This is a genomic window from Pseudoalteromonas sp. Ld19, from assembly GCF_045064135.1.
Lineage (GTDB): Bacteria > Pseudomonadota > Gammaproteobacteria > Enterobacterales > Alteromonadaceae > Pseudoalteromonas > Pseudoalteromonas aliena.
The window spans coordinates 340,624-571,309 of the sequence record NZ_JBISHA010000017.1; the positions used below are offsets into that span (position 1 = coordinate 340,624).

Annotated in this window: 194 protein-coding genes, 1 tRNA gene, 3 pseudogenes and 1 riboswitch (2 of these 199 running past the window's edge); of the genes and pseudogenes, 129 read left to right on the forward strand and 69 right to left on the reverse strand. The window is 38.5% G+C overall.

Features of this window, described 5'->3' with window-relative positions:
• Both rnr and rlmB read left to right on the forward strand, forming a co-directional pair.
• A protein-coding gene (gene rnr, locus ACJJVZ_RS06750; RefSeq protein WP_405599205.1) for a ribonuclease R crosses the window boundary here: on the forward strand, positions 1 to 793 show its end. Its footprint begins 1,700 nt before the window's first position; the window shows 793 of its 2,493 coding nt (coding positions 1,701–2,493); its start codon lies beyond the left edge, outside the window; it ends in the stop codon at positions 791 to 793.
• Positions 790 to 1,533, forward strand: coding sequence for a 23S rRNA (guanosine(2251)-2'-O)-methyltransferase RlmB (gene rlmB, locus ACJJVZ_RS06755; RefSeq protein WP_007378377.1), 744 nt, complete (start codon positions 790 to 792; stop codon positions 1,531 to 1,533). The genes rnr and rlmB overlap by 4 nt, the downstream gene beginning before the upstream one ends.
• Before the next feature lie 550 nt (positions 1,534 to 2,083).
• Here rlmB and ACJJVZ_RS06760 read toward each other — a convergent pair.
• Both ACJJVZ_RS06760 and ACJJVZ_RS06765 read right to left on the reverse strand, forming a co-directional pair.
• Positions 2,084 to 4,240, reverse strand: coding sequence for a TonB-dependent receptor family protein (locus ACJJVZ_RS06760; protein WP_405599208.1), 2,157 nt, complete (start codon positions 4,238 to 4,240; stop codon positions 2,084 to 2,086).
• Between the two features lie 296 nt (positions 4,241 to 4,536).
• A complete protein-coding gene (locus ACJJVZ_RS06765) occupies positions 4,537 to 5,382 on the reverse strand; it encodes a LysR family transcriptional regulator (RefSeq protein WP_077535947.1) in 846 nt (281 codons plus the stop codon).
• Positions 5,383 to 5,509: 127 nt separating this feature from the next.
• Here ACJJVZ_RS06765 and ACJJVZ_RS06770 point away from each other — a divergent pair, with 127 nt between their 5' ends.
• From ACJJVZ_RS06770 to ACJJVZ_RS06830, 13 genes are all read left to right on the forward strand, one after another.
• The gene (locus ACJJVZ_RS06770) at positions 5,510 to 6,109 is read left to right on the forward strand and encodes a hypothetical protein (protein WP_405599211.1); all 600 of its coding nucleotides are present in this window, start codon (positions 5,510 to 5,512) and stop codon (positions 6,107 to 6,109) included.
• Positions 6,110 to 6,206: 97 nt separating this feature from the next.
• Positions 6,207 to 7,289, forward strand: a complete 1,083-nt coding sequence (gene gcvT, locus ACJJVZ_RS06775) for a glycine cleavage system aminomethyltransferase GcvT (RefSeq protein WP_405599213.1) — start codon at positions 6,207 to 6,209, stop codon at positions 7,287 to 7,289.
• 73 nt (positions 7,290 to 7,362) lie between these two features.
• Complete coding sequence (gene gcvH, locus ACJJVZ_RS06780) at positions 7,363 to 7,752, forward strand: glycine cleavage system protein GcvH (protein WP_138586351.1); 390 nt, start codon at positions 7,363 to 7,365, stop codon at positions 7,750 to 7,752.
• A gap of 172 nt (positions 7,753 to 7,924) precedes the next feature.
• The gene (gcvP, locus tag ACJJVZ_RS06785) at positions 7,925 to 10,816 is read left to right on the forward strand and encodes an aminomethyl-transferring glycine dehydrogenase (RefSeq protein WP_405599215.1); all 2,892 of its coding nucleotides are present in this window, start codon (positions 7,925 to 7,927) and stop codon (positions 10,814 to 10,816) included.
• A gap of 1,683 nt (positions 10,817 to 12,499) precedes the next feature.
• Positions 12,500 to 13,771 carry an AAA family ATPase gene (locus tag ACJJVZ_RS06790; protein ID WP_405599217.1) on the forward strand — a complete coding sequence of 424 codons (1,272 nt, stop codon included), beginning with the start codon at positions 12,500 to 12,502 and terminating at the stop codon, positions 13,769 to 13,771.
• A complete protein-coding gene (locus tag ACJJVZ_RS06795; RefSeq protein ID WP_405599219.1) occupies positions 13,758 to 14,597 on the forward strand; it encodes a DUF4435 domain-containing protein in 840 nt (279 codons plus the stop codon). Before ACJJVZ_RS06790 ends, ACJJVZ_RS06795 begins: the two co-directional genes overlap by 14 nt.
• A 139-nt stretch (positions 14,598 to 14,736) precedes the next feature.
• Positions 14,737 to 15,156 (forward strand): transposase, encoded by a 420-nt coding sequence (locus tag ACJJVZ_RS06800; RefSeq protein ID WP_405599221.1) that lies wholly within the window; start codon positions 14,737 to 14,739, stop codon positions 15,154 to 15,156.
• 66 nt (positions 15,157 to 15,222) lie between these two features.
• Complete coding sequence (locus ACJJVZ_RS06805) at positions 15,223 to 15,711, forward strand: hypothetical protein (protein ID WP_405599223.1); 489 nt, start codon at positions 15,223 to 15,225, stop codon at positions 15,709 to 15,711.
• Between the two features lie 692 nt (positions 15,712 to 16,403).
• Positions 16,404 to 17,378, forward strand: coding sequence for a transposase (locus ACJJVZ_RS06810; protein ID WP_405599225.1), 975 nt, complete (start codon positions 16,404 to 16,406; stop codon positions 17,376 to 17,378).
• 148 nt (positions 17,379 to 17,526) lie between these two features.
• Positions 17,527 to 17,877 carry a hypothetical protein gene (locus tag ACJJVZ_RS06815; protein WP_405599227.1) on the forward strand — a complete coding sequence of 117 codons (351 nt, stop codon included), beginning with the start codon at positions 17,527 to 17,529 and terminating at the stop codon, positions 17,875 to 17,877.
• A 206-nt stretch (positions 17,878 to 18,083) separates the two neighbouring features.
• A complete protein-coding gene (locus tag ACJJVZ_RS06820; RefSeq protein ID WP_405599230.1) occupies positions 18,084 to 18,392 on the forward strand; it encodes a hypothetical protein in 309 nt (102 codons plus the stop codon).
• Between the two features lie 218 nt (positions 18,393 to 18,610).
• Positions 18,611 to 19,012 (forward strand): type VI secretion system amidase effector protein Tae4, encoded by a 402-nt coding sequence (locus tag ACJJVZ_RS06825; RefSeq protein ID WP_405599232.1) that lies wholly within the window; start codon positions 18,611 to 18,613, stop codon positions 19,010 to 19,012.
• Complete coding sequence (locus tag ACJJVZ_RS06830; protein ID WP_405599235.1) at positions 19,009 to 19,365, forward strand: hypothetical protein; 357 nt, start codon at positions 19,009 to 19,011, stop codon at positions 19,363 to 19,365. The genes ACJJVZ_RS06825 and ACJJVZ_RS06830 overlap by 4 nt, the downstream gene beginning before the upstream one ends.
• 405 nt (positions 19,366 to 19,770) lie before the next feature.
• Here ACJJVZ_RS06830 and ACJJVZ_RS06835 read toward each other — a convergent pair whose 3' ends face one another.
• From ACJJVZ_RS06835 to ACJJVZ_RS06845, 3 genes are all read right to left on the reverse strand, one after another.
• Positions 19,771 to 20,925, reverse strand: a complete 1,155-nt coding sequence (locus ACJJVZ_RS06835; RefSeq protein WP_405599236.1) for a KTSC domain-containing protein — start codon at positions 20,923 to 20,925, stop codon at positions 19,771 to 19,773.
• Complete coding sequence (locus tag ACJJVZ_RS06840; RefSeq protein WP_405599239.1) at positions 20,922 to 21,779, reverse strand: chitodextrinase; 858 nt, start codon at positions 21,777 to 21,779, stop codon at positions 20,922 to 20,924. The genes ACJJVZ_RS06835 and ACJJVZ_RS06840 overlap by 4 nt, the downstream gene beginning before the upstream one ends.
• Before the next feature lie 494 nt (positions 21,780 to 22,273).
• Complete coding sequence (locus tag ACJJVZ_RS06845; protein WP_077535933.1) at positions 22,274 to 22,582, reverse strand: hypothetical protein; 309 nt, start codon at positions 22,580 to 22,582, stop codon at positions 22,274 to 22,276.
• Between the two features lie 551 nt (positions 22,583 to 23,133).
• On the opposite strand from ACJJVZ_RS06845, the gene ACJJVZ_RS06850 reads away from it, so the two are divergent.
• Positions 23,134 to 23,541: a GFA family protein gene (locus tag ACJJVZ_RS06850; RefSeq protein WP_182702906.1), complete on the forward strand. Its 408-nt coding sequence runs from the start codon at positions 23,134 to 23,136 to the stop codon at positions 23,539 to 23,541.
• Between the two features lie 134 nt (positions 23,542 to 23,675).
• On the forward strand, positions 23,676 to 23,897 hold the full coding sequence (locus ACJJVZ_RS06855) for a hypothetical protein (protein WP_193156332.1): 222 nt from the start codon (positions 23,676 to 23,678) through the stop codon (positions 23,895 to 23,897).
• Here ACJJVZ_RS06855 and ACJJVZ_RS06860 read toward each other — a convergent pair.
• The gene (locus ACJJVZ_RS06860; RefSeq protein ID WP_405599243.1) at positions 23,877 to 24,299 is read right to left on the reverse strand and encodes an MFS transporter; all 423 of its coding nucleotides are present in this window, start codon (positions 24,297 to 24,299) and stop codon (positions 23,877 to 23,879) included. The genes ACJJVZ_RS06855 and ACJJVZ_RS06860 overlap by 21 nt on opposite strands.
• Here ACJJVZ_RS06860 and ACJJVZ_RS06865 point away from each other — a divergent pair.
• A pseudogene (locus ACJJVZ_RS06865) lies at positions 24,296 to 24,445 on the forward strand (AraC family transcriptional regulator); the annotation flags it as partial. The gene ACJJVZ_RS06860 and the pseudogene ACJJVZ_RS06865 overlap by 4 nt on opposite strands.
• Positions 24,446 to 24,449: 4 nt before the next feature.
• Here the strand turns inward: ACJJVZ_RS06865 and ACJJVZ_RS06870 are convergent.
• The 3 genes from ACJJVZ_RS06870 to ACJJVZ_RS06880 all read right to left on the reverse strand — a co-directional run bounded on the left by ACJJVZ_RS06870 (position 24,450) and on the right by ACJJVZ_RS06880 (position 27,975).
• A complete protein-coding gene (locus ACJJVZ_RS06870) occupies positions 24,450 to 26,510 on the reverse strand; it encodes a TonB-dependent receptor (RefSeq protein WP_405599246.1) in 2,061 nt (686 codons plus the stop codon).
• A gap of 74 nt (positions 26,511 to 26,584) precedes the next feature.
• Positions 26,585 to 27,241 carry a YoaK family protein gene (locus ACJJVZ_RS06875; RefSeq protein WP_077535926.1) on the reverse strand — a complete coding sequence of 219 codons (657 nt, stop codon included), beginning with the start codon at positions 27,239 to 27,241 and terminating at the stop codon, positions 26,585 to 26,587.
• Between the two features lie 35 nt (positions 27,242 to 27,276).
• Positions 27,277 to 27,975: a substrate-binding periplasmic protein gene (locus ACJJVZ_RS06880; RefSeq protein WP_405599249.1), complete on the reverse strand. Its 699-nt coding sequence runs from the start codon at positions 27,973 to 27,975 to the stop codon at positions 27,277 to 27,279.
• Positions 27,976 to 28,100: 125 nt separating this feature from the next.
• Here ACJJVZ_RS06880 and ACJJVZ_RS06885 point away from each other — a divergent pair, with 125 nt between their 5' ends.
• Positions 28,101 to 28,349: a TIGR03643 family protein gene (locus ACJJVZ_RS06885; RefSeq protein ID WP_039485113.1), complete on the forward strand. Its 249-nt coding sequence runs from the start codon at positions 28,101 to 28,103 to the stop codon at positions 28,347 to 28,349.
• A 113-nt stretch (positions 28,350 to 28,462) separates the two neighbouring features.
• On the forward strand, positions 28,463 to 29,545 hold the full coding sequence (locus tag ACJJVZ_RS06890; RefSeq protein WP_405599252.1) for an endonuclease/exonuclease/phosphatase family protein: 1,083 nt from the start codon (positions 28,463 to 28,465) through the stop codon (positions 29,543 to 29,545).
• 132 nt (positions 29,546 to 29,677) lie between these two features.
• On the opposite strand, the gene ACJJVZ_RS06895 is transcribed toward ACJJVZ_RS06890, so the two are convergent.
• The gene (locus tag ACJJVZ_RS06895; RefSeq protein WP_405599254.1) at positions 29,678 to 29,845 is read right to left on the reverse strand and encodes a hypothetical protein; all 168 of its coding nucleotides are present in this window, start codon (positions 29,843 to 29,845) and stop codon (positions 29,678 to 29,680) included.
• A gap of 79 nt (positions 29,846 to 29,924) precedes the next feature.
• Between ACJJVZ_RS06895 and ACJJVZ_RS06900 the strand changes: the two genes are divergently transcribed.
• Both ACJJVZ_RS06900 and ACJJVZ_RS06905 read left to right on the forward strand, forming a co-directional pair.
• On the forward strand, positions 29,925 to 30,998 hold the full coding sequence (locus ACJJVZ_RS06900; RefSeq protein WP_405599255.1) for a hypothetical protein: 1,074 nt from the start codon (positions 29,925 to 29,927) through the stop codon (positions 30,996 to 30,998).
• A 5-nt stretch (positions 30,999 to 31,003) separates the two neighbouring features.
• Complete coding sequence (locus ACJJVZ_RS06905) at positions 31,004 to 31,339, forward strand: hypothetical protein (RefSeq protein WP_405599258.1); 336 nt, start codon at positions 31,004 to 31,006, stop codon at positions 31,337 to 31,339.
• A gap of 118 nt (positions 31,340 to 31,457) precedes the next feature.
• Here the strand turns inward: ACJJVZ_RS06905 and ACJJVZ_RS06910 are convergent, their stop codons facing one another.
• Entirely contained in the window at positions 31,458 to 32,834 is a 1,377-nt protein-coding gene (locus tag ACJJVZ_RS06910) for an NAD-dependent succinate-semialdehyde dehydrogenase (protein ID WP_405599260.1), read from the reverse strand.
• 200 nt (positions 32,835 to 33,034) lie between these two features.
• On the opposite strand from ACJJVZ_RS06910, the gene ACJJVZ_RS06915 reads away from it, so the two are divergent.
• Genes ACJJVZ_RS06915 through ACJJVZ_RS06925 form a run of 3 tightly spaced genes read left to right on the forward strand, consistent with a single transcriptional unit; the run spans position 33,035 to position 35,185 of the window.
• On the forward strand, positions 33,035 to 34,075 hold the full coding sequence (locus ACJJVZ_RS06915; RefSeq protein ID WP_405599263.1) for an NAD(P)H-dependent flavin oxidoreductase: 1,041 nt from the start codon (positions 33,035 to 33,037) through the stop codon (positions 34,073 to 34,075).
• Positions 34,076 to 34,642, forward strand: coding sequence for a Crp/Fnr family transcriptional regulator (locus tag ACJJVZ_RS06920; protein ID WP_405599265.1), 567 nt, complete (start codon positions 34,076 to 34,078; stop codon positions 34,640 to 34,642). It begins immediately after the preceding gene.
• 48 nt (positions 34,643 to 34,690) lie between these two features.
• Positions 34,691 to 35,185 (forward strand): YgjV family protein, encoded by a 495-nt coding sequence (locus ACJJVZ_RS06925; protein WP_405599268.1) that lies wholly within the window; start codon positions 34,691 to 34,693, stop codon positions 35,183 to 35,185.
• A gap of 303 nt (positions 35,186 to 35,488) precedes the next feature.
• Here the strand turns inward: ACJJVZ_RS06925 and ACJJVZ_RS06930 are convergent, their stop codons facing one another.
• Entirely contained in the window at positions 35,489 to 36,004 is a 516-nt protein-coding gene (locus tag ACJJVZ_RS06930) for an NUDIX hydrolase (RefSeq protein ID WP_405599270.1), read from the reverse strand.
• A 434-nt stretch (positions 36,005 to 36,438) separates the two neighbouring features.
• Between ACJJVZ_RS06930 and ACJJVZ_RS06935 the strand changes: the two genes are divergently transcribed.
• From ACJJVZ_RS06935 to ACJJVZ_RS06960, 6 genes are read left to right on the forward strand one after another with little or no spacing between them, the layout of a single operon-like run.
• The gene (locus tag ACJJVZ_RS06935) at positions 36,439 to 37,779 is read left to right on the forward strand and encodes a sigma-54 dependent transcriptional regulator (protein WP_077535918.1); all 1,341 of its coding nucleotides are present in this window, start codon (positions 36,439 to 36,441) and stop codon (positions 37,777 to 37,779) included.
• Between the two features lie 34 nt (positions 37,780 to 37,813).
• Positions 37,814 to 38,032 (forward strand): histidine kinase, encoded by a 219-nt coding sequence (locus ACJJVZ_RS06940; protein WP_138585652.1) that lies wholly within the window; start codon positions 37,814 to 37,816, stop codon positions 38,030 to 38,032.
• Positions 38,033 to 38,060: 28 nt separating this feature from the next.
• The gene (locus ACJJVZ_RS06945; RefSeq protein ID WP_405599274.1) at positions 38,061 to 39,545 is read left to right on the forward strand and encodes an ATP-binding protein; all 1,485 of its coding nucleotides are present in this window, start codon (positions 38,061 to 38,063) and stop codon (positions 39,543 to 39,545) included.
• Entirely contained in the window at positions 39,546 to 40,007 is a 462-nt protein-coding gene (locus tag ACJJVZ_RS06950; RefSeq protein ID WP_405599276.1) for a response regulator, read from the forward strand.
• A 10-nt stretch (positions 40,008 to 40,017) separates the two neighbouring features.
• Positions 40,018 to 41,988, forward strand: a complete 1,971-nt coding sequence (locus ACJJVZ_RS06955) for a response regulator (protein ID WP_405599279.1) — start codon at positions 40,018 to 40,020, stop codon at positions 41,986 to 41,988.
• A gap of 13 nt (positions 41,989 to 42,001) precedes the next feature.
• Positions 42,002 to 42,616, forward strand: a complete 615-nt coding sequence (locus ACJJVZ_RS06960; RefSeq protein ID WP_405599282.1) for a fumarylacetoacetate hydrolase family protein — start codon at positions 42,002 to 42,004, stop codon at positions 42,614 to 42,616.
• A 255-nt stretch (positions 42,617 to 42,871) separates the two neighbouring features.
• Here the strand turns inward: ACJJVZ_RS06960 and ACJJVZ_RS06965 are convergent, their stop codons facing one another.
• Both ACJJVZ_RS06965 and ACJJVZ_RS06970 read right to left on the reverse strand, forming a co-directional pair.
• The gene (locus ACJJVZ_RS06965; protein ID WP_193156343.1) at positions 42,872 to 43,924 is read right to left on the reverse strand and encodes an aldo/keto reductase; all 1,053 of its coding nucleotides are present in this window, start codon (positions 43,922 to 43,924) and stop codon (positions 42,872 to 42,874) included.
• 9 nt (positions 43,925 to 43,933) lie between these two features.
• Positions 43,934 to 44,368, reverse strand: a complete 435-nt coding sequence (locus tag ACJJVZ_RS06970; protein WP_193156344.1) for a thioesterase family protein — start codon at positions 44,366 to 44,368, stop codon at positions 43,934 to 43,936.
• A 395-nt stretch (positions 44,369 to 44,763) separates the two neighbouring features.
• On the opposite strand from ACJJVZ_RS06970, the gene dinB reads away from it, so the two are divergent.
• On the forward strand, positions 44,764 to 45,816 hold the full coding sequence (gene dinB / locus ACJJVZ_RS06975; protein ID WP_138585646.1) for a DNA polymerase IV: 1,053 nt from the start codon (positions 44,764 to 44,766) through the stop codon (positions 45,814 to 45,816).
• A 130-nt stretch (positions 45,817 to 45,946) separates the two neighbouring features.
• Entirely contained in the window at positions 45,947 to 47,482 is a 1,536-nt protein-coding gene (locus ACJJVZ_RS06980) for a M17 family metallopeptidase (protein ID WP_405599286.1), read from the forward strand.
• Between the two features lie 330 nt (positions 47,483 to 47,812).
• On the opposite strand, the gene ACJJVZ_RS06985 is transcribed toward ACJJVZ_RS06980, so the two are convergent.
• Positions 47,813 to 50,038 carry a DPP IV N-terminal domain-containing protein gene (locus tag ACJJVZ_RS06985; protein WP_405599288.1) on the reverse strand — a complete coding sequence of 742 codons (2,226 nt, stop codon included), beginning with the start codon at positions 50,036 to 50,038 and terminating at the stop codon, positions 47,813 to 47,815.
• 112 nt (positions 50,039 to 50,150) lie between these two features.
• Between ACJJVZ_RS06985 and ACJJVZ_RS06990 the strand changes: the two genes are divergently transcribed.
• From ACJJVZ_RS06990 to ACJJVZ_RS07000, 3 genes are all read left to right on the forward strand, one after another.
• Positions 50,151 to 50,549, forward strand: a complete 399-nt coding sequence (locus ACJJVZ_RS06990; protein ID WP_182702857.1) for an HIT domain-containing protein — start codon at positions 50,151 to 50,153, stop codon at positions 50,547 to 50,549.
• Between the two features lie 30 nt (positions 50,550 to 50,579).
• Positions 50,580 to 50,765 carry a hypothetical protein gene (locus ACJJVZ_RS06995; protein WP_138585643.1) on the forward strand — a complete coding sequence of 62 codons (186 nt, stop codon included), beginning with the start codon at positions 50,580 to 50,582 and terminating at the stop codon, positions 50,763 to 50,765.
• 176 nt (positions 50,766 to 50,941) lie between these two features.
• Positions 50,942 to 51,379 carry a hypothetical protein gene (locus ACJJVZ_RS07000; protein WP_405599557.1) on the forward strand — a complete coding sequence of 146 codons (438 nt, stop codon included), beginning with the start codon at positions 50,942 to 50,944 and terminating at the stop codon, positions 51,377 to 51,379.
• Between the two features lie 216 nt (positions 51,380 to 51,595).
• Here the strand turns inward: ACJJVZ_RS07000 and ACJJVZ_RS07005 are convergent, their stop codons facing one another.
• Positions 51,596 to 53,302: a dipeptidyl-peptidase 3 family protein gene (locus ACJJVZ_RS07005; RefSeq protein ID WP_273048723.1), complete on the reverse strand. Its 1,707-nt coding sequence runs from the start codon at positions 53,300 to 53,302 to the stop codon at positions 51,596 to 51,598.
• Positions 53,303 to 53,597: 295 nt separating this feature from the next.
• Between ACJJVZ_RS07005 and ACJJVZ_RS07010 the strand changes: the two genes are divergently transcribed.
• Complete coding sequence (locus ACJJVZ_RS07010) at positions 53,598 to 54,437, forward strand: HDOD domain-containing protein (RefSeq protein WP_193156352.1); 840 nt, start codon at positions 53,598 to 53,600, stop codon at positions 54,435 to 54,437.
• Positions 54,438 to 54,886: 449 nt separating this feature from the next.
• Here the strand turns inward: ACJJVZ_RS07010 and rdgC are convergent, their stop codons facing one another.
• Together rdgC and ACJJVZ_RS07020 are read right to left on the reverse strand one after the other, a co-directional pair.
• Positions 54,887 to 55,804 carry a recombination-associated protein RdgC gene (rdgC, locus tag ACJJVZ_RS07015; RefSeq protein ID WP_182702854.1) on the reverse strand — a complete coding sequence of 306 codons (918 nt, stop codon included), beginning with the start codon at positions 55,802 to 55,804 and terminating at the stop codon, positions 54,887 to 54,889.
• 84 nt (positions 55,805 to 55,888) lie between these two features.
• Positions 55,889 to 57,655, reverse strand: coding sequence for a sensor histidine kinase (locus ACJJVZ_RS07020; protein ID WP_193156353.1), 1,767 nt, complete (start codon positions 57,653 to 57,655; stop codon positions 55,889 to 55,891).
• 353 nt (positions 57,656 to 58,008) lie between these two features.
• Between ACJJVZ_RS07020 and ACJJVZ_RS07025 the strand changes: the two genes are divergently transcribed.
• The 14 genes from ACJJVZ_RS07025 to ACJJVZ_RS07090 all read left to right on the forward strand — a co-directional run bounded on the left by ACJJVZ_RS07025 (position 58,009) and on the right by ACJJVZ_RS07090 (position 74,117).
• Positions 58,009 to 58,374 carry a response regulator gene (locus ACJJVZ_RS07025; RefSeq protein WP_182702852.1) on the forward strand — a complete coding sequence of 122 codons (366 nt, stop codon included), beginning with the start codon at positions 58,009 to 58,011 and terminating at the stop codon, positions 58,372 to 58,374.
• Between the two features lie 228 nt (positions 58,375 to 58,602).
• Positions 58,603 to 61,020 carry a bifunctional aspartate kinase/homoserine dehydrogenase I gene (thrA, locus tag ACJJVZ_RS07030; RefSeq protein WP_405599293.1) on the forward strand — a complete coding sequence of 806 codons (2,418 nt, stop codon included), beginning with the start codon at positions 58,603 to 58,605 and terminating at the stop codon, positions 61,018 to 61,020.
• Between the two features lie 9 nt (positions 61,021 to 61,029).
• Positions 61,030 to 61,965: a homoserine kinase gene (gene thrB / locus ACJJVZ_RS07035; protein WP_405599296.1), complete on the forward strand. Its 936-nt coding sequence runs from the start codon at positions 61,030 to 61,032 to the stop codon at positions 61,963 to 61,965.
• Positions 61,966 to 61,976: 11 nt separating this feature from the next.
• On the forward strand, positions 61,977 to 63,269 hold the full coding sequence (thrC, locus tag ACJJVZ_RS07040) for a threonine synthase (RefSeq protein WP_405599298.1): 1,293 nt from the start codon (positions 61,977 to 61,979) through the stop codon (positions 63,267 to 63,269).
• 260 nt (positions 63,270 to 63,529) lie between these two features.
• Positions 63,530 to 64,786: a serine hydroxymethyltransferase gene (glyA, locus tag ACJJVZ_RS07045; protein ID WP_197239981.1), complete on the forward strand. Its 1,257-nt coding sequence runs from the start codon at positions 63,530 to 63,532 to the stop codon at positions 64,784 to 64,786.
• Positions 64,787 to 64,892: 106 nt separating this feature from the next.
• Positions 64,893 to 65,342, forward strand: a complete 450-nt coding sequence (gene nrdR / locus ACJJVZ_RS07050) for a transcriptional regulator NrdR (protein ID WP_077535896.1) — start codon at positions 64,893 to 64,895, stop codon at positions 65,340 to 65,342.
• Between the two features lie 166 nt (positions 65,343 to 65,508).
• Positions 65,509 to 66,633 carry a bifunctional diaminohydroxyphosphoribosylaminopyrimidine deaminase/5-amino-6-(5-phosphoribosylamino)uracil reductase RibD gene (gene ribD, locus ACJJVZ_RS07055; RefSeq protein ID WP_405599301.1) on the forward strand — a complete coding sequence of 375 codons (1,125 nt, stop codon included), beginning with the start codon at positions 65,509 to 65,511 and terminating at the stop codon, positions 66,631 to 66,633.
• A gap of 27 nt (positions 66,634 to 66,660) precedes the next feature.
• Complete coding sequence (locus ACJJVZ_RS07060; RefSeq protein WP_405599303.1) at positions 66,661 to 67,314, forward strand: riboflavin synthase; 654 nt, start codon at positions 66,661 to 66,663, stop codon at positions 67,312 to 67,314.
• Between the two features lie 29 nt (positions 67,315 to 67,343).
• The gene (gene ribBA / locus ACJJVZ_RS07065) at positions 67,344 to 68,456 is read left to right on the forward strand and encodes a bifunctional 3,4-dihydroxy-2-butanone-4-phosphate synthase/GTP cyclohydrolase II (RefSeq protein WP_182702847.1); all 1,113 of its coding nucleotides are present in this window, start codon (positions 67,344 to 67,346) and stop codon (positions 68,454 to 68,456) included.
• A 101-nt stretch (positions 68,457 to 68,557) separates the two neighbouring features.
• Positions 68,558 to 69,022, forward strand: a complete 465-nt coding sequence (gene ribE / locus ACJJVZ_RS07070) for a 6,7-dimethyl-8-ribityllumazine synthase (protein WP_007587130.1) — start codon at positions 68,558 to 68,560, stop codon at positions 69,020 to 69,022.
• Positions 69,023 to 69,037: 15 nt separating this feature from the next.
• Positions 69,038 to 69,448: a transcription antitermination factor NusB gene (gene nusB, locus ACJJVZ_RS07075; protein ID WP_002961751.1), complete on the forward strand. Its 411-nt coding sequence runs from the start codon at positions 69,038 to 69,040 to the stop codon at positions 69,446 to 69,448.
• An 88-nt stretch (positions 69,449 to 69,536) separates the two neighbouring features.
• Positions 69,537 to 70,511 (forward strand): thiamine-phosphate kinase, encoded by a 975-nt coding sequence (thiL, locus tag ACJJVZ_RS07080; protein WP_405599306.1) that lies wholly within the window; start codon positions 69,537 to 69,539, stop codon positions 70,509 to 70,511.
• Positions 70,508 to 70,993, forward strand: coding sequence for a phosphatidylglycerophosphatase A (locus ACJJVZ_RS07085; RefSeq protein ID WP_077535891.1), 486 nt, complete (start codon positions 70,508 to 70,510; stop codon positions 70,991 to 70,993). The genes thiL and ACJJVZ_RS07085 overlap by 4 nt, the downstream gene beginning before the upstream one ends.
• A 37-nt stretch (positions 70,994 to 71,030) precedes the next feature.
• Positions 71,031 to 74,117 (forward strand): diguanylate cyclase domain-containing protein, encoded by a 3,087-nt coding sequence (locus tag ACJJVZ_RS07090; protein ID WP_405599308.1) that lies wholly within the window; start codon positions 71,031 to 71,033, stop codon positions 74,115 to 74,117.
• Positions 74,118 to 74,474: 357 nt separating this feature from the next.
• Here the strand turns inward: ACJJVZ_RS07090 and dxs are convergent, their stop codons facing one another.
• From dxs to ACJJVZ_RS07105, 3 genes are all read right to left on the reverse strand, one after another.
• Entirely contained in the window at positions 74,475 to 76,337 is a 1,863-nt protein-coding gene (gene dxs / locus ACJJVZ_RS07095; protein WP_405599310.1) for a 1-deoxy-D-xylulose-5-phosphate synthase, read from the reverse strand.
• 111 nt (positions 76,338 to 76,448) lie between these two features.
• The gene (gene ispA / locus ACJJVZ_RS07100; protein ID WP_405599312.1) at positions 76,449 to 77,336 is read right to left on the reverse strand and encodes a (2E,6E)-farnesyl diphosphate synthase; all 888 of its coding nucleotides are present in this window, start codon (positions 77,334 to 77,336) and stop codon (positions 76,449 to 76,451) included.
• A gap of 2 nt (positions 77,337 to 77,338) precedes the next feature.
• A complete protein-coding gene (locus ACJJVZ_RS07105) occupies positions 77,339 to 77,581 on the reverse strand; it encodes an exodeoxyribonuclease VII small subunit (protein WP_077535887.1) in 243 nt (80 codons plus the stop codon).
• A gap of 310 nt (positions 77,582 to 77,891) precedes the next feature.
• On the opposite strand from ACJJVZ_RS07105, the gene pomA reads away from it, so the two are divergent.
• From pomA to ACJJVZ_RS07150, 9 genes and pseudogenes are all read left to right on the forward strand, one after another.
• The gene (gene pomA, locus ACJJVZ_RS07110) at positions 77,892 to 78,659 is read left to right on the forward strand and encodes a flagellar motor protein PomA (protein WP_077538829.1); all 768 of its coding nucleotides are present in this window, start codon (positions 77,892 to 77,894) and stop codon (positions 78,657 to 78,659) included.
• Between the two features lie 2 nt (positions 78,660 to 78,661).
• The gene (locus tag ACJJVZ_RS07115) at positions 78,662 to 79,582 is read left to right on the forward strand and encodes a flagellar motor protein MotB (RefSeq protein WP_077535886.1); all 921 of its coding nucleotides are present in this window, start codon (positions 78,662 to 78,664) and stop codon (positions 79,580 to 79,582) included.
• Between the two features lie 160 nt (positions 79,583 to 79,742).
• Positions 79,743 to 80,234, forward strand: a complete 492-nt coding sequence (locus tag ACJJVZ_RS07120) for a hypothetical protein (RefSeq protein WP_405599317.1) — start codon at positions 79,743 to 79,745, stop codon at positions 80,232 to 80,234.
• Positions 80,235 to 80,295: 61 nt separating this feature from the next.
• A pseudogene (locus ACJJVZ_RS07125) lies at positions 80,296 to 80,613 on the forward strand (toprim domain-containing protein); the annotation flags it as partial.
• Positions 80,614 to 80,688: 75 nt separating this feature from the next.
• The gene (locus ACJJVZ_RS07130; RefSeq protein ID WP_405599320.1) at positions 80,689 to 82,014 is read left to right on the forward strand and encodes a tyrosine-type recombinase/integrase; all 1,326 of its coding nucleotides are present in this window, start codon (positions 80,689 to 80,691) and stop codon (positions 82,012 to 82,014) included.
• Between the two features lie 4 nt (positions 82,015 to 82,018).
• Positions 82,019 to 83,815, forward strand: a complete 1,797-nt coding sequence (locus ACJJVZ_RS07135; RefSeq protein ID WP_405599323.1) for a site-specific integrase — start codon at positions 82,019 to 82,021, stop codon at positions 83,813 to 83,815.
• A 2-nt stretch (positions 83,816 to 83,817) separates the two neighbouring features.
• The gene (locus tag ACJJVZ_RS07140; protein WP_405599326.1) at positions 83,818 to 85,719 is read left to right on the forward strand and encodes a site-specific integrase; all 1,902 of its coding nucleotides are present in this window, start codon (positions 83,818 to 83,820) and stop codon (positions 85,717 to 85,719) included.
• A gap of 8 nt (positions 85,720 to 85,727) precedes the next feature.
• Positions 85,728 to 86,192: a hypothetical protein gene (locus ACJJVZ_RS07145; RefSeq protein ID WP_405599328.1), complete on the forward strand. Its 465-nt coding sequence runs from the start codon at positions 85,728 to 85,730 to the stop codon at positions 86,190 to 86,192.
• On the forward strand, positions 86,189 to 88,117 hold the full coding sequence (locus ACJJVZ_RS07150) for a DNA topoisomerase III (protein WP_405599331.1): 1,929 nt from the start codon (positions 86,189 to 86,191) through the stop codon (positions 88,115 to 88,117). The genes ACJJVZ_RS07145 and ACJJVZ_RS07150 overlap by 4 nt, the downstream gene beginning before the upstream one ends.
• A gap of 64 nt (positions 88,118 to 88,181) precedes the next feature.
• Here ACJJVZ_RS07150 and ACJJVZ_RS07155 read toward each other — a convergent pair whose 3' ends face one another.
• Positions 88,182 to 89,372: a response regulator gene (locus ACJJVZ_RS07155; RefSeq protein ID WP_405599333.1), complete on the reverse strand. Its 1,191-nt coding sequence runs from the start codon at positions 89,370 to 89,372 to the stop codon at positions 88,182 to 88,184.
• Positions 89,369 to 89,827, reverse strand: coding sequence for a hypothetical protein (locus ACJJVZ_RS07160; RefSeq protein WP_405599335.1), 459 nt, complete (start codon positions 89,825 to 89,827; stop codon positions 89,369 to 89,371). Before ACJJVZ_RS07160 ends, ACJJVZ_RS07155 begins: the two co-directional genes overlap by 4 nt.
• Positions 89,828 to 90,075: 248 nt before the next feature.
• Here ACJJVZ_RS07160 and ACJJVZ_RS07165 point away from each other — a divergent pair.
• Positions 90,076 to 91,190, forward strand: a protein-coding gene (locus tag ACJJVZ_RS07165) for an IS3 family transposase (protein ID WP_405597496.1) whose coding sequence is annotated in 2 segments (ribosomal slippage) — positions 90,076 to 90,328 and positions 90,328 to 91,190 — 1,116 coding nt in all. Because the reading frame shifts where the segments join, the coding sequence is not laid out codon by codon here.
• Positions 91,191 to 91,201: 11 nt separating this feature from the next.
• Here the strand turns inward: ACJJVZ_RS07165 and ACJJVZ_RS07170 are convergent.
• Both ACJJVZ_RS07170 and ACJJVZ_RS07175 read right to left on the reverse strand, forming a co-directional pair.
• Entirely contained in the window at positions 91,202 to 94,381 is a 3,180-nt protein-coding gene (locus tag ACJJVZ_RS07170; RefSeq protein ID WP_405599338.1) for a hypothetical protein, read from the reverse strand.
• A 24-nt stretch (positions 94,382 to 94,405) separates the two neighbouring features.
• A complete protein-coding gene (locus ACJJVZ_RS07175; RefSeq protein WP_405599560.1) occupies positions 94,406 to 94,654 on the reverse strand; it encodes a helix-turn-helix domain-containing protein in 249 nt (82 codons plus the stop codon).
• Positions 94,655 to 94,806: 152 nt separating this feature from the next.
• On the opposite strand from ACJJVZ_RS07175, the gene ACJJVZ_RS07180 reads away from it, so the two are divergent.
• The 5 genes and pseudogenes from ACJJVZ_RS07180 to ACJJVZ_RS07200 form a co-directional block, all read left to right on the forward strand.
• Entirely contained in the window at positions 94,807 to 95,337 is a 531-nt protein-coding gene (locus ACJJVZ_RS07180) for a hypothetical protein (RefSeq protein ID WP_405599341.1), read from the forward strand.
• A gap of 494 nt (positions 95,338 to 95,831) precedes the next feature.
• Positions 95,832 to 97,049 carry a hypothetical protein gene (locus ACJJVZ_RS07185; protein WP_405599343.1) on the forward strand — a complete coding sequence of 406 codons (1,218 nt, stop codon included), beginning with the start codon at positions 95,832 to 95,834 and terminating at the stop codon, positions 97,047 to 97,049.
• Between the two features lie 35 nt (positions 97,050 to 97,084).
• Positions 97,085 to 97,834 (forward strand): hypothetical protein, encoded by a 750-nt coding sequence (locus ACJJVZ_RS07190; RefSeq protein WP_405599346.1) that lies wholly within the window; start codon positions 97,085 to 97,087, stop codon positions 97,832 to 97,834.
• A 260-nt stretch (positions 97,835 to 98,094) separates the two neighbouring features.
• Positions 98,095 to 98,397: a hypothetical protein gene (locus tag ACJJVZ_RS07195; RefSeq protein WP_405599348.1), complete on the forward strand. Its 303-nt coding sequence runs from the start codon at positions 98,095 to 98,097 to the stop codon at positions 98,395 to 98,397.
• A 216-nt stretch (positions 98,398 to 98,613) separates the two neighbouring features.
• Positions 98,614 to 100,242: pseudogene (locus ACJJVZ_RS07200) on the forward strand (DNA topoisomerase 3); the annotation flags it as partial.
• A 57-nt stretch (positions 100,243 to 100,299) separates the two neighbouring features.
• On the opposite strand, the gene ACJJVZ_RS07205 reads toward ACJJVZ_RS07200, so the two are convergent.
• On the reverse strand, positions 100,300 to 101,610 hold the full coding sequence (locus tag ACJJVZ_RS07205) for a M20 family metallopeptidase (RefSeq protein ID WP_193156365.1): 1,311 nt from the start codon (positions 101,608 to 101,610) through the stop codon (positions 100,300 to 100,302).
• A gap of 111 nt (positions 101,611 to 101,721) precedes the next feature.
• On the opposite strand from ACJJVZ_RS07205, the gene ACJJVZ_RS07210 reads away from it, so the two are divergent.
• The gene (locus tag ACJJVZ_RS07210) at positions 101,722 to 102,579 is read left to right on the forward strand and encodes a tetratricopeptide repeat protein (RefSeq protein ID WP_405599350.1); all 858 of its coding nucleotides are present in this window, start codon (positions 101,722 to 101,724) and stop codon (positions 102,577 to 102,579) included.
• Between the two features lie 892 nt (positions 102,580 to 103,471).
• Here ACJJVZ_RS07210 and ACJJVZ_RS07215 read toward each other — a convergent pair.
• Positions 103,472 to 104,428 (reverse strand): methylenetetrahydrofolate reductase, encoded by a 957-nt coding sequence (locus ACJJVZ_RS07215; protein ID WP_405599377.1) that lies wholly within the window; start codon positions 104,426 to 104,428, stop codon positions 103,472 to 103,474.
• Positions 104,429 to 104,678: 250 nt separating this feature from the next.
• On the opposite strand from ACJJVZ_RS07215, the gene ACJJVZ_RS07220 reads away from it, so the two are divergent.
• Positions 104,679 to 107,561: a M16 family metallopeptidase gene (locus ACJJVZ_RS07220; RefSeq protein ID WP_405599379.1), complete on the forward strand. Its 2,883-nt coding sequence runs from the start codon at positions 104,679 to 104,681 to the stop codon at positions 107,559 to 107,561.
• A 178-nt stretch (positions 107,562 to 107,739) separates the two neighbouring features.
• Here ACJJVZ_RS07220 and ACJJVZ_RS07225 read toward each other — a convergent pair whose 3' ends face one another.
• Both ACJJVZ_RS07225 and ACJJVZ_RS07230 read right to left on the reverse strand, forming a co-directional pair.
• Positions 107,740 to 108,060, reverse strand: a complete 321-nt coding sequence (locus ACJJVZ_RS07225) for a helix-turn-helix transcriptional regulator (RefSeq protein ID WP_405599380.1) — start codon at positions 108,058 to 108,060, stop codon at positions 107,740 to 107,742.
• A 1-nt stretch (position 108,061) separates the two neighbouring features.
• The gene (locus tag ACJJVZ_RS07230; protein WP_405599563.1) at positions 108,062 to 108,466 is read right to left on the reverse strand and encodes a hypothetical protein; all 405 of its coding nucleotides are present in this window, start codon (positions 108,464 to 108,466) and stop codon (positions 108,062 to 108,064) included.
• A gap of 344 nt (positions 108,467 to 108,810) precedes the next feature.
• Here ACJJVZ_RS07230 and cysE point away from each other — a divergent pair, with 344 nt between their 5' ends.
• Positions 108,811 to 109,629, forward strand: a complete 819-nt coding sequence (cysE, locus tag ACJJVZ_RS07235) for a serine O-acetyltransferase (RefSeq protein ID WP_182197371.1) — start codon at positions 108,811 to 108,813, stop codon at positions 109,627 to 109,629.
• Positions 109,630 to 109,858: 229 nt separating this feature from the next.
• Here the strand turns inward: cysE and xseA are convergent, their stop codons facing one another.
• Complete coding sequence (gene xseA / locus ACJJVZ_RS07240; protein ID WP_405599382.1) at positions 109,859 to 111,190, reverse strand: exodeoxyribonuclease VII large subunit; 1,332 nt, start codon at positions 111,188 to 111,190, stop codon at positions 109,859 to 109,861.
• Positions 111,191 to 111,337: 147 nt separating this feature from the next.
• Between xseA and guaB the strand changes: the two genes are divergently transcribed.
• The 5 genes from guaB (at position 111,338) to rimI (ending at position 115,757) form a co-directional block, all read left to right on the forward strand.
• Positions 111,338 to 112,807, forward strand: a complete 1,470-nt coding sequence (gene guaB / locus ACJJVZ_RS07245; RefSeq protein ID WP_007377818.1) for an IMP dehydrogenase — start codon at positions 111,338 to 111,340, stop codon at positions 112,805 to 112,807.
• 270 nt (positions 112,808 to 113,077) lie between these two features.
• Positions 113,078 to 114,655 (forward strand): glutamine-hydrolyzing GMP synthase, encoded by a 1,578-nt coding sequence (guaA, locus tag ACJJVZ_RS07250; RefSeq protein WP_138585700.1) that lies wholly within the window; start codon positions 113,078 to 113,080, stop codon positions 114,653 to 114,655.
• A gap of 155 nt (positions 114,656 to 114,810) precedes the next feature.
• A tRNA-Trp gene (locus ACJJVZ_RS07255) sits at positions 114,811 to 114,887 on the forward strand.
• Positions 114,888 to 114,952: 65 nt separating this feature from the next.
• The gene (locus ACJJVZ_RS07260) at positions 114,953 to 115,303 is read left to right on the forward strand and encodes a hypothetical protein (protein WP_273047222.1); all 351 of its coding nucleotides are present in this window, start codon (positions 114,953 to 114,955) and stop codon (positions 115,301 to 115,303) included.
• Complete coding sequence (rimI, locus tag ACJJVZ_RS07265) at positions 115,290 to 115,757, forward strand: ribosomal protein S18-alanine N-acetyltransferase (protein WP_182701571.1); 468 nt, start codon at positions 115,290 to 115,292, stop codon at positions 115,755 to 115,757. Before ACJJVZ_RS07260 ends, rimI begins: the two co-directional genes overlap by 14 nt.
• Positions 115,758 to 115,770: 13 nt before the next feature.
• Here the strand turns inward: rimI and ACJJVZ_RS07270 are convergent, their stop codons facing one another.
• Complete coding sequence (locus tag ACJJVZ_RS07270; protein ID WP_273047223.1) at positions 115,771 to 118,443, reverse strand: ATP-binding protein; 2,673 nt, start codon at positions 118,441 to 118,443, stop codon at positions 115,771 to 115,773.
• 556 nt (positions 118,444 to 118,999) lie between these two features.
• Here ACJJVZ_RS07270 and prfC point away from each other — a divergent pair.
• From prfC to ACJJVZ_RS07290, 4 genes are all read left to right on the forward strand, one after another.
• Positions 119,000 to 120,589, forward strand: coding sequence for a peptide chain release factor 3 (prfC, locus tag ACJJVZ_RS07275; protein WP_138585098.1), 1,590 nt, complete (start codon positions 119,000 to 119,002; stop codon positions 120,587 to 120,589).
• A 57-nt stretch (positions 120,590 to 120,646) separates the two neighbouring features.
• On the forward strand, positions 120,647 to 122,389 hold the full coding sequence (argS, locus tag ACJJVZ_RS07280) for an arginine--tRNA ligase (protein WP_405599390.1): 1,743 nt from the start codon (positions 120,647 to 120,649) through the stop codon (positions 122,387 to 122,389).
• A gap of 334 nt (positions 122,390 to 122,723) precedes the next feature.
• The gene (gene pdxH, locus ACJJVZ_RS07285; RefSeq protein ID WP_096793607.1) at positions 122,724 to 123,362 is read left to right on the forward strand and encodes a pyridoxamine 5'-phosphate oxidase; all 639 of its coding nucleotides are present in this window, start codon (positions 122,724 to 122,726) and stop codon (positions 123,360 to 123,362) included.
• A gap of 21 nt (positions 123,363 to 123,383) precedes the next feature.
• The gene (locus tag ACJJVZ_RS07290) at positions 123,384 to 124,151 is read left to right on the forward strand and encodes a TatD family hydrolase (protein ID WP_405599394.1); all 768 of its coding nucleotides are present in this window, start codon (positions 123,384 to 123,386) and stop codon (positions 124,149 to 124,151) included.
• On the opposite strand, the gene ACJJVZ_RS07295 is transcribed toward ACJJVZ_RS07290, so the two are convergent.
• Entirely contained in the window at positions 124,118 to 124,738 is a 621-nt protein-coding gene (locus tag ACJJVZ_RS07295; RefSeq protein WP_405599396.1) for an AhpA/YtjB family protein, read from the reverse strand. The genes ACJJVZ_RS07290 and ACJJVZ_RS07295 overlap by 34 nt on opposite strands.
• Before the next feature lie 150 nt (positions 124,739 to 124,888).
• On the opposite strand from ACJJVZ_RS07295, the gene serB reads away from it, so the two are divergent.
• Complete coding sequence (gene serB / locus ACJJVZ_RS07300; RefSeq protein ID WP_405599399.1) at positions 124,889 to 125,917, forward strand: phosphoserine phosphatase SerB; 1,029 nt, start codon at positions 124,889 to 124,891, stop codon at positions 125,915 to 125,917.
• 133 nt (positions 125,918 to 126,050) lie between these two features.
• On the opposite strand, the gene ACJJVZ_RS07305 is transcribed toward serB, so the two are convergent.
• Entirely contained in the window at positions 126,051 to 128,513 is a 2,463-nt protein-coding gene (locus ACJJVZ_RS07305; protein ID WP_405599402.1) for a PilZ domain-containing protein, read from the reverse strand.
• A 360-nt stretch (positions 128,514 to 128,873) separates the two neighbouring features.
• Between ACJJVZ_RS07305 and radA the strand changes: the two genes are divergently transcribed.
• Both radA and ACJJVZ_RS07315 read left to right on the forward strand, forming a co-directional pair.
• Complete coding sequence (radA, locus tag ACJJVZ_RS07310) at positions 128,874 to 130,259, forward strand: DNA repair protein RadA (protein WP_138585093.1); 1,386 nt, start codon at positions 128,874 to 128,876, stop codon at positions 130,257 to 130,259.
• 75 nt (positions 130,260 to 130,334) lie between these two features.
• The gene (locus ACJJVZ_RS07315) at positions 130,335 to 131,267 is read left to right on the forward strand and encodes a hypothetical protein (RefSeq protein ID WP_405599405.1); all 933 of its coding nucleotides are present in this window, start codon (positions 130,335 to 130,337) and stop codon (positions 131,265 to 131,267) included.
• Between the two features lie 98 nt (positions 131,268 to 131,365).
• On the opposite strand, the gene argE is transcribed toward ACJJVZ_RS07315, so the two are convergent.
• Positions 131,366 to 132,526, reverse strand: coding sequence for an acetylornithine deacetylase (argE, locus tag ACJJVZ_RS07320; RefSeq protein ID WP_193155869.1), 1,161 nt, complete (start codon positions 132,524 to 132,526; stop codon positions 131,366 to 131,368).
• Between the two features lie 221 nt (positions 132,527 to 132,747).
• On the opposite strand from argE, the gene argC reads away from it, so the two are divergent.
• From argC to ACJJVZ_RS07355, 7 genes are all read left to right on the forward strand, one after another.
• The gene (gene argC, locus ACJJVZ_RS07325; RefSeq protein ID WP_405599407.1) at positions 132,748 to 133,758 is read left to right on the forward strand and encodes an N-acetyl-gamma-glutamyl-phosphate reductase; all 1,011 of its coding nucleotides are present in this window, start codon (positions 132,748 to 132,750) and stop codon (positions 133,756 to 133,758) included.
• Positions 133,759 to 134,526: an acetylglutamate kinase gene (argB, locus tag ACJJVZ_RS07330; protein ID WP_405599409.1), complete on the forward strand. Its 768-nt coding sequence runs from the start codon at positions 133,759 to 133,761 to the stop codon at positions 134,524 to 134,526.
• Between the two features lie 7 nt (positions 134,527 to 134,533).
• The gene (locus ACJJVZ_RS07335) at positions 134,534 to 135,466 is read left to right on the forward strand and encodes an ornithine carbamoyltransferase (protein WP_138585088.1); all 933 of its coding nucleotides are present in this window, start codon (positions 134,534 to 134,536) and stop codon (positions 135,464 to 135,466) included.
• On the forward strand, positions 135,463 to 136,665 hold the full coding sequence (locus ACJJVZ_RS07340) for an argininosuccinate synthase (RefSeq protein WP_405599412.1): 1,203 nt from the start codon (positions 135,463 to 135,465) through the stop codon (positions 136,663 to 136,665). The genes ACJJVZ_RS07335 and ACJJVZ_RS07340 overlap by 4 nt, the downstream gene beginning before the upstream one ends.
• Before the next feature lie 47 nt (positions 136,666 to 136,712).
• Complete coding sequence (gene argH, locus ACJJVZ_RS07345) at positions 136,713 to 138,578, forward strand: argininosuccinate lyase (RefSeq protein WP_405599415.1); 1,866 nt, start codon at positions 136,713 to 136,715, stop codon at positions 138,576 to 138,578.
• Between the two features lie 325 nt (positions 138,579 to 138,903).
• The gene (locus tag ACJJVZ_RS07350; RefSeq protein ID WP_405599417.1) at positions 138,904 to 139,098 is read left to right on the forward strand and encodes a hypothetical protein; all 195 of its coding nucleotides are present in this window, start codon (positions 138,904 to 138,906) and stop codon (positions 139,096 to 139,098) included.
• Positions 139,099 to 139,114: 16 nt separating this feature from the next.
• The gene (locus ACJJVZ_RS07355) at positions 139,115 to 139,648 is read left to right on the forward strand and encodes a hypothetical protein (RefSeq protein WP_405599419.1); all 534 of its coding nucleotides are present in this window, start codon (positions 139,115 to 139,117) and stop codon (positions 139,646 to 139,648) included.
• Positions 139,649 to 139,816: 168 nt separating this feature from the next.
• Here the strand turns inward: ACJJVZ_RS07355 and coaD are convergent, their stop codons facing one another.
• Complete coding sequence (gene coaD, locus ACJJVZ_RS07360) at positions 139,817 to 140,305, reverse strand: pantetheine-phosphate adenylyltransferase (RefSeq protein WP_138586620.1); 489 nt, start codon at positions 140,303 to 140,305, stop codon at positions 139,817 to 139,819.
• Between the two features lie 184 nt (positions 140,306 to 140,489).
• Here coaD and ACJJVZ_RS07365 point away from each other — a divergent pair, with 184 nt between their 5' ends.
• Together ACJJVZ_RS07365 and thiI are read left to right on the forward strand one after the other, a co-directional pair.
• Positions 140,490 to 141,143 carry a TetR/AcrR family transcriptional regulator gene (locus ACJJVZ_RS07365; RefSeq protein WP_077535755.1) on the forward strand — a complete coding sequence of 218 codons (654 nt, stop codon included), beginning with the start codon at positions 140,490 to 140,492 and terminating at the stop codon, positions 141,141 to 141,143.
• Between the two features lie 97 nt (positions 141,144 to 141,240).
• The gene (gene thiI, locus ACJJVZ_RS07370; RefSeq protein ID WP_405599423.1) at positions 141,241 to 142,698 is read left to right on the forward strand and encodes a tRNA uracil 4-sulfurtransferase ThiI; all 1,458 of its coding nucleotides are present in this window, start codon (positions 141,241 to 141,243) and stop codon (positions 142,696 to 142,698) included.
• Between the two features lie 26 nt (positions 142,699 to 142,724).
• Here the strand turns inward: thiI and ACJJVZ_RS07375 are convergent, their stop codons facing one another.
• The gene (locus tag ACJJVZ_RS07375) at positions 142,725 to 143,627 is read right to left on the reverse strand and encodes a ketopantoate reductase family protein (protein ID WP_193155861.1); all 903 of its coding nucleotides are present in this window, start codon (positions 143,625 to 143,627) and stop codon (positions 142,725 to 142,727) included.
• Entirely contained in the window at positions 143,620 to 143,973 is a 354-nt protein-coding gene (locus tag ACJJVZ_RS07380) for a VanZ family protein (protein WP_405599425.1), read from the reverse strand. The genes ACJJVZ_RS07375 and ACJJVZ_RS07380 overlap by 8 nt, the downstream gene beginning before the upstream one ends.
• A 313-nt stretch (positions 143,974 to 144,286) precedes the next feature.
• On the opposite strand from ACJJVZ_RS07380, the gene ACJJVZ_RS07385 reads away from it, so the two are divergent.
• The gene (locus ACJJVZ_RS07385) at positions 144,287 to 144,769 is read left to right on the forward strand and encodes a YajQ family cyclic di-GMP-binding protein (protein ID WP_024611901.1); all 483 of its coding nucleotides are present in this window, start codon (positions 144,287 to 144,289) and stop codon (positions 144,767 to 144,769) included.
• A 163-nt stretch (positions 144,770 to 144,932) separates the two neighbouring features.
• Positions 144,933 to 145,117, forward strand: a riboswitch (cobalamin riboswitch).
• A 36-nt stretch (positions 145,118 to 145,153) separates the two neighbouring features.
• Positions 145,154 to 146,983, forward strand: coding sequence for a TonB-dependent receptor domain-containing protein (locus ACJJVZ_RS07390; protein WP_405599427.1), 1,830 nt, complete (start codon positions 145,154 to 145,156; stop codon positions 146,981 to 146,983).
• Between the two features lie 67 nt (positions 146,984 to 147,050).
• On the opposite strand, the gene msrA is transcribed toward ACJJVZ_RS07390, so the two are convergent.
• The 3 genes from msrA to ACJJVZ_RS07405 all read right to left on the reverse strand — a co-directional run bounded on the left by msrA (position 147,051) and on the right by ACJJVZ_RS07405 (position 151,827).
• Positions 147,051 to 147,587, reverse strand: a complete 537-nt coding sequence (gene msrA / locus ACJJVZ_RS07395) for a peptide-methionine (S)-S-oxide reductase MsrA (protein ID WP_405599429.1) — start codon at positions 147,585 to 147,587, stop codon at positions 147,051 to 147,053.
• Between the two features lie 85 nt (positions 147,588 to 147,672).
• Complete coding sequence (locus ACJJVZ_RS07400) at positions 147,673 to 150,771, reverse strand: efflux RND transporter permease subunit (protein WP_193155857.1); 3,099 nt, start codon at positions 150,769 to 150,771, stop codon at positions 147,673 to 147,675.
• 3 nt (positions 150,772 to 150,774) lie between these two features.
• Positions 150,775 to 151,827, reverse strand: a complete 1,053-nt coding sequence (locus tag ACJJVZ_RS07405) for an efflux RND transporter periplasmic adaptor subunit (RefSeq protein WP_405599431.1) — start codon at positions 151,825 to 151,827, stop codon at positions 150,775 to 150,777.
• Positions 151,828 to 152,074: 247 nt separating this feature from the next.
• Here ACJJVZ_RS07405 and ACJJVZ_RS07410 point away from each other — a divergent pair, with 247 nt between their 5' ends.
• The 6 genes from ACJJVZ_RS07410 to ACJJVZ_RS07435 all read left to right on the forward strand — a co-directional run bounded on the left by ACJJVZ_RS07410 (position 152,075) and on the right by ACJJVZ_RS07435 (position 157,498).
• Positions 152,075 to 152,773 (forward strand): DUF2982 domain-containing protein, encoded by a 699-nt coding sequence (locus tag ACJJVZ_RS07410; protein WP_405599433.1) that lies wholly within the window; start codon positions 152,075 to 152,077, stop codon positions 152,771 to 152,773.
• A gap of 21 nt (positions 152,774 to 152,794) precedes the next feature.
• Positions 152,795 to 153,127 (forward strand): hypothetical protein, encoded by a 333-nt coding sequence (locus tag ACJJVZ_RS07415; RefSeq protein ID WP_405599436.1) that lies wholly within the window; start codon positions 152,795 to 152,797, stop codon positions 153,125 to 153,127.
• A 66-nt stretch (positions 153,128 to 153,193) separates the two neighbouring features.
• Positions 153,194 to 154,855, forward strand: coding sequence for a PKD domain-containing protein (locus ACJJVZ_RS07420; protein WP_405599438.1), 1,662 nt, complete (start codon positions 153,194 to 153,196; stop codon positions 154,853 to 154,855).
• 9 nt (positions 154,856 to 154,864) lie between these two features.
• On the forward strand, positions 154,865 to 155,383 hold the full coding sequence (locus tag ACJJVZ_RS07425) for a DUF1566 domain-containing protein (RefSeq protein ID WP_405599441.1): 519 nt from the start codon (positions 154,865 to 154,867) through the stop codon (positions 155,381 to 155,383).
• A gap of 140 nt (positions 155,384 to 155,523) precedes the next feature.
• Positions 155,524 to 156,444 carry an ExeA family protein gene (locus ACJJVZ_RS07430; RefSeq protein WP_138586015.1) on the forward strand — a complete coding sequence of 307 codons (921 nt, stop codon included), beginning with the start codon at positions 155,524 to 155,526 and terminating at the stop codon, positions 156,442 to 156,444.
• A gap of 10 nt (positions 156,445 to 156,454) precedes the next feature.
• A complete protein-coding gene (locus ACJJVZ_RS07435; protein WP_405599443.1) occupies positions 156,455 to 157,498 on the forward strand; it encodes a general secretion pathway protein GspB in 1,044 nt (347 codons plus the stop codon).
• Positions 157,499 to 157,760: 262 nt separating this feature from the next.
• Here ACJJVZ_RS07435 and ACJJVZ_RS07440 read toward each other — a convergent pair whose 3' ends face one another.
• A complete protein-coding gene (locus ACJJVZ_RS07440; protein WP_405599445.1) occupies positions 157,761 to 158,954 on the reverse strand; it encodes an HD-GYP domain-containing protein in 1,194 nt (397 codons plus the stop codon).
• Positions 158,955 to 159,332: 378 nt separating this feature from the next.
• Positions 159,333 to 163,136 carry a bifunctional proline dehydrogenase/L-glutamate gamma-semialdehyde dehydrogenase PutA gene (gene putA / locus ACJJVZ_RS07445; RefSeq protein WP_077535741.1) on the reverse strand — a complete coding sequence of 1,268 codons (3,804 nt, stop codon included), beginning with the start codon at positions 163,134 to 163,136 and terminating at the stop codon, positions 159,333 to 159,335.
• Between the two features lie 169 nt (positions 163,137 to 163,305).
• On the opposite strand from putA, the gene ACJJVZ_RS07450 reads away from it, so the two are divergent.
• Entirely contained in the window at positions 163,306 to 163,788 is a 483-nt protein-coding gene (locus ACJJVZ_RS07450; protein ID WP_193155849.1) for a winged helix-turn-helix transcriptional regulator, read from the forward strand.
• Positions 163,789 to 163,845: 57 nt separating this feature from the next.
• Here the strand turns inward: ACJJVZ_RS07450 and ACJJVZ_RS07455 are convergent, their stop codons facing one another.
• Positions 163,846 to 164,451: a TIGR04211 family SH3 domain-containing protein gene (locus tag ACJJVZ_RS07455; RefSeq protein WP_193155848.1), complete on the reverse strand. Its 606-nt coding sequence runs from the start codon at positions 164,449 to 164,451 to the stop codon at positions 163,846 to 163,848.
• Positions 164,452 to 164,664: 213 nt separating this feature from the next.
• Between ACJJVZ_RS07455 and ACJJVZ_RS07460 the strand changes: the two genes are divergently transcribed.
• Both ACJJVZ_RS07460 and ACJJVZ_RS07465 read left to right on the forward strand, forming a co-directional pair.
• Complete coding sequence (locus tag ACJJVZ_RS07460) at positions 164,665 to 166,188, forward strand: CYTH and CHAD domain-containing protein (RefSeq protein WP_182701595.1); 1,524 nt, start codon at positions 164,665 to 164,667, stop codon at positions 166,186 to 166,188.
• Entirely contained in the window at positions 166,185 to 166,868 is a 684-nt protein-coding gene (locus tag ACJJVZ_RS07465) for an START domain-containing protein (RefSeq protein WP_193155922.1), read from the forward strand. The genes ACJJVZ_RS07460 and ACJJVZ_RS07465 overlap by 4 nt, the downstream gene beginning before the upstream one ends.
• Positions 166,869 to 167,017: 149 nt before the next feature.
• Here ACJJVZ_RS07465 and ACJJVZ_RS07470 read toward each other — a convergent pair whose 3' ends face one another.
• On the reverse strand, positions 167,018 to 168,535 hold the full coding sequence (locus ACJJVZ_RS07470) for a S10 family peptidase (protein WP_405599449.1): 1,518 nt from the start codon (positions 168,533 to 168,535) through the stop codon (positions 167,018 to 167,020).
• A gap of 634 nt (positions 168,536 to 169,169) precedes the next feature.
• Here ACJJVZ_RS07470 and ACJJVZ_RS07475 point away from each other — a divergent pair.
• The 5 genes from ACJJVZ_RS07475 to ACJJVZ_RS07495 all read left to right on the forward strand — a co-directional run bounded on the left by ACJJVZ_RS07475 (position 169,170) and on the right by ACJJVZ_RS07495 (position 178,128).
• Positions 169,170 to 170,393 (forward strand): response regulator, encoded by a 1,224-nt coding sequence (locus ACJJVZ_RS07475; RefSeq protein ID WP_182703404.1) that lies wholly within the window; start codon positions 169,170 to 169,172, stop codon positions 170,391 to 170,393.
• 205 nt (positions 170,394 to 170,598) lie between these two features.
• Complete coding sequence (locus ACJJVZ_RS07480; protein WP_004587162.1) at positions 170,599 to 170,937, forward strand: P-II family nitrogen regulator; 339 nt, start codon at positions 170,599 to 170,601, stop codon at positions 170,935 to 170,937.
• Positions 170,938 to 170,946: 9 nt separating this feature from the next.
• Positions 170,947 to 172,176 carry an ammonium transporter gene (locus tag ACJJVZ_RS07485; protein ID WP_182703405.1) on the forward strand — a complete coding sequence of 410 codons (1,230 nt, stop codon included), beginning with the start codon at positions 170,947 to 170,949 and terminating at the stop codon, positions 172,174 to 172,176.
• A 310-nt stretch (positions 172,177 to 172,486) separates the two neighbouring features.
• Positions 172,487 to 174,838 carry a penicillin-binding protein 1B gene (gene mrcB / locus ACJJVZ_RS07490; RefSeq protein WP_405599453.1) on the forward strand — a complete coding sequence of 784 codons (2,352 nt, stop codon included), beginning with the start codon at positions 172,487 to 172,489 and terminating at the stop codon, positions 174,836 to 174,838.
• A gap of 269 nt (positions 174,839 to 175,107) precedes the next feature.
• The gene (locus ACJJVZ_RS07495) at positions 175,108 to 178,128 is read left to right on the forward strand and encodes a TonB-dependent receptor plug domain-containing protein (RefSeq protein ID WP_405599454.1); all 3,021 of its coding nucleotides are present in this window, start codon (positions 175,108 to 175,110) and stop codon (positions 178,126 to 178,128) included.
• Between the two features lie 1,326 nt (positions 178,129 to 179,454).
• On the opposite strand, the gene ACJJVZ_RS07500 is transcribed toward ACJJVZ_RS07495, so the two are convergent.
• The 6 genes from ACJJVZ_RS07500 to ACJJVZ_RS07525 form a co-directional block, all read right to left on the reverse strand.
• Positions 179,455 to 181,296: a methyl-accepting chemotaxis protein gene (locus ACJJVZ_RS07500; protein WP_405599456.1), complete on the reverse strand. Its 1,842-nt coding sequence runs from the start codon at positions 181,294 to 181,296 to the stop codon at positions 179,455 to 179,457.
• 174 nt (positions 181,297 to 181,470) lie between these two features.
• Complete coding sequence (gene hemL / locus ACJJVZ_RS07505; protein ID WP_405599458.1) at positions 181,471 to 182,751, reverse strand: glutamate-1-semialdehyde 2,1-aminomutase; 1,281 nt, start codon at positions 182,749 to 182,751, stop codon at positions 181,471 to 181,473.
• A 33-nt stretch (positions 182,752 to 182,784) separates the two neighbouring features.
• Positions 182,785 to 183,801: an aspartate carbamoyltransferase gene (locus ACJJVZ_RS07510; RefSeq protein WP_405599460.1), complete on the reverse strand. Its 1,017-nt coding sequence runs from the start codon at positions 183,799 to 183,801 to the stop codon at positions 182,785 to 182,787.
• Between the two features lie 116 nt (positions 183,802 to 183,917).
• On the reverse strand, positions 183,918 to 184,352 hold the full coding sequence (locus tag ACJJVZ_RS07515) for a CopD family protein (RefSeq protein ID WP_405599462.1): 435 nt from the start codon (positions 184,350 to 184,352) through the stop codon (positions 183,918 to 183,920).
• A 15-nt stretch (positions 184,353 to 184,367) separates the two neighbouring features.
• Entirely contained in the window at positions 184,368 to 186,050 is a 1,683-nt protein-coding gene (locus ACJJVZ_RS07520) for a chloride channel protein (RefSeq protein WP_405599464.1), read from the reverse strand.
• A gap of 182 nt (positions 186,051 to 186,232) precedes the next feature.
• Positions 186,233 to 188,113, reverse strand: a complete 1,881-nt coding sequence (locus ACJJVZ_RS07525) for a methyl-accepting chemotaxis protein (RefSeq protein WP_405599466.1) — start codon at positions 188,111 to 188,113, stop codon at positions 186,233 to 186,235.
• A 96-nt stretch (positions 188,114 to 188,209) separates the two neighbouring features.
• On the opposite strand from ACJJVZ_RS07525, the gene ACJJVZ_RS07530 reads away from it, so the two are divergent.
• The 3 genes from ACJJVZ_RS07530 to erpA all read left to right on the forward strand — a co-directional run bounded on the left by ACJJVZ_RS07530 (position 188,210) and on the right by erpA (position 190,936).
• Positions 188,210 to 189,397 carry a porin gene (locus ACJJVZ_RS07530; RefSeq protein ID WP_405599468.1) on the forward strand — a complete coding sequence of 396 codons (1,188 nt, stop codon included), beginning with the start codon at positions 188,210 to 188,212 and terminating at the stop codon, positions 189,395 to 189,397.
• Between the two features lie 10 nt (positions 189,398 to 189,407).
• A complete protein-coding gene (locus ACJJVZ_RS07535) occupies positions 189,408 to 190,184 on the forward strand; it encodes a substrate-binding periplasmic protein (protein WP_405599470.1) in 777 nt (258 codons plus the stop codon).
• 413 nt (positions 190,185 to 190,597) lie between these two features.
• Positions 190,598 to 190,936 carry an iron-sulfur cluster insertion protein ErpA gene (erpA, locus tag ACJJVZ_RS07540; RefSeq protein WP_077535723.1) on the forward strand — a complete coding sequence of 113 codons (339 nt, stop codon included), beginning with the start codon at positions 190,598 to 190,600 and terminating at the stop codon, positions 190,934 to 190,936.
• A 49-nt stretch (positions 190,937 to 190,985) separates the two neighbouring features.
• On the opposite strand, the gene ACJJVZ_RS07545 is transcribed toward erpA, so the two are convergent.
• Positions 190,986 to 191,174 (reverse strand): hypothetical protein, encoded by a 189-nt coding sequence (locus ACJJVZ_RS07545; protein WP_077535722.1) that lies wholly within the window; start codon positions 191,172 to 191,174, stop codon positions 190,986 to 190,988.
• Positions 191,175 to 191,624: 450 nt separating this feature from the next.
• On the opposite strand from ACJJVZ_RS07545, the gene ACJJVZ_RS07550 reads away from it, so the two are divergent.
• Positions 191,625 to 191,864, forward strand: coding sequence for a helix-turn-helix domain-containing protein (locus ACJJVZ_RS07550; protein WP_405599473.1), 240 nt, complete (start codon positions 191,625 to 191,627; stop codon positions 191,862 to 191,864).
• Between the two features lie 79 nt (positions 191,865 to 191,943).
• Here the strand turns inward: ACJJVZ_RS07550 and ACJJVZ_RS07555 are convergent, their stop codons facing one another.
• Genes ACJJVZ_RS07555 through ACJJVZ_RS07570 form a run of 4 tightly spaced genes read right to left on the reverse strand, consistent with a single transcriptional unit; the run spans position 191,944 to position 195,692 of the window.
• Positions 191,944 to 193,323, reverse strand: coding sequence for an AmpG family muropeptide MFS transporter (locus ACJJVZ_RS07555; protein ID WP_405599475.1), 1,380 nt, complete (start codon positions 193,321 to 193,323; stop codon positions 191,944 to 191,946).
• 50 nt (positions 193,324 to 193,373) lie between these two features.
• Complete coding sequence (locus ACJJVZ_RS07560; protein WP_273046620.1) at positions 193,374 to 193,994, reverse strand: peptidylprolyl isomerase; 621 nt, start codon at positions 193,992 to 193,994, stop codon at positions 193,374 to 193,376.
• A gap of 2 nt (positions 193,995 to 193,996) precedes the next feature.
• Positions 193,997 to 194,551, reverse strand: coding sequence for a YajG family lipoprotein (locus ACJJVZ_RS07565; RefSeq protein ID WP_405599477.1), 555 nt, complete (start codon positions 194,549 to 194,551; stop codon positions 193,997 to 193,999).
• 7 nt (positions 194,552 to 194,558) lie between these two features.
• A complete protein-coding gene (locus ACJJVZ_RS07570; protein WP_405599479.1) occupies positions 194,559 to 195,692 on the reverse strand; it encodes a methyltransferase in 1,134 nt (377 codons plus the stop codon).
• Positions 195,693 to 195,733: 41 nt separating this feature from the next.
• On the opposite strand from ACJJVZ_RS07570, the gene ACJJVZ_RS07575 reads away from it, so the two are divergent.
• From ACJJVZ_RS07575 to nqrM, 11 genes are all read left to right on the forward strand, one after another.
• A complete protein-coding gene (locus ACJJVZ_RS07575; RefSeq protein WP_405599481.1) occupies positions 195,734 to 196,342 on the forward strand; it encodes an alpha-ketoglutarate-dependent dioxygenase AlkB family protein in 609 nt (202 codons plus the stop codon).
• 63 nt (positions 196,343 to 196,405) lie between these two features.
• On the forward strand, positions 196,406 to 196,717 hold the full coding sequence (locus ACJJVZ_RS07580; protein WP_138584574.1) for a BolA family transcriptional regulator: 312 nt from the start codon (positions 196,406 to 196,408) through the stop codon (positions 196,715 to 196,717).
• A gap of 110 nt (positions 196,718 to 196,827) precedes the next feature.
• Positions 196,828 to 198,021 carry an enoyl-ACP reductase FabV gene (gene fabV, locus ACJJVZ_RS07585; RefSeq protein WP_405599483.1) on the forward strand — a complete coding sequence of 398 codons (1,194 nt, stop codon included), beginning with the start codon at positions 196,828 to 196,830 and terminating at the stop codon, positions 198,019 to 198,021.
• A 373-nt stretch (positions 198,022 to 198,394) separates the two neighbouring features.
• On the forward strand, positions 198,395 to 199,738 hold the full coding sequence (locus ACJJVZ_RS07590; protein WP_138584576.1) for a Na(+)-translocating NADH-quinone reductase subunit A: 1,344 nt from the start codon (positions 198,395 to 198,397) through the stop codon (positions 199,736 to 199,738).
• A gap of 4 nt (positions 199,739 to 199,742) precedes the next feature.
• Positions 199,743 to 200,945: an NADH:ubiquinone reductase (Na(+)-transporting) subunit B gene (locus ACJJVZ_RS07595; RefSeq protein ID WP_007376131.1), complete on the forward strand. Its 1,203-nt coding sequence runs from the start codon at positions 199,743 to 199,745 to the stop codon at positions 200,943 to 200,945.
• Complete coding sequence (locus ACJJVZ_RS07600) at positions 200,938 to 201,690, forward strand: Na(+)-translocating NADH-quinone reductase subunit C (protein WP_405599487.1); 753 nt, start codon at positions 200,938 to 200,940, stop codon at positions 201,688 to 201,690. Before ACJJVZ_RS07595 ends, ACJJVZ_RS07600 begins: the two co-directional genes overlap by 8 nt.
• Positions 201,690 to 202,322 carry an NADH:ubiquinone reductase (Na(+)-transporting) subunit D gene (locus ACJJVZ_RS07605; RefSeq protein ID WP_077535711.1) on the forward strand — a complete coding sequence of 211 codons (633 nt, stop codon included), beginning with the start codon at positions 201,690 to 201,692 and terminating at the stop codon, positions 202,320 to 202,322. The genes ACJJVZ_RS07600 and ACJJVZ_RS07605 overlap by 1 nt, the downstream gene beginning before the upstream one ends.
• Before the next feature lie 10 nt (positions 202,323 to 202,332).
• The gene (nqrE, locus tag ACJJVZ_RS07610) at positions 202,333 to 202,941 is read left to right on the forward strand and encodes an NADH:ubiquinone reductase (Na(+)-transporting) subunit E (RefSeq protein ID WP_007376134.1); all 609 of its coding nucleotides are present in this window, start codon (positions 202,333 to 202,335) and stop codon (positions 202,939 to 202,941) included.
• A gap of 18 nt (positions 202,942 to 202,959) precedes the next feature.
• Entirely contained in the window at positions 202,960 to 204,189 is a 1,230-nt protein-coding gene (gene nqrF, locus ACJJVZ_RS07615) for an NADH:ubiquinone reductase (Na(+)-transporting) subunit F (RefSeq protein WP_096793557.1), read from the forward strand.
• 108 nt (positions 204,190 to 204,297) lie between these two features.
• Positions 204,298 to 205,329, forward strand: a complete 1,032-nt coding sequence (locus tag ACJJVZ_RS07620; protein ID WP_405599491.1) for an FAD:protein FMN transferase — start codon at positions 204,298 to 204,300, stop codon at positions 205,327 to 205,329.
• Positions 205,330 to 205,431: 102 nt separating this feature from the next.
• Complete coding sequence (gene nqrM / locus ACJJVZ_RS07625) at positions 205,432 to 205,644, forward strand: (Na+)-NQR maturation NqrM (RefSeq protein ID WP_007376137.1); 213 nt, start codon at positions 205,432 to 205,434, stop codon at positions 205,642 to 205,644.
• 788 nt (positions 205,645 to 206,432) lie between these two features.
• On the opposite strand, the gene ACJJVZ_RS07630 is transcribed toward nqrM, so the two are convergent.
• From ACJJVZ_RS07630 to ACJJVZ_RS07645, 4 genes are all read right to left on the reverse strand, one after another.
• Positions 206,433 to 207,098 (reverse strand): hypothetical protein, encoded by a 666-nt coding sequence (locus ACJJVZ_RS07630; protein ID WP_193155828.1) that lies wholly within the window; start codon positions 207,096 to 207,098, stop codon positions 206,433 to 206,435.
• Between the two features lie 131 nt (positions 207,099 to 207,229).
• A complete protein-coding gene (locus tag ACJJVZ_RS07635; RefSeq protein ID WP_405599495.1) occupies positions 207,230 to 209,209 on the reverse strand; it encodes a phytase in 1,980 nt (659 codons plus the stop codon).
• A gap of 11 nt (positions 209,210 to 209,220) precedes the next feature.
• Positions 209,221 to 210,195, reverse strand: a complete 975-nt coding sequence (locus tag ACJJVZ_RS07640) for a purple acid phosphatase family protein (RefSeq protein WP_405599498.1) — start codon at positions 210,193 to 210,195, stop codon at positions 209,221 to 209,223.
• A 56-nt stretch (positions 210,196 to 210,251) separates the two neighbouring features.
• Entirely contained in the window at positions 210,252 to 212,555 is a 2,304-nt protein-coding gene (locus tag ACJJVZ_RS07645; RefSeq protein ID WP_405599501.1) for a TonB-dependent receptor plug domain-containing protein, read from the reverse strand.
• Between the two features lie 299 nt (positions 212,556 to 212,854).
• On the opposite strand from ACJJVZ_RS07645, the gene ACJJVZ_RS07650 reads away from it, so the two are divergent.
• Positions 212,855 to 213,775 (forward strand): GGDEF domain-containing protein, encoded by a 921-nt coding sequence (locus tag ACJJVZ_RS07650; RefSeq protein ID WP_405599504.1) that lies wholly within the window; start codon positions 212,855 to 212,857, stop codon positions 213,773 to 213,775.
• The gene (locus tag ACJJVZ_RS07655) at positions 213,759 to 214,760 is read left to right on the forward strand and encodes an AraC family transcriptional regulator ligand-binding domain-containing protein (RefSeq protein ID WP_193155823.1); all 1,002 of its coding nucleotides are present in this window, start codon (positions 213,759 to 213,761) and stop codon (positions 214,758 to 214,760) included. Before ACJJVZ_RS07650 ends, ACJJVZ_RS07655 begins: the two co-directional genes overlap by 17 nt.
• 1 nt (position 214,761) lies before the next feature.
• Here the strand turns inward: ACJJVZ_RS07655 and ACJJVZ_RS07660 are convergent, their stop codons facing one another.
• From ACJJVZ_RS07660 to ettA, 4 genes are all read right to left on the reverse strand, one after another.
• On the reverse strand, positions 214,762 to 215,265 hold the full coding sequence (locus tag ACJJVZ_RS07660; RefSeq protein WP_405599507.1) for a TlpA family protein disulfide reductase: 504 nt from the start codon (positions 215,263 to 215,265) through the stop codon (positions 214,762 to 214,764).
• A gap of 62 nt (positions 215,266 to 215,327) precedes the next feature.
• On the reverse strand, positions 215,328 to 216,236 hold the full coding sequence (locus tag ACJJVZ_RS07665; RefSeq protein ID WP_138584255.1) for a histone deacetylase: 909 nt from the start codon (positions 216,234 to 216,236) through the stop codon (positions 215,328 to 215,330).
• 53 nt (positions 216,237 to 216,289) lie between these two features.
• Positions 216,290 to 216,658, reverse strand: coding sequence for a PilZ domain-containing protein (locus tag ACJJVZ_RS07670; RefSeq protein ID WP_405599510.1), 369 nt, complete (start codon positions 216,656 to 216,658; stop codon positions 216,290 to 216,292).
• Positions 216,659 to 216,813: 155 nt separating this feature from the next.
• Entirely contained in the window at positions 216,814 to 218,487 is a 1,674-nt protein-coding gene (gene ettA / locus ACJJVZ_RS07675) for an energy-dependent translational throttle protein EttA (protein WP_077535696.1), read from the reverse strand.
• Positions 218,488 to 218,708: 221 nt separating this feature from the next.
• Here ettA and metA point away from each other — a divergent pair, with 221 nt between their 5' ends.
• From metA to metH, 3 genes are read left to right on the forward strand one after another with little or no spacing between them, the layout of a single operon-like run.
• Positions 218,709 to 219,656 (forward strand): homoserine O-succinyltransferase, encoded by a 948-nt coding sequence (gene metA, locus ACJJVZ_RS07680; RefSeq protein ID WP_138584253.1) that lies wholly within the window; start codon positions 218,709 to 218,711, stop codon positions 219,654 to 219,656.
• The gene (locus ACJJVZ_RS07685) at positions 219,646 to 220,719 is read left to right on the forward strand and encodes a homocysteine S-methyltransferase family protein (protein WP_405599514.1); all 1,074 of its coding nucleotides are present in this window, start codon (positions 219,646 to 219,648) and stop codon (positions 220,717 to 220,719) included. Before metA ends, ACJJVZ_RS07685 begins: the two co-directional genes overlap by 11 nt.
• 9 nt (positions 220,720 to 220,728) lie before the next feature.
• The gene (gene metH, locus ACJJVZ_RS07690) at positions 220,729 to 223,359 is read left to right on the forward strand and encodes a methionine synthase (protein ID WP_405599517.1); all 2,631 of its coding nucleotides are present in this window, start codon (positions 220,729 to 220,731) and stop codon (positions 223,357 to 223,359) included.
• A 91-nt stretch (positions 223,360 to 223,450) separates the two neighbouring features.
• Here metH and ACJJVZ_RS07695 read toward each other — a convergent pair whose 3' ends face one another.
• The 3 genes from ACJJVZ_RS07695 to ACJJVZ_RS07705 form a co-directional block, all read right to left on the reverse strand.
• On the reverse strand, positions 223,451 to 223,999 hold the full coding sequence (locus ACJJVZ_RS07695; protein WP_405599519.1) for a hypothetical protein: 549 nt from the start codon (positions 223,997 to 223,999) through the stop codon (positions 223,451 to 223,453).
• A 193-nt stretch (positions 224,000 to 224,192) separates the two neighbouring features.
• Complete coding sequence (locus ACJJVZ_RS07700) at positions 224,193 to 224,741, reverse strand: hypothetical protein (protein WP_405599522.1); 549 nt, start codon at positions 224,739 to 224,741, stop codon at positions 224,193 to 224,195.
• Between the two features lie 10 nt (positions 224,742 to 224,751).
• The gene (locus tag ACJJVZ_RS07705; protein ID WP_405599524.1) at positions 224,752 to 225,126 is read right to left on the reverse strand and encodes a hypothetical protein; all 375 of its coding nucleotides are present in this window, start codon (positions 225,124 to 225,126) and stop codon (positions 224,752 to 224,754) included.
• Positions 225,127 to 225,542: 416 nt separating this feature from the next.
• On the opposite strand from ACJJVZ_RS07705, the gene ACJJVZ_RS07710 reads away from it, so the two are divergent.
• The 3 genes from ACJJVZ_RS07710 to ACJJVZ_RS07720 all read left to right on the forward strand — a co-directional run bounded on the left by ACJJVZ_RS07710 (position 225,543) and on the right by ACJJVZ_RS07720 (position 229,641).
• Entirely contained in the window at positions 225,543 to 227,702 is a 2,160-nt protein-coding gene (locus ACJJVZ_RS07710; protein ID WP_405599526.1) for a DKNYY domain-containing protein, read from the forward strand.
• A gap of 1,068 nt (positions 227,703 to 228,770) precedes the next feature.
• Entirely contained in the window at positions 228,771 to 229,214 is a 444-nt protein-coding gene (locus ACJJVZ_RS07715; RefSeq protein WP_405599528.1) for a hypothetical protein, read from the forward strand.
• Positions 229,215 to 229,404: 190 nt separating this feature from the next.
• Positions 229,405 to 229,641 carry a DUF6795 domain-containing protein gene (locus ACJJVZ_RS07720; protein WP_405599568.1) on the forward strand — a complete coding sequence of 79 codons (237 nt, stop codon included), beginning with the start codon at positions 229,405 to 229,407 and terminating at the stop codon, positions 229,639 to 229,641.
• A gap of 231 nt (positions 229,642 to 229,872) precedes the next feature.
• Here the strand turns inward: ACJJVZ_RS07720 and flgN are convergent, their stop codons facing one another.
• The 3 genes from flgN to flgA form a co-directional block, all read right to left on the reverse strand.
• Positions 229,873 to 230,301: a flagellar export chaperone FlgN gene (gene flgN, locus ACJJVZ_RS07725; RefSeq protein ID WP_405599530.1), complete on the reverse strand. Its 429-nt coding sequence runs from the start codon at positions 230,299 to 230,301 to the stop codon at positions 229,873 to 229,875.
• The gene (gene flgM, locus ACJJVZ_RS07730) at positions 230,301 to 230,588 is read right to left on the reverse strand and encodes a flagellar biosynthesis anti-sigma factor FlgM (RefSeq protein WP_138584244.1); all 288 of its coding nucleotides are present in this window, start codon (positions 230,586 to 230,588) and stop codon (positions 230,301 to 230,303) included. The genes flgN and flgM overlap by 1 nt, the downstream gene beginning before the upstream one ends.
• A gap of 95 nt (positions 230,589 to 230,683) precedes the next feature.
• On the reverse strand, positions 230,684 to 230,686 hold the final stretch of the coding sequence (flgA, locus tag ACJJVZ_RS07735) for a flagellar basal body P-ring formation chaperone FlgA (RefSeq protein WP_405599533.1). Its footprint extends 762 nt past the window's final position; only the last 3 of its 765 coding nucleotides appear in the window; its start codon lies beyond the right edge, outside the window — the gene reads right to left on this strand; it ends in the stop codon at positions 230,684 to 230,686.

Genomic DNA, 230,686 nt, shown 5'->3' on the forward strand with positions numbered 1-230,686 from the left:
TACATCGCCAATACGTCGTTACCCAGATTTAGTAGTACATCGTGCTATTAAAGCAGTAATAAAAGCACAAGGTCAGCAAACGTCTGGCGAATACGCGTATACCGATGATGAAGTTGATCAACTCGGTGAGCAGTGTTCTACAACAGAGCGCCGCGCCGACGATGCAACTCGTGAAGTAGCTGATTGGCTTAAATGTGAGTTTATGCAAGATCACGTAGGTGACGAGTTTAACGGTGTTATTTCATCGGTCACTAACTTTGGTTTGTTTATTCGTTTAGATGATTTACAAATTGACGGATTGATCCATGTTACTAATTTAGGTGACGAATTTTTTGCACACGATGCTGCAAAACATTGCTTGATTGGTGAGCACACCAATACTGTATATCGTCTTGGCGACAAAGTCACTGTACAGGTTGCGTCGGTTAGCTTAGACGATCGCCGTATAAACTTAACGCTTAAAGGCGATGTAGCACAAGACAGATACTCTCGTCGTCGTGCACCAAAAGGCGCAGGAAAATCTGAGCATGCACCAGCAAGTGTTCGCTCGCAATTAAAAGCAGGCAAAGTTCCGGGTAAAAAATCGCACAGCGATGACAAACCAAAAGGCAAAAAAAAGCCAGCTAACAAAGATAAAGGCAAGCCTGCAAATAAGTCTGCAACTAAACCCGCAGATAAAAAAGCAACAGACACTGCCGTAAAGAAAAAACCGAAGAAGAAGGCCGTTAAAAAGCCTAAAAGACCAGGCAAAAATGCCCGTAAACGTACTAGCCCAGGAGCAGACAATACGTGAGTAATGAATTAATTTTTGGCTTTCATTCTGTTGAAGCAATTTTAGAAAGCGAACCAGAGCGCTTTGTAGAAATTTACGCCCTTAAAGGCCGTGATGACAAACGCTCAACTCCGATTATTGATGAAGCACGTAAATTTGGTATTTCAGTACAATTTATGCAGCGTAAAGCCCTTGATAGCAAATCAAAGGGTGAGCAGCATCAAGGTATTATTGCCAACGTAAAAGCAGCGCCGACGTTTAACGAAAAAGATCTTGATGCGATCATCGCTCGTGAAGACACACCGTTTTTACTTGTGCTTGATGGCATTACCGATCCGCATAACTTAGGCGCATGCCTACGTAGTGCAGACGCGGCGGGTGTTCACGCTATAATTGTACCTAAAGATCGCTCTGCTAAGCTTAACGGCACAGCACGTAAAGTAGCTTGTGGTGCAGCCGAAACAGTGCCGCTTATTCAAGTGACTAACCTTGCGCGTACGCTTCGCGAAATTAAAGATGCAGGCGTATGGGTTGTAGGCACTGCTGGTGAAACGGATAACCACGTATTTGATGCAAGCTTAACAGGCCCAATGGCGATTGTTATGGGCGCAGAAGGCGAGGGCATGCGCCGCTTAACGCGTGAGCATTGCGATATGCTCGTTAAAATCCCAATGGCGGGTACTGTTTCAAGCTTAAACGTATCGGTAGCCACGGGTATTTGTTTGTTTGAAGTATTACGCCAACGTAACGCAAATAACTAATACCTAATAACTAATAACTAATAACTAATAAATAATACCTAATTTAAATTAAGTATTAAAAAAGCCGAGATTGAAATTCAATCTCGGCTTTTTTGTATCTGTAATTTACGCTTTAACTTTACACCAATTGATGCTCATTATAGCGATAGTAAAATAGCTCTATAGCAAGGTAAAAATAACGAAATATAGCTGTTCTTATATCAGTTATTTTTAACACAGCTAGTGAACCGTTTCTCCTATACAAAGCGCAGGTAAACGGTTTAATAACAAGGCAATAATTTAGATGTGTAGTGCTTTTACATAAAAAATTATTAACGCTGTTAGTGAACCATTTCTCCTATACAAAGCGCAGGTAAACGGTTTAATAACAAGGCAATAATTTAGATGTGTAGTGTTCTTGCATAAAAAATTATTAACGCTGTTAGTGAACCATCTATCCTATACAAAGCGCAGGTAAACGGTTTAATAACAAGGCAATAATTTAGATGTGTAGTGTTCTTACATAAAAAATTATTAACGCCGTTAGTGAACCGTTTAACCAGCTTTCAAGTTAGAATGAGTAAGTGTAGCCCATCTGTACAGTACGTGGCTTACCTGGCTGAATGCCACCGTTTGAACGGTTAGCAATGTATGTTTTATCAAACAGGTTATCAACGCTTAGGTATACTTTTTGATTTTCATCAATTAAGTATTTAGCGGCTAAATCCCACACAACGCGGCTATCAATTGCGTTTAAGCCTGACTGCGTTAAGTTCGCGTGCGCATCAGATACGTAACGTACTTGGCTGTTTACTACAAAAGCAGAAAACTCAGCACCTAACGATAACGCCACTTGGTTTTCTGGTACGTAAGGCATTGCATCGCCTTTTTCTACCGCGCCCCAAATCTCTGAATCAAAATCGTTTTTAAATTCAGAATCAGTGTAAGTGTACGTTAATTTAACTGGGAACATAGCTGCATCAGTCGCAAACGTACGGCCAGCGCTAAATTCAAAGCCTGATACTTCTACTTTACCGTAGTTGTATTGGTCGCCAATGTTGTCGTCGCTACAACCTACAGATGCAGTACAGTTACCGTGCATGTTGTCGTAATCAGAGTAAAATGCAATAACTTCACCGCTGAAGCTATTCATATTGAAGCGAGAGCCAAACTCGATGTTTACACTTTCTTCTTCTTCTTGAACTGCATTACCCGGTGCTGCAGGTGCATAGCCTTTTTGAATGCCCGCAAGTAGTGTCACGTTTTCGTTAAGTGTGTAAGTAGCACCTAACGACGGAACTAAAATTTCAGTGTCGTTAGACACATCTTTAGTTAAACCGTTGCTGCGAGTAGGATCTGATTTAGACCACTCTTCACGTGTAATAGTAATATCTTCATAACGAAGACCTGCACTGATCACTAACGCATCAATTGTCCACTCGTCTTGAATAAACAAGGTACTTGCTTTTGCGCTATCTACACGGTTGCTATCAGAGCCTGGAACACCTTGCGATGTTAGCGTCATGCTTAAATCTTGATTTAGTGTGTATTTGTCTTGCCATTGAAAACGATCCATTTCGTCTTCGTGGTAACGTACGCCAACCGTAATGTAGTGATCGCCAGCAGGGATATGTAATTCAGACTGAATCCCTTTAGCTTGGTAATCGCGGTTGTTAGCTTTAATAGCAATATCTTCGATACCTTCGCTTGTTGGGTTTGCTTCAAATTCGCTGTATTGCGCAAGGTAGCTTTCACTTACTTTGCTGGCTTTATACCAGTTACGATGAAAATCGTTTAAGTAAGCTGTAGCTAAAAGCTCATAGCCAGCACCAAAACGATACGCGTAGTTAAGCTGGTATGCATTGTGGCGAGTGTTCATTTCATCGTTTTGCGATGCAGCATAACGACGATAAGGACTTTCTTGATAGTCTTCGTCTGTTAAGCCCATGTATGTTTCGTCTGATGTTTCGCCAGAGTACTTAATTTTTAGCTCTAAATTATGCGCATCGTTTTGACCAAACGTATGGCCAAACTTTAATAGTAAATCTGTTTTTTCAAAGCCGGTGTTGTCATTGCCTACTGGCAGCTCTTTAAAGCCGTCTGCGCCGTAAGTAAATACTTCAATTAAACCTGCTGTGTTGTTTTTTTCTTTACCAAAGTAAGCGTGACCTTTGTAGTAGCCGTCGCTACCAAGGGCTGCATCTACCATACCTTTTGAGCTATTTGGTTCAGTAGGTAGGCTGCGTGAAAGTAAGTTTAAAACACCGCCCGTAGTACGAGGGCCATACTTAACAGAAGCCGCACCTTTTAATACTTCGATAGATTCCATACGACCCATAGTAGGGAAGTAGTAAGCAGAAGGGGCAGAGTAAGGCGCTGGTGCAACTAGTACACCGTCTTCCATTACAGAAATTTTATCGTTACGGCCAGTACCTGTACCGCGCATACCAATGTTAGGGCGAAGACCGTAGCCGTCTTCTTCTTGCACGTAAACGCCCGGAACAGAGGCTAAAACGCGAGAAATATCGGTGAATTCAAATTTTTGCAGTTCTTCGTCAGAAATAAACGTAGCCGAACCTGGAATATCGTTAATTGCTTGTTGTGAACCAATAACGGTAATTTGTTCAAAGCGTTGTTCTTTATCGCTGGTGTCTTTTGCTATTGCAGTAGCACTAAAAGACAAAGCAACCGCAGCTGCTAGGGTAGATACTAAAAATTTAGGGTTCATTATGTTCCTAATCATGTCAATTATCGAAATTGGCGTAATTTGAACACGTTAACGAATACGAATCAATGTTATTAAGTATTTAATGATTCAGTTTTTTAGAACTAAAAACATCTTCTTATGCAACTTAGTTAACTAAATTATATTAATTTACCAAAACTCTGGTTAAGGTATTTACTAACATAGTTAGCCTATTGCAAGTGAATTTAACGCAGTTAGCGCTGAAATAGCTGCTTGAGATAGATTTATTATCTAGAGTTCAGGTTAGTTATAACGGCTCAACTAATTGAGTACTTACTTTAACCTAAACGTAGGGCTATAAATTCAGCGAGTTTATCAACTGCATTTTCCGACTCTCCGGCACTTTTAACTAAACTTATGCCAATATCGCCAAGGGCAGGTAAGTGTTTAGTTTGCACCTGATAGTTAAGCTCGCTGGGTACGGTACTTTTAGCAAGAACGGTAATGCCAAGTCCTTCTTTGAGCGCTGCAATAAGACCGGTTAAATCGGCATTGCTATAAACAATACGGTATTTTATGCCGGCACTTTTTAATGCATCAATTGCGCGGCGACGATAAATGCATCCCTCTGGCGCCGTGACTAAAGTAACTACGTCATTTTGAGCCAGCGATAAGTCGCCCACCCATACGAGTTTGTCTTGCATAAAAATCGGGAATTTTTCAGAGCTGAGCCGCTCATTAAGGGCGAGGACTAGATCAAATTGATCTTGGCGAGAAGCTGAAAGTAAATGCTTACTCAAACGCGATTTAACTTCTAAAGACACCTCAGGGTAGAGCGCCACAAAATCGCCAATAATGGAAGGCAAAATACGCGCAGCAAATTCGCTAGGAATACCCAAACGCACTCTACCGGCAATATTTTCGGAGGTAAATTGCTGCAAAATAGCATCGTTGTATTGCATCATTTGCTTTGCCATCGGCAGTAATAGCTCGCCGTACTGGTTAAGTACCTGGCGCTGGCCTTGTTTTTTAAATAACTTATATCCAAGCACATCTTCCAAGCGCTTTATTTGCAAGCTTACTGCCGGTTGCGACAAACCCAATAAATCGCCAGCTTTAGCAAAGCCGCTTACCTCAACGACCATAACAAAGGTGCGTAAACTGTCGGTTGATATATTTTTCATATTTAAAATTACAATTTATGACGCCATATATATAAGTATTATTTATCAATTGATAAATAATTACAATTTGTTGTTATACATCTTGCGCAATATACTTTTATACATTGAAAATACATAGGTGTTTGTTATGACTTTTAACCCAATTATGTTTGCCCGCCACAGCAATGCTAACAGCGCGGTTGTCAACGCTTTGCAAGCAAATAACAACACTGTTGTAATGGATTTTAGCGGTAGTGAAGCATCGGTATTTTTAAGTACCATTTTAGGCCACGATTTAACTAAATTAACGGCCAGTGGCTTAGGATTGAAAGGGACGCTCGACGAAGACCTAAATTCTGATTATAGCTACGCTGTATATTATTTTAGCGAAACCGCTTTTAGATTTGTATTACCACACAGCGCAAGCCTTCAATTACAATCACTTATAAATGAACAACAGCTTCGTTTTGATATTGATTATGTTACTCGTACCGACCTAACTACTTTTACCCTAAGCGGCGAAAACGCATTTGATACCCTAGTTGATGCTTTTAAGTTAACGCCTGGTTTACGCCTTTCTGACGCGCAACTTTGTTACGGCGCGCAAAGTGGTGAGGTATTTATTACTGCTATTGATAAAAGCGATGAACAACACTTTGTGCTTATAGCAAAAACGCCAGAGCTACAAAAATGGCAAAGCTATATGCAAGCGCATGGTTTTGCACTTATGCAAAATCAAGCCGCATAACGAATATAAACAACAGGTAAGTATAACAATGCTTACCTGTTTTTAGATCTATTTAAGCCACGCCCATTAAGGGTTAATTTAAACGTGAAGGAATGTTATGACGTCTAAAACTGTACTACATGCTAAGCACCTAGAAGCGGGCGCAAAAATGGTTGATTTTCATGGCTGGGAAATGCCAATCAACTACGGCTCACAAATAGAAGAACATAATGCCGTTCGTACTGATGCAGGTATGTTTGACGTATCACACATGACGATTGTTGATATTGAAGGCGAGCAAGCTCAAGCATTTTTACGTAAGTTAGTAGCAAACGACGTAGCTAAATTAACAGTGCCTGGTAAAGCACTTTACACCGGCATGCTTAATGAGCAAGGCGGCGTAATTGATGATTTAATTATTTACTTTTTTAGCGAAACGTTTTATCGCCTAGTTGTTAACTCAGCGACACGTGAAAAAGACCTCGCACATTTAGCTAACGTATCGAGCGATTTTACCGTTACAGTTACTGAGCGCCCAGAGTTTGCAATGATTGCAGTGCAAGGCCCTAACGTAAAAGCAAAAACAGCCACACTTTTAAATACTGAGCAACAAGCCGCTGTTGAAGGCATGAAGCCGTTTTTTGGTGTGCAAGTAGGTGATTTATTTATTGCCACAACGGGTTATACTGGCGAAGACGGTTACGAAATAGTAGTACCGAACGACCAAGCGGCCGATTTATGGCAACAACTGCTAGATGCAGGTGTAGCGCCTGCTGGTTTAGGTGCACGCGACACGCTACGTTTAGAAGCAGGTATGAACCTTTACGGCCTAGATATGGACGAAAGCGTATCTCCACTTGCAGCTAACATGGCATGGACCATTGCATGGGAACCAGAAGATCGCGACTTTATTGGTCGTGACGTACTTGTTAAGCAACGCGCAGAAAAAAGCACTGATAAGCTAGTTGGCTTAGTGTTTGAAGAAAAAGGCGTGCTGCGTAGCGGTTCAAAAGTAATTGTTGATGGTGGTGAAGGGGTTATTACCTCAGGTACTTTCTCACCAACACTTGGTTTTAGTGTAGCCCTTGCACGTGTACCACGTTCAACAGGCGACACAGCTCAAGTAGAAATGCGTAAAAAATTAGTAAACGTTAAAGTAGTAAAGCCTAGCTTTGTACGTAACGGTAAATCAATAATTTAAATAATTTGGTTATATCAATCAGTGTAATTACAGTGATTGGTATCCTCCCAATATAAACCAAAGGACAAATAAAATGAGCAACATTCCTAGCGAGTTAAAATACGCACCTTCACACGAGTGGGTTCGCAGTGAAGGCGACGGTACTTTTACTGTTGGTATTTCTGAGCATGCACAAGAGCTTCTTGGCGACATGGTATTTGTTGAATTACCAGAAGTGGGTGATGAAGTAGATGCTGGCGAAGACTGTGCAGTAGCAGAGTCGGTTAAAGCAGCATCAGACATTTATGCCCCGATCAGCGGTGAAATTGTTGCAATTAACGACGAGCTTGAAGATTCACCTGAAACAGTAAACAGTGATGCTTACGGCGACGGTTGGTTATTCCGTATTAAAGCAGCTGATGAGTCTGAGCTAGAAAACTTGCTTGACGCTGAAGGTTACTCGCACACTATCGACGAAGAATAATCGTTAATTATTGTTTGCATTAAAAGCCCCACTATTTAAAACATTGGGGCTTTTATGATTAAAGTGCTTATTTTTCCATACATGGTAAGCAGCTAAATCATAAATATTTTTATTATTACTAGTTACCCATTAGTAATAATTACACTTTTTTGGATCATAGGAATCTGGACACATGTCAAACGCCAAATCTCTTGAAGAACTAGAGCAAAAGCAAGATTTTATTCGCCGTCACATTGGGCCAAGCCCAGAGCAAGTAAGCGACATGCTGAGCGCGCTTGAAGTATCGAGTGTACAAGAGCTGATCGATCAAACTGTACCTGCTAGCATTCGCCTAGAGCAACCGCTAACAGTTGGACAAAGCCGTACTGAAGTTGAAACACTAAGCTACTTAAAATCAGTAGCAAGCAAAAATAAAGTTTTCAAATCATACATTGGTCAAGGCTACCACCCAACACATGTACCACACGTAATTTTACGTAACGTACTTGAAAATCCGGGTTGGTATACTGCGTACACACCGTATCAGCCAGAGATTGCACAAGGGCGTTTAGAATCATTATTAAACTTCCAGACTATGACCCTAGATTTAACCGGTCTTGATTTAGCAAGTGCATCACTACTTGACGAATCAACAGCCGCTGCAGAGGCTATGGGCCTTGCAAAACGCGTATCAAAAGCGAAAAAAGCCAATGCATTTTTTATTGCTGACGACGTACACACACAAACAATCGACGTAGTAACAACGCGTGCCGAGCAGTTTGGTTTTGAAATAATTGTCGGTAAAGCAGCAGACGCGGTTAACCACGACATTTTTGGTGCCTTATTCCAATACCCATCTACATCTGGCGAAGTGGTAGACATAACTGACCTAATTGCTGGCGTACAAAGCAAAAAGGCCATTGCCTGTGTTGCTGCCGACATAATGAGTTTATTACTATTAAAAGCACCGGGTAAATTAGGTGCCGACGTAGTATTAGGTTCGGCTCAGCGTTTTGGTGTACCTATGGGTTACGGCGGTCCTCATGCTGCATTTTTTGCAACACGTGACGCATACAAACGTTCATTACCAGGTCGTATTATTGGTGTATCTAAAGACCGTTTAGGTAACGACGCACTACGTATGGCAATGCAAACGCGCGAACAACACATTCGCCGCGACAAAGCCAACTCAAACATTTGTACAGCGCAGGTACTCCTTGCCAACATGGCAGCGTTTTACGCGGTGTACCACGGCCCACAAGGCTTAAAAACTATCGCGCAGCGTATACATCGCTTTGCTGATATTTTAGCTGCTGGCCTAAAAGCTAAAGGCATCGCACTTAAACACAGTACGTGGTTTGATACGCTAACAATTGCAGATGACAACAAAGACGACGTAATAGCACGTGCCATTGCAAAAGGCGTAAACTTTGCTACAAACCACGAAGGCGAGTACTCAATTTCGGTATCAGAGACAACAACACGTGCCGATATCGCTGAGTTATTTGATATTATTTTAGGCGAAGGCCATGGCCTAAGTGTTGACGCTATTGCAGCAGACGTTGAAGCAAATGGCAGCGAGTCAATTCCTGTAAGTTTAGTACGTGACGACGAAGTACTAACGCATCCAAACTTTAACAGCTACCACAGCGAAACAGACATGCTTCGCTACATTAAGCGACTAGAAAGCAAAGATTTATCGCTTAATCACTCAATGATCTCGTTAGGCTCATGTACCATGAAACTAAACGCGACTGCAGAGATGATCCCAATTACGTGGCCTGAGTTTGCAAACCTTCACCCATTCTGCCCGCTGGATCAAGCAGAAGGTTACCAAATAATGATTGGTGAGCTACACGACTGGCTAGTAAACATTACCGGTTACGATGCAGTATCACTTCAGCCAAACTCTGGCGCACAAGGTGAATACGCAGGCTTAATCGCGATTCGTAAATACCACGAGTCACGAGGGGATGCACACCGTAATGTATGTTTAATCCCAAGCTCTGCGCACGGTACTAACCCTGCATCAGCGCAAATGGCGAGCATGAAAATTGTGGTAGTTAACTGCGACAAAAACGGTAACGTAGACATGGTTGACCTTAAAGCGAAAGCTGAAGAAGTGTCTGAAAACTTATCGTGTATCATGATCACTTACCCGTCTACGCACGGCGTATACGAAGAAACAATTCGCGAAATTTGTGACATTATTCACCAGCACGGCGGCCAAGTTTACATGGACGGCGCAAACATGAACGCACAAGTGGGTGTAACAAGCCCAGGCTTTATTGGCTCAGACGTATCGCACTTAAACTTGCATAAAACGTTTTGTATTCCACACGGTGGCGGTGGTCCAGGTGTTGGCCCAATTGGTGTTAAATCGCACCTAGCGCCATTTATGCCAAACCACAGCGTAATTAACGTACCTGGTACTAACATCGGTAACGGTGCGGTATCGGCAGCGCCTTACGGCTCAGCCGCTATTTTACCTATTTCATGGGCTTACATTACCATGATGGGGTCAGAGGGCTTAAAACAAGCCACTGAAATGGCTATCGTTAATGCTAACTACTTAACGCATGAGCTAAGCAAGCACTTCCCAATTTTATACCGTGGTCGTAACAACCGTGTTGCTCACGAATGTATTGTTGACCTACGCCCGCTTAAAGAGCAATCAGGCATTACTGAAATGGACGTCGCTAAGCGCTTGCAAGATTATGGCTTCCATTCACCCACTATGTCGTTCCCAGTAGCTGGTACATTAATGATTGAGCCAACTGAGTCTGAATCAAAAGGTGAGATTGACCGCTTTATCGAAGCAATGGTGTCAATTAAAGGCGAAATTGAAAAAGTAATCTCTGGCGAATGGTCAATTGAAAACAACCCGCTCGTGTTTGCACCGCATACACAAGGCGACGTATTAGGTAACGAATGGGACCGCGCATACGACCGTTTTTACGCTGCATTCCCAGTGCCTGCAGTCGCTAAAAACAAGTTCTGGCCAACCGTTACACGTATAGATGACGTATACGGCGACCGTAACTTAGTATGTTCATGCCCAGCTGTAGAGACTTACCGCGACTAATTTTTGAATTTTAATAGGTAGTAAGTTCCACTATAGTTTGGGAATTTGTCAAAATTAAAAAAGCCGTTGCAGCAATGCAACGGTTTTTTTGTGCGTGTTTAAACATTGTAGACGCACAGCTTGCTGGCGTGTTGGGCGCAGCCCAAAAGGTGTTTAAGTATTGTTGGCGTTTAGCTTGCTGACGCGCGGGCGGCAGCCCGAATAAGTATTTGAATAGGTGCTTGAGGTTACCATCACCGATAATGTGAATGCGTTTCGCACTTTTTAAAGATTAGAAACCTTATTCAAGGTTTTGTCACGCTGGCGACCGCAGCCAAAGAGGGGCTGCCGCTGGTCCCTCTCTGGACACTCTCAGCGCACCCGAGCATCACGCTATTTCCTTCAAATAATTATTTGATGTGAACGTAAACGGCGAAGATAGGCCATCCATGGCCTAGTTTCGCCTTATCGCGCATCCATGCGCGACATTACTCATCAATTGCTTATTTTCAGGGCGTGATGACGGGGGAGGGTGTTAAACGTGAGGTTAGTGTTTGGTCTTGGCAAGAAGCAAGACTGACCCTCTGTATTTCCTCTAGGTTGAGTGAAACGAAACCCAACAAATCACAAATATACTTACTCGCTCAAAAGCCAAGAGTATGTGTTATTTATTGTAGGCGTTTAGCTTGCTGGCGCGCGGGCGGCAGCCCGAATAAGTATTTGAATAGGTGCTTAAGATTACTATTACAGATAACGCGAATACGCTTCGCATTTTTTAAGATTAGAAACCTTATTCAAGGTTTTGTCGCGCTGGCGACGGCAGCCAAAGAGGGGCTGCCGCTGGTCCCTCTCTGGGCACTCTCAGCGCACCCGAGCATCACGCTATTCCCTTCAAACCACAATCGATGTGAACGTAAACGCCATGAAAGCACATCCATGTGCAAGCATGGCTTTCATTTCATCCATGAAATGAATTACTCATCAATTGCTTATTTCAGGGCGTGATGACGGGGGAAGGGTGTTAAACGTGAGATTGGTGTTTGCTTTTGGAAAGAAACAAGATCTGACCCTCGCATTTTCGTATGGGCGTAGGTTGAGAAGAGTGAAACGAAACCCAACGAATCACAAATATACTTACTCGCTCAAAAGCCAAGAGTATGTGCTATTTATTGTAGGCGTTTAGCTTGCTGACGCGCGGGCGGCAGCCCGAATAAGTATTTGAATAGGTGTATGAGATTATCATCACCGATAACGCGAATACGTTTCGCACTTTTTAAAGATTAGAAACCTTATTCAGGTTTTGTCGCGCTGGCGACGGCAGCCAAATAGGGGCTGCCGCTGGTCCCTCTTTGGACACTCTCAGCGCACCCGAGCATCACGCTATTTCCTTCAAACCACAATTGATGTGAACGTAAACGCCATGAAAGCACATCCATGTGCAAGCATGGCTTTCATTTCATTGCCTACATGGATGTAGGTACTTAGGATTTGTCGGGAACAAAATCCTGCCATGAAATGCATTACTCATCAATTGTTTATTTTCAGGGCGTGATGACGGGGAGGGTGTTAAACGTGAGATTGGTGTTTGGTTTTGGAAAACTTAAGAATTGACACTGAACGCTTTCACTGTATTTTTAAACATTTACTTTATATGTCGTTTTCTATTAGATATTATAGATACTTAAATTAAAAGGGATATTTTTTGTGTATACAGTTGAAGAAATTACTATTGACGGCTTCTGGCATCGTTTAAATGCCAAATGTAAATTCAATGAAGACGTTAATATTATCATAGGGAAAAATGGAACAGGTAAAACTACCTTTATGAATATTGTCCACTCTGCACTTTCTGTAGATCTTGATGGTATTCTTGAGAGTGATTTTAACTCAGTCGTTATTAAATTATGCAATGGGGCAAAGAAGAAAACTATAAAACTGAATAAATTAGAAAGTGATCGACCGCCTTTTCAGATTATTGAATATCAAATATCTAACAAAAAGCATTTATTAAGAGCTGTAGCTCCTGATGATCGAATCCCATCTTCATACAGAAGAAGAGCAATGGAAGAGGCTAGAGATCTAAAGCGCGAACTAAATGCTATGATTAACTTATCATCATTATCAGTTTATAGGTTGAGAAATACAGAAGATCTTGAGATAAAAGATCGTACAGGTAAAAAAATAATATCACCTGTCGATCATCGCTTAGAGCAGTTGAAAAGTGCTTTAACTCAATACCAATTAGAGTTATCTCAAGAAATTAACACTATTTCAACTAAGCTTCAAGATGACGTATTGGCCTCTATTTTATATTCTGATAGTCGGGAAAGCGATATAATTATACCTAGAGATTTTAATAAAGTAGAAGAAAAAAGGTCTCTCTTCTTAGCTTATAAACGATTACGAAAACTCGATGGAAATATCAGGGGTAAAATTACTAAACATATTGATGCCATCGATGAGGCAGTAAAAAAATTAAATAATAACGAAGAGCTTACAGAGAAGGATTTTGGCGCGTTTCAATCATATGTTCGAACGCAAGAAATAATTGAAATGTCATTGAAATCTGAAAGTGAAATAGATATTACATATCAACCAATAACTAACTTCTTGAATATGATAGGAGAGTTTATTGAAGATAAAGGTTTTGTTTTTTCATCTGGCAACTTAATGGCTTTTAGTCGTATTATCGATGATTTTTCAGATATCCCCATGGAAAAATTATCTTCTGGAGAAAAACAATTACTTATATTATTAATTGAGACTTTACTTCAAAAAAATAAAAAATGTGTTTATTTGACTGACGAGCCAGAACTCTCACTCCATGTTCAATGGCAAAGAAATATCCTTCCCGCTATTAAAAAATTAAATCCTAATGCGCAAATAATTGCAGCAACACATTCGCCAGAGGTTGCTTCAAAATATAAGACTGCACTTATTGATATGAAAATGGTGTTGTCTGATGCCAAATCTTAATTATTCTAATGGGGCATTAAATGTATATAGCGCATTTTTTGGCGCTGAAAAAATGTTATATGTAGAAGGTGATGATGATCTGGCTTTTTGGGATATAGTACTAAGTAGTTTCAATATACAAAATATACAATTACAAGAGGTTGGTGGGGACGAAGAGCTAGCAAAATATATTCTAAAAATTAAAAATAACGAAATAGATGCCATTGCGGCTAAAGATTGTGACTTCTCGATATTAGAGGATGATTATGAAGAACTTGATAATGTACTGGTAACATACGGTCATTCGATCGAAAATACACTTATTTGCCCTAATGTTATGGCTAAAGTTATAAAATCTTATGGAAGAGTAGTCTTAACCGACGAAGAAAAAAAAGAGTGTGAAAATTGGTTAAATACTTTTTATCACTCATTTAATTCTTTAATAAAATATGATGCAGTCAATGAGCTGAGGAAAACAGGTTTGAATGTTTTATACAGTAATTGTTCAACATTTATGAAAACCAGACTTTCTCCATTACCATGTGATGAAAAGATTACAACCAAAATTAACTTACTTGGAGAGCAAGCTAATTTCGAAGCTGATTTGGTTGAAGTGATAACTAAAATAGACAACGTCGACAAGGGGATATTTGACTTCCTACGAGGGCACTTTTTATTTTCAGCAGCGCTGAGATATATAAATTATGTGCTAAAAAGTAAGGGCTCCCAGAAAACAGCAAGCAATGATGCCTTATTTAGTGGCTCTATATTAGCTTTAGAGGGATTGTTAAAAGAGGGACACCCTCACTATCATCATTATGAAAACCAAATAAAGCGAATATTATAAAACTAGCTTTTGAGTCTTTATTTATATACGTTTTTTATGAACCTAAGTGGTCGCCCATTAGGGAACCAAAGGGGTCAAATCTTGACTTCATACATCAATGGTCTAGATTTATAGTTTATTGCTCATTGAGTTTATTATTATGTCTAGACCGCTGCGAATAGAGTATGAAAATGCGTTTTATCATGTGATGAATCGCGGCAGAGGGCGTGAAAACACTTTTTTGAGTGATGACGATTTTAAGCACTTTTTATACTGCATTGAACAAGCAAACCTTCGTTTTAATATTGAAGTGCATTCGTATTGTTTAATGACCAATCATTACCACCTACTTATAAAAACCCCTGATGCAAATTTAGGCAGAGCCATGAAGCATATTAATGGCCTTTATACGCAATATTTTAATAGAACACATAATACAGATGGTGCACTGTTTAGAGGTCGCTACAAGGCGGTGCTGGTGGATGCTGATAATTACTTACTACATGTTAGTCGTTATATACATCGTAACCCAATAGAAACAAGTACACCGTTAGTAGATGAGCTAATTGACTATAAATGATCTAGCTATTCAGCTTTTATCAAAAAAACAGCAACGCCAAAATGGTTGGTTCGAGACTTTATATTTTTGCTTCAAGGAAAAAATCGTAAATATGCTGCGTACAAACAGTTTGTTGAATATGAAAACAATAAAGAAATAAGTGCTTTTTATGGCGCTAAAAAGTTATTTTCGGTGTTGGGCGGCGATGAATTTATTCAGAATATTAAGGAGTATATCGCAAAATCAGACAACGAAAAAAGCGTTGTTGTTCAGAGGCGTTCAACTGATGATGTTATTGCGTATTTAGCTAAATATTTTTGTATAGATGCACATGATATTTTAACGGTTAAAAAAGGGCGCAAAGAGAAAAACTTGCCTCGTATGTTTGCCATAAAATTATGCCAAGATTTAACAAGGCAAAATTTGAAAGCGTTGGCCGTTGCTTTTAATGTTCAACATTATTCTGCCATATCTCAAACGGTATGCAGGCTAAATAAGTTAATAATTGAAGATGATAAGGTCAACTTACAGTTCGAAAAACTTCGAGATAGTTTGATGTATGAAGTCAAGATTTGACCCCAAGCCTAGCGGACCCAAGCCTAGCGCAAGCCTAGCCTGGACCCCAAACCTAGCCTGACCCCAAGCCTAGCCTTGCAAACCTTCACAGACCACAAGCCCTTTGACCCCAAACTCACTCAACTTCCTTGGATGAAATATAGAAATATGAAACGATAAACTCCGCTAGAATAGCCAGTGATAGAATAAGTAGCAGCAAAAGATCTGGCACTGTAAAAAGAGCAACTACAGGCAAAGCTATACCTAGCCCTAGCGCTGTACCGCAGTGGATTGTATATAAGATAAATAGTTTACTTATTCCGTTTTCAGAGGCGATGTTTGTAGGCTTAGTGAATTTAATTTTCCCATAATAAATTAATATAACTAAGCCTAATATAATAAGCCCTATCATTTTGGCTCGCTAATACTTATAAGATATAGCTCATTTAAATTTTTCTCTTCACAAACTAAGGTCATTGTACGGACTCCACTTGTTAACACGGTAATTAAGGCCGGAAATATCACAAATTTCAGTGTTGTTGTTTCAACTTGGCCGGCTAACTCGGCTATTAATTCATTGTTTGAGATTGAATACTGCTTTTCCGCTTGCTTTCATTCAACTTTATAAACCTCTAGGATTCGTCAGGGTCAAATCTTGACTTCATACATCAGTGGTCTAGATTTATAGTTTATTGCTCATTGAGTTTATTATTATGTCTAGACCGCTGCGAATAGAGTATGAAAATGCGTTTTATCATGTAATGAATCGCGGAAGAGGGCGTGAAAATACCTTTTTGAGTGATGACGATTTTAAGCATTTTTTATACTGCATTGAGCAAGCAAGCCTTCGTTTTAATATTGAAGTGCATTCGTATTGTTTAATGACCAACCATTACCACCTACTAATAAAAACCCCTGATGCAAATTTAGGCAGAGCCATGAAACATATTAATGGTCTCTATACGCAATATTTTAATAGAACACACAATACAGATGGTGCACTGTTTAGAGGTCGCTATAAAGCGGTGCTGGTGGATGCTGATAATTACTTACTACATGTTAGCCGTTATATACATCGTAACCCAATAGAAACAAGTACACCGTTAGTAGATGAACTTATTGGCTATAAATGGTCTAGCTATTCAGTTTTTATTAAAAAAGCGGCGACGCCGAAATGGTTAGTTCGAGACTTTATATTTTCGCTTCAAGGAAAAAAGCGCAAATATGCTGCGTACAAACAGTTTGTTGAATTTAAAAACAACAAAGAGATAAGTGCTTTTTATGGCGCTAAAAAGTTATTTTCGGTGTTGGGCGGCGATGAATTTATTCAGAATGTTAAGGAGTATATTGCAAAATCAGACAACGAAAAAAGCGTTGTTGTTCAGAGGCGTTCAACTGATGATGTTATTGCGTACTTAGCTAAACATTTTTTTATAGATGCACATGATATAGTAACGGTTAAAAAAGGGCGAAAAGAGAAAAACTTACCTCGTATGTTTGCCATAAAGTTATGCCAAGATTTAACAGGGCAAAATTTGAAAGCGTTAGCCGTTGTTTTTAATGTTCAACATTATTCAGCCATATCTCAAACGGTATGCAGGTTGAATAAATTAATAATTGCAGATGATAAGGTCAAATTACAATTCGAAAAACTTCGAGATAGTTTGATGTATGCAGTCAAAGTTTAACTCATTTGGTTTTTTGGTCAGCCCTCTGGAGAAACAAGTTTACTATGGTGCTGTATTGTAGTTGGAGGAGGTACGGGTAGTTAGATAGAAAATATTTCTCAGGAAAAGGAGATAAATTGGGAGGGGTTTTATATGAGAAGATTGAAAAGTGATTATTGATAGCGAACTTTTTGGCTTACTTTTATTTGGGATTGGCTTAGGTGTCATTTTTATCATTATTTTACCTTTAGCCTTTTATTTAAAAGGGAAAAAGCTCAGAATTGTTGAAGATATTTTAGAGTCAGGAAACCGCTATTATTCCCTAAATATTTTTATGGCGCTCCACGGTTTACTTCATTATGGCAGTGTATTTTTATTTGATTGGTATGCAAAACGTTATAATTTATTAAGTGATAGAAATAAGGTGCCAGCTCAAGCCTCGATACTATTTAAAGTGTATTTTGTAATTTTTATGCTTTGCGTACTTTTAATGTTTTTATCTACATTATTTTTTGAATAATGACTTTAGGCGATAGAAAAACCAAAGGGGTCACCCATTAGAAAGTTCCGGTCAAGCAGGCAGCTGTGTTTCCTTGATCTTTTTATTCAAAAACCAAGTGTTCTTATTATTTAAACTCACTTTTATTAAGTGCTTAGTACTGATTAATAAGTACAATAGTTAAAATTTATTTATTTTAATTTTATATTTACAAGGAAGTTGTTTATATGAGTGATGTAACGCCATTTTTATATATTGCTGTTATGGCTTTTTATTTTTTACACAAAAACGAAGAAGGTAAAATACTAGTACCAATCATTGCTTTTGCAGCAATACCGTTATTTAGTAACGATTACTGGCTGTGGTTTAAAGTGAGTATAGGGCTGAGCATCTATGTTTTAATGGTAGAAAAAGCTAAAGCCGGATATACAGGAGGTGGAGCCGTTTCAGCATTTGCTGCATTTTTTATAGCGGCTTATTTAGTTAGTGCCCTCATGCATACTGTTATGTTTATGGTAGCTGATATTAGTTTTTGATTATTTAAAACCAGATTACTTACCCATTAGATTTACAGTAGCTCAATTCTAAAATTATGTATTGTAGCTTGCTTTTTAAGCTCGCAAAATATAATTTAGGTACAACATAGACTAAATTAAAAGGAATTAACTATGATAAATCTACCTGCATGGAATACTCTACAGAAAAACTACCCAGCACTGCCTGCGCCAGCTATTTTTAAAAAATTGGTGGTAAGGTGGAATTAAACCATGATATTGGTGTTTTTAATAACGCATGCGCAACACGTATCTCTCTCGCTTTAAATAGCGCAGACTCCACCCATAAGATCCCTTACTACAAAGCTATCGCTCCCAATGGAAAATTTGAAGGGCAGATTTCTTCAGGAAAAAATAAAAACTGGTATATTTTTCGAGTAAAAGTACTGATTAAGTATTTAACAGAGAGGTATGGTAATCCAGATATGTATAAACCAGCAATACATGAAAAAGAGCTTAATGGTCGTAAGGGTATTATTATTTATGAAGTAAATGGCTGGTCTGACGCTACTGGGCATGTAGATTTATGGGATGGAAATAAATGTGTTTATAAAGGCTACGGTAGCCAGTCAAATAACGTTTTATTTTGGGAAGCATCGTGATGTCGAAGTTTAAGGTAATAGGAGTTTTTTTATTATTAACCTTGAGCCTTTCATGCACATCTATGCCAGAGAAAGGTAAAGATCCACTGATGGATTTTGCTAGTGCAAATTGCTTTTTTTGGTATTTCAAAGATAACAACATTTCTACTAGTGATATTAGTAAAATAACAGGTGGAATCGTTGAGATGAGTAGCTATTCGGCTGATAAGTTTCAGCAGGTCGCGTTGCTGGTTAAAAATTATTCACCTCAATTGAAAACAAAACATGAAGTTGAGATACAATTGGCAAAATGCTTTTTGTTAAAAGATGATGCAAGCTTCATAAAAGAGCTTAAAACCATAGGTGAATCTTAATTAACTTCATAAATTTTCCTTTTTTAATATGGAGATCAGGTCTTAATTTTTAGAATGATCTTCATGTAGAACTAAAGGGATCCCTCAGGACCTGATCCTATTGGTTTCTACAAATACTCCTGAGATAAAAATCTATAGGTTATTTCCTCCGAAATTCAACTCTGTAAAACACAGCGGCTTGCTTAACCGGAGCTTTCTAATGGGTGACCCTGCTTGTTATTGCTTGATCATTTTTGAAGCTCAGCAGTTAAAGTAACCACTTTAGGCGCTAAAATTGCTTGCGCGTGTAATTTTCGGTTTGGCTAACTGTTTTTACTCGCCAATTTTGAACTTTCAAACTCTGCATTTATTTTGTTGGGATAAGTCCGCGACCTATATTAAATTTTGATGCATTTATCATTTAAGTTATTTTTCATCTATCGCAACTGGCTCAAGCGTTGTCATTTTTAAATAAACCCTATTTTCAATATCCAACTTATCAACAGGGTATTGGCCCCGAATATTTTCATTATAAAACTTACCCATTGAGGTTGAGTAATACAGCTCATCCCATAATAAGATAGGTATATTATAATAACGGTAAACGCTTCCTGATTTGAATTTTAGGTCAAGGATTTTATTGATCGTTGAATAGCCAATGTGTGAAAAAGCACTTGAATTTACTGGGTGTTGTTCAAACAAAGGAAATGGGGTTTGGTTTAACAAAGAAAGCTTGATCCCAGCGCTTATTGCATTTGCAACTGCATTATTTCTTAGGTACGCATCAATTAGCCCATGACCAGTTGAATCAAATAAAGACTCAGCAGAATAGTTTGAAGGTAAACTACCAAATAAAACCCTTACAGCTTGCATGACCCAGTCTTCGTCAAGTGTAAGGTGTGAAATAATCTCTTTATATTCCTCCCCCAAACTTCCTCCCATTGAACTTGTTGGTGTTGCTACTGCGGCTAGGCTAACCATTGGATAATCGGAAGCAAGATACCCGTCGCTATATTGATAAGTAGATATGGCTTCCTCAAAAAGAGCATTGGTGTAAAAGTTACCTTGTGAGTGACCAATAAGAATAATACGGTTGCAAGAGTGCATTTGAAATTGAAGTCTTTGAAATGCATTTTTATAGTCTGTCTCGTCAAGAATAGAGTAATTTACTTCAGTAAATACATCCTGTAAAACTGATTCAATTTGAGCGATATCTATATCTGATAGTGAGCTAACTGTGCCTCCAATTATTGCCGTTATTATACGGTACTCTGGTGAGAATACGGGTAAGTCACTATATTTTTGCTGTGCGACTTCATATATTTGCATAAGTATAGCTTCACTTTTATTATAACTTCCCGCAGGAAGTGCTCCTTTTTTAAATTCTAGTAGATGAAAATCTTGAAAGTAACTTAATTCATTTAAATTAGCTTTGTATTGCTTGATATTAGTCCGCACCCCATTTACATAGAAAATGCGTACATTATCAATATTTTTAGAGCAGTACCGATCTAGTGCATGATAATTACCATAAGTAAAAATTGGAAATATAAGAAAGAATAAAATATATGTAGCTTTCATTTTATGTCCTCCTTAAGTATTTTGCAGTCTCTATCAGCGCCGTAATGAAAATCGTCATCCCAAGCAATATAGTCACTAATTTTATTTTGACTTTTACGGTTAGCGTACGCTCTATCTATCGTATTAAAGTATAAAACTTCGGGTTCTCTAAAGTGTGGGTGTGAATTTTGTAAATATCGAACACAGTAACTTATGTTAATCATATCTAAAATAATCTGTTTACCAATTTCCGCATCTAAATTTGGTATACGACCTTGTTCAATATCAATAACTAATTGTAACGTTGAGGCTGTGCCTAAACTAAAAGTGATGAGCTGCGGTGAATCAAACTTTTCATATACAAGCCGTTCATAATCATCACGAATACCATTATCATTTTGGTCAATACCGTCTAGCGTTTTATAGTCATCTGGGTGCGCAGGAGGTAAATCTGGTGTTAGGTAAAATAAGTCTTGAATGCGTTGCCAGCTGCTATGGGGTTTGGGTTTATTATTCTTATTCCAATAACGGGCAAAATAATAATCGGTATTGTGTTTTACCAAATTGCCACCTCGGTATACCTTGTTTGCTTGCCACTTTTTTATCACTGTATCTTGTACCCAAATCCAACCATCCCAATGGGGTTGATTTTCTATTGGTTCAATCCCTTTAACCCAAAAGGCAGCAATAAATAGGCTGTTGTTGTGAGTGACTACATCACCAGCTACGTATATTGAACCGGCCTCCCATGGCTGATGATTTGGCTCAATGTCTGCTAAATTAGTATTTGCGGATTGCTGAGGTAGTTGAAAAATATTGGCAGCGTAAGTTTGTGAGTGAAACAATATGCCAACGATAATTATGAGCTTAATCATATCAAATTCCTTTTAATTGGAGTTCCATTACTTTTTAAATCAAGCCCAGTTTTTAGGTAATTGCAAGGTGAAGGACTGAATTTTTCAAAACTATTACAGAGTGATTAGGGCGTGATGGTGGAAGGGGGTTAAACGTGGCATTAGTAATTGGCAAAAAATAAGATTTGCACTCTGAATTTGATCACATTACTGCAAATATTTACCAAAGGGTTTTACGTTATTTATCAAAAAGATGAACAGATTATTATTAGTGATTTAGGGATGGAGTTGGAAGGCTACTCCGTATTTTATTGATGATTGCTGAGCAAAAAAATAAGCAGCTGCTCCAAGGAGAGTATCAAAAGCTCAGTAACCGATTGCCGTTAGGTAAGCTCGCACTTATTTTTACTCGTATTACTGATCCAAATACTGATTTATCAACAATTGAGGCAAACTCCCGCAGCACAATAATGAATTTTAGTTAAAAGAATACGATGCTATCGTTAATGCCTGATTTATTCATCAGGCCCTTTGAGCGTAAAAACTAAATGTTTGCGCATGTCTTTTAAAATAACGCCTTTTTTTAACATTGCTCCGCTTAAACGCTTTTGCCACTTTAATAACTCTGGCTCTGCCGCAGATAACACTTGCTCACTCTCAAATTGAAAGCACATTAGCAAAGAGCCTGGAAATAAGTGGTATTGAACGTCAAACCAACATTGCAGCATACCAGGAAGTTCAGCACGACCTTGTTCTTCTAGTTTATCGGCAATATTAAGCACAAGAGTTTGCTGTTTTATTTGCACTGCAGAGAGTTTTTTCATGTTTAATCCAAGTTAGCGGCTAAAAAATGCAGCCGGAATGCGGGCATTATACGCAAGCTTGTAGGCAGGCAACAACTCTCAGCCAAGTATTGAATAGAATTTATTATACGTATGCCTTGCTGGTACTCTTTAGAATGCAGGTTCACTCTTTTAAATAAGCAGCGAAGATAAGTTTTTTGTGCTAATTAACCATTTTTGAGAGGTGATTCAATACCATATATTGGCTCTCTCCGATTGCAAGACAATTTGAATCGTTTAAAGTAGGCACTAAGGCGCTTAGTTTGTTAGCTATTGACTATTTAAACACGCATAAAAAATAGTTTAAACGACCACGTTACGCTATTAGCTTAACGTGGTATTGCTGTTTTATTTAAAACATCGCATCATATTTTTAGCACTTGCTCAATTTTAAAAAAGCACACAGTATTAAAAAACTAACCGAGTATACAAATGAACCGGCGAGCAGTTTTTCTGTAAGATTAAAAATAATGAATCGATATTGCCGGTCTTATATCTCGATTCAATCTTCATAAGCATTAAGGATTTAAATAATGGAAATTACTGGAAGCTGTTACTGTGGTGAAATTAAATACCAAGCAAAGTCTCAAAATAATAATGTACTTGTTTGCCATTGTAGCGATTGCCAACGTATGTCGAGTGGCCCATTTAGAGCTGTTATAATTGCAGAGCCAAACTCAGTAGTATTTACCCAAGGTGAGCCGAAAGAGTTTGTTAAAACAGCACAAAGTGGTAATAAACGTGCGCAAGGTTTTTGCGGTAACTGCGGTACAACACTTTATGCTACAAACGCAGCAAAACAAGATCGAGTGTATGGCCTGCGCATTGGCGCAGTTGACCAACGTGATGAGTTTAAACCGTCTGCACAAATTTGGTCTCAATCAACGCTAAGTTGGTTGAACGATTTACACAAAATACCAGCTTTTGAAACTACGCCATAAAAATAAATTTTGTAGAAAGTCAGTTTTTCTGAAATTTTATTAGTTAAACAGCTGTCTATTTTAGTAGTTAACCTGAACTCTGGTTAAGGGATTTATTATCCAGAGTTCAGGTTAGTTACAACAGAGGAAACATTATGTGTAGTTCACCAAAAAGCAGCCGTGCAGTAAATAAAACAGCAATAAATTTTAATAATGAATTAACGCAAGAGCAGCGCCTACGGTTTGCTGCAAAAGCTAACTTAGCGCAAGAGCGCCGTGAGCAGCGCCAAGCTACTAACAAACGCTATGAGCAAAAGCACCTTAGCAATAAGTCGTCACATGGTTTATTTTCGTGGCTACAGCAACTCGTTAGCTGATTTGGCTAAAGTGGTATTTTTACCACTGCCCAAACCGCACAGTGCACACAATACACCTGCAATAGCACACAGCCACAATGGTATGTTCCAATTTCCTGTTGTCGTATGCAATGCTCCAGCAAGCATTGGTCCGATAGCGGCGAGTAAATACCCTACACTTTGTGACATACCCGAAAGCGATGCTGCTTGCTGAGAGTTATCGCTTCGTAAACTAATAAACGATAGCCCCAATATAAAACATGCACCAGAGCAAAAACCCAACATTAAGGTCCACACAAAAGCAAAGTTAGCCATGTAAAGCAGCCCCAATGCACTAAGTGCACTCAACATGGCTAAAATAAAGCTAAGCGCGCTTTGATCTTTTAATTTGGAAAGTAGCGGAATTAGTATTAACCTAGGCAATGCCGTCGCTTTCTGATAAGCAAAGTGTACAGCAGGTGTCGGGGTTATTAGGGTATGAGTCGGTGAGTGCGTTTATAACTATGTTTAAAAAGGTAATGAAAAAGTCGCCCATGAAATACATGAGCGATTTAAATCAGTTAAATTAACGCCTTACCACGTATAAGTTGCCGAAAGCATTGCGGTACGTGGTTTGCCAGGAAAGTACCTGTCGCCTGTAAAGCTCGTATAATCGGCGCGCTCTGCATAAGCCTCATCAGTTAAGTTAATTACGCGAGCAAGTACTTCAAGGTTATTAGTAACTTGCCACTGCGCGCGCAGGCTTAAAACATAATGCCCTTGGTATTTATTTAAGTTTTCTGGGTCGGTGTAGTAGTTACCAACGCGATGCCACTGCAAAGCAAATTGCGTATTACTGAGTGCTTGCCATGTTAAATCAAGATTAGCAATATTACGCGGCGCGGTGTCTATGTCGTTGCCGTTTATGTTTAAACCATTGAGTACTTGGTTGTTAGTATAAGTATGCTTTGCGTAAGTACCAGCAAAGTTAAGGGCAAGCGTTTTTGTGAGCTGGTAGTCAAGTTCAAGCTCAATGCCACGATGGCGAGAGCTGCCATTGTTTACCGTAAAAAAGTCGCTATCGCGGTAAATTGTGTTGTGTTTACTCATAGCGTAAACCGACAGGCCATAACGTAGTTTTTCGTAAACCCCTTTAATACCCAGCTCTGCGTTATTCGCTATTTCGGCATTTAAACTTGCTGTTGTTTGCTTGCGTTGTAATTGGTATAACTCAGCGGCTTGTGGCGCTCGGTAACCGCGCGAAAAGTTTGCATAAAGCGTGTTATTTGTATTGTACTGATAGCTAACCCCAATCTTTGGCGATAAATTACTAAAGCTATTTTTAGCACTCGCTGGGCGGCTGTATCGGCAGCCACCAAATCCGCATTCACTGCCATCGTCTTTTGTTCTACCTGCTAGCATATTATTGGTGTAGTCGTACTGCATATGCTCGTAGCGCAAACCCGCTGTTACTAACCACTTATTTAATTGCCAATCAACCGATACAAAAGGCGCATAAAGCGTTGCGTTTACATCGTAATCGTAATGCTTACCTTGTGGCACTGTAGCAACTAAAAATGCAGAGCCTTGAGTGGGCTCATTTTGGCTTTGAGTAAAATCGGCTTGCGTGTATTCGCCATCAAGCCCTAGGTTTATTTTTATATTGCTTTGTAAATTATGTTGATAAAGCGATTGTACGCCAAAGCCTGTTTGACTGTTTTTTTCAAGCGGTGTGCCGGGCAAAAAGTGCTTAAAAAAGTCCATACTTTGCTCGCGAAAATATAACGTAGTAGAGAGCACATCATCGTTGTTTAATTGCCATGTTGCATTGCTCCACGCTCTAAATGCGCGTGCTTTTCTAAATGCGTTTGGATCAAAGTTTTTTTGCGCGAGGTCTTCGTTTTTATAGCTTTCAAAACCGGTAATAAATCCAGCAGTTTGCTGATCTAGGTTTGTGTAAGTAAGCCCAGAGGTCAGTAATAAATTATTATTTGAATAGCGATGGCGAATATTTACTTTTTGTTGCTCTACGCTTTCGTCGTCGCGGTAACCGCTATCGCCGGTAACACTTACGTTAATGCCTATGCCGCTATTGCCGTAATCTTGCCCTGCGCGTAATTTGTAGCGAGTATAGCCGTACGAGCCATAATCTAAACCAACTAAACCGCCGCCTTGAGTAGTGTCGGGTGTTATAACATTAATAACACCATGCACAGCGTTTGAGCCATAAAGTGCAGAGCCTGGGCCTTTTAATACTTCAATGCGCTGCGCCATTTCGCTGTGCGCTTCAAATAGCTCGTTTATATTGCAAAATCCAGCGGCTCTCAGTGGTATACCATCCTCTAGGGTTAATATGCCACCACATGCGCCAGCGCCCGAAAGTACTTGTGAACGTAGTGCGGGTAAATACTCTTGACCATTTCCGCGTTGAATATTTGCACCCGCTACACGTTGCAAGGCTTCTTCAATATGGGTAGGTGCTATGCTATTTAACTGCGCTTCACTGAGTGTACTTATTGATAATGGGAGTGGGGTAGAAAGCGCTTCAATACGTGATGCAGTGGTTGTTATGGTTTCTATTGCATCATTATTTTGATTATCGGCAAATGCAGTGTAGCTAAAGGGTAATAACAGTGGCAAAAAATAAGGTTTCATACATTCCTTGAGGACAAAATATAGTGCATTGGCTTTATACTATGTGGTTTTGATATGTATTTAAAGTTGTTACGTTAAAACGCACGTAGCCTATAGATTTTATATGTAACTGAGAGCAGTAAGCATGCCGCTGCTGGAAATAACAACGCAAGCATTAAAAAGTAATTAAATAAAATATAACCTACAATCCCACCGAGTAAAAAGCCGCTAATAATGAGTAAAAAGATAACACATTTGCGGGTATCAAATTGCTCTCCTTTTAATGCTCTGCCAATCATTAAACCAAGATCTGTAAAAATACCGGTTAAATGTGTGGTGCGTATAACCGCACCACTGTAATTAGTGGCTAATGCATTTTGTAGCCCGCACGCAGCAGAGGCTAAAACAATACCGTAAGTGAATGTATTTTCAAGTAAGTAAGCGCTAATTAGTAACAACAGCGCTTCAATAAAAAGTAAGGTGTCGTAATGGCGGCCTAATTTTAATGAACCACCTGAGAGTAAAAATCCAGAAAGTGCCGACCCCAGCATAAAGCTAATTATTACACACAGCAGTAATAGTGCTGTTACTTTACTCGTTATTGCTTTAATACCTAGCAAAGTAACAGAGCCCGATACGTGCGAAATAGCTTGATGTTCAAAACCTAATAACCCCACAGCGTTCACAATGCCCGCTATAAATGCAAGCGTAAACGCGCCATATTCAACCCATTTTGGTAATTTTGTAAACATTAGTTATGCCGTAGTGAGGAAGTTTTTTAATTGAGTTAATTGCTTTTATACACTTGAGTTTTAAAGCGCTTTATTTGCTCATCAACTAACTTTGTATCAATTATGCCACGTTTAAAGGCAATATAAACAGGGAGCGAAAATTCATTAAGTTGGCGAGCATAAATATTTTTGTATTCTTTTGAATACCATAATCCCGCTTGATAGTTAGTTATAACGTATTCAACACGGTTTTTTTCAAGTAGCTCAAAGTTTGCTTTGGTTGAGAGTGACTGGATTAAACGGTTACCCTTTATATTGTATTGCGAAGCAATAGTACTGGGTAGAGGAACGCCGCGAAGCATAGCGACGGTGGAGCTTGATAAATCATTAGTGAGCAGTTTGTCGTTATTTAAAGCAAATAAGCCAAATTGAGTGATATGCAGTGGTTCACTTGTAAAGTCTAAGTATTTTGCGCGCTCTTTGTTATTAGCCAACGAAAAATAGCAATCGTAGTAACCTAGTTTCATCTCTTTTTTAACACGTGCCCAAGGCAAGTGAACAATCTCAATGTGCAGGTTTAAATTACGCTCAATAAAGGTTAAGTATTCAATGTCTAGACCAGTAAATGTATCGCTATTTTCATCGTAGATTGTAAAAGGTGGGTAATGAGTTGTTACGCAGCGTAATTTTTTTTGAGGCGCAGCAGATAGTAACGAAGAAAAAATTAAAACCATAAAAAGCAACATTGTGCGCATAAATGCTAATCCGATATTTTTTGTGAGTATATACCTTGGCTGTTTAGTATACAGCCTAATTAAAATGTTTGTATTGATCTAAGTATTTTTACTAAGCGTATAAATAAAATTTTGTGGGATAGACCATGTTTAACGCAGAGCAACAATCACGCATTATAGAAATGGCGTGGGAAGACAGAACTCCTTTTGAAGCAATAGAGCAATTGTATGGATTAAAATACTCACAATTAGTTGTTTTTATGCGAGAACATATATCAAAAGGCAGCTTTAAGGTTTGGCGAAAACGTCATGCTGGTCGTAAAACAAAACATTTAAAACTTCGCGATCCTGCTATTATGCGCAGTCACTGTAAAACACAATATAAACAACGTTGATTTGCTCTAATCCAAAGGGTTACAATTTCATTCGTTGTTCATGATCGTTTGTTAAGTTGGGGTACTAAATCCCTGCTGTTTCAATCGTGAAGTTAACCCATAAGGACATTTAAATGCTCATTGCGCTGGCTATTATCATCGCTTTTTTTTTACTAGTTACTTTGTTACCTATGTCTTACAGCCAGCATTACTTAGTGCGTAGCTGCGATTTTGTGCGCTTACAAGTGCTTTATATTGCCAGTTTAGTTACTGTTACCTCACTATTTTTATTATGGCAAAGCAGCGCAATAGGTTATGTATTTATAGCCTTAACTTCATTACTTATAATGATTTTACAAGGTAAATGGATTTACCCGTATACGTGGCTTGCTAAAAAAGAAGTGCAAAGTGCGCCTAAGCACATCGACCACAGCATAAGAATTATGTCGGCAAATGTACTTATGTCGAACCATAAAAGTGAGCAGTTAATTAGCCTTGTTGATGAGCATCAACCCGATCTACTTATTACGCTCGAAAGTGACAGCTGGTGGGAAAATAAATTATCAGTCATTAAAAAAAATTACCCATATTACATAGAATGCCCTAAAGACAACCGCTACGGCATGCATTTATACAGCAAGTTTAAAATACTCGATGCACAAATATGTGAGCTTATAGAAGAAGATATTCCTTCAATTCATATTCTGTTTGAAAACGATGAAGGCTTGCAAATGCAAGGTCACTTTATTCACCCCGCACCACCAAGCCCGACAGAGGAAGACTCATCGCGCCCGCGCGACTCAGAGTTAATAATGGTGGCTAAAGCGCTTAAAAACCCAACACGACCTACCATAGTTGCCGGAGATTTGAACGACGTAGCTTGGTCTCGCAGCACTCGTTTGTTTATGCAAATAAGCGGCTTGTTAGATCCTCGAAAAGGCCGTGGTTTTTATAACACCTTTCATGCAAGCTACTTTTTTATGCGCTGGCCGCTCGATCATTTATTTCACAGCGAAGGCTTTAAAGTAAAGCGTATTAAGCGCTTAGCTAAGTATGGCTCTGATCACTTTGCACTCCTTACTGAGCTTTCTTATGAAAACGCTAATCAGCAATCATTAGAAGATAAATCCGATGAGCTTAAGCAAGAAGAAATTCAAGAGCTTGCTATGAATAAGGCAGATAAGCGAAAAGTGCCGAGGTTTGAAAAGAGTAGCTGAGAATAAGAGTGAACTATCGCTCACTCTCAACGCCATTTTCTGAATAGTAAAGCGTATAACCCCAAAATGGATCAAGTGACAAAAATTGAATTTTATTTAATTTTCCAGTTAGAAAATAAGCTTTAACTCGCGTTACTTTAAACCTAGGTTTACTTCCCACGAAATGGTTGTTTCATTCAATGTACTGCTTACAGGTTTGCCAAATTCATTTGAGATATCTGCTTTAGATGTGTGAGTATTAAAGCTGCGCAACTTTCCTAAAGTAGATTTATTGATGGGGTAACTAAATATATTCGGCATTTTATAATCTTTTATGATTATACCCTAATTTTTTTATGTTATTGTTTAATGATTGCATATATTTTGATAAGGATATTTTATGTCACATCAGTTTGATCTTTGTTTTAGTACTAAATCACGTACAAGTTTACCTATTGATACTAGTAATAAATTAGCTTATAAGCAGTTTCGACAAGATAATCCCCATATATTGGGATCGTTTATCCCAGCAGGAACGCCTTTTATAGTAAGTGAGTCAGGCTCAGACAGTGTAAAAAAACTGCGTGAATCTAGGCCTGATATCGCTTGTGCATTAGATGGGGTTAATTCTTGGTCTCAGTCGACAAAAAGAAATATAACAAATTTAGTCGATAGCTTTGGTAGTATTCAGGCCCAAGCTATTGCGGAGCTTTACGAGAAGGAATTGCAGCCCTATCTTAGACAGGTTGATGAAATTATGGGCTATAAAGTTGATTCTTTTACTGCCACAGGTGCTGCTGCAACTTCATTAAACGCTAAAGAGGTTCGTTTAAGTCGCTTTGGTGGAGCTATTTTAAAGTATCAAAAGTCTTTGATGGATATCCGTACAGCAGCAAAAAATAAAGCGCCCAAAAAGGAGCTGATTAAGTTAGGTAACTTAGCAAAAAATGCACATATCGAATTAAATGAGAAGTTCACTAAAGAGCTTAAAGCAGTTTCGAGCCGATTAAAAAGTGGTGCCCGAGGTAATGTCTGGAATAATCCGCAAAGGGGTATTAATCAAGCAATAAGCTCAAGAAATTCAGCATCAATACAAATTACTTCATTGTCAGGGGTTCGTAATTTACGTGCTTTAGAGGTTGGCTCTTCTGTTTTAGGTAACGGTCTCATCGTTTTAGACGCAGTTGTAAGAACCGATAAAGTTTATACTGAGTACCAGTCAGGAGGGAATTGGGGTAAAACAGCTGCTGTTCAGGCTGCTGGATTTGGTGCGGGGACGGCAGCAGGTTTAGCTGTTGGTGCGGAAACTATTGCCTTGGGAACAGGTATTGCAATTGCGATGGGCCCAGTTGGTTGGATAATATTAATCGGTGTCGGCTTAGGTACAGGTTATGCTGCTTCTAAATTTGCAGATAATGCAGCTCAGAGGGTAGCTAATAAAGCTTATGATTTAAGTGATTCTTGGAGTTGGTGACAAATATGGTGCTCTTTGATTTTCTTCTATTTTCAGGCTTAGCGCTTTTTCTTATTGGTGGATTATTATTTACTAGAATTTCTGTTAGTTATTTAGACAACAAATTAAGAGCAGAAGGGTCAGGAATTCCTCAATGGGACAGTGGAGGATTTGGTTTACGTGTAGGTATGTATGCTCTAATACTTATCAGAAATAAACCTAAAAAAGAATCTCTACTAAAAGATGAATTTATATTAAAACACGCCCGTAGTGGTGATCGAATACTGGCATTTTGTTTTAATATTGGGCTATTTATGACTGTATTTTTAGGAGCTATTGAAACTATATTCTTTAAAGCTTAGCTATTTATCTTCAGCTAATATCAATTTTAGACAGAATGGTACGTAAAAAACATCGCGCTTATCCCTAGCGCGATGTTTTGTTTTTCTTGAGAAAGTTTAAATAACCTTCGTAGCTAAATTAGCTATTGATCATAATACATTTGATATTCACAAATTCGCGCATACCAAAACCACCGTGTTCTCGGCCGTAGCCACTGCCTTTAACACCACCAAACGGTAGGTTAGGTTGTGCTAAACCGTAGCCGTTAATGTTGATCATGCCGGTGTCGAAGTACTTTTTAGCAAGCTCAATGGCTTTATTTTCATCTTTTGAGAAAATACCACCGCCTAAGCCATAGCGAGAGTCGTTGGCGATACGCATTGCATCGTCGTTGTCTTTGGCTTTAATAAGCGAAGCGACAGGGCCAAATAATTCGTCGTCGTAAGCAGGCATACCTGGCGATAAATTATCAAGTAGCGTTGGTGGGTAGTAGTAACCCGTTTGCGATGGTATTTCGCCACCCGTTACTATGTTTGCACCTGCTTTTACTGATTCCATTACTTGGTCGTGAATACCATCGCGTAAATCTTCACGGGCCATTGGGCCTAGGTCTGTGTCATCAGCCATTGGGTCACCCATTTTCATGGCTTCAAATTGCTCTTTTATTTGCGCTTTAAAGTCATCGTAAAGTGACTCAACAACAACATAACGTTTAGCAGAAACACACGTTTCGCCATTGTTGATCATGCGCCCGGTTACACAGGTTTTAACTGCAAGCTCTAAATCGGCGTCATCAAGTACTAAGTACGCATCGTTGCTGCCCAGCTCTAACACTGTTTTTTTAGCGTGTTTACCCGCTTCTTCAGCTACTTTTTTACCTGTGGCATCACTGCCCGTAAAGGTTACGCCGCTAATTGCTTTGTGCGCAATGAGTGAACTGGCGGTTTTACCGTCGATGAGTAAGTTGCTGAAACAGTACTCTGGGAAACCGGCTTGTTTAAATAGCGCTTCAATTTTTTCAGCCATGCCAAATACATTACCGGCATGTTTTAGTACTGTAGTGTTACCCGCCATGATGTTAGCGGCACTGTAACGAATTACCTGATAAAGCGGGAAGTTCCACGGTTGAATACCCAGCAGTACACCTGTTGGTTGGTAACTAATAATTGCGCGGCCGCCGTCCATCTCGCGATCTTCGTCGGCGAGTACTTGTGGGCCATTTTCAGCAGTATAACGACAAATTCCTGCACATAGCTCAACTTCTTGAAAGCCTTGCTCGTATACTTTACCCATTTCTTCGGTCATGAGTTTTGCGATCGCTTCTTTTTGTTCTTCAAAAAGTGATGCTAAGTTATTTAAATATTTTGCACGTTCAGTGAATGACGTTAAACGCCATTTTAAATATGTTTCGTGAGATTTTTCTATTACCTGCTCCGCTTCTTTTTGAGAAAGTAGCGTATAGGTTTCAATGGTTTTCTCAGTTGCCGGATTAATCGTTTTAACTGTGTTACTCATTTCTATCTCCTTACTAATTATGTATAGGGAGTAATGCAAAACGAACGCCAGCTGTCTAAATATATAAAAATAACTTTAACTTATTGTTATTTATTGTATTTTAATTTTTATTTATAAAGGTGCTTATTTTTTATGTAATGTATTTATGGTATGTTTTGTAAATAGTGCAAGTTGCAGAAAAAGTTACATAGGGAATAAAAATGATACGAACACTTTTTGATATTTCCACTGCGCTAATACAGGCGCCAATGGCTGGTGTGCAAGATGCAGTATTAGCTGCCAGTGTCTGTGAGGCTGGTGGATTGGGCTCTTTGCCGTGCGCAATGCTCTCTAAAATACAACTTATAGAGCAGCTAGAGTTACTTAGTCGTTCAACCAGTAAGCCTTATAATCTTAACTTTTTTTGCCATTCAACCTTGCAATACACCAAGCTGCAAAAGCAACAATGGCATTTAACATTGGCCCCTTATTTTAATGAATACGCCATTGCCGAAAGTAGCTTAGCGGACGAAGCTTCTCGACAGCCTATAAATCAAAGTATTATCGATATTATTGCGCCTTATAAACCGGCTGTGGTGAGTTTTCATTTTGGTTTACCTGCGCCGTTTTTGCTTAAACAAATTAAAAGCTGGGGGGCAAGCGTTATTTCTACTGCAACAACCATTGAAGAGGCAAAATGGCTTGTCGATAATGGTGCTGATGCTGTTATTGCCCAAGGCTTAGAAGCGGGCGGACACCGTGGTCATTTTTTATCTATGGATTTAAGTTTGCATAAAAGTACCGCTGAACTAGTGCAAGAATGCGTTGCGCACGTATCAGTTCCTATAATTGCTGCTGGTGGAATTGCAACTGAGGATGATGTAGCACATATGCAAACATTAGGCGCATCAGGGGTACAAGTTGGCAGTGCGTATTTACTCTGTAATGAGGCAACTACGTCAAAGCTTCATCGTGATGCTATTTTATCCCAGCAGAAAGACAATACAGCGCTCACTACATTATTTTCAGGGCGTGCAGCCCGAGGTATTTGTAATCGTGCAATGAAAGAGCTTGGTTCAATGCCTTTACATGTGCCGCCATTTCCTTATGCGAGTATTGCAATAACGGCACTGAGAAGCAGAGCTGAAGCATTGGGTGATAGTGGCTTTTCGCCGTTGTGGTGTGGTCAAAAATACATCCGAAGGGAGCACATGAGCGCAGCTCAAATAACACAAACATTAATGCAAAAGTGGTTGGTTTAAATGAATCATCGGCACACTATTGAGCTTGGTGATAGCTATGCAGTACTTGCACAAGATTTAAAGTTAAAGCTTGGCGATCAATACCCCATTAAGCAATTTTCTCGCGATACTGTTTTGTTGCAACAAGGGCAAAAACAGCGCTTTGGCTATTTGATTATAGATGGGGTATTAGGCGCTTTACATTCAACGGCTGATGGCAGTCAAAAATGTAAGGAGTTTTATTTTAAAGATGAATTTGCTTTGTTGTTTGCTAACTGGCTTGCAGATACAGATGCTTTTTATCAATTAAAAGTAATAAAAGCAGCAACAGTTATCGTTGTTCCATTGAGCCTTTTTGAGCAAAGCAAGTGGCAAGATATTAAGGTGAAGCTTATTACTCAACAGCTAATTTTGAAAGAAGCCAAAGAAGCTTTTTTATTACTTAATAGTCCCGAGCAACGTTACCGCTACTTACTTTTGCAAAAACCGCATTGGTTAGCACAATTGAGCCTAATAGAAGTCGCAATGTATATTGGTATCTCGGCAATTTCTTTATCACGAATTCGTAAGCGGCTTAACTTAAGTTAAGGGCAAATAAAATAAAGCCAGTTAGACTGCTGTTTTTCAGGAGTCATTATGTTCTTACTTGCTCAGTGCTTGGTTACTATTGCTACTTTGCTAGATTTAGCATCTTTTCAGTTTAAGTCGCGTATATTTATTTTAGGCTGCTTATTTAGCTCTGTTTTACTGACCTCAGCACATTTTTTTATACTTGGCCATGCCAGTGCAGGAAGCTTAATGCTAATAGCCGCACTGCGTTATCTGTATTGTGTATTTGCACGAAAAACATGGGTGATGCTCCTTTTTATGTTGCTTAGTTGTTTGGCCGTATATTTTACTTGGCATAACTGGTTGAGTGGCTTGGCATTGGCAGCAACACTTATTCAAACATTTGCATCGTTTCAAAAACAAGATTTGTACTTACGCTTGCTTATGGTGTTAGGTACATCTTTTTGGATAAGTCATAACGTGTTTGCTGGGTCACCCGTTGCAGTACTGATGGAGTGTTTATTTTTGGCAAGTAATATGCTCGGGTTATATCGCTTTTATACCCCTAAAAAATCGGTTTAGAGGTATACACAAGGTTGATGAGGCGCTAGGGCGTGTTGACCTTTCGTGATTGATTTTGCAGCAGTATGTTTGGTATTTAGGCAAGGCAGAGCCTGTGATGTGTGGTTGTTCCCCATAAATAGGCGATAACGCAGCATAGATACCAAACATGCGCTGCCCTTTGGGTTCTTTCTAGGGACGATTAACTCTTTGTTGCTCGGTTTTTACTTAGCCCACCAGGTTACAAACCTCGCGCCGCGATTAAATCGCCCCTAGATTGAACAAATTTCAATCCATAAAGGTCAACACGCCCTAGTAAGGAGGTTAGAAAAATTGTGTCGCAATTTTTTTGAGTAAATAGGTTTCACGGAGGATTGATAACCCTTGTTTCTCGCTGTTAGCTAACGTGCGCTCATTATGTGCAATCGCATCGTTAATATTTACCCATTTAGCGGTCATACCATTTTGCTGTTCGTAATGCTCTAATTGAGCTTTACCAAATTCATCGGCAATATTGCATACATAGCAATATGATTTTATATGAATAATATCAAAATCATCTTTATACCAAGGTCGGTACTCTTCGTAGAGGCCAAAGGCTTTAACAACATTTATTTGTTGCGCGCCAGTTTCCTCATTTAGTTCGCGGATCAAACCTTGCTCAATGCTTTCGCCTTCATCCACCCCACCGCCAGGTAAGCTATAGTCTTCATATCGATTGGTGTACATTAATAATATTTTATTATTTTTAATAACAATGGCGCGCGCGGTCAAGCGAACAAAAATAGTTCCTTGATCAATATTAATACCGGAATGAATTAGGGTTTTTAATTGCTGCATTTTTTATCCCACTTTTTTTTGCGCTCTGATTAACCTAAGCTCTGGTTAAGAGATTTACTAACATATTGAACTATAATGAAATTATAATTTTTTCTCTAGCCAGAGGTTTTCGGTGAAAACAAGGCGAATTTACGCGTCAATAGCGGGCGATTGCAAGTAAATTCAACGCAGCTCGCATTAAAAGTAGCTGCGTGAGATGAATTTATTATCTACAGTTCAGGTTAATTATATCAGCTGTATCACTCAAGTACGTTGTGAAGTTGCAAGTAATAGAAATTAATGTGATCGTTTTTTTTCAGCACACGTAAATCTCTGGTTGGTAAAATAAGACGTTAACCCATTTAGTTTATTTAGATGAAAGCGCTTTTCAGCACACCTTCCTTTAAATTAGGTGTAAGGGTGCGTAGAATGATAAAAAAGAATAAGGATTTATCATGTTAAATATACTTTTAGTAGATGATGACGTCGAGTTTAGCGATGTTGTTTGCCATATCGTCGAATTTCTCGGCCATAATATAAACACCGCGACCAGTTTAAAAGAAGCGCATCAGTGGTTTGAAAATAATACCTTCGATCATGTTCTTCTTGATTTTATGTTACCTGACGGCAGCGGTTTACACCTTCTTGACCATTTAAAAATGATCGGGCAGTCTCCAAAAATTACACTTATATCGGGACACCCTTCAGTTAAAGGTATTTTAGCTGAAATGTGCGAGCCTAATGTTGGGCATTTATTAAAACCATTACAGCGAGAAGATTTAGAGCTGGTTTTAAATGGTCCTAAAAAAGCAGTTAAAAAAGCCAAGTCGAGCGGTATTACTCGTCATTTTGGTGGGCTGATTGGCGAATCAGAAGCAATGCAAAAACTTTACAACATGATTGAACGTGTAGCTAAAACAAATGCGAACGTAATGCTTATGGGTGAAAGTGGTGCAGGTAAAGAGGTGGTGGCGCAAGCTATTCATAACGCAAGCCAATGTGAAGGGCCATTAGTTGCGAGTAACTGCGGAGCGCTTTCAAAAGAGTTAATTGGTAGTGAATTGTTTGGCCATGAAAAAGGGGCTTTTACGGGAGCAATCGCACGCAAAGAGGGCGTATTTGAGCAATCAAATAACGGGACTTTATTTTTGGATGAAGTAACCGAAATGCCAATTGATATGCAACCAAATTTACTGCGAGTACTTGAAACTAAAAAAGTAACGCGTGTAGGCGGTAACCGAGAAATACCGACTAACTGTCGTGTTATTTCGGCGACTAACCGCACGCTTAGCGATTTAGCGCACAACAATGTAATTCGTGAAGATATTTATTTTAGACTGGCTGTTTTTCCTATTGATATACCGCCACTGCGCGATCGCAAAGAAGATATTCCGCTTTTAGCTAAAGCATTTTTAGAGCAATTAAATGATGAAAATGGCACCGCGTTTAGCTGGACAGCGCAACAGCTAAAAGAGCTACAAAGCTATGAATGGCCTGGTAATGTACGTGAGCTTCGCCATGCAATTCATCGGGCCTTTATTATGAGTGATCCGCAAACCAGTGATATTACGCTGCCTGACAATTTAGAGTCGCCTTTTTCGCGTGTTAATAATCAAGCAGCAGAAAAACAGGTGTCGGCAGGGCAAACAATTGAAGAAGTTGAAAAAGAGCTGATTCATGCAACGCTCGATAAAGTGCAAGGCAATAAAACGCTTGCGGCACAAATGTTAGGTATTAGTACTAAAACACTTTATAACCGCCTTAATGCTTACGGTGGAATTGGTGAGTACAAGTAACTTATATTTTGGTTAAACAAAAGGAAATATTATTGTGACTGAAGAAAGTAAGCAAAGCACAGCGCTTAATAAACTTGTTCATGATGCAAGAGCTCCGTTGAATAGAATTTCAATGAACGCGGAGCTAATAAAGTTAGTGTTAGAAAACGATATGCCCAAACAAAAGGCGATTGAAGCTCTGGATAAAATAATTTTGAACTGCCAGCAATGCAGTGAAAGTTTGCAAAATATTACTGATCATAATAACGATTAACAAATTTAACTCAGGCGTTTACACATCTATGAGCAAGCAAAAACAGCAAGGTAAAGCGAACATTACGTGGGCCGCTTTTATTGTGGTGGTATTAAGCATTATTGTAGGTAATGCATTTTTAGCATTGAATACGATTCAAGGGTTAACGCAAACTCAAAAAAGTTTAGACAATACAAATATGCTGGCAACGGCAATAGAGAAACTGCATTTGTCTATCGTACAAGCTGAGTCGGGTCAACGTGGTTATTTATTAACGGAAGAGGATGATTATTTAACACCTTACTATGATGCAATAGGGCAATTAGAAGCGCAAACAAATCATGTAAAATCACTTCACTCTGAAATAGACGGCCAAGCAGATCGAATTGCTCAGTTGTTAGTACTTACAGGCAATAAAATTAAAGAATTAAAGACCACGGTTAATCTTGCTCTTAATGACAAAGAGCGACGTGCGTTATACATAGTTAATACGCATAAAGGCCGAGGCCTTTATAAGCAAATTCGTGAAAGTGTTAATGAAATTCAAGACCGAGAACTACTTTTTAAAGTGAGCCACTTTGCAAAATTAGCTAAAATTAAAAATGAGGCAAAAATTACCTTTGCGATTACAGCAATAACAAGTGCTCTGCTTATTATTGGTATGTTTATTATGACGCGTCTTAATTTAAGAAATGCAGCTCAGTATCGTTTTGAGCTTGAAAAACAAAACGAAACGTTAGCCGCTAAGGTCTCGGAGCGTACGCAAGAGCTAACATTATACTCAGATGAATTGAGTCGCAGTAATCGTGAGTTAGAGGAGTTTGCTTTTGTTGCGAGCCATGATTTACAAGAGCCGCTTCGTAAAATTCAAGCATTTAGTGATCGCCTTGAAACCATGTTCAAAGATGAATTGGGCGAAAAAGGCATCGATTATATTGGCCGCATGAAAAATGCTGCCCAGCGTATGTCTAATTTAATTAATGACCTACTTGAGTTTTCGCGTATTGCTACGCGCGGTAAAGAGTTTGCTGATACAAGTTTGAACGAAGTGGTAACCGATATTTTAAGTGATTTAGAAATTGCGATAAACGAATCTAACGCACAAATTGATGTAGAAAATTTACCCGTTATTCAAGCAGATAAAAGCCAAATGCAGCAATTATTTTTAAACTTGCTGTCAAATGCGGTTAAATTTAGAAGAGCTAATGTGAACCCGCACATAAAAATAAGCTATCAGCATGAAGATATTTTTAGTGCTGATCATAATACGCATTTAAGTTTTCAAATTATTACGATAACAGATAATGGCATTGGTTTTTCACAAGACTACGCCGATAAAATATTTGTTCCGTTTCAGCGCTTACATGGTCGCTCTGAGTACAAAGGCACCGGAATTGGTCTTTCTGTATGTCGACGAATTGTGGAGCGCCACGGCGGAACAATTACAGCCCAAAGTAAAGACGGTGAAGGTGCGACCTTCATTATAAAACTACCTGTGGAAGCTGCGCTTTTCACATTGCAAGGAGAGGCTTAAATGCCCTATTCAAAAGTAAAACCGATTACTATTTTAATGGCGGACGATGATGAAGATGATCGTTTGTTAACACAAGATGCCCTTGCTGAAAGCCGTGTACTTAACGATCTTCATTTTGTTGAGGACGGCGTTGAATTACTCGAATACTTAGAGCGCAGGGGGAAATTTGCCGATAAAGCTGTGTCGCCGCGTCCTGGACTTATATTACTAGATCTAAATATGCCAAGAATGGATGGTCGTGAGGCGCTTGAGGCAATAAAAGCAAACCCTAATCTAAAAGGGATTCCGGTTGTTATTTTAACTACTTCTCAGCAAGAAGAAGATATGGTTAAGGGATACAACTTAGGAGCTGCATCTTATATTACAAAACCGGTGACGTTTGATGGCTTAGTTGAGCTAATGAAAACGTTAGGAAAGTATTGGGTAGAATTTGTAGAGCTACCGACAACATTTAACGATTAATGGAGATTTTATGTTAGATAAAGTGACTCAGTTGCTGCTTGTAGAAGATGATGAAGATGATTACATACTCACCTGCGACTATCTAGACCAATTAGATTCACACACGTTTAACATTCAATGGGTAAGCTCTCCAGAGCAGGCAATTGCGACGCTTAGTAAGAATGAGCACGACATTTGTCTACTTGATTACCGCTTAGGTGCATCAAACGGATTAGATGTATTAAAGGAAGCCATTGCCAATGGCTTTAGCGGCCCGATTATTATGCTCACCGGCCAATCCAACGACGAGTTAGATTGCGCAGCGCTTGATGCGGGTGCAGTTGATTACTTAATAAAAACGGAAATGAGCTCGAGCCGTTTTGCTCGCGCCATTCGTTATGCTTTGGCACGAAAAGATGTAGAAGGTGAGCGAGTTGAGCGTTTAAAAGCAGAAGCAGAAAACCGCTCAAAAGACCGCTTTTTAGCTCATTTGAGCCATGAACTACGCACTCCACTGTCGTCTATTTTAGGTTATACCGAATTATTAATGCAGAGCGACTTTAGTCAGCAAGCAGAAAATGAATTGGGAGTTATTTATCGAAACGGTAAGCATTTATTAAGCTTATTAAACGATGTTCTCGATTTATCTAAAATAGCCGCCGATAAACTCGAGCTTACCTTAAGCGAAGTAAACCTCGATAGCATGCTTGCGGATGTTTATACCTTAATGCGTGTATCGGTACTTGATAAAGGGCTTACGCTTCGTTTTGAATCAGATAAACCACTGCCTTTAGTTGCACGACTTGATGCCACAAGAGTTCGTCAAATATTAATAAATTTAATAAATAATGCCGTTAAATTTACCGATAAAGGCGAAATTGTTATTAATGCGTGGACCCAATGGGTTGATGACCAAGAAATGCTGTTTTTTAGTATTAAAGACACAGGCATGGGGATTGCACCTGAAAAACAAAAACTTATTTTTAAGCCGTTTGAGCAAATAGCCGATGTGGAATCGCGCTCTGTTGGCGGAGCGGGTCTTGGTTTAGCAATATGCGCAGAATTATTAGCACGTATGCATGGCGATATTAATTTACAATCTGAGTTTGGCAAAGGCTCTACATTTACCATTTCGGTGTATCCTGGGGATATTAGTGAGGTAGAGCGACAAGTTCTTAACTTTAGTAGTGCGCCGCAGTTACACAGTAAATTAGCTCCTTGTAAAGTAAGTGGCCGTGTATTAGTTGTTGATGATTTACGTGATTTACGCATGCTAGTAGGGCACATGATCAGCTCTTGTGGTGCGAGGGTTGATTATGCAGAGCATGGTCAGCAAGCACTTGAAAAAGTACGCATCGCGGATGCGTATAAAGCGCCTTATGATATTATTTTTATTGATATTCATATGCCTGTAATGGGCGGCAAAGAAGCTACTATAGAGCTTAGAAAAATGGGTTATAAAGGCCCAATAATCGCGCTGACGGCTGCAACGATGAAAGGGATACATGAGGAGCTGGCAGCACTTGGTTTTAATGATGTAATACCAAAGCCGGTTGATAGTGCCGCTTTATATCAATGCTTACAAGATTACTTAATGGCGCCAGAGCACGCGCCTAAAGCTAAAGATATAAACGGTGATAAAGGCTTAACAGAAAAAAAACAGCGTTTTTTACTTGTTGAAGATGACCATGATGCAGCGCAAATAACACAGTTGCTTTTAGAAAGTTTAGGTGTGGAAACCGTGATAGCATCGAGTTGTGCGCAATGTTTACAAATACTCAATCACGATCAGCAATTTAATAAAGTATTGTTAGATATGCACCTGCCTGATGGGCGAGGGGTTGATTTAGGCCAGCAAATTAATGAGCGTTACCCTGAGTTACGCTTGGTAATTGTAAGTGGTGCAGAGCCTGATCCTAAAGAGATAAAAGATTTAAATATTGACCATGTTTTACTAAAACCTATTAATTTGAGCTTACTTGAAACGCTTATTAGCTCATAGGGATATTATTTATATGCATTCAATAAAGTTAGTATCTGAAGAATTAACGCCATCAAAAGTAGTCTGTGTTGGTCGAAATTACACTGCGCACATTGCGGAGTTAAATAATGAAACACCAGATCAAATGGTGTTATTCAATAAGCCAAATAGTGCAATTACCACGCGATTAAATTCGGCTCATAACGGCGATACGCTGCACTATGAAACAGAGCTATGTTTTGTTGTAAAAAATAAAAAGTTTGTAGGTGTTGGGTTAGGCCTTGATTTAACTAAGCGTACAGTACAAAGTAAATTAAAAAATAAAGGGCTCCCTTGGGAGCGAGCTAAAGCATTTGACGGCTCAGTTATTCTAACTAACTTTGTAGAGTTAACAGATGCAATGCAGCATTTTACGTTTGAACTTAAAATTAATAATGCTGTTATTCAGCAAGGTGATACTCATTTTATGTTACATAACCCTGAATCTATTTTACAAAATATCAGCGAGTTTATGAGCTTAGAAGATAGTGATGTGATCATGACAGGCACACCTTCAGGTGTAGGGGAGGTAACCGCGAAAAGTATTTTTGCTGTCGCGCTTTATGCCAATGATCAGTGTTTACTAGAGCATCACTGGCAAGCAAGTTAAATAGGTAACTAAACAGATAATTAAATATCATTTAATTATCTGTTTTAAATCAGCAGACTTACATTGGGGCGTATTGACCTGCCGTGACTGATTTTGCAGCATAAATACCAAACATGCGCTGCCCTTTGGATTCTCTTTAGGGACGGTTAACTCTTTGTTGCTCTCTTCTTACTTAGACTATAGATTACAAACCTCGCGCCGCGATTAAATCGTCCTTAGATTGAACAAATTTCAATCCACAAAGGTCAACAAGCCCTAATACGGCATCGGATTATTTCTAAAAATAGTATCAATGCCAGTTAGCACGTCATCACTTAGCGTAATATCAAATGCATCAATATCTTCTTTTAATTGCGCCATACTTGTTGCACCAATAATAGACGACGTTACACCGTCTACTTGATTACACCATGCGAGTGCAAGCTGTGCTGGCGTTATATTATTAGCATGCGCCAGCTCAACATATTGTTTAGTCGCTTGCTCTGCGTTTGGTGTATCTCTAAAAATACCGTTACGCTGCATAAAGGTCCAGCGAGAACCTTCTGGGCGAGCACCATTTAAGTATTTACCTGTTAATAAACCGGCGGCTAAAGGTGACCATGGTAAGTAAGCAATATCCTCATGCACACATTGCTCAATTAAATAGGGCCAATCTTTGGTATGCGCTAAGCTAAACTCGTTTTGAATAGATACCATACGAGGCAAATTATGCTCTTTTGCCAAGTTTAAAAATTGGCTTATCCCCCAAGGTGTGTCGTCAGATAAACCGCAGTGTTTAATTTTTCCGGCTTTTACGCAGTCGTTTAAACCTTCTAAAATATCCAGCATGCCAGCTTGATGTTCTTGTGTATTTACGTTTGTAAATTTAAGCATACCAGGCCATTGCCTACCAAAATGAGGCGTAGAGCGATTGGGCCAATGTAGCTGATATAAATCAATATAGTCTGTTTGTAAGCGTTTAAGTGACTCATCAACAGCTTCAATAACCGATTGACGAGTAATATTACCGCCGCCTCTCACCCACGATAAGCCATTTCCCGCTATTTTTGTGGCGAGAATTATATCGCTACGTTTTTGCTGATTACGTGAAAACCAGTCGCCAATAATTTGCTCTGTTTTTCCATATGTATCGGGAGAGGGCGGCACCGCATACATTTCGGCGGTATCAATAAAATTGACGCCTTTAGAGAGTGCGTAAGCTATTTGTTCATCGGCATCGCGCTGAGTATTTTGTAAACCCCAAGTCATACTGCCTAAACACACTCGAGATACGTCTACACCACTGCTACCAAGTGGACTATATTGCATAAAACTTCCTTAGTTATTAGGTTGAGCATGGGTGGTTAGAGCTGATAAAAGAGGCTCAGTAATTAGCGCTTTTTGCCCTGTTGTAAAGTCAAACATAACCACTTTTGAATTACCCGTAGTGGTTATCGCATTTTGTGCATGGCTAAATACAGTGTAATTCATCATAAAGCGATCTTCTTTAATGTCAGTGATGGTAACACCGACAGTAAGTGTATCTGGAAAAGTAACTGGGCGTTTATAGCGCACATTGTTTTCGCTTATAACTGGACCAATACCGCTTGGGGTAATTGTATCAAATAGGTTTATTTTGTTTAAAAAGTCTATTCGAGCTATTTCAAAATAACGTAAGTAAACCACGTTATTAACGTGTTGGAGGGCATCCATGTCAGCCCAAGCTACGGTAATATCAGTATGAATAGGATATTGATCTTTAAACGTTTGCATAAACTTATAGCTCTTAATTTTAAAGCACTTAGGTTATCAATATGAAGTTATGACCTCAAGGTAATTAATATGGCATTTTTAGCTAATCATTGTGCCTATTTAAATTAAGGTCTACAGTTATGTTATATAAATAGGAGAAACGCATATGCAACAAGTAGTTAATTGGGTTCTAGCATGTTTAATTTTTATTATGTCGTTTATTTGTTATGCAATGGGAAATCTCTCGGGAGGAGTGTGTTTACTTGCCGCAGGGTTTTTACTTGAATTTGCTTTTTGGCTGTATTGCTTTAAAAAAACGAGGCGATTTAAGCAGTCATTTTAGATTAGCTAGGCGCTTGCATATTAAAAGTGTTTGCATAATAATGACTGTATAAATAAACAGTTATTTTGTAGCGATGAAAAAGTTTATTCACATAGATATGGATTGTTTTTACGCCGCAGTAGAAATGCGCGACAATCCTGAGCTTGCTAATGTACCGTTGGCAATCGGCGGTAATAGCCGGCGAGGTGTACTTTCAACCGCTAATTACCTTGCTAGAGAATATGGTGTACGCTCTGCCATGTCTAATTACCATGCTAAACAATTATGCCCCGATTTAGTGATTGTACCCGGACGTATGGCTGTTTATAAAGAGGCCTCAAACCAAATACGCGAAGTATTTAACCACTACACAGATTTAATTGAGCCACTTTCCCTTGATGAAGCTTACCTTGATGTAACAAATAGTGCCGCCTGTAAAGGCAGTGCTACGCTTATTGCACAACAAATAAGAGCCGATATTTACAATGCAACTGGGCTGACTGCATCAGCAGGAATTGCGCCAATTAAGTTTATTGCCAAAATAGCGAGTGACGAAAATAAGCCCAACGGGCAATTTGTAGTATTACCCAATGAAGTTGATGGTTTTTTAGCGCAGTTACCACTGGGTAAAATTCCTGGGGTGGGGAAAGTAACGCTCGAAAAACTCAATTTAAAAGGGTTATACACCGGCAAAGATGTGCGCGAAAAAGGCGTAAATTGGATGCAGCAGCATGTAGGTAACTTTGGTGTTTCTCTTTATCAAAAGTGTGCGGGTGAATATGTTGGTAAAGTCTCTACCAATCGAATTAGAAAATCGTTAAGTGTTGAGCATACTTATGAATACAATAAAAACAGCTTACAAGAATGCCTAGAGCAACTCCCTAAGTTGTTAGAGGAGTTGAAGGTACGTTTAGATAAACAACAATTACAAAACAGAATTAATAAACTGAGCGTTAAAGTTAAATTTGCCAATTTTGTAGTGACTTCTGCGGATCAGGCATACCATCAATTAAATACTGAAATTTTTACTCAGTTACTAACTAAAGCTTATCAACGAGGTGTGCAGCAGCCAGTAAGGCTTTTAGGTCTTGGCGTGGGTATAAAAAACCAGCCAGAGCATAATTTACAGCTTAGTATTCTCGATTAAGTGGCAAAGCCTGTAACTGCAAGTTGCCAATAAACAAGCAATTAAACTAAATGCTTGTCGCAGCTTGCTGGTCTTCAATATTTAAATCGACGATAATAGAGGCTTATGTTTTTTAACAGGACCTTTATTTATGGCATATCCACAAGCCGTGTTGGCTCAGCCAGTAAGTGCTAGCCTTGAATGTACATCTCATGATGCATTAATCATTATCAGTGATGATTTTTCTCAATTACCAAACAATCCACTACGAGATGCTGTTTTAGCACAATCAAAAGTTGATTCTCGTATTGGTAAGCAAATTACTTTATTAGTAATTGAAAATAAAAGAGTGATTCTTGCGCCAACGGGTCCTTTAAATAGAGATTACGACGACGTACGCCGTTATTTTGATGCCGCTAAACTTGCAATTAACGAAGCGAAGGCGTCGGGCAGTGTTAATCCTGCATTATTTTTACCAAACTTAAATGCTGATAGCCGTTACCAACATGCGCTGGAAGTTGCTTATTTAGGTGCTTGCCAAGCACTGTGGCAGCCGTTAGAAGCACGTGAGTTTCATGGTGAGAGTATTGAACCTATAACAAATATCGGTTTAGTTGGCGCAAATGAGCAAACAATTAACGCTGTTAATGCAATTGCAGCAGGTCAATACGCTGCACGTGATTTGTGTGGTACTGAGCCTGAGCGTATGGCTCCACCACGCTTTGCTGATTACTGCGTTGATTTATTTAAAGGCTCAAATATTGCCGTTGACGTGATTGATGATATTGCAGCGATTGATAAAAATTACCCAATGTTAAGCACTGTTGCTCGTGCATCGTACGCTGTAGAGCGCCATCATCCACGCGTTGTTAAGCTTGAATATGTACCAAGTGGCGAAGTTACTCGCACACTTATGTTTGTTGGTAAAGGCCTGGTGTATGACACAGGTGGTGCCGATTTAAAAGTAGGCGGTTATATGGCAGGTATGAGCCGTGATAAAGGTGGCGCAGCATCTGTTGCGGGCTTTATGAAAGCCGTTGCTGATTTTCAGCCTAAAGGCGTTAAAGTCATCGCTTATTTAGCCGTTGTTCGTAACTCTATTGGTTCGGATTGTTTTGTACCCGATGAAATTATCACTAGCCGCGAAGGTATACGTGTACGTATTGGTAATACCGATGCAGAAGGGCGCTTAGCAATGGGCGACTTACTTAGTGAAATGAAAGATTTGGCTAAGGGTGAAATCAATCCAACGCTATTTACTGTGGCTACATTAACAGGCCATGCAGCTCGTGCAATGGGACCTTATGGAGCTTATGTTGAAAATGGTCCTGCTCGTAACGCTGGTATTTCACGTCAAATAGCTGACTGTGGTGACTTATGGGCCGATGGCGCAGAAGTATCGCGCTCACGCCGTGAAGATTACGACTTTATCAAACCGCGCACACTTGCTGACGATGTACTCTCTAGTAATAACGCAGCGTCTGCAGTTACTGCGCGTGGGCATCAATTCCCGATGGCATTTATGGCTATTGTTGGCGGATTAGATAAGCACGGTAACGACTCTGAACAACCTCTACCTTATGTACATATGGATATTGCGGGTAGCGGTGTTGAAGGTGGTGATTGGCAGCACGGTAAACCAACGGCTGCATCAGTGACGAGCTTATTTGCTCTTTATTGTTTGTAGTTATAAACCCGCTTTAATTTAGCATACAAAAATTCGCCTTGTTCTAGCGTGATTTTCTTAGCGTTAAATAGGCCCCTTATATAAGCGGATTGGTATAATACCAATTTTATTAAAAACATGATCATTCTAGCGTATTAAATAACTCACTAACGACGTTAAAAATTGTTTATATAAAACAACTATATATCATAATTTTAGCCTTGTTATGAATTGTTTTCTTCGCGCTATAATAGAACACTAATTTATGCAATTGGTATAATTTGAGCTGTACCTATAAAACTAAAGGCTGATTTATCAATCAGCCTTTAGTTTATTTTTCAAATTTTCCAGTTATTCAACATCAAAATGACGATTAAAGAAATTTGTAATGGTTTTATGTAAATGTGTTTGCACTTGCTTACCGCGTAAGCTGTGTTTAGAGCCCGGGTAGGTCATCATTTCAAACTGCTTTTCGTTATCTTGCAGTTGTTTAAATAGCTTTGTGGCATGGGTAAATAAAACGTTATCGTCAGCCATACCGTGGTAGATCATCAATGGGCCTTTTAAGCCGTCTGTATATGGAAAAACAGCACTGGCTTCATAGCCTTTTGCGTTTGTGTCAGGGTGTCCTAAATAGCGCTCAGTGTAGTGCGTATCATACAATGCCCAATCGGTTACTGGAGCACCCGATACGCCGGCTTTAAAGTAATCGCCCGCTTTAAACATTGTCATAAGCGCCATGTAACCACCGTAACTATGACCATATATGCCAATACGTTCTGGATCTACATAGTCAAGTGTGCGTAAAAACTCTACGCCCTTAATTTGATCGGCAACTTCCACTACACCAAGGTGTTTATAAATCGCATCTTCAAACTTTTTACCACGGTTATACGAACCACGGTTGTCCAGTTGAAAAATTACATAACCTTGCTGCGCCATGTACTGAAAATACAAATTTTTACTACGCCAGCTATTCGTAACACGTTGCGCATGCGGGCCGCCGTATACGTTAACTATAACAGGGTATTTTTTACCATCAGTGATGTTACTAGGTTTGAATAAACGGTAATGCATAACTTGGCCATCATCGGCTTTAATTGTGCCGTATTCTGGTTTTGTTAAATCGTTTAAATAAGGGGTAAGCGGATGATTGCTATCAAGCTTGTTTTCTTCAAGCCATGTAATAAATTCGCCGTTTACTTTGCGAAGCGCTGCAGAGTTTGGTTTATTATCAGACGAGCTATTATCGATAAAGGTTTTGCTGTCTTTTGCGAGCACAACATTATGGTACTGACCTTTTTCGGTGATACGTTTTGTATTACCTTTTTTAAATAAAGAGGCGCTGTATAAGTGGCTTTCAAGAGGCGTGTCTTTACGAGCAGCAAAGTAAACAATGCCTTTGTTTTCATCAATGCCTTTTAAGCTATCAACAGCCCAATCACCAGAGGTAATTTGGCGAACAAGTTGACCGTTTGTGCGATACAGGTATAAGTGTTTAAAACCGTTGCGCTCAGACGCCCATACAAAGTGTTTTTTGTCCTTTAAAAATTCAAGGTCAAAATGTAGGTTAATCCACGTTTCGCTATTTTCGGTCAGTGCTACTTTTTGTATTTTAGTTTCGCTGTTATAAAAACGAAGCTCTAATTTATGTTGCGAGCGGTTTTGCCATTGGTACGACAATGTATTGCCGTCTTTTAGCCATTTGGCACGTGCAATATAAATGTCTTCGTCTTTACCTAAATCAATCCAATCTACTTGTTGATCGTTTAGCTTAACAACACCAAGTTGAATTTTTACGTTATCGGTACCTGTAAACGGGTAGCGTTGATTGAATAATTTCACTTCATCAGCGTAAATTTCGTTACGGATAGCTTCTTTTACGGGTGTTTCATCAACACGGGTATAAGCAATTTTAGTTTCGTCCCCAGACCACCAGTAGCCCGTCATACGGCTCATTTCTTCTTGTGCAACAAATTCGGCCATGCCGTTTTTAATTACACCGCCGCCATCTTTACTAAGCTGAATTTCTTTACCTGAATCAAGCTCTAAAGCGAATAGGTTTTGCTCACGAATAAACGAAACATAATTCCCTTTAGGTGAAAAGCGTGCATCGGTTTCAAATGTTTCAGTATCGGTTAACTTTTTACTTTTAGCAGAGGCTAAATCGTAATAGTAAAGGTCGCCGTTCAGTGGAAATAACAGTGCGCTGCCATCTTTAGACCATTTATATTCAAGTATGCCTTTACCAAAAATACGTTGGCGTTCGCGGCGCGCTTTTTCTTCATCGGATAAGTTTTCTGGGCCTAAAAATAACTTTGCCGAATCAACCAATATACGATTAGTGTTATCTTTTAGGTTGTATTCCCATAAATCGTAGCGGTTATAGTCATCGCTCTTACCTTGTAAATAAGTTACGCGGCTACCATTAGGGGAAAATTTAAGTTGTACAGGGGATTTACCCGACAAGCTCGGATCGTCAAAAATACGCTCCAGCGATAAAGGTTTTGCTTGAACACTAATAGCGCCAACTATTAGTGGCAGAGCCAGTGAAAGATGTTTTATTTTTTTTAGCACAAGGTTGCCTTAGCTTATTATAAATAGTGCTTTGAATGGTAAAGCCAAGCGTGTGCAACTGCAACTAAATGCTATAAAGTAGCCATTATTAAAGACTAAGTAGGACATAACCATGACTAACACTGTATTCGAATTAGCGCCGGAGCTTAAACGTGATTGTATCGAGCTTGCCAACTGGCCATTGTGTAAAGTGCTTTTATTAAACGACAGCCAGTACCCATGGTTTGTATTAGTGCCTAGGCAGCCTAATTTAAAAGAGATTATTGATTTATCTGAAGCTGATCAAATTGTGTATTTAAAAGAGTCAGCAAAACTCAGTAAGCTACTAATAAAAGTTTTTAACCCCGATAAGCTAAATGTAGCGGCTTTGGGTAATATGGTGCCGCAATTACATATTCATCACATAGCACGTTTTAAAAGCGATAAGGCATGGCCCGCGCCTGTATGGGGTAAATTTTCAGCTGTCCTTTATACTGATGAGCAAATAGTAAAATTAAAAACCTATTTTTAATAGCGGTTAATAATATAAATGAGGAATAAAATGAAGCTAATCAATCAACTTTGTACGGGTTTATTTATTGTCGCGTTATCAGGTGGGTACTTTGCTGTTGCAACTGAGCAGCCAGTTAACGCTGAAATTATTAAAAAGACAGCTATAAAAAATTTAGTCGAACATAGCAATCATGTTTACTCGGCGGCACAATCTAGGGCGTGTTGGCCTTTGTAGATTGAAATTTGTTCAAACTAGGGACGATTTAATCGCGGCGCGAGGTTTGTAACCTAGTGGGCTAAGTAAAAATCGAGCAACAAAGAGTTAATCGTCCCTAGAAAGAACCCAAAGGGCAGCGCATGTTTGGCATTTATGCTGCGTTATCGCCTATTTATGGGGAATAACCACACTACATAGGCTCTGCCTTGCCTAAATACCAAACAGTCTGCTGCAAAATCAATCACGAAAGGTCAACACGCCCTAGCGCTGAACAAATTAAGTTGCTATCGCAAGTGGGTGTAAAGCATGTCATAAACTTACGCTCCTCTAGTGAACAAACGTGGGATGAAGGCGAGTTTGTACGATCTCTAGGAATGAACTATCACGCATTACCGATCGCAGGTGCGCAGGATGTTACAGTTGAAAATGCGCGTAATTTAATAAACTTACTTAATGAGTTTAAGGGGGAATCGATTTTAGTGCATTGTGCAAGCAGTAATCGAGTTGGGGCATTGATGGCAATTTCTGCACATGAGGAGGGTCTTGATGTAGAGGCTGCGCTCGATAAAGGAAGGCGCTGGGGTATGAAAAGCCTAGAGCCTGTAGTGCGCGAAGTGGTAAACGATAAATAATACCAATTTTTTTAAAACATGATCATTCTAGCGTATTAAATAACTCACTAACTACGTTAAAAATTATTTATATAGAACAACTATGTATCATAATTTTAGCCTTGCTATTGCGCTATTTTCTTATCGCTATAATAGATCACTAATTTAATGCAATTGGTATAATAAAAAAGCGTTACAGTGTTTGCTGTAACGCTCTTAAATTATTACCGTGCTAGGTTATTTTAAACCTAGTACCTCTTTACCTTGTTTAAACGTAACATCTACAGGAATATTTGCTTGGCTTAATTTTTCTAAGTCTTTAGCAAGTTCTTCTTTAATGCCGCCATGAGTTGCAATTAGCTGATCAACTTTTTCGTAATCGCCATCACCTTGTAAGGTTAAAATTAGACGAGAAAGCTTAGCCATTGCCATACTCATTTTTTCCATATTTACGCGGTATAAACCCGCTTCATTTTTAGAAAAAGCGCCTTCTTGAGCAAAAAAGTTAAAGCGGATCATATTTGCTTTACCATGTGCACTTGATGCACCAAAGCGCACAGAACGAAATATGCCCGCCATGAAGGTCGTGTAATAATCTTCAATAGTTCCTTCTGTAATTTCGCCCTTTTTAAGTAATTGCTCAATCATGTACAGGCCTAAAATATCGGCTTTGCCTTCTTCAAGCGCACTTGCATGCTCTTGTAGTGATTGGCGAACAGTTCCTTTGTCGGTAATCGTATTTTTGATGCCTAAACCATGCGCTACTTCATGAAACATAGTGTTGGCAAAAAACGCATCAAAAGTAATATGTTTACGTTGCTCAGAAACAATAAGCTGCTCTGAAATTGGCACTAAAATTTTGTCAAACTTAGCACGCATTGCGTTTTTAAGTTGTAGACGACGAGTCCCTTTTTCTAGCTGAACTTGCTCATCGTTTGGTAGATTAATGGCAATTGTTTTACTGCCTGCGTTGGAATGACCAGCATAATAAACAACATCATATGCATTTAGGTCGGCATCAGAGCCTGGCACTTCTTGTTTGTATTTAGCATCTACAGGTAAGTCTTTTTGCAGCTCAGGTAAGAAGGCTGCAAATTTAGCTAACCGTTCACTCCACTTTAAATCTTTAATTAACACATAGGATTCATAAGCAGCGCGGTAACCAAACAATTGATCTTCATAAGTTTCTATAGGGCCAATAACCACATCAATAGGGTTATTCTTCATGTCCATCCAAGCAAAATCAGAATTTTGGAAATCATCTTTTTGCAAGGCATCGGCACGTAGGTTTAGGTAACTTGCAAATTCTTTATCATCAGCAAGTTTACTTGCTTCGCGAAGAAGGTCCGCTGCTTTTGCAAGCTCAACAGCATATTCTTTAGAATAAGGGACACTGTAAAGTTTGCCTTGCTCATCACGCTTAATAACTGAGTAAAGCCCCGTTTTATCTTTAACGTCTGCGTTGTTTAACTCTTCTTTAGTTATGTCGGCAGGGTAAAACTGCGCACCAAGTGGCTTTTCTTTATATCCTGATAAAAACGCTTCATCACCATTTAAACGGTCCCATGGGCCGTAGTTAATATCTGCAAATAGGCGTATTTTTTCATCGTTTAATTTAGCTAAAAAAGTATCTTTACTCTCACCAAATGCTTGTTTCCAAAATAACTCATCCATTATTTTTGAAGCATCAATAAGTTTCACAAGCATCGCTTTTTGGTTATCACTTAAATGTGATAAATCGCTTTGTAGGCTAAAGTCGGTATAGATATCTAAACGCTGTTTGTCTGCGTTTATAAGCGCTGGAGCCATTTGCTTATCTGCAGCCCTAGCTGGCTTTTCTGTTTTTGCTGTAGTGTCGGTTGATGAGGGGGCTTGCTCTGAACATGCACTAAGAAAAACAACGCCAGAGAGTATAATTGCTTGGCTAATTTTATTTAAGATCATTATATTGCCTGTTAAAAAAGTAAATTTAATAATGTGTGAGCGCTAATAAAATAACAAAAAGTATGTACGCTTCCCTATTGTGGTGCATTAAAGCAAAACTAAATGGCAAATAGCAAGTATTAGGCGTTGTATGGTTAATTGTGCAGATGAAAAAAGGTGAATAAAATAAATATCTATAATTTCCTTAACTTTAACGGTAAGTTAGGCAATACTTATTGTGTTACCACTGCTATAAAAATTAATTGTCGAGGCTTGCAGTTATATTATAACTAAAGAACAAAAGGATGACCGCTCTATGTCTACAGAAAATGCACTATTAACGATTTTAGTCGATAGAATAAATAACGATACGCTTGTTTTACCTACGTTGCCAGAAGTGGCCGTTAAAGTTAGGCAGGCGGCTGATAATCCTGAAGTAAATTTAACTAAAATGTCAGATGTTATTTCACAGGACCCTGCTTTATCTGCCCGTATGATTAAAGTTGCAAATAGCGCCATAATGGGCCGTTCAGTGAAAGTATCTAATTTACATCAAGCTGTAACCCGCATTGGATTGCGTCAAATTAAAAATATTGTAACAGCTATGGCTATGGAGCAGTTATTCGTTTCAAACAATGAGTTGATCAAAGGATACATGGGTAAGGCGTGGCAAAAAACGTTAACAGTCGCGTGTCATTCAATTTCATTAATGGAATTTTATTTACTAAATAATAAACACACTTCATTAAATCGTGATTCAATTACGTTAGCAGCGCTTGTTTATAATATTGGTGTTTTGCCTATTTTGACTGAAGCTGAACGTCATCCTGAAGTCTTTGCTAATCCTAGCTTTTTAGCGCATGCAATTCAAAAACTCAGTGGCAAAGTCGGTTCTTCTATAATGAATGCATGGGAGTTTCCTGATGAGTTTTCTGACGTTGCATTGAGCTGGGCCGATCCTGCGTATAAACCAGAAAAAATCAGTTATGTAGATTTTATTCGAATTGGTGCCATATTAGAGGGAACACTGCAGGTTTCGGATAAATCTGCTGCGTTACAAGTGTATATTGATAAAGGTGTTATCTCATCAATGGAGTTATTTTCTAGCGATGAATATAACGATATGCTCGATGACGTAAAAGAAATGTTTAGCTAACCTGAACTCTGGTTAAGAGATTTACTAACGTATTGAATCATGTTGATATTTAGGGCCTGTTTATCTTTCGAGGTTAAATTTGCAGCAGTGTGTTTGGTATTTAAGCAAGGCAGAGCCTATGTCGTGTGGTTATTCCCCATAAATAGGCGATAACGCAGCATAAATGCCAAACATGCGCTGCCCTTGGGTTCTGCCTAGGGGCAATTTACTCTTTGTTGCTCGGTTTTTACTTAGCCCACTAGGTTACAAACCTCACGTCGCGATTAAATCGCCCCTAGATTGAACGAATTTTAATCCTGAAAGGTCAACAGGTCCTTGTTTTATTTTCTCTAGCCAGAGATTTTCAGTGAAAACAAGGCGAATTTACGCGTCAATAGCGGGCCTATTACTAGTAAATTCAACGCATTAAAAAAGCACGATTAAATCGTGCTTTTTTAATATTCAACTGGTTATGGTTTAACTAAATCGTCAGCATCACCTAAGCCTTGTGTAAGTTCTTCTAGGAGCTGTTTGATCTCTTCTGATGAGAGAATGAAATCTGCGTCTAGTTTTACAGCCATATCTTCTTTAGGGATATCAGCATTTTCTTCTTTTAACGTTTCTGAATAGCTTAAACGCTTAATCGAACCGTCGTTTTGCAGCATGAACTTAACGCGCTCTTGCCAATCAAGTGCAAGTTTAGTGACGCGTTTACCACTTTCAAGATGCGATTTTACTTCATCACACGATAGGTCATGGCCTTTAAGTTTAACTTGTGCGCCGCTGTCATCTGCTTCTTCAAGTTCAGCGTCAGAACCTATAGCAAAACCTTCTGGCGTACTGAAGTTGGTTAACCAATCAGTTAAAAATACATCTAAGTCGTAATTAGCAAAAGCAGGAACTACAGGAAGTGTTCCTAACGATTTACGCAGTAGTGCAAGTAGTTCTTCAGCTTTATTAAAACTGCCACTGTTTACTACTACCCAGCCATTTTCTTGATCAATAAATGCAAACTGTAGGCTCGACTTTTTAAATGCTTGTGGAAGAAGGGCATGAAGGATATTTTCTTTCAATTCATCTTTTTCTTTTTTCTTAACAGGGCGATTTTCTTCAGCTTCAATTAAATCGACTTTTTCAGCAACAAGTTCGTTGATAACTGATGCAGGGAGAACCTTTTCTTCACGCTTGGCGCAAACTAAAATACTTTTTTGTGAAAAATGCGAGAGCGTATCACCGTGCTTTCCAAATGCCTTAGTCCAGCCAAATGTAGAAAGCTCTTGGCCTGTACATGGACGAAATAAATCTTGCTCTAATGCTTTATCGAAATCTTCTTGAGTGTACGAAACATCTTGTTTAAAGCGGTAACAAATAAGGTTACTAAACCACATGGGGATTGATCCATTTGAAAAATTTGTTCAATCATAACAATAAAATCAGTATCTCGAAATGACTGATTTTATTGTTATGACGATTTAATCTTGATTAAATATAGGCAAAGGCTTTTGCATGTTTTTGGGGAATTTAATTACATAACTTAAACCTTCACCAGTATTACTGGTGGCTTCAATTGAGCCGCTTAAAGTTTGTTTTACTAGATTGAGCATAATGTGAGTACCAAGCCCACTACCGCCCTGATCTCGCTTAGTTGTAAAAAATGGATTAAATAGTTTTTCGAGTTGCTCGCTCGTTACTCCATTACCATTATCTTTATAATTAATGATTAAATCGGTTTCGTTGCTGGCTATGTTTATATCTATAATGCCGTTGTTTTTTCCTTCGAAACCATGAATCAGCGAGTTCATGATTAAATTAGTAAAAATTTGACTTATAGCGCCCGCAGGTAAATTTAAGATTAGATCCTCGGGACATGCGAGCTTAATTGAGTGCGCTGTTTTTTTTAATTGCGGGTGAAGTGAGCGAATAACCTCATTGATGTAATCTTTAAAATTAATCGTTCTGACCGCTTCACTTGCCTGATCAACTGCAATTTGTTTAAAGCTGGCTATTAATTCAGACGCTCTGTCTAAGTTTGTCGTTAGCAAACTGGTACTTTGCTTCGCATCGTTAATAAAGTTTTCGAGCACTTTAGGTGAAAGAGTTTTTTCTTTATAAGCAACATCTATCTGATTTAGGCGCTCTTGTAAAAATGATATAGCAGTTACTCCAATACCGATTGGGGTGTTAATGTCGTGAGTTATCCCTGCAACGAGCCCGCCAAGTGCAGCCATTTTTTCGGTGCCAAGTAAGCGCTCTTGAGCAAGACTTAATTCTTCTACATAACGCTCTAATTCAGTTTGTTTTGTTAGTAGTTCTAGTTCGGTGCTACGGCGTAAATCGATTTCATCGGTGAGGACAATTTTTTGTTTTTCGAGCTCGTATTTTTGTTGTTGTAAATCCATCATAGCTTGGCTTAAGTTTGATGTTTTGCGAGCTACATCTTGCTCTAATTGAACATTGTGTTGATCTAGTTTTTCATTACTAATAATGAGCTCTTTTTGTGCGAGCTCTAACTCTTTGCGATATTGAACTACTTTATCGATAAGTCTATTGAATGATTTTTCCATAACTTTGAGTTCGTTATGCTCATCGGTTTCAATTTCAATATGTTCACCTTCGAGTTCATCAAGTTCTAAGTTTTCTATTTGATCGGTTAGTTGGGCTAAGGGATCTGTAAGCAGCTTTCTAAAAGCCATTAAAAAGAGAATAATTAAAAAAGTAGTTTTAATCATTGCATTGCCAATTAAAAAGTAAATTGACACCATAATGCGGCTAAAAACAACTTCTCGACTAGAAAAAAGCGTAACGTCACCAACTTGAGTTGCGCGTCCTGAAAATTCAAAAATAAGCGGGAAGGTATACCCAAATAAACCTGATTTGGCGTCTTCAAGAATAACTTCTTCTTGTACCAATTGTTGGCTATATAGTTTGTGTATATCGAGAGAGCGACCAAGTTGCGAGATTATTTCACCACTATCATCGCGCACAATTATGCCTTCAATCATAGGGATCGCTAATAGCCCCTCAGCAGTTGTGATGGTTTGTTTGGTATTTAATTCCCAAATTGCTCTAGTTAAACTGCGGCTGAAGGTTTTTTGTAACGTTGCTAATTCGTCTCTAATATAATCTTTAGTATTGACGTACTCAGCAATAACTTGCCCGCAAGTGACCACAAATGTCAGCAAAAAATAGACTGATAGCACGCTAGTCAATAACTTTTTAGAAAGGCTTTGTTGTAACATGAGTGTTCAGTTATTCCTTTGTTTAGACTATATTTATTTATTTAGTTAAAAGTTAGTCAATAAATGCTTAAAAATACATAAAACATTTAATTTTCTTGCCTTTTATATTCTAGTTAACCTTTAAATTACTATAGATAAAGCTTGTAATGGATTAACTATTTATTTTAATCTACAAATTATTTTATTTTTAAGTATATACAAGCAACTAGTTACACTAACATAAACGTAACAAATATAAACTTTATATAAAAGAGTTAACGTTACTTTGTTGCGTATAGCGGTACTGACACGTAGGATGCTATGGGTAGCTCCTCATTAATAATTTTAATTATGTTCACTCAGTAGTAAAAACTATGAATTTTTCTATTTTGGTATGTGACGATTCAACCGTCGCACGTAAACAGGTCATTAGGTGTCTGCAACAGTGTATTGATGTAGATATTCAACAGGCTGTAAATGGTGCAAAAGCCATTGAGCTATTTAAAACGAATAATTTTGATTTATTGTGTTTAGATTTAACTATGCCAGAAGTGGATGGTGTCCAAGTACTTGAACATATAAAAGCAAATAAAATAGAGTGCTTTGTACTTGTTATCTCTGCTGATATTCAAGAAAAAATGAAGCAGCGAGTGACTCAATTGGGTGCAATTGATTTTGTGAATAAACCCATAGATAAAAATAGGATGAATGAGATACTGCATAAATTTGGCATTCATTGAGCCTTTTTTTGTCAAAAAAGGCTGTTTTATCTTTTAATTTAGGGTTGACAGCATAGCCTTTGTTAAGGCAGTCTTAGCCTATGAAAACAATTAATCGCGTACTGACCATCATTATTACAACCACCATTCTTACTGGATAGTGGCATAGGTCGGTGCAACAAATTTAAAGGCCTGTGTTCACTTAGAACACAGGCCTTTTTTCGTTTTATGGGATGAGGAACATAAATAATGCGCGTTTTAAAATTTGGAGGCTCGTCGCTTGCCGACTTTGCTTGCCTTGAGCAGGTAGCTCAATTAGTTAAAGCACAGTTAAAAGATGAAATGTTATTAGTGTTATCTGCGCCAGGTGGCATGACAGATTCACTGGTTGCACTGGCAAGTGCCGCAGAGCAAGGTTTAGATTTTTCGCAGCCATGGCAAATATTAGTTAGCCGTTGTGAAGGTTTAAAAGCTGACGTTGAAAAAAGTGGTGTGGTAGTTACAAGCTGGCCAAACTTAGACGAGCTTAAAAATAAACTAGATGGCGTGTCACTTATACAGTGTTGCCCTGAGCAAGTTCGTGCGTTCGTAATTAGCTTTGGAGAACGCGTTAGTGTTTCTTTAATGCAGGCTTTATTGAGCTCTCACTATGCAAGATACCTAGAAGCGACAAGTTGTATTGCTTCTACTGGTGGTTATATTGATGCCGAAGCTGATTTAGTCTTAAGTAAGTCGCGCTTTCAAGCTGTACTTAAAGAAAACCCTGCAACTATTTATATCATGCCTGGCTTTACAGCAAGTAATGACAAAGGTGAGCTTACAACGCTTGGCCGTAATGGCTCTGATTACTCAGCAGCAATTGCAGCAGCCTGTTTAGACGCTGAAATTTGCCAAATTTGGACAGATGTTGATGGCGTATACAGCGCTGATCCTCGTTATATTAAAAAAGCGACTAAAGTAGATTTTTTATCTTATAAAGAAGCGATGGAGCTTTCTTACTTTGGTGCAAAAGTACTTCACCCTAAAACAATCTTACCGTGTGCTAAAGCAGGCGTGCCATGTGAAATTAAAAATACGCATAACCCAGACGCACAAGGTTCATTAATTGGTAACGATTATTCATCAGACGAGCCGGTAAAAGCGCTTTCGAGCCTACAAGAACTTGCAATGCTAACGGTTTCAGGCCCGGGCATGAAAGGTAAAGTAGGCATGGCATCTAAAGTATTTAATGCGCTTGCCCACGATAATGTATCTATTGTTTTAATTACACAATCATCATGCGAATTTAGCATTAGCTTTTGTGTGCACGAAACAGACCTCGCACTTGCACTCGATGCGCTACAAACTGCATTTAAGCTTGAATTACAAGCAGGGCTTATTGAGCCTGTACAAGTACAGCGTAATTTAGCCATTGTTACTTTAGTGGGCGACAACATGCGCGCACACCGTGGATTAGCGGCTAAGTTTTTTGCATCGCTTGCACAAGCGCAAGTAAATATTGTGGCAATTGCACAGGATTCTACAGAAAGTGCTATTTCTGCGGTAATTGATGGTGAGTTATGTAATGACGCCGTAAAAATATGCCATGAAAACTTTTTCACGCATGTGCCGTCAATTGATGTGTTTTTACTAGGTTGTGGCTTAGTAGGACAAGAGCTTATTAATCAGCTTGAACGTCAACAAGCGTGGCTTGAAAAGCGTAATATTAAACTCAACTTGTATGGTGTTGCTAACTCTCGTCAATTACATCTAGATAGTGAAGGTATTGCTTTTTCTGATTGGCAGCAAAAACTATCCTTATCTGAGCAAGCGTTTGATTTAAAACTAGTAGAGCAGTTTGTTAAACAAAATCATTTAGTTAATCCAGTAATTGTTGATTGTACATCGTCAGATGCACTTGCTGCGCAATACCTAGACTTTTTAAATGCAGGTTTTCATGTGGTTGCAGCGAACAAAAAAGCCACAACAAGCTCATACACGTATTACCAAGACTTAATAGCTGCTACGCAAAAGAATAATCGGAAATTCTTATACGAAACAAACGTTGGTGCAGGCTTACCAGTAATCGATAACTTACAATCGTTATTTGGTGCTGGTGATGAATTGTTAGAGTTTAGCGGTATTTTATCAGGTTCACTTTCGTATATGTTTGGCGTACTTCAAGATGGTTTATCACTTTCTGAGGCAACCATTAAAGCCAAAGAAAGCGGCTTTACAGAGCCAGACCCTCGTGATGATTTATCGGGTACCGATGTAGCACGTAAGTTACTGATCATTGCACGCGAAGCAGGTATGAAATTAGAGCTGAGCGATATCGAAGTTGAATCGGTATTACCAGTTGGTTTTGCACAAGGCGATAGCGTTGATGAGTTTATGGCAAAACTACCAAGCCTAGATGCTGATTTTAATGACCGCATTCAAAGCGCTGCGAGCGAAGGTAAGGTACTTCGTTATGTAGGAACAATTAAAGAAGGTCACTGTAAAGTAGGTATTGAAGCGGTAGATGAAAAACATGCACTTAGTGTTATTCGCGATGGCGAAAATGCACTTGCTATTTTAAGCCAATACTACCAGCCGCGTCCGTTTGTAATTCGTGGTTATGGTGCAGGCTCTGAAGTGACAGCAGCGGGTGTATTTGCTGATATTTTAAAAACGCTATCGCGCTAGGAGCACATTATGATTGAAGTATATGCGCCGGCGTCTATTGGTAATTTTGCAGTGGGTTTTGATGCCCTTGGCGCAGCCCTTGCGCCAATTGATGGCAGTTTATTAGGCGATGTAGCCGTCGTCAGCGCAGCACCAAGCGACGAATTTATTTGCACAGGCGAGTACGCTCATAAGTTACCAAGTGATGCGCAGGATAATTTAGCGTACCAGTGCTTAGTGCATTTCAGAGCGCATGTTGCGCCTGATATGCCAAGCGTAAAGCTCGAGCTTAAAAAGAATTTACCAATTGGATCTGGACTTGGATCTAGTGCATGCTCGGTCGTGGCTACCTTTGCTGCCCTTGATAATTTTGCACAAACTAACTTAAGTCAGGTTGAGCTTATTGAGCTTATGGCTGATTTTGAAGCCGTTGTAAGTGGCGGTCGTCATTACGACAACATCACGCCATGTTATTTAGGTGGTTTGCAATTAACAGGTGATTTAATCCCTGATAAATCGATTGCACTGCCTGTTGATGAAAATTGGTACTACGTTGCTGCGTTCCCTGGTTTTTCACTCAACACTGCAAAAGCGCGCTCGGTTTTACCAAAAGAGTTGAGCATGCATGCAAGTGTTGAGTTTGCACAGCGTTTATCGGCATTTAGTAGCTTACTGTTAACTAATCGTTTTGACGATGCGCTGAGCATAATGAAAGATGAAATAGCAGAACCTTACCGGGCACCGCTTATTAAAGGTTTTAGTGAAGCCAAAGCAAGCTTGCCAGCGCTGGGCGCTGAAATAGTGAGTATTTCGGGCGCAGGGCCCACCTTGTTTAGCGTATGTAAAACACTTGAAGCTGCACAGCAATGCGCGCAGTGGTTAGAGGCAAATTACATTAACGAGCAAGGCTTTTGCCACATTTGTAAATTAGATAACGACGGCACGCGTCAACTAACAGTTTTATAGGATAGGTAGTCATGCAATTACATAATTTAAAAGAATGCTCACAAAAAGTGTCGTTCGTTGAAGCCGTAAAAACAGGTTTGGGTCGTAATCAAGGTGTGTTTTTCCCTGAATCCCTGCTGCCACTGTCCGATGTTGATGCATTGCTTGATATGGACTTTGTTACACGCAGTGGCAAAATATTATCCCACCTAATTGGTGATGAGCTGCCAAGCGACATTGTGGCGCAAATGGTTAAAAATGCATTTAACTTTCCAGTTAAGCTGGTGGAAGTACAAGAGAATACATACTGCTTAGAGTTGTTTCATGGTCCTACACTTGCGTTTAAAGACTTTGGCGGTCGCTTTATGGCAGAGTGTTTAGCGCAGTTTAATAAAGACGAAAAAGTAACTATTTTAACAGCAACATCGGGCGATACCGGTGCCGCAGTTGCTCATGCTTTTTATAATAAACCAAATGTCGATGTGGTTATTTTATACCCTAAAGGCAAAATTTCACTTGCTCAGCAAAAGCTATTTACAACGCTTGGTTATAACATTCATTGTTACGCAGTTGAGGGCAGCTTTGATGATTGCCAAGAGTTAGTTAAAAATGCCTTTTTAGACGAAGAAGTTAAATTAACACTTGGGCTAAACTCAGCTAACTCAATTAATATTAGCCGTCTAGTTGCTCAGGTTTGTTACTACTTTGAAGCCATTGCACAGCTACCAAAAGAAAAACGCGCAACGGCTCACATATCAGTACCAAGTGGTAACTTTGGTAATGTGTGCGCTGCAATGATTGGTGCGGTTATTGGCTTACCTGTAGGCAAACTAAGTGCAACAACCAACCAAAATGATACTGTGCCGCGCTTTATGCTTGATAAAACGTGGACGCCAAACGCAACGCTTGAGTCGCTTTCAAATGCAATGGATGTAAGTAAGCCAAACAACTGGCCGCGTGTGCAAACAATGTTAGATAATAACTGGTTTAGCTACGATAACTTTTATTCAACTAGCGTAAACGAGCAAAATACGCAATCCGTGATGAAAAAAATTCAACAAATGGGTTATGTTGCAGAGCCTCACACAGCTATTGCATACCAAGGCCTTGTTGAAAATCGAGCGCCAGGTGTAGCGGGTATCTTTTTAGCAACCGCTCATCCTGCTAAGTTTAAAGAAAGTGTAGAGGATATTTTAAATATTGAATTAGATATGCCAAAACCACTTAGCGATGCATTAGCAAAACCATGCCTAGCAAGCGATATAAAGGCCGATTACGATGCTTTGCGTACTGAAATACTTGCAAAACTCGGTAATAAAAAATAACAATTGAAGCGGCTATGGCCGCTTTTTTTTAGTAAGTTTTAATTCAAAAAAGAGAGGCTTTCATTAGCTAATTAAATGTGAGAAATAAAATGCATTTAAAATAGTTATGTATTTATTAAAAAATATCATCTTAAAAGAGCTGTGAAATAGTTTCATTCCCTGTTTAAATATCCTCAACTTAAGAGCGTAGGCAAAGAGTCGTTTAAAGCGTACAATAAAGCCTCTAAAAAACACCATACACGTTGCCCTAGGAGACCCCAATGTTAGAACGTAGCATGAATATTTCGGATTTTGATCCAGAGTTATTTGACGCGATAACCAAAGAAACTGCTCGCCAAGAAGAGCATATCGAACTAATCGCTTCAGAAAACTACTGTAGCCCACGCGTACTAGAAGCGCAGGGTTCACAGCTTACAAACAAATACGCAGAAGGTTACCCTGGCAAACGTTATTATGGCGGTTGTGAGCATGTAGATGTTGTTGAGCAATTAGCAATTGACCGTGCTAATGAATTATTTGGTTCTGACTACGCTAACGTACAGCCACATGCTGGTTCGCAAGCAAATGCAGCTGTTTTTCTAGCTTTATTAGACGCTGGCGATACTGTACTAGGTATGAGCTTAGCTCATGGTGGTCACTTAACGCACGGTTCTCACGTAAGCTTCTCTGGTAAGCTTTACAATGCAATCCAATACGGACTAGATGAAGCAACGGGCGAAATTGATTACGCACAAGTTGAAGCACTAGCACTTGAGCACAAACCAAAAATGATCATTGGTGGTTTCTCAGCGTACTCAGGTATTGTTGATTGGGCTAAATTCCGTGAAATTGCTGACAAAGTAGGTGCTTACCTGTTTGTTGATATGGCTCACGTTGCTGGTTTAATTGCGGCGGGTGTTTACCCAAGCCCAGTTCCTCATGCACATGTTGTAACTACAACTACGCATAAAACACTTGCTGGTCCTCGTGGTGGTTTGATTATTTCTGCATGTGGCGACGAAGCAATCTACAAAAAGCTTAACAGCGCTGTTTTCCCTGGTGGCCAAGGCGGTCCTTTATGTCATGTTATTGCAGCAAAAGCAGTGGCATTTAAAGAAGCACTTCAACCAGAGTTTAAAGTATACCAAACACAAGTTGTTAAAAACGCAAAAGCAATGGTTGCTGTAATGCAAGAGCGCGGCTACAAAATCGTTTCTGATAAAACTGAAAACCACTTATTCCTACTCGATTTAATCGATAAAGATATTACTGGTAAAGATGCAGATGCTGCCTTAGGTAACGCTAACATCACAGTTAATAAAAACTCAGTGCCAAACGATCCACGTTCTCCGTTTGTAACATCAGGCTTGCGTATTGGTTCTCCTGCAATTACTCGTCGTGGTTTTAAAGAAGCAGAATCTAAAGAGCTTGCTGGCTGGATTTGTGATGTACTAGATAACATCACTGATGAATCTGTACAGGCGCAAGTTAAAGAAAAAGTAAAAGCAATTTGTGCAAAACTACCTGTTTACGCTTAATTGCATAAGCAGCAGTAATTTAGAGCACAACAGGCCCTATTTTTTTGCTAAGATAAAAGACCGCTATTTAGCGGTCTTTTTTGTTTTAAAACGGAAGTACCGAGTTATGCATTGCCCATTTTGTACAGCAAAAGATACTAAAGTTATTGATTCACGCCTAGTTGGTGGAGGCCATCAAGTTCGTAGGCGCCGTGAGTGCAACGACTGTCACGAGCGCTTTACTACATTTGAAGGCGCTGAACTGGTTATGCCACGTGTTGTTAAGCAAGATGGCAGTCGGGAGCCGTTTAATGAAGATAAACTGTTGAATGGTTTAAATCGTGCACTTGAGAAACGTCCAGTGAGTACTGAACAGGTTGAAGAAGTGGTTAACATAATAAAATCGCAATTACGTGCAACGGGTGAGCGGGAAATTTCAAGCCACTTAGTGGGTGAATGCATTATGGAAGCGCTTAAAAAGCTCGATAAAGTTGCTTATGTAAGGTTTGCTTCTGTGTATCGTTCATTTGAAGATATACGCGAATTTGGCGAAGAAATTGCCCGCTTAGGGGAGTAATACCAATTTTATTAAAAATATGATCATTCTATCGCATTAAATAGCGCACTCACTGCGTTAAAAATTATTCATATAGAACAACTATATGTCATAATTTTCGCCTTGTTATTGCGCTATTTTCTTAGCGCTATAATAGACCACTTATTTAACGCAATTGGTATAATAAATGCTTAACCAAGTTCCTTTTACTGAACATGACGAAATGTATATGGCACGTGCCATAGAGCTTGCCAAAAAAGGCGAGTTTACTACCACACCTAATCCTAATGTTGGCTGTGTATTAGTTAAGAATAATCAAATCATTGGTGAGGGGTTCCATCAATTAGCTGGTCAAGGTCATGCTGAAATAAATGCACTGGCAATAGCGGGTAATAATGCACAAGGTGCAACGGCTTATGTAACGCTTGAACCTTGTAGTCACTATGGGCGTACACCACCGTGTGCTGAAGGCTTAAAAAAGGCGGGCATAGTAAAAGTAATTGCCGCTATGGTTGATACAAACCCACAAGTTGCAGGCAAAGGCCTTAAAATACTGAGCGATGCGGGCATTGACGTTGCTTATGGATTACTTGAATCACAAGCTCGCGCACTTAACGTTGGCTTTTTTAAGCGAATGGAACAAGGCTTACCTTATGTAACCTGTAAAATGGCAGCAAGTATAGATGGTAAAACAGCGCTTAAAAATGGTCAAAGTAAGTGGATCACAGGCACCGCTGCTCGCCAAGATGTGCAATTATACCGTGCAAAAAGCTGCGCTATTTTAACCGGCGCCGATACCGTATTAGTAGATGATGCAAAATTAAATGTACGGCTAAGTGAATTACCGTGCCCACTCCCTACCGATTTAGCGCTACGGCAACCTGTGCGTGTTATTATTGATTCTCAAAACCGCTTAACGCCTAACCTTGCTTTATTCAACATTCAAAGTGATATAATTATATTTACCACCAAGGTTGATAAATCACTGCAGTGGCCGCATTTTGTAGAGCATATTGAAGTAAAAGAAAGTAATGGCAAAGTTGATTTGCAGGTGGTTTTAGAAAAACTTGGGCAACTGCATTTTAATAATGTGTGGCTTGAGGCGGGCGCAACACTTGCTGGTAAAATGACAGAGCTTGATTTAATTGACGAGTTTGTTTTTTATTTAGCGCCTAAACTAATGGGCCATAATGCAAAAAGTTTAGTTAATTTTCCTGAATTGACGAGTATGCAAAATACCGTTAATTTAACATTTAATGAATGTACACGCATTGGTGACGATATACGTATCACTGCGCTGAAAACTTATTAAAATCACTTAATAAAAAAGAGTAGCGCTATGTTTACTGGGATAATAGAAGCCACAGGCAAAATTGCTTTATTACAAAAAAAACAAGGCGACTTAGCCATTCGTATTCAAAGTGCTGATCTTGATATGAAAGACGTAAAGCTAGGCGATAGCATTGCAACCAATGGCGTTTGCTTAACCGTAGTTGATAAACATATTGATGGTTTTAGTGCTGACTTATCTAATGAGACGATTGGTTTAACTGGATTTGCTCACTATGCTATAGGGCAAACTGTTAATCTTGAAAAAGCAATGCAACCTGTTTCACGTCTGGGGGGCCATTTGGTCTCTGGTCATGTTGATGGTCTTGCAACGATTACAAGTGTCACAAAAAACGCCAGGGCAACAGAATATTGGCTTGCAACTGACGAAGATTTAATGAAATACATTCCGTACAAAGGTTCGGTATGTATTGATGGTATAAGCCTGACGGTTAACGCTGTCGAAGGTAATAAATTCAAATTAACAATTGTTCCTCATACGAGTGAGCAAACTACCATAGCTCATTTTAAAGTGGGCACTCAAGTTAATTTAGAAGTCGATCAAATTGCACGTTATTTAGAGCGTCTTATAAAAGGTGCAGAACAACCAACGGGCTCAAATATTTCGATGAGCTTACTCGCTAAAGCGGGCTTTATTAAATAACGAAACTGACAACTTACACGAGCAAATTTATGAATTTACACAGCGCACAAGAAATCATCGACGACATTAAAATTGGTAAAATGGTTATTTTAATGGACGATGAAGACAGAGAAAATGAAGGCGATTTAATTATCGCAGCAGAACATATTAGCGCAGAAGCAATTAATTTTATGGCAACTCATGGCCGTGGTTTAATTTGTTTAACCATGACGCAAGAGCGTTGCGAGCAACTTGATTTACCGCTTATGGTTAAAAATAATGGCGCTGCGTTTTCGACAAACTTTACAATGTCGATTGAAGCCGCAAAAGGTGTAACTACGGGTATTTCTGCCGCTGATAGAGCGCGTACAGTGCAAGCTGCTATAGCAAAAGGCGCAGTACCAAGTGATATTGTTCAACCTGGTCATATTTTTCCTATCATGGCACAACCTGGTGGTGTACTCACTCGCGCAGGGCACACTGAAGCTGGCTGTGACTTAGCGCGTTTAGCTGGGCTTGAAGCATCATCTGTTATTGTTGAAATTCTAAATGCAGATGGCACAATGGCGCGCCGCCCTGATTTAGAAGTTTTTGCAAAACAACATGATATTAAAATTGGCACCATTGCTGATTTAATCGAATATCGTAATTTAAACGAAACCACGATTGAACAAGTTGCAAAATGTAAGCTGCCTACAGAGCATGGTGAATTTGATTTAGTAACTTACAAAGACACGATCGACGGCCAATTACATTACGTATTGCTCAAGGGCGAAATAAAAGAGCAAGAACCTACACTTGTACGCGTACATTTGCAGAGTACTTTTAACGATATTTTACTTTCAGATAGAAGCGCAGACCGTAGTTGGGGGCTTTCTGATGCCATGGCATACATTGCTAAAAACGACGGTGTATTAGTCATTTTAGGAAAACAAGAAAGTACAGAAGAATTAGAGGCAACAGTAAAAGCATTTGCTGCAGCTGATGCAGGCGAGAATGTGACACCACGTAAGTTCCAAGGAACATCTCGTACTGTTGGTGTTGGTTCGCAAATACTTGCTGATCTGGGAATTAAGCAAATGCGATTAATGAGCCGCCCTAAAAAGTACCATGCACTTTCGGGCTTTCATTTAGAAGTTATTGACTATATTGAGCCACAATAAGCGCTCTGCTTTTAACTAGTCTATTATTTTATTTTTATGGTATGATGCGCAGCAATTTTTGCGCAATCGCAACCGCTTGAACTTATTTTTAGGGTTATCAAATGAAAATTATTGAAGGTAGTAAGTACGCTCCGGGCAAGAAATTTGCCATTGTCATTTCTCGTTTTAATGACTTTATTGGTAGCAGCCTCCTTGCCGGTGCTGTTGATGAGCTAAAACGCACTGGTGGCGTATCTGATGACGATATTACCGTTATTTATGTACCTGGTGCAGTAGAATTACCTTTAGCGGCTAAACGCGTTGCGGCAAAAAAAGAGTATGATGCAATCATCGCTTTAGGCGTAGTGATCAGAGGTGGTACACCACATTTTGACCTAGTTGCTGGCGAATCAAACAAAGGTCTTGCGCAAGTATCACTTGAGTATGATATCCCGGTTGCATTTGGCGTATTAACCACAGAAAGCATTGAACAAGCAATTGAGCGTGCTGGCACCAAAATGGGCAATAAAGGCGGCGAAGCTGCTTTAGGCGCGCTCGAAATGGTTAATGTGTTAGATAAAATTTAAGTTTAAGGAATTTTTGTGAAACCAGCAGCAAGACGTAAAGCACGTATCTTAGCACTCCAAGCCGTTTATTCTTGGCAAATAAGTGGCAATTTAATTGCCGATATCGAACAACAAATGTTGATCGAAACAGACGTTACTAAAATTGATGTTGAATACTTTAAAGATCTAGCGACGGGTGTTGCTGTAAATTATAAGCAACTAGACGAAGCTGTATCACCACATTTAACACGTCCGTTTGATGACTTAGATATGGTTGAGCGCGCAATTTTACGTTTAAGCAGCTATGAACTTAAGTTCCGTGAAGACGTACCTTATAAAGTGGCTATTAACGAAGGTATTGAGCTGGCTAAAATATTTGGCGCAGAAGACAGCCATAAATTTGTAAACGGTGTACTTGATAAAGCTGTTAAGCATTTACGCAAGTAATAACAATTCACTCTGAATTTTAATGTTCAGATTAATTGTTTAAACAACCGTTAAAAAGGAGAGCCGGCATAGGTCGGCTTTTTTGTGTATGAAGGAATTTGAATTAATTAACCGCTACTTTAAAGGGCGCGGTATCACCCGTCGTGATGTAAACCTAGGAATAGGGGACGATTGCGCTTTAGTAACGGTTCCACCAAACTGCCAACTTGCAGTAACAACAGATACTTTAGTTGCTGGCGTGCACTTTTTTGATGATATTTCCCCTCGCGCACTCGGTCACAGAGCACTCGCTGTAAATTTAAGTGATTTGGCGGCAATGGGCGCCGAGCCAACATGGGTTTCAGTTGCGCTAACCTTACCAAGTATAGACCGACAGTGGGTTGAAGAGTTTACTGAAGGCATGCACGAAATTGCAGAATACTTTAATGTACAAATTATTGGTGGCGATACCACTCAAGGTCCATTAACGATCACTATTTGTGCGAAAGGGACTGTGCCAGAAGGTAAAGCTCTGCGCAGAAGTGGTGCTAAAGTAGGTGATTGGATTTATGTTACGGGTCCTTTAGGGGATGCGGGACTAGCCATTGAATCGCGCAAGCAAGGTCTAAAAGTCGAGTCTGAGCATTTAAAGTATGTTAATAAACGCTTTGATTATCCAACGCCTCGCGTAGCAGCAGGGCAGGTTCTTCGTGGGCTTGCATCATCGGCAATTGATGTGTCTGATGGATTATTGGCTGATTTAAGTCATATTCTTGATATGTCGCAAGTAAGTGCGATTGTAAATATAGACAATATTCCTACTTCGGATGCAATGAAATCGAGCCTTGATTTTGATCAACAGTTACCATTTATTCTTAGCTACGGCGATGACTACGAACTATTATTTACCGTCCCAGATAGTAATAAAGGGATGTTAGATTTAAAACTGCGGCAATATGGTGTAAATGCAACATGTATTGGGCAGATTAAAAGTGGTGATGGGCAAATTGAGCTTTTACACAAGGGTGAAAAGTTTGATTTTAAGCAGCATGGCTTTGAGCATTTCGCAAAGGAACAGACTTGAATAAAAATCGATTATTTAATTTAAAACGTCCGCACCAATTTTTTGGTTTAGGATTTGGTACCGGCCTTGCCCCTAAAGCGCCTGGTACATTTGGTACGTTTGCTGCATTGCCATTTATTTTTATGACGATGTATTATCCACTTTGGCTGCAAATTGTTTTTGCTGTCGTGATCAGTGTATTTGGCATATGGGCGTGTGGTAAAACGGCTGATGATTTAGGTGTGCATGACCACCCCGCTATTGTGTGGGATGAAGTGGCGGGCTACTACATTACTATGATAGGTGCAGCACTAAGCTGGCAAAGTTTATTGGTTGGCTTTTTGTTATTTCGATTTTTTGACATAGTAAAACCAGGCCCAATTCGTATGCTTGATAAGCGTGTACATGGTGGTTTTGGAATTATGGCTGACGATGTACTCGCGGGTATTTTTTCGCTTATTTGTTTGCAAGCATTAATAAAAGTGGGTTTACTACCCTTTTAATGTTTATATTTGATTTGTTTAACTAGGTGGCAGCACTATGATGCGATTTTTACTGGTTTGTGTACTGATGTTGTGCGCGACGCCAAGTTGGGCTTCAATTACTGATTATGTAGTTAAACAATGGAATATAAAAGATGGCTTGCCATCGCAATCACTTAAAAGCGTTGTACAAGATCAACAAGGATACATGTGGCTGGGCACTCAATTTGGCTTAAGTCGTTTTGATGGTAATACATTTACCAATTATAATACTCAAAATAGCCCTTTCTTACCCAATAACGGCATCAACAAGCTGCTAGTCGATTTAAATGGACTGTTGTGGATCGGTACTAAAAGTGGCTTGGTGGTGATTAACCCTGCTACTTTTGCCGCACAAGAGTTTAATATAAAAGGCCCTGTCAGAGATATATTGCAAGATGCTAAAGGCAGTATTTGGATTGCTGCAAATGGTTTGTATTATATTGATAGAAGCCAAATTGGTCTACAAACCAAAGCGAGTGGCTCTTTTCCTATTGTCAATGCGACCGCTATTACGCAAATAGTAGGGTCTGTTAGTAAAATGGCGCTTTCTCCGGAGGGGATATGGCTGGTTAATGATCGCCACCTGCTGAGATTAACAAAAAATGCCTCCGACTTTTCTAAACTGCGTTTAGAGCTTACCGCAAAAATTTCACTACCAGAGCGTTTAGCACAAACGATTGTCCACGATTTATCATTTTTAAACGGTAACTTGTATTTAGCCTCAGAGCTAGGTGCTTATTTTTTAGATTTAGATGATGAACTAAGATCCTTTCCTTTACCAAATACAAATAACTCAGCAGTTTATAAATTTATGAGTGATACCGATGGTGGGTTATGGGTATCAACTTATGGGCGTTTATTATTTCGAGATAAATCCGGTGAATGGCAATGGGTAGAGCCAAGCCAGCTGGATCAAAGTATTTGGTTTGCGGATATTTTTCGAGATAATAAAAATAACGTGTGGCTTGCCAGTTTTAGTGAAGGTTTGTGGCTTGCTCATGAAGGGCGTGTTCAAAGGCACTCAGCCCTATCTGAAATGACTGAAGCGGTTATGGCTATTAGCCAAGCACCGGATGGTAAACTATGGGTCGCAAATAAAAGTGGTATTGGCTATTTTGATCTAAATAAAAGTTTTATAAATTTAATCCCTAGCGATAAATACGGCCGTGCATCAGTGCATGACTTACAGTTTGATGGTAAGAGATTATATATTGCGACAGGCAGAGGGTTGTTTGTTTTTGAAAATAACACTCTTTACATGGTACCTGGGCGAGCTCTTCAGGATAACCCTGTATTTGCTATTAGTCGTTCGAGCAAGGGCGGGTTTTGGATTGGTACTGGGCGTGGATTATATAGGCTAAACTTTGCTGGGCTAACGCCTTTTGCATACAATGCTTTTTTAGGAAGCAAGTTTATTACCTATGTACTCGATAAAGCAAACTTTGGGGTTATTGGTACAAGCAAAGGCGCCTATTATTTTACTGATCGCGGAATAGAAAAAATTGGCGACCAAACAACACTTGAAAGTGCTTATGTAACGAGTGTGTTGCATATTGATGGCGTTGGAATCTTAATTGGTTCATTAAACGATGGGCTGTTTTATAGAAGTATGCAAGGGCAGTGGCGTCAGCTTGATGCCGCAAATGGCTTACCATACGGCTCTATTTTCAGCCTAGAATACGATGAAAGGTTAAAGCATGTTTGGGTAAGCACTATGAAAGGTGTTTACAGAATGCCTATTGATCAGTTCAAAGCAGAGATTCAAAGTTTAAAAGTGGAGGAGGTTATTTCCTCATTTGATCGTCAGCTCGATGGTAAAGCCAATCAATGTTGTAGTGGGCTGGGTCATGATGCAGTTGCCAATACTGCTAATTCAATTTGGTATCCAAGCTTACAAGGTGTTGTTGAAATACCTAAAAATGTAGAGTTGTTTGGTGTACTGGCATTAAAACCAAAAGTAGAAACCATTACAACACCGCAGCGTAATATAGCAACGTCAGCATTAGGTAAAAAACCGTCATTAGAAACCAATGAGCGTGATATTACTTTAACCTATACCGCAATCGATTATTACGCGCCAAGCAGCATTGAGTTTAGATATAAATTAAGTGGTTTAGATAATGATTGGCGCTATGCAAATACACGCAGAGAAGCTATCTATACTAATTTGCCAGCGGGAACATTTTTATTTCAGCTAGAAGCAAAACGCCAAGGTGAAGACTGGAGTAAAGCGCAAGAAGCTGAATATGGATTTACAGTGCCAGAGCGTTTTGATGAAACAATTTACTTTAGACTACTTATCACCAGTGGCTTTGTTTTACTCTTTTATTTGGTTTTTTGGGTATTTAGAGCGCAAGAGCGAAAAAAACAAGAAGCACTAGAGGGGCTTATCACAGAGCGTACGCTAGAACTTCGCCAAGCAAACGATAAGTTAAATCAAGTAAACTCACAACTTAAGCTGGTAAGTCACTCTGATGAACTTACAGGGTTACGTAGCCGTCGCTTTTTGTTTGATCAACTACCAAAAGATATTGAGCATTTTCAACGTAACTCGCAATCATTACAAGCGCAGGGGAAATCGCTTGTTTTACTGATAATCAACTTTGATAACTTTAGCCGCATCAATGATGCATACGGACCAATAGCAGGAGACAGCTGTTTGCAGCAAATGGCTGCATTATTGAACTCTCGCACGCAGGGCTCTGATTATGTTGCACGCTGGAGTGGGGATGAATTTTTATTATTATTACGTGATTTTAAGTGCAATAAAATAGACAGTTACGCATCAGATTTATGCAAAGCAGTTGCGGAATATGCATTTCAATTACCAAATGGCAAAGGTACCAATTTAACCACCTCTATCGGCTGGTCTTTTTACCCGTTACCACTTTTAGGCGGACAAGTGATAAGCTGGGAAACATCCATTAATTTAGCCGATATTGCACTTCATCAAGTGAAAAAACGTGGCGGTGATGGTGTTGCAAATATTACGTTTGACGAGCAGTTAGACGCATTCGAGTTTGAGCAAAATTCAAATGTTGATCAACAGTTAAACCTTTTACAAAGTAATGGGCTTGCAGATATTAAAGTGTGGATGCGCTAATACCAATCTGCAATAATACTTAACCTGAGCTCTGGTTAATAAATCTATCTCGATCAGCTATTTTCAGCGCTAATTGCGTTGAATTTACTGAAAATCTCTGGCTAGAGAAAATAAACTTAAATATCACCATGATTTAGTACGTTAGTAAATATCTTAATCAGAGCTCAGGTTACTTAATCAATTTGAGGGATTAAATCTGACGTTAACTGCGTTAAAAATTTCTGCTTTGTTATCGACACGATTTTCTTACCTCAAAATAGATCACTTAATTAAGCGAATTGGTATAAGTTAGTCGGTAAAGCCAATGTTAAAATACTAAAAAAGGAGCCTTGGCTCCTTTTTTAGTATTTTTAAATGTTAATCAATAAACGCTTTGATGGCGGTTAATATACCTTGTTCGCCCAATCCCATTTCATCGTGCATTTGATCTTGCGTGCCGTGTTTAATAAATTCATCTGGAATACCTAAGTTAAGTATTTTTATAGCGGATTTTTGGCTGGCTAAATATTCAGTGACGGCAGAGCCTGCACCACCGGCTATCGCATTATCTTCAAGTGTGACAATAAAGTCATAGTTAGTAGCAATTTCATTTAAAAGTGCAGTATCAAGTGGCTTAATAAAACGCATATTAACAAGTGTGGCATCTAAATCATTGGCTGCAAGTTGGGCGTTCTCTAGCAGTGTACCGAATGATAAAATTGCAATTTTACTGCCTTTTTTAACCGTATTTGCTTTACCTATTTCAAGCAGTTGCATATCACTTTGAATTTCAGCAGTGCCCGCACTGCCACGAGGATAACGCACGGCTACTGGGCAATTTGCTTGATAGCCAGTATAGAGCATTTGACGACATTCATTGGTATCGCTTGGTGCCATAATGACCATATTTGGAATACAGCGCATAAAGCTTAAATCGTATGCGCCTTGATGAGTTTCACCGTCTGCTCCCACAATACCGGCACGGTCAATGGCAAATAAAACGGGTAAATTTTGCAATGCAACATCGTGAATTAGCTGATCGTACGCGCGCTGTAAAAAGCTTGAGTAAATAGCTACAACGGGTTTTAAGCCTTCACAAGCAAAACCTGCGGCTAGCGTAACAGCATGCTGCTCTGCAATAGCGACGTCAAAGTATTGATCTGGAAATTCTTTAGAAAAACGCACCATACCTGAGCCTTCGCGCATAGCGGGTGTGATCGCCATTAATTTATCGTCTTGCTGGGCCATATCACATAGCCAGTCGCCAAATACTTTTGAAAAAGTAGCTGCGCTGGGCTTTGATTTAGGAAGGCTTGATGTCATTGGGTCAAACTTTGGCACGCCATGATAGCCAATAGGATCCGCTTCAGCCGGCTTATAACCTTTACCTTTTTGCGTTTTTATATGTAATAACTGCGGGCCTTTTAAGTTACGCATATTACGTAATGTATCTACAAGCATGTTTACATCATGCCCATCAATCGGACCAATATAGTTCAGACCAAGTTCTTCAAAAAATGTACCCGGGATCATCATGCCTTTAATGTGCTCTTCCATTTTACTGGCAAGTTGCTTAACCGGAGGCACACCAGAGAGTAACTTTTTACTCCCTTCGCGAATGTTAGTATAAAAGCTACCTGATAAAATGCGAGCAAAGTGATTTGTCAATGCGCCAACATTTTCAGAAATCGACATTTCGTTATCATTTAAAATAATAAGCATGTCTGATTTTACATCACCTAAATGATTCATTGCTTCAAATGCCATACCCGCAGTAATTGCGCCATCACCAATAATGGCAACTGTTTTGCGCCCTTTACCTTCTTTTTGTGCGGCAATCGACATACCTAAAGCGGCAGAGATAGACGTACTTGAATGCCCTACACTAAACGTATCGTATTTGCTTTCATCACGAAATGGAAAAGGGTGTAGGCCGTCTTTTTGGCGAATCGTATGCATTAAATCACGTCGACCGGTAAGTATTTTATGCGGATAAGCTTGGTGACCCACATCCCACACTAAACGATCTTCAGGTGTGTTATAAACATAATGCAGTGCAACAGTTAGCTCCACAGTACCTAAACCAGATGCTAAATGACCGCTACTTTGCGATACTGAGTTGAGTAAATAGTCGCGTAACTCATTGCTAAACTCTGGGAGTTTATCTTGCGCTAAATCGCGCAACTGGGTCGGCTCGTCAACCAAATTAAGTAATGGATACTTGCTGCTATCACGTGTCATGGTTTTATTTATATCCTTCGCTAACATTAATTAATATAAAATACGATGTAGAATTAACTAATGTTTAGTAATAATGTGTCTGTACTCAGTGCAATACTTTTAAGCGGTATCTTAATGATCACGCTCAATAAGGTAATTTGCCAGTGACGCCAGAAGTGTTGTGTCAGCATCTATATTTGCTAACGCCTCATGGGCTTGTTGTATTAAATTCTGCGCCTTCTCTTTAGCGCCTAGCATACCTAATAAAGCAGGGTATGTCGCTTTATTGGCTGCAATATCTGACCCTTGTGGCTTACCTAAAGTAAGCGTATCACCCTCAACATCTAAAATATCGTCTTGTACTTGGAAGGCCAGCCCTATCGCATAACCAAAAGTAGATAAGCTTTCTAAAGTGTGTTTATCTGCTTTTTCACTGCACAATGCACCTAACATAATAGCGCAGTTAATCAGCGCACCCGTTTTTAGTTTATGGATCCGCTCCAGCTCTTGTGCAGTAATGGCTTTGTCAGTTGCGGCAATGTCTAAGCCTTGCCCGCCAACCATGCCTTTAAGGCCTGATGCATGTGCTAATTGTGCGATCATTTTTACTTGTGTTTGTGCTGAGCATTTGAATTGATGATTTGCAATTAACTCAAAAGCGATAGTTTGTAGAGCATCGCCAGCTAAAATAGCATGGGCTTCACCAAACTCTATGTGACAAGTTGGGCGGCCACGGCGTAAGTCATCATCGTCCATCGCCGGTAAGTCATCATGCACTAACGAGTAGCTATGAATGCATTCAATAGCTGCTGAAAGTACATTCAGATCGTGTTTATTTGCGCCAAACATCTCGCCCGTTGCATAAACTAAAAATGGGCGTAATCTTTTACCGCCATTAAATAACCCGTATTGTGTGGCATTTTTTACCGTTTCGTCTGTATCTAGCGACTGTTTGAAATACGCTTTCAAGGTAGCTATTACATCTATTTGCGCACGTTCAATCTGTTCTTTAATACTCACAGTTATTCCGTATCGTTATCAAAGTTAGTAAGTACTGATTTTTCGCCATTGCCCATTAAAATTGATACTTTTTGCTCTGCTTGTTGTAATTTACCAGATGAAGCATTGGCTAAAGCAATTCCGCGTTCAAATTGTTTCAATGATTGCTCAAGCGATAAATCACCTTGTTCCATATCACTAACAATTGTCGATAATTCTTCTAGTGCTTGTTCGAAACTTAAGTTTTCAGGTTTTTTAGTCGCCATCTTATTTCAGCTTACGTGGTAAATTTAGGAGCCAATTTTAGGGGGAATGCTAAACTAGGTCAAAGGATGATACGTTTTTTTCGTCTATTAATATCAAATGCTATTCTTGTATGCATTAATAAGGGCTTAATCACGGTCAATTCTTTTAATAAAAGTAATTATTAATGCAGCTTAAATATAAATTACACTAATAAGACTTTTTTATCTTTATTTAGATAAACCGCTTAAGCAATTCAATATGTTGCCGATAAGCAGTTAATGATAAAAAGTTTATAATAAGGCCTTAGTGCATGAAACCTTTGGAGGAAATGTGGATTTAGCAACCATTATAGGGATCCTTGGCGCAATTGGCTTAATTGTCATGTCCATGTTTATGAGCAGTAGTGGCGAAATGGCCATGTTTTACAACACTCCTTCAGTGGTGATTGTATTTGGCGGTTCTATATTTATTGTTTTATCGAACTACACCATGGGGCAGTTTTTTGGCATTGGTAAAGTGGCCGCTAAAGCCTTTATGTTTAAAATTGAATCGCCAGAGGAGTTGATAGACAAAGCCGTTGAACTTGCTGATTCAGCTCGAAAGGGTGGCTTTTTAGCCCTCGAAGAGGCTGAAATACCGAACCAGTTTATGCGTAAAGGCGTTGATATGTTAGTTGATGGTCATGATGCTGACGTTGTTAGAGCGACTTTACAAAAAGACATAACTTTAACGTCAACCCGTCATGAAATGGGAGCCGGTTTATTTAAAGCCATGGCTGATATTGCACCAGCAATGGGAATGATCGGTACGCTCATTGGCTTAGTTGCTATGTTATCTAATATGGATGATCCAAAATCAATCGGTCCTTCGATGGCTGTTGCTTTGTTAACAACTTTATACGGCGCTTTTTTAGCAAATGTAGTGGCGATCCCTATCCAAGTTAAATTGGAGCTGCGTAAAGACGAAGAAGCAATGAACCAACGTTTGATTTTAGACGCTGTATTAGGTATTCAAGATGGTCAAAACCCAAAAGTAATTGAAGGCATTTTGAAAAACTACTTAGCTGAATCAAAACGTAAAGTTGATACCGAGGAGTAAACATGTCTGAGCAAGAGTGTAAATGTCCTCCCCCAGGGCTTCCAGCTTGGATGGGAACCTTTGCAGATTTAATGTCTTTATTGATGTGCTTTTTTGTACTCTTGCTTGCATTTTCTGAAATGGATGTACTTAAATTTAAACAAATAGCCGGTTCAATGAAGTTTGCATTTGGTGTACAAAATAAAATAGAAGTAAAAGATATTCCCAAAGGTACTTCTGTTATTGCTATGGAGTTTACGCCAGGAAAACCAGAGCCCACACCAATCGAGACTATTCAGCAACAAACAGTAGAAATGACTCAACAAATGCTTGAATTTCAGGCCGGTGATGAAAGCTCTGCAGGTGGTAGGCAAGAACAACGAGGTGATAAACGGGGTGGGGAATCTCGTAGTACCTCTCAAGAACAATCTTCTGATCAAGCAATCTCTGCTGCAGATCAAGAACAAACAAATGAACTTGTTAAAAAGATTGCTCAGCAATTAGAAAGGCAGATTATTGATGGTGCAATAGAGCTTGAGTCTTTAGGCCAGCAAATAATTATTCGCATCAGAGAAAATGGGTCTTTTCCTTCAGGCAGTGCTTTTTTGCAGCCTAAATTTAAACCCATTATTCAAGACATTGGCATATTGTTAAAAGATGTGCCTGGTGAGATAACAGTATCTGGTCATACTGATGATTTTCAGGTTTCGAATGAGCTGTACATAAACAACTGGGATCTTTCTTCTAAGCGAGCTGTTGCTGTAGCAAGCGAGTTACAGAAAGTATCTGGTTTTGATAAAACGCGGATGATGGTGGTTGGGCGAGCTGAAACAAGACCATTGGTGCCCAATGATACAGATGAAGATCGTCGTCGCAACAGGCGTGTAGAGATTTCTATTTTACAAGGTAAGGCAAAAGAGTCTGCACCTATTGATGTAAGATAACTTTACTTGGCAAATACGTTTATTTATCATAAAGTAAGTTTTCAATAACAAATGTAACGGAGTCAGCCATGAAGAATATCGATAAATTTAGTTATATGCCGGGTAATGGTAATGGTAATGACGATAATGAACCTGATAAAAAATAGGTGAGTGTAATATTTTGCCTGAATGGTTTGAAAGTATTACTAAGTTACTCGAAAATAGCTGGGTTTTTATATTAAGCCCTGCTATTTTTGTGTTTTACCTACGCAAAGATCACCTTGCATTACGCTTTGTGCTGGTTACTGCTGTATTCTTTTTTTATGGGGCGTTGATTAACGAACATTTAAAAGAGTTTGATAGCAGTACTTATATTTATCGTTATGTTATTTGGGCGTTTAATGATCTTGTTTGGATGGCTTTGATTGCCTATTTGGGAATAAAAGACAAAATTTATTTGTGGCAGTGTGTTATCGGTCAGCTTGTTGTTGTAAGTGCCCCTATTTTACAACTTTTCAGATTAGTTGATCGCCATTTATGGGAGCTTTCTTATAGTACATACATTTATAAAACCTTATTGCCATTTATTAATATAGGCACCGTTGTTGTTTGTTATCTACCGCTAGTTTATTTATTAATTAATAAGCGCAATACTGCATCAAACGAACAATAAAATTTATAGCTTTAAACTAATGTGCTAGACTACTGTTTATATGAACAGTGGTGAGCGAGCTATGAAACTCTATATTGCAGAAAAACCTTCACTCGGACGCGCTATTGCTGACGCGTTACCAAAGCCACATAAAAAGCATGATGGCTATATAGAAGTCGCTAATGGAGACTGTGTCTCGTGGTGTATTGGGCATCTGCTAGAACAAGCAGAACCCGATGATTATGATGAGCGTTTTAAAAAGTGGCAGTTTGAACACTTACCTATAATACCTGACCAGTGGAAGTTAAAAGCTAAAACCAAAACACGCAAACAACTTACTGTTTTAAAAAAATTGATTAAACAAGCTTCACTACTTGTACATGCTGGCGATCCAGATCGTGCACTGTTACGATATTTTGATGAAAATTCATCGTTACAATAAATATTGTTAAAAGTGTGAAATAGGATCTGGCTTATGAACTACATTTTATGGACAGTACCAAGTTTAACTATTGACCAAAAATTATCTAAGTCAGTTAACTCAGATACGGGTGAGATCAGCTTTAACTTTAATGGAAAAGGCCACGTTGTTCAGGATGTTGTATTGTTATATCAAGACAATGGTTTACCAGTTAGTGTTGTAAATAATTGGCTTATTTATCTAAAGACCTCTCTATATCGAAAAAGTGTAAACACTCAAGCTCAGGCATTACTACATTACTTTATCTTCCTAGATGAAATAGGGCTTGAGTGGGACGAGATGCCTATCACTTCAAGGAATAAACCTACGTATAAGTTCAGTAAACATCTTAAAGATGCGGTGAAGAATGGAGCTATTGCTAGAACAACAGCCAATAATTATTTAGGCTCAATTGTCAGTTTCTATAAGTTTTATTTGAGCAAAGGCTACGAGTTTATAAATAAACCATTTAACTACAAAACGATTAAAGTGAACGTTAATGGTGGGCATGAGTTTAGTAGAGGTAAGTTTGTCTTTGTAGACTCGACAGACATCAGGCTTAACCTACCTAGGGATAAAAGTAATTTTGGTATGCCAAGAGAGCTTGTTCCTTTGAGTGAACATGAATGGACTTTGGTCGATGAAATATGTCGTCAGGGAAAGGTAAATTCAAATAGTTCAAAAGGAGCTGCTTCAGTAAACCTATCAGAGGAGTTTAAGCTTGCTGTAGCTTTAGCACGACATACAGGATTACGTAGAGAAGAGATTGTTACTTTTAGATCAAAGTTTATTTATAAGCCAACAGCTGAGCAACTTCGTCATAAGTATTTAATCCATTCAAATGGCGTGCACATATCACCGCAAGAGGGAGTAAACACTAAAGGCTCTGGCAGCAGAACAATTGAGATGCCTTCATCGGTAATGCTTCAGTTACATCAATACATTAATTCAAAGCGTTACATAAAACGTAGAAAACTCTTCGAAGTAAATAACCCCAATGAATTAAACAATCCACCTTTATTCATTTCACAGAATGGAGATCATTACGCCTCTAGGACATTTAATGCTAGATGGTGCGAAGTTCGAAATACGGTAAAAGACAGGCACCCGAGTTTTAATCATAAGTTTCATAACTTGCGTTCAACCTATGCAGTAACTCGTTTGAAAGAGCTGTTAAATCAAGGGATAAAAGAAGGTGATGCTCTTGATTACATTCAATCTGTAATGGGACATAAGTCAAGAAGTACGCTTCTGCATTATTTAAAGTTTTGTCACCAAACATTGAAGGCTAATGAAGTTTATGAGCAAGCCCTTGATCTGGTTTTAAAGGTCGAGGAATAGGACTATGGCTTTTATCGGAAATGAAAAGCGTAAAGCTATCCACATTCAAAAAGATTTAGAACTTGATGTACTAGAAATTCCTATAGAGCAGATGACTCTAAAAGATGATAGCCATACTGCTTACTTTAGACGATTAGGTTTTAAAGGTTGCCCAAAGATTAAAACTAGATCTAGAGGGACGATCTTTGTTACAGATGGACAAGACATGGATAGATGGGAGAAGGTCAAAGAACTGTACTCTATCATGATAAAACTTGATAGACGCCCAAGAACTAAAATTAACATTTTTAATGCTATGGTGTCACTAATTCGACATTGTGATGAAAGAGAAATTGATGATTTTTATTCTGTAATAGCAGTGCGTAGTTACATTTCTAAGATGAAAAAAAGGTACCTCCAAGGCATTAAAGGAAAGACTTTGATGCAAACTCAAAATTCAATAAAAGTAGTTTTATCGGAGGTTAAACCATCTTTAATTGATGATTTAAGCAATGACTTTTTAACCTTTGCTAGCGATACCTCGCCTAGCTTGCCATACTCAGATGATGAACTAAAGAAACTAGTTAAAGCTTTATATAAAATTTTTAACGAATATAAGCAATGTGTTTTATTAGACATAGTGCCAGAAATACACCCGTTATATTGTAAAGAAACACTAATAAGAAATGGTAATTTTAATTACCACACTAAGAGCTCATGGGGAAAGAAGCTCCACTCTGAAAATAGCTATGATACTTGGCGTAATGATCTAATTAAGACTGCATTTTTTTTAACTAGTTTTTATACAGGTGCCAATGAATCAGCATTGCTTAATTTAAGGTTATCAGATATTTCAACAAATACGTTTAACCAAGTATCTGGTGGAAGCTTTATTTTAAAAACTATAAAAGAAAGGCAAGGTGGTAAAGAAAACTATCTTGAAATAGGATTTAGTAAAAAAGCTAAAGAGTTTTTTGAAACGTGGTTATTAATAAGAAAAATACTTATAAAACAGGATGCTGACTTTGTATTTCCACAATTGGTCAAAAATAAAGCCACAAAGAGTGGATCAACAAGAATCGCAACGACATTAAATAATACATTTGCTTTGCTTGGTCTTCCACTATTGAGCACACAGCGATTTAGAAAAACTAAAGCTACTTTAATAATGAGAGCAACCGAAAGCATTTTTTCTGTTGCTGAAGGCTTAAATAATAGTCCTGATACTGTTTCAAAACATTATTCTAATGGCGTACCTGAATTAATGGAGTTCTCGATTGCAGGAGCACTTGATGTTAGGCAGCGGACACTTCAAGGAGAGAGATTAGATGATGCGGTTATTAAAAGTGCTTATCACTTTAAAGATCCAGTGAGAGAGCAATTTTACCTAAAAAATGAATTAGATATCCCAAATGCTTTATCCAATGGACTCCGCTGTAAGGATTCTTTCGGTGAAAAAGCTAAGCAGCTAAAAAAATCACTCGTTAAAGCTGGTTTAGCTAAGCAAAAAAATAAAGTCGCGTGCCATAAGTTTTTAGAATGCTTTGGTTGTCCATATCATGCAGTTATTGCTGAAGTCGACGATATCTGGCTTATGCTATCATTTCGAGATGTAGTCCTTGAGGCCGCCTGTCAGCCATCAATTAATTCAATACCCACTACTATATTAATCAAGGTTACTAATACCGTAGAGTCAATTTTAGAACGGTTGAAGCGAGAGTTTTCATGCGTATATAAAAGTGCTGAGATGAAATATTCTGAGCTACCGCATCCCCTTTGGGCTAATAAAACGGATTTTGATGTTTTAATGGAGTTAAATTAATAATGAATGAGCTAACAAAGCCTCTAAACACTATTAATACTGAGCATCAAAAAGTAACTAATGTTGATAATAGAGTTATCTCTTACTCTTCAGATGGAAAACCATTTAGCCATTACAAAGATGATATTTGGTTAATTGTAAATGAAGACGTTAAGTTGAATTTTGGAAATCTCAGTGATGGATTTAAATCAGTTTGTAAGAAATTAATTTTTAAATTATTAAATGGTAATGATCTCGTAAGTAAAAAAAGTATAGGTGTAAAGTACATCCAAGCTTTTTCAATTTTTGATAAGTGCATAATTGATTGTGGTGGTGCTGACTTTACCTTTATAAATTCAGATAGAGGGTTTAGGGAGTTTATAAAAGTAGCCCAAAGTCGCAATTTAAAATACAAAACATGGAAAAACTACTTAATAATTCTTAGCATCTTAAAAAAAGAAGGGATTATTACCCGAGTAGTTAATAATGCTGATGAATTATCTGTTTTACTCTCAAATAGTCAACGAATTTCACATCAAACGATAGCTTTACCAGAAAATATAGCATCTAATTATTTTACAGTTGCATTAGATATTGTTGCTAAGTATCACCCAAGTAGAAAGATTATTAGTGATACATATGAAAGATTTATTAAGGATTATAATAAAAATATTGAGCGAGGGTATAGTGTCCCTACAGCTAGAGGCTACGCTCAAAAAAACTATCAAGTACAAACTAAAACTATAGATTTTAAACTGGATCTTACAGGGCAGTGGTTAAGCTTAATTCGAGCAGCATGTTATGTAGTCATAGCTGGTTTTACTGGCTGTAGAGATGGTGAAATTAAGTCTTTAACCAAAGAGTCTTATCAAGAAAAAAAATATGCAGGCATGACTATCCCTATCGTTAATGGGGTTCATACAAAAGTTAATATCGCTGGAGTAAAAAGAGAAACAAGTTGGGTGACTATTCCTGCTGTTAAACTAGCAATTGAGCTTGTATGGGATATCTATGAATTTTCAAGAAAAAACTGGAAAGCTCATGCTCAGACTTGCTATCACCTAGATGAGCAAAATAAAATGATTCAAGAAGCTGACTCCCTTTTTCTATCATATTCGCCCACAGCAAAATATCCTGCAGCTGGCAGGCAAGCAATTGATAAGTCATTAAAAAGTTTTGTTAAGGCTACCAGTTATAAAGCAACCCCCCATGATGTTGAGGAGTTTAATTTATTAAACCCTTCGAGAAAAGGGAGTTTAGTTGTTGGTGAAATACTAATTCCAAACCCACACTGCTTTAGAAGAACTTTTGCTGTATTCCTTGTTCGTAATAAACTGGCATCACTTTTAGATTTAAAATATCAATTCAAACACATCAACATAGCTATGACCTCTTGGTATTCTAACCAAGCTAATGTCGCTGGCTATTTCGATATGATGCTAGATAAAGAATTGCTTTTAGACATAGCACAAGAAAATCATGAGTTCATGACCGACACTTTTTATCATATTTATAATGAAGCAGAGTCTCTGTCTGGTACTGAAGGTAAACGAATAGCAAATTTACGTGGTGATGATCGAAGTACCATTTATTTGAGTCGTGATGAAATATCAAGGCAGGTTCGAGATGGCCAAATGTCCATAATAGAAACGCCTGTTGGCCATTGTACTAACCCCCGATGTGATCGTATTTGTGATGCGCCTGTCTGTAAGTATGCGGTTATCACTAAAGCTAAGGCATTAGAACTTATCCCCAAAAGGCAATTATTGATCACCAAATTTGAATCATTAATCGAGTTTGGGTTGAAAATGCCTAACATTTTGTCGAAGATCTATTATGAGATTAAATCGATAGAACAATGTTTTAAAGATCATAATATTACCTTTGATGTATTCAAACATGACATTAACCAAACACTTTTATAAGAGCACCTATGGCTGAACAATCAGATAGAGGCAGAGAAACGTTAATCAGGTTAGAGCAAGCATTAGATCGACTTATTGAAGGCAAGCCATTAAATACTAAACCAGATGGACGCATTAGCTTAAAAAGAATCAATGATGAAGCTGGCTTAAGTTCTGGTGGTATTTATTACTATTCAGAATTTGTCGAAATTGCTAATCAAAGAATTCAGTTACTAAAGCAAAGCTTAGCTGTCGGTAAAAGTGAAAAAAGTAAACAGACTGAAAGTAAGCTACGTGAGCAGCGCGACAAAGAAAAAGAATTAAAAGAGCGTTATAGAACGCAGCGCGACCAGATAAAAGCTTTTAGTGATCAAGTTGTAGCTCATAACGCTCAGCTTGAATTCACGCTTTTTGAAGCGTTAGAAAAAATATCTTTGTTAGAGCAGCAACTAGAAATATATAAAGTTAGTCCAATTACAGGTAAAAAAGTTTGAGATTGTTTATTGCAGAAAAACCAAGCCTTGGTAGGGCACTAGTAGATGTATTACCTAAACCACATAAAAAAAGTGATGGTTTCATTACCGCTGGTAATGGCGATGTTGTTACTTGGTGTATAGGTCATTTATTAGAGCAAGCTGAGCCTGAAGCATACAACCCGGATTATAAAAAATGGGCTGTTGAGCATTTGCCTATTGTTCCTAATGAATGGAAGCTTGTCGTTAAAAGTAAAACAAGAAAGCAATTTACAGTAGTAAAAACATTAATAAAAAAAGCCGATACGCTAGTTAATATGGGCGATCCAGATCGAGTTGGGCAAATCCTGATTGACGAAGTGATCAATCATTGTGGTGTGTCTAAAGCAAAAAAAACACAGGTTTTGAGGTGTTTAATTAGCGACTTAAACCCAGCAGCAGTAAAAAAAGCATTAAACAATTTACGTAAAAATACAGACTTCATTCCGCTTGCTACATCTGCATTGGCACGCGCAAGAGCTGATTGGCTTTATGGCATTAACATGACTCGCCTATGCACGCTACAAGGGCGTCAATCAGGCTATAATGGCGTGTTATCGATTGGTAGGGTACAAACACCTGTTTTAGGTTTAATTGTCCACAGAGACCTAGAGATTGCGAATTTTGTATCAAAACCATTCTATGAGGTTATCTGTACGCTTCTTACTTCAAAAGGTGAGGCGTATCAGGCTAAATGGAAGCCAAGTAAAGCATGTGAACCTTATATGGATGAAGATAATCGGGTGTTGTCTAAAGCGTTAGCATTAAATGTTATTTCAAAGGTACAAAGTAAAGCAGGAAAAGTAGTTAATGTAACTCAAGCAAAAAAAGCGACACCTCCGCCATTACCTTATAGTTTATCGGCTTTACAAATTGATGCGGCAAAAAGGTTTGGTATGAGCGCACAATCAGTACTTGATACGTGTCAGCAATTATACGAGCGACATAAATTAATTACTTACCCTCGCTCAGATTGCCGGTATTTACCTAAAGAACATTTGAATGATGTAAAGCAAGTCGTAGGCGCTATTGGTAAATCATGCTCAGCTTTAAGTGATGCCGCAAAAAATGCGAATCTTAGCCTAAAAAGTAAAGCGTGGAATGACTCAAAGGTAAGTGCCCACCACGCGATAATTCCTACATCAAAATCAACTGATTTAAGCCGTCTATCACCGACTGAAAATAATATTTATGAACTTGTTGCTCGCCAGTATCTTATTCAGTTCTACCCTCCGTTTGAGTATGTAGATAAGCAAATAGATACAGAAGTGTCAGGTGGTTTATTTATTTCCAAACAAAAAGACGTGGTATCACAAGGTTGGAAAGTTTTATTTCCTTCAAAACAAAAACCACAGGGGGAAAGCGAGTTTTCAGCGGTTAGTCTACCTAATGTTTCAAAAGGAGATGAAGTACATTGCCAGCAAGCCGACTTAATAGAAAAGCAAACTACACCACCTAAGTACTTTACTGACGCTACATTACTTTCAGCTATGACAGGCATAGCTCGTTATGTTACAGACACCTCAATCAAAAAAGTATTACGTGATACAGATGGATTGGGAACTGAGGCTACAAGGGCTGGGATCATTGAACTGTTATTTAAGCGTCAATTTTTGACTCGTAAAGGTAAAGATATAAGAGCGACTGATGTCGGTATACAATTAATTTGTTCTTTGCCTGAACGAATGACAATACCTGATATGACAGCACATTGGGAATCTCAATTAGAGGCTATTAGCCAAAAAGAAATTAAATACGCTCACTTCATGGAGCCAATTACGCAAAGTATAGATACGCTCATCTCTGAGGTTAAAACAGTTACATTCAACGGGTTAAAAGGTAAGGGGACGCCTTATAAGCCAAAAAAAAGTTTTAGGAAAAGAGCTGTAAAACTGAGTGAAATTTAGTTTTTGTAAGATTAAGCATATACTTCAAAGAAATATGCTTAATCTTGAAATTACAAAAGGGGTATTAATTATATAGCTTTTTATAGTGCTCAAAAATAAATTTGAACGCAAAAGATGCGCTTGTATAAGATGCATATTGATGCGCCTCATCACCTTTTTCACTGTCAGCAAAATCACAAATAGATTTAGCAACAAATGCTGGTGTATCAATTGAATCACAAGCTAATAGAAATCCATAAGACTCCATTTCTAACGCTAACATTTTACGATTACCCTCTAAAATCTTATCCATCAATCCAGAGTTTGCAATAACTTGAGAGCCGCAGGCCATTGGGGCTAAATGTACTTTAGGATGTGATTCACCGCGCCTCCCTTCCCACTCTCTATATATATCTTCGGAATATGGACATGTTACTCCATATGATTTGAAAATCCCGCGTAAATTTCTAGCAAGAGGGATTTGGTGTGGCTCAGGTAAAAAGTCAATATTATCCTTGTCACCAGTTATTTTTCCTGCACTCCAGTCCCAAACGTGATCTGCTACAACAATATCACCTAAACCTACCTTACCTTTAACTCCAGCACAAATACCAGACATTATCATTAAGCGTGGATTAAAATGAAAACTAACTTTGGTAGTAATAATTGAAGCTGCTGAAGTTCCCATTCTTTCACTTGCAGTAGCTACTACTTTGATTTTATTCTTTTGCTTATCAACAAACTCAGAAAAGTAGTAGGTATGCCCTTTAATATTTATTTCTTCCCAATTAGGGTTGTTAATCTTCAGTACGGCTTCTAATTCAGTATGTTCCAAAGCTGTTATGATTGCTACATCAGCTGAGTATTGCTGTGTGTTTTTTGACTTTGATATGTATTTGTTCAAAAGAATTTTTGACCAAACTTCGTAGTCAGAATTAATATTGTAGAGAGGCCATCCAAACTGTTCAAAGTTTCCTTTCAATTCTTCAAAATTTGAATCAAACGAGGTAAGTCCAATTACATAAGCTGGTGCTATAATATCATCTGAATTTTCAATATGAGATAATAAATCTATCCCTCCAGAAGGGGATATGTCTCCGCCATCGATATCTGGGATTTGAATATCAACGATGACGATATCATAAAACTCATTTTCTAAAATCGTCTTTGCTTCAAAAGCACTCACGCAGCTTTTAATTTCCGGCTTATCAGCACCAAAAACGCCATGTATTTTTCTTACTTTGTCATAGTTATCTTCAACTATTAATATTTTCATTTTACAACCTTCTTTAAAAGCTTTTTAAGCTCATTTTTCCATGCTGATGAACTAACTTTAAAATATATAGAGCCCTTAAATACTTGAGAATGATCTTCAAATAACCTTTTAGTAAGCTTTGAGAGTGATACCTCTTTTCCTTCAGAGTCAAAGTTATCAAATTGTGTTACAACGATTACAGGTATAGACATGTCTAAAAGTGACATGTGTGATAAAAAATCCTCTCCAGCATAGCTTTCTGGAGTTCCTCCCATCGGGTCTTTGTCTGATATATCAAAACTAGGCATACTCATGTCTAGAATTATTAATTCAATACCTTCGTTTTCATCGAGTGCAAATAAACCACTAGCTAAAGACTCTGATTTAAAAATCTTAGGCTTTTCAAAGTAATCATTGAGACACTCTACTATTGCATCTGATTTATACTTGTCATCTTCAACTATTAGTATTTTCATTAAAAATAATTCCTGCACTTTTATCTATAGAAAATGAAATGATGAATTCATTTTTGTTTATATACTTTAATTCTACAGTTTCATCAGAGAAAAGGTCATGCTTTAAGATGCTTTTTACCTTTGCGATTCCTGAACCACCTTCTTTCTGGAGTAAAGATTTTAGCTCTTTAGTTGATAGGGTAATCCTCCCTAAAAATAATAGATGCCAAATGTAGAATTTTCTCTTATTGTAAACACAGGAGAAAATTATGAAAAAAGCACATTTTACAGACAGTCAGATCCTTGCCATTTTAAAACAAGCAGAAAGTGGCGTACCTATTCCTGAGCTATGCCGTGAACATGGCATGGGCAACTCAACCTTTTATAAATGGCGCGCTAAATACGGCGGCATGGATGCGTCTTTAATGACACGAATGAAAGAGCTTGAAGATGAAAATCGCCGTTTAAAGAAAATGTATGCTGAAGAGCGGCTAAAATCTGAGGTCATTCAGGAGGCAATGGCAAAAAAGTGGTAAAGGCTTCTGAGCGCAAAGTCTTGGCACATGAAGTCGTTAGCAAAAATAAAATGAGTATTGCCTTAGTCTGTCGTACTTTCATGATAAGTGAAACATGCTATCGCTATACGCCAAAACTATCTGATGAAAATGAGAAAATTGCAGCGTTGCTATTGGATTTAAGCCAATGTCAGCGAAATTGGGGATTCGGTTTATGTTTTTTATATTTACGCAATGTCAAAGGCTACACATGGAATCATAAGCGCGTTTACCGCATTTATCGTGAGCTTGAGTTAAACTTGCGGATCAAGCCTAGGAAACGCTTAAATAGAGATAAGCCTGAGCCATTGGCAGTACCAGAAACCATCAATGAATGCTGGTCAATGGATTTTATGCATGACCAATTAGCGGATGGCAGAGCGTGTCGGTTGTTTAATGTCATTGATGACTTTAATCGTGAAGGGCTGACTATTGACGCTGATTTATCACTGCCTGCTGAACGTGTGATCCGCTCGTTAAATCAAATTATAGAATGGCGCGGTAAACCAAAAGCTATCAGATGTGATAATGGCCCAGAATATATTAGCAAGCAACTAGCGCAATGGGCGTTGAATAATGATATCGAATTACGGTTTATTCAACCCGGTAACCCGCAACAAAATGCTTATGTAGAGCGGTTTAATCGAACGGTTAGGTATGACTGGCTAAGTCATTATATTTACAGTGATATTAGTGAGTTACAAGATAAAGCTACCGATTGGTTATGGACTTATAATAATGAACGCCCTAACATGGGCATAGGTGGGATAACACCCATACAAAAACTGGAAAAGTTAAACAACGGAAATTCTACAGATAGCCTCCATTAAAAATGGGGGGATTACCATAGTCTTTCTTTGTATTTTTCTAGTCTCAAGTTTTCAGTGTCTATATCACCCAGAAAGTTTGCGTTATTTTTGATAGAAAAGTGGATTAAGTTATTGTCTTGCGAAGCCGCAAGGGATATTTTTAGTTTTCTTGATTCTACACTAGAGTATTTTATTGCATTACTAAATATATTATGTAAAAGGTCTACTAGTGGTGACAGTAGTTTGTGGGGTACTGTAATTTCAGTAACTTTCGTAGATAAAATCGATTCAGTGCTAAGCATTGTTTCCACAATGTCGGTTACGATATCAAAAGTATACTCTCGCTCTACATATGAATGGTCAATATCAAACCAGCTATTTACTATATTTAGCTGATTAAAAACTAAAGGGCGGCATTTTTTTATTTTATTAAGAAGTAAGGTTGAGTTATGAGCTTTAGATTCACTTATTAATTTTTCTATCTTCAACTCGAATTCATTAATTGCTACTTCTAATTCTTCTTTTAGCTGCGAACTAATTAAAGTTTGGATGATTTGTGAGCCGTTATTTGTCTGCTCTATTATCCAAGTCTCGACGGTGTCCCAGGTCTCATTTATTGATGGAGAAGTGCCTAATTTTTTTTGGAAATTATGTAATGTTTCAATCTCTATAAGGTAGTTGAACGCACATTTGTTATTACCTTTGCCATTTGCACATATTTGTACGTTCTTATATAGCAAGTTATTTACTGACTTTGTTATTCTCTCATTAAATTTAATCTGCTCAGTTAGTAGGTTATTTAAAATTGATGGTTCTATATTTTCAATAGGAGATAAAAATTCGTTGTCTTTTCCAATTTTATCATCTGATACAATTCCTTCATTGATGAGAGGACCTAAAAGTGTTGAGAAAAAAGTCTGATGCCTTATGCGTGTGCTTAAATACCCATTTAATCCTTTAATTCCAAAACAATACTCTTCTACTATACATTTTGTCAGAGAAAATAGTGCCTTGGCTTTTTTATCGTCGCCAATTTCTAGATAAGCTTTAACCTGATTAGACATAAGCTCAATATAGGGATCGGAGATTTTCTTTTTGCTAAGTCTTTCTATTGCTAGATCAAGTTGTTCTTCAATCTCAGAATGTTCTAAATTTATATTAATGTATTCATCAAAGTAGTTAATATAATCATCCCATGTGTTAGTTCTAACAAAGTCTTTATCAGCATAAACTTTTGAGCTAGATACATGTTGTGCTGCATCTTCAAGAACCTTTCTTTTTGAAAGTTCCTTTGTTTCAAATACAAGTTTATCTATGTTTGATAATTTTCTAGATATTAATAAATTACATATTTTAATACGCTCATCATATGCGTCTGTCTGATACTTGAAAAGCATGCTTTTGCATAAAATATCTCTATTGCAAACATGTTCTAAAAATATAATTGTTTTTTTATCATCATCAGGAAATGATAATTCGCTTGGTCTTTTTACACCACAATCTCGAACATACTTCTTTAATGCAATTGCTCTTGCAGATTTATTTATGCTTGTATCTTGTATTTCCCTATATAGATATAAGCATAGAGGGATTAGTATTGATTTTATAGAGTTTACTTCTTTTACCACTTTGTTATATAAGCTATTTATCGAAAAGTACTTAAGTGCGTTTGGTTTTTCTAAATATAAATAAAAAAAGTGCTCAATTGCATCTAGTGTTCGATTGCAATTCACTAATGTTAGTAAGTAATCTTTATTCATTTCATTATCAAGCGCTATACCGCTTTTTTCATATAGCTCTATCGCTTTCTGATTGTTTCCGGATAGGAGCATTTTTCTAGCGAAATACTTAACATTTTTAGGTGAAAGAGTCGTTGTTTTCGATGAATATTCTTCAATTGAATTATATAAATTAAACGTTTCACTATATGGCATTTGACTTTTATATAGCTCAGTCATTTCAGCTTTGCCTAACAGATCTGCTAATTTAAAAGCTGTCGGAATATTCGAAAACTTTGTTGAAAAAAAGCTTCTTTCTTTAGTGGTTTCAACCGGAAAGGTTTCATTATAAATTATTTCATTAAGAATCAGGAATTTATAATTTGTTCGTAATAAGTGACATATACTAGAAAGTACGTTGCTGGATTCGTTAAACCGCTCAGCTTTATTAAAAATATCAGCAAGGAGATTGTAAATTTTTTTATAAAAAGTATCTTCTATGTATCTATAGCCTATGTAAGATAATGACTTTGAGCACAAAGTTAGAATTCCAATATCGTTAGGAGCGATATTTTCACATAGATTTACTACATTTAAGTATTTACATTTGCTGTATTCATCTACAACTTTTAACTCTTCATTATAATCTAAAAGTTTTATTTCTTTGTGTTCTGATAGTTTAAAAGATTCATGCTTTATATCTTTTAAAAATTTAATGCTGAGCTTTTGTATATCCTTGTCAGTTGATTTTTGCATGTTTTTTAAGCAGATTATTTCAAATGCTTTATATAGATCAACCAAGGTGCCTCTTAATTCAAATTTTAATACCCTGTAAAGGTCTAGCTCTAATCTGGGATTAAAACCAAAAGTTCTATATTTAATAAATTCATGAGTATCGCTAGTATCTGCAGATTTATTATATTCGCTAATTAACTCGTTATGCAGGCTTTCCTCATTAAAACAGTTAGACGCGAAGTCTTTACAATAGTTAAGTAATATAGACGGAAGAGAGCTTTCTTTTAATGTATTTGGAATTTGATATTCTTGTTCACGCTTATCAATTGCTAAAACAGCTATTTTTGAAGCTTCCCCCCAAAAAGAAAACCCAAACTGAGTATCGATTAAGCGAAGGTTCTCAAAAGCATTAGTGTTATGGTTAGAATATAGGCTTCTGTTAAATTCTTTTTCTTTTTGAACAAACTCTTTAACTTTTAATATATTTCTCTCTAAGATGCCTAAGCACAAATAGAACATGTCAGAATCAGTTACATCGACTAGAAATTGTGGAGAATCAAAGTCTTCTACCTCCTCAAATTTTCTTGTTTCAACTTGTTTTATAAAGGAACCCTTGAAAGGTATGTGGTCTAGGGCAACTTGAAAAAACTTAGATAGAGTTTTTTTTGGAACTTTATCGAAGGCATTAAGGATAATATTATTTGGATTCTGAGAAGTTCGAATTACACTTTCTATAATGTTCGGCTGTTTATGTCTCACGTACTTTCCTTTTATTAGTCATTCCTATTGACACTTAAGTTTTTTTATCAGTTTTTGTTTTTCTTCTAAAGATAAGTAATCAATTAAACAAGCCAACTCTGCTGATTCAGCACTATCGCAAAATAGATAATTCAATGGAACACCTAGCTCATCAGCCATGCGCTGTAATGTTTGTATGTCAGGGGTGTGCCTATCTTTTTCATAATGGTTCATTCTGCTACTTGCTGAACTTTGATCCATGCCAATACGAATACCTAATTCTTTTTGAGTCATGTTCGCTCGCTTACGAGCTTCTTTAAGCCTGATTGGAATAGGGTTTGGTTTAGACACTTAGCTTTCATCTTGTTCACCTGAATAACTTAGATTGTCTAAGTTTTACTTATATTAGTATACTTAGCAATCCTAAGTTTTATTTGTGACCCCAAATGACTAAAGCAATTAAGCTCAATGAAGATATCTATCATCTTTTAGTAGAAAAAAATTTTAACCATTTCACTATCACTGCACTGCGCAATACTTTGCTGGCGCTTAATGATACTTATAAAGATCCAGATGAGGCTAGACGCTTTATTTATAGGCAGGTGATGCGCTTGGTTGATAAAGGTTTGCTAGTTAGGGATGAAAACACAAGCCCGAAACGTGCTCAATATAGTAAAACTCCGTTATTTAAAACATCAATATTCACTAGAGTAACCAATGACTCGACTGCAAGCCTTTCACAATCTCAAGTTATAGATAAAAGCTTTAACAATGAGCTTCATGACGCTATAAAAGCACATGAGTTAGAAATGACAGTACTAGTTAGTGAACTTGAAGAATATAAGCGGCTTATAAAGGAAAAGCCTAACTGCCATGATGCAATAGTTGTTTTTTTGAATAAAGGGCAAGCACGCCTGCTATCAATTAAGGGAAGGTTAGCAGCATTGAATAATATCCAGCAAGCTGTGATAGAGTAATAAAGTATATAATTCTTTGCAATTTATAAAGTTACCCATTTTTTAATTGGGTGTTGCTTATTTAATATTACAATTAACAATATGACTTGCTTAGTGATTCATTTGCATGTAAATCTAACTTTGGATTGATTTCAGCAGAACAGTGCAACGTAATACTTGGCTGTACTTATGATATTTTTGGAGGCCTATTCTGGCCATATAAATAGTATTTCCGGTGATGAAAGTGACTAAATTGGAGTTCGAGGAAGCAGAATATGGTTAATAAAGCTTGTCACTTATAAGTAACGAACAGTATTGAGCCTTTTAAATGAGAAAACACAACCTCAAAGTTGTTTAGGGCGGTGGTTTAGAAAGTGGCACAAGGGTTTGTGTTGCTGAAGAAGCATTAGGCAATGAGTCATTATTGATTGGTAACGTATACGTTATAAGCGTCCAGAAATCTAAAATTATCTAGTTGGAATAAACAAATGATATTTGATTAAACAGAGGGAAATATGGAAAGTCCAGTATTAGTTCAAGACAAGGCTTCTTTGTTGAAAGCAATCGGCAAGTTTTGTGATGAGCTGGAATATCAACATGGAAATAAGCATCGAATAGGAGAGCTGATGACCGTTGTAGATAAGTGCCTTTTCTATAACAAGTTCAGTGAAAATCACGATGATCAAAAGTTCCATATTTATATAAAAAGGTTTCTTGGTCAGGTTATATGTGTATGTGAGCAATCTTTGATGTTCTTTATTTGTTCGGAAATATCAAACTCTGTTCAAGCTAGGCCATTAGCAGCTATAACCTTACAGTTATTTCACGAAAAGCACTATACAGGTAAAGTTTACATACAAGAAAGAGCCTTACAATTAACTAAGGAAGAGGTTAATATTTCTTTTAATAATCTACAGGATTTGTTTGTAAAGAGGTATGACCAAACAGTTGGTGCTCATATGCTTGACTTTGGTGTAAGCATGTTTTCAGCATTCGAGAATTGTATAACCCATATTGCGGAATTTTACCAAGATGAAATGACCGAAAAATATATGCTTAGCCGAGCGAAGAAGTACTCCAAATATCTGAAAAAATATGAAAGCTCAACGAGTGAGGAAGACAAGAAGAATTGGATTTCAAAAATGAGAAATGTACCAGGCGACTTCCTTTCTTTTCCCGATAAATTTAACTTTGTTATGAATAAAGTTAAAAGCAATTACTCACGGGATTACAAAGAAGATTGCAAGCTTATAGATTTTCTAAGGGCTTCTCGTAATACTGTTCATAATGGTGGGGTTCATAAAGGAAATACACTAGGGTTTACATACGAAGATATATCTCATCAACTGGTTAAAAATAAGGCTCAGAGTCACAACGATTATAACGATTTTATAAAGTTGTGCGCTGTATTAGTTGATATATATTGCGCAATAACTGCTTCGCTAAATGGTGGTCTTGAGCAAGAAGAATCTATGAAGTTAGAGTGCTTAATTCGATTGAAAGCTGTGGGTGTTGAAATTAATGGAATCGAAACGCTTTACCAATATCTTAAAACAGAAAATTGGCGTACACAACTTATTTTCTGTGGATCGATTGTCCGTAGAGAGGTTGTTTCATTTACAGTTAAATCAAGTTATAACCCCACATCAATAAGTGCAATTCTACGCCAATATGGCTTTGATGATAAGTCGATAGATAGATTTATAGGAAATGGCTTAAAAGTTGTCGATTAAAGAGTGGAATATTGAAAATAAGGAAGGTCGTTTAAGTGAAAGATTCATTCGGAATATGGCTTGATAGAATCCAAAAAATCATAGAGGTACTTCGTCCAAAATTCTACAATAAACTAACGTGGTTAATAGTAATTAGCGGCTTAAGTATTATGTCCAAGCCTCTGTGGTTAACGCTAATTAACATTGCCTTCGAAAAAATGATTGAATTCTCAATAACAGAAAACTCTGATACGGCTTGGGGATTTGCTCTTGTCGTAACAGGTTTGCTTTACCATCTTATCAATACAGGCCTTTATGAGTTTGTTATAGCTCGAAAAGGAGATGCCCTAAATCAAAAAAAAGAGGTGCATGACACTCAAGTGTTTAAATCTCTAGATGAAATGATTGATGAACCGTATATCGAAAATGTATTTGCTCATATGCATACAAGTGACGCAATTTTTTTGGATGATTTTACAAAGCTCAGAGATTTTGTTGTTTATGCATCAGAGTCAAGAAACCAGTTCTTGACCCAAGAGTTAAAGCTAAAAACTCAGTCGTTTTTAACTTCATTGGAAGGCCTTCTTTGTTTTATAAACAAGGAGTTTGATGAGTATCCATACGGGCAAGATAAGCTAAACTTTAGAATGTGTTTAGCCCCACAATTGAATTGTGACCGAGGTGGCTCATGGGAAGATGGGCCTAAATATGATGTATTGGTTCGTCAAATGATGGATTTGTCAGCATCATTGAATGATTCGTATAAAAATTGGCGTTTGTCTGTGAAAGAAAACCTAGCTATCTAAGTTATAAAATGTGTTGGAATATAATAATGTTCAAAATTAAAGTTCTTACTCCAAGCGACACCATCAAGTTTTGGTATGTGAAAAGCATTAAAAGAGGCAGCAAAAGTTTCGCAGGAACAACTGACATATCGGATGTAAAAACTTATAAAAAACAAAACCAGTTAACGCACTTTTAGATTATTTTTTAGTAAATGGCATAAACTATGTACTGCTAGATACAAACAGTGATTGAGTACTGAAAACTAAAAAGGGATTTAATTATGTGGGCGGTTATAAAAGTAGATAAAGCATTGATGTTCTATAACTTTCAAAGGGAGCAGTATGAGGTTGTTAGTGATATAAAGTTTGCTCATGCAAACGAGCTTGAAAGCACAAATGGAATATCCATGACTATTGGGGGGTTTACAAAGATTGTTCTTGACCATGATACTAGTGTTTCTACATTGCTTAAGTCTAATATTCCTTTATTCCTAACAAAAATAGGTGCTAGAGAGGCGGCCAAAACAGCCAACTTAACTGGCTACACATACATTCATTTTGATGTTAGTAAAATTCAATTATAAAAGAGGTAGATTAATGACGTTACCTGAATTAATTGACTATACAGTGGTTTAAATAGTTAAAGCATACTGTGTAAGTGTGAAAATTAGTGTTATTTACTGCTTGTTTTTCAGTCTTTTTATTACATAAAAATTTGAAAAGTCGGGAAAAGATGAAATTTAAAATAGTTAATATAAAACAATTGTTTAAACATTTTATAAAAAATAACTTGTAACATTGATTGTGAAGGCCAGCTTTTAGTGGATCAAGTAATAGAAGAAGCTAAAATAAGTCAGGCTAAAAAGCAGAGTACGCAACGTTTACTCATTAGTGATTTAAATTTGTCCGCAGTAAAAAAATCACTGGGGACTATGCGTTCTAATCGAGATTTTATCCCGTTAAGTGTATCTGCTTTAGCGCGCTCTCGTGCTGATTGGCTATTTGGTATGAATTTAACCCGCGCATATACATTAGCGGGGCAAAAAGCAGGATTTGGTAATGTGCTTTCGGTAGGGCGAGTACAAACCCCTATTTTAGGTCTTGTTGTTAATAGAGATAACGAAATAGCAAACTTTGTATCTAAGCCTTTTCACGATGTACTGGCGCATTTACTTACTCCAGATAACCAGCCATTCATAGCTAAGTGGGTTCCTAGTAAAGCGTGTGAGCCACATCAAGATGAAGAAGGGCGAATACTTAACAAAGCACTCGCACAAAATGTTGCTTCACGTATTACCAAGCAAAGTGCTGAACTTACTGCGCTTGAGCAAAAACAAAAAAAACAAAGTGCGCCGTTGCCATATAATTTATCTGCACTGCAGATAGATGCAGCTAAAGCATTTGGTATGCCTGCTCAAAATGTGTTGGATATTTGCCAAATACTTTACGAACGCCATAAATTAATAACCTACCCACGCTCTGACAATCGTTATTTACCTAAAGATCACCATCAAGATGCATCCTCAATTTTTAAAGCTATAAGTGCTAATGGTGGGCAAAGTACCGAACTGGTAAATGGAGCTGATGCAAAAAAGCGTAGTAAATGTTTTAACGATTCAAAAGTGGCTGCTCATCATGCCATTGTGCCTACGGCTAAGCAGTTAAAGTCAGCGAGTTTGAGCGGTGATGAAGCGAAGGTATATCAATTAATAAGCCGCCATTACCTAATTCAGTTTTATCCCGACTATATATATAACGAAACTAAAGCAGAGATAACAATTGCTGGCGGATTATTTAAAGCAAATGCAAAACAAGATGTAAGCTTAGGCTTTAAGGTATTAATGGGTAAGTCTGAATTAAAAGATGAAGCTACGTTACCTCCTTTGACAAAAGGTATGTCTCTTTTTTGTGAGCAAGGCGAGGTAGTTGAAAAGCACACATCTCCCCCTGCTTATTTTACCGATGCGACATTGCTTGCAGCTATGACCGGTATCAGCCGCTACGTTAAAGATCTACAAATTAAAAAGATATTAAAAGACACGGATGGTTTAGGCACAGAGGCAACACGTGCAGGAATAATAGAGTTGTTATTTAAACGACGTTTTTTAAAACGTGAAGGTAAGTCAATTAGAGCGACCGAAACGGGACTTGCCCTTATTAGCGTATTACCACAAGGTTTAGCGAGTCCTGATTTAACGGCAAAGTGGGAATCGAGCCTAGGTGATATTGCTCAACAGGCAATGAGTTATCAGCAGTTTTTACAACCGTTACTTGCCGACTTAAATGGCTTTGTACAGTTGGCAGCAAACTGCGATAGTAATGTATTTGCCAAGCTCCCTAAAGCCTCACCTAAAAAACGTTTTGCTAAACGAGGCGGAAAATCGACCTTTAAAAAGTCGGATTATAAAAAAAGCTCTGTTGCTAGTTAGCTACAGAGCCATTTTATTAAACGATATTACTTAATATTGAATTGGTATTACATCAGATTACTTATTAAATAAAGCAACCGCAGCGTTACTCATTGCTTTTATTCCGGTAGGAATGGCAACTTTATAATCAGGTGCAAATTTACTAGAGTGTAGGGAAGGGAGTACCTCGCCTGTTTTTATTGAATCCGCGTATTGTGCTTGGTTTACACCACCTAGCCAAAATAAGGTGATAGGGATATTTTCATCAGTGCGTCCGTATAGGCCAAAGTCTTCACCCGCCATTACAGCTTGTGTTTCAAGTACATTAGTATCACCAATTGCGCTGGTAATGGAGTTTCTAACAATGTCTGTTTGTGCAGGGTTATTATAAGTAGATGGAATAGATTCATCTTCATGTACATATACTACAGGGTAATTTAATTCATTTAAGCCTGCACTTTGTGCAATACCTGCCGTAATTCGTTTAATTGCTGCTATTTGAGCACTTCTAATATTTGGGTTATAGCTTCTTAGGGTGAGTTGTAATTTTACTTCATCCGAAATCACATTATGTTTTGAACCACCATGAATAGACCCAACCGTAATAACAGAAGGCTCAAGCGGTGAAAGCTCTCGGCTTGTGATTGTTTGCAGAGCAAGTACAGTGCGCGCAGCTATAACAACAGGATCTATGGTTGTATGTGGATAAGCCCCATGACCGCCTTTGCCCTTTATTGTAATATCGACAGAGTCTACACTTGCCATAGTGTATTCGTTTTTCATTGATATTTTGCCGGCAGGAACACTAGCACTTACATGTAAAGCAATAATATGATCAGGTTTTGCATATTTACTAAAGAGTCCTTCGCTTAACATTGCTTTAGCTCCACCGCCGACTTCTTCAGCAGGTTGTGCAACCATCATTAAAGTGCCTTTCCATTGAGCTTTATGTGCTATTAATTGCTCAGCAGTACCAATAAAAGAGCTCATGTGAATATCGTGGCCACAACCGTGCATTACACCGACTTTCGCACCATGCTCGTCTATTACTTTAACTTTTGAAGCATAGGACTTTCCTGTCTGCTCTATAATAGGTAAGCCATCGGTATCAGTGCGGATCATTACTGTTGGACCATCACCGTTTTTGTAAATGCCGACAACACCAAAACCACCTACATTACTTGTTACTTTAAAACCCAGCTGAGCTAATTTATCCGCTATTTTTTTACCCGTTTCTTGTTCGTGATAAGAAAGCTCTGGCGATTGGTGTAAATCGAGGTAAAACTTTTCTATAGCTGGCATGGTTTTGCTTAAATTCAAATCGAGTCCATTTGCCTGTATGAATGGGCTTGCCAATAAAAGTGCTGCACTTAAGTAAGTTAGTTTCATGTTTTCCCTCATTGTTGAATATGTATACCGAGTGATTTAGGTATATGACTTGTAATTATTATGTTCACCACCATATAAAAACCTAAATAGATGAATATGGCAATCAATTCAATGAGCAACATAGTTAGTATTAATGCGCAAAACCTTCAACAAGTACTCGGTGAAACATCACAGCAAAAATTGGTGTTGCTTAACTTTTTCTCTCCTCAAAGTCCTGACTGCATTGGACAGGCTGCAATTTTAGATAAAGTAGCGGCTGAATATGCAAGCTATATAGTAGTAGCAAACCTAGATTGCGATGCAGAGCAAGCGCTCGCTTCTCAACTTGCGCAACAAGTTGGTCTGCAGACACTGCCTACGCTTGTATTATTAAAAGACTCTGCACCAGTAGATCTACTTGCAGGTGTTCAAAGTGAGGCACAAATACGCGAAGCTCTTGCAAAGCATTTACCTGCGCAACAAGACTTACTGCTAGAACAAGCAAAGCAAGCGTTGTTAAGGTCAGATTTAAATGCTGCATTTAATTATGCAAAGCAAGCTTATAAAATAGACAGCACTAACGCACGCATCAAATTAGTGCTTGCAGACATCTGTATTCAAATTCATAAAGTTGATGAAGCGCAAGCGCTTATAAATACAATAGATGCACAAGAGCAAGATGCTTACTTTAATAATATAAAAGCAAAATGCGAAGCTGCGCTTGAAGCAAAAGACTCACCAGAGATTAAAGAAAAGCAACAACAAGTAGAAAAGTACCCAAATGACTTAGAATTAAAAGAAGAGCTAAGTATTTTACTCAATGAAGCGGGCAGAAAAGAAGAAGCATTAGATATACTATTTACAGTGCTGCAAAAAGATCTGAATTTCAATGAAGCAAAACCAAGCTTTTTAGCCATTATTGCCTCTTTACCCGATGGCGATGCACTTGCAGCTAAGTATCGTCGCAAGTTATATAGTATTTTATACTAGGGCGTGTTGACCTTTGTGGATTGAAATTTGTTCAATCTAGGGGCGATTTAATCGCGGCGCGAGGTTTGTAACCTAGTGGGCTAAGTAAAAACCGAGCAACAAAGAGTTAATCGCCCCTAGAAAGAACCCAAAGGGCAGCGCATGTTTGGTATCTATGCTGCGTTATCGCCTATTTATGGGGAACAACCACACATCACAGGCTCTGTCTTGCCTAAATATCAAACGTACTGCTGCAAAATCAATCACGAAAGGTCAACACGCCCTAGGGTCTGTTGCTCTTTGCGGATTAAAATTTGTTCAAACTAGGGGTTGTTTAATCGCGGCGCGAGATTTGTAACCTAATGGGCTAAGTAAAAACTGAGTAACAAAGAGTAAATAACCCCTAGGAAGAACCCTTTGGGTAGCGCCTGTTTGGCATTAATGCTTCGTTATCGCCTATTTATGGGGAGTAACCACACACCATAGGCTCTGCCTTGCCTGAATACCAAACAGGCTGCTGCAAATTTAACCTTGAAAGATAAAGAGGCCCTAGATTCTAATAACTATTACTTTTGAGAAGCACCTAGATAAGGTGCTTTTTGCATTTTTAAGGTTCTAATTAAAAGCTTTAGTATGGTTTAGCTATGTAAAAACAAGAGTTATCAACAGGGGTTTGTGGGTAACGTGTGCTTATCGTGTGCGCTTGCTTGGGGCTTAATTTTAATTACTATTTTATGTAAATAACGCTTGCGTAAAATCCGCCGCTCCCTATAATGCGACCCCACTGAGACGGGAAAGGTCAACGCCTAGCGAGACCCAAACTACTCAGGGTGTTAAGTAAAACTTAGTGTTGATAAATATAACGTTTACCAAAATTAAGTGTTGACAAAACCCCGAACCCCGAACCCCGCAATTAAGCTATCAGTTTCTCCGCAAGGTTAAGCTCCATTGTTGCTTTTAATAAACGATATAAATTAATAGACGCATCTATTTCTTCTTTACGATTGGTTAAGCTTTCAATATTTAAACCCAGTGGCACACCTAAGTGAGCACAGCTTTTTAAAATCGAGTCGAGGTTTTCGCGACAAATACGCACTGATTCGCTTAGTGTATTTTCCGAATCAAGCATGCGCCATTTAGTTGCCTCTGGCACTGAGATACCTAGCCACTGCATAAACTCTAAGGTTTTTTCACCACCACAAGGCGTAAAGGTCAATATGATCCGATTAGGTGTTAGGCCTTGTGTTTTACATGTGCGCGCATAACTGGTTATTAAATCTATGGTTGCTTGTGCATTGTAAACGGCTTGAGAGATAAAAAACTGGCACCCTTGTGCTGTTTTTTCTATTAAGCGTTGGTGCTCGTTGCGCTTATTGGCATGGCGCTCAGCAATGGTTACACCACCTAAAAAGAAATCATCTGATTGCTCAGCCAATGCTTTATACGCATCTGGCAGACTTAGCTTTATATCACCTATCGATGATGGGCTACCTACTAAAACAACATTTTGTAAATCGTAGTCGTTTTTAGTTTCACTTAGCCAATCCTTAAATTCGCCTACGCCACGCTGTGCCACACTTTTATAAGTAATTACATCTTGTGCAGATAAATTACGTAGTAAATGGCTGTATTCACGTGGATCAACGGTTTGTTTAAACGCAAATGGACGGGCTTGATTAGTTCGGCTGCTTTCGTCTTGAATGTCATAAATAATCACACCGTCATATTCAATTTCGTGTAAACGGCCTAATAACTTTTCGGCAATGATTTTTAATTGCGCTTTATCAGTCCCAATTTTTGGCGGTGTTGTGCCAATTAGGTAAACACCTTGGTTGGTGTCCTGTATTTTTTCTTGAAGTGATAAAGCCATAATCCCCATTCCAGCTAAGTTTGTTCTGATGGATTTAATATAGCAGCCATTTAGACGTCTAGATAGATTTATTTAATGAAAGTTTTTCAACTAACATGATGTTTATTCATAGTGCTTGTTCCCATAATGTGTAATTGACACAGTTGTTTACATAATAAATCCCCTTGGGACTCTTATATTTATTGGCTTTGGGGCATAATTAAAGAGTTAAATCTGACAACAAATTTGCTCAATTTAAAAAGGGACAACAATGAAATTTAAATTATTAGCAACCAGCTTAGCGGTATCGCTGGCGTTAACGGGTTGCGCCATGCAACAAAACCAAAGCACGCAAACAACAGCACAACAAGAACAAGTAAATAAAGCTGATGACCGTGTTTTTTCGCAAGACTATTTAATTGAAGAGCTAGAAAACGGCTTACGTGTCATGGTTGTTAAAACTGATTACCCTGATGTAGTCTCGCTGCAAATTCCGGTATCGGTTGGATCGCGTAACGAAGTTGAAGAAGGCAAAACAGGCTTTGCTCACTTTTTTGAACACATGATGTTCAAAGGCTCACAAAAATACCCAGAAGACGTATATTCAGACATTTTAAAAAATTCAGGTGTAGATAACCGCGCGTATACAACAAACGATTACACAAACTATCATCTAAATTTTTCAAAGCAGCACCTTGATAAAGTACTTGAGCTTGAAGCTGATATTTTTCAAAACTTAAGCTACACCGAAGAGCAATTTAGAACAGAAGCACAAACGGTAAAAGGTGAGTACTTAAAAAACAACGCGAGCCCAATTCGTAAATTATTAAGCGCTGTACGCGAAGAAGCGTTTGATAAGCACACGTATAAACACACCACGATGGGCTTTTTTGAAGACATAGAAGCCATGCCTGATCAAATGGCGTACGGGAAAGAATTTTTTGCTAAGTTTTATAAGCCTGAGTATGTGTCACTTGTTATTGTGGGCGATGTAGACCCACAAGCTACAATGGCAATGGTTAAAAAGCATTGGGGAAGCTGGAAAAAAGGTAACTATGTTGCTGACATTAAAGCAGAGCCTGTTCAACAAGCACCAAAATATTTGCACCAGCAAGATAAAGCGCTACCAGGGCATTGGTTACTTGTATCGTACAAAGGCGCTGCATGGGAGCCGGCTAAAAAAGACAGAGCGGCACTTGATTTAATCTCACAGCTTTATTTTTCTAGTAATTCAGATTTATATCAAGAGTTAGTAGTCGACAAACAAATTGCCAGCCAAATGTTTACCTATAACCCAGAGACTAAAGATCCGGGTTTATTACACGTATTTGTTAAAGTAGAAAACGCAGACGATTTAGCCACAGTGCGTGATGCTATAAACCGTACGTATGCCAAAGCGCGTACCGAGTTGGTTGATAGCCAAAAACTCAGCGATTTAAAGTCTAATCTTAAATACAGCTTTATAAATGGTTTAGATTCGTCGCAAGCAATTGCCTCTACACTTGCCAGCTATATGCATTTTGAGCGCGATCCTGAGGTAATTAATCAGCTGTATAAATCGGCAGACAATATCACTAGCGAAGATATTAGAGCCGTTGCAAATAAGTATTTTGTTGATAATGCCCGCACCACAATTACTATGTCGGCACTTGATAAAGCCCCTGGTTTTGAGCAAGAAAGCGACTTAAATGCCTTGGTAGCTAAGTATCAGCAAGCACCGAGTAAGCCTATCTTTAAGGTGCTTGATAAAACCAATAGCTCGCCGTTAATCGATATTAACTTATTATTTAATACCGGTGCCGCTGCCGATCCGCAGGGTAAAAAAGGGGTTGCTGCGCTCACTGCGGCGATGCTTGCACAAGGTGGCTCGCAGGCGACAAGCTATAAAGATATCCAAAAAGCACTTTATCCGCTTGCGGGTAGCTTTGGTTATCAAATAGATAAAGAAATGTTGTCGTTCCAAGGGCGTATCCATAAAGATAATGCACCGCAGTGGTATGCACTTGTGAGCGATCAACTACTAAACCCAGGCTTTAGAGATGACGACTTTAAGCGCCTTAAAAAAGAAATGATCGACGGCATTAAGTCAGGCTTAAAAGCATCTAACGATGAAGAGCTAGGTAAAGAAGTGCTATACAGTGCGATTTACAAAAATCACCCTTACGAAAGCTACAACTATGGTGATATTTCGGATTTAGAAGCGTTGACGCTGGATGATGTTAAAGCGTTTTATAACAGCGAGCTTACGCAATCTAAACTCACGGTTGGTTTAATTGGGGCTGTGCCTGCAAACCTTAAAGCTAAAATGATGAGCGACTTTGCAACGCTACCAAAGGGTGAGCAAAGCCGTTTAAGTATTCCTGATGCACCAGCGCTCAAAGGTCATCATGCAACAATAGTAGAAAAGTCGGCGCAATCGACTGCGGTATCGTTTGGTTTCCCTATTGATACGATTAGAAGCAGTGAAGACTGGACTGCATTATGGCTTGTGCGTTCGTACTTTGGTGAGCACCGTAGTTCTAACAGCTTTTTATATGAGCGCATTCGTGAAACTCGCGGCATGAACTATGGCGATTACGCCTACATTGAATATTTTCCTCGTGGTATGTTTCAAACTAAACCTGATGCAAACCTAGGACGCTCTGAGCAAATATTTCAAGTGTGGTTACGCCCACTTCGCTCTAATAACGATGCGCACTTTGCAACACGTACCGCCTTGTTTGAGCTAGATAAGCTAATTAAAAATGGTATGAGCGAAGAGGACTTTGAAGCAACGCGTAACTTTTTAATTAACTTTGTGCCGCAAATGGTGGCAAGTCAAAACCGCCAATTAGGTTACGCACTTGATAGCGAATTTTACAATACAGATAGCTTTGTAAGTTACGTAACTAACAAACTTAAAACGCTAAGCGTTGCTGATGTAAACCGCGTTATTAAAGACAACTTACAAACAGACAATGTTCAATATGTGTTTATTACTGGTGACGGCGCTGATATGCAAAAACGTTTAGCGTCTGAGCAAACCTCACCAATGGTTTACAATACCAATAAACCGGCTGAGCTAGTTGCTGAGGATGAAGTAATTGCTGATTACAAATTAGCAATTCCTGCAAAAAATATTGAAGTGATGAAAGTCGATAAAGTATTTCAATGAAGGTTTAAATAGTTATATAAGTTAAGATAATTAAAATGCCCCGTATACTGGGGCATTTTTTATAGTATTGAACCAATTTTTACGCCTAACCCCAAAAGTATCATTGCACTTACTATGGCAATTAAAGTGATGTGGCCTCGTAGCTCTTTTGCTTTATGTTTTGACATTTTTTAGCTCCTTATCTCATAATAAAAAAAACAGCTATCATGCCTAATATGAAGCTGACTACTGATGACAGTGCTAACATCGTGGTTATAGTGTGCTTGTTTAAAGTTGTTGCACCACCGAGAGATGTTGTATCTTCATCAAGCTTAATTAATTTACCCTGGCGTACTTCTAAAACAGCGCATAAAGCCATTGTGGTTTCTTTTGATGCCGCACCTTCTTTTTCTACACGCTGAACGGTACGTAAGCTTACATCGCAGGCATCGGCAAGTTGCTGTTGCGTCCAATTAAATTTCTGCCTAAGTTCTTTTATTGTTTTAGGATTAAGTTGCATTTTAAAACTTCCCAATCAAGAATTCTAAAATTATAATTAGCAAGTAGCCACCAACTAGGCCGCCAAAAAAGCAACCCAAAAGCACTTTTAACGAAGTTTTTGGGTTATTTAATAATGATGATTGTTCATAACTTTTTATAAATTGGCCATTTTTATAAAGTGAGCACTCTAACCTGCCAGTTAAAATATTACGCATTTCAAACATTACTTTAAAATCATTGTCACCAATATTAAATTGATGGCCACTGTGAATCCTTTGGTTACGCTTATCACTTATAAGTTCATCATTTACGTATACTTCTTCTTTGCCTGTAAAGTAGCTGCCAAAACAGGCTATTTGATTGTCGCCATCTTGAAAGTAAAATTTGTCACCTAATTTTCTTGTATTTAATATATCGTTTTTCATCATCGTTATCCTTGTTGAGTTGATGATGCTAATTTAGCGTTTGTTTTTGTTATTTACGCCGTCAGCTGTACGCCAGTATGTATTCTGGCATATGACAGGTGAGCTGTCATATGTTGTTAGCTTTTGATTTTTATTGATTTATTATATTTTAAGTATGTATTGGTTATTTTAGCTACTGTCGTATAACTTAATCTAAAAAATAGGTACGTATTTAAAATGTCATTTCTAGTTGTTAGTTATATCTAATAACTAGAACAAATAACTAAGGGGTTAACACCTTAAGCTTTAAATCCGTTAGACTTGGGGAAAGGCTATTTTATATCAACTTAAGGCAGTGCAGTATTATGCGTCATGCAATTTGGCAACAGCTTCGCGGTGAAGCGAACGATGTAGTAAAACGAGAACCACTATTAGCGAGTCATGTGTATTCATGCATTTTGAATCATGATTGTTTAGGTTCGGCATTGAGCTTTATTGTTGCTAATAAATTGGCCGATGCGGTGGTATCTGCATTTACTATTCGGGAGTTGTTTGATCAGTCGTTTGTAAAGTGTGACCGAATGCTCTCGTTTGTTGCAGAGGATATTAAGGCGGTGAAAGACAGGGATCCCGCTGCCGAAACCTACCTTACGGTTATATTAAATCTTAAGGGTTTTCATGCTATTCAAGCGCACCGCTTAGCTAACTGCTTATGGCAACAAAACCGTAAAGAGTTAGCGCGTTTTATTCAAAGCCGTACATCTGAAGTATTTGGGGTCGACATTCACCCAGCATGTAATGTAGGTAAAGGCATTATGTTTGACCACGCAACCGGTATTGTTATTGGTGAAACAGCAGTAATTGAAGATAACGTATCAATACTTCAATCGGTAACGCTTGGCGGTACAGGCAACGAGCAGGGTGATCGTCATCCAAAAATTAGAGCGGGTGTATTAATTGGTGCAGGCGCTAAGGTGCTTGGTAATATTGAAGTAGGTGAGGGAGCGCGAATTGGTGCAGGCTCTGTTGTACTTAGTAATGTACCACCGCATACAACGGCTGTTGGCGTACCGGCTAAAATTATTGGTCGACCGGATTGTGAGTGTCCAGCGCAAAGTATGAACCAAAATTTTTTAGCAAATCCAGAACCTGAAAATGAATCACACACTAGCTCAATGTTATAAGCAAAAGTAAAAATAAAAATAAAAGGAATTAAAATGAACAACAATAGCTTGTTGGTGCTAGGAATTGGCTTTATTGCGGGTGTTGGTTTAACTTGGGGCTACTTTAATTTAGCTTCAAGTGATTCAGAGCCAACTAAGTTATAGCAAAGTAATGCAATGCAAAGCAGCAAAAACCTTATGCTCTGCATCCAAAAAGTAAAGAAGTAACACCAGCAATTAAGTGAACGTTTTACGACGCTGTTGATTTTATTACGCCATCCGCCAACTCTGTAATTAAAACATCGCCTGTTTTAATTTGACCCACAGATTTAACCACTTTGCCTTGTTGTGTTTTAGTGATGCTATAACCGCGCGCTAAAACATTAAGCGGACTTACCGAATCTAACCTGCTTGCTTGCAGTGCTAAGCTATTATTCGCCTGCTGTAACTGATGCTGTATAGCTTGGTTTAGCCTAGCTTGTAATTGCGAAAGTTGATGACCTGCTGAAGCGAGTTTTTTATCAGGTGATTGGCGCATTAAACGTGGCGTTAAGTTATTGAGTGTGCGTTCTTGCTGGTATAAACGATGTTGCATAGCTTGTTGCAGTGCAATGCTTAGCTCATCCAAACGTTGTGATTTTTGATTAAGCTGATTACGTGGGTGGCATAGGTTGAGGCGATGCTGTAGATGTGTAGCAAGCGCGCGCTTATCAGCAATATCGTGTTTAAAGGCATTGTTTAAACGGTTAATGAGTTGCGTAACATTGTTGTGTAGCTCTTGCGTGTTAGGGCTTACCAACTCAGCAGCGGCTGATGGGGTCGCTGCACGAACATCAGCAACGTAATCGCTAATAGTAGTGTCTATTTCGTGGCCTACCGCACTTACTATCGGTAATTCACTTTTGAAAATAGCACGGGCGAGCTGTTCGTGATTAAAACACCATAAATCTTCTAGTGATCCGCCGCCGCGTCCCAAAATAATTACGTCTACTTCATCACGGGCATTGGCTAATTCTATTTGCTTAATTAAATGCAGGTGTGCTTCCTTGCCTTGCACCATCGCAGGGTAAATAATGACTTCTAATTGCGGCGCGCGGCGTTTAAGCACCGTTAAAATATCTTTTATGGCAGCGCCGGTTGCTGAGGTAATAACCCCAATACGATTAATATTTTGCGGTAATAGCTGTTTGTGAACTGAGCCAAATAATCCCTCGGCGGCTAAGCGCATTTTAAGCGCATCGAACTCTTGTTTTAGCTGACCTTCGCCGGCCGGCTCCATATGCTCAACAATAAGCTGGTAGTCACCGCGAGGTTCATAAAGTGATACACGCGCTTTTACTGTAACTTGCGCGCCATTTGCAGGACGGTAGCTTTGGTTGCGATTGTTTCCGCGCCACATTGCGGCTTTAATTTGTGCTTTGTCGTCTTTTAACGAAAAGTACCAATGGCCGGATGCTGGGGTAATAAAATTAGAAATTTCACCTGTTAATACTAATGAGGCAAAGCCTTGCTCAAGTAATGTGCGAATTTCTCTATTAAGGCGTGAAACGGTGTAAACAGTCTGCGAAGGCTTCGAAAACATAAAAAACAACCTAAAATTATTTATGAGGCAAGTTATAAGATAAGTTTATCATAAATATTTGCGAAATATTATTTACTCACGCCAACAACGCTGTTAAAATTTGGCCGCAATTCCTTATCTTAGATCCACATGTGAGAAGTTGCCAAAATGCTTAGAATCGCTAAAGAAGCTCTTACCTTTGATGACGTACTTTTAGTACCTGGTCATTCTACTGTTTTGCCACACACGGCAAATATTTCAACTCGCTTAACGCGTGGTATCAAACTTAACTTGCCGCTTATTTCAGCATCTATGGATACTGTTACAGAAGCTCGTTTAGCTATTGCCCTTGCGCAAGAAGGTGGTCTTGGTTTTATTCATAAAAACATGACTATTGAAGAACAAGCGAAAAACGTACGTAAAGTTAAAACCTACGAAGCAGGTATTGTTTCTTATCCTGTAACGGTTACTGCCGATTTAACAATTGCTGATGCAGTTGAGCTTTCGCATGAAAAAGGTTTTTCAGGCTTTCCGGTTACCGATAGCAATAATGTGCTTGTAGGCATTGTTACTAGCCGTGATATGCGTTTTGAAACTAAGCTTGAACAGCCTGTTTCTACCGTTATGACTAAAAAAGAAAAGCTTGTTACCGTTAAAGAAGGTGCGGCCCGCGAAGAAATTTTAGGCTTAATGCACGAACACCGCATTGAAAAAATCTTAGTTGTTGATGATGAATTTAAACTCAAAGGCATGATCACAGTAAAAGATTACCAAAAAGCCCAAGACAAACCTGACGCATGTAAAGATGACCAAGGTCGTTTACGTGTAGGTGCTGCTGTAAGTGTTGGCGCAGGTACTGATGAGCGCATTGCTGCATTAGTAGAAGCGGGTATTGATGTTTTACTTATCGATACATCGCATGGTCACTCTCAAGGCGTTATTGACCGTGTTACTAAAACTCGCAAAGAGTACCCAGACTTACAAATTATTGCAGGTAACATTGCAACAGCTGAAGGTGCGATTGCACTAGCTGATGCGGGAGCGGATGCAGTTAAAGTAGGTATCGGCCCAGGTTCTATTTGTACTACACGTATTGTTACAGGGTGTGGCGTTCCACAAATTACCGCTATTTCAGATGCTGTTGAAGGCTTAAAAGGTCGCGACATTCCTGTTATTGCTGATGGTGGCATTCGTTTTTCTGGTGACATAGTTAAAGCACTTGTTGCTGGTGCATCGTGTGTAATGGTGGGTTCTCTTCTTGCTGGTACTGAAGAAGCACCAGGTGAAGTTGAGCTATACCAAGGGCGTTACTACAAATCTTACCGTGGTATGGGCTCATTGGGCGCGATGGATCAAAAAGAAGGTTCATCAGATCGTTACTTCCAAAAATCAAACGAAGCAGACAAGCTAGTACCAGAAGGTATTGAAGGTCGCGTAGCGTACAAAGGTCCTATTGCAACGATTATTCATCAGCAAGTGGGTGGCCTACGAAGTGCTATGGGCTTAACGGGTTGTGCAACAATTGAAGAGCTAAATACAAAACCACAGTTTGTACGTGTTACATCTGCAGGTATGGGTGAGTCGCATGTTCATGATGTGCAAATCACTAAAGAAGCACCAAATTACCGCTTAGGTTAAGCAGCGTAATTAATTTAATATACTGGGCTTGCTTTGCAAGCCCTCTTTTTAGTCGTTTATATAAATACCAATTGCATTAATAAAGTGGTCAATTATTGCGACAGATAAATGGCTCAATAACGAGGCAAAAATTTCGATTTTTAGTTTCTTCTAAATAAGAAATTTTTAACGTGGTTAGAGAGTTATTTAGCCTGCAAGAATTAGTAATGTTTAATAAAATTGGTATTCAAAGCGGCATTTAGCATTAGCATCTACTTTACGAGATACTCCATGAGCAAAGATATTCACGATTCACGAATTCTCATTTTAGACTTTGGTTCACAATACACGCAACTAATCGCGCGCCGTATACGCGAAATTGGTGTTTATTGTGAGCTGTGGGCATGGGATGTAACTGAAGAGCAAATCCGCGAGTTTAACCCACAAGGTATCATTCTTTCTGGTGGCCCAGAATCAACAACACTTGAAAACAGCCCGCGCGCTCCTGAGTATGTATTTAATGCAGGTGTGCCTGTATTAGGTATTTGTTACGGTATGCAAACAATGGCAACTCAACTTGGCGGAAATGTACACAGCTCTGATAAAAAAGAGTTTGGTTACGCACAAGTTGAAAAAGTAGGCAGTTGTGCATTGTTTGATGCAATTGAAGACCACATTACTGATGGCGGCAACGGCATACTTGACGTTTGGATGAGCCATGGCGACAAAGTAATGGATATTCCAGCTGATTTTACAACAACAGCTAAAACATCTACTTGCCCACATGCAGCAATGTCTAACGAAGCTAAACGTTTCTACGGCGTACAGTTTCACCCTGAAGTAACGCACACACATCAAGGTCAGCGTTTATTAGAGCGTTTTGCTATTGATATTTGTGGCTGTGAAAAATTATGGACTGCGGCAAAAATTATCGATGATGCTATCGAACGAATTAAAGAAACCGTTGGCGATGACGAAGTTATTTTAGGCTTATCTGGTGGCGTTGATTCATCGGTTGTAGCTATGCTTATTCACCGTGCAATTGGCGAAAGGCTAACATGTGTATTTGTTGATAATGGTTTACTTCGTTTAAACGAAGGCCAACAAGTAATGGACATGTTTGGTAATAAATTTGGCTTAAATATTGTTAAAGTTGAAGCTGAAGAGCAGTTTTTAAATGATCTTGCAGGTAAGTCAGATCCAGAAGATAAGCGTAAAGCCATTGGCCATACGTTTATTAATGTGTTTGATGAGCAAGCCAAAAAGCTTAAAAATGCGAAATGGTTAGCGCAAGGTACAATTTACCCAGATGTAATTGAATCAGCGGCATCTGCAACCGGTAAAGCGCATGTTATTAAATCTCACCACAATGTGGGCGGATTACCAGATGACATGAAAATGGGGCTTGTTGAACCATTACGTGAGTTATTCAAAGATGAAGTGCGTAAAATTGGCCTAGAGCTTGGTTTACCGTACGACATGTTATACCGCCACCCATTTCCAGGGCCTGGTTTAGGTGTGCGTGTACTTGGCGAGATCAAAAAAGAATACTGTGATTTATTACGCCGCGCTGATGCGATTTTCATCGAAGAGCTACACAAAGCTGAGCTTTACCATAAAGTAAGCCAAGCGTTTACGGTATTCTTACCTGTTAAATCGGTAGGGGTTATGGGCGATGCACGTAAGTACGATTGGGTTGTATCACTTCGTTGTGTAGAAACAATCGACTTTATGACAGCGCGTTGGTCACATTTACCGTATGAGTTTTTAGGTGTGGTATCAAACCGTATCATTAACGAAATTGATGGTATTTCTCGTGTTGTTTACGATATTTCAGGTAAACCACCTGCAACTATCGAATGGGAATAATTAATTTTAGTTTTAATTAACTAATTTTAAGTGATTAAAAAACGGCGAATTAGCATGCTAATTCGCCGTTTTGTTTATTTAAAAAGCAGTTGAACTAAAAGTGTGATTTTTCTCTTTACCTTTGGCGAAACTTCTCTATAATTCGTCGTCATTGCAGGGGCGTAGTTCCAATTGGTAGAACAGCGGTCTCCAAAACCGATGGTTGGGAGTTCGAGTCTCTCCGCCCCTGCCATTTCTTCTTTACATCGTATTTATTAATTCTTATATTACCTTACTTACTAATTTCATCGAGTCGTTATGCATTCACGGTACGCAGCTGTTTTTGGTATTGAAAATCTCGAGTTAAATAAACACTTTAAACCAGCCGATACATTTCTAGCAGATAGTTTTTCTACAGATAATCTTTTAACAGATAGTCATGCACCTGACACAGCACCACATAATAATGTGCTTGAGCCTATAGAGCTTTCTAGTCAGTTACTTGCAGATATTAAACGTGCGGCAGTCCCTATTGCTATTAATAGCGTTGTGCAAAGCGCTGAGGTGCAATTAAAAGGCGATCAGCTAGTACTTACAACACCACAGCTCAGCACGGCCGATAAGCGCGCTTTATGGGCTTTAATGAGTGAACACCTTGATAAACTTTAAATCAGTAGACAAAACCGCAATATCTCAATTAATGACTATCGAAACAGCATGTCATAGCCATCCGTGGACTTTAAATACAATGAGTTCATGCATAGGCGGGCGCTATTTTAATGTTGCCGCATTTGATGATGCGAGCATGATTGGTTTTTATATTGGCGAAAAAGCAGGACCCGATTTTACGCTTATGGATATTTGTGTAATGCCAAGCCAACAAGGTAAGGGTATTGCTAAGCAGTTGTTAGCTCAGTTTATTGAATACGGTGAGCAACAAAACGCTGAAAACTTATTTTTAGAGGTACGCGAATCTAACACGCGCGCAATTGCCCTGTATGAACGCGCAGGCTTTATTGAAATGTCAGTGCGTAAAAACTATTACCCAAGCGACAACCCTGCAAAAAATGGCTTTGAAGACGCTATTTTAATGGGTATGGCATTAAGTTTAGGTTTTCAATAATACTCTTTTTGGCTTACACCAGCTTGTTATTTGTATCTATTGAATGCTCTATTGCGGCGATTAAATTATTAACTAACTCATTTCGAGGGACCTTGTTATTGCTTTTAAGGTTATCCTCGAGCGCCCCTGCAGTTTGATAGATGTCGTCAAAATTAAAACACCCCGCACTGCCTTTAATACTATGCGCAACGCTGCGTAGTGCTTCCCAGTCATCAGAGTGTTGCAGTGCTTTTACTTCATTTAAATAGGTTGGCAAGTTAGCTAAATAGTTATCTGCAATTTGTTGAAATTTTTCACTTTTTAATAAACTATCCCATTTGTTTTGGTTATCTTTTTCAAGATGTAGGTAGCTTACCAATACGCTCTCTAGTGCGTCTTTGTCTATGGGTTTACCTAGGGCTTTATCGCAGCCTGCATTTAAATAAGTGTCTATATCATGGTTCATTACATTTGCAGTTAACGCGATGATAGGGCCATCATAAGCGGCATGGCGCAGCATTTTAGTGGCTTCTAACCCGCCCATAACCGGCATCTGCATGTCCATAATAATGAGTTGATAGTCGTTAACTAATGCCATTTCAACTGCTTGGGCACCATTGCTGGCAATATCAGGTTCAAGGCCCCACGTTTGTAAGAGTAGTTTTATTAATAGTTGATTATCAGGGTTGTCTTCGGCAACTAAAATATTGGCATCAAAATGATTGCTTGCAAATGATAGCAGCGGGTCTTTTTCAGGAGTCAGTTGGCTATGCTCTGTTAGTAATTCAAGTTCAGGCTTTTTCCCGCTTAAATGGCATGCTACGCTAATTGCAAATCGACTCCCTACACCAACTTCACTTTTTAAAACGACATCGCCACCAAGTAATTGCGCTAAGTTTTTAGAAATACACAATCCAAGTCCCGTGCCACCAAAGCGACGTGTTGTGGTTGCATCAGCTTGTTCAAAAGGCTTAAAAACGCGCTCTATTTGATGCTCCGACATGCCTATACCCGTATCTGTTACTACAAATTCGAGTGCTTTCTTTCGTGGATGATAGTGAACACAAATGGAGACGTTACCTTGTTCGGTAAATTTCACTGCGTTATTAGCTATATTTATGAGTATTTGTTTTAAACGAGTAATATCGCTGTATATAGTGCAAGGTAAGGGGAGGTTATAATTTATGGTTAGGGTGAGTTGTTTTTCTTGTGCTAATGGTTCAATAATCGATTTAATATCGTGCACTAGTTGCACGACGTTTATAGGCGCTTGATCTACAGCGAGCTTTTCTGCTTCTATTTTTGATAAATCTAAAATGTTATTAATTAGCTCTAATAAGTGCTTAGAGTTACGTAAAATAGTGCTTAAGTATTGCTTGTCGTTGGTTATTTTATCGTTATGCAATAGTTGCTCTGTAAAGCCCATAATAGCAGTCAATGGTGTGCGTATTTCATGGCTCATATTTGCCAAAAAGCGGCTTTTAAGTTGATTTGCTTGCTCTGCTTGTGTAATTGCAACTTCAAGTTGACTATTCATTGCCTCAAGTGCTTTAGTTCGGCTTTCTACTTTATCTTCTAGGTGATGTTTGTATTCTTCTACTTGTTCTTGATAGTGCCTTATTTGACTAACCATGTGATTAAAATCGTTAAATAACACACCCACTTCATCGTTCGTATGCGCGGGTAAAACGACTGCTAAATCACCGTCACCGACGCGATGACTGGCCGCACCTAGAAGCTCAATAGGATTTAACAGTAAATTACGAACAACCACAAAAATTAATATAGGTAAGGTGATCACCGAAATAATAACAATTAAACCGGTAATTAAACTAATGGCTTTACCCGATTGATAAAGTAGGGCTTTTGGAATGGTTGAAACATAATAATATCCTCCACTCATTTGCACCGCAAAAATCATACGTTCTATTTTATCAATGCTGGATAGCTCGATAGTCGAAAGTGTGCCTATATCAGCTAAATCATGAATTTTATTTAACTCATATTCACTAATGTATTGGCCACGCATACTGTAATCAGAACTAAATAATATTTTACCGTCTTTGGTGAGCAGTAAATTAAGCGTATTGTTATAAGGTGCTTCTAAAATACTGGTGTTAAGGATTGAAGGCTCAACATGTAAAACAATAAAACCTAGCTGTTGTGGGCGTTTTAAGTAGTAATCAACGCTGTAAATGCGCTGAATAAAGTACAGGTTAGTGGTGCCGTCGGATTCTTGTTCCATAAATTGTTGCTGGCTTAAATTACTCTGCAACACTTTATCCATAAAGGGATAGCTTTTAGGCGCTGTGGTTAAATTATTAGAATAGTAGGCGTCACTTTTTCCGCTGGCCGAAACCAAATTAATACTTATTATATCGGGATAGGCTTCACTGTAACTGGCAAATACATCCATTAATGCGCCTAGTCTACGCGTATAATTTCCATTGACATGCACATCATTTGCTAAAAAATCACTCAGTACAGGGGAGGTTGAAAGTAATTTGGTAGTGGAGTGAAAAGAATCAATGTAATTAAATACTTTTTGCTGTTGCTGCTCAACAAAGCGGCTCATAATAAGATCAGCTTGCTTTTGTGTTGAGTTAGTCACATTAGTAAGTGTAAAACCACCTAAAAATAATAAAGGCAATATAACAAGTGGCGTTATATACCATAATAATCGAATGCTTAACTTACTGGTTTTCATGACCAAACTACTTATCCTCCATGCAATTTATCAATAATATGCGTAACCGCTATATTACACAAGTCTGTAGGTGTCTTGATGGCTAATTTCTATAACAAATTAAAGAAGCTTGTGTATAAATAATAGGGAGCTGTGAGGTGAACTTTGGCATTTTATTTTAGAACTCAGAGGCCTTGAATAAAAAGATCAGCTAATAACTAACCATTGATTGTTTATAAGGCCAAGATCAGCGAAAATAGTCTTCAATTACGATTAACATAACGGATCGCATGTGAAGAGCCAATTTGGGGCTTTTCTGATGGTATGTTGAGCTTTCGTGGTTGCAATTTAGCAATTTTATTAAAAACATGATTATTTTAGGGTATTAAATAACTCACTAACTACGTTAAAAATCATTCATAGAGAATAACTCTATGCGTAATTTCGCCGTGTTATTGTGCTATTTTTTATCGCTATAATAGAACACTGATTTAATGCAATTGGTATTAGTTAAGCCTTGAAAGCTCAGCATACTTAAAGTGGATAATATCCGTATACAAACTAAAAGAACTTTTTAATGGCAGATCAAAATCTCCTTAGTGAAATTAATAAACGACGCACCTTTGCTATCATCTCTCACCCAGATGCGGGTAAAACAACCATTACCGAAAAAGTATTGTTATTTGGACAAGCTATTCAACGAGCCGGTACTGTAAAAGGCCGTGGTTCTAACCAGCATGCAAAATCTGACTGGATGGAAATGGAAAAAGAGCGTGGTATATCTGTTACGACCTCTGTAATGCAGTTTCCATATAACAACGCATTGGTTAATTTACTTGATACGCCAGGGCATGAAGACTTTTCTGAAGATACATACCGCACACTGACAGCGGTTGATTCATGTTTAATGGTTATTGATGCGGCAAAGGGTGTAGAAGACCGTACCCGTAAGTTAATGGAAGTAACACGCCTACGTACAACACCAATTGTTACGTTTATGAATAAATGTGACCGTGAAATTCGCGACCCGATGGAAGTGCTAGACGAAGTTGAAACGGAGCTAAATATTGCCTGTGCTCCAATTACTTGGCCAATAGGCTGTGGTAAAGACTTTAAAGGTGTTTATCACATCCATAACGATGAAGCGATTTTATACAAATCAGGCCAAGGTCATAAAATACAAGAAGTACGTACCATTAAGGGCCTTGATAACCCTGAGCTAGATATTGCGATTGGCGAAGATTTGGCTGTGCAATTACGCGATGAGCTTGAGCTTGTGATTGGCGCATCAAACGAATTTGATTTAGAGCTGTTTTTAGCGGGTGAACTTTCACCTGTTTATTACGGTACTGCACTAGGTAACTTTGGCGTTGACCACGTGTTAGATGGTTTAACTAAATGGGCACCAACGCCACTGCCTCGCGAAACAGAAGACAGACTTATTGTTGCAACCGAAGAAAACTTTACCGGTTTTGTATTTAAAATTCAGGCCAATATGGATCCAAAGCACCGTGACCGTATTGCATTTATGCGTATTGTATCGGGTAAGTACAGCCAAGGCATGAAAATGAATCATGTGCGAATTGGCAAGCAAGTGAGTATTTCTGATGCGGTAACCTTTATGGCGGGCGATCGTGAGCGCGCAGCTGACGCTTACGCGGGCGATATTATTGGTTTGCATAACCACGGTACCATTCAAATTGGTGATACGTTCACACAAGGCGAAAAACTTAAATTTAGTGGTATTCCTAACTTCGCCCCTGAATTATTCCGCCGTATTCGTCTTCGCGATCCACTTAAGCAAAAGCAATTATTAAAAGGCTTAGTACAGCTTTCTGAAGAAGGGGCTGTGCAGGTATTTAGACCGCTTATAAACAACGATTTAATTGTGGGCGCGGTAGGTGTACTTCAGTTTGATGTAGTTGTAGCGCGCTTAAAAGCCGAATATAACGTAGATGCTATTTACGAAGGTGTAAACGTAAATACAGCGCGTTGGGTAAGCTGTGACGATGTTAAAAAGTTTGAAGACTTTAAGCGTAAGTGCGAAAGTAATTTAGCGCTCGATGGTGGCGATAACTTAACTTACATTGCGCCGAGCCGTGTAAATCTTAACTTATCAGTGGAGCGTTACCCTGAGGTAACATTTAACCACACTCGCGAAAACTAGAATTAACTTATCAGAATTAAAGAAAGCCTGCTTTGGCGGGCTTAAAAAGGTAAAAATATGAATATTCGTACTATTTTAATCGAAAAAGCCATTGCTGCTATGGCGGGTGCAGGCTTACCCGAAGATACAAACCCAGCAGTAACGCAAAGCACACGTCCACAATTTGGTGATTACCAAATTAATGCTGCTATGGGCGCGGCTAAAAAAATGAAAAGCAACCCACGTGAACTTGCACAAAAAATTATAGATAACCTTGATGTAAGCGATATTGCTCAAAAAACTGAAATTGCGGGCCCTGGTTTTATTAATATTCATTTAAAGCCTGAATTTTTAGCACAAAGCGTTAAAGCAGCTAACAGTGATGCAAAGCTTGCTGTAAATGAGCACGCCAACCCACAAAAAGTGGTTGTTGATTACTCATCTCCAAACCTTGCTAAAGAAATGCACGTAGGTCATTTACGTTCAACCATTATTGGTGACTCAATTGTACGTGCGCTTGAATTTAGAGGCGACACGGTTGTACGTCAAAATCACATGGGTGATTGGGGCACACAATTTGGTATGTTAATCGCGCATTTAGAAGATCAAATTAGCCAAGGCGTTGATTTAGATTCTGTAGCACTTGCTGATTTAGAAACGTTTTACCGCGACGCTAAAAAACGCTTTGACGACGAAGAAGGCTTTGCAGATAAAGCACGTGACTACGTTGTTAAATTACAAGGTGGCGATGCGCATTGTGAAAAACTGTGGAAACTATTTATAGCAACCTCAGTTAAGCACTCTGAAGAAGTATACAAACGTTTAAATGTAACGCTTACTCAAGCCGATATTATGGCTGAAAGCGCATACAACGCAGAACTTAACGATATTATTAGCCTACTTAAAGATAAAAACATTGCTGTAGAGTCACAAGGCGCGCAAGTTGTATTTTTAGAAGAGCTAGCTAACAAAGATGGCGAGCCATCAGCGTTTATCGTACAAAAATCTGGCGGTGGTTTTTTATATGCAACTACCGATTTAGCAGCATGTGATTATCGTTCAAATAAATTAGGTGCTGATCGCATCTTAATTTTTGTAGATGCACGTCAAAATCTACACTTTAATCAAGTAGAGCTAACAGCGCGTAAAGCGGGTTTATTACGAGACGAAACAAGTTACGAGTTTTGCCCGTTTGGCACCATGATGGGCGCCGATAATAAACCATTTAAAACACGTACTGGCGGCACAGTAAAACTTGCTGACTTATTAGAAGAATCAATTAACCGTGCCGCAACAAAACTAGCTGAACGTGAGTCTGATTTAAGTGATTCTGAGCGCAGCGAAATTGCCCGTAAAGTAGGTATTGGCGCAGTTAAATACGCTGACCTTTCTAAGCACCGTACCAGCGATTACATTTTTAACTGGGACAGCATGCTAAGCTTTGAAGGCGCAACCGCTCCTTACTTACAATATGCTTATACACGTATACGCAGTATTTTCCGTAAGTCAGGCGCTGATGCAGCTACATTAAATTCAGACGTTATAATTGTTGAGCCTCAAGAAAAAGCGCTAGCACTTAAGCTACTACAGCTTGAAGAAGTACTTGATTTAATGATCAGTGAAGCAACACCGCACGTACTATGTGGTTACTTATATGAGCTAGCAAGCTTATACATGACATTTTATGAAGCCTGCCCAGTACTAAAAGAGGGTGTAGAGCCAAATGTACGTGATAGCCGCTTAGTGCTGTGTAATTTGGTTTCTAAAACACTAGAAACGGGATTAGACTTACTAGGTATTGAAGTTATGGAGCAAATGTAATCACCTTCTGCTGCGTGTAGTTCGCTTTAGCTGCGTTGGTAAAACTATTTAGCCTAAGTCACATACAAGCCGTATGCTCCTTGGCATAAATAGTTTTACCGCCTTGCTAGCACTCCTACACTTGCAGATATCTGAGCTGTGTAGGTTGGGTTGAGTGAAACGAAACCCAACGATTCACCTGAGACTCTATACTTATTGCTATCGAATGCACCTGAGTCTCTGTGTTTATTGCTATCGTAACACCTGAATCTTAATGTTTGTTATTACTCAACATCTAATGTTTTAAGCTCGCTACTCTAAGCTCTTCTCTAAGGCTTTATTTAAAGGACTTGTTATGAAACTCGAAGATATCCGTCGTGAATACCTGCAAGACGCGTTAAGCGAAGATAACTTGCAAGATGATCCGTTTAAGCAGTTTGAAACGTGGCTTGAGCATGCGGTAGCAAGCAAACTACCCGATCCTACTGCAATGGTTGTAGCAACGGTTGATGAAACTGGTCAACCTTCACAGCGTATTGTGCTTTTAAAACATTTAGATGATAACGGGTTTGTGTTTTTTACTAATACCGGCTCGCGTAAAGCGCAAGAGCTTAAAGGTAATAATAAAATTTCCTTGCACTTTCCGTGGCACCACATGGAACGCCAAGTTATTGTCTATGGCGAGGCTAAACCATTACCTACATCTGCTGTGGCAAAGTACTTTTTATCTCGTCCTAAAGAAAGCCAATTAGCCGCGTGGGCATCAGCGCAAAGTCGTCCGGTGTCATCACGTAAAGTACTAATGGAAACCTTTGCCAATATGAAAAATAAATTTGCTAAGGGTGAAATTCCACTCCCTGATTTTTGGGGCGGATATTGTGTAGTACCCACTAAAATCGAGTTTTGGCAAGGTGGGGCGCATCGTTTGCACGACCGTTTTATGTATCAGCGCCAAGCAGATAATAGCTGGCAAATTACACGCTTAAACCCTTAATAAATCGATGAGTAAGTAACCGTGCAATTTATTGACTCTCATTGCCACCTCGACTTTAGCGAGTTTGATTCGAATCGTGAATCGCTCATAAACGAGTGTGTAGCAAAGGGAGTTAATCAGTTTATTGTGCCAGGTATTACGCTTGCTCAATCGCGTACTCTCATAAAGCTCAAAGCAACCTATCCAAGTATAAAAATAGCCGCAGGGTTACATCCTTATTTTTTAGAACAACATCAAGAATCGCACATTGAAGCGCTATATGAATTCGCGACTGCAAATAAGCATCAGCTTGTGGCTATTGGAGAATGTGGGCTTGATAGAAGTATTGAAAACTTGGCTAAACAAACTTTTTTGTTTGAGCAGCAAATAGAGCTATCAAACAAGCTTAACTTGCCAATCATTGTACACCATAGGCAAAGCCATGATTTAATTGCGCAATCGTTTAAACGTTGTAAGCCAAAAAATGGGGGAGTGATTCATGCATTTTCAGGTTCAATCCAACAAGCGCAGTATTATATTAAGCAGGGCTTTAAGCTAGGAGTAGGCGGTGTTATTACCTATGAGCGGGCAGCTAAAACACGCGCCGTTATTACTGCTATCGAGCCAGAGAACTTAGTGCTAGAAACAGATTCTCCCTCAATGCCCTTAAGCGGCTATCAAGGTGAAGTTAACACGCCATTGCATATACCCGATGTGTTTAATGCATTGTGTGATTTAAAGCCACACAGTAAGAGAGATACGCTTGCAAAATGCCTTTATGATTCTTGCTCAGATGTTTTTCGGATATAACGACTTACCTGCCAACTTTTTAATCCACGCCCTAATTGCCACGTAAAAATACAGGCAATCACTAGCATTAATAGTACTTGGCGACCTAAGTCATGAAAATGGCTATGACTTTGCGCTATGGCTGAGCGGGTTAAATAAGTGACTGACACAAATCCAAGTGGACGGTCGTCATCGCTAACTACGGGCTCTACAAAAGGGGTTTTTAATTTGCTAATGCCGGGGGTTGAATCAGGAAGTTGGCCAAAAATATGGTGCGATTGCCAATTATCGCTACTGGCTATTAAAATGCCTTGCTGATCGTAAATAGTGGCAGAAAGTACAAACTCGTCTTTGCTTATATCGTTACAAATAGCATTAAGCTGTGGTTTGTTTTTTTCGATAAGAGGTGTTTTAACATTTAAGGCCATAAATTGAGTCAGGCTTTTGGCTGTGCTATCGGCGCTATCGTAAAGTAACTGATGGCTTTGAAAACTACTGCTTACACCCACCCAGCTTAGTAATACAAAACAGGCAGCCGCAAGAAATAAACGCACAAGTCGCTTTTTTTGAGATGCCGAGATTGGATTTTTAAGATGGTTATTTTTCATAGTCACCGTATATGCTACTGACAGGATTTTAATTTGATGTTACAACTACTACTATAACCTTAAATCCTACCTGATGGCGAATTTAGCGCTAATAATACCTAACATCAATTAGTTTTATATCAGGATAATAAAAATAAACACGGAGATCCCATGTCGAAAACAAGCATGGCACAGCCCAATGCTGAGCAATCACTATCAACGCTCACATTAAATCAATGGTTTAGTTATCAAGACACCACCTTTTTGCCACTCAATGGTACTCCAAATAGGCAGCGTGGGCTATTTAGTATTGCATTCGCAGGGGATTTTAATAGTGAAAAAATCCAATTAATTGCAGAATTTTTAGCTAAGCATAATCAAGGTGTTACAGCACTATGCCAATATCAGCCTGATTTAGAGTTAGCACCCGCATTGTGCTTTTATAGCCAAGATGCAAATCAAGCTATAAACCCATTAGTGCTACAAGCGTTCTCAAAAACCTTAGAGTGTCAGCTTGTACAAGTTAATACACCGCCTAACTTATATGAGCCTGGCTTATTGGTTATGGATATGGATTCAACAGCGATTACGATTGAGTGCATTGATGAAATAGCACGCTTAGCAAATGTATACGATGATGTTGCGTCAGTTACTGCGCTTGCAATGGCGGGTAAGCTTGATTTTAGCGAAAGCTTAAATCAACGAGTGGCTAAGCTTGAGGGTATTGAAAAAAGCTTAATTGAAGAATTAAAATATTCACTCCCTTTAATGCCCGGTATTAAAGCATTATGCCAAATTTTAAAGCAGCACAACTGGTATTTAGCAATTGCATCTGGTGGTTTTGTACCGTTTGCAGAGCGAGTGCAAGAGTTGATTAGCTTAGATGAAGTACATGCAAATACACTTGAGTTTAAGAATAATAAATTAACGGGTAAAGTGCTTGGCACAATTGTGGATGCGCAGCAAAAAGCGGTGATTTTAGAGTCATTGCAGCAAAAGCTAGGGCTTATAAAAACGCAAACCGTGGCTATTGGTGACGGCGCGAACGATTTAGTGATGATGGCTAAAGCGGGTTTAGGTGTTGCAGTGCATGGCAAGGCTAAAGTAGTTGAACAAGCTCAAGCGGCTATTTGCCAAGGATCGTTATTACAACTGTTGTATATGTTGGCGATTCCGCTTAATGAAGAGCCAAAAATTTAGACTGATCTCAGCCCTTAATAGTAAATATCTTAACGAGATTTTAGATTAAATAAATTAGCCTTGTATCCACTGAAAAGTATTGGTGTGGAAAAATAAACAAGGCCAGCATGTTTTGCTAAAAGTGTTAAACCGCTTAGCGTAAGCGGTTTAACCACATGAGTTTACGACGTCCCATTTGTTCAACTTCTTGCTGATTAAGGTCTAAATGGCCAAGCGCTTCCTCCGTAATATCTACTATGTCACCTACACCAGTCACAGACCATAATGCATCCTCTAATTCCTTTGCTTTGTGAATAGCGTAATGAGTTACATACTTAAGCTCATTAGATAAATAATCAGTATCGGGACGACCGGTGCGAGATATAAATAAACGCATAACGAAAATGAGCTCAGATTTAATGCCACTTTTTATCTGCTTTAAGCTTTTTTGATAATCATCGCCGAGTATACACTGGCTTGTAATTGCATCTTCAATGTTGCTAACGCGAGGATTAAAATTAATAACAAGGGTAAATGGTAAAGGCGGATCTTTTCGGCTGCGATCTTTTATATTGGGGGTAATAACATTAAAAAGATCTTCTTTACTTAATATGCTCGAAAAGTCTGTTTTATTATTTAATAGACCAAAATTTTGCAAAATTGTATGTAGTGGGCTTGCGTATAAGCCAAAACCTACGGCGCCAATTTTAAAATGAGCTGCTTCTTTATTTAGATATAACGGAAATTGGCAAATACTTTTTGTCACCATATTTCTTAAGGCGGTAGAAATGCCTTCAACTTCAGGAGCTTCTTCGGATATTTTTAACTTATCTTTATTTTTTTCAATTAGCTGGGTGAAAAAGCCAACCCCAGTATGCTCTGCATCAGCCTCCTCATTTGCTTTTAAATTTAATGTGACGAGTGTTTTTCCAACGGCCATAACTTCATATTTTAATTCTTTTAGATTATAGTTTTTCGTTATTTTTTGTAGTTCAGGAAATGAGAGTAGCGCAATATCACCTTTGCTAAATGTGGTCGATTGTTTGCATTCTAGCTGCAACCCCATCACTGAAAAATCCCGGGTATGGCCATCAAGAGTCACACCATTAATATTTACTTCCACAGACGTTTTGTATAAATAGCGTTTTTGTGAGCGCAAATTTATATACTCCAGGGCGACGGTATCTAAATGTGGAGGAGTTTTGTGTTTAGTATGCCCAAATAACTTTAGTTGATTAACAAGAGACTTATCGTAATCCGTTCTTTGGTAATTATGTTTTTCAATGGTATTACCAACACTTGTTAACACAACTAAATATTTAACGTTTTTTATAAGGCCCTCAACACGTGGGATAGGTGGACGATTTAGTTTTGCAATGTTTGCGCTTACGCTATTTGGCAGAGATAAAGGGATATATGAGTCGCTTGGATGACTTGGCATTATTTGAATTTTAAAGCATTGCCAATTTTCTTTTTGACTACCTAGGCCAAAAAATAATTTTTTTAGTTCAGAATTAGTATTAAGTTCGCTGCGGGTGGCAGAGTAATAATAAATTTTCCCAGATACGATATGCGTAAAAGTGTAAAGATAATCTTCTTTTATAGCCGTAGGTTGAGTAAGCAGTTTTTTAATGCGCTTGTGGTTAAGCACGCTATACAAACATGACGCTTTTCTTTCGTCAGTAAAGTATCGTTGAATAAAAATGTTGTTTTCAGTGGTTAAACTCAGGCTTGGGTAATACTGTTCATCTTTTTTACTTAAAAATACATATAACGACGTTACACGTGGAATATAAAACTGCTCATAGCCTTTAGAAACTACCGCATCAAGTGTGTTATCTAGATTAACTTTATAGCGACGTTTATTTCCGTTGATAAAGCTGTTTAAAAAGTTATCGAAGGTATCGTTTTTTTCTATATAGGTACGCTTTAATCGAACATGATTAAATTCAGGAGAGGTATTTTCAATAGCAACAACTTCATATTGGATGCCATTTTTTAAACCTAGCTCAAAATCTTGTTCAAGGCCAACCAGACGCATTGCTATAAGCTGACCTTTTCTTATAATATTTTCAGTGGCAAGCTTTACCTTACAGCCACTTAAGGAAATATCAGAGGTACTAGCAGAAATATTTTTCTTATCATTATATTCAATCGTAACTTTAATTGAATAATTCATCCGCTCTTCGCAACGGCTTTCGTAAGAGGCAAATTTAACTACATCGGTGGTTAGCAGGCTATCTAGTACTTGTTGTTCTTTATCTTGTATATCCCGATTGTGGTTTCTTGTGCTCAGTACCGCCTCGTAAACAGCCAAAGTATATTCACCGTATTGTTTTAAGGCTTTTTCAAACGCTTCAATAGCAGCATCATCCATGAAGTGCTGTTTACCATTATGCTCGTAAGGTTTTACTAACCCGCTAACCGAACCTCGTAAGTCAATAAAGCGGGCAACAGGCTGAGATAAACGCGACATTTCCATTTTAATTAAAAACTGTTCAGGTTTGGTTAGCCCTGTTGTTTTCGATTTGAAAATTAGGTCGAACTTAGTATTACCTAAATATTGTTTCAGCTCATTCACAAGGTCTTCGTGCTTGAGTAATATGTCATCAGCCATTTATAAAACCATCACCGTCTAATTTAAAAGTAGGTATACTGAGAAGCTAATTTATTAGAAAATTAATTAACGTAAATCGCACCTTTATTAATACAGGTATGATTATTTGAGTAATTGTAATTTAGCTCTTGTTATTATGTGTTATGCGCCATTTTATTGGCAAGTTACTTTAAACCATTTCTAAAGCAATAAGTATGCCCTAAATTAGAGAAAAAAAGAAAACAGCATTTGCATGCAATAATTGTTGTGTTGAGTCTTGTAACAACAAGAGTATGTTACTAAGCAAGAGTTTGAAATGCTAAAGTAGGTATTTAATAGTAAATATTTAAAAAATTTAAAAAATAGTAGGTAAGGTTATTAATGGCAAAAGCGGCAAAAGTAGAGTTTGTTTGTACTGAATGTGGTATGAATTACCAGCGGTGGCAAGGGCAATGCCGTTGTGGTGCATGGAATACATTAGCAGAATTTAAACCCTCAGCAGGGCAAAGTAAAAAATCATCAGTAAGAGCCAGTGTTGCAGGTTACGCTGGTGGAATTGGTGGCGGCTCTAAAAAAATTAATGATATTGCGACATCTGAAGCTGAAAAACAGCTAACTGAAATAGGTGAACTCGATCGTGTTTTAAGCGGAGGTGTAACAACGGGATCGGTTAATATTATATCGGGCGATCCTGGTGCAGGTAAAACAACCTTACTATCAGATTTAGTTGCCAGAATGTCACAACGTATGCCGTCTCTTTACTGTACGGCTGAGGAGTCTTTATCGCAGTTTAAAAACAGAGTAAATCGTTTAAAACTAAATTATAACGCTGATGAACTTTATTTACTTTCAGAAACTAGCGTTGAAACGATAATTGAAGAGCTCGATAAAAATAAAATTAAATTTGCAGTTATTGACTCTATTCAAGCGGTTGTAACGGATACTGCAAATGGTAGTCCAGGCTCGCCTTCACAAGTAAAAAGCGCCGCTCAGGCATTAACTCAATACTGTAAGCAAAATGATGTCACTATGTTCATCATTGCTCATGTAAATAAAAATAATGAAATAGCCGGCCCGCAAACGCTGGTGCACATAGTAGATGCGCTTTTACATATTGACACTAATGACGGGCAAATTCGAACGCTTCGTGCAAATAAAAACCGCTTTGGTGATATTGATACAGTAGGCATTTTTAAAATGTGTGAACGCGGTATGTTAAGCGTTGATAACCCAAGTGAAATTTTCTTATCAGGATCAACGACCGACTCACCAGGCTCCACAATTACCTGTATTCGTAAAGGTAATCGTAATTTATTGCTCGAAATTCAATGTTTAACCACCGAAACCGAGGCGGAATTTCCACAGCGTGTGTGCGTTGGTTTAAATATGAACCGCATAAAAATGCTGACTGGTATATTACGCAAGCACACTAAAACTAAAATATTTCATGATACATTTTTTAATATTGTGGGTGGTTTAAGAATTGATGAAACAGAAACTTGTATTGATTTAGCGCTAGTTACCGCACTGCTTAGTAGCTTGAATGAATTTGTTGTGCCTCGTACTACGTGTATTATGGGCGAGCTTAGCTTAAATGGCGATGTACGCCCAATTGATAGCGGTGTACCGCGAGTTAAGGAAGCGGCGCAGCATGGGTTTACTGAAATATTTATTCCATTTCGTAATTATCATAAATCGATGGAAGGACTGGGGGCTAAAATCACCCCAGTAAAAACAGTGCATGAGCTACTTAGCCTGATTAATTAACACTTAACCGATAATGTTCTCAATGTTATTCTTGAGCTGAGTCGGTTTATATAAAGAATAGAATAAGGAAATAAAATGAAAAAATTAGTTATAGCTGTCGCTATTATTGCAGCCGGTATTGGTGGCGTAAGTTACGCAAATTACGTGGCAACGCAAGAAGTTCGCACAGAAGTAGATAAACAACTAGCTTTAGTTACTGAGCAAACAGGTGCTACGTTTAAGTATACAGAGCTGTCGGCCAGTGTCATTTCTAAAAGTGTGGAAATTATTAATATGGAAGTTACGAGCCCAGAGGGTGATAACGTGGCGCATATTCAAAGCATTGAATTGACTGGTTATGAAACAGATAAAATTTCACCGTATACATCACTGGATGTAAAAAGCTTTCAATTTAATAAAGACTTCGTAGCGAAGCTACCAGCAGATACAAATACGATGTTAGCATCGGCAAGTTACGATTTACACTCGTCATTAGATTATGATGAAAACTCAGGCGACAGTGATATCGTTATTAAGCTTGATGCAAAAGATATTGTTAGTTTTAATATGGATGTTGGATTGGCGAATTCTAAAGCGCTAATGGATGCATCTCTTGCGATCAATAAAACACAGCAAGAAGCAGATAATGAATCGTTTTCTTATGAGCAACAGTTACAAGAACAAACGCTAATTATGCAAGCTATCAGTAAGCTAGAGCCTCGCAGTATGAATTTTACCTTAAATGATCAAGGTGATCTTAAAGCTCTATTAGAAAGCGAGCTTAAAAAGCAGGGCATGACGTTAGAGCAAATGCAGATGATGGTTGAACAGCAGCTACAACAGGCCCCTGTAACCCCAGAAATAGCACAAGCAATCATTGGTTTTGTGAAAGGGCTAAACTCATTTTCTATGTCAGCAAAATTACCAGAAGGTAAAACGATGATAGAAGTGAATCAACAAATAATGATGTTAATGGGCCAACCTGAAGAGCTGGTTAAGTTTATTAACTTAGAAGTTAAAGGTAGTTAACCAAGCTAATTAAAGATAAATATTTAATTATGTACCTATAATAAAGGCGTCAATTGGCGCCTTTATTATTTTAAGTTATTATCCAGAGTTCAGGTTAATTAGTAATTTTGATCGCCAAAACAACTTACTTTAATAATATCGGTGATTATTTGTTGTGATGGTTTTATTTTTTCCATTGCTAAAAATTCGTCAGGTTGATGTGCTTGGTTAATTGAGCCTGGCCCCATTACAATAGTTTCACACCCTAGTTGCTGAATAAAAGGTGCTTCGGTACAGTAATTTACTGCAATGGCTTTTTGCCCTGCTATTTTTTCAGCTAATATCACCAAAGCACTGTCGGTGCTGCCAGTAAAGGCGGGGATCGGCTCGTGTAGATCAATGACGCTGACCGCATTAGGGTATTGCTGATTAATCTCTTTAGTTGCGTCAAGTACTAATGCTTGCAACTCTTTCACACTTAGCCCTGGAAGCGGTCGCATATCTATATGCATTTCGCAGCAACCACAAATTCTATTCGCGTTGTCACCACCATGAATATTACCAAAATTCAATGTAGGGTAAGGTATTTTAAAATGTTCTAATGAATATTTATGCTTTAATTGCTCTTTTAAGATCAGTAACTTTGAAATGATTTTATGCATTACTTCGATGGCGTTAATACCACGTTCGGGATCGGAGCTATGCCCTGAACGTCCAATTACTCTAATTGCTGTACTCATATGTCCTTTATGTGTAAATACTGGAGTCATATCAGTCGGTTCGCCAATGATACAGCGCGCAGGTTTTAAATTTGGGTGCCTACAAATTTGTTGTGCACCGGCCATTGTAGTTTCTTCGTCGGCAGTGGCGAGTATTAAAATAGGTTGAGTTTGCTGTTTTTCATCAAGTTCACTAATAGCTTGTAGCACAAAAGCAAAAAAACCTTTCATATCAATGCTTCCCAGCCCGTATAATTTATTATCGAGTTCGGTAAGTTTAAATGGGTTGTGATTCCAGCGGCTATCATCAAACGGTACTGTATCGGTATGACCCGCAAGCATTAGTCCTCCATCGCCTTTTCCGCGTCTGGCTAATAAATTATAGCGACCCTTAGCGCCTTCTAGTTCAATAATTTCACACGTAAAACCAAGTGTTTCGCACCATTGTGTAAGTAACTCAATGACGCTTTTATTACTCATACACTGGCTGTCTTCAATTGCACTGATAGAAGGAGCTGCAATCAGTTGTTGATACATAGAAATAAACGATGGCAAAGGCATAAAAAATCCAAAATAAGTATTCAATTTAATTGCATAACAATATAAAAGTATTTATGATGAATATCAATTCACTTTTTAAGCATAAATATATTAAAAGTAACGTTATGAAAACAGTGCGACGATAATCAAAATTCATTAATAAAAGGCTGAATTAGCGCCAAGGCTAGTTTAAGCGAACATTATAGGTAAGTAATAACTAATTTTAAGATAACGAGATACAAATGAATGTAGTGATTATTGGCGCAAGTGGATACAGCGGCGCAGAGTTAGCAAGTTTAGTTGTTAAACACCCAAACTTAACGTTAACAGGCTGTTATGTATCTGAGGGTAGCTTAGATAAAAAAAAATTGCTGAGTGATTTATACCCAGAGCATCTCGGCTTGCTTGACCTACCATTACTTCCTCTTAGTGAATCAGCTTTTGATGATATTCAAATTGGTGCTGATTATGTGTGTTTATGTACTGATCATAAAGTGAGTGTTGATTTAGCACCGCGTTTTTTAGCAATGAGTAAAAAGGTCTTTGATTTATCTGGCGGTTATCGCCTTGCGAGCAATGATGATTACGTTACCTACTATGGTTTTGAGCACAAACATCCTGAGTTATTAAATAAAGCTGCTTATGGTTTAGCTGAATGGAATGGCGATGCAATTGCTGAAGCTCAATTAGTTGCTGTGGCAGGGTGTTACCCTACAGCTGCACTTAATGCATTGAAACCCCTACAACAAGCAGGTTTGTTAAGCGAGCAACGTATTATCATTAATGCGGTGTCGGGTGTAACTGGTGCTGGGCGTAAAGCCAGTGTAGGTACTCATTTTTGTGAGGTATCACTTGCTCCTTATGGTTTATTTAACCACCGTCACGGTCCTGAAATTGAGCAACACCTTGGTCACCAAGTGTTATTTACGCCGCACTTAGGCAACTTTCCTCGTGGTATTTTAGAAACTATTTATGTGCAATTAAAACCAAATGTAACAAGTGTTCAGGTAAATCAAGCGTATCAAGTTCTTGCTAATGAACCTCTTATTCGTTTACTCGGCGATAAGATTCCATCCATTAAAGGCGTAACAAAGCAGCCCTATGTTGATATTGGTTGGCAGCAACAAGGGCAGCAGCTCATTGTAATAGCTGCAATTGATAATTTATTAAAAGGCGCTGCTGGACAAGCTTTGCAGTGCATCAATTTATCAATGAACTTAGATCACACTACGGGCTTAAAAGGAGCGTTTTAAATGAGTAAAAAAACGTGGGTTATTAAACTCGGTGGTGCAGTACTTAATACAGAAAATGCAGCAAAAGCGTTGTTTGATGTACTCAATGAGCAAACAAATGATGAGTTTGTCATTGTGCATGGCGGTGGTGTACTTGTTGATACTTGGTTAAAAGGGGCTGGCTTTGCTAGTGCTAAACACCAAGGTTTGCGTATCAGCCCCGCAGAGCAAATGCCTTATATAGTGGGTGCCCTTGCTGGTTGTGCAAATAAACAATTAATGGCTCAAGCTATTCGTACTGGTCATAAGCCTGTTGGTTTGAGTCTTTTCGAGGCGGGTGTTAGCGCTACACAAAAGTTAAAAGCGCTTTGCTTAGTGGGTAAATGCACAAGCAATGACGATTCTATTGTTAACGATTTACTTAAACTTGGCCGCTTACCCATCGTTAGTTCTATTGGTTTTGATGAACAAGGGCTTTGGTACAACGTAAATGCTGATGAAGCTGCAGCAGCTATTGCGGGTAATTTAAATGCAGAACTTATATTTATGACTGATGTAGAAGCGGTGCTTGATGCTAATAAGCAGCCGTTACATCAACTTGACACAAAACACATTGATACTTTAATTACGGATGGAGTAATTGTGGGCGGGATGGAGGTCAAAGTTAAGACCAGTCTTCACGCTGCCCAACACTTACGACGCGGTGTGTATATTTCCAGCTGGCAAAAGCCAGAAAATTTAATTGCTTTGCTTGAGGGCAAGCACGTAGGAACTAAAATTACACCATAGGTTTATTATGTTTGAGAATTTTTTAACGGGTTTAGAGTTAGACCAAGAAAGCGCACTTAATTTATTAAAGCTAGCGCAAGATATAAAAGCAAAGCCAGAAAAATACAGCAATGTATTAGCGGGAAAATCAATCGTTACATTGTTTGAAAAACAAAGTTTACGTACTCGTTTATCATTTGATATTGGTATAAATCGTTTAGGTGGTCATGCAGTTTATTTAGATCAGCAAAATGGTGCTATGGGCGCACGTGAATCAATTAAAGATTTCGCACTTAATATTTCTACTTGGGCTGACGGTATTGTGGCGCGTGTAAATCAGCACAGTACATTAGCTACGTTAGGTGAGTTCTCATCGGTACCTGTAGTAAATAGTTTGTGTGATTTGTATCACCCATGCCAAGCACTGGCTGATTTTTTAACGCTTCAAGAAGTACATGGCGATGTGAGTCAGCTTAAAGTTGCTTACTTAGGTGAAGGTAATAACGTGACTCATTCATTGATGTTACTTGCTGCTACTTTAGGTACTGACTTTGTTGCTGTAACACCAAAAGGGTGTTCGCCTGATTCACAAATACTTAAAAAAGCAGAGCAAATTGCAGCAATGAATGGTGCATCAGTGATGGTAAGTGACCGTGTTGAAGCAGCTGTTGGTGCAAACGTTGTATACGCAGATACATGGGTATCAATGGGTGATACAACACCGCTTGAGCAAGTTAAAGAAAAATATATGCCTTATCAATTAAATCAGGCATTACTAAATCAAACCGGTGCAACTACGGTTTTACATTGCCAACCGGCACACCGTGAATTTGAAATTACCTCAGAGGTAATGGATGGTCCAGCATCAAGAATTATTCAACAAGCAGAGAATCGCATGCATGCGCAAAATGCTCTGTTAGTGACATTACTAAACCCAAATTTTGTTAAGGAACACCTATGAGTTCAATTAAAAAAGTCGTTTTAGCCTATTCAGGTGGTCTTGATACGTCGGCTATTGTGCCATGGTTAAAAGAAAACTACGGCTGCGAAGTAATCGCGTTTGTAGCTGATGTAGGCCAAGGCGCAGAAGAGCTTGAAGGCGTAGAAGCTAAAGCAATCGCCTCTGGTGCATCTGAATGTTACGTAGTTGACTTAAAAGATGAAATGGTAAGTGATTACATTTACCCAACACTTAAAACCGGTTCAATTTACGAAGGTACTTATTTATTAGGTACGTCTATGGCGCGTCCTATTATTGCTAAAGCACAGGTTGAAATTGCACGTAAAGTAGGTGCTGATGCACTTTCTCATGGTTGTACAGGTAAAGGTAATGATCAAGTTCGTTTTGAATCATGTTTTGCGGCCCTTGCCCCTGATTTAAAAGTAATTGCGCCATGGCGTGAGTGGGATTTATCCAGTCGTGAATCATTACTCAATTACTTAGCTGAGCGTGATATTCCCTGTTCAGCGTCAGCTACAAAAATTTATAGTCGTGATGCCAATGCATGGCATATTTCGCACGAAGGTGGCGAACTTGAAGATCCATGGTGTCAACCCACAGAGCAAGTATGGACTTGGACTAACTCTCCAGAGCAAGCACCAGACAAATCAGAATTAGTAACATTAAAAGTTGTTGAAGGCGAAGTGGTTGCTGTAAATGGCGTCGAGCTTAAACCATACGATTGCCTAGTTAAATTAAACGACATTGCATCACCTCATGGTGTTGGACGTGTTGATATTGTAGAAAACCGTTTAGTGGGCATGAAGTCACGCGGTTGTTACGAAACGCCAGGCGGCACAGTCATTATGGCTGCACTTCAAGCAATTGATGAGCTAGTACTTGATAAAGCAAGCCGTAAATGGAAAGAAGTATTGGGTGGTGAATTTTCTCATTTAGTATACGACGGCCGTTGGTTTACACCACTTAAAGATTCTATTTTAGCCGGTGCAGAAGCGCTTTCTAAAGTGGCAACAGGTGAAGTGGTACTTAAGCTATATAAAGGTCAAGTAACTGCGGTTCAAAAGCAGTCACCAAATAGTTTATATAGCGAAGCATTTGCTACATTTGGCGAAGACGATGTGTACGACCAATCACACGCTGAAGGCTTTATTCGTTTATTTTCGCTTTCAAGCAGAATTTCAGCACTCGCTAAAAAGTAAATTATTACGCCCCTGTAAAGGGGCACTAAAGGGTTTGGAGATATTTCATGGCATTATGGGGCGGACGTTTTTCTACGGGTCCAGATGAGGCGTTTAAGCAATTTAACGACTCTCTTCCCTTCGATTATCAGTTAGCAGAGCAAGATATTATCGGCTCTGTGGCATGGGCTGGCGCACTTGAGCAAGTCAATGTGTTATCAAATGATGAACACAAAAAACTTGTTGCGGCATTGTATGAGTTACTTGAAGAAGTAAAAGGTGATCCACTCGCTGTAGCAACATCAGGCGCAGAGGATATTCATTCACATGTTGAGGCTGCATTAATCGAAAAAGTAGGTGATTTAGCTAAAAAATTACATACAGGCAGAAGCCGTAATGACCAAGTAGCGACAGACTTTAGATTATGGTGTAGAGATACAGCCGAGCATATTTTAAAAGCAATCGCACAATTAAAAGGTGAATTTGTAGCGCTTGCTGAGCGAGAACTCGGTACTATTTTGCCAGGTTACACTCATTTACAGCGCGCTCAACCAGTACTATTTAGTCACTGGTGTATGGCATACGTTGAAATGCTGGAACGCGACGAAAGCCGTTTACAAGACGCTAAAGCCCGTATGAACTATTGCCCGCTAGGCAGTGGCGCGTTGGCTGGCACTGCTTATCCAATTGATCGTCAAGCACTTGCGCAAGGTTTGGGTTTTACTGGTGCGACTAAAAATAGTCTTGATGGCGTATCCGATCGCGATTTTGTTGTAGAGTTATTAAGCTGTGCGTCAATTTCGATGATTCATTTATCGCGTATGTCTGAAGATTTGATTTTTTATAATTCGGGTGAAGCCGGCTTTATAGAACTTGCAGATAATGTGACGTCTGGTTCGTCTTTAATGCCACAAAAAAAGAATCCAGACGCACTCGAACTTATTCGCGGTAAAACGGGACGTGTGTTTGGTGCATTTAGTGCAATGATGATGACGCTAAAAGCACTTCCATTGGCTTACAACAAAGACATGCAAGAAGATAAAGAAGGCATTTTCGACGCGATGCCAACATGGCTTGCGTGTATTCATATGGCTCAAGCATGTATTAAAGGTATAAAAGTAAAAGGCGAGCGTACGCTTGCGGCTGCTAAAGGGGGTCATGCTAATGCAACAGAGCTGGCTGACTACCTTGTGGCTAAGGGCATACCCTTTAGGGAGGGGCATCACATTGTAGGTGTTTTAGTGCAGCTAGCTATTAGTGAAAATAAAACACTAGAAGCACTTTCGCTTGAACAGTACAAATCAGTAAATGATGTTTTTGAAGACGATGTATATCCGGTTTTAGAAATAGACGCATGTATAAAAGCCCGTCAAGCTTTTGGCGGCACATCGATAGAGCAAGTAACGGGGGCAATTAAAGCCGCCAAAAAAAAACAGCAAATAACGGTTCGTGATGCAAATCTAGATGATGTTGAGTCAATAGCTAAGCTCATTCAGCACTGGGCTACAGTAGGTGAAAACTTACCGCGTGCAAAAAGTGACATGGTGCATTCTATAAATGAATTTGCGGTTACTGAAATTAACGGTAGGGTAACAGGTTGCGCTTCTTTATATATTTACGATACGGGGCTTGCCGAAATACGCTCATTAGGAATAGATCCACAAAGTACAGTAACGGGACAAGGAAGGCAGTTAGTTGATCATCTATTAATAAAAGCCAAAAAATTGGCACTAAATAGAGTCATAGTGCTAACGCGTGTACCAGAATTTTTCGAAAAACAGTGTTTTACATTTTGTACAAAAGAGAGTTTGCCTGAAAAAGTAATGAAAGACTGTGAGCTTTGTCTTCGTAAAGATAATTGTGACGAAGTCGCAATGGAATATATTTTAAGGTTAAGTAAAGGTGCGGAGATCCCATGTAAATATGTAGCTTAAATTCCCTAGATACAAAAGCGTACGGTTATCCCTGTGCGCTTTTATTCCAATTCGCTTAATTAAGTGGTCTATTTTGAAGTAAGAAAATCTTGTTAATAGCAAGGCAAAGTTTCGTTATTTGGTTGTTCTCGGTAATTGCTCTGCATTCATTTACCAGCAATTTTTATTCTTAATTTTCTCGTGTCAAAAAAAATTGGCACACTGGTTGCTTTAATATAAACCAAGTAGCAAAAGTGGCTACTTGGACTAAAATATATAACGTGTTTAACGGTACAATGGTGTGATTAAAAGTTGCGCCAAATATAACTTTATAAGGAACAATTACATGCAAATTTCAAACAATAGCCAAGTACAGATGCAAGCATACAATAAAACGCAACAATTAAAGCCTGCAATGGAACAAACTGCTAGCCCTAAAACCCTGCAGTCTGATACAGTAAGTATCTCTCAAGAAGCCATGGCAGCAGCTGGAGCTGAACTTCAACGTGGTGGCGGAATGATACCTATTAAACCTAAATGATATATAAAGGCTACGAATGTTTTTAACTGAGTTTTTTGGCTTTTTTTCGTTATCTGCTCTCACAATGTGGGGTTTTCTAATGGCGTTCTTCTTTAATGCCTTTGTTTATTCCCTTGGTGTAAAAAGAAATACGACCTTATTACTCAGTTCATTTGTTATGATGCTCTCATATACAGTGTCAGATTACTTCTTTACGTGGTTATCGATCAAAACAACTACTTTATTAGATTGGGCCATATACGATTTAATCACCATAGCTGTTCTTACTATGGCTTTTTTAATTATTAAGAAATCAACTTCCTCATTTTTATATTTAATTGTAGGTTTAACAATTAATTCCTCTTTATTTTTATCTATGTATATAGATATGTATATATACAAAAACCAAGAACCTTGGTTTCTTTGGAATATATACGCATTTTCAGTAAATATAATTGACTTGATGATGATTGTAGCCCTAATAACCGATAGAGATTTTTTAGGCCTTCACATACTTAAAGGTAAACTCGTTAGCCTTTTAAAACCTAAAAAAATCTACAAAAGGCTATAACTATCAGTATAGGTTGTGTTTGTATTTTTCAGCTAAGTTATAATAATTTACGATGAAAATTTATTACCTTGGGTAATCTCATAAGGTGTTTTGTAGTCATATATTATCTAGAGCAGAAAAGCACCTAATTAGCGCATGCTTATAATGCGCTAATGCAGTCAATGGCTATTAAGAGTCACAGCCTAATTTGGTTTTTAAAGCCTTTACTATAACAGGGTCTACAAATTCGCTGACATCACCATTGTGACGTGCCACTTCTTTAACAAGTGTTGAGGAAATAAAAGAGTTTCTCTCTGCTGGGGTTAAAAATACGCTTTCTAAATCTGGGTTGAGGCGGCGATTCATATTAGCGAGTTGAAACTCGTAATCAAAGTCAGATACCGCTCTAATTCCACGAATCAATACATTGGCATTATTATCTCTTGCTAAATCTGCCAGCAGCCCTGAAAAACCAATTACTTTCACGTTATCTAAATGACTTAAAATGGTGTTGGCCAGCTCCACACGTTCCTCAAGACTAAAACAAGGTTTTTTACTCGGGTTATGCGCAATAGCGACTAATACGGTATCAAACATTTTTGCAGCACGCTGAATAAGGTCAGTATGACCGTTTGTCAGCGGATCAAAAGTGCCAGGGTAAATTGCAGTTATGTTCATAATATTCACTATTTATTATTTTAACGTTAGTTTAACAGTGTTTTTTGCACAAATCAGCAATTGCAAATAGCAATGCTTCAAAGGGAATATGTGGGGTAGGAGTGTTATATGGTAGATATTTGTTTATACTGCATAGCCTCTTTTTTAGTGTAACGTAGCCCTTAGATAATTTGAGTATTAGCATATGAATACCAAGGACAAAATAATACACACCAGTATTTCGTTATTTAACGAACAAGGTGAACGTGCAATATCGACCAATCATATTGCGTCGCATTTAGGGATGAGCCCTGGTAATCTTTACTATCATTTTAAAAATAAAGAAGACATTATTCGTCATATATTTGCACTTTATCGTGATCATTTAAGCACTCACTTTAAACCAATTAATAAAGACGATGATGCTTTTAGCCATTTAACAGCCTACTTAGACTCGTTATTTGAATTGATGTGGCGATATCATTTTTTTTACGACAATCTAGGTGATATTTTATCGCGAGATGCCTATTTAAAGCAGGCCTATATTGACTTTCAATTAGAGTTATTAGAGCAGGTGCGTAAGATTATTCTTGGTTTACGTGATAGTGAAATGATTGCTATAGATGAAGAAGATGCTATTGAGCTGGCTCACACACTAAAGCTTACAGTAAGTTTTTGGACGCCTTATATTAAAGCGCGTAGATTAAGTGGGACACTGTTAGAGCAAGATATTTATCATGGCATTTTAAAAGTACTGACATTATTTAGAGCTTACAGTACGGATAAAAGTATTAATAAGCTTAATCAGTTAAGAGATAAATACACTGAGTTAGCACAACATGCCCAAAGTGATATCTAACGATTGAGTTTTGGTTATTTCCTAGACGCTGAATTTTTTGTTATAATCGCGCGCCAAATGTCTGGGAGCGCGAATTCCCGCAGTCTAAGAGTGAACTATGCTTAAATTTATCGTCAAACTACACCCTGAAATAGCCATTAAAAGCCGTTCAGTCCGTAAACGCTTTACCAAAGTGTTAGAAAATAACATTAAGATTGTATTGCGTCGTGTTGACGAAAAAGTACAAGTAAGAAATAACTGGGATAATATTTCAGTTGTTACCAAGCTTGAAGATGCACAAGTTCGCCTTGAGTTTATCGACAGCCTTAAGCGCATACCTGGTATTGTTCAGTTTATTGAAGTAACCGAAACGCAATTTGAAACACTCGATGATATCTATCAAAAAACCATCGCTTTAGTTGGTCATACTATTGTAGGTAAAACCTTTTGCGTACGTGCTAAGCGTATAGGGCAACACGACTTTACCTCAACTGATTTAGAACGCTATGTTGGCGGCGGGTTAAATCAGCACATTGAAGGCGCAAGCGTTAAACTTAGCCGCCCAGAAGTGACAATACGCCTAGAAGTAAAAGACGATAAAGCTTACATTGTTTCGCAAACGCATTTTGGTATGGCGGGCTTCCCGTTGCCAACTCAAGAAGATGTACTTTCGCTGATGTCTGGTGGCTTTGATTCTGGCGTAGCAAGTTATCAAATGATTCGAAAAGGTGCGCGTACACACTTTTTATTCTTTAATTTAGGTGGCGCAGCGCACGAAATTGGTGTTAAACAAGCAAGCTATTTTTTATGGAAAAAATACAGTTCAACACACAAAGTTAAATTTATAACTATTGATTTTGAACCCGTTGTCGCTGAAATTTTAGAAAACGTTGAAAACAGCCAAATGGGTGTCGTGCTTAAGCGTATGATGATGCGCGCGGGGAGTGTTGTAGCGCAAAAGCTAAACATTCAAGCACTTGTTACCGGAGAAAGTATTGGGCAAGTATCTAGTCAAACATTAGCTAATTTAAGCGTGATTGATCGTGTAACTGAAACGCTTATTTTACGCCCGCTTATTCAAAACGACAAACAAGAAATTATCAACCTAGCTCGCCAAATTGGTACCGCCGAAATGGCCGAAACGATGCCAGAATACTGTGGTGTTATTTCTAAAAAGCCGACTGTTAAAGCCAAAATTGAAGTAATAGAAGCCGAAGAAGAAAAGTTCGACTTTGATGTGCTTGATACGGTGGTAGATAATGCACGTACAATGGATGTGCGCGATATCGATGTTGAGGCTAAGCAAGAGCTAAAAGAAGCTGAGTCAGTTGCTGATTTACCTGCGGGCGCGGTTGTTGTTGATATTCGCTCTCCAGAGGAAGAAGACGCATCGCCACTTGAGATAGACGGAGTTGAAGTAATACACTTACCATTTTTTCGCTTAGCAACTAAGTTTGGTGATTTACCAAAAAATACGGACTATTATTTATATTGTGATAGAGGCGTAATGAGTCAGCTACAGGCACTTATGTTGCAAGAGCAAGGCTTTGATACTGTAAAGGTTTATCGTCCATAAAAGTTAAAAATTGATATAAGCGTGGTTTATACCACGCTTTTTTTTGCCTGAATTTTAGCTAATAACTGATTATTATAGGGGGTTTTAATATTATAAACTTTACCCTGTTCATTAATATAACCACACATTGCTGTTATTTCAGTTGGCCTCTCGTTAATCACATCTTGTTGCATGGAAGAGTAATTTTGCGCTGTTAGTTCCATTACGTTATAGGCTGTAGTTAGTGCATTAATTAAAGGAATATTAAGGCCTTGTGCTTTTGCAATGTTACATGCTTCAGTGAGTAAATTGATGATCATTGAATTGTATTGGGGATCGCGAAGTTGGCCATTTTTAACGTTATGTAATGCACTTAATGGATTTATGGCAATATTAACGAATAGTTTCTCGAATCGTAGTTGTTGTATGTTGCTTGTAGCGTGTAGCTTTGGAATACTTTTTAAAGTGTTAGCCATAGTTGATATGTTTTTAAGTGCTAAACTATTGCAGCCACCAATTACACTTTGGCCTTCACCGGTATGTTGCACAATGTATTGATTCGATTTAAAGCCTGCCATACTTGTTGTTAAAAAGTAGAGAGCTTGGCTTGGGATTAATTCTGACTTTAATTCTTCAACATTACCCATGCCATTATGTGAAAGTACTATATTTGTGTGCTCAGTTAAGTAAGGCTTTACCTGCTCAAACGCGCTTTGCACTTGAAAAGCTTTCACAGTCATTAATATCACGTCAAATTTTGGTTGTGCAGCTAGTTGATTTAGTGAGATGAAGCGGGCATTTATTTTTTGTGAGGCACTGTTTTTACGACTATAAAAGCGCGTATTATTTGTAGCTTTACGTGTTAAAACATAAACGTTGTGTTGGTTACTTAAAAAATGACTTAAAAGTAAACCAATTGCACCATCACCAACAACAAGAATATTAGTCATAAGGATTCTTTTTGCGAGGAGTAAAAATCACTCTGAGTAAAAAATAGCTAGCTGCACCTGCAAAATCGGCAATAAAATCACCTATAGATGCTTGCCTGTAAGGAAGGGCATCTTGCATTATTTCGATGCAAGCGCCATAACCTGCTAGTAACAATATTTGTGCGTATAAAGGTAGCTTAAATGCCTTATCCATTATTATGGCAAGTGCGAAAAAAATCCCAAAGTGGGCTACTTTATCAATATGAGGGAATAAATTTGTAACCCCTCCTTTTATTTCTTTGGCAAATAAAAAGGTAAACGCTACGATACTGATCAAAAAAATTGCTTGGTAAACACGCCTTGTCACGACAAATCCTAAAATCGCTTAAAAAAGAGACCGAAGTATATCAAACTAATTTAGTATCGCACCTGAACAAGGTGCAGAAAAATGTAAAGATTTATTATTTTAGCGTTATAATTGCGGCATAAATTAAGATTACACCAATTGCATTAAATTAGTGATCTATTATAGCGATAAGAAAATAGCTCAATAATAAGGCTAAAATTATGATACATAGTTGTTCTATATAAATAATTTTTAACCTCGTTAGTAAGTTATTTAATACGCTAGAATGATCATGTTTTTAATAAAATTGGTATTAGACCGTTAGGAGAAACCAGTGCCTTCATTTGATATTGTATCTGAAGTAGAAATGAACGAAGCTAAAAACGCAGTCGATAACGCAAATCGTGAACTAGAAACACGCTTTGACTTTAGAGGCGTTGATGCATCTATAGAGTTAAATGATAAAACAATTAAATTAAAAGCCGAAGCAGACTCTCAGGTTATGCAGTTATTTGATATTTTGGCGAACAAAATATCTAAGCGTGGCATGGACGTATCAAGTTTAGAGCTACAAGATATTAGTCGTGCAGGCAAAAATGTTTTTCGTAATGTAGGGTTAAAGCAAGGCATCGAAAAAGACATGGCTAAAAAAGTTGTAAAAGCCATTAAAGACTCGAAAGTTAAAGTGCAAGCGGCGATTCAAGGTGAAGAAGTACGTGTAACAGGTAAAAAACGCGACGACCTTCAAGAAGCAATGCAGGTTGTGCGCAGCGCCGATTTAGGCCAGCCTTTCCAATTTAAAAATTTCCGTGATTAAAACACCTCCAAAAATCTAGCTAACCAGCTAGGGGGTTAATTAAAAGCCAAACAGCAGTGTTTGGCTTTTTTGTTATATGGGCTTGCTCTTTCATAACTCACATTGGTAAATCTGTATTTAGCTATATAGACGTCCATTGACATTTATCAACAAAATACTCACAATAGCGGCATATTTTCAAGGTGCTTGCTAAACGCTTCAAGTTAATAAGTTTTTAGCAGGATAATCGGGAAGTTGGTGCGTTTTCACGATGACTACAAACCCAACACTGCCCCCGCAACGGTAAAGTATGGCATGTTTTTATGTGCTTACTGAGTCCGGAGACCGGCCTTGATGCAATCTTACTTACTTAAATCTTTGCGGTGGGCAAAGGTAGGGGATCTCATGCTAAACAAAACAACCCTTGGCGTTGCAATTTCTGCTGCGCTTTCATTTTCTGCGTCTGGTGCAGAACAATCAATTGAAAAAATAACCGTTACAGCTAATAAGCTTGAGCAATCAATTAATGATGTTTTAGCGAGCGTAAATGTTATTGAACGTGCTGAAATAGAAGCAAGTAACGTACGCGATTTACCAGCATTACTAAGTAAACAGGTGGGTTTTCAAGTTAACCCAAACGGTGGTTTTGGTCAAAATACAGGTGTTTCACTGCGTGGTACGGGCTCTGGCGATACGTTGATTTTGATTGACGGTGTACGTACAGGTTCTGCAACCCTTGGTATAAAAGCATTAAGTAATATCCCTCTAAATAGTATTGAACGCATAGAAATTATTAAAGGTTCTCGCGCAGCTGTTTATGGCTCTGATGCACTCGCTGGTGTTATTAATATTATTACGCGTGAGTCAGATAACTTATCTCTAAGCGCTACATTTGGTTCAGACTCTTATCAAAATTATCAAGTTGCAGGCTCTGTAAAATCAGATGATATAACGACAGCATTTAACGCAGGCTTTGAAAAAACAGATAACTTTGACGTACTGCAAAGCGTAGCACCAGATGAAGATGGCTATGAAAATAAAAATCTTGGTTTTAAAGTAAATTACACAGATGCACACTACGGTAACTTTAAGTTATTAGGTCAATACAGTGAAGGTTTTGCAGATTACGACAGTCGCTTTAGCCCTGCCACAAGTACTGTAGAAATAGGTGATTTTAAAAACTATCAGCTTTCTGCAGGTTGGAGTAAAAACTACACGAACCAATCGCACAGCATTGATTTAGCGCTTGCAACGGATGACTCTGATAACACTTATGTTAATTTTTCTACTGGTATGCCAATAACAAGTACATTTATAACTAAACGCACACAGGTCGATTATAACGGCCAATACCGACTATCTAATAATTTTAATATTAGTGGGGGTATTAACTGGTATAACGACGATGTATCGCAAAGTTCTACTATATTTGAAGTGCAAGAACGTGACGTACTGGCTGTGTTTGTAGGAGCTTACTACGATGCAGATAAAGTGCTGGCTAATTTAACGGTTCGCCAAGATGATGACGAGCAATTTGGTGACGAAATAACATATACCGCAGCTGCTGGTTATCGTTTATCTAAAGATGCAACGTTTCGTATAAATCAAAGTACTGGTTTTAAAGCCCCTACATTTAACGATTTATATTTTCCAGCTTTTGGTAATCCTAGTTTACAGCCAGAAAAATCAGTAAACCGTGAACTTGGATTAAGTATCGATTTTGATTTTGCGCAAGTTGATGTTGCAGTTTTCAGAAACGATATTGAAGATAAAATTGATTATAATACAAGTTTTGCGTTAGCTAATATTAATGAAGCGCGTTATGAAGGCCTTGAGTTTAGCCTTTCTCAACAGATTTTTGGATTTGATAGCAACCTTAACTTTGCTTATTTAAGTGCTGAAAATAAAGAAACTGGCGCAGAGCTACGCAATGTTGCTAAACGCACATTTAACTGGGAACTTGCAAAGCAGTTTGGTGCATTTGATGCAAGCTTAGATATGCAATATCGTAGCGATCGCCAAGGTGCTAAGGCGCGCTTAGGCTCATATACACTTTGGAACTTAGCGGGTAATTATCAAGTAAATGAACATATTGAAGTTTCGCTTCGTGTAGAAAACTTATTTGATAAAGAGTATAACGCTGTTGATTCGCACGTAGATGCTACAACAGGCAAAGTGTACTACTATAACACGCCAGAGCGTCGCTTTTTTGCAGGCGCAAGTTACCAGTTTTAATCGTTAAAGAGTAAAAAATACAAAAGCCCGATTTAAATCGGGCTTTTTACTGTACGACTAAATTTATTCACTCAGTCAAAAACTCTTCGAACACGGTTTCAAACTTATGTAATTTTGGCGCGATTAAAATACTGCAATAACCCTGCTGTGGGTTTTCATTGTAATAGTCTTGATGATAGTGCTCAGCTGGGTAATAAGTGCTAGCAGGGCTTACCTCTGTAACAATTGGATTACTTACATGACTTTGCAGTTGAGCTATTATCTCATTGGTTTGTTTTAGCTGGGTGTTATCATGATAATACACAACACTTCTATACTGTGTGCCTATATCGTTACCTTGGCGATTCAATTGTGTTGCATCATGCAGTGTGAAAAACATTGCTAACAGTGTTTCAAAGCTAACCAAAGTCGCGTCAAATTCAATTTCAACAACCTCAGCGTGACCGGTTGTGCCTGAGCATACAGAATCATATGTTGGGTTAGTAGTTTCGCCGCCGGTGTAGCCAGAACTTACGGTTAGTACGCCATTTACACGTCTAAATGCAGCATCTATACACCAAAAACAGCCGCCACCAAATGTTGCTACTTGCGTTGTTGAGCTCATAAGTATTCCTAAAATGTATATGGGGTTTAAAGGCGAGCATAAATTGTATGCGCCGTAACAACAAGGTTACGGCGCAATTAATAGACTAGATCTCTTCTAGTGGTTTTTCAGCGGCTTGTTTGTCTAATTTTTGCTGCAAAAACTCAGGTGATTGAGTGTTACGTGCAAGTGCATAATATGCAGCTGGTACAACAAAAAGAGTTAGCAGGGTTGATACAATAACACCGGTAAATACGACTACACCAATGACCATACGGCTTTCAGCACCTGGGCCTGAGGCAAGTACTAAAGGCACTGCGCTCATAACGGTTGTTAATGACGTCATAATGATTGGGCGCAAGCGCTGTGTAGCAGCTTGTAATATTGCTTCACTAAATTCAACGCCTTTATCGCGTAATTGGTTAGTAAATTCAACAATCAAAATACCATTTTTAGCGCTTAACCCGATGAGCATAACAATACCTATTTGGCTGTAAATATTTAAGGTAAGCCCTGTAGCCCAAAGGCCAAACATAGCACCCATTAAACCAAGTGGTACGGTAAGCATAATTACAAACGGGTGCATAAAGCTTTCAAACTGCGCCGCAAGTACTAAAAAGGTCACGGTTAACGCGAGTATAAATACGTAGGTCATTGCTGATGCGCCTTCGTAATAAAGTTGCGACTCACCTTTGTAGTCTACTGCACCGTCTATATCGTTTTCCTCAGCAGCGACTTCGTTTAAAAAGTTAAGTGCTTCTTCAAGCGTATAGCCATCTGCTAAGTTGGCGCTTAGCGTTATTGCGCGCATACGGTTGTAACGGTTTAAGCGTGAGGCTGTTGCTTCCTCTTTTAAGCTGATAAGGCTATCAAGTGGCACTAGTTCACCGCTACGTGATTTTAGGTATATATTCGAAATGTCGGTCGGGTTAGCAAAGTCTTCTTTCGTTCCTTTTAAAATCACATCATATTCTTCACCACGATCAATAAAGGTAGTCACGCGGCGTTGACCAAGCATTGTTTCGAGCGTACGGCCTACATCTGATACCGACACGCCTAAATCAGCCGCTTTGTTTTTATCTATGCTGACTAAAAATTGCGGGAAAGTTTCTTTGTAATCATGGTCAATTCTTACAAGACCAGGGTTTTGCTCAGCACGCTTAATTATACGGTCACGCCAGTCGGCAAGTTGTGCGTAATCATTACCTTGCAATACAAACTCAATAGGGCGAGATGAGCCACCACCGCCAATACCACGGCGCATAATGGCAAATGCACGAACATCAGTCACTTCTTGCATTTTACCGCTTATTTCATCCATTACTTCCCACGTTGAGCGTTTGCGTTTATCCCAATCGGCCATACCCACAATCGCAACACCGCCACTGCCACCCCAACCAGGTACTCTAACAAGTACGCGACTCAGTTCACCTGCTTCAGAATAAGGCATTAAGCGCTCTTCTATTTTAGCCATATTAGCAGCGTTGTTTTCGTAGCTTGCCCCTTCAGGGCCGCTCATCATGATAAAGAATGTACCACGGTCTTCTTTTGGTGTTAGCTCAGAGGGAACTTGTAAAAACAGTGAGTAACTAACAAAGCCCGCTAATAATAAGCTCACCATTAAGCCCCATTTACGGGTTATATTAGTAGAGAGTGACTTGCGGTAACTTACTTCAATTTTAGTAAATTGACGGTCCATCCATTGGCTAAATTTATTTGGTTTATCTGATACTTTAAGTACTTTAGAGCATAGCGCAGGTGCCAGTGTCAGTGCCGTAACACTTGAGAAAAACACGGCAGCACTTACCGCCATAGCGAATTCTGTAAATAATGCACCGATTCGACCATCCATAAATACCAGTGGTACAAACACAGATATAAGTACAAGCGTGGTTGCTACTATAGCAAAACCGACTTCACGCGCGCCTCTAAATGCAGCTAGTAACGGCGGCTCACCCAGTTCAATACGACGGTGAATGTTTTCAAGCATGACAATGGCATCATCTACCACTAAACCGATAGCGAGTACTAGCGCTAGTAGGGTAAGTAAGTTGATTGAGTAACCCATAGCTAATAAAAACATAAAGCTACCGACCAATGCGACAGGTACAGTCACCGCTGGTATAAGTGTTGCCCTTATATTGCCTAAAAACAAAAATATAACGAGCACGACTAAACCCATAGAGATAGCAAGCGTGCTGTAAACTTCACTAATTGATTCTTTAATAAATACAGACGAATCATAGCTATCTTGAATAGTGGTCCCTTCAGGCAAGTTTCGTTTGATTTTTTCAAGTTCGCTACGTGCGTTATCGACTACGGTAAGTGTGTTTGCTTTAGCTTGTTTTACAATACCTAAACCAATCATGTTACGACCGTTACCACGAAACAAGCTTTCGTCATCGGCGGCTTCAAGGTGAACATCGGCGACTTCACCTAAACGCACTAAATAACCTTCTTCACCGCGTTTAATAACCAGATTTTCAAAGTCGCGTTGATCTTTATAGCTGCGTGCTGTTCGCACGGTGAAGTCACGGTCTATTGATTCTATTTCGCCAGCCGGTAACTCAACGTTTTCTGTACGAAGAGTGTTTTCTATGTCGCTTGAGGTAATACCCCGTGCGGCCATTGCTTGTCGATTAAGCCAAATTTTCATGGCATATTGGCGTTCACCACCAATGCGTACATTAGATACACCATCTACTACGGCTAAACGGTCAACTATAAAACGCTGTGCATAGTCAGATAGTTGTAATGAGTCCATTGTTTCGCTGTTTAATACAAACCATGCTATTGGGCTTTCATCACTATTAGATTTAGACACTTCTGGCGGTCGAACTTGATCGGGCAAACTATCAAGTGCACGGGCTACGCGCTCGCGTACATCGTTAGATGCTGCGTCTATGTCGCGGTTTATATCAAACTCAATAGTAATGTTTGAACGTCCATTACGACTCGACGAATTAATACTTTTAATACCTTCAATACCCGAGATACGATTTTCGATAACTTGGGTGATTTTTGTTTCTATAATTTCCGCAGAAGCGCCGGTATATTCAGTACTGATGTTTACAATAGGTGTTTCAATATCAGGGTATTCTCGAAGTGGCAGCATGGTAAATGCAACCACTCCAAAAGTCAGGAGCAGTAAATTTATTACAATGGCAAAAACGGGGCGTTTGACGCTAGTATCTGTAATCTTCACATATTACCCCTTTACGCTTACTTTACTTCCAGAGCGAATTTTTATCAGCCCTTCGGTAACAATTTGCTGGCCGTCTGTTAAGCCTTCATCAATAGCAACCCAGCCGTTGTTTCTGCTAGCAACATGTACTTCTATGCGATTAGCTATACCGTCTTTAATTTGAAAAACAAAGTGTTTGTCTTGCAAAGGTATCACCGCTTTTTCTGGCACCATTAAAGCTTGATTGCTACTAAGCTCGAGTGCGGTGTTAAGTAGCATACCTGGGCGTAATAACCCTGATTTATTAGCAAAACTTGCTGTTACTTCAACACTACGTGTTACAAAGTCAATACGTGAGCTAATATGTGTTACTTTACCGGTAAAGGTTTTATCTGGGTAAGCGTCGTTTTGAGTAAGTACTTTCATACCCACGCTAAGTTGCGCCAAGTATTTTTCAGGTACTTTAAAATCAACTTTAATAATACTAATATCATCAAGCGTAGTTATTATTGTTGCGTTGCTAACATAAGCACCCACCGATATTTCACGCTTACCTAAAAGACCAGAAAACGGTGCGGTTATTGTCATTTCATTTAGTTTTACCGTAGCGCTTTCTAGCTGCGCTTTAGTTGCATCAACACGAGATAGCTGTTCTTCTAATAACGACTTTGCAGTTGATTGCGAGCGTGAAAGTTCGGTTAGTCGATTGAGCTGGCGTTTTTCTTCTTGTAGATTAATACTTAACTCTTTAACAGCAAGTTGTTCTTGCTTACTTTGCAGCTGTACTAACTTTTGGCCTTTACTGGCTAAGTCACCATCTTTAAAGTAAATATCTGTGACATAATCGTTTTGTGCGCTTTTTATATAAATGGCTTGATTTGCACGTGCACTGCCGATGGCCTCGATCATGACAGCATTTTCTTGTGAGGTAACAGTATGCGCAGATACCTGAGTAGACATTTTAGAGAAATCTGTTTGTTCGCCATGGCTAGACGGTAAATATAAGTAGACGCTAAATATTAGCAATAGCGTAATAATAAATGGGAAAAGAGCTTTGCCTGATTGTCTTGAGTACATCGTTTTCATACCTGAAAATTAATTGTAACTATTGTACGAAATAAGACCGGAGAAAGACGGTTATGTGTCTCATAAATTTGTGCGTTAAGCGTAAAAGTTGATGAGAATAATAGTGCGTACCTGTTTTGTTGCAATTAAAGAGGTAAATATATGAATTTTAAAACATCCTGCAAGGCTTGTATAAGGGCCTGAAAAGTCATTGCATGGGCTATTATTATGTTTATATTTTATATGGTGTTTTATCAGCATGGGTAAAAATAATATAAAATATAGAGCGCAAGGTACGCGCAATGGTATTGAAATATTAATAGTAGGTGCTGTTGGATTGGCATTTATTATGGCATTTAATTTATTACGCCCAGGTGAAATCAGTATTTTAGAAATTTTTTTAGTGAGTGTTTGCCTTGTTGCCATTTTTGTTGGTTTTTTAAAAACTCAAGAGCCTTTTTATAGTTTAGTGTTAGATGAAGCAACACTTGTTTATAACCATAAATATGGTTCTTGGCGTTTGCCTCATGCTAACTTTCATCACAGTGGTATACCTAAAGTAAAAGATAGTTTTGAATACATAGAATTGAATGCTGTGGGAGTGAAAGTAAATGATATAGATGAGTTTTTAGCAAATATTGCTCCTCGAATCGCAGGCAAACTACTTATAGAGCAACGATATTTATTTATGCAAGCTGTTCAAAAACATTGCAAAAATGGTAATTGCCCATCAGAATGGTTAATAGAAGACACACAATATAAATCCCAAAAAGGGATTTGCTATAATGGACTTATAGCTATGTTTGCAAACAGAGCTAAGTTCCTTCAACTGCTAACAGGTTATGATTTATTATTGCCTGCCAGTGTATTAGATAGAGATGTTTGGGATTTCAGTGCTAACTTGAATAAATGGAAGCATCAACCCAGTCAGTTTATAGCATCGCAAGTAAGAGATTAAACTGCGATAGTAGGAATCGTAATGAGCCAAGAAAGAGCCTTTTTAAAAAGTGGTCGAAATACCATAATACATAAAGATCGAAAACTTGATTTAGTTATTGTAAATTCGGAATCACACCCTCGGATTAAAGTGACACAAAGTGGTTTAGAACCATTTAAAGAAGAACTGCCAAAAAATCGCCGCGATGCGAAAGAGCGATATTTAGAGATCGTGTATGTTGGAAGTGCTGATTTGTTTGGCGAAGAAAAACAACTTCTGTTTATTCAAGCTTTAGATGGGCGTGAATACAAAGTAGATTACAGTAAAATAGGTACAAAGTTGTTTGTACGTATTCATCAAGATACTTATATGTAAATTTTAATGGCATCTTTATTGCTGTGATTACACTATAGTAATTATTTAACATAGAAGGTGCTGCGCATGAAAGCGTTTGCTTTAATTCCTCTCATTTCTTGCAGCTTACTGAGTGCATGTGGAGGCGGTGGTGGTAGTGATGATAATTTAGCTGTAGAGACATCGGTTAATGCAGGAGCTGATTTAAGTGTTATCGAAAAAACTGAATTTACCATTACTGCACAGGGCTCTCCCGCCGATGGTACATTTACGTGGCAACAAGTAAGTGGCCCAAGTTTAGACGGTTTTCCGCTTGATGGTGCAGAGCAAACACTTACGGCACCTGATATTAAAACCGACAGCAATATCGTTTTACGAGTTAGTTATCAAAGCTCAGGTAGTAGCGCCGTAAGTGACGATATTTCTATTTCAGTTAGTTCTAATAATCAACTCCCCCTCGCTGTTATTACACAAACGTTACCAGTAACTCCCCCTTCTGTATACAAAGACACTGTAACTTTAAGTGGCCTCGAATCAAGTGATCCAGATGAAAACGGTCAAATTAATAGCTATTTATGGCAGCTGTTATCAGGTCCAGATTTAAATATTACTACTTTCAATGAGGCTACCCTTAGTTTTTCACATCCTTTATTGGAAAGTAGTGAGAATTTATTGTGGCAATTAACAGTCACAGATGATGAAGGCGGTGAGGCCAGCACGCAATATACTATGACACTTAATAAAACGAATGAGTTAGTAGATGCAAATGCTGGAGAGGATCAAAATATTGAAGAGTTCGAACAAGTAACTTTAGATGCAACTAGCAGTGAAACAGTTACTGATACATATCAGTGTAAATGGCAACAACTTACCGGAAGTGCTGAGGCACTGACTGATAGTAGCCAATGTATAACAACATTTTTTGCCTCCGATGTAGATACAGATACAATATTAAGCTTTGAGGTAACGGTAACTGATTCGAAAGGACGCACCGATACAGATGCGTTATTTATTGATGTATCACCAAAATCACTGGGGCTTATAAATGACAGTGGTGTTGGTGAATGTTACAACAATACTCTGCGCATAAATTGCGATAATGATGACTTTCCGGGTCAAGATGCAGAGCTTGGTCGTGATAGCTTTGCTAATCGTCTAGATAAAGCGGGCCAAGGTAACTTAGCGTTTGATTATACAAAGCTGAATGAGTTTGCAGATGAAGTTGCTGACGACAGCACTAACTTTAGTTGTATTCGCGATAATGTAACTGGCTTGGTTTGGGAAGTGAAAAGCGGAATATCGGGTTCTTTACCAAATACCCCGTTACGTGACGGTCAAAATCATTACACTTGGAATTTAAGTGATGCAGATTCTGGTGCTGCAACTACAGGTGGTGCTAACACCACATGTCCAAGTAATACCGACTGCGGCTTACAAACGTATATTAATGAAGTTAACGCTGTTGATTTTTGTGGTGGTACAAATTGGCGAGTACCTACTTATACAGAGTTATTAGGCTTAATTGATTACGGTAAGCAAGGACAAAGAGTACTAATAGATACGAGCATTTTTCCTCATATTCCCTTAGCTGGAGCTATAAGTGGGGTCAGCTTGCCTTATTGGACGTCGCAAACGGCGGCTGATGGAACGAGTTTATCGCAAGCTTATATAATAGATATGAGTAGTGGTAATGATCTTGCCTACCCTAAAGATAAAACGGCTTATGTCCGCTTAGTCAGAAGCCGTTAGGAGAAAATTATGAAAATAACATCATTTTACACATTAACGATAATGGCTCTGAGCTTTAATCTTGCCGCCGAACAAACTTGTTACTCATCAACCGATACAACAACGCCAACTGACCGATTTGTTATAAACACGGATGGCACTGTATCGGATCCACAAACAGGTTTAATGTGGCAGCGTTGTAGCTATGGACAAGTATACAATGCGCAGACTAATAATTGTGATGGCTCTACACCATCACTTACTTGGCAAGAAGCATTAAGGGTAGCGGTTAACGATGCAACCGCAAAGCATGATGATTGGCAAGTGCCCAATATTAAAGAGCTGGCAAGTATTTTAGAGCATAGCTGTACAGAGCCAAGTATTAATGAAACTGTTTTTTTTGGCACTAAGCTACAAAATTATTGGTCTAGTACCTCAGGAGTCAGCAACATGAGCTCAGCTTGGGTTTATCAATTTGATAGTGGTTTAAATAGCCTGCATGCTAAAACCAGTGATGTGTATTTACGTTTAGTGCGCTACGAAAAGTAAATACTCAGACTCTTTTTTGTAATGTGCACTTTATTTTACATAAATTTACGTTATTTCAATAATAAAGCGCTTACAGTGTTGTCACTGCAAGCGTTTTTTTGCCATTATAGGCCGTGATTTATTGACGAAGGAACATCACGGTGTATTTAAGCTATTTTGGCCTGAACGAAAAACCATTTTCTATCTCGCCTAACCCTCACTACTTATTTTTAAGTGAACGACATAAAGAAGCCTTAGCACACCTTACCTACGGATTGGGTGAAGATGGAGGATTTGTATTATTAACGGGTGAAGTAGGTACAGGAAAAACGACAATTACCCGCAGTATGCTAGAGCAGCTTCCTGAAAATACACAAGTGGCTATGATCCATAACCCAGCACTTTCAGAGCTTGAATTATTAGCCAGTATTTGTGACGAGCTAAAAATTAGCTATGATACACAAAACGCAACGCTAAAAAGCCTTACCGATATTATAAAAAAGCATTTAGAGACAAATAATAAATCGGGTGGGCATACCATACTAATTATTGATGAAGCGCAGTTGCTTGCACCCAATGTGCTTGAACAATTGCGTTTGCTGACAAATATTGAAACCGATCATAAAAAACTATTACAAATAGTGCTCGTGGGTCAACCTGAACTACAAGAGCTTTTAAAGCGAAATGAGCTGAGGCAACTGGCTCAGCGAATAACAGCTCGTTACCATTTATTGCCACTTACGCAAGGACAAACCGTAGCCTATATTAAACATCGGCTACATATAGCTGGGTGTGATAAAGGAATATTTTCAATGGATGCTATGCAAGCTGTGCATCAATTAACGGGTGGGGTGCCCCGCCTAATGAACTTAGTATGTGAGCGAGCTTTAGTGGGCACTTTTGCAAAACAGCAGTTAGTTGTTGATGGCGATATAATAAAAAAGTCAGCCCATGAATCACTTCCTATGGATTTTATTGCCTCAACCAATAAAAAACCGCAAAACTCTATTTCTTTTTGGTCATATGGCATTGCGTTCGCTGCTTTATTTACAGTCGGTATTGGGCTTTCATTTATTTTATAGTTAGGTAGTTATGTCTTATTTATTAGATGCATTAAAACAGTCAGAACAAGCTGATATGAGTGCTGAGCAATATGATTTACAGTCAGAACAATTAAAACAGCAGCAAGCACTTAAACGTTACAGACGATTAGCATTGATATTTGGCGGAAGTTTGGTCGCGTTTATTGCCGTTGCAACGGGTTTTACAACAGGTAAATGGCTGCAAGTGAGCCCTTTATTAAAAGCCTCGGTAGCTGATGAACTTAAAGTGGTTGAAAGTAAAATACCAGCGCCTGAAATAAAGCCTGATACAGAGGATGCTGAGCTTCAAAAGCAGCAATTAGCTCAGTTAGAGTCAGCCAATAAAGTCGCGGCAACAAATACCGCTACAATAGAAGGGCAGTTGGTACATGTGCAAACACCTAATGGTGTGCAGCAAATGCTACTAACACCGAGCGGACAATATATTCCTATGCCATCAAATACCCCCTTGAGTGCCACTAGTTATAATCAGCAACAGTTTGTGCAGCAGGTCATGCCTGTTCAAAATTATAATCAGCAAGCATTTAATCCACAAACTAATTATAATCCGAGTAATGCACAAAATTCGTCGGTATTTGGGCAAAATCAAAATACGGCATCGGCGCAACTTGATATGAGTAAGTATAAAGTTCTTGGCAAGCCAATAAATGACAGCACTGAGCAACCGCAAATCACTGATCCAGAGCTTGATGCAGTACCCACTACTTTAAAAAATGCGTTTGCTCAAGCAGTGCAAGATGCAGAAAAAAATCAAGATTACGAAGTAACGCAAGGAACCCGTCATTCTTCTCGCGTTGATCCTGTTGAGTTATTGCCTGATGGATTGCAGGTTATTTTGCCTCCAATAAAATATCAAGCACATATTTATTCATCAAGTGCCGATAAGCGCTGGATAAAGCTTAATGGGCGAGAACTTCACGAAGGTGAAAGCATCGGTGCGCTCACTGTTCGCGAAATTACACCTGAGCAAAGTGTTCTAGATTTTGATGGATATGAGTTTAGCTTAAAAGCATTGCAAGATTGGCCTGAATAATATCAATTTTATTAAAAACATGATCATTATAGCGTCTTAAATAACTCACTAACGATGTTAAAAATTATTTATTGCCGACTGTATGGATGCAGGAGGGGGAGCAATGCGCGGAGCAATTATTGATAACAACACTATGTCATAATTTTAGTCTTGTTATTGAGCTATTTTCGTATCGCTATAATAGTTCACTAATTTAATACAATTAGTATAAGGGCTGTATGCTACTTCATAGATGTTTTTACTTTGAAGTAGCAAAATTAATTTAAGATAGAATCGTATTTTTATAAAAACGTTCTATATCAATATTATATTCTTTAGCCTTAACCGCAGACTCAAGTGAATCCAAGGTCCTTTTACTTGCTAAATCTATATCTTTTATTTCAGTGTAGCGACTATGTTTAGCACTGTAGAACGTTTTAACGACGGGCTTTAAAGGTGTCGCAGGGTTGCTTTCGGTAACTAACCCAATTTTTTGGCTTGATAACCTCACCAGAGTACCTACAGGATGGATGCCAATACACTGAATAAATTTATTCAGTAATACAGGGTCAAAGCTATCTGGGCAGCCGTCTTTTAATATTTTAAATGCTTTTATTGGCTCCATTCCTGCTTTATATACTCGCTCAGCAGTGAGTGCATCATACACATCAACAATAGAAGACATTCGTACATATTGGCTTATCTCTTCGCCTTTTTTACCAAATGGATAACCTTTACCATCTAGCCGCTCATGATGCATACCTGCAATATCAACAGCAATACCTGTTAGTCCTGCTTCTTCTAGAATTTCTTTGCTAAACAGTGAGTGGTTTTTCATTATCTCAAATTCAGCTTCAGTAAAACGTCCTGGCTTATTAAGTACTTCATCAGGAATCTTTATTTTTCCTATATCGTGCAAAAGTGCACCAGTAGTTAGCTCTTCTATTATGTCTTTTTCTATATTTAAATGTTTTGCAAAGATACTCATTAAAATTGAAACATTAATAGAGTGCTCAAGTAAGTAAGCATCTTTTTGGCGCATTTGCGTAAGGCACGCAAGCGCATCTTGATTCCTAAATACAGAATCTATAAAGCCACTGGCAAGTTCTCTAAAAGGGGTTATGTCTATATCACGACCTGCTTTTATGTCTTTAAACGCTTTAGTTTGTAACGTTCTAGCTTCGTCGTATAGTTTTTTGGCCTTCCCCATTTCTTGTTCTGCACTGTGTACTTTTTGCCAAGGATCGCGTTTTTTAAGTGGAGTAGGGATATCAAGTGGTTGTTTTTCGGGGACTGACTCGATGAGTGTTTTATCAGGGTCTATTTCGACTTCTAAAATGCCTGCTTTTTTAAGTTTATCAATGCCGGCTTGAGTTTTAACCCAGCCTTGGTTTTTTATTTTAATACGACCTGTTTGTTTAGTGACACTTTGTACAAACATACCAGGGAGTAACTGTGAAATAGGAACAATTTTCAAATTAACAACTCAATGGTTTATTTATATATAAAATAGCAAAGAATAATACTTTTATATAGTAAAAGGTATCAAATGATGCCTTTTTTAATGGTTATGGATGAGGGCGTGTTGATCTTTGGTGGTTGAGTTTACAGCAGACTGTTTGGTGTTTAAGCAAGGCAGAGCCTATGATGTGTGGTGTTCCCCATGAATAGGCGATAACGCAGCGTAAGTGCCAAACATGCGCTGCCCTTTGGGTTCTTTCTAGGGACGGTTGACTCTTTGTTGCTCGGTTTTTACTTAGCCCACTAGGTTACAAACCTCGCGCCGCGATTCAACCGCCCCTAGATTGAACAAATTTCAATCCACAAAGAGCAACACGCCCTAGCTTTAAGCTAATTATTCATCGTCTTCAACAAGCGTCATTAGTGATGTATTACCACCCGATGCAGTTGTATCAATACTGATTGTTTTTTCAGTGATAAGACGCTTAATTAGCGTATCGTAATACTCTGAGCTGATCACGGGTAAAATAGCGCCTTTGCGTTGTGCAAGTTGTTGGCTAAAGTAGCCAAAACGAGACGAACGAGCAGCCACTACGGCACCCGCTAAATGAGGGTGCGCCAAGATAGCCTGTAACTGATTAGGTTTGGCTACTTGGAAAACGCCCTCAGCAACGCCTGTCGAGATAAACTTATCTTTAAAGGCAACGGCTTCATCATAAAATAACTCAGACGCTACTGTAATTACTGTGTTACCTGCAGCTATGGCAGTAATAATAGACAGTGCCCAGAAGTTAAATGATGTACTCTTATCCGCATAACACACTACGCAACCACGTGCTTCTAGATGAAGGGTATTAGACTCACCTGTAGGCCCTGGAAGAGTAGTAAATTTACGCATGTGCTTTTCAAGGCGGTTAAGCTGAGCGCGTGCTTCAGATAATGTTAATGCTAAATCGTCTGCTAAGTCGTCTATGATCTCTACTGTTGCAATTTTAGCTAGTAACTGACGCACCGCAGAAACACGGTCGTTCAGTGGTGTTGCACGCCAGATTTTTTCATCGCGCATTGAGTTAGCCATTAGCTTTTTAACTTGCTCATTTGCACCGCTGTAGTGGTGTAAATCAAGCTCGTCAGGCGTTAGGTTCGTCATTTGCACGTTATCTGGTGATGCTTTTTCTTTTACTAAACGTTGTAGATAGTTAGGACCGCCGGCTTTAGGGCCAGTACCAGATAAACCACGGCCACCAAACGGTTGCACGCCAACGATAGCGCCAATCATGTTGCGGTTAATGTATACGTTACCTGCACGTGACATTTTTGCTAAGTACTCACAGCGCTCTTCAATACGCGAATGGACACCCATTGTTAAGCCGTAACCTGTATTATTTATTTGATCCATCACATTATCAAGCTCGTTCGATTTAAAGCGGATAATATGAACACATGGGCCAAATACTTCACGTTTAAGTACCGATAGGTCTTTAATTTCGTATAAGCGAGGCGCAAAAAAGAATGCACCATTTTGTGTGTTATCAGGAATTTTGCACTCGTAATGAAGCGTCGCATTACCCTTTAGGTACTCAACATGATCGTTTAGGTTTTTAAGTGCTTTTTCATCAATCACAGGACCTACATCGGTAGATAGTAACGATGGGTCGCCAATATGCAGTTCAGCAAGTGCCCCTTTTAGCATATCGATTATGCCATCAGCTACATCTTCTTGAATAAATAAAACACGAAGAGCCGAACAGCGTTGACCTGCGCTTTGAAAGCCAGAACTAATTACATCGTCAACAACTTGCTCAGGAAGTGCTGTTGAGTCAACAATCATACAGTTTTGACCGCCAGTTTCTGCAATTAACGGTACTTGAATATCGTTACGAGCAGCCAGCGTTTGCGAAATTAACGTACCGGTTTCTGTCGAGCCGGTAAACATAATTGCTTGAATGCGTTCGTCTGGCACAATCACCTTACCGACTTCACTACCGCGAGCGATAACAGGTTGAACAACATGTTCAGGTAAGCCAACTGATAGCATAAGTTCAATTGCACGAAGGGCAATTAAGCTTGTTTGCTCTGCAGGCTTAGCAATTACAGTGTTACCTGTAACAATCGCAGCGGCAACTTGCCCTAAGAATATTGCAAGCGGGAAGTTCCAAGGGCTAATACATAGAATAACGCCACGGGCTTCAAAGCGTTCATCTTGCGATAACTCCTCAGCACGCGCTGCGTAGTAACGACAAAAATCAACCGCTTCACGTACTTCATCAATACCATCTTGTGCTACTTTACCTGCTTCTTTAATACAGATAGCGACTAGTTCGTCGTGATGACGCTCTAAAATATCAGCAACACGACGCAGTAAATTTGCACGTTCTTTCACCGGTGTTTGTGACCACGATTCAAAAGCCGCTTCAGCGTTAGCCAATAGCACTTTCATCTCTTCGCCAGTTTGTAATTTAACGTGACCGATGATTTCTTTATGATTCGCTGGATTTTTAACAGCCAGTGAGCCTTCAGGTACTTGACTTTGCTCAATGAGATGTTCGTTAAACCAACTTTCCAGATTTTCTTTGAAAGGGGTGATAACGTTTATATCGGTTAAATCCATGCCTTTAGAGTTAGCACGTTCTTCACCGTATAAATCAATCGGCATTTTGATTTGCGTATTGTACTTGTTACGCAGGCCTTGCAGTGTTTCTACTGGATCTGGCAGTAATGACTCAACCGGTTTTGTTGTATCAACAATGGCATTTACAAAGGAGGAATTAGCGCCGTTTTCTAAGAGGCGACGTACTAAGTATGCAAGTAGGTCTTCGTGTTGGCCAACAGGTGCGTACACGCGACACTGAATTTTTTCCTCGGTGACGATTTGGTCGAATAATGATTCACCCATACCGTGTAGGCGTTGGAATTCAAAGCCGGTGTTATCACCTTTTGCAACTTCTAAAATAGTAGCTGCCGTGTAAGCGTTGTGGGTTGCAAATTGCGGGTAAAGCACGCCGCGCGCTTCAAGCATTTTAATTGCACATGCTTTGTAAGAAACATCGGTTGTGGCTTTTCGCGTAAATACAGGGAAATGCTCTAAACCATCTTGTTGTGTGGTTTTGATTTCTGTATCCCAATAAGCACCCTTAACTAGGCGTACCATCATTTTACGACCCACGCGGGTCGCAAGCTCTGTTAGCCACTCTATAACGAAAATAGCGCGCTTTTGATACGCTTGAACCGCTAAACCAAACCCTTGCCAATCGCCTAAGTCTGTATCGCTAAATACGGCTTCAATTACATCAAGAGAGATGTCTAAGCGATCAGCTTCTTCTGCATCAACCGTAAAGCCGATATCGTATTTTTTAGCAGCAAGCGCAAGCTCTTTTAACTTAGGTACGATTTCTGCCATTACACGATCTTTATGAGTGAACTCATAACGTGGATGAATAGCTGAAAGTTTAACTGAAATACCTGGACTCTTAATTGGGCCGCGGCCGTTTGCTGCTTTACCAATGGCGTGTATTGCATTCATGTAGCTGTCAAAGTAGCGCGTCGCATCTTTCATTGTGCGCGCGCCTTCGCCTAGCATATCGTAAGAATATACATAGCCTTTTTGCTCTGTATCGGCAGCACGTTCAATTGCTTCGTCAATGGTACGACCCATAACGAATTGCTTACCCATAATTTTCATAGCAAAATTTACAGATTTACGAATAACCGGTTCACCTAAACGACCAATGGTTCTTTTAAGCATGCCAAACTGCTGCTCTTTCGTTTTATCTGTGTAGTTAACCATTTTACCGGTTACTAATAATCCCCATGACGACGCATTTACAAATAAAGAATCGCTGCTTCCTAAATGAGAGCTCCAATCACCTTTTGCTAACTTGTCGCGGATCAGAACTTCTTGAGTTGCTTTATCTGGTACGCGAAGTAAGGCTTCAGCCAAACACATTAATACAACGCCTTCTTCACTTGATAGTGAAAATTCATTTAAAAGCGCGTCAACACCGCCTTGCCCATCTTGTTCTTTACGAATGTTTAAAACAATCTGGCGAGCTCTTTCCCATGCACGACTTCGTGCTTTTACACCGACTTCTGCAAGCGGTAAAATATGATCAATAACCGCATTTTCATCAATGCGGTAAAAGTCACGAATTTTTTGTCTGATAGGACAGTGTGTTGTCAAATCGCCTTTGAATAACATAAGCAACTCCCAGGAGTGTTAAGATTTAAAGTAAAATTAATTACCAATAAATTACCAGTGATATAATGTGTGCATTCTAATTAAATTTCAGCAGAATATGCTGGTTAAATTTCGCGTTTTACGATAATTTACAGGGCATAAATTTAACTTATCCGCATAAAATTCTGTTATGACAATTCCAAATAGATTACGGCTGTTAGATCGCATCGATTTAGCAATATTAGACGTTCTCCAAAAGAACGGCAGAATTTCTAATGTTAACCTCGCAAAGCAGGTTAATTTGAGCGCTAGCCCATGCCTTGATCGTGTAAAACGATTAGAGCAAGATGGTTACATCGAAGGCTACTACGCCAAGTTAAGTGAAGCAAAACTTAACCAAAGTTTAGTGGCACATGTGCAAATATCACTTGTTGCCTCAAATACCGCTGTATTTAAGGTGTTCAGAGAGCATGTTATAAGAATTAAACAAGTTGTTGAATGTGACATGGTTGCTGGTGGCTATGATTACTTATTAAAAATACGAGTGTCTAATATGGAAGAGTATAGGCAAGTTTTGGGTGACTTAGTCGATATTCCGGGCGTAGGTACGCACCATACTTATATGGTTATTGAAAAAATAAAAGAGGATAAGGGATTACTAATTGATATTTGATAGGTAACTAATAGGGGTAAAATACACAGGTTATTTTACCCCAAACATTAATTACGTTTATGCCCAGCCTTCGTAACGTTTACGACGCGATAGGACAATTGTTAAAATGATACCTAAAAACAAGCCTAAGAAAGCAATCGCACTACCATAAGTCAGTAATTGGCGCTTCTCTTGGGCGCTGACAGATTCTTTTTGAGCCCGTTCTTGTTCTAACGTCGCTTTTAATTGAGCAATTTGCTCAGACAGCTGTAGGTTTTGATCTGTTAAAGCCTGATTTTGTTCTTGTAACTGCGGTAATTTAATTTGAGCAGTACGCAGGTTTTCTTGTATATTGCTTATTTCGTCACTCAATACCTTGTATTGTTGCTTTAAGCCTGCTGTTTTAGTCACAAATTTAGTTTCGATCCAGCCTTCACGCTCTTTATCATCTTTAATTTTTATAAAGCCATTTTCTTCGCCAGATAACACAGTTAATTTTGTTCCCGCGTCTACAGAGCCAAGTAATCTATAGTCTTTACTCGCCCCTGAGCGCATAAAAGTGTATAAGTTATCGATAATATAGGCGGTATTTTCATCCGTTGAGTTTGTATCTTGTGCTTCTTGCGCGTAACTCATGAATGTGGTGGCTGTTAAAAGTAGCCCTAATAAACAATGTTTTAGCATTTATCTACCTTGTTGATCTAGCTGTGTCCGTTATAAACGTGATTTTATGTCACATAAGTAACTAGATAGTATGGATTAAATAACGTAATAGCAAGGTAGATATTGTAACTCTGCCCCTATTTTGATGGCAAAATAAGGCTAAAAAATTTGCATTGTGTGTGTGCTTTGTTTATTTTGAGCACTTATTTATTTTAAAGGTAATCCGCAGACCGAATGGATACTGAGATAGAACTGAAGTTTTTGGTATCAGATGCCGTAATTCCACTGATCCCCTCGCTAATTACTCAATTTGCTAAAACTGTTATTAATAAGCCCTCGCGCAGTTTGCAAAATGCATACTACGACACGCCGAGTCGTGAACTTAGAGCCCTTGATATTGGTTTTAGAACCCGTTGTGCAGATAGCCAATGTGAGCAAACTATAAAGCTTGCAGGCGAGGTCGTTGGTGGTTTGCATCAACGACCTGAGTATAACCTGCCTATTGACTCAAACCGCCCTAATTTGATGGCGTTCAATGTTGATATATGGCCTCATGGCATGCAAGTTAGTTCAATCTCGCAAAATTTATACCCTATTTTTAGTACTAACTTTATTCGTCGTACATGGCTAATTGAAACAGAGACTGGCGGGAAAATTGAAGTGGTACTCGACAAGGGGGAGATTGCAGCAGCCGGCCAGATAGAGGTTATTAGTGAACTTGAAATTGAGTTAATTGAAGGTAGTCGAAATGAGTTATTCGCTTTAGCGGATAAGTTAGTAAGTCAAAGTTGCATCCGCTTAGGGTTATATTCAAAAGCAGCTCGTGGGTATCGACTTGCAGACGATAAACCTTTAAAACCAAGTAAGTCAATTGGGTTTGTGCAGTTAACGAATACATCAAGCCAAGAAAAAGCATTGATGGAAGCGATGAATTTTGGCATTCGGTTTGTGCAAAAACACGAACAGTGTTACTTCGATAAACCAAGTTTAAAAACGCTAAAAAGAGTGACGGACGGCATTAGCTTAATTCGCCATACGTTTTGGTTATACGACGATATTGTTTCTAAAGAAAATACCGAGTATTTACGTACTGAACTTAAGTGGCTGTTGAGTGAATTAGCATGGGTAGAAAATGCGATTCAATTAAAAACATACACATCTAAACGTCATGCATTTTACAAAAAGATAAATGCAGCGCCTGCCTTAGCTCAAGTTATTAATGATTTAAAAGAATTACAGCCAAGCATTGATGATATTAATGCGCTATTTCACAGTGCGCGTTATAACCGTTTACTGCTATCGCTAACAACGTGGCTGATAGATAAACAATGGCGTAAAGATTGGGGCCAAGTTGAGCTTCAAGCTTCAGAAAAGCCGGTTTTATCAATTGCAAATCGGTTGTTTAATAAAGACTGGAAAAACCTTCATCACTTATTACCTAAAGAGCAAACACTCAACGTAACTGATTATTTGAGTTTGCGAATGCAGTTAGAAAATAGCCTGCTGAGCGGTAATTGTTTAGGCTCTTTATTTGATAATGAAGAGCGGTTAGAGTTTCGACTGCCTTGGTTAGATATTTCCCATGGTATGTATGAGCTGAGCACGCTAGAGTATTTAAAGCAGCTATGCGCGGGTCAGGAAGATGAGCAGCTTGCTAAGATTCAATCTTGGCTTGAGCAAAAATCTGAATACTTAGTCAGCGCTATGGAACAAAGCCGGCTTGCGTCTTTTGATAAAGACCCTTATTGGCAAAAATGAGAGTAACGCACTTTTGTAATATCAACTTAATTCAAAAGTGCGTAGGCATTGTGCTTTTAACTCAATGCTTTTACGTTTACTCAGAGCCTGTATGGCAAGAGTATAAAAATAAGCAAGGAGTGAGTGTACATTATCAAAGTCACAGCGATAACACGTTTGAAGTTAAAGGTGAGGTGGATGTAGAGTACGTATCTGCAAAGGACTTTTTAGAATTACTCAGTGATACAAATGTAGCTCCGCACTGGGTAGAAAATGTCTCCAAAGTACGTGTCATTAAAACGTTAAGCCCTTCAGAAAATATTGTATATAGTTACTTTGACTCTCCATGGCCAATAGCGAATAGAGATGTTGTAACCTATTCGTGTTACTCACAATTAACCCCGCAACAAAGTTTACTTGTTGTTAAAGCGCATCTAAATGAGCTGCCACTTTATAAAAATGTGGTCAGAATCGAAACCTTAACTGCACATTGGTTGTTAACTCAACACAATGGTAGTTTAAATATCGTTTATCAGGTTTACGCATTGCCAGGTGGAATTATTCCTACTTGGGTTAACAATAAAGTAGGGCTCAATAGTGTTTTTAAAACCCTTTTTAATTTACGCGATATGCTGGCCCATAAAAAGTATCAAGCAAAGGAGCCTGTAATTGAAGCAGGAGCATGCTTAAGTACTGAGTAGACAAGGTTTTACAACCTCGAATTATTTTCAAGTTTACTTAAATTACTTACAAAAATAGGGGGACGGCTGTACAGAACAGGATATTTAATTTTTAAACGTGATCAACTGTAAAAAAATGGCTCAAAGCAGAGCCATTTATAAATTGACGATTAATATTTTGCTGCCTGAGCCTCTTTAGGCAAGGCTTTTAGTATAAAGTCGCGCAAGTCATTATTTGAGCGCTTAAGGTCTGCATGACGAAGGTACATCATGTGTCCGCTTCTATAGCCTTTAAAGCTTAAACGGTCTTTCATTTTTCCGCTTGGATCTAATTGCCACAATGTATATTTAGCATCAAAGTAATTAGTTGCACCATCAAAGTAGCCTGATTGAATCATTACATTTAAATATGGATTTTGTGCCATTGCTAAACGCAGATTTTCGCCAGCATTATTACCCGTTCTATCCCATGGATGGACATTGCCAAATAAATTGTATTTTACATCAGTTTTATAGTTTAGCTCGTCACGTAAATAGTGATTTATTGCTGGTGTAAATGAGTGTAACCACGAAGTCAGTTCAGCCCAATAATCTGGAGACTCACCCGCATCACGTTTATCTATTCCTAAATAACGAGAGTCTAGGCGACCGACTGTTTGACCGCGATCGCGCAGTAGCTCTTTCCAGAAAAATTGAGTTGGAATATCTAAGTTATTTTGTTTAACAAACTTCTCTGACAAGCCTGCATAATCGGCCATTTTCTTTATAATGCGATGCTTTTCGTCTGCGGCAATAAACCCGCCTTTCGCTAATGCTGGGATCAATTCGTTGATTGTAAATTGCTCTACTTCGGGGAGTAACTCGTCTAAGTCTTTAGCTTGTAAATCGGTTTTAAGTGTTTTGTGGTACCAAGCCGTAGCTGCAAAATAAGGCAGGCGGTTAGCTGCTTTAATTGGCCCGTCGCGTTTTATGCCTATATCTGTGGGCGATACAAGTACAACACCATTTATATACATCCATTGACTATTTTGAAGCTCATGAGCAAGGCCTGATACACGTGTTGTACCATAGCTTTCACCGATTAAAAATTTAGGTGAACGCCATCGTTCAGCTCTGTTTACAAATGTATTGAGCCACTCTGCAAGGTATTTAATATCGGCGTTAACACCAAAAAATAGCTCTTTTTGTTTTGCTTTAGTAGGAAGCTCGCCTTTATCGTTTTCCAGTACGCGAGAATAGCCAGTATTAACTGGGTTTACATACACAATATCGGCAACATCAAGTACGGAATAAGGATTGTTTTTTACGCCATAAGGTTGGATTGGGTAGCCTTCATCATCGATTTTTAAGACACGAGGGCCAGTATAAGCGAGATGCATCCAGACTGAGGCAGAACCAGGTCCACCATTAAAGGAAATAAGTAATGGGCGTGTTGTATTATCATCTACTTTGTCGCGCGTGTAATAAGTGTATTGCAGTGTTGCAACAGCGTTGTCTTTATCATCCCAAACAGGCTGTGTGCCAGTTGCTACAGTATAGGTAAAGCGTTGACCGTTTATATTCGCTTTGTGTTGGGTTATTACTTTGCTATCAATGTCGATGCGGCGTTCGTTACTTGCAAGAGAGACGCTACTGAGTATTAATGCAATCACAGTTATCGGTAAACTGATAATACGACTAAGCTTCATGATGTTTCCTAATTATTGTTGATAAGCTATTAAAGATAATAATGAGCAAAATAACAAAAGTATTGAGACTAGTCGTCGATATTACTAGTTAAGTAAAAATAATACGTTTAAAAAAGGCTGTTTTCTGTTTACTTATTTAGCTAATCGTAAAAATCAGGTATATTTATTAGGGTCTGTTGAACTTTCAAGGTTAAATTTGCAGCAGTCTGTTTGGTATTTAGGCAAGGCAGCGCCTATGTAGTGTGGTTATTCCCCATAAATAGGCGATAACGCAGCATCAATGCCAAACAGGCGCTGCCCAAAGGGTTCTTCCTAGGGGCTATTTACTCTTTGTTGCTCGGTTTTTACTTAGCCCACTAGGTTGCAAACCTCGCGCCGCGATTAAATAGCCCCTAGTTTGAACAAATTTTAATCCGCAAAGATCAACAGACCCTAGTAGTTTGTATTTAGAGTTTGCAAACTATTACCAATCAAATCTAATGGAATTCGCTTTAATTTTAATGCGCAATATAACAATGCTTAGCAGGATGTTTATTATTCACGAGTTTTTGCTATTTTAGCTGCAAAAATGAAGTGCGATTATTTTATATTTGTTACTGACGGTATAAAGTTAACCAAAGTAAAGAGAAGAACTATGCAAAGAGTATTAGTGGTTGAAGACAGTAAAGTAGTACAGCAGGTTTTACGCCACTTAACTGCACAGTACCTTGATGTCGCTATTGATTTTGCTTGGTCTTTAGCTGAATGTAAAAGCTATGTAGAAAAATATGATTATTCACTCGCTTTAGTTGATTTGACCCTACCAGATGCGCCTCATGGTGAAGTTGCGCAGTACACCTTGACTAAAAAAATCCCCACAGTTGTACTTACGTCTAAAATTGACGAATACAAACGCCAGCAAATGCTTGAACTTGGTGTTGTTGATTACGTAATTAAGGATAATCGTGATTCTTATCATTATGCCGTAAAGCTTGTGGCGCAATTACTAAGAAACCAAGGGTGCAAAGCGCTTATTGCCGATGATTCAATGCTGAGCCGCTCATTAATGAAGCAAATGTTAGAAAAACAATTGTTTGATGTAACCGTAGCTAATGATGGCCAAGAAGCGCTTAATCTATTAAAAGCGGATCCAGAGATAAAGTTGTTAATGACTGACTATGCTATGCCTGTAATGGATGGCTTTGAACTTGTTAAAGCGGTTCGTCATTTTAGAGGCCGTGATGATTTAGCTATTATTGGTTTGTCAGGTGCGGGCAAGCATGGTTTATCAGCGCGATTTATTAAATATGGCGCAAACGACTTTTTGACTAAACCGTTTATGAATGAAGAGTTCCACTGTCGAGTATTGCAAACAATGGAGCAGCTTTCATTAATTGCAGATATAAAAGAAAGTGCCTTTAGAGATGATTTAACGGGTTTGTATAATCGCCGTTATTTTTATCAATATGCGGAAAAGCTATTAAAAAATAGAAATCAAAATAATACGCTCGCTTTACTTGATGTTGATCTTTTTAAAAATATTAATGACAAATTTGGTCATGAAGGTGGAGATCAGGCGTTAAAACAAGTAGGTTCACTTATTCGTTCTACGTTCTCTAACTTTATAGTTGCGCGAGTAGGCGGTGAAGAGTTTGCAATTATTTTACCTGAAATCGAACTAACAAAGGGCAGAGAATATTTAGAAGCATTTAGAAAAAAAATGGCGAGTTATGATTTTTCTATCAGTGACAAGTCTTGCACTATTACTATAAGCATTGGTTTAGCTGAGTTTCAAAATACCAGTTTAACTGATGCTATGCGGACGGCCGACAGCGCTTTGTATAAAGCTAAAAATAAAGGTCGTAATTGTATCGCATAATATTTAGTTAGCTTTTTAGTGCGAGGTTAGTTTACGCACCAATGTAGCTATATTGTTAATATAACGCACCTAAATGGTGCGTTTTTTTTGGTTTTATTTTTATTTTTATCTTTAAGTTATTGTTTAAATTAAATATAAAATACTGGCATAAAGGTTGGATTGTATTAATCAACAGGATAACAATAAAGAGTCCGAGGGGGCCGCTATGAAAATGATTAGTGCAATTATAAAACCATTTAAATTAGATGATGTGCGTGAAGCACTTGCTGATTTAGGAATTGAAGGAATGACTGTCGTTGATGTAAAAGGCTTTGGGCGTCAACGAGGTCATACAGAGTTATACCGAGGTGCAGAGTATCAAGTTGATTTTATTCCTAAAATTAAACTTGAAATTGCAACTCGAACTGAAAACTGCCAGCGTGTTGTAGAGGCAATTACTAAAATCGCATCAACAGGTAAGATCGGTGATGGCAAGATTTTTGTATACGACTTAGATCAAATTGTTCGTATTCGTACTGGCGAACTTGACGAAGAAGCGATTTAAGGAGGCATCATGGAAAATACAATAATAGAATTAAAATTCTCACTCGATACCTTCTATTTTTTAATATCAGGTATATTAGTAATGTGGATGGCAGCAGGTTTTGCGATGTTAGAGGCGGGTTTAGTTCGCTCTAAAAACACCGCTGAAATTTTGACTAAAAATGTCGCGCTCTATTCAATAGCATGTACGATGTTTTTATTAGTTGGCTACAACATTATGTATGTAGACAATATTGAAGGCGGTTTAATTCCCTCAATAGGTGCTTTAATTGGTACACAAGCTGCTGATGCAAATCATTCTTTAGAGTCTGATTTTTTCTTTCAAGTCGTTTTTGTTGCAACTGCCATGTCGATTGTGTCAGGTGCTGTTGCTGAACGTATGAAACTATGGGCCTTTTTAGCATTTGCTGTTGTTCTGACTGGCTTTATTTACCCTGTTGAAGGTTATTGGACATGGGGCGGCGGTTTTTTATCTAAAATGGGCTTTGTTGATTTTGCAGGCTCTGCAATCGTGCATGGCGCAGGTGCTGCCGCCGCACTAGCAGGTGTTTTAATTTTGGGAGCTCGTAAGGGGAAATACGGTAAAAATGGTGAAATATACCCAATTCCAGGTTCAAACTTGCCCCTTGCTACACTCGGTACGTTCATACTATGGATGGGCTGGTTTGGCTTTAATGGTGGTTCTCAATTACTGCTTTCTGATAAAGAAAATGCAACAGCGGTAGGTCAAATATTACTAAATACTAATGCCGCAGCTGCAATGGGAGCTATTGCTGCGCTGTTTGTGTGTAAAGTACTTTGGGGTAAATCAGATTTAACTATGGTATTAAATGGCGCATTAGCAGGCTTGGTTGTTATCACCGCAGACCCTCTTTCACCATCACCAGTAATGGCTTGCTTATTAGGTTTACTAGGGGGGGCTTTGGTTGTATTTAGTATTGTTGCTCTCGATAAAGTTAAGATTGATGACCCTGTAGGTGCAATCTCTGTACACGGTGTGTGCGGTGCATTAGGCATTATGTTAGTACCGCTAACCAATGCTGACGCAAGCTATGTTAATCAGCTAATAGGTCTAGTATGTATTCTTGCCTTTGTATTTGTAGCATCATTTATTGTTTGGACTGTGCTTAACAAAGCAATGGGTATACGTGTAACCGAAGAAGAGGAGCTAAACGGGATGGATCAACACGATTGTGGTATTGAAGCCTACCCAGAGTTTGTTTCTGTTCGAAATAGCTAATAGTTTATTTAAATAATAGTGTGTTTATACCAATTTTATTAAAAACATGGTTATTTTAGCGTATTAAATAACTCACTAACTACGTTAAAAATTATATATAGAACAACTATGTATCATAATTTTAGTCTTGTTATTGAGCTATTTTCTTATCGCTATAATAGATCACTAATTTAATGCAATTGGTATTACACAAAGCCCTACTTCGGTAGGGCTTTTTTTGTTTCAGGAAGGGTTAACTTTTCGGATGTTAGGGTATGTTCAATATGCTAAGCTCACACTCGTGAATAACCTTGGAATAAATTACACTTAAATGGCTGATAATAAAAAAATACCTACCAGTAAACCTGCAACTAAACGTGTGAGTAAACCATCAGGCACTGCAAAGAAAAAAAACTCAAAAACCTCAAAAAGCACTAAAAAAGCAGCAAAAAAAACGTTGCAACGCTCTTTCATGAAAAAAATATGGTCAGTGTTTTGGAAGCTAAGTTTGGCAGTTTTTATTGCCATGGCAATGTATTTTATTTATCTAGATTCAAAAATAACACGTCAATTTGAAGGAAATAAATGGCAACTTCCAGCGCAAGTTTATGCGCGGTCAATGGCATTTTATCCAGGACAATTTTTATCAAGCCAAGAAGTAATATGGGAACTTGAACGTCTAAATTATTCATCAGTTAATAGGTTAAGTCGAACAGGGCAGTTTGTTAAAACGGCCAGTAGTATTAAAATTTATCGTCGTGATTTTGAGTTTTACGATGGATTTGAAGCGTCGCATATTATTGAATTGCGTTTTTCAGGGCAAAAAGTCGCAACGATTAAAGATAAGTTTGGCAGACGCTTAAATAGTGCGCGCTTAGAGCCTGTTCAAATAGCCCGTATAGGTAATGATTCTAAACAAGATAGAGAGTTTGTGCCGCTTGATAAATTTCCAGCCATGTTAAAAGACACATTATTAGTGGTTGAGGATCGTAATTTTTATGAGCATCATGGTGTGTCGGTGTTTTCTATTTTACGGGCGCTTTACACTAATATACGCGCAGGTCGTACAGTTCAAGGCGGTAGTACACTTACTCAGCAACTAGCTAAAAATATTTACTTAACGCGTGAACGTTCTTTAATGCGTAAAATAAATGAGGCATTTATTGCTCTTATTCTGGATTATCGCTATTCAAAGGATCAAATATTAGAAGCGTATTTAAATGAAGTCTATTTAGGGCAATCTTATAACCAAGGCGTGCACGGTATGGGGCTCGCTGCAGACTTTTATTTTTCTAAACCCGTTGATGAACTAGAATATGATCAAATTGCTCTGCTGGTGGCAATGGTTAAAGGACCCTCTTATTACAACCCTCGTCGTTACAAAGAGCGCACAATGGAGCGTCGAGATCTCGTTCTGCGTCTTATGGTAGAAAATAAACTGCTTAGCACAAAGGAATATCGCGCATCGCTTAAACGCCCTATTGATATTGCGCCAATGAAAGCAAGTTTACAAAAATCATACCCAGGCTATTTAGAGTTAGTAAATCGAGAATTAAATAAGCTATTACCAAATAAACAAACGCTTGATGCCGGCGTTAGAGTATTTACTTATTTTGATCTACAAAAACAAACAGCAATGGAAGAGTCGATAAAAAATAGTCTACCGTACTTAGAAAGACGTCCAAAAACAGAAAAATTAGAAACGGCGATGATTTCTGTTAACGTAGAAAAAGGCGGTGTGTCTGCGCTTGTTGCAGGCCGTGATGTGCGTTACTCGGGCTTTAATCGTGTTTTAGATACAAAGCGTAATATAGGATCGCTTGTTAAACCCGCAGTGTACTTAACGGGGCTACTATTACCGCATTATAATTTAGCTACACTGCTTGATGATTCACCATTACAGGTGACAAACGAGCAGGGTAATGTGTGGCAACCAGAGAATTTTGATCATCAATACCGTGGTGCAATCCCACTTTATAAAGCATTTAGTAATAGTATTAATATTCCAGCGGTTAATTTAGGGCTTGATGTCGGTGTCGACCAAGTAGCAAAGACTTTAAAAGGGCTCGGTGCGACGGGGAGAATAGATGAATACCCATCGCTACTTTTAGGTGCTATTGAAATGTCTAGTTATGAAGTTGCCCAATTATATACAACGATAGCTGCAGATGGCGAATACAGACAACTTACTGCAATATCGGCCCTTACCGATTCTGTAGGCAAAGTGCTTTATAAGCATATTGTAAAGCCAGAATCCAGATTTGATAAAGACGCGATTTACATGACTAAGTACGCAATGAAGCGTGTAACTAAAGACGGTACCGCTAAACGCTTAAATTTACATTTTCCGTCAATTCAACTAGCAGGTAAAACGGGAACCAGTAATGATTTGCGTGATAGCTGGTTCGCAGGGTTTGATCAAAACACGGTAACGGTAGCTTGGCTTGGCCGAGACGATAATAAAAGTACGGGACTAACTGGCAGTGTTGGGGCGCTAGAAACGTATATTCGCTATTTAAAACCACTTAATCCCCAAGCCATTGCGGATACACGGCCAGCATCAATTCGCTGGGCGTTTGTTAACGAGCAAACTGGAAAACAAGCCCCACCAGGCTGCGGAAAAGTAATTCAATTACCTTTGAGAGCCAGTGAATTTGAACCTAGACCAAGTTGTTTTCGTTAGAGAGTAAGATTCAAATCTTTAGTAACCTGATACAGTTTGAGTGTGCATCTCTCATTTATATATTTAAGAATTGATTGACTAACGCACTTTTTTAGTTGGAGTAACTATTTTAGAAACGCAATTGTGTATTTTACATGTTTTTCGTTATATTTTGTTTAATGTCCCTTGGTTTTATTGTTATATATGTTTACAAAATAATTTTATTTGTTAATGTTTAGGTTCTCTTATTTGAGAGTGAAAATAATTATAAATTTAACAGGGATAAGAATATGAAAAGTATATTCAGAAAAAGTATTACAGCATTAGCTGTATCAGCTTCATTAGGTTTAGCGTTACCTGCTGTTGCGTCAGATGTAGTCGGTTCAATTAATAATATTACAAGTTCAGCTAGCTACACTGTCAAAGTGAAAAACCCTGCCACCGGGTTAGAGCGTACGCTTTCTGTATCAGATGATGGCTCTTTTCGTTTTGCATCTTTACCTTCAGGTAGTTACCAAATTCAAATACTAAAAGGTAATTCTGTTGTTGCTGAAGATAATGTTCGCGTTTCTTTAGGTGCTAACGCAAGAGCTAATTTTGATTTAGCGCAACTTAATGGATCTGGTCCAGAAGTTATCCAAGTCTTAGGTGCACGAATTTCCTCTATTGATTTATCAACAGCTGACTCAGGGTTAGTAATTACAGATGCTGAAATAGATAGAATGCCAATCAATAGAGATTTAACGTCTGTTGCTTTACTTGCACCTGGTGCTGTGAAAGGTGACAGCGCGTTTGGGAATACAGCTTCTTTTGGTGGCTCATCAGTAGCTGAGAATGCTTGTTACATAAATGGTTTAGAAGTTACAAATACTCGCCAAGGTCTTGGTTGTGGTGAAGTCCCATTTGAATTTTATGACCAATTTCAAGTAAAAACAGGTGGTTATTCAGCTAAGTTTGGTAGAGCTACTGGTGGTACTATTAATACCACTACTAAAAGCGGTACGAATGAGTGGGAATTCTCTGCGGTGGTGCAATATCAACCAGATTCTCTACAAGAAGAAGGCAATATTTCACGTGGTAATAATGGTGCCGGCCAAATTTTTAGAGATGAAAGCCACGATAGCGATAATAAAGCAGATATTACACTAGCGGTAGGTGGTCCATTAATCGAAGATACATTATTCTTCTATGGTTTAGTTAATCCTCGTGATACAGAGTCTACATACACATGGGGTGGAGATGAATTCTCTGCAAATGATCAGTATCGTACTGAGTCCGCGTCTGGCGGCGATAACTTGTTTTGGGGTGGTAAACTAGATTGGGTTATTACTGAAAATCATAGTTTAAGCTATTTTGCTTATTCAAATCGTCGTGATATTGAGCGTTCGGTTTATGAATATAGCAATGGTGTTATTGGCGACCGTAAAGATGGTGCTTTACTCAAGCGAGGCGGTGAAGCGCAAAGCTTAAGTTATACAGGTATTCTTACTGAAGACCTTGTTGTTACGGCGATGGTTGGTAATATTAAAACTGAGTACGAAACACAATCAGAAAACTTAGTATGCCCTTCTATTACAGACTCTCGTGGTACATCTAACCCGATAAAGGGCTGTGGAGCTGGTGGGAGCTTTGGTGCTAATAATGACGAAAACACACAATACCGCTTAGATATAGAGTATGTATGGGGCGATCATGAATTTAGTTTTGGAGTTGATTATCAAGAACGCGAATCTGAGCGTATAGATCGTCCAATTGGTGGTCACAGCTATGATTATAAAACGCTTGCTGATAATGGCACCTTCCAAGCAGATAACGGTGCATTAACTAACAATACAGGTAATGTATTACAATATGTTGAAGACCGAGTTTTTGATGGTGGTGGTAGTTTTAGATCAGAATTAACGGCATACTACATTGAAGATAACTGGCGCGTAACAGATGACTTTGCTGTTACTGTAGGGCTACGTATTGATGAATTTGATAGCTGGGGAACAACGGATAAACTACTAACTAGTTTCAAAACTGATGTAGCACCGCGCTTAGGCTTTACTTGGGATCCAACAAGTACAGGTGATACTAAAGTTTATGGTACTTACGGTCGTTATTACTTACCAGTTGCTAATAATACTATTTTCCGTGCAGCTTCTGGTGTAAGTGATATCACAACCGCTTATACGTATACCGGAGTTGACAGTACAACAGGCGCTCCAACGGGTCTTTCTCCTTTAGCCGATACTATCGGTTCTGGTGGTCTTGCTAACTCTCAGCAAGTAAGTGGTGTACCTGTTATTCCTGAAAAAGATATTTTTCAAGCGCAAGAAGCAGACCCTTTCTCTAAAGATGAGTATATTTTAGGTGTTCAACAGGCACTTAACGATGAGTACACTGTTGGTGTAAAAGGCGTATATCGTGAAGTTGCGACAGCACTTGATGACTACTGTGGTCGTTATGCATACCCATTTTGTGTAATGATTAATCCAGGCTCTTCATCTAGCTGGTATAAAGATGGTGTGTATTGGAACGGTACAAGCAATGATCCGACTACTGAAGTAAACGATGGTATACCAGATGCAAATTCACTAACTACTTACTCAGCTGAAACTATAGGCTTACCGAAAGCTAATAATGAATATACTGCAGTGGAATTTAGCTTAGATTATAAAGCCGATACTATTCGTTATCAGTTTGGTTATACTTGGGCTCGCAGTGTGGGTAACTTCGAAGGTGCGGTTAAATCTGATATCGGTCAAGCTGATGCGGGTATAACACAAGACTTTGACTTCCCAGCTGTAATGGATGGTTCACAAGGTTATCAACCAAATGATCGTCGTCATACGTTCAAATTCTTTGGTAGCTGGGAGCCTGTGGAGAATTTAACTGTTGGTTGGAACGCAACTCTACAAAGTGGTCGCCCTAAGAGCTTGTTTGGTCAAGGTTATCCATCTACAGATCCAAACCTGAATGGTGGTTGGGGTGATAAATTCTATATTTATACTAACAATTGCCCTGATACAAATGGTAATGGAGAGTGTGAACAAGACGAAAAAATCTATGAGAAACATGATCGTGGTACTAATGGACGTACACCATGGGTGTTTAACTTAGACTTATCAGCTGCTTACGACTTCACTGTATCGGATATTGATATGCGTGCTTCAATTAATATTTTCAATATATTGAATACGCAATCAGAGTATTCAATAAATGAACACTATGAACAAAGTGAAGGCGTTGTTAATGCTTATCATGATGCGGCATATTCTTGGCAGACCCCACGTTTTGTTCGTTTAGGCTTTGAAGCTCGCTTTTAATATAGCACGCTCTAAAAGCGAACAGATTAAATAAACTATCGTCATTATATTGTCGAGAAGTTAATGGTTAAAATCTGTTTAAATAATTAAACAACTCGTTAACAATCCGTAATTAGTTCTCTAATTGCGGATTTTTTAATTTTAATGATGTGTAAGATTTTTTTACCATTTAATACCACATTAGCTAATACTATTTTTATTAAAATATACAGTTACGGTGAATTAAATAATTTCATTTCCTGTAATTTGAAGCTTTTAAATGGGAGTTTATTCAATTTAAGGGAGGGGGAGTCGTGGCGTGAAATTTAAAATCTAGGGGGTCGGTAACTGCTCCTGAGTTACTTTGGCTGCTTATACCAATTGCCTCATGTTAGTGATTTATTATAGCGATAAGAAAATAGCTCAATAACAAGACTAAAATTATGGCATCTAGTTGTTCTATATAAATAATTTTTAACGTAGCTAGTGAGTTACTTAATATACTAGAATGATAATGTGTTTAATAAAATTGGTATTATATCCCTGTAAAAATGGAGCAAAGCTTCAGCGCTCTGTTTACCTCTTTCACTATATAACAAAGGTTAAGGCAAACCCTTTAGACATTGTGTGCCTGGCATTTATGCATCGGTATGTTTTTGGGAATAACTTCATTACATAGGTCTTGTCTTACTTAAAAAGTTAAACAATTTACTGAAAATTTAACCTCCAAAGGTAAGCTAGTCATAGGACTTCTTCTTTGAAAACTCAGTGTAAGTTTTGTATTGTCGTTTTGATTCATAAAGCACTTAGAATAATTAGGCTATACGCTTTATTAAAACGTCCTTTGCCATTAAATTGAACTAAAAAATAAAACAGCCCTAAAGTAGGGCTGTTTACAGTTCAAAAAACCAGTTATAGCAACTGATAAAGTACGCTTAACTACCCTAAACTTTGATTGAGAGAGATTTACTACATATTGAACTATAAATGTATTTAAAATTATTTTTCTCTAGTTAACCTGAGCTCTGGTTAAGAGATTTACTAACGTATTGAATCATGGTGATATTTAGATTTATTTTCTCTAGCCAGAGATTTTCAGTGAAAACAAGGCGAATTTACGCGTCAATAGCGGGCCTATTGCAAGTAAATTCAGCGCAGTTAGCGCTGAAAATAGCTGTTTGAGATAGATTTATTATCCAGAGTTCAGGTTAGTTAGATATTTTCAGTAAATTCAACGCAGTTAGCGGTAAAAATAGCAGTTTGAGATAGATTGACTATCCAGAGCTCAGGGGGCGAGTAAATCTTAGTCCAATAGTAGCCGCTATTTTTTCATTGCAATTAACTTAATTAAGATTTAAAGAAGCCCATTGATTTTGTTAAGTCGTTCGATAGGCGACTTAATTGTTGTGCATCTTGTAAAGTTGATTGAGCCGAGTTTAATGTTTGATCCGCTAAATTGCTTACTTCTTGTGAGTCTCTAAGTGCCTGTGTTGTCGCATTTGACTGCTGCTTAACACGTTCAGAGATCACTTCACCTTGGTGTTTTATATTGCCCATGCTTTGTTCGGCGCTTTGTAATGCCGTATTGGTTTCAGTGGCCGCTTTTACTGATTGTTCCATTTTGTCTACGCTGGAACGCATTTTCTGTTGTGTGTCGTCAGATGCTTGCTGTAAAGAGGTAATAATTTGATGAATTTCTTGAGTCTGAGTTTGTGTTCGCTGAGCAAGTGTTCTTACTTCATCAGCAACAACGGCAAAGCCTCGTCCGTATTCACCGGCTCTTGCCGCTTCAATGGCGGCGTTAAGGGCTAGTAGGTTTGTTTGATCTGCAATTTCGCTGATCCCTTTACTTACTTTACTTATTTCTTGACTATCTTGCGCCAGTTTATCAAGAGCTTGTTGGCTTTCTGCAAATTCAATTTGCAAATCTTGCATATACTTAGCGAGTTCCATTGTATTGCTTGAACCCTGTTTAACGTGTGTTGCGGCGTCTTGAGCTATAAGTGTTGCTTGATGTGCTGACTCTTCAACAGTATGTGCGCTTTGAGCCATATCGCTTAATGCGCTGTGGATAGCGTTTACACGGGTTTGTTGTTTGCTAACATCATCACTAGTTTGGCTACTGGCTTGCGATAATGATTTAGTTGCACTACAAAGTTCTACCGTGCTTGTTTTTACATTTGATAATAAGTGAGAAAATGCATTAAGTAGGGCATTATACTGTAATGCAATCGTACTCATTTCATCACTGCCATTTGATTCAAGTGTTGCTTTCAAGTCGCCGTTTGCTGCTCTATTTGCCGCTTCTGCAAAGCGGTTAATTGTATCTACGACAGCAAAATAAAAACCAATCATTAAGTAAAAAGCAAAAAGTAGGCTTATAACCGATGCGGCTAATACGATATCACGGGTCCATTGTTGGATTTGTAGCTTTTCACTTACTAAGAACTCTAATGTTGGAATGCTTTTATCAATTAATGCATTAATACTATTATGAACATCATTTGTTAGCTGCGTAAATTCACCTTTGTTTAGTTCTAGATCATCTGGTTCAAGCAGTTTTTTATCTATTGCATTTTTAAATGCATATACAGCGTTTTGTAACTGCTTTAAAGCGGGTGCTAATATTTTATCAACTGATTTTTCTGAAGCGGTTGCTACACTTAATGTCTTATCTAATTGCTTTTCATACAGTGGTAATGACTTATTTAAGTTTGAAAGTGCTATAAAAGTATCTGGTGTAAACTGGTTATTATTAATTACTGTATTTGCACTTGCTGCTGTTAAATTTATCTGCATTATTAATGCTGGAATGGGTGTCACTAAAGCACGATTAACATAAGAACTGGCAAGTTGGCTGTCGAGCGCTAAGTTAGACTGAATTGAAACAAGCTCGAGCACATCATCAGCTTGATTATTTTTTACTGTAAACCCTAATTTTTGTGCAATAGCGATGTTTTTCTCATTTGTTCCTTGAATTTGATTACTAAGAATCGCACGGTAGCCTTTTAAGCCTTGCTGCTGCAATTTTGAGACGTTAATACTATCGCTTAGTAAGGAGACCAAAAAAAACAAACTCAATGCAAGAGGAAGTAATAGTATGCCAAACATTAGGCTTATTTTTGTTTTGTATTTTAAATTAGCCATTAGTTTAATTGCAGGCGCTGCAAATTGTCGTAATCCTGACATAAGACTCTCTTGTTATTTTGTAATGGATAGATAAGTAGACCTTGATTACCTCAATTATCATTCATTTATAGTACTTTACAAATAAAAAAAGCCCTTTCGGGCTTTTTTCAATCTTTAGTCTTAATTACATGCTGCAAAAACAAGTGGTTAAAACTCTAAAAAATAATTTTTATATTAAAGTTTAGCAAATGAGCGTTCAGCTGCCGCTATTGTTTCTTGTACTTCTTGCTCAGTGTGTGCAGCACATACAAAACCCGCCTCAAAAGCTGATGGCGCTAGGTAAACACCTTCTTCAAGCATAAGGTGGAAAAAGCGTTTAAAGCGTTCTAGGTCGCACTCAGTAGCTTGTTTGTAGGTTGTTACTTTTTCAGCATCAGTAAAAAAGAAGCCATACATGCCACCAGCGTAATTGGTTGTTAGCGCTATGCCTGCTTTTTTAGCGCCGACTTCAAAGCCTTCACAAAGCGCTTTAGAAATAGCTTCTAATTTATCATGCAGGCCAGGTTCACTTAATAACTCAAGTGATTTTAAACCTGCTGCCATCGCAATAGGGTTACCTGAAAGTGTACCGGCTTGATATACAGGGCCAACAGGCGCAATGTAATCCATTATTTCGGTTTTACCACCAAATGCACCAACAGGCATGCCACCGCCAATAACTTTACCTAAACACGTAAGATCTGGTCTAATGTTGTAGTAGGCTTGTGCACCACCCAGTGCAACACGAAAACCTGTCATTACTTCATCAAAAATAAGCACCGATTTATATTCGTTACAGACATCACGCAAACCTTCTAAAAAGCCTGGTACTGGTGGAATGCAGTTCATGTTACCGGCGACTGGCTCTACAATAATACAGGCAATTTCGTCTGCATATTTTGCAAAAATAGCTTTTACTTCATCTAAGTTATTAAATGACACCGTAAGCGTATGCTTAGCAAAATCTTCAGGAATGCCTGGTGAATTAGGTACGCCCATTGTTAGTGCGCCAGAGCCTGCTTTTACCAATAACGAGTCAGCATGACCGTGGTAACATCCTTCAAATTTTAATATTTTGTCGCGACCCGTAAAACCACGGGCTAAGCGAATTGCACTCATTGTCGCTTCAGTACCCGAGCTAACCATACGCACTTTTTCGATTGATGGAACGAGTTTTTTTACTTTTTCAGCCATTAAAATTTCGGCTTCAGTGGGCGCACCGTAACTAAGGCCGTTTTCGACCGCTTCATGAACGGTTTGCTTTATGGCTGGGTGGTTATGGCCCATGATCATTGGACCCCAAGAGCCCACATAATCAATATAACGATTACCGTCGGCGTCAAATGTAAACGCACCTTCTGCTTTGGTAATAAATAGCGGCGTACCGCCTACACCATTAAAAGCGCGAACTGGCGAATTTACGCCACCTGGAATCGAGGCTTGAGCGCGTTCAAATAAGTCTTGGCTAATTGTCATGAAAAATCCTATAAATTGTCACTTGAAAGGGGGTTAGCTATCGCGTTTGCGGCTAAACCAAGGTACGTCTACTTCATACTTCTCGACTTTATTTTCTACGCCGAGTGTTAAAGCAAACAGTGCCATACGAATTAATACGCCATTTTGTACTTGGCGAAATATAGCTAAATTGTCGTTAGTGTTTAAGTCGTTATCGAGCTCATTGGCTTCAATGCGACTATCGCGCGGTAGAGGATGCATAAGTACAGAGTTAGGTTTGCAGTGTGCACTGTAAATTGATTGGCTAATTCTAAATCCACCACGGTATTTATTTGCTTCTTCTTGAGAAGGGAAACGCTCTTCTTGAATACGTGTTTGGTAAACGATATCGGCGGCTAAATTACCTTCCATTTTATTTACTAGTTCAATTTTATGGCCCGCGTTATCCACTGCATCTAAAATGTAATCAGGCATTTGTAAGCCATCAGGAGCAACCATCGAAAATTTTATGTCTTTATAATGGCACAACAGTTTTGAAAGCGAGTGTACGGTACGGCCATATTTTAAATCGCCTACTAAGGCTATGTGCATACCATCGATATTTTGATCAAAACGGCTGAGTTCTCGTTCGATTGTAAGTAAATCAAGTAATGCTTGAGTTGGGTGCTCATTTGGGCCATCTCCGCCATTAATTACCGGTACGCTGCAGCCCGTAGCAAATTCGCTGACTGACCCCGAGTCTGGGTGGCGCATAGCAACGGCATCTGCATAGGCTGAAATAACACGTGCTGTGTCGTATAGAGATTCACCTTTAGCAAGCGCAGAGCTTTGCATACCTGTTGTTTCGCGAACTAAACCACCGAGTAAGTTAAACGCTGTACCAAAGCTTACACGTGTACGTGTGCTTGGTTCAAAAAACAAGTTAGCTAAAATAGCACCTTCAAGTACGTTGGTACGCTTTTGCTTTTTAGCGTAAGGCTCCATTTTTTTAGCAACTGCAAAAATGCGTTCAATGCAGTCTCTGTCTAGTTGACTAACAGAGAGTATATTTTCACCTTGGAAACTTAACATGGGGTTATTCCTAGTTTTTCAAAAGGGCACGATAATCCATAAAATGGGGCACGCAATCGCGCATATTATAACAAAATTAAAACGTTACTTGTGCTCATTAGAGCGCAATAGCAATTTTACAAGCTTGGCTTTATCACGGCTAATGCCACTATTATGAGTAGCGCAATAACCGGTAGCTCGTTAAAAATTCGATAAAATCGGTCGGTTTTAGTATTTCGATCATGCTTAAAATCACTTAATAACTTAAAACAGTAACCGTGGTATATATATAAAATAATCACCAGTACGAGTTTGTAATGTAACCACAAACTGTATCTAAACCAGTCACGGCCATATTCAACAATGGTTAAAACGCCAAATACAGCTGTTAAAACAGCGAATGGAGTCACAAAATAAAGTAGCCTACGCTCCATTACTTTAAGCATAGAGTTGCACGATTTTTCTTCGCTCATTGCGTGGTAGACAAATAATCTTGGTAAATAAAAAATGCCGGCAAACCACGCAATCATAAAAAATATATGCAAGGTTTTATAAATTAGTAATGCGCTCATACTATTCCTTATTGTTTAAAGTAAGCTGTTACGAATGGTTAGAATATGATGAATTTGATCCCAGCGTAATAGGCCCATAATTTGTTGATTATCTAAAAGATTGTAAACGTACAATGCACCACTTCTTTTATCTTTTAATATATCGAATGCATCAGCTAAGGTTGCTTGGCTACTAATGCCTTGCAGGCTAACGTAGTTTAAATTAATCGCTTGGTCCGACATTAAACTTAAGTCATATTCTGCAAGTCTATAACCATTTTCCTCATCAAATACAATCAGTGGCGTTTGGCTGTCCATTGCATCAAGGGTGTTTTTTATTTGCTCTTTATCGTCTGAATACAGTAATTTAAAATCTTCATCCATATCGTCCATTATGCCGACTTTTTGTAGGGCCTCTGTAGCGGGAGACACATGATACGGCAACCCCTGAAAATCGAGTTGTTGTAAAAATATAGAGCGATTACCAAAAAACTGTAATGCGGTTACATAGGCTGTTGTGATAACAAGCATGGCCGGTACGATAATTTCAGGTGATGATGTTAGCTCCATGACCGTTGTTAAGGCAGCAAGGGGAGCATGCAGGGTTGCGGCCATTAATCCAGCCATGCCCAAAACACCATAAGTACCCGCTATATCAGTGCCAGGGCTAATAAATTGCGCACAAAAAGCCATCAGAGTTCCAACTAATACGCCAAGCCCAATCACAGGGCCAATTAACCCACCGGGAATCCCCAAACCAATTGCAAATAGCGTAGCGAGTAATTTAGCAATTAAAATAGTGGTGAGTAATTTTACGTTATCAGGAGATTCAACCGCAATGGTTATCGCACTCATACCTGAGCCCATTGCTTGAGGTACTGCATATGCAATTAAGCTAGCAATACATCCTGCAATCAGTAAACGAGGAAACATGCTTAAAGGTTTAAATGTTTTAATAATTAACATTAAATTTTGATTGAAGCTAAATGCAATAGCACCTAATGCCATACCGCATAATATTAAATACGGATAATGCCAACCACTCAATGGCGCTATTGTAATAAGTGCCAGCTCAGAGCCTTCACCAAATACAAACTGAGTAGCTAGTGCGCCGGTCAGCGCAGCGAGCATAATAGGCACAAATATATGGACTTTATACTCCCTAAGTACGACTTCCATTACAAAAATAACGGCGGCAAGAGGCGTGTTAAATGATGCAGCGATACCGGCTGCAACACCACACCCGCTCAAGGTCCTCATTGCATTATGAGGTAAGTGAAGTTTATCAGCTAAAATGCTCGCGCCTGTGGCACCCATATGAACAGAAGGACCCTCTCGGCCGACCGAAAAGCCACTAATAAGGGCTAGTGCGCCACCAACAAACTGATTTACAGTATTATAAAGTGGCATTTGTCCGTAATGACGTTTAATACGATGAATAACAAAGGGAATACCTAAACGGTAATGTTTAAAGCCAGTAAATGCAGCAAAACATGCGATTAAAAGTGCCGCTATTAGTGGCATTAAAACGCGCTCAAGAGTAGGTAAGGTAGTAAAGTCGTCAGGCGTTTCTAAAAATAGGCTTTGGAAAAATAGAATGGTTAAACGAAATAAAATAATAAAAAATGCAGCAATCAATCCGGCAACTACGCCTAATAAGCATAATTGTACAGATGTTTTAGGTTTTGCCAGCCGACGCCTGAGCTGCTCAAGCCACATGCATTATTTCCTCAAAGCATTTTCAGCATGCAGTTTAGCAAAAGCTTATCACTAAGTCCTTTTGATTTTAGAGTTTTGTGCAAAGACCTCTTGTGGCAAAAGGTAATCAGTATGTTAACTCTGTTATTGCTTATCAAAATGATCTTTCAGGATTAAATTTAACCCTAAAAGATCAATATATCTTAAACAATAAACTTTTTAAGTAAGTCTTGTTGGTCTTTTACGTTTTCGGCTAAGCTAGTATTTGTCTCAAATTGCTCCTTAGCGTATTCATCAACTTGCACACTAATATCCTTAATATCAATGGTGCTTTTATTTATATCTTCTATAACAGTACTTTGCTCTTCGATTGCGGCGGCTATTTGGTAATTTCTATCCATAATATCTTTTACAGACATCGAAATGGTATTGAGTGATTGATTCGCTATTTCGGTTTGTTCAACGCACAGCGTGGCTTTCGTTTTGCTTTTTTCCATTGCTTGTTGAACTTTAGATGAAAATAACTGAATTTGCTCAATCATTAGTTTAATTTCTGTTGTTGAACTTTGTGTTCTTGAAGCGAGTGTTCTTACTTCATCCGCAACGACTGCAAACCCCCGCCCGTATTCACCAGCTCTTGCTGCTTCAATCGCTGCATTTAAGGCAAGTAAGTTTGTTTGTTCTGCAACGTTATTAATAACAGATAATATTTGCTCAATACTATTACTATGCTCTGCTAGTTGGTTGCTTAGCTCTTGTGAATTCGAGATAGAATTAGACAAATCGGTAATGTCCGAGGTTGTCTTCTCAAAAAGTGTTTTGCTCGAGCTTGTTGAATTGTTAACTGAGGTGACTGACGTTGCCGCTTCTTGTGCGCTGGATGCTATTTCTGCAGATGTCGTACTCATTTGATTAATAGCAGTCGCTAAGCTATCAATTAATAAATATTGATCATTAAGTGATTTACTTGATTCTGTCGATAAGGATTTCGCAGCTGCACTTTGTTCTTCGACATTACTTGCTTTATTAATAACACCACTTACAAGCTCCTGTAAGGATGATAAGAATCGATTAAAGCTTTTAGCAACAACACCGCATTCATCCTCAGAGGTTATTTTTAATCGCTGCGTTAAATCTCCTCCACCAGATGCAATTTCGCTAATAGCATGCTCTAACTCGTCAAGTGGTTTGAGTAAAACTTTAATTAAGCTTCTAAATACTAAAACGCAAAAAGTAATACTGATGATAGCGATAAAAAGTGTGCGAATAGTGAATACGGTAAGTGATTCATAGACCTTGTCTTTATCCAATAACATGGCTACAGACCAGTTAACACCGATTTCATCACCAATGGGGTAAAAATATAAGAGTTTAGTTTTTCCTTCGTGTTCTATTTCTAAAATCTGCTTGCTCTGTTTTGGGGATTGTTGATAAATGTCTTGTGTCTGCTTATTACTTAAATTGGCTGTAGGATGGGTGATTATTTTACCTGAGCCATCAACAACAAATGCAAAACCATTACCATTAAAGTTTATGGTATTAACGCTATCAGCGATATCGCTTAAGCCGAGATCTCCACCAATAACGCCTTGAAAACCATCTGCAGTATTTATTGCGGCTACAGCCGAAAGTAATAATTTATTGGTTGCCGCATCAGTGTAAGGGGCGGTAAAAGAAATCATTTCATTGTCTTTAGCTAACTTGAACCACGGCCTTTGTTTGAAATCAACACCGGGCGGATTTACTCTGTTTTTATTATTTGAGCGTAGTTCTTTTTCGTCATTTAATGTGCCAAACATTAATAAAAAGTCGTCTGTAAAAGCTGGGTTTTCTAACCCAGACTGAAAGTTTTGTTTCGAAAAGTCTGACTCAATGTGTTTTTTTAGAACATTGAGCTGAGCTGATTTACTGATAAGCCAATTGCCAATACTTTGTGAGAGTAGCGACGCATTATCTTGTATATAAGCTGTAGTGGATTTTTTTAGCGTTTGTTGAACGAGTAGATATGTTGTTGTTGCAAGTAGTGAAATGACGATAAATACTACAATACCGGAAGCGATTGAGAACTTTGTTCTAATTTTCATATGGTTTCACTCTTTAGCTAAATAGGCAATTATTTTTATTATGCATAAATAAATATAGTCTACACTTTAAAAAAGTTTAAATAGTTGAGTCTTTTTATGCAAAAAAAAAGTATTTGTTTTTTGTTTGCTGCATTATGCGCTCCTTTGGTGCAGGCACAAAATGAGCAAGATGAGTTACAGGATTTAAAGTCGCAATTAGCGGATATTCGTACTCAATTGTCTGCTTTAAGTTCTTTATCTGTCCAGTATGAAACGATAAATAAGAGAATTGAAGTCCTTGAAAAGGTGGGGGCGCAAAATTCAGAAGATAAACGGCCTCAAAAGCAGGTATCTATTTCTACAGATCAAAACATTAAAAATATTCCTTCCAAAAAAGATATAAAAGTATACGCGACAGTTAGGCCAACGTTTGGCTACATCGATGAGGAAAATGAAGCGTCATGGGACGTAAAAGATGCACTTTCTCATGCTGGAATTAAGTCGACTGTGGAATTTAATCAGCAATGGCAAGGCATCTTACACGGTGAATGGGGCATTGATTTATCAAATAACGGCAATTTTGGTAATGCACGACAGGTATATGCTGCAATAGACAGCCCATACGGCAAAGTTGGACTGGGAAAGCAGCGACCAGCTCAATATTTGTTTATTGCTGAATATGTCGATATTTTTAATCACGGCAACAGCCCTTTTGCATATGATCCGGAAAGTATTTTTTTTGTTGATAACCTTCTTACTTATCAGATTAAACAAGGCGATTTTACATGGATGTTAGTTAGTCAGTTTAATGGCACACAAGGCGATAATAAAAGTGACCTTATTAATGGTGGGGTAAGTTACGACAAAGATAACTTGCATGTTGCTTTAACGTATACCAATAAAGGTATATATGAGAATGAACAAGAATTGGGTGACAATAATATTGTTGGCGGATCTTTAGCTTATTCTTTTGATAGCGGTTTTTACTTTGCCCTAGGCTACCAGGCTAAAAAATACAATCGGGATTTAGGTATAGATAGAAATGGGCATACGCTTGATGTGTCAATGGCTTATCCGCTGAGCAAAAATTATAAAGTAAAAATGGGTTATTTTGACTTTGATGATGGCCACCAAGCAGCTCAAACGCAAAATTATAATGGCGCAAACCTTACTCTTGAATGGCTGCCAGCAGAAAACTTACGTTTACATGTTGAATACCTTTACCGAGACTTTGATTATTTAGCTGATTTTAGTTCATTCTCTGTAGGGTTTCGCTACGACTACTCACAAGTGTGGGGCTATTAATAGTAAAAACATGCATATACTAAAAAAACCTTTAACACTGACAATGAGTTTACTGCTGCTTGTATGTACATTTACAAGCAACAGCAAAGTCGATGTTACTATATTAGCTGACGATGATTATCCACCATATAGCTATTTAGAAAGAGGTGAATTAAAAGGGGTTTATATTAATTTATTGAGACGTGCTGGCGATCAACTAAAGCTAGATTACGACGTTAAAATAATACCGATGCCTTGGAAAAGAGCACTGCTTACCGTAAAAAATGGTGATGTTATAGCGGTAGTTCCCCCGTATTTACATTACGATTCAAGGCCTTTTATTTCATCATATTCGGTGGCATTAGGCACTGAGTTTGTGGTGACTTATTGTCGTGAAAATATTGATTTAAAAGCTACGTTAAATTTAAATTCGGCTACTAATAAACGTGTTCATTTAGGAATGAATGCAGGTTATTTGCTGCTGGATGAACGTTATAAAAAGGCAATAACACAAGGGCGTATTCAATTATGGGAAAATAAAAGTACAGAAGCTAATGTCATAAAGTTACTTACTAATAAAATAGACTGCTATGTTAATGATAGAAAAGCCACACAGTATGAACTAGAAAGCGTAAAAAAAAGCTACCCACAATATGCTGCGATTACGGTTATAGAGAAAGATGAAATTAATCACAGAACTGCACACATAGGCTTTAGCCGTGAATTTATCTCTCCATATAAAGACGATTTTATAAAAAGAATGAATAGGGCTTTACTTGACCTGATAGATGAATCAGTAACTGAGTAAAGCAAATAGTTTATCGTTTGTTATTTCAACATTTTATGTTCTTATCAATTCCAGCTAGGTAATTTTCTTACATAATTTCACACTCTATTGTTGACTGAGCTTTACTCTAAGCGACTTTTAGTTATTAATTATGTTTAACCACCAATAGTCATACCTGAGTGCTTACGTTGCTGAATAACCCCCATATTTATTGTATCTATAGGCTTCTCTGGTGCTTTTAAGCAAAGTCTTAGTACGCTAATATAAATTCTTCAGTTGTATTTATAACACCGGATGTACTTGCGGCAATGAGGGGGATATTTTTTACAGTTACCTACTTTAAGGATAAGAAGTGCTTAGCAAGTAAAGGCTATACTTGATTAAAATACTCGGGTATTGGATAATCATGCTATTGCGATATTGAGGGGTTTAAAATGTCTGACGAATTACCAATTAAGTTCAGCGATGCGGCTGCAGTTCGTGTCAAGCAGTTAATCGATGAAGAAGAGAACCCTGAACTTAAACTACGTGTTTATGTAACTGGTGGAGGTTGCTCAGGTTTTCAATATGGTTTTACTTTTGATGAAAAAGCAAATCCAGGCGATTTAGAAATAGTAAAAAATGGTGTCACCTTAGTGGTTGATCCTATGAGCATTCAATATTTAGTTGATGGCGAGGTTGATTATACTGAGGGCCTTGAAGGTGCTCGTTTTTTCGTATCTAATCCAAATGCAACAACAACCTGTGGTTGTGGTGCAAGCTTTAGCGTTTAATCATGAGCTAAGGTCGAAATAAAAGCCGCTTTTGCGGCTTTTTTAATGCCTAAAAATCGCTTGGGGCGTACTCAGTTATTTGCATTATTAATATAAAAAAACCAAGTACAAATACAGAAAAAGCTAAAATATACATAAAGCCTTTTTTACCTTGCTTAATAGGCACACCGTTATGGCGCAAAAAAAAGTACCAACCTAAACATAATATGATAGGTAATAAAAAAAGTAATCTGAACATTATTTAACCTTTGTCGCGCTGATTATGTCTTAATAATAAACCTGTACCAGTAAAATGAAATAAATTTATCATAAATATTTATAAAAAATATGTAGCCGAAAAATATAATTTTTTAATGTTTTCTGATAACTTAGGATGAATATTCAGCTTTTATAAATATTAGAGCATGCTCAAACTTGTACCGAGTATGTAATTAATTATTCAACGAAAGTATTAATAGTATATAATGTATCCAAGAGTGAGACGGGCAAAATTTCATTCTTTTAAAAACAAACCTATACCACATTATTAGCGTAGTTTTAGCTGTGTGGGTAAAAGTAAGTAGCAACACGTGCTTAATTAGCTCTATTGCTATTGAAGTAACATTGAGTATCGCTGCTTGCTTACCTACAGCTATTGATAGACTACCGCTTTTATGGGTATGTCAAATCATCGAGTAGGAGATGTAAAATGATGGGCAAGACCGTTTCTTCAGAAGAAAACGCAAAGCTAACAAAATGGCTTAAAAGCAAACGCCAAGAAAAAGGCCATACAATGCGTAGCCTAGCACAAGTGCTTGGTACACCTCATTCATTTATCGGTAAAATTGAAAACCAAGAACGCCGTTTAGATGTAATTGAATTTGTTCGTTATTGTACTGCACTAGAAGCAGATCCGCATGAAGCATTAAATCTACTTAAAGCTGATTAACGATAAGGTTGCTTAGTTTGTTTTAAGGGGCGTTTAAATGTTCTAAGCAATAAATTAATGCAGGGATGCATTAAATACCTCAATTATTCTCATGGTAATTCTTTTCAAGCTCATATAGCTTATGCCTAATTAAATACAAAAATACCAGCGATGGTAAAACCATTAACGCTGTAAGAATAAAGAACAGTGACCAATTACCCGCTAACCAATCATCAATTACCACACCGCTGTAGCTAGAAAGTAATGTCCTTCCTAAGTTTCCTAATGATGCTAATAACGCATAATGTGTTGCACTAAATGCTCTATCACATAGCATTGAAATAAACGCTACCATTGCGACTAGCGACCATGCTTGTGTAAAACCATCAATAACTATAGCAAAGGCATACAATCTTAAATCGGGACCAACTAACGCAATCCACGAAAATGCTAAATTTGATGCCGCCATCGCAATACCACTTATAAATAAACCTTTAACAATGCCATATTTTTGATTAAATAAGCTGCCAACAAAGGTAAATATAATAGTCAGTACGGCTGTGCCTACTTTTGAAAATGTAGCAATATCGCTATTACTAAAGCCAATTTCTTTATAAAACACAATAGACATGCGGCCCAAAAATGCCTCACCTATTTTAAATAAGAAAATAAAGGCCAATAGCGCGAGTGCTGTTTTAACGCCATTTTTAGTAAAAAACGCTCTAAACGGATCTATAACTGTGACAGCAAGCCAAGCGATGGTTCTTGTAAAAGGAGTTTGTTTTGTTGATGATAGTTTTTCAAGGTATACGCGCTCAAGCTCAGCGTGTACTGCTTCTCTGTTTGATTTTGGCTCTTTTGCGAACAGTACACCACTCATTAACAGTAACATTACAGCGGCTAGAAAATAGTAAATTTGTGGCCAATCAAGAGAAGGAATATCCGCCATATAAAACGGAATTGCACCTAAAAGCGCATAGCCAGTCCACCAACCTGATGTGGCCATTGCGGCTGCTGCGGTGGCTTTATGAGATTCGTTTTCACTGAGTGTGTCTATTCTAAATGCATCAATTGCAATATCTTGCGTTGCAGAGGCAATTGCGATCAACAAACAAATTGCAGCAACCATTGCTAAATTTGCTTTAAGATCGAGTCCAGCTAATAGCAGTGTACCTATTAAAATAAAACTTTGGCACAATAGTATCCAGCTGCGGCGTTGGCCTAACCATTTATATAAAATAGGGAGTTTGGTTCGGTCAATGAGTGGCGACCATAAAAAGTTTATACTGTAAGCGCCAAATACAATGCCAAATAGGCCAATCATACTGCGACTTAGGCCTTCATCCTTTAACCATGCCGACAGCACTGAGCCAATTAACACCCAAGGAAAACCACTACTCATACCAAATATAAAAATATTGATTAAGCGTTTATCTTTAAAATAAGAGAAGTATTCGCTGATTGAGAGAGTTTTGCTCATAGGGCCTTCATTGGCTTAGATGCAGAGCAGCTAGGCTGCTCTTAAAAAATTTATAATGGTGTTTGCTCAAGTAATTTAATATTTAAAATAACAACCGGTGTTTTTGGTACAAAGTCATAACCAATTTTTTCGTTGAATCCTGTTTCTACAGTCATAATTTTATCAAGTGTGTCGTAGCCATCCATTACGTTACCAAAAACAGCGAAACCCCAATCTTTGTTTGGATTTAGATGATCGTTATTATCCATATTGAAAAAGAATTGGCGGGTTCCCGAGTGTGGTTCTCTGTCTTGGTATGCCATAGCAATGCTGTACATATCGTTTTTTAAGCCATTGCCACTTTCGTTAAAAATAGGATCGTTTTCATGCAAGCCATCGTAATCTTTGTCGTAGCCACCACCTTGAATAACAAAATCGCGCTCATTTTCTATATCGCGCTCAATTCGATGAAAAACACTGCCTTGGTAGCTTTTATCCGACACATAGGTTAAAAAATTATTAACTGTAATGGGCGCTCTTGAGCGATCAAGTTCAACAGTTATACTGCCCATTGAGGTTACGATTTCGACGCGCGGAAAAATATTATCTTTTTGCACAAAGCGGCCTTCTTGTGCCGCTAAGCTGTTAATACTAAAAAATAGGCTTAAGCCGACTAGAAAAAATCGTTTCATAATTAACCTTCTAAAAATTCTATTAATTCAGGGTCAGACACAATGCGAGTAATCATTTGCTCAGTCAACTTATTAAGCTGACCTTCTATTTTTGCTCGTTCGTGACTAAATGGCCCTTCTAAATTAGCACTACCTCGGTATACCTTACTAAAATTGCTTGAAGCGCGAATAACCCGAACACCAAGCTCTATCTGAGCTTCGCTGGTATGGCTGACTAGCTTTTCGGTTACCACCGCTTGCAATGCATGAATATCAACTTCAAAGCGCACGGTTGCTAAATTTGAGATGCTTGCACCATTTCGGCTAAGCGCGCTATCTAAAATACTTTTAACTGACTGTGTAATCCCTTGGCTGGCAAACGTTTTTGTTTTATCTGATTCAATAAGCTTAAGCGTTGAAGTATCACCTCGTAAATCAATTACGCTAGTACTTAAGCTACTATTTATTGTGCTTACTTGCCCGCTTTTATAAATTGGGTTAAGGATCACCTGATTAGGCTGATTAGCACAACCAGATAATATAAGTAGCGCACATAGGCTAAAAATAGTTTTAATCATTACGTTCCTAATAGTTTTTAGTTGCGCTAAGCACTACAAACTTCTTATTGGAGCCTAGCAGTTTACAGTTACCAAACATACGATTTAGTTTGTCGTGGTAGTCTAAATGACGATTACCGATAATACGTAACTCACCGCCTTGCTTTAAAGTTTCTTTAGCCTGTTTAAACATTTGCCATGCAATATGATCTGTTACCGCTTGTGCTTGATGAAATGGAGGGTTACACAACACCATATCTACGCTGTCTTGAGTGAAGTCAGTTAAACAATCGTTTTCAATAAATTGGCAGTTATCAAATTGTTCAGGCATATTTTGTTCTACATTTAAACGTGCAGACTCAACCGCCATGCATGACTCATCAACAAAGGTAACGGATGCTTTAGGGCAACGAGCAAGCGCCATAACACCTACAACGCCATTGCCACAACCCAAGTCGATTATGCTGGTTTCTTTTTTAGTTTCTGGTAAATAATTAAAAAAGAATCGAGCACCTATATCTAATGAATCGCGTGAAAATACATTTGCATGATTTGTTATATTAAATTCAGTGCCTTCAAGTGGCCAAGTAATAGGGAAATCAGCTGCTTTGTAGCCACCTTTTGCAGTGCTTAATATAAGGCGTGATTTTTTAACCGCTAAACTTGTTTTTGTTTCACCAATAAATTGCTCAAACGATTTGATTGTTGAATTATGAATTTCTTTTGTTTTACCTGCTGCAATTACCGGTGTACCTGGTGCAAGTATTTCGCTTAATTCACTTAGTTGAAATTGTAAAAAACCCACGTTACGCGGTATTTTTATTAACACTAAATCGATGTCGTCAGGCAATGCAGACAGACTATCTATTTGGCTAAATTGCACCGTAGATAGTTTGTTTATTTGTAAGTTATACGCTACAGCTTGATGGCTAATATAAGAATCGTTAACTGAACAGACCGTTAATTGATTAAAACTACAAGCAAGTGCGCCAAAGCTATCGTTTAAAATAAGCAGTGAGCGACAATCTGGGTGATGTTCGTTAACATAATTGATAAGGTACTCATCGGCTGAATCCCACGCTTGTAAACTGCGGTTTTTTTGATCCAAAGGAAAGCGTTCAAGAGTAAATGTTTTATCGCCTAGCTGGGCTTGTGTCGTCATAATGGTATTTGATCAGTAAACTAATGTAGGTAAATTCTAACATGCAACGGCAAAACGCCAACCCCCAACAGTTACCAAATGGCTTTTCTTATCAAAGTAGGGCACTTAGCGCGCAAAAAAGCCTCGATTTATTTTATTATTTGCAAAAAAATCTAACTTGGCAGCAACCCGACGTCACTGTCTATTCAAAAACAGGCCCAATTCCTCGGCTGCAATGCTTTATTAGCGAGCATAATTTTGAATATGGGTATTCCCATAGCAAATTAATAGTAGAGCCTTGGCCTGATATTTTATTCGCAATGCGTAAGCGCTTAGAAAAACATTTAAATCAGCCATTGAATTCTTTATTGGTTAATTATTATCGAGATGGTAACGATACTATGGGCTGGCACAGTGATGACGAAATAGAACTGGGCCATCAACCTACTATCGTGTGTGTATCGCTTGGGGCAGAGCGTGTTTTAAAGCTTAAACAAAAATCGACAAACAAAGTAACCGACTTAAAGTTACAAAGTGGCAGCTGTTTAGTCATGAATAGCGACAGTCAACGCGATTATCAACATGCAATCCCAAAGCAAACTACATTAGCTCACCCACGAATTAGCTTAACGTTCAGATACATAAAGCAAATCAAACAAGCTCAATTTTAGTTAGCCAATAGGCTTGGCTAGTTGTTATGATAACAATATAACTTAACTACAAAAATGGTTTTTATGTCAATGCAGCAACAAATTCAAGAAAAAATCAGCAGCGCAATTGCCTGTAAGCATTTAAATGTAATTAATGAAAGCCACATGCACAGCAAAGGCACCGAGTCACATTTTAAAGTTATCGTGGTAAGCGAAGAATTTGCCGGCAAACGCCTGTTACAACGCCATCGTGAAATTAATGAAATATTAAAAGATGAGTTAGCAAATCATATTCACGCACTCGCTATCCATACTTATACACCGGATGAGTATACCGAACAGGGCGGCGAAGCGCCTGATTCGCCTAATTGTATGGGCGGTTCTAAATCTAGCTAAGTAATCGTTTTATAAGACATTTGATTAGTGATTAACTGATCAGATCAGTGTTTTTAGTATTAGCCTTTAAACTAGCGCTAATTTTTATTGTAAAAGATATAGGATCATCAATGGTCATTAAGCCTAAAATTCGTGGATTTATCTGTACCAACGCACACCCAACGGGATGTAGCGAGCATGTTCAAGAACAAATTAACTATGTAAAACAACAAGGGGCGTTAAAAAACGCACCAAAAAATGTATTAGTTATTGGCGCATCTACAGGCTACGGCTTGGCATCGCGTATCACAGCTGCATTTGGTGGCGGTGCTAAAACACTCGGTATTTTCTTTGAAAAAGAAGGCACTGAACGTAAAACAGGTTCTGCTGGTTGGTACAATACGGCAGCATTTCAAGAAGCAGCAGACGAAGCGGGTCTTTGGTCTAAAAATATTAATGGTGATGCGTTTTCAAACGAAATCAAGCAAAAAGCAATCGACACCATTAAAGCAGATTTGGGTAAAGTAGATTGTATTATTTACAGCCTAGCGTCTCCTCGTCGTACAGATCCAAATACGGGCGAAGTGTTCTCATCTACACTTAAGCCAATAGGTAATGCAGTAACCACTAAAAACTTGAATACGTCAAAACGCGAAATTGACGAAATTACCGTTGAAGCAGCAAATCAAGACGATATCGATAACACCATTAAAGTAATGGGTGGTGAAGATTGGGAAATGTGGATTGAGGCATTAAAAGCCGCTGATGTGTTAGCCGATAATTTTAAAACCACAGCTTACACTTATATCGGTAAAGAACTAACATGGCCAATATACGGACATGCGACAATTGGTAAAGCAAAAGAAGATTTAGACCGAGCAACGGCTGCAATTAAAGAGTCAACAAAGGATTTAAATGGCGAAGCCTATGTATCATCACTTAATGCGGTAGTAACACAAGCAAGCTCTGCTATTCCTATTATGCCGTTATACATTTCAGCATTATTTAAAGTAATGAAAGCAGATGGTACTTACGAAGGTACAATTGAGCAAATCCAAGCACTATTTAGTGAAAACTTATATGGTGATAACCCACGCTTTGATGACGGCGGCCACTTATTTCAAAACTACAAAGAATTAGAAGATGATGTGCAAGCACGTATTCAAGCTGTTTGGGATAAAGTAGATACGAGCAGCATTGATGAGTTAACTGATTATGTCGGTTACCATAACGAATTTTTACGTTTATTTGGCTTTGGTATTGAGGGTGTTGATTACGAACAAGATGTGGATTCGGTCAAACCAATTGCGAATATGATTGATTAACCATATTTTCAAATATGTAATTAAAAAGTCGCTTAGTGCGACTTTTTTGTTTTGCGGGCTTTTTTGAACAATTATGATTAAAAAATGTCATTCTTTGCTTAAGCTACCACTTTGGTCTAACTTAAATTTTATTAAATACACATAACAAAACTAAATAAGTGTTTCTGTCGTATAATTTTCATAATTAGACTCGCATAGTCGCCCACAATGATGTTAAAATTAAGGGAATATGTGAAGAGTTTTTACCGCGTTGCTTATTTAGTATTCATAGCGAGTTGTTCTTTTATACATTGAAATAACTTGGGATAGCTCAAATGGCGACGTGGTTGGTACGATTTTTCAGTTTCTTTCCGTTAATGTAGTGCAAGTGCGTATGATCAACATAAAAAAAGGTCTGGATTTACCCATAGAGGGCGCACCTCAGCAAGTTATTCACGACGGTTCTCCCGTCAAACGTGTAGCTGTGCTAGGTGAAGAGTTTATTGGTATGCGTCCAACCATGCATATCCGTATGGATGACCAAGTTAAAAAAGGCCAGGTACTTTTTGAAGATAAAAAGAACCCCGGCGTCCTATTTACCGCACCAGCTTCTGGTGTTGTAAAAGAAATAAATCGTGGTGCTAAACGTGTGCTGCAATCTGTTGTTATTGAAGTAGACGGCAGTGAGCAAATCACCTTTGACTCTTTCTCTGACACTGAGCTTACAAGCTTAGATCGTGAAAAAGCTAAAGAAGTACTTATCCAGTCTGGTCAGTGGACGGCACTTCGTGCTCGCCCATTTAGCAAAGTTGCGGCTGTGGATGCAAATCCTAGCTCTATTTTTGTGACCGCTATCGACACTAATCCTCTTGCTGCAGATCCTGCGGTAGTTATTGCTGATAATGTGCAAGCATTTGAAGCGGGTTTAGCCGTTGTATCGCGTTTGACTGATGGGAAAGTATTTGTTTGTAAACAAGTTGGCAGTCAAGTTCCTAGCTCATCTATAGCTCAAGTAGAAGTACATGAGTTTGGTGGTGTGCATCCGGCTGGCCTTGTAGGCACTCATATCCACAATCTTGACCCTGTATCTGCTAGTAAACAAGTTTGGCATATTGGTTACCAAGACGTTATTGCGTATGGTCACTTATTCCTTACTGGTGAAATTTACACAAGTCGTGTTGTTTCGCTTGCAGGTCCTCGTGTTAAAAACCCACGTTTAGTGAAAACACAATTAGGTGCTTCATTGGATGATTTAGTTGCTGGAGAATTAGAAGACGGTGATAACCGTGTTATTTCTGGTTCTGTTTTATCTGGTGCTACTTCAAACGGTGTTAATGCGTTCTTAGGTCGTTACCACGTTCAAGTATCTGTATTACTTGAAGGTCGCGAAAAAGAACTATTTGGCTGGATTGCACCAGGTAGTGATAAATTCTCTGTAACGCGTACCTTCCTTTCTCACCTCACACCGAGTCGTTTATTTAAAATGACAACGTCTACAGGTGGTTCAAAACGTGCCATGGTACCAATTGGTAGCTACGAGCGCGTAATGCCGTTAGATATTTTGCCTACGCTATTATTACGTGACTTAATTGCACGTGACTTAGACAGTGCAATTTCATTAGGCGCGCTTGAACTTGATGAAGAAGATTTAGCGTTATGTACCTTCGTTTGTCCTGGCAAATACGAGTATGGTTCTATCCTGCGCGATTGCTTATCAACGATCGAGAAGGAAGGCTAGAGAGATGGGTTTAAAAAAATATCTAGAAGATATCGAGCCGAATTTTGAAGCCGGTGGAAAATATGAAAAGTTTTATGCACTGTATGAAGCAGCTGCAACCATTTTTTATACACCCGGCTATGTAAATAAAGGCAAGACACACGTACGCGATAATATCGACCTAAAACGCATGATGATTTTAGTGTGGATGGCGACGTTCCCAGCTATGTTTTTTGGTATGTTCAACATCGGTCACCAAGCCGCAGGTGCTTTAGCACAAGGTTTTGAACTAGCAAACTCGTGGCAGGTTGGTCTGTTTCAGTTCTTTGGTGGTGAATTAACCGCTAATGCAGGCTGGGGCGCTAAAATGTTCTACGGAGCATGTTTCTTCCTACCTATTTACGCTGTCACATTTGCTGTAGGTGGTTTTTGGGAAGTGATTTTTGCTTCTGTGCGTAAGCATGAAATTAACGAAGGTTTCTTCGTTACTTCTGTATTATTTGCACTTATTTTACCTGCAACAATTCCTTTATGGCAAGTTGCACTAGGTATCACATTCGGTGTAGTAATCGCTAAAGAAATTTTTGGTGGTACTGGTCGTAACTTCTTAAACCCTGCTTTGGCTGGTCGTGCGTTCTTATTCTTCGCATACCCTGCGCAAATTTCGGGTGACACAGTATGGACTGCAGTAGATTCTTTCTCTGGTGCGACTATGCTAGGCCAAGCTTTTGTTGGCACACTTGACTTTTCAAACATGGAATTATGGTGGAATGCATTTTACGGTTTCATTCAAGGTTCTGTTGGTGAGACATCGACACTTGCATTACTTGTAGGTGGTTTATTCTTAATTTACGTTCGCATCGCTTCTTGGCGTATCGTACTAGGTGTATTCCTAGGTATGGTAGCAACGGCATTCTTATTAAATGCTGTTGGCTCAGAAACTAACCCTGTATTTGCAATGCCTTGGTATTGGCATTTAGTGCTTGGTGGTTTTGCGTTTGGTATGTTCTTTATGGCTACTGACCCTGTATCGGCTGCATTTACTAACAAAGGTAAATTTGCATACGGTTTACTAATTGGTCTTATGGTGGTTCTTATCCGTGTTGTGAATCCTGCTTTCCCAGAAGGTATGATGCTAGCAATTTTATTTGCTAACTTATTCGCTCCACTGTTCGATCACTTTGTAGTGCAAGCTAATATCAAGCGGAGGTTGGCACGTAATGTCTAGTAATAACGAATCAATCGGTAAAACGTTAGCAGTTGTTGTCGCACTATGTTTAGTGTGTGCAATTATTGTATCGTTTGCTTCTGTACAGCTTCGTCCTTTACAGCAAGCTAATAAAAATAAAGATATTCAAAGCAATATCTTAGCAGCTGCGGGCATAGATAAAGTTAAGAATGTATCTGATACATTTAATGCTAAAATCGAAGCGCGCGTTGTAAATATGACCACAGGTGAGTTTGTAGATACAGACCCAACAATCTTTGATTTTGAAAAAAGCAAATACGATGCAGCGCTAAGTGTTTCTCTAAAAGAGAAAGGCGTTAAAGACATTGCTGGTATTCAACGTGTGACTAAAGAGTCACCGGTGTATATCTCGAAAAAAGAAGATGGCTCTATTGATGCAATCATTCTTCCTATTCAGGGCTATGGCTTATGGGGCTTAATGTACGGTTTTATCTCGCTTGAGAGCGATGGCGAAACAGTTAAAAACATTATCTTCTACAAACATAATGAAACGCCTGGCTTAGGTGGTGAAATCCAAAATCCACAGTGGACTGCTACGTGGCAAGGCAAAGAGCTACCAATTCAAATTGTTAAAGGTACTGCTAACGGCAATGAGCATAAGATCGATGGTCTTTCAGGTGCTACATTAACGTCTAACGGTGTTGAACATGCAGTTGACTTTTGGACTGGCGAAAATGGCTTTGGCCCTTTCCTTGCGAAAGTACGTAAAGGAGCATTGAAATAATGGCTGATACTAAAGAAATGAAGGCGGTCCTATTTGGTCCGGTTTTAGCTAACAACCCAATCGCACTACAAGTACTGGGTATTTGTTCTGCGCTAGCGGTAACGTCTAGCTTAAAAAATGCGTTAATTATGTCAATCGCATTGACGTTAGTAACTGCATTTTCTAGCTTCTTTATCTCGATTATTCGTAACCAGATCCCATCGTCAGTACGTATCATTGTACAAATGACGATTATTGCATCATTAGTAATTGTTGTTGACCAAGTATTGCAAGCGTTTTCTTATGCTACAGCTAAAGAGCTTTCAGTATTTGTTGGTCTAATTATTACTAACTGTATTGTAATGGGTCGTGCTGAAGCATATGCGATGAAGTCACCACCACTTATGTCATTCCTTGATGGTATTGGTAATGGTTTAGGCTACTCTGTTGTTTTACTTACTGTTGGTTTCATTCGTGAGCTATTCGGTAAAGGAACACTATTCGGTGTTGATATTATCCCATTAGTACAAGATGGCGGTTGGTATCAACCTATGGGTCTATTAATATTACCACCGAGTGCATTCTTCATCATTGGTTTATTCATATGGGTACTTCGTACTTATAAGAAAGACCAAGTAGAAGCTAAAGCGTAAGGGGCACACAGTGGAACATTATATTAGTTTGTTTGTAAAAGCCGTTTTTATTGAAAACTTAGCGTTATCATTTTTCTTAGGCATGTGTACTTTTTTAGCAGTATCTAAAAAAGTGACTACTTCAATTGGCCTAGGTGTAGCGGTTATCGTTGTTTTAGGTATTTCTGTACCTGTTAACAACTTGGTTTACCATGCTGTGTTAGCACCAGGCTCACTTACGTGGCTTGGTTATCCTGATGCAGACCTTAGCTTTTTACGTTTCTTAACTTTCATTGGCGTTATTGCAGCGCTAGTGCAAATTCTTGAAATGGTATTAGATAAGTTCTTCCCAGTACTTTACAACGCGTTAGGTATCTTTTTACCATTGATCACAGTTAACTGTGCAATCTTTGGTGCGGTATCTTTCATGGTTGAGCGTAACTATAACTTCGGTGAGTCTGTTGTTTATGGTATTGGCGCTGGTGTTGGTTGGGCACTTGCAATTACATTACTTGCAGGTATCCGTGAGAAAATGAAGTATTCAGACGTGCCAGACGGCTTACGTGGTTTAGGTATTACCTTCATCACTGTTGGTTTAATGGGACTTGGCTTTATGTCATTCTCTGGTATTTCACTGTAAAGGTAGCGAGGATAAATCATGGATTATCAGATTTTCTTAGGCGTTGGTGTTTTTATCGCTATCGTTGTACTACTGGTTTTAGTCATCATTGGTGCTAAATCTCAGTTAGTTGCAAGCGGTGATATCATCATCGGTATTAATGGTGATAAAGATAAAGCCATTACTACATCAGCAGGTAATAAGCTTTTAAGTGCATTATCTGAGTCAGGTATATTTGTATCATCTGCATGTGGTGGCGGTGGCTCTTGTGGCCAGTGTCGTGTACACATTAAAGAAGGTGGTGGCGATATCCTGCCAACTGAGCTTGATCACATATCTAAAGGCGAAGCCCGTGAAGGCTGTCGTTTAGCGTGTCAGGTAAATGTTAAAAACGACATGGAAATTGAGCTTGAAGAGTCAATTTTCGGTGTTAAGAAGTGGGATTGTGAAGTTATCTCTAACGATAACAAAGCAACGTTCATTAAAGAACTTAAGCTTCAAATTCCAGATGGTGAGTCAGTACCGTTCCGTGCGGGTGGTTACATCCAAATCGAAGCGCCACCTCATCACGTTAAATATGCAGATTTCGATGTTCCTGAAGAATATCGTGGTGATTGGAACCACTTTGGTTTCTTCGATCTGGAGTCAAAAGTAGACGAAGAAACTATTCGTGCTTACTCAATGGCTAACTACCCAGAAGAAGAAGGCATCATTATGCTTAACGTGCGTATTGCTGCTCCGCCGCCAAGAAACCTTAGCTTGCCATGTGGTAAAATGTCTTCGTACATTTGGTCACTTACAGCTGGCGACAAGGTAACTATTTCAGGTCCATTTGGTGAGTTTTTCGCTAAAGACACCGATGCAGAAATGGTATTTGTTGGTGGTGGTGCTGGTATGGCGCCAATGCGTTCTCATATCTTTGACCAACTTAAACGTTTGAACTCTAAACGTAAGATGAGCTTTTGGTATGGTGCACGTTCTGAACGTGAAATGTTCTACGTAGAAGATTTTGACGGCTTAGCCGCTGAAAATCCTAACTTCGTATGGCATACAGCGCTTTCAGATCCACAACCTGAAGATAACTGGGAAGGCTATACTGGCTTTATCCATAACGTGTTATTTGAGAACTATCTTAAAGATCATGAAGCGCCGGAAGATTGTGAGTACTACATGTGTGGTCCTCCAATGATGAACGCGGCAGTTATTACTATGCTTAAAGATTTAGGTGTTGAAGACGAAAATATCTTACTAGATGACTTCGGTGGCTAACACTAATACCAAAACAGTTTAGTTTTGGTTAAAATACCAGCCTCGTAGCACTTGTGTTACGAGGCTTTTTTATTCTTTAATTTTATCAATCTATTAAGTAGAACAGTTATGAATCGAGTAAGTACTTCACAAGGCATAATGGCCTTTTTACTAATTACACTGACTTTATTATTGTCTGGTTGTGGTGAAAAGCCAGAGTTAAAAGAGACCTTTTTAGAAGGTAAGACTATGGGCACTACTTATCATATTAAATATTACGATGAGCAGGGCCAGCTATCTGCCTCACAATTACAGTCACAAATAGACGCTGTTTTAAAAGATGTTAATCAATCTATGTCTACTTACATAGAAGACTCTGAGATAAATACATTCAACAGATTACCAGCAAATCAGGTTATGCCGATTAGTGAAGATTTTAGAGCTGTTATATCTGAGTCTATTCGGTTAGGTGAGTCAACCAAAACACTTGATGTCACTATGGGACCATTAATCGATTTATGGGGGTTTGGCCCAGATAAAAAGCCAACTAATCGTCCTAGCGATGAAGAGTTAGTAAGTATGATTAAAAATATAGGCGTTGATAAGCTTACGCTAACAGCTCAAGGTTTAGCTAAAAAAGTGGCTGGCTTAGAGCTATCGTTTTCGGCAACGGCTAAAGGCTACGGTATTGATAAGGTGGCGCAGTTATTAGAAAGCCACAATATTACCAACTACATGGTTGAAATTGGCGGTGAGCTTCGAATTGCAGGCGAAAAGCCAAATAATAAAGATTGGGTAATAGCTATAGAGCAACCAGATGCACAACCTGGAGAGCGTAAAGTACACCGTATTTTAACGCCTGGTACTAATGGTATTGCAACGTCAGGTGATTACCGGATTTTTTATGAGATGAATGGTGAAATTTATACTCATTTAATTGACCCAACAACAGGAATGCCAACTAAGCATGACCTAGTATCGGTAACCGTGCTTCATCCAAGTGCTATGACAGCTGATGGTTTAGCGACAGCATTAACCGTTATGGGCATGGATAAAGCGCAAGCTTATGCTCAGGAGCATGACTTACCTGTATATTTAATCGCTAAATCGAAAGACGGTTTAATAACGTACTCAAGCCCTGCATTTAAACCTTATTTATAGTAAGGCGCGGGCTTGTTTATTTCCACGTTATTTGGGTATATAATTGCAGTCGCTCAGAAATGTTTTGAGCTTAATTTATTGCTGATCAATAGGGGCTAAGCAATGTCACTTTTTCTTCTTACTTTTGGCTTACTAATTTTGATAGTGTCGGCTATGGCCGTTGGTATGATCGTGCAAAAAAAATCTATGGCAAGCAGCTGTGGTGGTTTGGGCTCGGTTGGTATTGATAAAGCTTGTGATTGCGATGATCCATGTGATAAGCGCAAAAACCGTTTAGCAAAAGAGCAAGCCTGGAAAGAAAATCAAATTATTTAAGTCCACCTTAAATAAAAATATTAATTTCATTAAAAGCATGAACACTCTAACGAGTAAATAATCGCTTATTAGTACAATGTAATTGATATGAAAAGCGCTTAATAGCGCTTTTTTTGTGCCTGTAAAACCCAATACCTATTTTATTAAAAACATGATCATTCTTTCGCATTAAATAACCCTCACTGCGTTAAAAGTTATTCACGGTCGACTGCATGGATACAGGAGGTAGAGTAATGCAGAAGTAATTGCCGAGCACAACTGTATGTCATAATTTCGCCTTATGTATGCGCTATTTTCTTAGCGCCATAATAGATCACTAATTTAGTGTAATTAATGTAATGCAATATAAATGTATTAGACAAAGGTCTATGGTTTAGTTTTTTTCACCTGTTAGGTTTATTTTTCTCGTTTGTAAAATTGGAGCTAACACTCTAAAGTTTAACCATAGACACAGAGCAAGGCTCTTGTCATAAGTTTGAGGCTAAGTTAACCTCGCTTAAAAGAATCTTTATATTGTGTGTGAAGATGTTGTCAGTGTGAAAAGCAACTCAAGTTCGGTGGATTTATTTCTATAAAAAAGAATTTGAGTTGTTTTTATTTTCTGCAGCGCCGCGTAATGTAAACCAAAAATCTTTATATTGTGTGTGAAGATGTTGTCAGTGTGAAAAACGGCTCAATTTCGGTGGTGACTGAATTTGGGCTGTTTTTATTTGTGTTCCGTTATTCCTCCAGATTATTCTTCAAAGTTATATTGTTATCCTTAATTAACCAGAGTTCAGGTTAAATAACTATTTTTTAAAATCATCCGCATTGTAATAAAGGGGCTTAAAGGTGCCACAGTTTACAAATTTATAGTTTAGTTCGCTATCAGGTGGGACGAGTTTTGAAGTGCGGATCTTCTGCAAACAGGCATTTTTTAAATCTACAAAAATTAGATGATTGAAACTCGGTGCTTTTGTTATTTTATGAATGTATATACGACCATCATTATTTAGCGTGATCATATCGTATTCTTGCCATTGTGATGGTTCACTTAAATCGGTTAACTCTCGCGCGTAAAGCTGTTTACTCAGTACTATCGATTTATTTGTGTAGAGCTTATTACCACCTTGCCGATAATCACCATCATAAACATCTGCAATAATTGTGACTTCTTCGCCTCGTATTAAACGTTGAATATTAAATGGTTGTGGCTTAATTGTAATTAGCTCTGCATCTCTGACTAAGTCCAAAAAAGGAACATCAGAAACATCCACTTTATAAACGACTTGCACATCATGAGGGAGCTCATAGCCTGGTAAATTAACGGCAAAAACACTCGAGTTTTGATTTATTAATACCATCGCGTGCTCAGCATTATATGCGGGATCGACCGGCGGAAGCTCTACTTTTTCTTCCTCTGCTAGAGTAAAGCTACTTATCGTTATTAGTAACAAAGTAAATAATAGGCGCATAATTATCTCAATCAATTTATAAGCTTAAATTATAGTATAAAAAAGGCTCGTATGAGCCTTTTAAATATCTGAATAAATAACCTGAACTACAGGATATAAATATCTTAACGAGAATTCAGGTTAAATAAGCACTACTTAATTGCTTTTTTAACCTCTCGCCAATCTACTATTTTAAAGTTTTGCGGTTGTTGTGGAAGTCGGTTATAGCCATCTTGTACAACTAAAATGCCCTCAGGATAACCTGGTAAGGGTTTAGCCGTAACGGTTAATCCATCGGTTTCTGATACGCCATCAATACCGCGAGACAAATCACTTATAACGCTAAATTTTCCCGCAAACTCTAAACTTGGTGCTGTAACGCCCTGATCATCACCATTTATTTTATAAAGCACATAACTGTCATCACCTTGGCTCGAAACAACTAGGTAACGGGCTTTGTCGCCATGATAAATCTCCATGCCTTCAACATCATCAATGAGCTGCTCGTTTACTGTTTGCAGTAAAGTGGGCGTTATTCCTGCCGTTGGCTCTGCACCAATAAACCAAATGCCAGCATCCTCCTCGCCTACGAATAATTGCCCTAGTTTATCATCGGCACTACAGCCTTCAGGTTGGCTGGGTAAGCTAAACTCACGAACTAGTTTACCGGTAATATTATCGCCATTTTCATTAAGTTTATATTGCTGATAAAGCCCTGATTTATCATTTATAAACACATAATTACCAGTGCCTGATGAATACATACATAAGCCGTAAATTTCATTAAGATTAGTTGGAATATCAGTGATATGTTTTATATTGTTACTGGCTTGTACGGTAAATACACTAATACTATTAAGGCTACGGTTACTGGCCGTTATTAATGTATTTGTGTTGTTTTTAATAGTGTTATTTTGACGTAGATCAACGTTATTTAAACGGCCCACTTCAAGTGACTGTTCAAGCTTGCCATTAAGGTTATACACCATTAATCCACGGCGTTTATCTGTGCCTAAAATCAAGCTGTTTGCTGTGTTTTTAGGGTTGATCCAAATTGCTGGATCGTCTGCTGCATCACCAAAAGCTTTCACGGGAGTCGTTTGTGCGCTGGCTTTAATTTTAGTGATTGATTGTACGTTTGTTTTTAATGAGTTATTAATAGGCGTTACAGGTAGCGAGCTTTGCATATAAACACCCGTTTCGTCGTTATATAATATGGCAGTTGCAGTGCTATTGCTTGTGTAATTTATTGCTACCGACTCCAAGCTTAAGCCTCCGCTTAGCGTCCAGTTTTTAAAAGCCTTGCTGATTGGATCATACGCATAGACTTGATTATTTTCGGTGCTGGTAAACCAAATCATCCCATCAGATGACGTTGATAGGGCACCGAGCTCGGCGTTTAGTGCACCAAAAGGCGCCACTAAAGCGATTGGCTTTTTATTTGCTTTCGATTCAGCATTGGCATTTATTGCCCATATACCTATTTCGCCTTCGCTTACAAATAAAGTATTAGTCGCCGTACTTACTGCACAGCCAGACGCTTCATTTACGCCTGAAAATTCACGTACATTTATATTAAGCGCTTTATTATTTATGGTATTAAAAATAATGGTTTCTGTAATTAATCCGCGTACATCGGGTACAAATGCTGATATTGCCCCAGTTTCTTTATTTGCAAATAAGCATACTGTATCTGGTCGCGCTTGTGGCGTTGCGATACGTGTAACCTCAGTGATTTTCAAGCTAGTTTTATGTTGTTCTAGTTTGAATATAATTACGTTATCTTGGTTGTTATCGATTGTAGCGACTAAAAACGAGCTCGCGGTTAATTGACTAATAGAAAGCGCTTCAAAGTTACCTTTTTTAATAATATTACTTTGTTGCGTTGTGCTATCAGCAATCACCAAACCTTTGCTTTTACTTGTTAGTAACCAGTTATTATTACTTAACCATGCAGCTTGTGATCCTTGCATATTATTTGTTGGACCAAACTCAGTATTATCAATGACAGCTTGGGACGCTGTATTTTGTACCGCTGAATGCGTAGTAACGCTATTATTACAAGCACTTAATGCGCTAAATACTAGGCCACTTACAATTAGGCTAAGAGGTGTTTTTAATTTAAAATTCATGGTATTACCCTTTATTGGTCAAAGCGCTTTTGGGTGCTATAACGCACTTCGCCTTTATAATTTATAGCGGTTACTTTTAGTACTTTATCGTTTATAGAAAAGCTCAAAAATCCTGGTGTGGCTTCTGCAAAACGCGTAAATTTGCGTTGTTTTACATTACGTACTTTGCCACCTGCGCCGGATATAAAATGCGCGAGTTTACTGTTTTTTGTCTGGTTATGTTGAAGATCATGCTCATGCCCAGCTATGTATGCTTGAACACCATTTTGCTCAAGTATAGGCTCAAGTAAATTACGCAATTTTTCATTTAGTCCATAACGTTTACCGCTGCTATAAAGCGGGTGGTGGCCTATAACTATTTTCCAACGTGCTTTGCTGGTAGCCAGTTGGTTATTCAGCCATGTTAATTGTGCTTGGCCGTCTTGCGCTTGTGTTACTTTATATTTTTCGCGTGTTTTGTATTCTGGATTTAATGGATTAGTGTCTAAAAATACCATTAATACTTGCTCGCCATCTTTTAAAGTAAAGGTTTTGCTGTAATAGCGTGCAGGTAAATTCCAGCGCTGACTTTTATTACTGTAATCAAGTTGTGCTTGTGCGTTACCTAAATAGTCGTGATTGCCCAGTACCACATACCAAGGCTCAAATGTGTGAGGGCCGTGATAAATATCTTCGTATGCACTTTGCCAAAGTGGGTCGTTAATACTTGCAATGCCATTGGGGTAAAAGTTATCACCGGTTGAAATAATAAAATCTCCATCCGTTTGATACATCGCTATTTCTAGCTGGTGGGCGACCTCTTTTTGATCAAAATGGCCATTATGACCCCAATCACCTATTACCGTAAAATTCAAACTTTTAGGTAGTGCGCTCAAATCAGCTATCTTTTGTTGCTCGTATACCGCGTTGGTATAGGTTACGTTTGCTAATGCACATTGAATGGGGCATAGACTAAGTGCGATTAGCAATAATGTTTTTTTAATCATGGTTACTCTCCCATGTTAAGTGATGCTATTTGATGAGCACCACTTAACAAATTTACTTAAAACGCGTAACGCAGCATTATTTGATAAACAGGACCCGCTTCTTCAGATTCAATTTCGTACTCATCAAAGCGTCTACTAAACTGATCATCAACGGTATCAAACTTATTAAAGGTTTCGTCTTTACTTGCATCAAGTAGATTTGAGCCTACTAAGCGCAGCGTTATGTCTTCCCAGCGTTTTTCTATAAAAATTTCAAAATCGGCACTGTAAGACGTTGTTACTTCCTCACCTACAATGCGTCCATAAGCATCACCTTGCTTACGATAAGTTGCGCCAAAAGCCGCTCTAAGCTTCGGTAAATCTTGAATAAACCCAACGTTATACACGTAGTCTGATTGGTCATTAAATTTGCGTTCCCCAAAAAAGTCAGTGACTTCACTATCAAGCCACGAATAGTTTAAAAACACGCCAGTGTTAGGCATATTAAATGCGCCAAGTGGTGTCGATAAATCAAGTTCAATCCCTTTTACATTACCGTCCCCCGTATTGCGTGGTTGCAGTACAAACGTGCCTTCGCCTTCAGAGCCTTGTTGCTCTGTGTTTGCTATTTCTATTAGGTCGTTTACTTTGCGATAAAATAAATTAATACCCACAACGCCACTTTTCCCTAAACGATATTCGTAGCCTAAATCCATACCCCAAGCTGATTCGGGTTTTAATTCAGGGTTACCTAGTTGGTCGTTATCGCCAAGTTCTTTTTCGATAAGTGCGGGTGTCAAAAAATCAAATTCAGGGCGGCGTAAACTACGTGCAACTGATGCGCTAATACGGCCATTTTCAGTGACGTTATAACGAAAGTGTGCAGAAGGAAGAATAAAGTCATAATTGTTATCTTCGGTTACAGCAACAGTTTTGTCATTGATTTTTGAGTCGGTAGATTCCCAGCGTGCGCCTAGCTCCCAAGCAAACAAATCATCTTGGTGTTTAACAAGTGCAAACACGTCAAAGCGATCTTCTTCTAAGGTACTTACGCCTCCAGTAACAGCGTCATATTCACTGTCAAAGGTAGCGAGTGTTAGTGGGGTTGCCGCATATTGATCCCAGCGGGTAAGGGCTAACGCTCGCTCGTTTTGCGATTCAAAAATTTCACTGTCACGCTTTTTACTTTGTAAAAATGCACCAAATTGAATTTCTTTATTTTCGCCCCAAGGCTGGCTATGTTGCCATTGCAGTGTCCATTCTTTGTCGTCTATTGCGCTTTTAGTTTGCTCTTCTTCAAATACCATAGGCAGCTCTGAGGTATCTAGCTCTACTTCTTGCTCATAGACGGATTCTTCAAATTTGGCGAACCCAAACTTAAATTTACTGGTGCCGTTTAGAAGTGGGAACTCATAAGCGGTATTGATATTGTAATTAGTCTGATCGATATACTTAACATTGGCGTTATCGGTTTCTAAGTTTCCACCATTTACAATATCGCTATTGGTGGCAGTGGGGTCATTGTATTCAAATGAGCGCTCATCTTCAGTTCGCTCTGTATCAACCCACATTGCGCTAATATTAAACTGACTGTCGTCATTAAAAATAATTTCGTAGCTGGCGTTAAGTGATGTGTCGTCGCCATCGCGCGTATCAGATTGATCTTCTCGGTTATCAAATTCTTCCGTTTTATAGTTTTTATTATTTTCTGGGCTATCGCCATAGCGCTGGCTGGTTTTTTGTTTTGGGTTATATCGTCCTTGTAAATTTGCACCAAGCAGTAATCGCCCTCCGGCTAATTCGGTACCGTATACGCCCGCTAAACTTTCTTTAAACTCACCATTGTCATAACGTAAGCCACCAACACGTAAGTAACCGCCGTCGAGGCTATAACCATCGCGCAATACAATATTTAATGTGCCCGCTATCGCATCGGCTGAACGATTCGCGCTTGATGAGCGAATTATTTCAACGCGTTCGATTAACTCAGCCGGAATTCGGTCAACAAAAAATGAACGGTCGGCACCCGCGCCAGGCACTTCCTCACCGTTTATAAGCACTTTAGTATAGGCAGGGCTTAAGCCTCGCATCCGCGCACCATCCGATTCAAGCACATCCGATAAGAATGTAACGCTAGGTACGCGTTTTAAAGCATCACCGGCTGTAAGCGGTTCAAAGCGTTGAAAGTACTCTTGTGAATACTCTAAAGTGGGTGCAAGTTCGTCTGAGCGATTTCTGTAACCAATTTCGCCATATACAACAATTTTTTCAGAAACCTCAATGTCTTTCTTTTTAGTTTCTTTTGCATCATCTTCTGCATACGCCGTTAAATTACATAATGCTAATGCGGCTACCAGTGCTTTTATTTTAAAGTGTTTCATTGTATTTGCTCTTGGTTATTACAGGGTTGTTTCTTGGTATGGCGAGCAAACTAAGGTTGTTTGATGACGTAAATGTGACAAGGTATGTATTAAACACGCGTATTTAGTGACGTTTGAGCAACACGCAGAGCTTATTGAGCTTTTCGCACTCCTAGTAAAGCAATGCGTTATGCACTGTGCAGCGCTGTTTTTAAAGTCCCTATCATTTTGTTGTCATATAGCTGAGCTAATATGACCCTGCTAACACAAACTGATATGAACTAACTTTAAAACTCATTTATAAACAAAAGATACAACACATGCGATTTAATCCCTTTACCAGCCACCGACTATTAACAAACGCCATCATTAGCCTATTTTTAAGTGCTGTGTTTTTAAGTGCTTATTTAGGTGAACTAAAAACGTATGCTTATATTCAATGGCTCGATATTATGGGGGAGGGCGGCATTGTATTAATGACTCTTGTTTGGATCTCCGTGTTATTAATATCTAGGCCCCCCAGTAAAGTAACAACTTACTTGGTGATTGGTATCGGGCTATTTATGTTTTCAGCCACGCTCGATTTACTTGATGAGTGGTTAATGCATCCTGCGCATCAATGGCTAAGTTGGATTGAATCACTGCCCGCGCCGCTAGGCATGCTATTAACGAGTGTAGGTTTGTATTACTGGCATCAAGAGCAATATGTATTAAATCGTCAGTTACGCCGTCGCGAAGTGCATTTACGTGAGCACGACAAAGTATGCTCAGTCACAGGCCTTTATAAAGCGCAGTATTTAGATTCAGTAATTAACGAGCAATTAATTAGCACGCAGCCGTTTTGGTTAGGAGCTATTGATATACGTGATTTCTCGCACTTTAATAATGAATTTGGTTTTAGTGAGGGTGACAGGTTACTGCGTGAAATAAGTGAGTTATTACTTATGAATTGCCGATTAAGTGATGTGGTGTGCCGTTATGCGGGAGATTGTTTTATGGTGCTAATGCCTGCGACCACAGAGCAACAAGCAAAAGAGTTGATGGCGCAAATTAAAGGGGCTTTAAGGCACTGCGCATTTAAAGTTGAGGCGTCAAAAAAAGCAAGGTTTCAGCATGTAACGACAGCTTTAATACAAGGAAATGTACGCAATAACACGCGGACATTAACAAGCCAGTTGCACAGCCAATTACAGCAAAAAAAGTATCAACAAAAAGTAGCGCAACGTGCATACCTTTGTTAATCAAAATGATAAGTACCTAAGCGCACAAGGGCTTATCACAACAATTGTAGAACTGGCACAGAACCGAGGGATTGATTTACATAAACTGTTGCGGGGGACTGGTATTTTTGAGCAAGATTTACTTAATTTTCAGCATGCATTTAGTATCTCTCAGCAGGTGCGTTTATTAGCACAATTTAAGTCATTGATGAAAAGTACCGACAGTGGCTTTTTACTCGGTAGCCAGCTAATTAACGATACACGAGCTGAAGCACAAACCCTTATGTACAGCGCTAATTTAGCTCAAGTATTAAAGCAGTTATCGCTTTTAAGAATGCAGCTAGCGCCTTTGTTATTTAGTCAAACGTATATTAAAAACAATAATTTTTATATTTATATTCAGCCCGCGCACGGGCTCGACGAAGATTTATACCATTATGTTTTAGAGATATACAGCACCGCATTTTATAGTTTACTTAAACGAGTAAGCACAAGTTATCCCCATTGCCAGTTTGACTTTGCGTTTAAGCGCCCTCGCCATATTCAAGAATACGAACATAATTTGGGACTCAAGGTTAGTTTTGATAAGCCATGTACACGCTGGGTATTAAATAAAACTATGTTACGGGCCAGAAATCCGCATGCTAGTCAATTACGCTTTATGCAAGCTCAGTCGCAGTTACATAACAAAAATGTAGTTAGCATGACTTTTATTGAAGCGGTCTGTCGGTACTTATATGCCTATCCAAGTGTCAATTTAGAGTTTACTGCCAAACATTTTGCAATGAGCCCAGCAACATTTAAGCGCAAACTTAAACTCAATGGTGTACGCTTTTCAACGTTAATTGATGCTCAAAATAAGCATAAAGCGATTTATTTACTTACCTTATGTGCTAAACGAAATGAACAAGTCGCTGAGCAGTTGGCTTTTTATGATATACCTAACTTTCGGCGTGCATTTAAACGTTGGACAGGTTTAACTCCGAGCCAGTTAAAAACGCAGTAAGCTACTTTGTTTTTACATTAATAGAATGCAGTAAGGTGCGTGCATTTAAATGCAGGTTTGCATCTTCTGGGTTTGAAGTGTTAATAAGCCAAACAACGCGGCCTTTTTTATCAATAAATAAGGTAGTCGGTGTCCCTCGTATACTTAATTGCGCTGCAATTACGTCCGCTTTTACTGCTGTTTTAAAAGTATACCCTCTGTCTGAAAGTGCTTTAGCGGGAGTGGCATCGTCATCTTCTTTAAAACTCACGGCAATAACTTTTAAGCCCATGTCGTTTATTTTTTGAAGCGCGGGTTGCAGCTTTTTACAGTATGGGCACCAAGTCGCCCAAAAATGCAAAACATAAGGCTGGCCCACTAAGTCATGAGTATTAATGATAGAGCCATCTGCCATTTGTAAATTTAATGTAGGCAATTGAGGATGCGCTTCATCTGTGTTTTGATCTTGCGCATATAGAGTAAAGCTTAATAAAAAGAGTGAGATAGCAGTAAGTAGTTGTGTCATAGTGTTTTCGTTTTTATTGTCTGTATTAAATAAGAACGAGAATTTAACATTTTTATTTCATATTAAAAGCGAGCGGCTTGCTCAACTATAATTGCGTGGCGTTTAGCAAGACGAAGGTGATCTCTATCATAACCGCCGCCAATCACAGTGGCTACTGGCGTGTTGTGCTCAAGGCAGCGTTTAAGCACTAAGTGGTCGCGTTTGACTATTCCATCCCAACTGATATCTAATTTACCTAGCCCATCGTCTTGCCATATATCAACGCCTGCGTCGTAAAGCACTAAGCTTGGGTTTAGCTCTTTAAGTAAATAACTTAAGGTGTCGTCTACTATGGCGAGATATTCGTCGTCTTTCATATTGTCGGCCAAGCCAATATCCAAATCACTAGGGGACTTTCTAAAGGGAAAGTTTTTTTCACAATGAATAGAGCAAGTATAAGCATAGGGTTGATGCTGTAACATTGCAGCTGTGCCGTCGCCTTGGTGCACATCTAAATCAAAAATAAGCACATTAGTCACTTCGCCACTTTTTATTAACGTCTCGGCAGTAAAGGCTAAATCATTAACCATGCAAAAACCTGAACCAAAGTCATGATGTGCGTGATGTGTGCCACCCGCTAAGTGACACGCTATGCCGTGTTGAAGTGCTAAGCGAGCCGTTTGCAGCGTACCTTGCGGGGCTGTAAATGTACGATTCATTAACTCTTGTGACCAAGGTAAGCCAATGCGACGCATGGTTTTTTCATTTAAGCGGTTGTGCCATAGATCTTGAATGTAGTTATCGCAATGCACAAGTTCAAGTGGCCCTGGCTTGCCTAATATTGGCTCAACTAGATTATTGCCAATTAAGCCAAGCTCTGCAACATGCTCATATAAATGTGCAAACTTACTCATTGCAAAGCGGTGTTTTGGATCAAAACTAAACGAGTAATTGGGGTGATACACTAAAGGTAAATGTGGATTTAAGATCATGTTTGCACAAGTTAAAAAATTTGCTCTATGGTAATCAACTAATCTAAATGAGTCTATTGTTGTGTGTCGTGGATCAACATAGCGAGCTCGCGATGTAATAGTTCGTCATCGGCTAAATTTAACTCAATTAAGCGCTTTAAATGCGTAATACTGTCTATATCAATATAATGGCATTTTAGGCCTATGTGGTCTGCTTTTATATGAGAAACCATAACTTCCATTTTTATTTCTATTTCGCTTTGCGGGAGTGTAAAGCACAGTATTGCATTGGTATTAGTGCTGCTAGTAAAGGCGTCACATCTAGTAATTAACGCGCCATGTAAAGATATATCGAGTAATTTACATGGGTATTGATGATCATTAAAAATTACTTGTGCATCGGTTGAAAATAAAACACGAGAAAACTGACGACGATTTTGCATAACCTAACTTGGCCTTATTGTTTTTATAATAAATTAATCATAGCGGGTAATTCTCTACATGCTAGAAAATAAGTGTTTAGAATACTGGTGGCATAAAAAAGCCCCGCATAAATGCAGGGCTTAGTGTGACTGTAATAAATTAGCTACAGTCAGGATTAGCCAATTTTTTTGTACTTAATACGTTTAGGTTGAGCTGCTGCTGCACCTAATGTCTTTTTAAGCCACTCTTCGTATTCAGTGTAGTTACCATCAAAGAAGTTAATTTGACCTTCATCGCGGTAATCTAAAATATGTGTAGCAATACGGTCAAGGAACCAACGGTCATGCGATATACACATTACACAGCCTGGGAACTCTAAAATAGCGTTCTCAAGTGCACGTAGTGTTTCAACGTCCAAGTCATTGGTTGGCTCATCCAGTAATAACACATTGCCGCCCGCTTTTAATAACTTAGCAAGGTGTAAACGGTTGCGTTCACCACCTGATAGATCTTTAACAAACTTTTGCTGATCGTTACCTTTAAAGTTAAAGCGACTTACATACGCACGGCTTGGGAACTCAAAGTTACCAATTTTTAATACGTCTTGACCGTCTGATATTTCTTGGAAAACAGTTTTGCTTTCGTCCATCCCGTCGCGGAACTGATCAACAGTCGCAAGGTGTACAGTTTCACCAACGCTGATGCTACCGCTGTCTTGCTCTTGCTCACCGCTTATCATTTTAAATAGCGTTGATTTACCTGCACCATTAGCACCAATAATACCCACAATAGCGCCCTTAGGCATGCTAAAGCTTAAATCGTCAATTAAAACGCGATCGCCAAAGCTCTTACGAAGATTAGTTACTTCAAGTACTTGGTCGCCTAAACGCGGGCCAGGTGGAATAAACATTTCGTTAGTTTCGTTACGCTTTTGGTAATCAGATTGCTGCATTTCAGTAAACTGAGCCATACGTGCTTTTGACTTAGCTTGGCGACCTTTAGGGTTTGAACGAACCCATTCAAGTTCTTGCGCAATTGATTTTTGACGCGCTTTTTCTGATTTTTGTTCTTGCTGCAGGCGCGCATCTTTTTGTTCAAGCCAAGAAGAGTAGTTACCTTCCCATGGAATACCTTCGCCACGGTCAAGCTCTAATATCCAACCAGCTACATTATCAAGGAAGTAACGGTCATGCGTTACTGCCACAACGGTGCCTTCGTAATCGTGTAAGAAACGCTCTAACCATGCAACCGACTCAGCATCCAAGTGGTTAGTTGGCTCATCGAGAATAAGCATGTCTGGTTTTTCAAGTAATAATCGGCATATAGCAACACGACGACGCTCACCACCTGAAAGGTGCTCAATTTTAGCATCCCATTCTGGCAGACGAAGTGCATCAGCAGCACGCTCTAAAACGTTGTCGATGTTATGACCATCGTGCGCCTGAATAACCGCCTCAAGCTCGCCTTGCTCTTTTGCAAGTGCGTCAAAGTCAGCACCTTCCATTGCGTATTCGTTATACACTTCGTCAAGACGGCTAAGTGCATGTTTAACTTCGCCAACAGCTTCTTCAACAATTTCACGCACTGTTTTACTTTCGTCCAGTACAGGCTCTTGTGGCAAGTAACCAATTTTTGTACCAGGCTGAGGATGTGCTTCACCTTCAAAATCTTGGTCAACACCGGCCATAATGCGAAGTAAAGTAGATTTACCAGAACCGTTTAAACCAAGCACACCAATTTTTGCGCCAGGGAAAAAGTGCAACGAAATATCTTTTAAGATAGTGCGCTTAGGTGGCACAACCTTAGATACTCGACTCATCGAGAATATAAATTTATCAGGTAAAACCATGAAAGGAGCCTTCAAATAATAATAAAAATTTCAATGTTGTATTGTAGTGGCTCTCAGGTGAAACAGTCAACGAATGGCATAGTTTTAAAGCACTAAAGCATGCTTGTAAGCAAAGTATAAAATCATGAATAAATTTCATTTGGACATCTATACATCTAGAGGTTGATATTTTTTACTTTCAGTTCATAATTAGCACAGGTTTTTATGAACAGGAGTGAAGTATGCCAATTACAGTAAAAGACGAGTTGCCGGCTATTGCGCGTTTACGTCAAGAAGACGTATTTGTAATGCCAAAAAGTCGTGCAAAAACGCAAGAAATACGCCCAATGCGTTTGGCTATTTTAAACTTAATGCCTAATAAAGTAGAAACCGAAGTTCAGTTTATTCGCTTACTTGCCAACTCGCCTTTGCAAGTAAACGTAGAACTACTACGCCTTGACACTCACCGCAGTAGTAGCAACTCAGAAGAGCACCTTGATACCTTTTATCGTTATTTTTCTGAAGTTAAAGACAACAATTACGATGCATTAATAGTAACAGGTGCGCCACTTGCCCATTTAGAATACGACGATGTAGCATATTGGGATGAGCTAAAGGTCATTATTGATTGGGCCGAGCAACACGTTACCTCTACGTTATTTTCGTGCTGGGCAGCACATGCCGCGCTATATCACCATTACAATTTAAAGCGCGATTTAAAAGACGACAAACTGTGTGGCGTATTTACTCACCAATGTTATTTTGAGCACGGTGCACTGACTCGCGGATTCGACGACACCTTTTTAGTACCGCACTCACGCTATGGCCACATTGATATAAATAAAATAAACGCCTGTGATGAGCTGGTGGTATTGGCTGGCTCTGAGCGAGTAGGGGCTTACTTACTTAAAAACAAATCGGGTAGCCAAGTGTTTATAACCGGTCACCCAGAGTACGACGCCGACTCGCTAAAAGCAGAATATGAGCGAGATTGTAAAAAAAGCCCCAATGCACCAAAACCCGAAAATTACTTTGTGGACGATGATGCAACCAAACAACCTTCAAAAACGTGGCAAAGCCATGCTTTTTTACTTTTTTCGAACTGGTTAAATTACTACGTGTACCAAACCACACCGTATGATATTAATTTAGTTAGCCAAGATGTGAGGACTAACAACTATGCCGAATAACGCGCCTACAAATAATAAGCAAGCCGAAATAAGTACAGCATTAAAAGAACGCATTTTAATTTTAGATGGCGCTATGGGCACCATGATCCAAGATCATAAGCTAGAAGAAGAAGACTATCGCGGCGAGCGTTTTAAAGACTGGCATGTATTAATTAAAGGCAATAACGATTTATTAAGCCTAACCAAGCCCGATTTAATCACCGATATTCATCGTGATTTTTTATCAGCGGGCGCCGATATTATCGAAACTAACACGTTTAACTCGACCACTATCTCGATGGAAGATTACGACATGGCAAGCCTAAGCCGTGAAATAAACCGAGAGTCGGCTAAATTAGCACGCGCAATTTGCGATGAATTTACAGCTAAAACGCCAGAAAAACCACGCTATGTAGCCGGTGTTTTAGGACCAACCTCTAAAACGTGTTCAATTTCGCCAGACGTAAACGATCCGGGTTACCGAAATGTCACCTTTGATAAACTCGTTACTGCGTATGTTGAGTCTACCCTTGCATTAATGGAAGGCGGCGCCGATTTAATACTAATCGAAACTATATTCGACACCCTTAATGCAAAAGCCGCCTCGTTTGGCGTAGAAGAAGCCTTTGAGCAAGCTGGGCGTACATTACCAGTTATGATCTCGGGCACTATTACCGATGCCTCTGGCCGTACGCTTTCGGGGCAAACAACCGAAGCATTTTATAACTCTATTCGCCATATTAAGCCTATTTCGATTGGTTTAAACTGCGCACTTGGTCCTGATTTACTGCGCCAATACGTAGAAGAGCTGTCGCGCGTGTGCGAAACCTTTACATCGGTACACCCTAATGCGGGCTTACCAAATGAGTTTGGTGAATACGACTTAGAAGCGGGCGATATGGCAACCGAAATTATCGATTGGGGTAAATCGGGCTTTATTAATATAGTAGGCGGGTGCTGCGGTACCACGCCTGCGCATATTCGCGCGTTTGCAAAAGGGCTTGAAGGCGTTAAGCCTCGCCAATTGCCAGAGCTTGAAGTACGCATGCGTTTATCGGGCCTCGAAGCCTGTAACTTAAATTAAGGAGCCAACATGACACAGCAAATAGCAGTATTTACCAATGTTGGTGAGCGTACCAATGTAACTGGTTCGGCTATGTTTAAACGCCTAATCATGGAAGAAGATTTTGAAGCCGCGCTAACAGTGGCCCGCGAACAAGTAGAAAACGGCGCACAGGTTATTGATATAAACATGGACGAAGCCATGTTGGACTCAAAAGCCGCCATGGTTAAGTTTTTAAACTTAATAGCCTCGGAGCCCGATATTTCTCGTGTACCCATTATGGTCGACTCCTCAAAATGGGAAGTAATAGAAGCCGGCTTAAAGTGTATTCAAGGCAAGGCTATTGTTAACTCAATATCGCTAAAAGAGGGCGAAGAGCCATTTATTCGCCAAGCTAAAATAATAAAACGTTTTGGCGCAGCTGCCGTTGTAATGGCGTTTGATACCGACGGACAAGCCGACACGGCAGACCGAAAGTTCGCAATATGTGCGCGCAGTTATAAAATATTGGTAGAAGACATTGGCTTTGCGCCAGAAGATATTATTTTCGACCCTAATATATTTGCCGTAGCCACCGGTATTGAAGAGCACGACAACTACGCTGTAGAATTTATTGAAGGCACACGCCGCATTAAGCAAAACTTACCGCACTGTAAAGTGTCGGGCGGTGTATCAAATGTATCGTTTTCGTTTAGGGGTAATAACCCCGTACGTGAAGCCATTCACTCGGTGTTTTTATATCATGCCATTCAAGCGGGTATGGACATGGGTATTGTAAATGCGGGGCAACTCGCCGTTTACGATGATATACCAGCAGAGCTTCGTAAAGCCGTTACCGACGTAATACTTAACACCGACCCAGGCGCAGGTGAGCGCTTAGTTGAGCTTGCACCTAAGTATTCGGGCATGGCACAAGCCGAGCGAGTAGAAGATTTAGAGTGGCGCACATGGCCCGTGGCAAAACGCCTTGAGCACGCGCTTGTTAAAGGTATTACTACCTTTATTGATGAAGATACCGAAGAATGCCGTGCTGCTGCCGATAAACCTATTCACGTAATTGAAGGGCCGTTAATGGACGGCATGAACGTAGTAGGGGATTTATTTGGCGCAGGTAAAATGTTTTTACCACAAGTGGTTAAATCGGCGCGCGTAATGAAGCGAGCCGTAGCCTACCTAGACCCATACATTGAGCTTGAAAAAGAAGAAGGCTCAACTAACGGTAAAATAGTGATGGCGACCGTAAAAGGCGACGTACACGACATAGGTAAAAATATTGTGGGTGTAGTACTGCAATGTAACAACTACGAAGTAATCGATTTAGGCGTAATGGTACCGGCTGATAAAATACTGCAAACTGCCATCGACGAAAAAGCCGATATTATTGGTTTGTCGGGCTTAATTACCCCATCGCTTGACGAAATGGTACACGTAGCAAAAGAAATGAAACGCCGTGGTTTTGAACTGCCGCTACTCATTGGTGGTGCAACTACCTCTAAAGCGCACACCGCAGTAAAAATTGAGCCGCAATATGACAAAGGCGTAGTGTATGTAAGTAATGCCAGCCGTGCGGTAGGTGTAGTATCTAATTTATTATCGAAAGACATTAAGCCTGATTTTTTAGCTAAAACCCAAGCTGAATATGTAAAAGTGCGCGAGCAACAAGCGCGCAAAAAGCCACGCTCTAAGCCTGTTACAATTGGGCGTGCCCGCGATAACGCAGCGGTGCTTGATTGGGATAACTACACGACACCTGTGCCTAAAAAGCTCGGCGTGATCGAGTTTAAAAACGTATCAATCGCCACTTTGCGTAAATACATAGATTGGACGCCATACTTTATGACATGGTCAATTGCCGGTAAATACCCGCGCATAATGGACGACGAAGTAGTAGGCGAGCAAGCGCAAAGCTTATTTAAAGACGCTAACGATATGTTAGACGACCTTGAAAAAGCAGGCAGTTTGCAACCACTTGGTGTAATTGGTTTATTTCCTGCTAACCGCGTTGGGGATGATATAGAAATATACACCGACGAAACACGCAAAGAAGTATTAACTACTTCGTGCCATTTACGCCAGCAAACCGAAAAAACCGACTTTGCTAATTATTGCCTAGCCGACTACATAGCACCCAAAGGCACACCAGACTATTTTGGCGCGTTTGCAGTAACGGGCGGCCTAGAAGAAGACGACCTCGCCAATGCGTTCGACGCACAGCAAGACGACTACAACAAAATAATGGTTAAAGCGGTTGCCGACAGGCTCGCCGAGGCATTTGCAGAATACCTACACGAAAAAGTACGTAAAGAGTATTGGGGTTTTGCACCAGACGAAAACCTAGCAAACGATGAGCTAATACGCGAAAACTACCAAGGTATTCGCCCTGCGCCAGGTTACCCAGCGTGCCCAGAACACACTGAGAAAAAGAAAATTTGGCAGTTGCTCGACACCGAAAAACGCATTGGTATGCAGCTAACTAGTTCGTACGCCATGTGGCCAGGTGCTGCTGTTTCGGGTTGGTACTTCTCACACCCACAAGCAAAATATTACGCAGTAGCAGCAGTACAAAAAGATCAGGTGGAAGACTACGCTAAACGAACTAATATGACGCTTGCAGAGGCTGAAAGATGGCTATCGCCTAATTTGGGGTATGATCCGGAGTAAATAGAGCTGCAGTCAGTTTTTAGCTGTCAGCTATTAGTTAAAACAAAAACGAGCCAAATGAGGCTCGTTTTAAATTATACATAAAAAATCATTAAGGGCTATTAGCGAGTAGCTCATCTACTTTTTTTATAACATCTTCTGGTGTTGGTTCAGTCGTTTGTTGTTTAAACCAATCTGTTATTTCTTCGCTGACTCTATAACCTTTTTCAATGCAGTAGTGTTGAGAGGTAACCCAAATATCTGCCCCCCTAGAAGTGCTATACGAATTACAAACAGTGTAGCCTTCACTTTTAATTTTACTTTCAATAAAGTAGGTATAAGTAGGAACTGAAATCAATAGCAAAATCAGAGTAACCCCGCAAAGCTTATACCATTTAATTAGAAGTTCTGGCACTATTTCAATGCTCCTTAATTTTAAGGATATCAGTTGAGTAAGCATTAGAAGCACTGGCGTGCCTAAAATTAAACTCGCACCAAAACTCTTCTCCTCAAAGATTAACTGATGTTGATTCAAAGCTTCAAAAACGAGTGTCACCTCACTGTATGAGATCATAGGTAGAGTAATGGTCAGCACAAAGAAGAAAGCAAATAAAACAATACCCTTTATATTTTTACTTAACGTTAATTTTTCAGATTTCATTAAATTACCATTAATCACCAGTTTAAAGTGTGCCTCAATTTGATTTTTACAAGGTTGGCTGAGTTTTATATATTTTGATGTACGTTACTAATTATACCGCATTCAGAATCTGTCAAAGTCAAATTACAGTATTAAATTTAAAAGAAAAACGAGCCAAGTTAGGCTCGTTTTTTAAATTATACATAAAAAATTATTAAGGGCTATTAGCGAGTAGCTCATCTACTTTTTTTATAACATCTTCTGGTGTTGGCTCAGTCGTTTGTTGTTTTAACCAATCTGTTATTTCTTCGCTGACTCTATAACCTTTTTCAATGCAGTAGTGTTGAGAGGTAACCCAAATATCTGCCCCCCTAGAAGTGCTATAGGAATTACAAATAGTGTAGCCTTCACTTTTAATTTTACTTTCAATAAAGTAGGTATAAGTAGGAACTGAAATCAATAGTAAAATCAGAGTAATCCCGCAGAGCTTATACCATTTGATTAGAAGTTCTGGTTTTATTTCAATATTTCTTACTTTTAAGAATATCAGTCGAGTAAGCATTGCAAATGCTGGCGTATATAAAATTAAACACGCACTAAAACTTTTCTCATTAAAAATCAGCGGGTGCTTATTTAACGCCTCAAAGACAAATGCCAATTCATTGTATGATGCAATCGGTAAAACTATGGTGATGATAAAGAATAAAACAAATAAAAAAACACCCTTTATATTTTTACTTAACGCTAATTTTTCAGGTTTCATTAAATTACCATTAATCATTTTTTAAATAAGGTATTGCAAAGAGATTATGCATAAATTTTATAGGGTTTTCCTCATACATATTACTAGCATCTCGTAAGTTATTGTGTATTTTTTGTAAATTATTTTTCGCATTACTTTCAGCAATCCTTAAATTAGTTGCTAATTTCTTAGTTAAGGTCTTTGTGTCAATAAAATTATATGCTAGTAAGGCTATAGCTGAACTTACAATAACTACTGCCAAAATTGGACCAACGGCAACAACTGCAGCTGTGCCTGCTAAAGAAGAGACACCTGCCCAAGCAATACCTGATGATGCGTCAGCAATTGCTAAATCAACAGAGACCCCGCCTATAAAATCGTGCCAGAGTTTTTTATCATCGAGCATTTGGTCTACAGCATGAAACCCAACAGATATCAGGATGCTTAAAACAAAGCCCGATTTAACTGCTTTTAATTAGTAAATAAAGCTGTTACGCCCTCCAAAAAAATTAGCTAATTTAACCATGCCTATTCCTTATTTATTCAATCGTGCTAAGTCAAAAATTCGACTCTCGGAACAAACATTTAGTTCAATTTATTAAATGGAATACGGGCTATTTAGTCATTTAATTTTTTCTCAGCCTGTTTCCTTTAAGTTGTATATCTGGCATCGTTGTATGTAGGTCTGTTGTTTATATGTTTCTATTATCGTAGCTTCTGCAAGAGAAAATGCTATCACTGTATATTCAACTTACTATTTTTATTGTCAATGCAAGTTATGCACTTACTGCTTTAGTTCAAGAGTAATAAAAATGGAGTTTTATGAATTACTTTTTCTACACTGATTACTATCTCGAATTAGATTTATTCGATAATCAATTTGTTAGCATTTTATCAGGTCTTCATGTTCATCCGACGCTACCCTTAGATATAACTATAATGTCAGATGACTGTGTACTATATGAGGCTGCCCAAGATTCCATTATTGATTTCTCTCCTGATACGCTTGGTTATTATTGGAACGATGGTAAAACTTGTCTTCGCACAACAGAGGGTCTTATCTTTAAATCATGTGATTCAGAAGAAGCTATACAGTCTGTCTTAATTGATGGAAAAATGTGTGGACAAAAAATAGACTGTACTTTAAGTAAAGAGCCCCAAGATCAACCTCGATACACACTCCGTTTACTTTATGGTAAAAAAGCGTTACTTAAACAGGGTGAAGGTGCTCGGTATATACTCGAAATAGATGAAAAAGAACATTCTTTATATTTTCACGAATTTCTTTTTTCGTATAGCGTTAAGCAAAAAACAGGGTTTTATAGTGACGACGGCCAACTGTTTTACTACGATAGGCCATTGCCAGGCCTTGCAATCGATACCTTTATGGTTCTACATTTTAATTATGCTAAGGATAAGCATTCAGTTGTGTGTGGAGATAAGCTTATTTCTGAAGCTGATGTCGATTCATTCGAAGTTATTTCAACTACCTTAGCTAAAGATAAAAATCATGTTTATAATTTAGCTGAAATCATTGAAGGAGCGTTACCTGATTCTTTTGAAATCATCGACGGTAAGGATTGTGATGCGTTTGAATATTATTGTAAAGACGATAGTACAATTTACTACCTAGGTGAAGTGATTTATGGTGTAGACTGCGCTTCATTTCGTTTAATTAATAGTAACTTTGCTGTAGATGATAATTGGGTATATCGTTCTGGAAAGCGAATATCTATATTAGACTCAAGTAGCTTTCAGTATATTTCTGATTTATATGTAGCTGATAGGAATGGAGTCTACCTAAACGATATTTTCTTAGAGCAAATTGCAACCAGTAAAGATGATTTTATCGCGTATGATCATTATTTTTTATCAAATGAGGTTATTTATTGGCAAAATTGTTCATATCCTTTATCTGCAGATCCTGCATCATTTATTTCTATTAATTCGATGTGGGCTAGAGATAAGATACATATTTTTTACCAAAATAAAATAGTTTATAAAGGTACCTATAACTACATTAAACCTTTTTATGATCTGTTGATTGTAGATGAAAAGATGATATCTGATAAAGGCCCAATAAGGGGAGCAAGTTCAGTCGATTGGCATAGACTCTACGGTAACTTTTATGCATCCAAAGATAACCTATATTATAAAGACCAGTTTATAGATGGGGGCACTCCAAGGTCTTTTACAATGCTTGATAGTCTACGTTTTAAAGATCAAAATAATATTTATCTGATTGAGGAGTATTCTGAAGAACTAGAAATTATAAGTGATATTGACAGTGACGAACTTGTTATCGTTAACGAGTTTATTTTAAAAACCAATAATTTAGTCTACTTTTATAATACAGTAATAAAGGACGCTAACCCCAAAACATTTAGGTTTTTGAAATATGGTTTTTCAAGTGATGATAAAGCGGCTTTTTGTAATGAAATTCGTTTAGATGGACTGGATCCCTGCACACTTCATATTTTAAATTATAATATTATTCATGATACCAAGCGACTTTACTACCAATGCACTCCACTGGAGATCGAAATTAGTCAAATGGTGCTATTAACTGATGATATTTTAAAAGATCATCAGTTTGTCTATTACAAAGGGTTGCGGATAGCTAAAGCTGATGCACCTTCTTATACAGTTGTTAACTCATTTTTTCAAAAAGATATAAAAAACATCTACCATAATGAAAAGCATCTACTTTTAAATGCTGATGAAACTATATTTCAAGATGAAGTTTATGCAATGGATTTAAAGCGAGTGTTTTTTATTGATAAAGAAATTTTATCTGCTGACGTTGCTTCCTTTAAGATACTAGGTCTCTCTATATCAAAGGATAAAAATAATGTTTATTTTAGAGAAAATATCATTGTTCAAGCTGATCCCTTTAGCTTTAAAATTCTGGGTTATAACCAATTTATTGATAAGTTCAACCTTTATCAAGTTGAAAATGGTAAAGTGTGCATCTGTAGATAAGATTTCCTAACTAAGAAACAATCGCTTTTATTATGTTAGTTAATAGAACAGCATATGAGTTTTTAAAGCGTAATTGTTGGCGGCGTAAATTACTAAACACATCAATGCTAATATAAAAATATTCGTTTTTAAATTTTTAGTAATGTGCGCTGTTATAATTATAATAGCGGCTAGGGAACAATATCATAGTTACTCCATCCCCAACAAAAAAAATTGCCTCTGGAAGCAGGGTCTAAATTTTGCTTTGCTATTTATCCATATAATTTTATTGTTTGGAATTTCGGCAATAGCATTTGATCGCGAGCACTTTGAAGTAATAAGCAATTCAATATATGGCAATAATGTTCCTTTGATGCAATCTAACTTAGCAGATATATTCGTATCCCCTTGGTTTGCTTATTTGTGCTTAGTTTTGATTCCAATCACGTTAGTTAAAGAGCGATTATTGAAGAAATACAACGCTCGAATTTACTTAAATGTATTAGCTTCTCTTATATTTGGAGCAATAAATTTTATATTTATTGTTAATCTTTATAGCGTTTAAAACTAGCCAAAATTTACGGGCTAATAATATTATTAGGCGATTAGTTACAGTATAAGCGAGTCTAATTAGGCTCGCTTTTTAGTGTTTAAAATTGTATTAAAAGCTAATTTACTTGCCTAGATTCAAATTGTTAAGTCATTTAAAAGAAACGACAAAATGTTGGTTTAGTTTGTTAATTCAGTATTTGTTATGGCTATAGGCGTAGGTGAAATAAGCTATTTATTCCTATAAGCAGTGGGTAGTGTTTAAGAAACTTGCTATGAAGAAAAAATATATTTGCTTATTTTAGCTTCTTTTGCATCATAAGTATTAAGTGGAATAGCTGCGTTTTATTTATTAACTTCACAAGGGGAAGCATTTTCGCACGTTCAGGTGTTTTAATGGCTGTACTTGGGACAACTGATTAACTTTGTAGATTTTGGAGTTATTAATACGAAAGAATACTTGCCAATAAAAAACCTAAATAACATGTAGGGTATTGATAAATTAGGTGTTATTAAAACATAATCGAGTTAGGAGGGAATATGAAAATAGAAGATATAAAACTTAAAATTGAAAATTCTGAATTTTATAAAAAGAATGATATTCAACAGTTAATTAAACTGGTTGTTGATTTGTATGAGAACTACAGAATTGAAAACACAGTTTTAGAAAATGACGGCGATATGCTCCTTTTTCAGTGCGGACGAGACAGCTTGAGTAAAGACTACTTTATTGTTGATATTACACGCCAAGTTATTCCTGATTTAGATGATATAGACGAAGCTACGGATGCTATGCAACAGCTTAGAATTATTTTTAAATTTTTACCAAGCGAGGCTGCGTTTGCGCTTTCAATAACTAGTGAATGGTGCTCTGCGTTAAGTGAAGTTAATTGTTTTAGATCGTTTATTGAAAATAGTGATGCCTTTCAGTGGGCTATTAAAAATGACGTAATAAAAGTAGATATGGAATTATCTTATATATAAATTTAAGGCAAAGGTAGCAGGATCATAGTGGCGTCTTGCTTTTTGACTTTTATTTATCCCCTATTACCCGCTTTAAGGTTTCTTGTTTATGTCAGTTTTAACGACACTTAAAAAGTTTGGTAATCGTATTGGTGCTTACAAAGTGCATCTGTGCCCTTAGGTAAAAGGCAAGCCTTTATCGAGTGTAAAAATAGAGAGAGTATTAAATTTTTCTGATGGTAAATGTGTTGAATATTTCACTTACACTGATAAGAATGGAGGTTTCTCACTACCTGAAGTTAATATCCGCTCTAATCAACCAGCAGTTCCACTGGATGAGATTTTTACTTCTCAAGCTATTTATTTATCCTACGATCATGAAGAGTATTGTCTTTGGGGTTCTAGGTTGTCAGGCGCTAAATATCGAGAGGAATATGCAAAAAAATGAAGTCAATTAATAGCCGATACTTCTGATGAAAAGGTTCTTTTTAAATTTGAGAATAAGAAAACTGAAGGCTATAAATTTGAAGCTTTAAGTATTTGTCGTTGGTCTGATGATTTTTGAAGTAGTGGAACAAAATGCTTACTTTGACCTTTCAGAAATTGAAATGGGTGATAAGTAGTTATACAAAATTAGTTATAGCCTCTGCAAAGTATGCATTTACAAAGGTGATTCGCTTTATAATTGCATTTCTGGATAGGCTTGTTTGTTTTCGCCACCCGTTAAGCGCTGCATCAATCGACGTTGGCTTGAGAGTAATTGCCCAGAACGTTCGTTCATCATTTTGCATGTTTTCGTTTTTATTTCTAGTTCTTGCAATAATTTGGTGGTGATTGCATTTACATCACTAGGGAGTTTACTTCTTAATTGAGTTAGTCCTTCCTTACCACTAGGTAAGCCTAAACTCACTAAAAATGCATCACGCTTAGCATGCGAATCATTGAGACTATCTAAAAGCTTCAGCATTTTAATATTATGTTCTTCAAGCTGTATGTCGCGCTGGCTTAATAATACGTACTGAGACTCAAGAAATACAATTAATGCATCGAGCTTTTTAATGTCGTTTTTTAGGCTAACTATATATTCTTTTAACGTGCTTATGGTCATTATTTATGTAGCTCAACAAGGGCATTAACGGTTGCATCAATATCTATTTGAAATTCACCATTAGCGATTGCGGCTTTAACTTTAGCAACCATTTCCATATCTACATCAGGCTGAGATGATAGGCTTTCAAATGTAGAGTCTATAGATTTACTAAGCGCACTGACTTCACTGGTGTTTTTTTCAGGAGCGTGATTAGGTTTTTGCTCTTGTGTGCTTGGCGTTGCAGAGCGAGAAGTTAACTTCTGGCTTTGTTCAACGTGTAAAGCGGGTGCATTTGTTATATTCATACTGGGTTACTCATCATATTTAAAATTGTTCATACCTGCATAAATATAGGTAGCGACCAATAATACTTTTAACTTAACTTTTTTATTAATAATTTTTA

What these genes read in the sequence shown, in the direction of transcription:
- ACJJVZ_RS06760 (WP_405599208.1), bottom strand. Translation starts at nt 4,240, where the DNA reads ATGAACCCTAAATTTTTAGTATCTACCCTAGCAGCTGCGGTTGCTTTG.
- ACJJVZ_RS06765 (WP_077535947.1), bottom strand. Translation starts at nt 5,382, where the DNA reads ATGAAAAATATATCAACCGACAGTTTACGCACCTTTGTTATGGTCGTT.
- ACJJVZ_RS06770 (WP_405599211.1), top strand. Translation starts at nt 5,510, where the DNA reads ATGACTTTTAACCCAATTATGTTTGCCCGCCACAGCAATGCTAACAGC.
- gcvT (WP_405599213.1), top strand. Translation starts at nt 6,207, where the DNA reads ATGACGTCTAAAACTGTACTACATGCTAAGCACCTAGAAGCGGGCGCA.
- gcvH (WP_138586351.1), top strand. Translation starts at nt 7,363, where the DNA reads ATGAGCAACATTCCTAGCGAGTTAAAATACGCACCTTCACACGAGTGG.
- gcvP (WP_405599215.1), top strand. Translation starts at nt 7,925, where the DNA reads ATGTCAAACGCCAAATCTCTTGAAGAACTAGAGCAAAAGCAAGATTTT.
- ACJJVZ_RS06795 (WP_405599219.1), top strand. Translation starts at nt 13,758, where the DNA reads ATGCCAAATCTTAATTATTCTAATGGGGCATTAAATGTATATAGCGCA.
- ACJJVZ_RS06800 (WP_405599221.1), top strand. Translation starts at nt 14,737, where the DNA reads ATGTCTAGACCGCTGCGAATAGAGTATGAAAATGCGTTTTATCATGTG.
- ACJJVZ_RS06810 (WP_405599225.1), top strand. Translation starts at nt 16,404, where the DNA reads ATGTCTAGACCGCTGCGAATAGAGTATGAAAATGCGTTTTATCATGTA.
- ACJJVZ_RS06820 (WP_405599230.1), top strand. Translation starts at nt 18,084, where the DNA reads ATGAGTGATGTAACGCCATTTTTATATATTGCTGTTATGGCTTTTTAT.
- ACJJVZ_RS06835 (WP_405599236.1), bottom strand. Translation starts at nt 20,925, where the DNA reads ATGAAAGCTACATATATTTTATTCTTTCTTATATTTCCAATTTTTACT.
- ACJJVZ_RS06840 (WP_405599239.1), bottom strand. Translation starts at nt 21,779, where the DNA reads ATGATTAAGCTCATAATTATCGTTGGCATATTGTTTCACTCACAAACT.
- ACJJVZ_RS06845 (WP_077535933.1), bottom strand. Translation starts at nt 22,582, where the DNA reads ATGAAAAAACTCTCTGCAGTGCAAATAAAACAGCAAACTCTTGTGCTT.
- ACJJVZ_RS06850 (WP_182702906.1), top strand. Translation starts at nt 23,134, where the DNA reads ATGGAAATTACTGGAAGCTGTTACTGTGGTGAAATTAAATACCAAGCA.
- ACJJVZ_RS06855 (WP_193156332.1), top strand. Translation starts at nt 23,676, where the DNA reads ATGTGTAGTTCACCAAAAAGCAGCCGTGCAGTAAATAAAACAGCAATA.
- ACJJVZ_RS06870 (WP_405599246.1), bottom strand. Translation starts at nt 26,510, where the DNA reads ATGAAACCTTATTTTTTGCCACTGTTATTACCCTTTAGCTACACTGCA.
- ACJJVZ_RS06875 (WP_077535926.1), bottom strand. Translation starts at nt 27,241, where the DNA reads ATGTTTACAAAATTACCAAAATGGGTTGAATATGGCGCGTTTACGCTT.
- ACJJVZ_RS06880 (WP_405599249.1), bottom strand. Translation starts at nt 27,975, where the DNA reads ATGCGCACAATGTTGCTTTTTATGGTTTTAATTTTTTCTTCGTTACTA.
- ACJJVZ_RS06885 (WP_039485113.1), top strand. Translation starts at nt 28,101, where the DNA reads ATGTTTAACGCAGAGCAACAATCACGCATTATAGAAATGGCGTGGGAA.
- ACJJVZ_RS06890 (WP_405599252.1), top strand. Translation starts at nt 28,463, where the DNA reads ATGCTCATTGCGCTGGCTATTATCATCGCTTTTTTTTTACTAGTTACT.
- ACJJVZ_RS06895 (WP_405599254.1), bottom strand. Translation starts at nt 29,845, where the DNA reads ATGCCGAATATATTTAGTTACCCCATCAATAAATCTACTTTAGGAAAG.
- ACJJVZ_RS06900 (WP_405599255.1), top strand. Translation starts at nt 29,925, where the DNA reads ATGTCACATCAGTTTGATCTTTGTTTTAGTACTAAATCACGTACAAGT.
- ACJJVZ_RS06905 (WP_405599258.1), top strand. Translation starts at nt 31,004, where the DNA reads ATGGTGCTCTTTGATTTTCTTCTATTTTCAGGCTTAGCGCTTTTTCTT.
- ACJJVZ_RS06910 (WP_405599260.1), bottom strand. Translation starts at nt 32,834, where the DNA reads ATGAGTAACACAGTTAAAACGATTAATCCGGCAACTGAGAAAACCATT.
- ACJJVZ_RS06915 (WP_405599263.1), top strand. Translation starts at nt 33,035, where the DNA reads ATGATACGAACACTTTTTGATATTTCCACTGCGCTAATACAGGCGCCA.
- ACJJVZ_RS06920 (WP_405599265.1), top strand. Translation starts at nt 34,076, where the DNA reads ATGAATCATCGGCACACTATTGAGCTTGGTGATAGCTATGCAGTACTT.
- ACJJVZ_RS06925 (WP_405599268.1), top strand. Translation starts at nt 34,691, where the DNA reads ATGTTCTTACTTGCTCAGTGCTTGGTTACTATTGCTACTTTGCTAGAT.
- ACJJVZ_RS06930 (WP_405599270.1), bottom strand. Translation starts at nt 36,004, where the DNA reads ATGCAGCAATTAAAAACCCTAATTCATTCCGGTATTAATATTGATCAA.
- ACJJVZ_RS06935 (WP_077535918.1), top strand. Translation starts at nt 36,439, where the DNA reads ATGTTAAATATACTTTTAGTAGATGATGACGTCGAGTTTAGCGATGTT.
- ACJJVZ_RS06945 (WP_405599274.1), top strand. Translation starts at nt 38,061, where the DNA reads ATGAGCAAGCAAAAACAGCAAGGTAAAGCGAACATTACGTGGGCCGCT.
- ACJJVZ_RS06950 (WP_405599276.1), top strand. Translation starts at nt 39,546, where the DNA reads ATGCCCTATTCAAAAGTAAAACCGATTACTATTTTAATGGCGGACGAT.
- ACJJVZ_RS06955 (WP_405599279.1), top strand. Translation starts at nt 40,018, where the DNA reads ATGTTAGATAAAGTGACTCAGTTGCTGCTTGTAGAAGATGATGAAGAT.
- ACJJVZ_RS06960 (WP_405599282.1), top strand. Translation starts at nt 42,002, where the DNA reads ATGCATTCAATAAAGTTAGTATCTGAAGAATTAACGCCATCAAAAGTA.
- ACJJVZ_RS06965 (WP_193156343.1), bottom strand. Translation starts at nt 43,924, where the DNA reads ATGCAATATAGTCCACTTGGTAGCAGTGGTGTAGACGTATCTCGAGTG.
- ACJJVZ_RS06970 (WP_193156344.1), bottom strand. Translation starts at nt 44,368, where the DNA reads ATGCAAACGTTTAAAGATCAATATCCTATTCATACTGATATTACCGTA.
- dinB (WP_138585646.1), top strand. Translation starts at nt 44,764, where the DNA reads ATGAAAAAGTTTATTCACATAGATATGGATTGTTTTTACGCCGCAGTA.
- ACJJVZ_RS06980 (WP_405599286.1), top strand. Translation starts at nt 45,947, where the DNA reads ATGGCATATCCACAAGCCGTGTTGGCTCAGCCAGTAAGTGCTAGCCTT.
- ACJJVZ_RS06990 (WP_182702857.1), top strand. Translation starts at nt 50,151, where the DNA reads ATGACTAACACTGTATTCGAATTAGCGCCGGAGCTTAAACGTGATTGT.
- ACJJVZ_RS06995 (WP_138585643.1), top strand. Translation starts at nt 50,580, where the DNA reads ATGAAGCTAATCAATCAACTTTGTACGGGTTTATTTATTGTCGCGTTA.
- ACJJVZ_RS07005 (WP_273048723.1), bottom strand. Translation starts at nt 53,302, where the DNA reads ATGATCTTAAATAAAATTAGCCAAGCAATTATACTCTCTGGCGTTGTT.
- ACJJVZ_RS07010 (WP_193156352.1), top strand. Translation starts at nt 53,598, where the DNA reads ATGTCTACAGAAAATGCACTATTAACGATTTTAGTCGATAGAATAAAT.
- rdgC (WP_182702854.1), bottom strand. Translation starts at nt 55,804, where the DNA reads ATGTGGTTTAGTAACCTTATTTGTTACCGCTTTAAACAAGATGTTTCG.
- ACJJVZ_RS07020 (WP_193156353.1), bottom strand. Translation starts at nt 57,655, where the DNA reads ATGTTACAACAAAGCCTTTCTAAAAAGTTATTGACTAGCGTGCTATCA.
- ACJJVZ_RS07025 (WP_182702852.1), top strand. Translation starts at nt 58,009, where the DNA reads ATGAATTTTTCTATTTTGGTATGTGACGATTCAACCGTCGCACGTAAA.
- thrA (WP_405599293.1), top strand. Translation starts at nt 58,603, where the DNA reads ATGCGCGTTTTAAAATTTGGAGGCTCGTCGCTTGCCGACTTTGCTTGC.
- thrB (WP_405599296.1), top strand. Translation starts at nt 61,030, where the DNA reads ATGATTGAAGTATATGCGCCGGCGTCTATTGGTAATTTTGCAGTGGGT.
- thrC (WP_405599298.1), top strand. Translation starts at nt 61,977, where the DNA reads ATGCAATTACATAATTTAAAAGAATGCTCACAAAAAGTGTCGTTCGTT.
- glyA (WP_197239981.1), top strand. Translation starts at nt 63,530, where the DNA reads ATGTTAGAACGTAGCATGAATATTTCGGATTTTGATCCAGAGTTATTT.
- nrdR (WP_077535896.1), top strand. Translation starts at nt 64,893, where the DNA reads ATGCATTGCCCATTTTGTACAGCAAAAGATACTAAAGTTATTGATTCA.
- ribD (WP_405599301.1), top strand. Translation starts at nt 65,509, where the DNA reads ATGCTTAACCAAGTTCCTTTTACTGAACATGACGAAATGTATATGGCA.
- ACJJVZ_RS07060 (WP_405599303.1), top strand. Translation starts at nt 66,661, where the DNA reads ATGTTTACTGGGATAATAGAAGCCACAGGCAAAATTGCTTTATTACAA.
- ribBA (WP_182702847.1), top strand. Translation starts at nt 67,344, where the DNA reads ATGAATTTACACAGCGCACAAGAAATCATCGACGACATTAAAATTGGT.
- ribE (WP_007587130.1), top strand. Translation starts at nt 68,558, where the DNA reads ATGAAAATTATTGAAGGTAGTAAGTACGCTCCGGGCAAGAAATTTGCC.
- thiL (WP_405599306.1), top strand. Translation starts at nt 69,537, where the DNA reads ATGAAGGAATTTGAATTAATTAACCGCTACTTTAAAGGGCGCGGTATC.
- ACJJVZ_RS07090 (WP_405599308.1), top strand. Translation starts at nt 71,031, where the DNA reads ATGATGCGATTTTTACTGGTTTGTGTACTGATGTTGTGCGCGACGCCA.
- dxs (WP_405599310.1), bottom strand. Translation starts at nt 76,337, where the DNA reads ATGACACGTGATAGCAGCAAGTATCCATTACTTAATTTGGTTGACGAG.
- ACJJVZ_RS07105 (WP_077535887.1), bottom strand. Translation starts at nt 77,581, where the DNA reads ATGGCGACTAAAAAACCTGAAAACTTAAGTTTCGAACAAGCACTAGAA.
- ACJJVZ_RS07115 (WP_077535886.1), top strand. Translation starts at nt 78,662, where the DNA reads ATGTCTGAGCAAGAGTGTAAATGTCCTCCCCCAGGGCTTCCAGCTTGG.
- ACJJVZ_RS07130 (WP_405599320.1), top strand. Translation starts at nt 80,689, where the DNA reads ATGAACTACATTTTATGGACAGTACCAAGTTTAACTATTGACCAAAAA.
- ACJJVZ_RS07135 (WP_405599323.1), top strand. Translation starts at nt 82,019, where the DNA reads ATGGCTTTTATCGGAAATGAAAAGCGTAAAGCTATCCACATTCAAAAA.
- ACJJVZ_RS07140 (WP_405599326.1), top strand. Translation starts at nt 83,818, where the DNA reads ATGAATGAGCTAACAAAGCCTCTAAACACTATTAATACTGAGCATCAA.
- ACJJVZ_RS07145 (WP_405599328.1), top strand. Translation starts at nt 85,728, where the DNA reads ATGGCTGAACAATCAGATAGAGGCAGAGAAACGTTAATCAGGTTAGAG.
- ACJJVZ_RS07155 (WP_405599333.1), bottom strand. Translation starts at nt 89,372, where the DNA reads ATGAAAATATTAATAGTTGAAGATAACTATGACAAAGTAAGAAAAATA.
- ACJJVZ_RS07160 (WP_405599335.1), bottom strand. Translation starts at nt 89,827, where the DNA reads ATGAAAATACTAATAGTTGAAGATGACAAGTATAAATCAGATGCAATA.
- ACJJVZ_RS07175 (WP_405599560.1), bottom strand. Translation starts at nt 94,654, where the DNA reads ATGACTCAAAAAGAATTAGGTATTCGTATTGGCATGGATCAAAGTTCA.
- ACJJVZ_RS07180 (WP_405599341.1), top strand. Translation starts at nt 94,807, where the DNA reads ATGACTAAAGCAATTAAGCTCAATGAAGATATCTATCATCTTTTAGTA.
- ACJJVZ_RS07185 (WP_405599343.1), top strand. Translation starts at nt 95,832, where the DNA reads ATGGAAAGTCCAGTATTAGTTCAAGACAAGGCTTCTTTGTTGAAAGCA.
- ACJJVZ_RS07195 (WP_405599348.1), top strand. Translation starts at nt 98,095, where the DNA reads ATGTGGGCGGTTATAAAAGTAGATAAAGCATTGATGTTCTATAACTTT.
- ACJJVZ_RS07205 (WP_193156365.1), bottom strand. Translation starts at nt 101,610, where the DNA reads ATGAAACTAACTTACTTAAGTGCAGCACTTTTATTGGCAAGCCCATTC.
- ACJJVZ_RS07210 (WP_405599350.1), top strand. Translation starts at nt 101,722, where the DNA reads ATGAGCAACATAGTTAGTATTAATGCGCAAAACCTTCAACAAGTACTC.
- ACJJVZ_RS07215 (WP_405599377.1), bottom strand. Translation starts at nt 104,428, where the DNA reads ATGGCTTTATCACTTCAAGAAAAAATACAGGACACCAACCAAGGTGTT.
- ACJJVZ_RS07220 (WP_405599379.1), top strand. Translation starts at nt 104,679, where the DNA reads ATGAAATTTAAATTATTAGCAACCAGCTTAGCGGTATCGCTGGCGTTA.
- ACJJVZ_RS07225 (WP_405599380.1), bottom strand. Translation starts at nt 108,060, where the DNA reads ATGCAACTTAATCCTAAAACAATAAAAGAACTTAGGCAGAAATTTAAT.
- ACJJVZ_RS07230 (WP_405599563.1), bottom strand. Translation starts at nt 108,466, where the DNA reads ATGAAAAACGATATATTAAATACAAGAAAATTAGGTGACAAATTTTAC.
- cysE (WP_182197371.1), top strand. Translation starts at nt 108,811, where the DNA reads ATGCGTCATGCAATTTGGCAACAGCTTCGCGGTGAAGCGAACGATGTA.
- xseA (WP_405599382.1), bottom strand. Translation starts at nt 111,190, where the DNA reads ATGTTTTCGAAGCCTTCGCAGACTGTTTACACCGTTTCACGCCTTAAT.
- guaB (WP_007377818.1), top strand. Translation starts at nt 111,338, where the DNA reads ATGCTTAGAATCGCTAAAGAAGCTCTTACCTTTGATGACGTACTTTTA.
- guaA (WP_138585700.1), top strand. Translation starts at nt 113,078, where the DNA reads ATGAGCAAAGATATTCACGATTCACGAATTCTCATTTTAGACTTTGGT.
- ACJJVZ_RS07260 (WP_273047222.1), top strand. Translation starts at nt 114,953, where the DNA reads ATGCATTCACGGTACGCAGCTGTTTTTGGTATTGAAAATCTCGAGTTA.
- ACJJVZ_RS07270 (WP_273047223.1), bottom strand. Translation starts at nt 118,443, where the DNA reads ATGAAAACCAGTAAGTTAAGCATTCGATTATTATGGTATATAACGCCA.
- prfC (WP_138585098.1), top strand. Translation starts at nt 119,000, where the DNA reads ATGGCAGATCAAAATCTCCTTAGTGAAATTAATAAACGACGCACCTTT.
- argS (WP_405599390.1), top strand. Translation starts at nt 120,647, where the DNA reads ATGAATATTCGTACTATTTTAATCGAAAAAGCCATTGCTGCTATGGCG.
- pdxH (WP_096793607.1), top strand. Translation starts at nt 122,724, where the DNA reads ATGAAACTCGAAGATATCCGTCGTGAATACCTGCAAGACGCGTTAAGC.
- ACJJVZ_RS07295 (WP_405599396.1), bottom strand. Translation starts at nt 124,738, where the DNA reads ATGAAAAATAACCATCTTAAAAATCCAATCTCGGCATCTCAAAAAAAG.
- serB (WP_405599399.1), top strand. Translation starts at nt 124,889, where the DNA reads ATGTCGAAAACAAGCATGGCACAGCCCAATGCTGAGCAATCACTATCA.
- ACJJVZ_RS07305 (WP_405599402.1), bottom strand. Translation starts at nt 128,513, where the DNA reads ATGGCTGATGACATATTACTCAAGCACGAAGACCTTGTGAATGAGCTG.
- radA (WP_138585093.1), top strand. Translation starts at nt 128,874, where the DNA reads ATGGCAAAAGCGGCAAAAGTAGAGTTTGTTTGTACTGAATGTGGTATG.
- ACJJVZ_RS07315 (WP_405599405.1), top strand. Translation starts at nt 130,335, where the DNA reads ATGAAAAAATTAGTTATAGCTGTCGCTATTATTGCAGCCGGTATTGGT.
- argE (WP_193155869.1), bottom strand. Translation starts at nt 132,526, where the DNA reads ATGCCTTTGCCATCGTTTATTTCTATGTATCAACAACTGATTGCAGCT.
- argC (WP_405599407.1), top strand. Translation starts at nt 132,748, where the DNA reads ATGAATGTAGTGATTATTGGCGCAAGTGGATACAGCGGCGCAGAGTTA.
- argB (WP_405599409.1), top strand. Translation starts at nt 133,759, where the DNA reads ATGAGTAAAAAAACGTGGGTTATTAAACTCGGTGGTGCAGTACTTAAT.
- ACJJVZ_RS07335 (WP_138585088.1), top strand. Translation starts at nt 134,534, where the DNA reads ATGTTTGAGAATTTTTTAACGGGTTTAGAGTTAGACCAAGAAAGCGCA.
- ACJJVZ_RS07340 (WP_405599412.1), top strand. Translation starts at nt 135,463, where the DNA reads ATGAGTTCAATTAAAAAAGTCGTTTTAGCCTATTCAGGTGGTCTTGAT.
- argH (WP_405599415.1), top strand. Translation starts at nt 136,713, where the DNA reads ATGGCATTATGGGGCGGACGTTTTTCTACGGGTCCAGATGAGGCGTTT.
- ACJJVZ_RS07350 (WP_405599417.1), top strand. Translation starts at nt 138,904, where the DNA reads ATGCAAATTTCAAACAATAGCCAAGTACAGATGCAAGCATACAATAAA.
- ACJJVZ_RS07355 (WP_405599419.1), top strand. Translation starts at nt 139,115, where the DNA reads ATGTTTTTAACTGAGTTTTTTGGCTTTTTTTCGTTATCTGCTCTCACA.
- coaD (WP_138586620.1), bottom strand. Translation starts at nt 140,305, where the DNA reads ATGAACATAACTGCAATTTACCCTGGCACTTTTGATCCGCTGACAAAC.
- ACJJVZ_RS07365 (WP_077535755.1), top strand. Translation starts at nt 140,490, where the DNA reads ATGAATACCAAGGACAAAATAATACACACCAGTATTTCGTTATTTAAC.
- thiI (WP_405599423.1), top strand. Translation starts at nt 141,241, where the DNA reads ATGCTTAAATTTATCGTCAAACTACACCCTGAAATAGCCATTAAAAGC.
- ACJJVZ_RS07375 (WP_193155861.1), bottom strand. Translation starts at nt 143,627, where the DNA reads ATGACTAATATTCTTGTTGTTGGTGATGGTGCAATTGGTTTACTTTTA.
- ACJJVZ_RS07390 (WP_405599427.1), top strand. Translation starts at nt 145,154, where the DNA reads ATGCTAAACAAAACAACCCTTGGCGTTGCAATTTCTGCTGCGCTTTCA.
- msrA (WP_405599429.1), bottom strand. Translation starts at nt 147,587, where the DNA reads ATGAGCTCAACAACGCAAGTAGCAACATTTGGTGGCGGCTGTTTTTGG.
- ACJJVZ_RS07405 (WP_405599431.1), bottom strand. Translation starts at nt 151,827, where the DNA reads ATGTACTCAAGACAATCAGGCAAAGCTCTTTTCCCATTTATTATTACG.
- ACJJVZ_RS07410 (WP_405599433.1), top strand. Translation starts at nt 152,075, where the DNA reads ATGGGTAAAAATAATATAAAATATAGAGCGCAAGGTACGCGCAATGGT.
- ACJJVZ_RS07415 (WP_405599436.1), top strand. Translation starts at nt 152,795, where the DNA reads ATGAGCCAAGAAAGAGCCTTTTTAAAAAGTGGTCGAAATACCATAATA.
- ACJJVZ_RS07420 (WP_405599438.1), top strand. Translation starts at nt 153,194, where the DNA reads ATGAAAGCGTTTGCTTTAATTCCTCTCATTTCTTGCAGCTTACTGAGT.
- ACJJVZ_RS07425 (WP_405599441.1), top strand. Translation starts at nt 154,865, where the DNA reads ATGAAAATAACATCATTTTACACATTAACGATAATGGCTCTGAGCTTT.
- ACJJVZ_RS07435 (WP_405599443.1), top strand. Translation starts at nt 156,455, where the DNA reads ATGTCTTATTTATTAGATGCATTAAAACAGTCAGAACAAGCTGATATG.
- putA (WP_077535741.1), bottom strand. Translation starts at nt 163,136, where the DNA reads ATGTTATTCAAAGGCGATTTGACAACACACTGTCCTATCAGACAAAAA.
- ACJJVZ_RS07450 (WP_193155849.1), top strand. Translation starts at nt 163,306, where the DNA reads ATGACAATTCCAAATAGATTACGGCTGTTAGATCGCATCGATTTAGCA.
- ACJJVZ_RS07455 (WP_193155848.1), bottom strand. Translation starts at nt 164,451, where the DNA reads ATGCTAAAACATTGTTTATTAGGGCTACTTTTAACAGCCACCACATTC.
- ACJJVZ_RS07460 (WP_182701595.1), top strand. Translation starts at nt 164,665, where the DNA reads ATGGATACTGAGATAGAACTGAAGTTTTTGGTATCAGATGCCGTAATT.
- ACJJVZ_RS07465 (WP_193155922.1), top strand. Translation starts at nt 166,185, where the DNA reads ATGAGAGTAACGCACTTTTGTAATATCAACTTAATTCAAAAGTGCGTA.
- ACJJVZ_RS07470 (WP_405599449.1), bottom strand. Translation starts at nt 168,535, where the DNA reads ATGAAGCTTAGTCGTATTATCAGTTTACCGATAACTGTGATTGCATTA.
- ACJJVZ_RS07475 (WP_182703404.1), top strand. Translation starts at nt 169,170, where the DNA reads ATGCAAAGAGTATTAGTGGTTGAAGACAGTAAAGTAGTACAGCAGGTT.
- ACJJVZ_RS07480 (WP_004587162.1), top strand. Translation starts at nt 170,599, where the DNA reads ATGAAAATGATTAGTGCAATTATAAAACCATTTAAATTAGATGATGTG.
- ACJJVZ_RS07485 (WP_182703405.1), top strand. Translation starts at nt 170,947, where the DNA reads ATGGAAAATACAATAATAGAATTAAAATTCTCACTCGATACCTTCTAT.
- mrcB (WP_405599453.1), top strand. Translation starts at nt 172,487, where the DNA reads ATGGCTGATAATAAAAAAATACCTACCAGTAAACCTGCAACTAAACGT.
- ACJJVZ_RS07495 (WP_405599454.1), top strand. Translation starts at nt 175,108, where the DNA reads ATGAAAAGTATATTCAGAAAAAGTATTACAGCATTAGCTGTATCAGCT.
- ACJJVZ_RS07500 (WP_405599456.1), bottom strand. Translation starts at nt 181,296, where the DNA reads ATGTCAGGATTACGACAATTTGCAGCGCCTGCAATTAAACTAATGGCT.
- hemL (WP_405599458.1), bottom strand. Translation starts at nt 182,751, where the DNA reads ATGACAATTAGCCAAGACTTATTTGAACGCGCTCAAGCCTCGATTCCA.
- ACJJVZ_RS07510 (WP_405599460.1), bottom strand. Translation starts at nt 183,801, where the DNA reads ATGTTAAGTTTCCAAGGTGAAAATATACTCTCTGTTAGTCAACTAGAC.
- ACJJVZ_RS07515 (WP_405599462.1), bottom strand. Translation starts at nt 184,352, where the DNA reads ATGAGCGCATTACTAATTTATAAAACCTTGCATATATTTTTTATGATT.
- ACJJVZ_RS07520 (WP_405599464.1), bottom strand. Translation starts at nt 186,050, where the DNA reads ATGTGGCTTGAGCAGCTCAGGCGTCGGCTGGCAAAACCTAAAACATCT.
- ACJJVZ_RS07525 (WP_405599466.1), bottom strand. Translation starts at nt 188,113, where the DNA reads ATGAAAATTAGAACAAAGTTCTCAATCGCTTCCGGTATTGTAGTATTT.
- ACJJVZ_RS07530 (WP_405599468.1), top strand. Translation starts at nt 188,210, where the DNA reads ATGCAAAAAAAAAGTATTTGTTTTTTGTTTGCTGCATTATGCGCTCCT.
- ACJJVZ_RS07535 (WP_405599470.1), top strand. Translation starts at nt 189,408, where the DNA reads ATGCATATACTAAAAAAACCTTTAACACTGACAATGAGTTTACTGCTG.
- erpA (WP_077535723.1), top strand. Translation starts at nt 190,598, where the DNA reads ATGTCTGACGAATTACCAATTAAGTTCAGCGATGCGGCTGCAGTTCGT.
- ACJJVZ_RS07545 (WP_077535722.1), bottom strand. Translation starts at nt 191,174, where the DNA reads ATGTTCAGATTACTTTTTTTATTACCTATCATATTATGTTTAGGTTGG.
- ACJJVZ_RS07550 (WP_405599473.1), top strand. Translation starts at nt 191,625, where the DNA reads ATGATGGGCAAGACCGTTTCTTCAGAAGAAAACGCAAAGCTAACAAAA.
- ACJJVZ_RS07555 (WP_405599475.1), bottom strand. Translation starts at nt 193,323, where the DNA reads ATGAGCAAAACTCTCTCAATCAGCGAATACTTCTCTTATTTTAAAGAT.
- ACJJVZ_RS07560 (WP_273046620.1), bottom strand. Translation starts at nt 193,994, where the DNA reads ATGAAACGATTTTTTCTAGTCGGCTTAAGCCTATTTTTTAGTATTAAC.
- ACJJVZ_RS07565 (WP_405599477.1), bottom strand. Translation starts at nt 194,551, where the DNA reads ATGATTAAAACTATTTTTAGCCTATGTGCGCTACTTATATTATCTGGT.
- ACJJVZ_RS07570 (WP_405599479.1), bottom strand. Translation starts at nt 195,692, where the DNA reads ATGACGACACAAGCCCAGCTAGGCGATAAAACATTTACTCTTGAACGC.
- ACJJVZ_RS07575 (WP_405599481.1), top strand. Translation starts at nt 195,734, where the DNA reads ATGCAACGGCAAAACGCCAACCCCCAACAGTTACCAAATGGCTTTTCT.
- ACJJVZ_RS07580 (WP_138584574.1), top strand. Translation starts at nt 196,406, where the DNA reads ATGTCAATGCAGCAACAAATTCAAGAAAAAATCAGCAGCGCAATTGCC.
- fabV (WP_405599483.1), top strand. Translation starts at nt 196,828, where the DNA reads ATGGTCATTAAGCCTAAAATTCGTGGATTTATCTGTACCAACGCACAC.
- ACJJVZ_RS07590 (WP_138584576.1), top strand. Translation starts at nt 198,395, where the DNA reads ATGATCAACATAAAAAAAGGTCTGGATTTACCCATAGAGGGCGCACCT.
- ACJJVZ_RS07595 (WP_007376131.1), top strand. Translation starts at nt 199,743, where the DNA reads ATGGGTTTAAAAAAATATCTAGAAGATATCGAGCCGAATTTTGAAGCC.
- ACJJVZ_RS07600 (WP_405599487.1), top strand. Translation starts at nt 200,938, where the DNA reads ATGTCTAGTAATAACGAATCAATCGGTAAAACGTTAGCAGTTGTTGTC.
- ACJJVZ_RS07605 (WP_077535711.1), top strand. Translation starts at nt 201,690, where the DNA reads ATGGCTGATACTAAAGAAATGAAGGCGGTCCTATTTGGTCCGGTTTTA.
- nqrF (WP_096793557.1), top strand. Translation starts at nt 202,960, where the DNA reads ATGGATTATCAGATTTTCTTAGGCGTTGGTGTTTTTATCGCTATCGTT.
- ACJJVZ_RS07620 (WP_405599491.1), top strand. Translation starts at nt 204,298, where the DNA reads ATGAATCGAGTAAGTACTTCACAAGGCATAATGGCCTTTTTACTAATT.
- nqrM (WP_007376137.1), top strand. Translation starts at nt 205,432, where the DNA reads ATGTCACTTTTTCTTCTTACTTTTGGCTTACTAATTTTGATAGTGTCG.
- ACJJVZ_RS07630 (WP_193155828.1), bottom strand. Translation starts at nt 207,098, where the DNA reads ATGCGCCTATTATTTACTTTGTTACTAATAACGATAAGTAGCTTTACT.
- ACJJVZ_RS07635 (WP_405599495.1), bottom strand. Translation starts at nt 209,209, where the DNA reads ATGAATTTTAAATTAAAAACACCTCTTAGCCTAATTGTAAGTGGCCTA.
- ACJJVZ_RS07640 (WP_405599498.1), bottom strand. Translation starts at nt 210,195, where the DNA reads ATGATTAAAAAAACATTATTGCTAATCGCACTTAGTCTATGCCCCATT.
- ACJJVZ_RS07645 (WP_405599501.1), bottom strand. Translation starts at nt 212,555, where the DNA reads ATGAAACACTTTAAAATAAAAGCACTGGTAGCCGCATTAGCATTATGT.
- ACJJVZ_RS07650 (WP_405599504.1), top strand. Translation starts at nt 212,855, where the DNA reads ATGCGATTTAATCCCTTTACCAGCCACCGACTATTAACAAACGCCATC.
- ACJJVZ_RS07660 (WP_405599507.1), bottom strand. Translation starts at nt 215,265, where the DNA reads ATGACACAACTACTTACTGCTATCTCACTCTTTTTATTAAGCTTTACT.
- ACJJVZ_RS07665 (WP_138584255.1), bottom strand. Translation starts at nt 216,236, where the DNA reads ATGATCTTAAATCCACATTTACCTTTAGTGTATCACCCCAATTACTCG.
- ACJJVZ_RS07670 (WP_405599510.1), bottom strand. Translation starts at nt 216,658, where the DNA reads ATGCAAAATCGTCGTCAGTTTTCTCGTGTTTTATTTTCAACCGATGCA.
- ettA (WP_077535696.1), bottom strand. Translation starts at nt 218,487, where the DNA reads ATGGTTTTACCTGATAAATTTATATTCTCGATGAGTCGAGTATCTAAG.
- metA (WP_138584253.1), top strand. Translation starts at nt 218,709, where the DNA reads ATGCCAATTACAGTAAAAGACGAGTTGCCGGCTATTGCGCGTTTACGT.
- ACJJVZ_RS07685 (WP_405599514.1), top strand. Translation starts at nt 219,646, where the DNA reads ATGCCGAATAACGCGCCTACAAATAATAAGCAAGCCGAAATAAGTACA.
- metH (WP_405599517.1), top strand. Translation starts at nt 220,729, where the DNA reads ATGACACAGCAAATAGCAGTATTTACCAATGTTGGTGAGCGTACCAAT.
- ACJJVZ_RS07695 (WP_405599519.1), bottom strand. Translation starts at nt 223,999, where the DNA reads ATGAAATCTGAAAAATTAACGTTAAGTAAAAATATAAAGGGTATTGTT.
- ACJJVZ_RS07700 (WP_405599522.1), bottom strand. Translation starts at nt 224,741, where the DNA reads ATGAAACCTGAAAAATTAGCGTTAAGTAAAAATATAAAGGGTGTTTTT.
- ACJJVZ_RS07705 (WP_405599524.1), bottom strand. Translation starts at nt 225,126, where the DNA reads ATGCTCGATGATAAAAAACTCTGGCACGATTTTATAGGCGGGGTCTCT.
- ACJJVZ_RS07710 (WP_405599526.1), top strand. Translation starts at nt 225,543, where the DNA reads ATGAATTACTTTTTCTACACTGATTACTATCTCGAATTAGATTTATTC.
- ACJJVZ_RS07715 (WP_405599528.1), top strand. Translation starts at nt 228,771, where the DNA reads ATGAAAATAGAAGATATAAAACTTAAAATTGAAAATTCTGAATTTTAT.
- flgN (WP_405599530.1), bottom strand. Translation starts at nt 230,301, where the DNA reads ATGACCATAAGCACGTTAAAAGAATATATAGTTAGCCTAAAAAACGAC.
- flgM (WP_138584244.1), bottom strand. Translation starts at nt 230,588, where the DNA reads ATGAATATAACAAATGCACCCGCTTTACACGTTGAACAAAGCCAGAAG.